General features: G+C 61.6%; 193 protein-coding genes, 1 other RNA gene and 2 pseudogenes (2 of these 196 running past the window's edge). 109 read left to right on the top strand and 87 right to left on the bottom strand.

The window, feature by feature from the left end; genetic code table 11:
* A protein-coding gene (locus tag ACFZPT_RS08020) for a class I SAM-dependent methyltransferase (RefSeq protein ID WP_099312825.1) crosses the window boundary here: on the bottom strand, positions 1–227 show its start. The gene continues 772 nt to the left of window position 1, outside the view; 227 of the gene's 999 nt are visible here — the first part of the coding sequence; its start codon is at positions 225–227; its stop codon lies off the left edge, out of view.
* 30 nt (positions 228–257) lie between these two features.
* Positions 258–1,223, bottom strand: a complete 966-nt coding sequence (locus tag ACFZPT_RS08025) for a 2-hydroxyacid dehydrogenase (RefSeq protein WP_099312824.1) — start codon at positions 1,221–1,223, stop codon at positions 258–260.
* An 84-nt stretch (positions 1,224–1,307) separates the two neighbouring features.
* On the opposite strand from ACFZPT_RS08025, the gene ACFZPT_RS08030 reads away from it, so the two are divergent.
* The 6 genes from ACFZPT_RS08030 (at position 1,308) to ACFZPT_RS08055 (ending at position 11,174) form a co-directional block, all read left to right on the top strand.
* A complete protein-coding gene (locus ACFZPT_RS08030; protein WP_034095946.1) occupies positions 1,308–1,940 on the top strand; it encodes a LysE family translocator in 633 nt (210 codons plus the stop codon).
* 166 nt (positions 1,941–2,106) lie between these two features.
* Entirely contained in the window at positions 2,107–3,789 is a 1,683-nt protein-coding gene (locus ACFZPT_RS08035) for a fatty acid--CoA ligase (protein WP_099312823.1), read from the top strand.
* A gap of 328 nt (positions 3,790–4,117) precedes the next feature.
* Entirely contained in the window at positions 4,118–5,977 is a 1,860-nt protein-coding gene (locus tag ACFZPT_RS08040) for a DUF1302 domain-containing protein (RefSeq protein WP_034095948.1), read from the top strand.
* A gap of 28 nt (positions 5,978–6,005) precedes the next feature.
* Positions 6,006–7,370 carry a DUF1329 domain-containing protein gene (locus ACFZPT_RS08045; protein ID WP_379555163.1) on the top strand — a complete coding sequence of 455 codons (1,365 nt, stop codon included), beginning with the start codon at positions 6,006–6,008 and terminating at the stop codon, positions 7,368–7,370.
* A gap of 313 nt (positions 7,371–7,683) precedes the next feature.
* Positions 7,684–10,413, top strand: a complete 2,730-nt coding sequence (locus ACFZPT_RS08050; protein WP_034111797.1) for a LuxR C-terminal-related transcriptional regulator — start codon at positions 7,684–7,686, stop codon at positions 10,411–10,413.
* A 116-nt stretch (positions 10,414–10,529) separates the two neighbouring features.
* Complete coding sequence (locus ACFZPT_RS08055; RefSeq protein ID WP_034095951.1) at positions 10,530–11,174, top strand: MBL fold metallo-hydrolase; 645 nt, start codon at positions 10,530–10,532, stop codon at positions 11,172–11,174.
* A gap of 41 nt (positions 11,175–11,215) precedes the next feature.
* Here the strand turns inward: ACFZPT_RS08055 and ACFZPT_RS08060 are convergent, their stop codons facing one another.
* Positions 11,216–11,383, bottom strand: a complete 168-nt coding sequence (locus ACFZPT_RS08060) for a hypothetical protein (protein ID WP_156796371.1) — start codon at positions 11,381–11,383, stop codon at positions 11,216–11,218.
* Here ACFZPT_RS08060 and ACFZPT_RS08065 point away from each other — a divergent pair.
* A complete protein-coding gene (locus ACFZPT_RS08065; protein WP_034095952.1) occupies positions 11,382–12,149 on the top strand; it encodes an OmpA family protein in 768 nt (255 codons plus the stop codon). The genes ACFZPT_RS08060 and ACFZPT_RS08065 overlap by 2 nt on opposite strands.
* A 69-nt stretch (positions 12,150–12,218) precedes the next feature.
* Here the strand turns inward: ACFZPT_RS08065 and ACFZPT_RS08070 are convergent, their stop codons facing one another.
* From ACFZPT_RS08070 to ACFZPT_RS08085, 4 genes are all read right to left on the bottom strand, one after another.
* Positions 12,219–12,800 (bottom strand): BON domain-containing protein, encoded by a 582-nt coding sequence (locus tag ACFZPT_RS08070; RefSeq protein ID WP_034111799.1) that lies wholly within the window; start codon positions 12,798–12,800, stop codon positions 12,219–12,221.
* Positions 12,797–13,390 carry a phosphoheptose isomerase gene (locus ACFZPT_RS08075; RefSeq protein WP_007904374.1) on the bottom strand — a complete coding sequence of 198 codons (594 nt, stop codon included), beginning with the start codon at positions 13,388–13,390 and terminating at the stop codon, positions 12,797–12,799. The genes ACFZPT_RS08070 and ACFZPT_RS08075 overlap by 4 nt, the downstream gene beginning before the upstream one ends.
* A gap of 92 nt (positions 13,391–13,482) precedes the next feature.
* Entirely contained in the window at positions 13,483–13,854 is a 372-nt protein-coding gene (locus ACFZPT_RS08080) for a YraN family protein (protein WP_034111801.1), read from the bottom strand.
* On the bottom strand, positions 13,854–15,665 hold the full coding sequence (locus ACFZPT_RS08085; RefSeq protein WP_099312820.1) for a penicillin-binding protein activator: 1,812 nt from the start codon (positions 15,663–15,665) through the stop codon (positions 13,854–13,856). Before ACFZPT_RS08085 ends, ACFZPT_RS08080 begins: the two co-directional genes overlap by 1 nt.
* A gap of 221 nt (positions 15,666–15,886) precedes the next feature.
* On the opposite strand from ACFZPT_RS08085, the gene rsmI reads away from it, so the two are divergent.
* The 18 genes from rsmI (at position 15,887) to lpxC (ending at position 35,418) form a co-directional block, all read left to right on the top strand.
* On the top strand, positions 15,887–16,759 hold the full coding sequence (gene rsmI / locus ACFZPT_RS08090; RefSeq protein ID WP_034096760.1) for a 16S rRNA (cytidine(1402)-2'-O)-methyltransferase: 873 nt from the start codon (positions 15,887–15,889) through the stop codon (positions 16,757–16,759).
* Positions 16,760–16,855: 96 nt separating this feature from the next.
* An RNA gene (gene rnpB / locus ACFZPT_RS08095) (RNase P RNA component class A) lies at positions 16,856–17,209 on the top strand.
* A 355-nt stretch (positions 17,210–17,564) separates the two neighbouring features.
* On the top strand, positions 17,565–18,020 hold the full coding sequence (gene mraZ / locus ACFZPT_RS08100) for a division/cell wall cluster transcriptional repressor MraZ (protein ID WP_003171868.1): 456 nt from the start codon (positions 17,565–17,567) through the stop codon (positions 18,018–18,020).
* Positions 18,017–18,964: a 16S rRNA (cytosine(1402)-N(4))-methyltransferase RsmH gene (gene rsmH, locus ACFZPT_RS08105; protein ID WP_034095955.1), complete on the top strand. Its 948-nt coding sequence runs from the start codon at positions 18,017–18,019 to the stop codon at positions 18,962–18,964. Before mraZ ends, rsmH begins: the two co-directional genes overlap by 4 nt.
* Positions 18,961–19,254, top strand: coding sequence for a cell division protein FtsL (gene ftsL / locus ACFZPT_RS08110; protein ID WP_034095956.1), 294 nt, complete (start codon positions 18,961–18,963; stop codon positions 19,252–19,254). Before rsmH ends, ftsL begins: the two co-directional genes overlap by 4 nt.
* Complete coding sequence (locus ACFZPT_RS08115; protein WP_167389880.1) at positions 19,254–20,996, top strand: penicillin-binding protein 2; 1,743 nt, start codon at positions 19,254–19,256, stop codon at positions 20,994–20,996. Before ftsL ends, ACFZPT_RS08115 begins: the two co-directional genes overlap by 1 nt.
* On the top strand, positions 20,996–22,459 hold the full coding sequence (gene murE / locus ACFZPT_RS08120) for a UDP-N-acetylmuramoyl-L-alanyl-D-glutamate--2,6-diaminopimelate ligase (RefSeq protein WP_034095958.1): 1,464 nt from the start codon (positions 20,996–20,998) through the stop codon (positions 22,457–22,459). The genes ACFZPT_RS08115 and murE overlap by 1 nt, the downstream gene beginning before the upstream one ends.
* A complete protein-coding gene (gene murF, locus ACFZPT_RS08125) occupies positions 22,452–23,822 on the top strand; it encodes a UDP-N-acetylmuramoyl-tripeptide--D-alanyl-D-alanine ligase (protein WP_099312819.1) in 1,371 nt (456 codons plus the stop codon). The genes murE and murF overlap by 8 nt, the downstream gene beginning before the upstream one ends.
* Positions 23,822–24,904: a phospho-N-acetylmuramoyl-pentapeptide-transferase gene (gene mraY / locus ACFZPT_RS08130; RefSeq protein WP_034137015.1), complete on the top strand. Its 1,083-nt coding sequence runs from the start codon at positions 23,822–23,824 to the stop codon at positions 24,902–24,904. The genes murF and mraY overlap by 1 nt, the downstream gene beginning before the upstream one ends.
* Positions 24,905–24,910: 6 nt before the next feature.
* A complete protein-coding gene (gene murD / locus ACFZPT_RS08135) occupies positions 24,911–26,257 on the top strand; it encodes a UDP-N-acetylmuramoyl-L-alanine--D-glutamate ligase (protein WP_047881639.1) in 1,347 nt (448 codons plus the stop codon).
* The gene (gene ftsW, locus ACFZPT_RS08140; protein WP_034095962.1) at positions 26,254–27,477 is read left to right on the top strand and encodes a putative lipid II flippase FtsW; all 1,224 of its coding nucleotides are present in this window, start codon (positions 26,254–26,256) and stop codon (positions 27,475–27,477) included. Before murD ends, ftsW begins: the two co-directional genes overlap by 4 nt.
* Positions 27,467–28,537, top strand: a complete 1,071-nt coding sequence (gene murG / locus ACFZPT_RS08145) for an undecaprenyldiphospho-muramoylpentapeptide beta-N-acetylglucosaminyltransferase (RefSeq protein ID WP_034095963.1) — start codon at positions 27,467–27,469, stop codon at positions 28,535–28,537. Before ftsW ends, murG begins: the two co-directional genes overlap by 11 nt.
* Positions 28,530–29,975, top strand: a complete 1,446-nt coding sequence (murC, locus tag ACFZPT_RS08150; protein ID WP_034095964.1) for a UDP-N-acetylmuramate--L-alanine ligase — start codon at positions 28,530–28,532, stop codon at positions 29,973–29,975. The genes murG and murC overlap by 8 nt, the downstream gene beginning before the upstream one ends.
* The gene (locus tag ACFZPT_RS08155) at positions 29,972–30,928 is read left to right on the top strand and encodes a D-alanine--D-alanine ligase (RefSeq protein ID WP_034095965.1); all 957 of its coding nucleotides are present in this window, start codon (positions 29,972–29,974) and stop codon (positions 30,926–30,928) included. The genes murC and ACFZPT_RS08155 overlap by 4 nt, the downstream gene beginning before the upstream one ends.
* Positions 30,929–30,932: 4 nt before the next feature.
* Positions 30,933–31,802, top strand: coding sequence for a cell division protein FtsQ/DivIB (locus tag ACFZPT_RS08160; protein ID WP_034095966.1), 870 nt, complete (start codon positions 30,933–30,935; stop codon positions 31,800–31,802).
* Positions 31,803–31,817: 15 nt separating this feature from the next.
* Positions 31,818–33,080 carry a cell division protein FtsA gene (gene ftsA / locus ACFZPT_RS08165; RefSeq protein ID WP_034095967.1) on the top strand — a complete coding sequence of 421 codons (1,263 nt, stop codon included), beginning with the start codon at positions 31,818–31,820 and terminating at the stop codon, positions 33,078–33,080.
* 117 nt (positions 33,081–33,197) lie between these two features.
* A complete protein-coding gene (gene ftsZ, locus ACFZPT_RS08170) occupies positions 33,198–34,394 on the top strand; it encodes a cell division protein FtsZ (protein WP_034095968.1) in 1,197 nt (398 codons plus the stop codon).
* A 112-nt stretch (positions 34,395–34,506) separates the two neighbouring features.
* Positions 34,507–35,418, top strand: a complete 912-nt coding sequence (gene lpxC, locus ACFZPT_RS08175; protein ID WP_003171886.1) for a UDP-3-O-acyl-N-acetylglucosamine deacetylase — start codon at positions 34,507–34,509, stop codon at positions 35,416–35,418.
* A 52-nt stretch (positions 35,419–35,470) separates the two neighbouring features.
* Here the strand turns inward: lpxC and ACFZPT_RS08180 are convergent, their stop codons facing one another.
* From ACFZPT_RS08180 to ACFZPT_RS08205, 6 genes are all read right to left on the bottom strand, one after another.
* On the bottom strand, positions 35,471–36,991 hold the full coding sequence (locus ACFZPT_RS08180; protein ID WP_047881638.1) for a sensor domain-containing diguanylate cyclase: 1,521 nt from the start codon (positions 36,989–36,991) through the stop codon (positions 35,471–35,473).
* Positions 36,992–37,079: 88 nt separating this feature from the next.
* Complete coding sequence (locus ACFZPT_RS08185; protein ID WP_099312818.1) at positions 37,080–38,408, bottom strand: OprD family porin; 1,329 nt, start codon at positions 38,406–38,408, stop codon at positions 37,080–37,082.
* A 269-nt stretch (positions 38,409–38,677) separates the two neighbouring features.
* On the bottom strand, positions 38,678–40,042 hold the full coding sequence (locus ACFZPT_RS08190) for a heavy metal sensor histidine kinase (RefSeq protein ID WP_034095971.1): 1,365 nt from the start codon (positions 40,040–40,042) through the stop codon (positions 38,678–38,680).
* Positions 40,032–40,709 carry a heavy metal response regulator transcription factor gene (locus ACFZPT_RS08195; RefSeq protein WP_034095972.1) on the bottom strand — a complete coding sequence of 226 codons (678 nt, stop codon included), beginning with the start codon at positions 40,707–40,709 and terminating at the stop codon, positions 40,032–40,034. The genes ACFZPT_RS08190 and ACFZPT_RS08195 overlap by 11 nt, the downstream gene beginning before the upstream one ends.
* A 9-nt stretch (positions 40,710–40,718) precedes the next feature.
* On the bottom strand, positions 40,719–43,814 hold the full coding sequence (locus ACFZPT_RS08200; RefSeq protein ID WP_099312817.1) for a multidrug efflux RND transporter permease subunit: 3,096 nt from the start codon (positions 43,812–43,814) through the stop codon (positions 40,719–40,721).
* Positions 43,811–44,977: an efflux RND transporter periplasmic adaptor subunit gene (locus ACFZPT_RS08205; RefSeq protein WP_047881634.1), complete on the bottom strand. Its 1,167-nt coding sequence runs from the start codon at positions 44,975–44,977 to the stop codon at positions 43,811–43,813. The genes ACFZPT_RS08200 and ACFZPT_RS08205 overlap by 4 nt, the downstream gene beginning before the upstream one ends.
* Positions 44,978–45,191: 214 nt before the next feature.
* Here ACFZPT_RS08205 and ACFZPT_RS08210 point away from each other — a divergent pair, with 214 nt between their 5' ends.
* Positions 45,192–45,425: a hypothetical protein gene (locus ACFZPT_RS08210; protein ID WP_034111815.1), complete on the top strand. Its 234-nt coding sequence runs from the start codon at positions 45,192–45,194 to the stop codon at positions 45,423–45,425.
* A 163-nt stretch (positions 45,426–45,588) separates the two neighbouring features.
* Complete coding sequence (locus ACFZPT_RS08215) at positions 45,589–46,377, top strand: transporter substrate-binding domain-containing protein (protein ID WP_034095976.1); 789 nt, start codon at positions 45,589–45,591, stop codon at positions 46,375–46,377.
* A gap of 28 nt (positions 46,378–46,405) precedes the next feature.
* On the opposite strand, the gene ACFZPT_RS08220 is transcribed toward ACFZPT_RS08215, so the two are convergent.
* From ACFZPT_RS08220 to ACFZPT_RS08240, 5 genes are all read right to left on the bottom strand, one after another.
* Positions 46,406–47,149 carry a YkgJ family cysteine cluster protein gene (locus ACFZPT_RS08220; RefSeq protein WP_034095977.1) on the bottom strand — a complete coding sequence of 248 codons (744 nt, stop codon included), beginning with the start codon at positions 47,147–47,149 and terminating at the stop codon, positions 46,406–46,408.
* 102 nt (positions 47,150–47,251) lie between these two features.
* Positions 47,252–47,734 (bottom strand): N-acetyltransferase, encoded by a 483-nt coding sequence (locus ACFZPT_RS08225; protein WP_034111819.1) that lies wholly within the window; start codon positions 47,732–47,734, stop codon positions 47,252–47,254.
* Between the two features lie 3 nt (positions 47,735–47,737).
* Positions 47,738–48,640: a chemotaxis protein CheV gene (locus ACFZPT_RS08230; protein WP_034111821.1), complete on the bottom strand. Its 903-nt coding sequence runs from the start codon at positions 48,638–48,640 to the stop codon at positions 47,738–47,740.
* Positions 48,641–48,704: 64 nt separating this feature from the next.
* Entirely contained in the window at positions 48,705–49,679 is a 975-nt protein-coding gene (locus tag ACFZPT_RS08235; protein WP_034095980.1) for a D-glycerate dehydrogenase, read from the bottom strand.
* A gap of 119 nt (positions 49,680–49,798) precedes the next feature.
* The gene (locus ACFZPT_RS08240) at positions 49,799–50,767 is read right to left on the bottom strand and encodes a LysR family transcriptional regulator (protein ID WP_034095981.1); all 969 of its coding nucleotides are present in this window, start codon (positions 50,765–50,767) and stop codon (positions 49,799–49,801) included.
* Between the two features lie 183 nt (positions 50,768–50,950).
* On the opposite strand from ACFZPT_RS08240, the gene ACFZPT_RS08245 reads away from it, so the two are divergent.
* From ACFZPT_RS08245 to ACFZPT_RS08260, 4 genes are read left to right on the top strand one after another with little or no spacing between them, the layout of a single operon-like run.
* Complete coding sequence (locus ACFZPT_RS08245; RefSeq protein ID WP_099312816.1) at positions 50,951–52,462, top strand: efflux transporter outer membrane subunit; 1,512 nt, start codon at positions 50,951–50,953, stop codon at positions 52,460–52,462.
* Positions 52,463–52,472: 10 nt separating this feature from the next.
* On the top strand, positions 52,473–54,650 hold the full coding sequence (locus ACFZPT_RS08250; protein WP_034095983.1) for an FUSC family protein: 2,178 nt from the start codon (positions 52,473–52,475) through the stop codon (positions 54,648–54,650).
* Positions 54,640–54,840: a DUF1656 domain-containing protein gene (locus tag ACFZPT_RS08255; protein WP_034095984.1), complete on the top strand. Its 201-nt coding sequence runs from the start codon at positions 54,640–54,642 to the stop codon at positions 54,838–54,840. The genes ACFZPT_RS08250 and ACFZPT_RS08255 overlap by 11 nt, the downstream gene beginning before the upstream one ends.
* A gap of 10 nt (positions 54,841–54,850) precedes the next feature.
* On the top strand, positions 54,851–55,711 hold the full coding sequence (locus ACFZPT_RS08260; protein WP_099312815.1) for an HlyD family secretion protein: 861 nt from the start codon (positions 54,851–54,853) through the stop codon (positions 55,709–55,711).
* Positions 55,712–55,748: 37 nt separating this feature from the next.
* Here ACFZPT_RS08260 and ACFZPT_RS08265 read toward each other — a convergent pair whose 3' ends face one another.
* The 16 genes from ACFZPT_RS08265 to yaaA form a co-directional block, all read right to left on the bottom strand.
* Entirely contained in the window at positions 55,749–56,150 is a 402-nt protein-coding gene (locus ACFZPT_RS08265) for a nuclear transport factor 2 family protein (protein WP_047881631.1), read from the bottom strand.
* The gene (locus tag ACFZPT_RS08270) at positions 56,151–56,963 is read right to left on the bottom strand and encodes an SDR family oxidoreductase (protein WP_099312814.1); all 813 of its coding nucleotides are present in this window, start codon (positions 56,961–56,963) and stop codon (positions 56,151–56,153) included.
* A gap of 14 nt (positions 56,964–56,977) precedes the next feature.
* Positions 56,978–57,442, bottom strand: a complete 465-nt coding sequence (locus ACFZPT_RS08275; RefSeq protein ID WP_034095988.1) for a hypothetical protein — start codon at positions 57,440–57,442, stop codon at positions 56,978–56,980.
* A gap of 540 nt (positions 57,443–57,982) precedes the next feature.
* On the bottom strand, positions 57,983–59,434 hold the full coding sequence (locus ACFZPT_RS08280) for a mannose-1-phosphate guanylyltransferase/mannose-6-phosphate isomerase (RefSeq protein ID WP_034095989.1): 1,452 nt from the start codon (positions 59,432–59,434) through the stop codon (positions 57,983–57,985).
* Positions 59,435–59,522: 88 nt separating this feature from the next.
* On the bottom strand, positions 59,523–60,179 hold the full coding sequence (locus ACFZPT_RS08285) for an alginate O-acetyltransferase AlgF (RefSeq protein WP_034095990.1): 657 nt from the start codon (positions 60,177–60,179) through the stop codon (positions 59,523–59,525).
* Positions 60,180–60,195: 16 nt separating this feature from the next.
* On the bottom strand, positions 60,196–61,371 hold the full coding sequence (locus tag ACFZPT_RS08290) for an alginate O-acetyltransferase (protein WP_034095991.1): 1,176 nt from the start codon (positions 61,369–61,371) through the stop codon (positions 60,196–60,198).
* A gap of 11 nt (positions 61,372–61,382) precedes the next feature.
* Positions 61,383–62,915: an MBOAT family protein gene (locus ACFZPT_RS08295; protein WP_034095992.1), complete on the bottom strand. Its 1,533-nt coding sequence runs from the start codon at positions 62,913–62,915 to the stop codon at positions 61,383–61,385.
* A gap of 217 nt (positions 62,916–63,132) precedes the next feature.
* Positions 63,133–64,242, bottom strand: a complete 1,110-nt coding sequence (locus ACFZPT_RS08300) for a mannuronate-specific alginate lyase (RefSeq protein ID WP_047881628.1) — start codon at positions 64,240–64,242, stop codon at positions 63,133–63,135.
* 8 nt (positions 64,243–64,250) lie between these two features.
* The gene (locus ACFZPT_RS08305; RefSeq protein WP_034096761.1) at positions 64,251–65,699 is read right to left on the bottom strand and encodes an alginate O-acetyltransferase; all 1,449 of its coding nucleotides are present in this window, start codon (positions 65,697–65,699) and stop codon (positions 64,251–64,253) included.
* 11 nt (positions 65,700–65,710) lie between these two features.
* Positions 65,711–67,279, bottom strand: a complete 1,569-nt coding sequence (gene algG, locus ACFZPT_RS08310; protein ID WP_034095994.1) for a mannuronan 5-epimerase AlgG — start codon at positions 67,277–67,279, stop codon at positions 65,711–65,713.
* Positions 67,279–68,766, bottom strand: a complete 1,488-nt coding sequence (locus tag ACFZPT_RS08315) for an alginate export family protein (RefSeq protein WP_099312813.1) — start codon at positions 68,764–68,766, stop codon at positions 67,279–67,281. The genes algG and ACFZPT_RS08315 overlap by 1 nt, the downstream gene beginning before the upstream one ends.
* Positions 68,763–70,124, bottom strand: coding sequence for an alginate biosynthesis TPR repeat lipoprotein AlgK (algK, locus tag ACFZPT_RS08320; protein ID WP_034096762.1), 1,362 nt, complete (start codon positions 70,122–70,124; stop codon positions 68,763–68,765). Before algK ends, ACFZPT_RS08315 begins: the two co-directional genes overlap by 4 nt.
* Before the next feature lie 170 nt (positions 70,125–70,294).
* Positions 70,295–71,461: an alginate biosynthesis protein Alg44 gene (locus ACFZPT_RS08325; RefSeq protein WP_034095996.1), complete on the bottom strand. Its 1,167-nt coding sequence runs from the start codon at positions 71,459–71,461 to the stop codon at positions 70,295–70,297.
* 38 nt (positions 71,462–71,499) lie between these two features.
* Complete coding sequence (gene alg8, locus ACFZPT_RS08330; protein WP_034095997.1) at positions 71,500–72,990, bottom strand: mannuronan synthase; 1,491 nt, start codon at positions 72,988–72,990, stop codon at positions 71,500–71,502.
* 74 nt (positions 72,991–73,064) lie between these two features.
* On the bottom strand, positions 73,065–74,381 hold the full coding sequence (locus ACFZPT_RS08335) for a nucleotide sugar dehydrogenase (RefSeq protein WP_047881700.1): 1,317 nt from the start codon (positions 74,379–74,381) through the stop codon (positions 73,065–73,067).
* Between the two features lie 900 nt (positions 74,382–75,281).
* A complete protein-coding gene (gene yaaA, locus ACFZPT_RS08340) occupies positions 75,282–76,061 on the bottom strand; it encodes a peroxide stress protein YaaA (protein WP_034095998.1) in 780 nt (259 codons plus the stop codon).
* 120 nt (positions 76,062–76,181) lie between these two features.
* On the opposite strand from yaaA, the gene ACFZPT_RS08345 reads away from it, so the two are divergent.
* The 5 genes from ACFZPT_RS08345 (at position 76,182) to moaE (ending at position 80,301) form a co-directional block, all read left to right on the top strand.
* The gene (locus ACFZPT_RS08345; protein ID WP_034095999.1) at positions 76,182–77,306 is read left to right on the top strand and encodes a polysaccharide deacetylase family protein; all 1,125 of its coding nucleotides are present in this window, start codon (positions 76,182–76,184) and stop codon (positions 77,304–77,306) included.
* A gap of 339 nt (positions 77,307–77,645) precedes the next feature.
* Complete coding sequence (locus tag ACFZPT_RS08350; protein ID WP_379555144.1) at positions 77,646–79,040, top strand: PhoH family protein; 1,395 nt, start codon at positions 77,646–77,648, stop codon at positions 79,038–79,040.
* Positions 79,041–79,136: 96 nt separating this feature from the next.
* Positions 79,137–79,610 carry a cyclic pyranopterin monophosphate synthase MoaC gene (moaC, locus tag ACFZPT_RS08355; protein ID WP_034096000.1) on the top strand — a complete coding sequence of 158 codons (474 nt, stop codon included), beginning with the start codon at positions 79,137–79,139 and terminating at the stop codon, positions 79,608–79,610.
* On the top strand, positions 79,607–79,849 hold the full coding sequence (locus ACFZPT_RS08360) for a MoaD/ThiS family protein (protein WP_034096001.1): 243 nt from the start codon (positions 79,607–79,609) through the stop codon (positions 79,847–79,849). The genes moaC and ACFZPT_RS08360 overlap by 4 nt, the downstream gene beginning before the upstream one ends.
* Positions 79,850–79,851: 2 nt before the next feature.
* The gene (moaE, locus tag ACFZPT_RS08365) at positions 79,852–80,301 is read left to right on the top strand and encodes a molybdopterin synthase catalytic subunit MoaE (protein ID WP_034096002.1); all 450 of its coding nucleotides are present in this window, start codon (positions 79,852–79,854) and stop codon (positions 80,299–80,301) included.
* Between the two features lie 134 nt (positions 80,302–80,435).
* Here the strand turns inward: moaE and rhlB are convergent, their stop codons facing one another.
* Together rhlB and ACFZPT_RS08375 are read right to left on the bottom strand one after the other, a co-directional pair.
* Positions 80,436–81,905 carry an ATP-dependent RNA helicase RhlB gene (rhlB, locus tag ACFZPT_RS08370; protein WP_034111841.1) on the bottom strand — a complete coding sequence of 490 codons (1,470 nt, stop codon included), beginning with the start codon at positions 81,903–81,905 and terminating at the stop codon, positions 80,436–80,438.
* A gap of 96 nt (positions 81,906–82,001) precedes the next feature.
* Complete coding sequence (locus tag ACFZPT_RS08375) at positions 82,002–82,658, bottom strand: alpha/beta hydrolase (RefSeq protein ID WP_034096004.1); 657 nt, start codon at positions 82,656–82,658, stop codon at positions 82,002–82,004.
* 347 nt (positions 82,659–83,005) lie between these two features.
* On the opposite strand from ACFZPT_RS08375, the gene ACFZPT_RS08380 reads away from it, so the two are divergent.
* From ACFZPT_RS08380 to ACFZPT_RS08395, 4 genes are all read left to right on the top strand, one after another.
* Complete coding sequence (locus ACFZPT_RS08380; RefSeq protein WP_034096005.1) at positions 83,006–84,037, top strand: amino acid ABC transporter substrate-binding protein; 1,032 nt, start codon at positions 83,006–83,008, stop codon at positions 84,035–84,037.
* Between the two features lie 72 nt (positions 84,038–84,109).
* Positions 84,110–85,291 (top strand): amino acid ABC transporter permease, encoded by a 1,182-nt coding sequence (locus ACFZPT_RS08385; protein ID WP_099312812.1) that lies wholly within the window; start codon positions 84,110–84,112, stop codon positions 85,289–85,291.
* A 10-nt stretch (positions 85,292–85,301) separates the two neighbouring features.
* A complete protein-coding gene (locus ACFZPT_RS08390) occupies positions 85,302–86,399 on the top strand; it encodes an amino acid ABC transporter permease (protein WP_034096007.1) in 1,098 nt (365 codons plus the stop codon).
* 11 nt (positions 86,400–86,410) lie between these two features.
* A complete protein-coding gene (locus ACFZPT_RS08395) occupies positions 86,411–87,175 on the top strand; it encodes an amino acid ABC transporter ATP-binding protein (protein WP_034096008.1) in 765 nt (254 codons plus the stop codon).
* Between the two features lie 66 nt (positions 87,176–87,241).
* Here ACFZPT_RS08395 and ACFZPT_RS08400 read toward each other — a convergent pair whose 3' ends face one another.
* Positions 87,242–87,730, bottom strand: a complete 489-nt coding sequence (locus ACFZPT_RS08400) for a type II toxin-antitoxin system MqsA family antitoxin (protein ID WP_034096009.1) — start codon at positions 87,728–87,730, stop codon at positions 87,242–87,244.
* Positions 87,727–88,037 (bottom strand): annotated as a pseudogene (locus ACFZPT_RS08405) (type II toxin-antitoxin system MqsR family toxin). The gene ACFZPT_RS08400 and the pseudogene ACFZPT_RS08405 overlap by 4 nt, the downstream one beginning before the upstream one ends.
* A 158-nt stretch (positions 88,038–88,195) precedes the next feature.
* Between ACFZPT_RS08405 and ACFZPT_RS08410 the strand changes: the two are divergent.
* Positions 88,196–88,855, top strand: coding sequence for a FadR/GntR family transcriptional regulator (locus ACFZPT_RS08410; protein WP_099312811.1), 660 nt, complete (start codon positions 88,196–88,198; stop codon positions 88,853–88,855).
* Complete coding sequence (locus ACFZPT_RS08415; protein ID WP_034111844.1) at positions 88,845–90,110, top strand: CynX/NimT family MFS transporter; 1,266 nt, start codon at positions 88,845–88,847, stop codon at positions 90,108–90,110. The genes ACFZPT_RS08410 and ACFZPT_RS08415 overlap by 11 nt, the downstream gene beginning before the upstream one ends.
* Here the strand turns inward: ACFZPT_RS08415 and ACFZPT_RS08420 are convergent.
* From ACFZPT_RS08420 to ACFZPT_RS08455, 8 genes are all read right to left on the bottom strand, one after another.
* Entirely contained in the window at positions 90,107–90,757 is a 651-nt protein-coding gene (locus ACFZPT_RS08420) for a DUF1120 domain-containing protein (RefSeq protein ID WP_034096012.1), read from the bottom strand. The genes ACFZPT_RS08415 and ACFZPT_RS08420 overlap by 4 nt on opposite strands.
* 17 nt (positions 90,758–90,774) lie before the next feature.
* Positions 90,775–91,920: a DUF1120 domain-containing protein gene (locus tag ACFZPT_RS08425; protein ID WP_379555139.1), complete on the bottom strand. Its 1,146-nt coding sequence runs from the start codon at positions 91,918–91,920 to the stop codon at positions 90,775–90,777.
* 11 nt (positions 91,921–91,931) lie between these two features.
* Positions 91,932–94,346 carry a fimbria/pilus outer membrane usher protein gene (locus ACFZPT_RS08430; RefSeq protein WP_379555137.1) on the bottom strand — a complete coding sequence of 805 codons (2,415 nt, stop codon included), beginning with the start codon at positions 94,344–94,346 and terminating at the stop codon, positions 91,932–91,934.
* Between the two features lie 92 nt (positions 94,347–94,438).
* The gene (locus tag ACFZPT_RS08435) at positions 94,439–95,140 is read right to left on the bottom strand and encodes a fimbria/pilus chaperone family protein (protein WP_034096013.1); all 702 of its coding nucleotides are present in this window, start codon (positions 95,138–95,140) and stop codon (positions 94,439–94,441) included.
* A gap of 19 nt (positions 95,141–95,159) precedes the next feature.
* Positions 95,160–95,786 carry a DUF1120 domain-containing protein gene (locus ACFZPT_RS08440; RefSeq protein WP_052448334.1) on the bottom strand — a complete coding sequence of 209 codons (627 nt, stop codon included), beginning with the start codon at positions 95,784–95,786 and terminating at the stop codon, positions 95,160–95,162.
* 85 nt (positions 95,787–95,871) lie between these two features.
* The gene (locus ACFZPT_RS08445; RefSeq protein ID WP_034096014.1) at positions 95,872–96,492 is read right to left on the bottom strand and encodes a DUF1120 domain-containing protein; all 621 of its coding nucleotides are present in this window, start codon (positions 96,490–96,492) and stop codon (positions 95,872–95,874) included.
* A 32-nt stretch (positions 96,493–96,524) separates the two neighbouring features.
* A complete protein-coding gene (locus tag ACFZPT_RS08450) occupies positions 96,525–97,139 on the bottom strand; it encodes a DUF1120 domain-containing protein (protein WP_034096015.1) in 615 nt (204 codons plus the stop codon).
* Positions 97,140–97,184: 45 nt separating this feature from the next.
* A complete protein-coding gene (locus ACFZPT_RS08455; RefSeq protein ID WP_099312808.1) occupies positions 97,185–97,811 on the bottom strand; it encodes a DUF1120 domain-containing protein in 627 nt (208 codons plus the stop codon).
* Between the two features lie 379 nt (positions 97,812–98,190).
* Between ACFZPT_RS08455 and ACFZPT_RS08460 the strand changes: the two genes are divergently transcribed.
* The 7 genes from ACFZPT_RS08460 to dacB all read left to right on the top strand — a co-directional run bounded on the left by ACFZPT_RS08460 (position 98,191) and on the right by dacB (position 105,833).
* Entirely contained in the window at positions 98,191–99,000 is an 810-nt protein-coding gene (locus ACFZPT_RS08460) for a response regulator (protein ID WP_034111851.1), read from the top strand.
* 200 nt (positions 99,001–99,200) lie between these two features.
* A complete protein-coding gene (locus tag ACFZPT_RS08465) occupies positions 99,201–99,836 on the top strand; it encodes a response regulator transcription factor (protein WP_034096018.1) in 636 nt (211 codons plus the stop codon).
* Between the two features lie 95 nt (positions 99,837–99,931).
* Positions 99,932–100,402 carry a nuclear transport factor 2 family protein gene (locus ACFZPT_RS08470; protein ID WP_034096019.1) on the top strand — a complete coding sequence of 157 codons (471 nt, stop codon included), beginning with the start codon at positions 99,932–99,934 and terminating at the stop codon, positions 100,400–100,402.
* A 36-nt stretch (positions 100,403–100,438) separates the two neighbouring features.
* Entirely contained in the window at positions 100,439–100,708 is a 270-nt protein-coding gene (locus ACFZPT_RS08475; protein ID WP_034096020.1) for a GIY-YIG nuclease family protein, read from the top strand.
* 82 nt (positions 100,709–100,790) lie between these two features.
* Positions 100,791–101,726: a glutathione S-transferase family protein gene (locus ACFZPT_RS08480; protein WP_099312807.1), complete on the top strand. Its 936-nt coding sequence runs from the start codon at positions 100,791–100,793 to the stop codon at positions 101,724–101,726.
* A gap of 110 nt (positions 101,727–101,836) precedes the next feature.
* A complete protein-coding gene (locus ACFZPT_RS08485) occupies positions 101,837–104,257 on the top strand; it encodes a TonB-dependent receptor (protein ID WP_099312806.1) in 2,421 nt (806 codons plus the stop codon).
* A gap of 130 nt (positions 104,258–104,387) precedes the next feature.
* Complete coding sequence (dacB, locus tag ACFZPT_RS08490) at positions 104,388–105,833, top strand: D-alanyl-D-alanine carboxypeptidase/D-alanyl-D-alanine-endopeptidase (protein ID WP_099312846.1); 1,446 nt, start codon at positions 104,388–104,390, stop codon at positions 105,831–105,833.
* Between the two features lies 1 nt (position 105,834).
* Here dacB and ACFZPT_RS08495 read toward each other — a convergent pair whose 3' ends face one another.
* A complete protein-coding gene (locus ACFZPT_RS08495; protein WP_034111857.1) occupies positions 105,835–106,614 on the bottom strand; it encodes an IclR family transcriptional regulator in 780 nt (259 codons plus the stop codon).
* Between the two features lie 120 nt (positions 106,615–106,734).
* On the opposite strand from ACFZPT_RS08495, the gene hmgA reads away from it, so the two are divergent.
* Genes hmgA through ACFZPT_RS08515 form a run of 4 tightly spaced genes read left to right on the top strand, consistent with a single transcriptional unit; the run spans position 106,735 to position 111,340 of the window.
* Positions 106,735–108,018 carry a homogentisate 1,2-dioxygenase gene (gene hmgA / locus ACFZPT_RS08500; protein WP_034096024.1) on the top strand — a complete coding sequence of 428 codons (1,284 nt, stop codon included), beginning with the start codon at positions 106,735–106,737 and terminating at the stop codon, positions 108,016–108,018.
* A 3-nt stretch (positions 108,019–108,021) separates the two neighbouring features.
* A complete protein-coding gene (gene fahA, locus ACFZPT_RS08505; protein ID WP_099312805.1) occupies positions 108,022–109,308 on the top strand; it encodes a fumarylacetoacetase in 1,287 nt (428 codons plus the stop codon).
* Between the two features lie 12 nt (positions 109,309–109,320).
* Positions 109,321–109,965 carry a maleylacetoacetate isomerase gene (gene maiA / locus ACFZPT_RS08510; protein WP_034096026.1) on the top strand — a complete coding sequence of 215 codons (645 nt, stop codon included), beginning with the start codon at positions 109,321–109,323 and terminating at the stop codon, positions 109,963–109,965.
* A 43-nt stretch (positions 109,966–110,008) separates the two neighbouring features.
* Positions 110,009–111,340, top strand: coding sequence for an aromatic acid/H+ symport family MFS transporter (locus ACFZPT_RS08515; RefSeq protein WP_034111861.1), 1,332 nt, complete (start codon positions 110,009–110,011; stop codon positions 111,338–111,340).
* A gap of 15 nt (positions 111,341–111,355) precedes the next feature.
* Here the strand turns inward: ACFZPT_RS08515 and ACFZPT_RS08520 are convergent, their stop codons facing one another.
* Positions 111,356–112,159 (bottom strand): SirB1 family protein, encoded by an 804-nt coding sequence (locus ACFZPT_RS08520; RefSeq protein ID WP_099312804.1) that lies wholly within the window; start codon positions 112,157–112,159, stop codon positions 111,356–111,358.
* Between the two features lie 184 nt (positions 112,160–112,343).
* Here ACFZPT_RS08520 and ACFZPT_RS08525 point away from each other — a divergent pair, with 184 nt between their 5' ends.
* The gene (locus tag ACFZPT_RS08525) at positions 112,344–113,363 is read left to right on the top strand and encodes a Glu/Leu/Phe/Val dehydrogenase dimerization domain-containing protein (protein ID WP_047881608.1); all 1,020 of its coding nucleotides are present in this window, start codon (positions 112,344–112,346) and stop codon (positions 113,361–113,363) included.
* 54 nt (positions 113,364–113,417) lie between these two features.
* On the opposite strand, the gene ACFZPT_RS08530 is transcribed toward ACFZPT_RS08525, so the two are convergent.
* Positions 113,418–113,678: a YebG family protein gene (locus ACFZPT_RS08530; protein ID WP_010564043.1), complete on the bottom strand. Its 261-nt coding sequence runs from the start codon at positions 113,676–113,678 to the stop codon at positions 113,418–113,420.
* Between the two features lie 279 nt (positions 113,679–113,957).
* Here ACFZPT_RS08530 and ACFZPT_RS08535 point away from each other — a divergent pair, with 279 nt between their 5' ends.
* Positions 113,958–114,446, top strand: a complete 489-nt coding sequence (locus ACFZPT_RS08535) for a phosphate-starvation-inducible protein PsiE (protein WP_034096030.1) — start codon at positions 113,958–113,960, stop codon at positions 114,444–114,446.
* Here ACFZPT_RS08535 and ACFZPT_RS08540 read toward each other — a convergent pair.
* The gene (locus ACFZPT_RS08540) at positions 114,443–114,760 is read right to left on the bottom strand and encodes a DUF3509 domain-containing protein (protein ID WP_034096031.1); all 318 of its coding nucleotides are present in this window, start codon (positions 114,758–114,760) and stop codon (positions 114,443–114,445) included. The genes ACFZPT_RS08535 and ACFZPT_RS08540 overlap by 4 nt on opposite strands.
* A gap of 310 nt (positions 114,761–115,070) precedes the next feature.
* Entirely contained in the window at positions 115,071–116,447 is a 1,377-nt protein-coding gene (locus ACFZPT_RS08545) for an L-serine ammonia-lyase (protein WP_312830696.1), read from the bottom strand.
* 138 nt (positions 116,448–116,585) lie between these two features.
* Here ACFZPT_RS08545 and ACFZPT_RS08550 point away from each other — a divergent pair, with 138 nt between their 5' ends.
* Both ACFZPT_RS08550 and ACFZPT_RS08555 read left to right on the top strand, forming a co-directional pair.
* The gene (locus tag ACFZPT_RS08550) at positions 116,586–117,521 is read left to right on the top strand and encodes a LysR substrate-binding domain-containing protein (protein WP_099312802.1); all 936 of its coding nucleotides are present in this window, start codon (positions 116,586–116,588) and stop codon (positions 117,519–117,521) included.
* Between the two features lie 226 nt (positions 117,522–117,747).
* Positions 117,748–118,158: an HPF/RaiA family ribosome-associated protein gene (locus tag ACFZPT_RS08555; RefSeq protein WP_034096034.1), complete on the top strand. Its 411-nt coding sequence runs from the start codon at positions 117,748–117,750 to the stop codon at positions 118,156–118,158.
* Positions 118,159–118,218: 60 nt separating this feature from the next.
* Here the strand turns inward: ACFZPT_RS08555 and ACFZPT_RS08560 are convergent, their stop codons facing one another.
* Positions 118,219–119,727, bottom strand: coding sequence for an MFS transporter (locus ACFZPT_RS08560; RefSeq protein WP_099312801.1), 1,509 nt, complete (start codon positions 119,725–119,727; stop codon positions 118,219–118,221).
* A 105-nt stretch (positions 119,728–119,832) separates the two neighbouring features.
* On the opposite strand from ACFZPT_RS08560, the gene ACFZPT_RS08565 reads away from it, so the two are divergent.
* On the top strand, positions 119,833–120,705 hold the full coding sequence (locus ACFZPT_RS08565) for a LysR family transcriptional regulator (protein WP_099312800.1): 873 nt from the start codon (positions 119,833–119,835) through the stop codon (positions 120,703–120,705).
* On the opposite strand, the gene fecA is transcribed toward ACFZPT_RS08565, so the two are convergent.
* The 3 genes from fecA to ACFZPT_RS08580 all read right to left on the bottom strand — a co-directional run bounded on the left by fecA (position 120,706) and on the right by ACFZPT_RS08580 (position 124,562).
* Positions 120,706–123,045: a TonB-dependent Fe(3+) dicitrate receptor FecA gene (fecA, locus tag ACFZPT_RS08570; protein WP_099312799.1), complete on the bottom strand. Its 2,340-nt coding sequence runs from the start codon at positions 123,043–123,045 to the stop codon at positions 120,706–120,708.
* 90 nt (positions 123,046–123,135) lie between these two features.
* Positions 123,136–124,077 carry a FecR domain-containing protein gene (locus tag ACFZPT_RS08575; protein WP_099312798.1) on the bottom strand — a complete coding sequence of 314 codons (942 nt, stop codon included), beginning with the start codon at positions 124,075–124,077 and terminating at the stop codon, positions 123,136–123,138.
* Positions 124,074–124,562 (bottom strand): sigma-70 family RNA polymerase sigma factor, encoded by a 489-nt coding sequence (locus ACFZPT_RS08580; protein WP_099312845.1) that lies wholly within the window; start codon positions 124,560–124,562, stop codon positions 124,074–124,076. The genes ACFZPT_RS08575 and ACFZPT_RS08580 overlap by 4 nt, the downstream gene beginning before the upstream one ends.
* 169 nt (positions 124,563–124,731) lie before the next feature.
* Between ACFZPT_RS08580 and ACFZPT_RS08585 the strand changes: the two genes are divergently transcribed.
* The 5 genes from ACFZPT_RS08585 to ACFZPT_RS08605 are packed head-to-tail and all read left to right on the top strand — an operon-like array spanning position 124,732 to position 128,492.
* Entirely contained in the window at positions 124,732–125,034 is a 303-nt protein-coding gene (locus ACFZPT_RS08585) for a DUF3649 domain-containing protein (protein ID WP_034096040.1), read from the top strand.
* A complete protein-coding gene (locus ACFZPT_RS08590) occupies positions 125,031–126,605 on the top strand; it encodes a PepSY-associated TM helix domain-containing protein (RefSeq protein ID WP_379555128.1) in 1,575 nt (524 codons plus the stop codon). Before ACFZPT_RS08585 ends, ACFZPT_RS08590 begins: the two co-directional genes overlap by 4 nt.
* Positions 126,606–126,929: a DUF3325 domain-containing protein gene (locus ACFZPT_RS08595; protein WP_099312796.1), complete on the top strand. Its 324-nt coding sequence runs from the start codon at positions 126,606–126,608 to the stop codon at positions 126,927–126,929.
* A 13-nt stretch (positions 126,930–126,942) separates the two neighbouring features.
* The gene (locus ACFZPT_RS08600) at positions 126,943–127,518 is read left to right on the top strand and encodes an RNA polymerase sigma factor (RefSeq protein WP_371263979.1); all 576 of its coding nucleotides are present in this window, start codon (positions 126,943–126,945) and stop codon (positions 127,516–127,518) included.
* Positions 127,515–128,492, top strand: coding sequence for a FecR family protein (locus ACFZPT_RS08605; protein ID WP_379555126.1), 978 nt, complete (start codon positions 127,515–127,517; stop codon positions 128,490–128,492). The genes ACFZPT_RS08600 and ACFZPT_RS08605 overlap by 4 nt, the downstream gene beginning before the upstream one ends.
* Here ACFZPT_RS08605 and ACFZPT_RS08610 read toward each other — a convergent pair whose 3' ends face one another.
* The gene (locus tag ACFZPT_RS08610; protein WP_099312794.1) at positions 128,493–128,843 is read right to left on the bottom strand and encodes a glutaredoxin family protein; all 351 of its coding nucleotides are present in this window, start codon (positions 128,841–128,843) and stop codon (positions 128,493–128,495) included.
* Positions 128,843–129,847: a nucleoid-associated protein YejK gene (gene yejK / locus ACFZPT_RS08615; protein ID WP_010212893.1), complete on the bottom strand. Its 1,005-nt coding sequence runs from the start codon at positions 129,845–129,847 to the stop codon at positions 128,843–128,845. The genes ACFZPT_RS08610 and yejK overlap by 1 nt, the downstream gene beginning before the upstream one ends.
* A gap of 396 nt (positions 129,848–130,243) precedes the next feature.
* Between yejK and ACFZPT_RS08620 the strand changes: the two genes are divergently transcribed.
* Positions 130,244–130,525 (top strand): HU family DNA-binding protein, encoded by a 282-nt coding sequence (locus tag ACFZPT_RS08620; protein WP_003188840.1) that lies wholly within the window; start codon positions 130,244–130,246, stop codon positions 130,523–130,525.
* Positions 130,526–130,809: 284 nt separating this feature from the next.
* Entirely contained in the window at positions 130,810–131,196 is a 387-nt protein-coding gene (locus tag ACFZPT_RS08625; protein WP_143506466.1) for a hypothetical protein, read from the top strand.
* 102 nt (positions 131,197–131,298) lie between these two features.
* Here the strand turns inward: ACFZPT_RS08625 and rlmF are convergent, their stop codons facing one another.
* From rlmF to ACFZPT_RS08650, 5 genes are all read right to left on the bottom strand, one after another.
* Positions 131,299–132,318 carry a 23S rRNA (adenine(1618)-N(6))-methyltransferase RlmF gene (gene rlmF, locus ACFZPT_RS08630; protein ID WP_284184831.1) on the bottom strand — a complete coding sequence of 340 codons (1,020 nt, stop codon included), beginning with the start codon at positions 132,316–132,318 and terminating at the stop codon, positions 131,299–131,301.
* Positions 132,319–132,480: 162 nt separating this feature from the next.
* A complete protein-coding gene (locus ACFZPT_RS08635; RefSeq protein ID WP_034096047.1) occupies positions 132,481–135,327 on the bottom strand; it encodes a valine--tRNA ligase in 2,847 nt (948 codons plus the stop codon).
* A gap of 123 nt (positions 135,328–135,450) precedes the next feature.
* Positions 135,451–135,840 (bottom strand): hypothetical protein, encoded by a 390-nt coding sequence (locus ACFZPT_RS08640; protein WP_034111887.1) that lies wholly within the window; start codon positions 135,838–135,840, stop codon positions 135,451–135,453.
* Between the two features lie 7 nt (positions 135,841–135,847).
* Positions 135,848–136,276 (bottom strand): DNA polymerase III subunit chi, encoded by a 429-nt coding sequence (locus tag ACFZPT_RS08645; RefSeq protein ID WP_034137116.1) that lies wholly within the window; start codon positions 136,274–136,276, stop codon positions 135,848–135,850.
* A 60-nt stretch (positions 136,277–136,336) separates the two neighbouring features.
* Complete coding sequence (locus ACFZPT_RS08650) at positions 136,337–137,827, bottom strand: leucyl aminopeptidase (protein ID WP_099312792.1); 1,491 nt, start codon at positions 137,825–137,827, stop codon at positions 136,337–136,339.
* 285 nt (positions 137,828–138,112) lie between these two features.
* On the opposite strand from ACFZPT_RS08650, the gene lptF reads away from it, so the two are divergent.
* The 10 genes from lptF to tadA all read left to right on the top strand — a co-directional run bounded on the left by lptF (position 138,113) and on the right by tadA (position 148,480).
* Positions 138,113–139,231 (top strand): LPS export ABC transporter permease LptF, encoded by a 1,119-nt coding sequence (lptF, locus tag ACFZPT_RS08655; RefSeq protein WP_034096051.1) that lies wholly within the window; start codon positions 138,113–138,115, stop codon positions 139,229–139,231.
* A complete protein-coding gene (lptG, locus tag ACFZPT_RS08660) occupies positions 139,224–140,303 on the top strand; it encodes an LPS export ABC transporter permease LptG (protein WP_034096052.1) in 1,080 nt (359 codons plus the stop codon). The genes lptF and lptG overlap by 8 nt, the downstream gene beginning before the upstream one ends.
* 151 nt (positions 140,304–140,454) lie before the next feature.
* Positions 140,455–142,254, top strand: a complete 1,800-nt coding sequence (gene lepA, locus ACFZPT_RS08665; RefSeq protein ID WP_034096053.1) for a translation elongation factor 4 — start codon at positions 140,455–140,457, stop codon at positions 142,252–142,254.
* A 5-nt stretch (positions 142,255–142,259) separates the two neighbouring features.
* Positions 142,260–143,114, top strand: a complete 855-nt coding sequence (gene lepB, locus ACFZPT_RS08670) for a signal peptidase I (RefSeq protein ID WP_034096054.1) — start codon at positions 142,260–142,262, stop codon at positions 143,112–143,114.
* 146 nt (positions 143,115–143,260) lie between these two features.
* On the top strand, positions 143,261–143,950 hold the full coding sequence (gene rnc, locus ACFZPT_RS08675; protein ID WP_033902449.1) for a ribonuclease III: 690 nt from the start codon (positions 143,261–143,263) through the stop codon (positions 143,948–143,950).
* A complete protein-coding gene (era, locus tag ACFZPT_RS08680) occupies positions 143,943–144,845 on the top strand; it encodes a GTPase Era (protein WP_016978271.1) in 903 nt (300 codons plus the stop codon). Before rnc ends, era begins: the two co-directional genes overlap by 8 nt.
* Before the next feature lie 142 nt (positions 144,846–144,987).
* Positions 144,988–145,677, top strand: a complete 690-nt coding sequence (gene recO / locus ACFZPT_RS08685; RefSeq protein ID WP_034111891.1) for a DNA repair protein RecO — start codon at positions 144,988–144,990, stop codon at positions 145,675–145,677.
* Between the two features lie 52 nt (positions 145,678–145,729).
* Positions 145,730–146,473: a pyridoxine 5'-phosphate synthase gene (gene pdxJ, locus ACFZPT_RS08690; protein ID WP_034096056.1), complete on the top strand. Its 744-nt coding sequence runs from the start codon at positions 145,730–145,732 to the stop codon at positions 146,471–146,473.
* A gap of 97 nt (positions 146,474–146,570) precedes the next feature.
* Positions 146,571–147,983, top strand: a complete 1,413-nt coding sequence (locus ACFZPT_RS08695) for a multicopper oxidase family protein (protein ID WP_099312791.1) — start codon at positions 146,571–146,573, stop codon at positions 147,981–147,983.
* Positions 147,983–148,480 carry a tRNA adenosine(34) deaminase TadA gene (gene tadA, locus ACFZPT_RS08700; RefSeq protein WP_053133694.1) on the top strand — a complete coding sequence of 166 codons (498 nt, stop codon included), beginning with the start codon at positions 147,983–147,985 and terminating at the stop codon, positions 148,478–148,480. Before ACFZPT_RS08695 ends, tadA begins: the two co-directional genes overlap by 1 nt.
* 140 nt (positions 148,481–148,620) lie before the next feature.
* Here the strand turns inward: tadA and cmoB are convergent, their stop codons facing one another.
* The 6 genes from cmoB to ACFZPT_RS08730 form a co-directional block, all read right to left on the bottom strand.
* The gene (gene cmoB, locus ACFZPT_RS08705) at positions 148,621–149,577 is read right to left on the bottom strand and encodes a tRNA 5-methoxyuridine(34)/uridine 5-oxyacetic acid(34) synthase CmoB (protein ID WP_099312790.1); all 957 of its coding nucleotides are present in this window, start codon (positions 149,575–149,577) and stop codon (positions 148,621–148,623) included.
* On the bottom strand, positions 149,574–150,317 hold the full coding sequence (gene cmoA, locus ACFZPT_RS08710) for a carboxy-S-adenosyl-L-methionine synthase CmoA (protein WP_034096059.1): 744 nt from the start codon (positions 150,315–150,317) through the stop codon (positions 149,574–149,576). Before cmoA ends, cmoB begins: the two co-directional genes overlap by 4 nt.
* Before the next feature lie 36 nt (positions 150,318–150,353).
* Positions 150,354–151,010: a lysoplasmalogenase gene (locus ACFZPT_RS08715; RefSeq protein WP_034096060.1), complete on the bottom strand. Its 657-nt coding sequence runs from the start codon at positions 151,008–151,010 to the stop codon at positions 150,354–150,356.
* A 1-nt stretch (position 151,011) separates the two neighbouring features.
* Positions 151,012–151,401, bottom strand: a complete 390-nt coding sequence (locus tag ACFZPT_RS08720) for a protease inhibitor I42 family protein (protein WP_034096061.1) — start codon at positions 151,399–151,401, stop codon at positions 151,012–151,014.
* A 190-nt stretch (positions 151,402–151,591) separates the two neighbouring features.
* Entirely contained in the window at positions 151,592–154,012 is a 2,421-nt protein-coding gene (gene lon, locus ACFZPT_RS08725; protein WP_034096062.1) for an endopeptidase La, read from the bottom strand.
* 117 nt (positions 154,013–154,129) lie between these two features.
* Positions 154,130–155,119 (bottom strand): GntR family transcriptional regulator, encoded by a 990-nt coding sequence (locus ACFZPT_RS08730; RefSeq protein WP_034096063.1) that lies wholly within the window; start codon positions 155,117–155,119, stop codon positions 154,130–154,132.
* Positions 155,120–155,456: 337 nt separating this feature from the next.
* Between ACFZPT_RS08730 and ACFZPT_RS08735 the strand changes: the two genes are divergently transcribed.
* The 13 genes from ACFZPT_RS08735 to ACFZPT_RS08795 all read left to right on the top strand — a co-directional run bounded on the left by ACFZPT_RS08735 (position 155,457) and on the right by ACFZPT_RS08795 (position 170,387).
* Complete coding sequence (locus tag ACFZPT_RS08735) at positions 155,457–156,788, top strand: amidase (RefSeq protein WP_099312789.1); 1,332 nt, start codon at positions 155,457–155,459, stop codon at positions 156,786–156,788.
* Positions 156,789–156,799: 11 nt separating this feature from the next.
* Positions 156,800–157,678 (top strand): polysaccharide deacetylase, encoded by an 879-nt coding sequence (locus ACFZPT_RS08740; protein WP_034096065.1) that lies wholly within the window; start codon positions 156,800–156,802, stop codon positions 157,676–157,678.
* 23 nt (positions 157,679–157,701) lie between these two features.
* Positions 157,702–159,042, top strand: a complete 1,341-nt coding sequence (locus ACFZPT_RS08745; RefSeq protein WP_184336237.1) for an MFS transporter — start codon at positions 157,702–157,704, stop codon at positions 159,040–159,042.
* 10 nt (positions 159,043–159,052) lie between these two features.
* Positions 159,053–159,814, top strand: coding sequence for an SDR family NAD(P)-dependent oxidoreductase (locus tag ACFZPT_RS08750; protein ID WP_034096067.1), 762 nt, complete (start codon positions 159,053–159,055; stop codon positions 159,812–159,814).
* Between the two features lie 323 nt (positions 159,815–160,137).
* Positions 160,138–160,887 carry an SDR family NAD(P)-dependent oxidoreductase gene (locus tag ACFZPT_RS08755; RefSeq protein ID WP_034096068.1) on the top strand — a complete coding sequence of 250 codons (750 nt, stop codon included), beginning with the start codon at positions 160,138–160,140 and terminating at the stop codon, positions 160,885–160,887.
* A 13-nt stretch (positions 160,888–160,900) separates the two neighbouring features.
* Complete coding sequence (locus ACFZPT_RS08760; RefSeq protein ID WP_034096069.1) at positions 160,901–161,200, top strand: hypothetical protein; 300 nt, start codon at positions 160,901–160,903, stop codon at positions 161,198–161,200.
* Positions 161,197–162,171, top strand: a complete 975-nt coding sequence (locus ACFZPT_RS08765) for a GTP-binding protein (protein WP_099312785.1) — start codon at positions 161,197–161,199, stop codon at positions 162,169–162,171. Before ACFZPT_RS08760 ends, ACFZPT_RS08765 begins: the two co-directional genes overlap by 4 nt.
* Entirely contained in the window at positions 162,168–163,346 is a 1,179-nt protein-coding gene (locus ACFZPT_RS08770; RefSeq protein WP_099312783.1) for a PotD/PotF family extracellular solute-binding protein, read from the top strand. The genes ACFZPT_RS08765 and ACFZPT_RS08770 overlap by 4 nt, the downstream gene beginning before the upstream one ends.
* A 210-nt stretch (positions 163,347–163,556) precedes the next feature.
* The gene (locus ACFZPT_RS08775; RefSeq protein WP_379555113.1) at positions 163,557–165,893 is read left to right on the top strand and encodes a putative bifunctional diguanylate cyclase/phosphodiesterase; all 2,337 of its coding nucleotides are present in this window, start codon (positions 163,557–163,559) and stop codon (positions 165,891–165,893) included.
* Positions 165,894–166,087: 194 nt separating this feature from the next.
* Positions 166,088–166,765, top strand: a complete 678-nt coding sequence (locus ACFZPT_RS08780; protein ID WP_034111911.1) for a methylamine utilization protein — start codon at positions 166,088–166,090, stop codon at positions 166,763–166,765.
* Complete coding sequence (locus tag ACFZPT_RS08785; protein WP_379555111.1) at positions 166,749–169,100, top strand: putative bifunctional diguanylate cyclase/phosphodiesterase; 2,352 nt, start codon at positions 166,749–166,751, stop codon at positions 169,098–169,100. The genes ACFZPT_RS08780 and ACFZPT_RS08785 overlap by 17 nt, the downstream gene beginning before the upstream one ends.
* A gap of 37 nt (positions 169,101–169,137) precedes the next feature.
* Positions 169,138–169,968, top strand: a complete 831-nt coding sequence (locus ACFZPT_RS08790) for a DUF3034 family protein (protein WP_034096075.1) — start codon at positions 169,138–169,140, stop codon at positions 169,966–169,968.
* Positions 169,968–170,387, top strand: coding sequence for a group 1 truncated hemoglobin (locus ACFZPT_RS08795; RefSeq protein WP_034096076.1), 420 nt, complete (start codon positions 169,968–169,970; stop codon positions 170,385–170,387). The genes ACFZPT_RS08790 and ACFZPT_RS08795 overlap by 1 nt, the downstream gene beginning before the upstream one ends.
* A gap of 330 nt (positions 170,388–170,717) precedes the next feature.
* On the opposite strand, the gene ACFZPT_RS08800 is transcribed toward ACFZPT_RS08795, so the two are convergent.
* Complete coding sequence (locus tag ACFZPT_RS08800; protein WP_034096077.1) at positions 170,718–171,224, bottom strand: hypothetical protein; 507 nt, start codon at positions 171,222–171,224, stop codon at positions 170,718–170,720.
* Positions 171,221–172,135: a hypothetical protein gene (locus ACFZPT_RS08805; protein ID WP_034096078.1), complete on the bottom strand. Its 915-nt coding sequence runs from the start codon at positions 172,133–172,135 to the stop codon at positions 171,221–171,223. Before ACFZPT_RS08805 ends, ACFZPT_RS08800 begins: the two co-directional genes overlap by 4 nt.
* A gap of 187 nt (positions 172,136–172,322) precedes the next feature.
* Between ACFZPT_RS08805 and ACFZPT_RS08810 the strand changes: the two genes are divergently transcribed.
* Positions 172,323–172,811, top strand: a complete 489-nt coding sequence (locus tag ACFZPT_RS08810; protein ID WP_034096079.1) for a type VI secretion system tube protein Hcp — start codon at positions 172,323–172,325, stop codon at positions 172,809–172,811.
* Positions 172,812–173,202: 391 nt separating this feature from the next.
* Here ACFZPT_RS08810 and ACFZPT_RS08815 read toward each other — a convergent pair whose 3' ends face one another.
* Together ACFZPT_RS08815 and ACFZPT_RS08820 are read right to left on the bottom strand one after the other, a co-directional pair.
* Positions 173,203–175,620, bottom strand: coding sequence for a glucose/quinate/shikimate family membrane-bound PQQ-dependent dehydrogenase (locus ACFZPT_RS08815; RefSeq protein ID WP_034096080.1), 2,418 nt, complete (start codon positions 175,618–175,620; stop codon positions 173,203–173,205).
* Positions 175,621–176,359: 739 nt separating this feature from the next.
* Positions 176,360–178,378 (bottom strand): TonB-dependent receptor, encoded by a 2,019-nt coding sequence (locus ACFZPT_RS08820; protein WP_099312777.1) that lies wholly within the window; start codon positions 178,376–178,378, stop codon positions 176,360–176,362.
* Positions 178,379–178,528: 150 nt separating this feature from the next.
* Here ACFZPT_RS08820 and ACFZPT_RS08825 point away from each other — a divergent pair, with 150 nt between their 5' ends.
* The gene (locus ACFZPT_RS08825) at positions 178,529–178,762 is read left to right on the top strand and encodes a VF530 family DNA-binding protein (RefSeq protein ID WP_034096082.1); all 234 of its coding nucleotides are present in this window, start codon (positions 178,529–178,531) and stop codon (positions 178,760–178,762) included.
* A gap of 4 nt (positions 178,763–178,766) precedes the next feature.
* Complete coding sequence (locus tag ACFZPT_RS08830; RefSeq protein WP_099312775.1) at positions 178,767–179,393, top strand: Pr6Pr family membrane protein; 627 nt, start codon at positions 178,767–178,769, stop codon at positions 179,391–179,393.
* A 78-nt stretch (positions 179,394–179,471) separates the two neighbouring features.
* Here the strand turns inward: ACFZPT_RS08830 and ACFZPT_RS08835 are convergent, their stop codons facing one another.
* Positions 179,472–180,239 (bottom strand): siderophore-interacting protein, encoded by a 768-nt coding sequence (locus ACFZPT_RS08835; RefSeq protein WP_099312773.1) that lies wholly within the window; start codon positions 180,237–180,239, stop codon positions 179,472–179,474.
* Positions 180,236–180,784 carry a PadR family transcriptional regulator gene (locus ACFZPT_RS08840; RefSeq protein ID WP_034111922.1) on the bottom strand — a complete coding sequence of 183 codons (549 nt, stop codon included), beginning with the start codon at positions 180,782–180,784 and terminating at the stop codon, positions 180,236–180,238. The genes ACFZPT_RS08835 and ACFZPT_RS08840 overlap by 4 nt, the downstream gene beginning before the upstream one ends.
* Positions 180,785–181,307: 523 nt before the next feature.
* Here ACFZPT_RS08840 and ACFZPT_RS08845 point away from each other — a divergent pair.
* Together ACFZPT_RS08845 and ACFZPT_RS08850 are read left to right on the top strand one after the other, a co-directional pair.
* Entirely contained in the window at positions 181,308–181,799 is a 492-nt protein-coding gene (locus ACFZPT_RS08845) for a CS1 type fimbrial major subunit (protein ID WP_034096086.1), read from the top strand.
* A 115-nt stretch (positions 181,800–181,914) separates the two neighbouring features.
* A pseudogene (locus ACFZPT_RS08850) lies at positions 181,915–184,440 on the top strand (CS1-pili formation C-terminal domain-containing protein).
* Here ACFZPT_RS08850 and ACFZPT_RS08855 read toward each other — a convergent pair.
* Positions 184,402–184,737: a hypothetical protein gene (locus tag ACFZPT_RS08855; RefSeq protein ID WP_256593241.1), complete on the bottom strand. Its 336-nt coding sequence runs from the start codon at positions 184,735–184,737 to the stop codon at positions 184,402–184,404. The pseudogene ACFZPT_RS08850 and the gene ACFZPT_RS08855 sit on opposite strands and share 39 nt — an antisense overlap.
* Before the next feature lie 307 nt (positions 184,738–185,044).
* On the opposite strand from ACFZPT_RS08855, the gene ACFZPT_RS08860 reads away from it, so the two are divergent.
* From ACFZPT_RS08860 to ACFZPT_RS08885, 6 genes are read left to right on the top strand one after another with little or no spacing between them, the layout of a single operon-like run.
* Positions 185,045–185,698 (top strand): hypothetical protein, encoded by a 654-nt coding sequence (locus tag ACFZPT_RS08860; RefSeq protein WP_259743799.1) that lies wholly within the window; start codon positions 185,045–185,047, stop codon positions 185,696–185,698.
* Positions 185,695–186,930 carry a hypothetical protein gene (locus ACFZPT_RS08865; RefSeq protein WP_379555106.1) on the top strand — a complete coding sequence of 412 codons (1,236 nt, stop codon included), beginning with the start codon at positions 185,695–185,697 and terminating at the stop codon, positions 186,928–186,930. Before ACFZPT_RS08860 ends, ACFZPT_RS08865 begins: the two co-directional genes overlap by 4 nt.
* Positions 186,927–188,156: a hypothetical protein gene (locus ACFZPT_RS08870; RefSeq protein WP_177449828.1), complete on the top strand. Its 1,230-nt coding sequence runs from the start codon at positions 186,927–186,929 to the stop codon at positions 188,154–188,156. Before ACFZPT_RS08865 ends, ACFZPT_RS08870 begins: the two co-directional genes overlap by 4 nt.
* A 30-nt stretch (positions 188,157–188,186) precedes the next feature.
* Entirely contained in the window at positions 188,187–188,933 is a 747-nt protein-coding gene (locus ACFZPT_RS08875; RefSeq protein ID WP_052229510.1) for a pilus assembly protein, read from the top strand.
* The gene (locus tag ACFZPT_RS08880) at positions 188,930–189,454 is read left to right on the top strand and encodes a CS1 type fimbrial major subunit (RefSeq protein ID WP_052229511.1); all 525 of its coding nucleotides are present in this window, start codon (positions 188,930–188,932) and stop codon (positions 189,452–189,454) included. The genes ACFZPT_RS08875 and ACFZPT_RS08880 overlap by 4 nt, the downstream gene beginning before the upstream one ends.
* 20 nt (positions 189,455–189,474) lie before the next feature.
* Entirely contained in the window at positions 189,475–190,212 is a 738-nt protein-coding gene (locus ACFZPT_RS08885) for a pilus assembly protein (protein WP_034096089.1), read from the top strand.
* Between the two features lie 48 nt (positions 190,213–190,260).
* Here the strand turns inward: ACFZPT_RS08885 and ACFZPT_RS08890 are convergent, their stop codons facing one another.
* The 3 genes from ACFZPT_RS08890 to ACFZPT_RS08900 all read right to left on the bottom strand — a co-directional run bounded on the left by ACFZPT_RS08890 (position 190,261) and on the right by ACFZPT_RS08900 (position 203,858).
* Positions 190,261–195,336 carry an NEL-type E3 ubiquitin ligase domain-containing protein gene (locus ACFZPT_RS08890; protein WP_379555103.1) on the bottom strand — a complete coding sequence of 1,692 codons (5,076 nt, stop codon included), beginning with the start codon at positions 195,334–195,336 and terminating at the stop codon, positions 190,261–190,263.
* 176 nt (positions 195,337–195,512) lie between these two features.
* Entirely contained in the window at positions 195,513–200,621 is a 5,109-nt protein-coding gene (locus ACFZPT_RS08895) for an NEL-type E3 ubiquitin ligase domain-containing protein (RefSeq protein ID WP_099312765.1), read from the bottom strand.
* Positions 200,622–200,702: 81 nt separating this feature from the next.
* Positions 200,703–203,858 carry a transglycosylase domain-containing protein gene (locus tag ACFZPT_RS08900; RefSeq protein WP_099312763.1) on the bottom strand — a complete coding sequence of 1,052 codons (3,156 nt, stop codon included), beginning with the start codon at positions 203,856–203,858 and terminating at the stop codon, positions 200,703–200,705.
* A gap of 174 nt (positions 203,859–204,032) precedes the next feature.
* Between ACFZPT_RS08900 and ACFZPT_RS08905 the strand changes: the two genes are divergently transcribed.
* Together ACFZPT_RS08905 and ACFZPT_RS08910 are read left to right on the top strand one after the other, a co-directional pair.
* Positions 204,033–208,670 carry a hypothetical protein gene (locus tag ACFZPT_RS08905; protein WP_099312761.1) on the top strand — a complete coding sequence of 1,546 codons (4,638 nt, stop codon included), beginning with the start codon at positions 204,033–204,035 and terminating at the stop codon, positions 208,668–208,670.
* A 337-nt stretch (positions 208,671–209,007) separates the two neighbouring features.
* Positions 209,008–210,417 carry an amino acid permease gene (locus tag ACFZPT_RS08910; protein WP_034111929.1) on the top strand — a complete coding sequence of 470 codons (1,410 nt, stop codon included), beginning with the start codon at positions 209,008–209,010 and terminating at the stop codon, positions 210,415–210,417.
* A gap of 42 nt (positions 210,418–210,459) precedes the next feature.
* On the opposite strand, the gene ACFZPT_RS08915 is transcribed toward ACFZPT_RS08910, so the two are convergent.
* From ACFZPT_RS08915 to ACFZPT_RS08950, 8 genes are all read right to left on the bottom strand, one after another.
* Positions 210,460–211,593 carry an OpgC family protein gene (locus ACFZPT_RS08915; protein ID WP_034111931.1) on the bottom strand — a complete coding sequence of 378 codons (1,134 nt, stop codon included), beginning with the start codon at positions 211,591–211,593 and terminating at the stop codon, positions 210,460–210,462.
* Between the two features lie 172 nt (positions 211,594–211,765).
* Complete coding sequence (locus tag ACFZPT_RS08920; protein ID WP_034096096.1) at positions 211,766–213,385, bottom strand: FMN-binding glutamate synthase family protein; 1,620 nt, start codon at positions 213,383–213,385, stop codon at positions 211,766–211,768.
* Between the two features lie 83 nt (positions 213,386–213,468).
* Positions 213,469–215,718 carry a beta-glucosidase BglX gene (bglX, locus tag ACFZPT_RS08925; RefSeq protein ID WP_099312757.1) on the bottom strand — a complete coding sequence of 750 codons (2,250 nt, stop codon included), beginning with the start codon at positions 215,716–215,718 and terminating at the stop codon, positions 213,469–213,471.
* Positions 215,715–217,337: a glucan biosynthesis protein gene (locus tag ACFZPT_RS08930; protein ID WP_052202171.1), complete on the bottom strand. Its 1,623-nt coding sequence runs from the start codon at positions 217,335–217,337 to the stop codon at positions 215,715–215,717. Before ACFZPT_RS08930 ends, bglX begins: the two co-directional genes overlap by 4 nt.
* Before the next feature lie 279 nt (positions 217,338–217,616).
* A complete protein-coding gene (locus tag ACFZPT_RS08935; protein ID WP_099312755.1) occupies positions 217,617–219,017 on the bottom strand; it encodes an ATP-binding protein in 1,401 nt (466 codons plus the stop codon).
* Positions 219,014–220,831, bottom strand: coding sequence for a DAHL domain-containing protein (locus ACFZPT_RS08940; RefSeq protein ID WP_099312844.1), 1,818 nt, complete (start codon positions 220,829–220,831; stop codon positions 219,014–219,016). The genes ACFZPT_RS08935 and ACFZPT_RS08940 overlap by 4 nt, the downstream gene beginning before the upstream one ends.
* Positions 220,828–221,796: a cytochrome-c peroxidase gene (locus tag ACFZPT_RS08945; protein ID WP_099312753.1), complete on the bottom strand. Its 969-nt coding sequence runs from the start codon at positions 221,794–221,796 to the stop codon at positions 220,828–220,830. The genes ACFZPT_RS08940 and ACFZPT_RS08945 overlap by 4 nt, the downstream gene beginning before the upstream one ends.
* Before the next feature lie 25 nt (positions 221,797–221,821).
* Entirely contained in the window at positions 221,822–223,720 is a 1,899-nt protein-coding gene (locus ACFZPT_RS08950; protein WP_099312751.1) for a bifunctional diguanylate cyclase/phosphodiesterase, read from the bottom strand.
* Positions 223,721–223,901: 181 nt separating this feature from the next.
* On the opposite strand from ACFZPT_RS08950, the gene ACFZPT_RS08955 reads away from it, so the two are divergent.
* The 3 genes from ACFZPT_RS08955 to ACFZPT_RS08965 are packed head-to-tail and all read left to right on the top strand — an operon-like array spanning position 223,902 to position 226,176.
* Positions 223,902–225,203 carry an HD domain-containing phosphohydrolase gene (locus tag ACFZPT_RS08955; protein WP_034096100.1) on the top strand — a complete coding sequence of 434 codons (1,302 nt, stop codon included), beginning with the start codon at positions 223,902–223,904 and terminating at the stop codon, positions 225,201–225,203.
* Between the two features lie 47 nt (positions 225,204–225,250).
* Positions 225,251–225,664 carry an NUDIX domain-containing protein gene (locus ACFZPT_RS08960; RefSeq protein ID WP_034111939.1) on the top strand — a complete coding sequence of 138 codons (414 nt, stop codon included), beginning with the start codon at positions 225,251–225,253 and terminating at the stop codon, positions 225,662–225,664.
* Between the two features lie 5 nt (positions 225,665–225,669).
* Positions 225,670–226,176 carry a GNAT family N-acetyltransferase gene (locus tag ACFZPT_RS08965; RefSeq protein ID WP_034096102.1) on the top strand — a complete coding sequence of 169 codons (507 nt, stop codon included), beginning with the start codon at positions 225,670–225,672 and terminating at the stop codon, positions 226,174–226,176.
* Positions 226,177–226,313: 137 nt separating this feature from the next.
* On the opposite strand, the gene metR is transcribed toward ACFZPT_RS08965, so the two are convergent.
* Positions 226,314–227,231, bottom strand: a complete 918-nt coding sequence (gene metR, locus ACFZPT_RS08970) for a transcriptional regulator MetR (protein ID WP_034096103.1) — start codon at positions 227,229–227,231, stop codon at positions 226,314–226,316.
* A gap of 182 nt (positions 227,232–227,413) precedes the next feature.
* Between metR and ACFZPT_RS08975 the strand changes: the two genes are divergently transcribed.
* From ACFZPT_RS08975 to ACFZPT_RS08995, 5 genes are all read left to right on the top strand, one after another.
* Positions 227,414–228,433, top strand: a complete 1,020-nt coding sequence (locus ACFZPT_RS08975) for an alpha/beta fold hydrolase (RefSeq protein WP_047881579.1) — start codon at positions 227,414–227,416, stop codon at positions 228,431–228,433.
* 54 nt (positions 228,434–228,487) lie between these two features.
* Positions 228,488–229,141 (top strand): DsbA family oxidoreductase, encoded by a 654-nt coding sequence (locus ACFZPT_RS08980; RefSeq protein WP_034096105.1) that lies wholly within the window; start codon positions 228,488–228,490, stop codon positions 229,139–229,141.
* A gap of 184 nt (positions 229,142–229,325) precedes the next feature.
* The gene (locus ACFZPT_RS08985) at positions 229,326–230,246 is read left to right on the top strand and encodes an arginase (protein ID WP_099312749.1); all 921 of its coding nucleotides are present in this window, start codon (positions 229,326–229,328) and stop codon (positions 230,244–230,246) included.
* Positions 230,243–230,623 carry an EamA family transporter gene (locus tag ACFZPT_RS08990; RefSeq protein ID WP_034096107.1) on the top strand — a complete coding sequence of 127 codons (381 nt, stop codon included), beginning with the start codon at positions 230,243–230,245 and terminating at the stop codon, positions 230,621–230,623. The genes ACFZPT_RS08985 and ACFZPT_RS08990 overlap by 4 nt, the downstream gene beginning before the upstream one ends.
* Positions 230,620–230,686, top strand: the start of a protein-coding gene (locus ACFZPT_RS08995) for an EamA family transporter (protein ID WP_034111943.1). It continues 338 nt past the right edge of the window; only the first 67 of its 405 coding nucleotides appear in the window; its start codon is at positions 230,620–230,622; its stop codon lies off the right edge, out of view. The genes ACFZPT_RS08990 and ACFZPT_RS08995 overlap by 4 nt, the downstream gene beginning before the upstream one ends.

Here is a 230,686-nt window from a genome sequence, read left to right on the forward strand (position 1 = left end):
GGCAGAAAGATTACCGCCGCGTCGAACGCACGCTCCGGCACGCTGACGCCGAACTGGCTGCGCTCGAGGAAACGGGCGTCGAGCGCCGCCTGGTCGCCGGCATGCCAGCACCAGCCGTGGGCATTGGGCAGGCGCCCCAGCAAGTCGTCGGCGGGCAACCCCACCAATAGCAGGTTGCCTTGAAAAAGTTCGGCCTGGCGAAGCAGTACTTCACTGCGCGGATCCATGGTCTGCTCCTTGAAAAGGGGCGCAGTTTATCAACTCACAACCCGCAGCGGGGTACCGCTGAAAAAGCCACGGGCGTTTTCCACCAGTTGACCAACGATACGCTGGCGCGCTTCGCGACTGCCCCAGGCATTGTGTGGGGTGACGATCAAGCGCGGAATATCGTCGGCCAGCAGCGGATTACCGTCGACCGGCGGCTCCACGCTCAACACATCGGTAGCCGCGCCGCCCAGATGGCCGCTGCGCAACGCCTGTGCCAGGGCTTGCTCGTCGATCAAACCGCCGCGCGCGGTGTTGACCACCAGCGCGCCGGGCTTGAGCAGCGCCAGTTCGCGGGCACCGATCAAATGGCGGGTGTGCTCGTTGAGCGGGCAGTGCAAGGTCAGCGCGTCGACCTGGGGCAGCAGTTCATCCAACGGCACGCGGTCGGCCCGGGCAGGGCGCCCCGGAATCGCGCCCAGCACCACGCGCATGCCAAAGGCTTCGGCCAGACGCGCCACGGCGCTGCCCAATTCACCGTGGCCCAACAGGCCGAGGGTTTTGCCCTCCAATTCGATGATCGGATGATCCAGCAGGCAGAATTGCTTGGCCTGTTGCCATTTGCCGGCGGCTACATCCTGCTGATAGTCCTTCAGCCGCGTCGCCAGGTTGAGCAGCAGCATAATTGTGTGCTGTGCCACCGATGGCGTGCCGTAGCCCTGGCAGTTGCTCACTGTGATGCCCTGGGCGCGGGCGGTGGCCAGATCAATGTTGTTGGTACCCGTGGCCGACACCAGGATCAGTCTGAGATCGGGGCAAGCCGCCAGGGTTTGTGCGTTGAGCACGATCTTGTTGCTGATGGCCACTTGGGCACCTTGCAGGCGTTCCAATACATTTTGCGGCGTCGTGTCCGAAAACAGCTGCAACTCAGTGAAGCTGTCTCGCAATTCGCTGAGGTCGAGGTCCCCCAAGTCCAGGGAAGGGTGATCAAGGAAGACGGCGCGGCGATTGTCAGTCATCAACTGTACCTTTTGCGACAGAGTTCGAAGGCGTAATCTGCCGAGCCTATCAGATGAAATAATCAGTTACTTAATGGAGTGAGCATGTACCTCGCCGAGTTTTTGACCGTAGCCTTGATTCACTTGTTGGCGGTGGCCAGTCCCGGACCGGACTTCGCCGTGGTGGTGCGTGAGAGCGTGACCCACGGCCGCCGCGCCGGCACCTGGACCGCGCTGGGCGTGGGTTCGGCGATTTTCCTGCATGTGGGCTATTCGTTGCTGGGTATCGGGCTGATCGTGTCCCAGTCCATCGTGCTGTTCAACGCCCTCAAGTGGGCCGCGGCTGCTTACTTGCTGTACATCGGCTTCAAAGCCCTGCGCGCCCAGCCGGCCAAACCCGCGGCCGAGGGCGAGCTGCACCGCGAAGCCGGTGAACGCACCCCGCGCGGCGCCTTCACCGCCGGTTTCGTAACCAATGGCTTGAACCCCAAGGCCACGTTGTTCTTCCTCTCGTTGTTCACCGTGGTGATCAATCCACACACGCCGCTGGCGGTGCAGGCCGGTTACGGCGTGTACCTGGCGGTGGCGACGGCGCTGTGGTTCTGCCTGGTGGCGATGCTGTTCAGCCAGCAACGCGTGCGCGCCGGGTTTGCGCGGATGGGGCATTGGTTCGACCGGACCATGGGCGCGGTATTGATTGCCATAGGTGTGAAGCTGGCGTTTACCAGCATGAAATAACATTGGCCCACCCGGTGCGCATGACCAGTAATCGGTGCAAATGCTGGCGCAAAGCTAGCATTTGCTGAGGTCTGCAAATCATTCCTTTGGCTGATTTAGCGCACACATAACGTCTCTACAGTGCAGGTCTTCAAGCCAAGACCGTGCAGTCATAAAAGGGATTCGTATGTTGCAGACCCGTGTTATCCCGCCCGCCGAAGGTGCGTACCAATACCCACTGTTGATCAAGCGCCTGCTGATGTCCGGCACCCGTTACGAGAAGACCCGGGAAATCGTCTACCGTGACAAATTGCGTTACACCTACCCCACCTTGATCGAACGCGTCGCGCGCCTGGCCAATGTGTTGACCGAGGCCGGTGTGAAGGCCGGTGACACGGTGGCGGTGATGGATTGGGACAGCCATCGCTATCTGGAATGCATGTTCGCCATCCCGATGATCGGCGCGGTGATCCACACCATCAACGTGCGCCTGTCGCCGGAACAGATCTTGTACACCATGAACCACGCCGAAGACCGCTTCGTGCTGGTCAACAGTGAGTTTGTCGGACTCTATCAAGCCATCGCCGGGCAGCTCACCACCGTGGACAAGACCCTGCTGCTCACCGACGGCGAAGCCAAAACCGCTGATCTGCCTGACCTGGTGGGCGAGTATGAAACCCTGCTGGCCGCCGCCAGCCCTAAGTACGACTTCCAGGATTTCGACGAGCACTCGGTCGCCACCACGTTCTACACCACTGGCACCACCGGTAACCCCAAGGGCGTGTACTTCACCCATCGCCAACTGGTGCTGCACACCATTGGCGTGGCGACCATCATGGGCAGCGTCGACAGCGTGCGATTGCTGGGCACCAACGACGTGTACATGCCGATCACGCCGATGTTTCACGTGCATGCCTGGGGCTTGCCGTATGTGGCTACCATGCTCGGTCTCAAGCAGGTCTACCCTGGCCGCTACGACCCGGAATTGCTGGTGGAGCTGTGGCGTAAGGAAAAGGTCACGTTCTCCCATTGCGTGCCGACCATCCTGCAGATGGTGCTCAACGCCAAGGCCGCTCAGGGGGTGGATTTTGCCGGTTGGAAAATCGTCATCGGTGGCAGTGCGCTGAATCGTTCGCTGTATGAAGCTTCCAAGGCCCGTGGGATTCAACTCACCGCTGCGTACGGCATGTCCGAGACCGGACCGCTGGTGTCCTGTGCGCATCTCAACGAAGAACTGCTGGCCGGCAGCGAAGACGAGCGCATTACCTACCGCATCAAGGCTGGCGTGCCGGGGCCGTTGGTGGAGGCGGCGATCATCGACGCCGAGGGTCGTTTCCTGCCGGCCGATGGCGAATCCCAGGGCGAACTTGTGCTGCGCGCGCCCTGGCTGACCGAGGGATATTTCAAAGAGCCGCAGAAGGGCGCCGAGTTGTGGGCGGGCGGCTGGATGCACACCGGGGATGTGGCCACGCTGGACGCCTTTGGTGTGATCGATATCCGCGACCGCATCAAGGATGTGATCAAGACCGGCGGTGAGTGGGTCTCGTCCCTGGCCCTCGAAGACCTGGTCAGCCGTCACCCGGCGGTACGCGAAGTAGCGGTGGTAGGCGTCGCCGACCCGCAGTGGGGCGAGCGCCCGTTTGCCTTGGTGGTGGTGCGCGAAGGCCATGCAATTGGCGCCCGCGAGCTGAAGGAACACCTCAAACCGTTCGTGGAATTGGGCCATTTGAGCAAGTGGGCGATTCCGAGTCAGATCGCCGTTGTTACGGAAATTCCCAAGACCAGTGTCGGTAAGCTCGACAAGAAACGTATCCGCATTGACATCATTGAATGGCAGGCCAACAACAGCACGTTCCTGTCCACCCTCTGAGCTGATTTGCCGTGCCCTTGTGGCACGGCGATGCTCTATCTCGCGCCTTCACTTGTGATTTGCCGATTTTCAGCCATCCTTCCCGCGTCGGCCCCCGCCGACATGGCGAAAGGACTGTGGCAGACGGCTCGGTGATGCAAATCACACTTTAGAGGGATCAAGCCCTACCCCCTGCTGGCTATAGTCCCACTCAGAGTTTTTCAAGGATGCACCGCTTCGGGCCATGGAGGTTCAGTTGCCAGGCAGCATTGGAATCGTTGTATTCCGGCTGTTACACGCATCATCTAGAACTCACTGCCATAACAATAATGCACATGGAGTAGCGTCGATGACCTCAGTAAACCAGTTCTGGCGCCGGGCAAAATTGCCTCTGGCCGTCAGCCTCGCCTCTACGCTCGCCGGGCCCGCATTCGGCGTCAGCTTCAATATCGGTGAAATCGAAGGGAATTTTGACTCGTCGCTTTCCGTGGGGGCGAGTTGGTCGACAGCCAAGCCCAACAAGGACTTGATCGGCGCCAACAACGGCGGTCGGGGCTTGTCCCAGACGTCCGATGACGGCCACCTGAACTTCAAGCGCGGCGAGACCTTCTCCAAGATCTTCAAGGGTATCCACGACCTGGAGCTGAAGTACGGCGACACCGGCGTATTTGTGCGGGGCAAATACTGGTACGACTTCGAACTCAAGGATGAAAGCCGTGAGTTCAAGGACATCAGCGACAACAATCGCAAGGAAGGGGCCAAGTCTTCCGGCGGGCAGATTCTCGACGCCTTCGTTTATCACAACTATGCGATTGCCGATCAGCCGGGCAGCGTGCGCTTCGGTAAGCAGGTAGTGAGCTGGGGCGAAAGCACCTTTATCGGCGGCGGCATCAACTCTATCAACCCGATCGATGTGTCTGCGTTCCGTCGTCCGGGTGCCGAGATCAAGGAAGGCTTGATTCCGGTCAACATGTTCTACGTATCGCAAACCCTGACCGATAACCTCTCGGCCGAAGCGTTTTACCAGCTGGAATGGGACCAGACCGTTACTGATAACTGCGGCACGTTCTTCTCGCAGCCGGATGTGATTTCCGATGGTTGCAGCAATAACCTGCGGGTGCTGAACAAGCGTTCGACCATCCCGGGCGCAGCCTTGCCGACCTTGACTGCCTTGGGTGTGGACGTTAACAACGAAGGCGTACTGGTCCGTCGTGGCCCCGACCGTGATGCTCGCGACAGCGGACAGTTCGGCGTGGCGATGCACTACAACTTCGAACCGCTGGATACCGAGTTCGGCGCGTACTTCATGAACTACCACAGCCGTGCGCCGATTTTCAGTGCACAGGGTGCGCCGTCGTCGGCCTACACCCGTCCGCTGGGGCCGCTTGGCGCCTTGCGTCCACTGGTCGTGGCCGGTAACTCCAATTACTTTGTCGAGTACCCGGAAGATATCCGCCTCTACGGTTTGAGCTTCTCCACCACGTTGCCGACAGGCACCGCATGGAGTGGTGAACTGAGCTACCGTCCCAACGCACCGGTGCAGTTGAGCACCACCGATATCCTCTTCGCCGGCGTGACGCCGATCCCAGGCTTTGGCAACGCCTCCGTACTCAAAGGCACCCCTGGTCAGGACCTGCACGGTTACAACCGCAAGGAAGTGACCCAGTTCCAGACCACCTTCACGCACTTCTTCGACCAAGTGATGGGCGCGAGTCGCTTGACCACCGTCGGTGAAATCGGTGTGACCCATGTGGGCGGCCTGGAAAGCAAGTCCCAAGCCCGTTATGGCCGTGACCCGGTATTCGGCCCTGGCACCTTGCCAGGTGGCTTCTGCGACAGGCTTAACCTGTCCACCGCCAATGGCGCTGGCTTGCCCAATGCCTCAGGCTTGAACACCAATTGCAACAACGATGGCTTCACCACCGCCACCTCCTGGGGCTATCGCGCTCGCGCCATCTGGGAATACCCGGATGTGTTCGCCGGTGTGAACCTCAAGCCTAACGTGGCGTGGTCCCACGACGTGAAGGGCTACTCGCCAGGCCCTGGCGGTAACTTCGAGGAAGGTCGCAAAGCGGTCAGCCTGGGGCTGGATGCCGAATACCAGAACACCTACACCGCAAGCCTGGCCTACACCAACTTCTTCGGCGGCAAGTTCAGCACCGTGGATGACCGTGATTTTGTCGCCCTGAGCGTCGGCGCGAACTTCTAAGCACACTGAATTTCAGGAAGACCGGAATATGAAAATAACTAAAAGTCTGTTGCACGTAGGTGTGCTGGGGCTGTCGATCCTGGCGAGCAACGTTATGGCGGGGGTCTCGGCAGATGAAGCTGCCAAGCTGGGTACCAGCCTGACGCCGATGGGTGCCGAGATGGCCGGTAACGCTGCCGGCACTATCCCGAAATGGTCGCCGATGCCGACCAACGCCGGCGCTGTGGATGCCCGTGGTTTCCTTGCCAACCCGTACGCCAGTGAGCAACCGCAGTTCACCATCACCGCAGCCAATGTCGAGCAGTACAAAGACAAACTGGCGCCGGGGCAGTACGCGATGTTCAAGCGCTACCCGGAAACCTTCAAGATGCCGGTCTACCCGACCCATCGCGGCGCTACCGTGCCGGCCGAGGTGTTTGCCTCGATCAAGAAGAACGCCACCACCACCAACCTGGTGTCCGGTGGCAACGGCCTGGAGAACTTCGAAACCGCGGTGCCATTCCCGATTCCGAAAAGCGGCGTTGAGGTGATCTGGAACCACATCACCCGCTATCGCGGCGGCAGCGTGACGCGTCTGGTTACCCAGGCTACCCCGCAAACCAACGGTTCCTACAGCCTGGTGTACTTCCGCGACCAGTTCGTGTTCCGCGACAAAATGAAGGACTTCGATCCGAAGAACCCGGGCAACGTGCTGTTCTACTTCAAGCAGCAAGTGACCGCGCCGGCACGTCTGGCCGGTGGTGTGCTGCTGGTGCACGAAACCCTGGACCAGGTGAAGGAGCCGCGTTCGGCATGGGTCTACAACGCCGGCCAGCGCCGTGTGCGCCGGGCGCCGCAAGTGTCCTATGACGGCCCGGGCACCGCTGCCGACGGTCTGCGTACCTCCGACAACCTCGACATGTACAACGGCGCGCCGGATCGCTACGACTGGAAGCTGGAGGGCAAGAAAGAAATCTACATTGCCTCCAACAGCTACAAGATCGACGACCCTAAGCTCAAGTACGCCGACATCATCAAGGCCGGTCACATTAACCAGGACCTGGCGCGTTACGAGCTGCGCCGCGTCTGGCATGTGGTCGCCACCTTGAAGGAAGGCCAGCGCCACATTTACGCCAAGCGTGACTTCTACATCGACGAAGACACCTGGCAAGCGGCGGTGATCGACCACTACGACGGCCGTGGCCAACTGTGGCGTGTCGCCGAGGCTCATGCCGAGAACTACTACGACAAGCAAGTGCCGTGGTACGCCCTGGAAACCCTCTACGACCTGCAATCCGGCCGCTACCTGGCGCTGGGCATGAAGAACGAAGAGAAACAGGCCTACGATTTCGGCTTCACCGCCTCCACTAGCGAATTCACCCCGGCAGCCCTGCGTCAGGATGGTGTGCGCTAGGTTGCACGACCCAATGTGTGAGGGGCTGGCCCCCTCCCACATGGGATGCATTCCAGATTGAATGATAATTTGGCAAAGCTCGATCAAAGGGTGGGAGGGGGCTTGCCCCCGATAGCGGGATAACAGTCGGCATTTACGTTGACTGTTACCGCGTTATCGGGAGCAAGCTCCCTCCCGCTTTTTGCCTATCGCGATATTTTTTGTCGCAGTTCTTTTTCAGGCAATTGTTGCAAAGATCTACAAAGCGGCGGCTTTTACCGCTAGTCTGCGGACATCTGCAATGCCGACAATAGCCTTCAATAAGAGCCCGGCGATGACTGATCTGTCCCGAATCCAAGGGCCTGCCAGTGCGGTGATCCCGTCCCTGGAAGCTCGCTTTTACCGGCCGCCACTGCCTGACGGCTATGTGCTGCGACCGCGCCTGTGTGAACGGCTGAGTGCCGGATTGCAGGGGCGGTTGCTGCTGGTCAGTGCGCCGGCAGGGTTCGGTAAGAGCTCCCTTGCGATTGAGTTCTGTCAAAGCCTGCCGGCGCATTGGCAAAGCCTGTGGCTGGGCTTGAGCCCGCGGGACAGCGACCCCGGTCGTTTCCTCGAGCGCCTGCTCGAAGGCCTGCAACAGTATTTCTCTTCACTCGGCGCCCAGTCCCTAGGCCTGCTGAAAATGCGTCAGCGTCACCAGCCTTTTGCCTTTGAGGAGTGGCTCGACGGCCTGCTCGATGAGTTGGCCCAACACCTGTCCGCCCGCGCGCCGCTGTTACTGGTGCTGGACGACTATCACTTGGCCCAGGGGCCGGTGCTGGATCGTTGTTTGCAATTTTTCCTTAACCATTTGCCCGATGGCCTGGTAGTGCTGGTGACTAGCCGCCAGCGCCCGGACTGGCATCTGGCGCGCCTGCGGCTGTCGCGGCATTTGCTGGAACTGAACGAGCACGACCTGCGCCTGACCCATGCAGAATCCCTGGCGGTGCTGGATCGCCATAGCAACTCATTGCGCGGCGAAGCCCTCGATAACTTGATCCGTCGTAGCGAAGGCTGGGTGGCCGGTTTGCGTTTCTGGTTGCTGGCGGCCTCCGAAGCCGGCAACGAGAGTGCCTTGCCCCAGAGCCTGCATGGCGGCGAAGGGTTGATCCGCGATTACCTGCTGGAAGAGGTGATCGACTGCCTGCCTGCCGAGGTGCAGGCGTTTCTGTTCGACACCGCGCCCCAGGAGCGCTTTTGCAGTGACCTGTGCGACGCCGTGCGCGAAGCCCATGACAGCGCGGAGATCCTGCGTTACCTGCAATCTCACCAAGTGTTTCTAGTGCCTTTGGACGAGCAGGGCGTTTGGTTCCGTTATCACCATTTGTTCTCCGACCTGCTGCGCAGCCGACGCGAAAGCAGCCCTGTGCTGCCGGCCGCCAGCCTGCACCTGCGCGCCTGTCGTTGGTTCAACGCCCAGGGTTTGATCGACGAGGCGGTGGAACAGGCGTTGCGCGCCGGCCATCTGGATGTGGCGGCGAACCTGGTGCAAAACCTGTCCGAAGAACAACTGCTGGCCGAGCAGAATGTCGGTATGTTGCTGCGTTGGAAAATGGACTTGCCCGATAGCTTGCTGATCAGCACTCCCCGCTTGATCGTGCTCTACAGCTGGGCATTGGGGCTGGCCTGTCAGTTGGATGCGGCAGAAGAATTGTCCAGCTATCTCAGTCGGTTTCTGCCGGCACCCTCGGCCACTGCGCAAAAATCCATGCTGGCGCAGTGGCTGGCGCTCAGCGGCATCATTGCTCGTGGTCGCGGCGATCGCGAGCGTACCCAGCGCTATTGCAGCGAGGCCTTGGACAGCTTGCCGCAGCGCCGTTACGGCCAGCGACTGATGTGCCTGTCGACCCTGTCCAATCTGGCGATTGCTGACGCCGATTTATGGCGTGCCCGCGGTTTGAATCGCGAGTCGCTGGAGCTGGCGCAGCGCGTCGGCAACCCGCTGTTCGAGGCCTTGGCCCACTATGATCGCGCGCGGGTCCTGCAAGCGCGGGGCGAAATTCTGCGTTCCCTCGACGAAGTGCGCCAGGGCCTGCAACGCCTGCACGGTCTGGCGCCTCAGCGGCTGTATGCGGTACGGGCTCGCCTCTCGCTGTATGAAGGTTACTTGCTGCTGGTGCGGTTTCAGCCCGAAGCCGGCATGGTTCGCCTGCGCGCTGGACTGGCTGAAGCCCGTGCCTGTCGCGATATCAGTGTGTTGATCGGGCATTGCGTGATCGCCAGTTTCGAAGGGCGGCGCGGTGAGTTCCCTTTGGCGTTCGCCGAACTCGCCGAAGCCGAACGCTTGATGCATATCTGGGACGTGCCGCCGATCTACTACCTGGCCATGATCACTCTGATCAAGTGCGAATTGTGGCTGGCCCAGGGCCGCACCGATCTGGCCGAAGCCTGGCTGGCACGGTTGGAGCAAACCTACAACGGCGAGCACGCCGCCGCCGCGCCGGAATTCCACCCGCACCTGCCGCAGCATATCGGCCTGCAACAAGCGGCCCTCGACGCCACACGCCATCAGCGCGGCGCGGCTTTGCAGCGCTTGGAAGAACTGGCTCAGCAAGCCCACGACAGCGGTCGCCAGATGATCGCCCTGATGGCCTTGACTCAACAGACACAGTTGCTGCTTGAGGGTGCCCAGGAAACCAAGGCGCGTCTGATTCTGGCTCGGGCACTGGAGGCGGGAGCGGGCGGCGCGCTGCAACCTTTTCAGCGTCTGCTGGACGCCCACCCGGATTGGATGCGCGAACAACTGGCCCAGGACCCTCATGGCTTACTGAGTCAAAGCTTGCTGGCCTTGCTGCCCAAGTCAGTGACGGTGCAGCCTGCGCCAGCCCATGAAGCTCTCAGTGCGCGTGAGTTGGCGGTCCTGCAACTGATCGCCGAAGGCTGCTCCAACCAAGACATCAGCAACCGGCTGTTCATTTCACTGCACACGGTCAAAACCCATGCGAGCCATATCAATAGCAAATTGGGCGTCGAGCGGCGTACCCAGGCGGTGGCGCGGGCGCAGGAATTGCGCTTGATTGGTTAGGTATCAAGCGAGCGTGCTTGGAGTGGTTTGCGAAGCGTTCCAGTCTGTTTTAATAGGGCGATTGTTGCGGCGCTACCCGCCTGAGACACTGATTGATTTGCACTGGAAGACTGCCCATGGACAACACATCGCCCACGCTCATCCGCGAAACTTTCCCCGTCGGCCCGTTGCAGTGCAACTGCACGATCATCGGCGATCCCGTCACTAAAAAAGCCATCGTGGTCGACCCCGGCGGCAATCATGAGCTGATCCTGGCGCGCCTCGATGCGCTGGGGCTGAAAGTGGTAAGCATCATTCATACCCACGCCCATCTCGATCACTTCCTCGCTTCGGGTCAATTGAAAGAGAAGACCGGTGCCACCCTGCATCTGCACAAGGAGGACCAATTCTTGTGGGACAACCTGGAGATGCAATGTCAGATGTTTGGTGTGCCCTACACCCCGGTGCCGTCGCCCGACCGCTGGCTGGCCGATGACGAAGAACTGGCCTGCGCCTGCGGTGTGGCCTTGCACACCCCAGGGCATACGCCGGGCTCGATGAGTTTCTGGTTCGCCGATGCCAAATTGCTGATTGCCGGGGACACTTTGTTCCGGCGCGGCGTGGGGCGCACGGACCTCTGGGGCGGCGACCAGGCGACCATCGTGCGGTCGATCAAGCAGCGCCTGTACACCCTGGATGAGGGCGCCACCGTGGTGACCGGCCATGGGCCGGACACGCGGCTGGGGGATGAGATGCGCGAGAATCCGTTTGTTCGCGCCTGATGTAAGTGAGCGCACCGTTACAGCGAAAACGCAGGTTCTATTCAGGAGGCGTCTGCTAGGGTTTTGATAGCGGCAAATGTGACCAATGTTTTGTTACAGCCGCGGCAACGGTCATGGAATTTTTGCCGTTTGTCGCGTTCCAAACTCGGCACAGGTCCATTGCCAATGTCCTTTGCACCACAGAATGCAAAAGTAGGAGCTTCTTTCATGTTCACTCCGCGTCGTCTGCTTGTTGTCGCTACCGCCGTAGCCTTGTTGTCCGGCTGCGCTTCCCCTAATCCTTATGACGGCAGCAGCCAGGGACAGGCGAATAATGAATCCGGCGGTATGAGCAAGACCGCCAAATACGGCGGTCTGGGTGCCCTGGCCGGGGCATTGGCGGGCGCTGCCATCGACCACAACAACCGTGGCAAGGGTGCGCTGATCGGCGCGGTAGTGGCAGGTGCAGGCGCCGCCGGGTATGGCTATTACGCCGACCAGCAGGAAAAGAAACTGCGCGAAAGCATGGCCAATACTGGGGTTGAGGTGCAGCGCCAGGGTGATCAGATCAAATTGATCATGCCGGGTAACATCACCTTCGCGACTAACTCCGACGCGATCTCCAGCAGTTTTTACCAGCCGCTGAACAACCTGGCCAACTCGCTCAAACAGTTCAATCAAAACACCATCCAGATTGTGGGCTATACCGACAGCACCGGCAGCCGCCAACTGAACATGGACCTGTCCCAACGCCGTGCTCAGAGCGTGGCCAATTATCTGACCTCCCAAGGCGTGAGCCCGGCCAACCTGAGCGCACGCGGTGCCGGCCCGGATAACCCGATTGCCAGTAACGCCGACGTCAATGGCCGCGCCCAGAACCGTCGCGTGGAGGTCAACCTCGGTCCGATCCCTGGCCAGCAATACGGTCAGCCGGGCCAGCAGGCTCCTCAGCAGAATAATCAGTTCCAGGGCAATCCATACCAGCAGTACCAATAAACAGCAGGCATTAAAAAAGGGCGCCGTGCAATCCATGCACGGCGCCCTTTTTAGTGGGCGGCATTTACTTCAGTCGATGTACTCGAACACTTTAACAATCTTCTGTACGCCGGACACGCCTTGCACCAAATTGGCAGCGCGAGTGGCTTCCGCCTGGGTCAGCAAGCCCATCAGGTAGACGATGCCGTTATCGGTGACGACCTTGATGCGCGAGCCTGGGATGGCGTTGTCCGTCAGCATCTGGGCCTTGATTTTGGTCGTCAGCAGCGCGTCGTTGCTAATCGCCAGCAGGGTGATCGGGTCCATCACCTGCAATTCGTTGTGAACCTTCTTCACGCGCTGCACGGCCGCGGCGGCTTGTTCGGCCTGAGCCTTGAGGTCGGCGCGAGGTGTCTGGCCAGCCAGCAGCACCACGCCATTAAAGCTGGTGACGACGATGCGCGAGGCGCCATTGCCGAGGTCCGGCGCGGCCTTGGCGACGTTGACCTCGACCTTAGTTTCGATCAGTGAATCGTCGATCTTGCTGCCGAAGGTGCGCGTGCCCTTGTCGTCCTGGATGGGGGTGTCACGTGTCGCGGTGATTGCCGTGCTGCAGCCGCTGATGGCGAGGCACAGCGTCATGGCCAAAAGGCTGAGGCGGTTAACGGTCATTCTTCACTCCCGAACAGTTGGCTGTCGATCAGATCGCACAGGCAGTGGATCGCCAGCAGGTGGACTTCCTGGATACGTGCGGTGACATTGGCCGGAACGCGGATCTCCACATCTTCAGGCAGCAGCAACGAGGCCATGCCGCCGCCATCGCGTCCGGTCAATGCTACGACAATCATTTCGCGATCATGTGCGGCCTGGATCGCTTGAATAATATTCGCCGAGTTGCCACTGGTGGAAATCGCCAGCAGCACATCGCCCGGTTGGCCCAGGGCGCGGATCTGCTTGGAGAAGATTTCGTTGTAGCTGTAATCGTTGGCGATTGAGGTAATCGTCGACGAGTCGGTGGTCAGGGCGATGGCCGGCAGGCTCGGCCGCTCGCGCTCGAAGCGGTTGAGCAGCTCGGAGGAAAAGTGCTGGGCGTCGCCGGCCGAACCGCCATTGCCGCACGAAAGCATTTTGCCTTCGTTGAGCAAGGCATTGACCATGACCTGACTGGCTTGCTCGATGTGCGGTGCAAGTACGTCCATCGCCTGTTGCTTGGTGTCGATGCTGGCCTGGAAAAGCTGGCGAATTCGGGATTGCATGTCCATCTGTGTGACCTTAAGTAGCGCGGCTGTTTGGCACAGGAAAGTGCAGCCCGCAAAGCAAAGAGCAAAAGTGTGTGGTGAAGATGTCCGGCGAATCAGCTGTCGAAGGCGTTCGGGAGCCAGTTCAGATCAGCGGTACCCGACGGTGTGCTTTCTATGGCAACCACATCGAAACGGCAGGGGGCGTCGGCCCAGCGATGCTCTTCTTGCAGGAAAAACTGCGCGGCGAGTATTAGCTTCTGACGCTTGCGCCCGTCGATACTGGCGAGCGCGCCACCCCATTGTGCGTGTTTTCTGTAGCGGACTTCGACGAATACTACTGTATCGCCGTCAAGCATGACCAGATCAAGCTCGCCGCGTTTACATAACCAGTTCTGCGCCAAAAGGCGCAGACCCTGTTGTTGCAGGTAGTTCAGAGCTTGAAGTTCGGCATCCTTGCCGCTTTGCGCACGGGACCGCTCGGGCATCAGCGCGGGGTGTCCGGCAGACGCTGGATCTGACCACCGACGAACTTCGCCCATGGCATCTGGCGATCTACGCGTTGGTTGCCGCTGATTCCCAGGTTGCCCGAGAGACCGTCAATCCGAGTGTCCGGGAGCGCCTTGAGCTGGCCCAGGCGTGGCGCCAGACGATAGGCATCCACACCCATCGCGTAGAGACGGCCGAGGCTGCCATTGGCTTGTGGCCATTGTGCTGCAACTTGATTGCGCAGCGGGTCGGTGGTGTTGAGCAGCCAAGGGGTTTCACAGAACATTACGTTGGTCATGTCCAGGTATTGGTTCTTGTCGCCGCTGGCGCTGAATACGTGGGACGTTGCATACACGGGCACGTCGCCGGCGTACTGGAAGTTCAGGGTCGGTTTAATCTGTTGGGCCAGTTGCGGGGTTACGGCCAGGAAGATGAACTCGATGTCCTGGCGACGCGAAGGTTGTGCCGCCACGTCGGTACCAACGGCGTTTTGCAGGCTCTTGGCGCGGCCTTCGCTTTTACGCAGTTGGAACAGGTCGGCAATTTGCTGGGCCAGGGCGACCGGCTGGTCGACGTATTCCACACCCATCACCGTACCGCCATGAGCTTCCCAATCCTGACGGAAGGCTTTGTAGACCCGCTCACCCCATTCGCCACGCGGCACCATGGCGGCAGCGCGGTGCAGGCCATCAGCACGGGCACGACGCGAGACTTCGCGGGCTTCGTCTTCGGCGGCCAGGCCAAACTGGAACAACTGCGGTGGCGCTTGATCGGTCTCGCTGTAGTTCAGCGCCAAGGTGGTGATCGGCAATTGAGGGCGCGCGCTGAGCTGTTTGACCAGTGGTTTCTCCAGAGGACCGACCACCAGTTGCACGCCGGCGGCCTGGGCCTTGGCGTAGAAGTCGTCGATGGAGGTGATGCGGGAACTGTCGTAGAACTCGATCACTGGCGGTTTCTCCCCGGCCTGTTCGGCCTGGTAGTGAGCCGCCATGAAGCCTTCGCGCAACGCCTTGCCGACAGAAGCCAGCGGGCCGTCCTGTGGCAACAGCACGGCGATCTTGTTCAGGGGTTGGCTGGCCAGCTCCTTGAGCTTGATCAGTGGGGTCGGCAATTGCAGCGCTGCCGGATGGTTCGGGTTCTGCGCGCGCCAGGTATCGATAGCGGCCTGCTGTTGTTCCAGGGTGCCGGCGGCCTTGACCGACTGCGCCAGGGTGATCCAGCCGTCGAGCACCGGGTTGCCGCTGGCTTGCAGTTGGTCGGCCGGCACGGCGGCAATCAGGACCCAGATCGCTTCATGGTTGCTGTGGGCTGCGTCGCCAGTCAGCAATGGCGCCATGGCGACCCGTTCGCGGGCGGCGGCCAGAGTCTGGCCGTCTGCCTCATAAGCACGGGCATGCACGGTGCCAGTGCGAATTTGCTGTTCGGCCGGCAAGTCCTTGAGGTTCTGCAGGCTCGGGTGGCTCAGAGCGGCCAACGCGGCCTTAGGCTGGTTGCGGGTCATGGCCAGTTCGGCGGCCAGGGTGCTGGCGAATACTTGTGCAGCCGGTTTGAGAGCGTCCAGGGGCACTTGGGCAAGAATCTGCGACGAGCGGCCGGGATTGTTCTGGTGATAGGCCATGTCCGCCGCGCTCAAGCGCAGTAATGCCGCCTTTTCTGGCGTCTTGGCGGTGGCGGCCTGTTCGAGCAATTGCTCGATACTGGCGTCCGGAGTCCGAGGAAGGTCGCCAAGGCTGGACGAGGGCGAGCTGGCGCAGGCGGCCAGTAAGGCAGCGAGGCAGAGGGCGGAGAGCAGCCGCAGGCAAGCGATCATGTAAGTGTTCCTGATACCGATCAAATTAGCGTGGAATTGTACCCAAGCACTGGCCCAGGCGCGATGTTACTGGCGTGAAACCGTCGATTTAGGTCGTGCAAATGTTGCTATTTGTGGACTGCTGGTCATGGATGGCTGAAACGGCATCGGTTTCGATGGCATATTTTCAAAGCCTCTACGCGCTACAATGGATTTTTTTGCCAACCATCGAGGTGTGCGTTTTGACTGCTCCAGGTTCTCTGAATTCCACTGCAGGCTCGCTTTTTGTCGTGGCGACGCCCATTGGCAACCTGGACGACATCAGTGCTCGCGCATTGAAAGTGTTGCGCGACGTTAAATTGATCGCGGCGGAAGATACTCGGCACTCCCAGCGGCTGATGCAGCATTTTGGCATCAGTACTCCTCTGGCCGCCTGTCACGAACACAACGAGCGCGAAGAGGGCAGCCGTTTTATCGTGCGCCTGCTGGCTGGCGACGATGTGGCGTTGATCTCAGATGCCGGCACGCCGCTGATCTCCGACCCTGGCTATCACCTAGTCCGCCAAGCGCGGGCCGCAGGTATCAATGTAGTGCCTGTTCCGGGAGCGTGCGCGTTGATCGCGGCTTTATCGGCGGCTGGTCTGCCGTCCGATCGTTTTATCTTCGAGGGTTTCCTGCCGGCCAAGGCCGTTGGGCGTCGGGCGCGCCTTGAGGCGTTGAAAGAAGAACCGCGCACCCTGATTTTTTACGAAGCTCCGCACCGAATCCTAGAATGTCTGCAGGATATGGAGCTGGTATTCGGCGGGGAGCGTCTTGCGTTGCTGGCGCGTGAGCTGACCAAAACCTTCGAGACCCTCAAGGGCCTGCCCCTGGAAGCGCTGCGTGCCTTTGTAGAAGGCGACAGCAATCAACAGCGTGGTGAGTGCGTGGTGCTGGTGGCGGGCTGGACGGCGCCGGAAAGCGAGGATGCCGTCGGCAGCGAGGCCATGCGCGTGCTGGACTTGCTTCTCAAGGAGATGCCCCTCAAGCGGGCCGCGGCTCTGGCGGCGGAAATTACCGGCGTGCGGAAGAACGTCCTGTATCAAGTGGCGCTGGATAAACAGAAAGCCGAATAGTTCCGGGTTGAATGCGGCACTTCGTCCGATGGTGATGGCAGTCGGGTACTTTTAATACTTGTCCTGAGGCCGTCGTGCCGTTAACCTGCGCGGCGGAGAGTCGATTGGACAGTCGCTGCCCTCTATGAAAATTAGGGGGGGGAGGAAAGTCCGGGCTCCATAGGGCGAAGTGCCAGGTAATGCCTGGGAGGCGTGAGCCTACGGAAAGTGCCACAGAAAATAACCGCCTAAGCACTTCGGTGCCGGTAAGGGTGAAAAGGTGCGGTAAGAGCGCACCGCACGACTGGCAACAGTTCGTGGCTAGGTAAACCCCACTTGGAGCAAGACCAAATAGGGTCCCAAGGCGTGGCCCGCGCTGGGACCGGGTAGGTTGCTAAAGATGTCCAGTGATGGTCATCGTAGACGAATGACTGTTCAAGACAGAACCCGGCTTATAGATCGACTCTCCACCTTATTTCCCTCTATCCGAATCTCGGGCAGAAAACCGGTAGTAACGCAAGAATCCCTCCCTGCCAAATCATTGGCAGATGCATCTTCGTAATACCAAAAAAATCTTACTCTTAATAAATTACTTTAACTTCAAGCAATAGCTCTTTGAGCTTGCTGTGCTTGTTGGGTCAAAATTATCGCTGAACTCTGGTTTCTCCTCCTTTTACGCTCCTAAATCTCCGTTCTGTAAGGCTTTTCCTTGAATCCGTGCCTTGACGGTGTGGTGGGCGCATTCCTATAGTGTGCGCAAGTGGCGGAAAGTGGCACAAAGTGGGTTTTTTGAACGTAAAACGCTAAAATTTGGAGAAACGCATCTGTGTTTCGCGGAGCTAACGCTATCAGTCTCGACGCAAAGGGCCGTCTCGCTATGCCGAGCCGGTATCGCGACGAGCTGATTTCGAGAAGTTCCGGCCAGTTGATCATCACTATTGATGCCGTTGACCCTTGTTTATGTGTTTACCCCCTCGACGAGTGGGAGTTGATTGAAACCAAGTTGCGCGCCTTGCCTTCATTACGCGAAGAAAACCGCCGCCTGCAGCGTTTGCTGATCGGCAATGCCGTCGACCTTGAGCTTGATGGCAGCGGTCGTTTCCTGGTGCCGCCGCGTCTGCGCGAGTACGCCAAGCTCGATAAGCGCGCGATGTTGGTCGGCCAACTGAACAAGTTCCAATTGTGGGACGAAGATGCCTGGGATGCTGTTTCTGCAGCTGACCTGGCTGCTATTCAACAACCGGGCGCCATGCCTGACGAACTGCGTGATCTGATCCTGTGACTATTGATAGCGGCTTTAACCACATCACCGTACTGCTTGACGAAGCCGTTGAGGCTCTCGCTGTACGCGCGGATGGCTGCTATTTGGATGGCACGTTCGGCAGGGGCGGGCACAGCCGGTTGATCCTCAGTCAGCTCGGGCCGGATGGAAAACTCCTCGGGTTCGACAAAGACCCCCAAGCGATTGCCACCGGGCAAGCGCTAGCGGCCGAAGACGGCCGCTTTGTCGTTGTGCAGCGCAGCTTTGCCGAGCTGGGAGCCGAAGTGGCCGAGCGCGGCATGGCAGGCAAGGTGGCCGGGGTGTTGCTCGACTTGGGCGTTTCTTCCCCACAGCTCGATGACCCGGAGCGCGGCTTCAGCTTCATGAACGACGGCCCGCTCGATATGCGCATGGACCCCACCCGGGGCGTCAGTGCCGCGCAGTTCATCGCCACCGCACCGGTGGAAGAAATCGCCCGTGTATTCAAAGAGTACGGTGAAGAGCGCTTCGCCGGTCGCATGGCTCGTGCCGTGGTTGAGCGCCGCGAAATCCAGCCGTTCGAGCGCACCGCCGACCTGGCCGAAGTATTGAAAGTCGCAAACCCTGCGTGGGAAAAGGGCAAGAACCCGGCGACCCGTGCGTTCCAAGGCCTGCGTATCCACGTCAATAACGAATTGGGCGATCTTGAGGCCGGCCTGGAGGCTGCCCTCGACGCACTGGAAGTAGGCGGTCGTCTGGTGGTGATCAGCTTCCACTCTCTGGAAGACCGTATCGTTAAACTGTTTATGCGTCGCCTGGTCAAGGGCGAGTCCGACAACCTGCCGCGCAACCTGCCGGTACGGTTCGAAGCTTTTGTGCCGAAAATCAAAATCCATGGCAAAGCGCAGTTCGCTTCTGAAGCTGAACTCAAAGCTAACCCGCGTGCCCGCAGTGCTGTTATGCGCGTTGCGGAGAAGCTGCGGTGAGTAAGCTTTTCGCCAAGCCCCTCCCGGGTGGCAGCTTCTTTATGTTGCTGCTGTTCATCGGCGTACTGGTGTCCGCGATTGCGGTGTCCTACAGCGCCCACTGGAACCGTCAACTGCTCAACACCCTATATGGGGAGTTGAGTGTGCGTGACAAAGCCCAGGCCGAGTGGGGCCGGTTGATCTTGGAACAAAGTACCTGGACGGCCCACAGTCGTATCGAAGTGCTGGCCACCGAGCAGTTGAAAATGCACATCCCGAGCGCGGCTGACGTGCGGATGGTGGCGCCATGATGAAACTCGAAGGCGCACTGTACCCATGGCGCTTCCGCCTGGTGCTCGGTTTGCTGGCGCTGATGGTGGGGGCGATCGCCTGGCGCATCGTTGATCTGCAAGTGGTCGATCGCGACTTTCTGATCGGTCAGGGCGATGCCCGCAGTCTGCGTCATATTCCTATTCCTGCGCACCGTGGCCTGATCACCGACCGCAACGGCGAGCCCTTGGCTGTCAGTACGCCGGTGACCACGCTGTGGGCAAACGCCAAGGAACTGCAAGTCGCCAAGGACCGCTGGCCGGCCCTCGCCGCCGCCCTCGGTCAAGACCCTAAGGCCTTGGCCGAGCGTCTGGAAGCTCAGGCCAATAAAGAGTTCATCTATCTGGTGCGCGGTCTGACGCCTGAGCAGGGCCAGCAGGTGCTCGACCTTAAAGTCCCCGGTGTCTACGGCATCGAGGAATTCCGTCGCTTCTACCCGGCCGGTGAAACCACCGCCCACATGGTGGGTTTCACCGACATCGACGACCATGGCCGCGAAGGCGTAGAGCTGGCCTACGATGAATGGCTCGCCGGGGTTCCCGGCAAGCGACAAGTCATCAAGGATCGGCGCGGCAGGTTGATCAAGGATGTCCAGGTCACCAAAAACGCCAAGGCCGGTAAGCCCTTGGCGTTGTCGATTGATCTGCGTTTGCAATACCTGGCCAACCGTGAGCTGCGTAACGCGATCATCGAAAACGGCGCCAAGGCCGGCAGCCTCGTGATCATGGACGTGAAGACCGGCGAAATCCTGGCCATGGTGAACCAGCCTACCTACAACCCGAACAACCGTCGCAACCTGCAACCGGCGATGATGCGCAACCGCGCCATGATCGACGTGTTCGAGCCGGGTTCGACCATGAAAGCCATCTCCATGAGTGCCGCCCTCGAAACCGGGCGCTGGAAGCCCAGCGACAAAGTCGAGGTCTATCCGGGCACGCTGCAGTTGGGCAAATACACCATTCGTGACGTTTCCCGTACCGAGGGACCGGTGCTGGATCTGACCGGCATCCTGATCAACTCCAGTAACGTGGGTATGAGTAAGGTCGCCTTCGATATCGGCGGCGAAACCATCTACCACCTGGCGCAGAAGATCGGCCTGGGCCAACCCACGGGCTTGGATTTTCCGGGCGAGCGTGTCGGTAACCTGCCGAACTACCGCGACTGGAAAAAAGCCGAGACCGCCACCTTGTCCTACGGCTACGGCCTGTCGGTGACTGCGATCCAACTGGCTCATGCCTTCTCTGTGCTGGCCAACAACGGCCGCATGGTGCCGTTGAGCCTGATCCACGTCGATGAAGCGCCGAAAGCGACCCAGGTGATCCCGGAAAATGTCGCCAAGACTATGCAAGGCATGCTGCAACAAGTGATCGAGGCGCCGCGCGGTGTATTCCGTGCCCAGGTGCCGGCGTATCACGTGGGCGGCAAGTCCGGTACCGCACGTAAGACGTCGGTGGGTACCAAGGGGTACGCCGAGAACTCGTATCGTTCGTTGTTCGCTGGCTTCGGCCCAATGAGCGATCCGCGCTACGCCATCGTCGTGGTGATCGATGAACCGAGTAAGGCCGGTTACTTCGGTGGCCTGGTCTCCGCGCCGGTGTTCAGCAAAGTGATGTCCGGCACCCTGCGCTTGATGAACATCACCCCGGACAACCTGCCGCCCACCCAACAAGCGAACGCCGGGCCACCGGCCGCTGCCGTAAAAGCCAATGGAGGGCGCGGCTGATGTCTCTGAGTTTGAACAAGATCTTCGCCCACGCCGGGCGCGACCTATTGATTCGTGAGCTGACCCTGGACAGCCGCAATGTGCGTGCCGGTGACCTGTTCCTGGCGGTGCCGGGTGGCAAGTTCGACGGCCGTGCACACATTGCCGATGCGTTGCAGCGCGGTGCAGCCGCCGTGGCTTATGAAGCCGAAGGCGCCACCGTGCTACCGATCACCGACGTGCCGCTGATTCCGGTCAAGGGGCTGGCCAAACAGTTATCCGATATCGCCGGGCGTTTCTATGGCGAGCCGAGCCGCCACCTCAACCTGGTGGGCGTGACCGGCACCAACGGCAAGACCAGCGTGACCCAATTGGTTGCCCAGGCTCTTGATCTGCTGGGCCAGCATTGCGGGATTGTCGGCACCCTGGGGACCGGTTTCTATGGCGCGCTGCAAAGCGGTCTGCACACCACCCCGAACCCGATTGCCGTGCAAGCGACCCTGGCCGACCTGAAAAAGGCCGGTGCCAAGGCCGTGGCCATGGAAGTCTCGTCCCACGGGCTGGATCAAGGCCGCGTCAGCGCTCTGGCGTTTGATGTGGCGGTGATGACCAACCTGTCCCGCGACCATTTGGACTACCACGGCACCATGGAGGCTTACGCCGCCGCCAAGGCTAAGCTGTTCGCCTGGAACGATCTTAAGTGTCGGGTGGTGAACCTGGACGATGACTTCGGTCGCCAATTGGCCGCCGAACACAGCGAAGCGCGCCTGATCAGCTACAGCCTGCACGATTCAAGTGCCTACCTGTATTGCCGCGAAGCCCAGTTCAACGACGAAGGCGTGCGTGCCACCCTGGTGACACCTCAGGGCGAACATCACCTGCGCAGTACATTGCTCGGCCGGTTCAACCTGAGCAATGTACTGGCTGCCATCGGCGCGTTGCTGGGCCTGGACTACGCCCTGGACGAAATTTTAAAAGTACTGCCGAAGCTGGAAGGCCCGGCCGGCCGTATGCAGCGTCTGGGTGGCGGCAAACAGCCGTTGGTGGTGGTCGATTACGCCCATACGCCGGACGCCCTGGAAAAAGTCCTCGAAGCGCTGCGCCCCCACGCCAAGGGCAAATTACTGTGCCTGTTCGGCTGCGGCGGTGATCGTGATCGCGGCAAGCGCCCGCTGATGGCCGAGATTGTTGAACGTCTGGCAGACGGCGTGTTGGTCACCGATGACAACCCGCGCAGCGAGAACCCGAGCCAGATCTTCGACGATATCCGTGCCGGCTTCAAAGACGTATCCAAGGCCACCTTCGTTGCCGGCCGCGGTGCCGCCATCGCCCAACTGATCGCCAGCGCAAGCGCCGACGATGTGGTGGTACTGGCCGGTAAAGGCCACGAGGACTATCAGGAAATCAACGGCGAGCGGCATGCCTTTTCCGATCTGGTCGAGGCTGATCACGCCTTGAGCGCCTGGGAGGTTGCCCATGCTTAAGCCGATGCGCTTCAGTGAACTGACCCAGGCCCTGTCGGGCCGCATGTTGTCCAGCGACTGCCGCTTCGACGGTGTCAGCATCGACAGCCGTGCCATCCAGCCAGGGCAACTGTTTGTTGCGCTGGCCGGCCCGCGCTTTGATGGCCACGACTACCTGAATGACGTCGCCGCCAAAGGCGCCGTGGGTGCCTTGGTGCAGCGCGAAGTGCCGGAGTCGAGCCTGCCGCAGTTGTTGGTTGCCGACACCCGCTTGGCCCTGGGCCAACTGGGCGCACTCAACCGTGCCGCGTTCGATAAGCCTGTGGCTGCCATCACCGGTTCCAGCGGCAAGACCACGGTCAAGGAACTGCTCGCCGGTGTCTTGCGCACCCGTGGTCCGGTACTCGCTACCCGTGGCAACCTGAATAATGATTTCGGCGCGCCGTTGACCCTTCTCGAACTGGCCCCGGAACACACGGCGGCGGTGATCGAACTGGGTGCATCGCGCATCGGCGAAATCGCCTACACCGTCGCACTGACCAAGCCTCACGTCGCCGTTATCAATAACGCCGGTACCGCTCACGTCGGTGAGTTCGGTGGCCCGGAAAAGATCGTCGAAGCCAAGGGTGAAATCCTTGAAGGCCTCGACGCTTCGGGCACTGCCGTATTGAACCTCGACGACAAAGCCTTCGAAACCTGGCGTGTGCGCGCCGCCGGTCGCAAGGTCCTGACGTTTGCCGTGCTTAACGCCGCGGCTGATTTCCATGCATCCAACATCACCGTCGATGCACGCGGCTGCCCTTCCTTTACCTTGCACACCCCGCAAGGCAACGAGCACGTGCAACTGAATTTGTTGGGCAACCATAACGTCGCCAATGCCCTGGCCGCCGCCGCCGCCGCCCATGCCCTGGGCGTGTCGCTGTTCGGTATCGCCACGGGGCTGGGCGCTGTGCAACCCGTCAAAGGCCGCACCGTGGCGCAGTTGGCTACCAATGGTATGCGCGTGATCGACGACACCTATAACGCCAACCCCTCTTCCATCAACGCTGCGGCCGACCTGCTCAAAGGGTTCGCCGGGCGCAAGGTGCTGGTGCTGGGCGATATCGGCGAACTGGGCGACTGGGCCGAGCAGGGGCATCGGGAAGTCGGTGCCTACGCGGCGGGCAAAGTCGATGCGCTGTACGCAGTCGGTCCGAACATGGCCCACGCCGTCGCCGCCTTCGGCCCCGGTGCCACGCATTTCGCCAGTCAAGCCGAGTTGATCCAGGCCATCGGCGCGGCCGAACACGATAAAAACACAACCATTTTGATCAAGGGATCGCGCAGCGCGGTGATGGAAAACGTCGTCGTAGCCTTGTGTGGCTCAAGTACGGAGAAACATTAATGCTGCTGCTGCTGGCTGAGTATCTGCAACAGTTCCACAAAGGCTTCGCGGTCTTCCAGTACCTGACCCTGCGCGGGATTCTAGGTGTGCTGACCGCGTTGTGTTTGTCGCTGTTCCTCGGGCCGTGGATGATCCGCACCCTGCAGAACCTGCAAATTGGTCAATCGGTTCGCAATGACGGCCCGCAGTCGCACCTGTCCAAATCCGGCACGCCGACCATGGGCGGCGCGCTGATCCTGTCGTCCATCGGTGTCAGCACTTTGCTGTGGGCTGACCTGAATAACCGTTACGTATGGGTGGTGTTGCTGGTGACCCTGCTGTTCGGTGCCATCGGCTGGGTGGACGACTACCGCAAGGTGATCGAGAAGAACTCCAAGGGGCTGCCAAGCCGCTGGAAGTATTTCTGGCAATCGGTATTTGGCCTGGGTGCGGCGATCTTCTTGTACATGACGGCCCCAAGCGCGGTGGAAACCACGCTGATTCTGCCCATGCTCAAGGATGCCAGTATTCCCCTGGGTATCGGTTTCGTGGTGCTGACCTACTTCGTGATCGTCGGCTCCAGCAACGCCGTCAACCTCACCGATGGCCTCGACGGCCTGGCGATCATGCCGACGGTGATGGTGGGCGGCGCGCTCGGCATCTTCTGCTACCTGTCGGGTAACGTGAAATTCGCTGAATACCTGCTGATCCCTTATGTACCGGGGGCGGGCGAGCTGATCGTGTTCTGTGGCGCGCTGATCGGTGCGGGGCTTGGGTTCTTGTGGTTCAACACCTACCCGGCCCAAGTCTTCATGGGCGACGTCGGCGCACTGGCGCTGGGCGCGGCCCTGGGCACCATCGCGGTGATCGTTCGCCAGGAAATCGTGCTGTTCATCATGGGCGGTGTTTTCGTGATGGAAACCCTGTCGGTGGTCATCCAGGTGGCGTCCTTCAAATTGACCGGGCGCCGCGTGTTCCGCATGGCGCCGATTCACCACCACTTTGAACTCAAGGGCTGGCCCGAGCCGCGCGTGATTGTCCGCTTCTGGATCATCACCGTGATTCTGGTGCTGATCGGCCTTGCCACCCTGAAACTGAGGTAGAAACGAGTGTCCCTGATCGCTTCAGACCACTTCCGCATCGTTGTCGGCCTCGGCAAGAGCGGCATGTCCCTGGTTCGCTTCCTGGCGAACCGGGGCACGTCGTTTGCCGTGGCCGATACGCGGGAAAATCCACCGGAGCTGGTCACGCTGCGTCGTGACTACCCGCACGTGGAAGTGCGTTGTGGCGAGCTGGATGTCGAGTTTCTGTGCCGTGCCGACGAGCTCTACGTGAGCCCCGGCCTGGCCCTGGCGACTCCGGCCCTGCAAGCGGCTGCGGCCCGTGGCGTGAAGCTGTCCGGCGATATCGACCTGTTTGCGCGCAATGCCAAGGCGCCGATTGTAGCCATCAGCGGTTCCAACGCGAAAAGCACCGTCACCACCCTGGTCGGCGACATGGCGGCAGCGGCCGGCAAACGCGTGGCCGTGGGCGGCAACCTCGGCACCCCGGCGCTGGACCTGCTCAGCGATGACATCGAGCTGTACGTGATGGAGCTGTCGAGCTTCCAACTGGAGACCACCCACGACCTCGGTGCCGAAGTGGCCACCGTGTTGAACGTGAGTGAAGACCACATGGACCGCTACAGCGGCCTACCGGCGTATCACCTGGCCAAGCACCGGATCTTCCGCGGCGCTAAGCAAGTGGTGGTCAACCGTAATGATGCCCTGAGCCGTCCGCTGATGGGCGAAGGGTTGCCATGCTGGACATTCGGTTTGGGCAAACCCGACTTCAAGGCTTTCGGCATTCGTGAAGAGAATGGCGAGAAATACCTGGCATTCGAATTCCAGAGCCTGATGCCGGTGCGCGAGTTGAAAATCCGTGGTGCCCACAACCAGTCGAACGCCCTGGCGGCACTGGCGCTCGGGCATGCCGTGGGTTTGCCGTTCGATGCCATGCTCTCGACCCTGCGCACTTTCGCCGGGCTTGAGCACCGCTGCCAATGGGTGCGTGACTTGGACGGTGTGAGCTATTACAACGACTCCAAGGCCACCAATGTCGGTGCCGCGCTGGCCGCCATTGAGGGCCTGGGTGCCGATATCGACGGCAAGCTGGTGCTGATCGCCGGTGGCGACGGCAAAGGCGCCGACTTCAAGGATCTCAAGGCACCGGTGGGCGCCCACTGCCGCGCCGTGGTGTTGCTGGGCCGTGATGCCGAGCTGATCGCCGCCGCCCTCGGTGACGCGGTGCCGCAGATTCGCGTGGCCTCCCTGGACGAAGCCGTCCTGCAATGCAAAGCCGTGGCCCAACCCGGTGACGCCGTTCTGCTGTCGCCGGCCTGTGCCAGCCTGGACATGTTCAAGAACTACGAAGAGCGCGGCCAGCTGTTCGCTCGCGCCGTGGAGGCCTTGGCATGAACCTGAACCTGAGAAACATCATCAAGCCGTACCCGTCGCCGATTATTACCGGGCGCGGTATCGACCTGGATTTCCCAATGCTTGCCGGTTGCCTGGCGCTGCTGGGCCTGGGCTTGGTGATGATCACTTCGGCGTCTTCCGAAGTCGCCGCCGTGCAGTCCGGCAACACCCTCTACATGATGATCCGCCATCTGGTGTACCTGGTGATCGGTATCGGTGCCTGCATCGTGACCATGATGATCCCCATCGCCACTTGGCAGCGCCTGGGCTGGTTGATGCTGATCGGCGCGTTCGGCTTGCTGGTGATGGTGATCCTGCCGGGCATCGGTCGCGAGGTAAACGGCTCGATGCGCTGGATCGGTTTCGGCGCGTTCAACGTGCAACCCTCGGAAATCGCCAAGGTGTTCGTGGTGATCTACCTGGCTGGCTATCTGGTGCGACGTCAGAAGGAAGTGCGCGAGAGTTGGATGGGGTTCTTCAAGCCATTCATCGTGCTGCTGCCCATGGCCGGCCTGTTGCTGATGGAACCCGACTTCGGCGCCACCGTGGTGATGATGGGTGCGGCGGCGGCGATGCTGTTCCTTGGCGGTGTAGGTCTGTTCCGGTTCACCTTGATGGTGGTGCTGGCGGTGGCGGCCGTGACGATTCTGGTGCAGGCGCAACCCTACCGGATGGCGCGTCTGATCACCTTTACCGACCCATGGTCCGACCAGTTCGGTTCCGGCTACCAGCTGACCCAGGCGTTGATCGCTTTCGGCCGGGGCGAGTGGCTGGGCGTTGGCCTGGGCAACAGCGTACAGAAGCAGTTCTACCTGCCCGAAGCCCACACGGACTTCGTGTTCTCGGTACTCGCCGAAGAGCTCGGCGTAGTGGGCTCGCTGTGCACTGTTGCGCTGTTCGTGTTCGTGTGTGTACGCGGCATGTATATCGGCTTGTGGGCCGAGAAGGCCAAACAATATTTCGCCGCGTATGTGGCGTACGGCTTGTCGTTCCTGTGGATCGGCCAGTTCCTGATCAATATCGGTGTGAACGTAGGCCTGCTGCCGACCAAAGGGCTGACCTTGCCGTTCCTCAGCTACGGCGGCAGTTCCTTGGTGATTTGCTGCGCGTGCCTGGGTTTGCTGCTGCGCATCGAGTGGGAGAGTCGCACCCACCTGGGCAGCGAAGAGATGGAATTCAGCGAAAGCGACTTCGCCGAGGAGCCTATCCATGGGCGCTAATGTGCTGATCATGGCGGGCGGTACCGGGGGCCATGTGTTCCCGGCCCTGGCGTGTGCGCGGGAGTTCCAGAGCCGTGGCTACACGGTGCACTGGCTGGGGACGCCGCGCGGCATCGAGAACGAATTGGTGCCTAACGCTGGGTTGCCGCTGCACCTGATCAACGTCAGCGGCCTACGTGGCAAGAGCAAGTTGTCCTTGCTCAAAGCACCGTTCGTATTGCTCAAGGCGGTTTGGCAGGCGCGCAAGGTTATCCGTGAGTTGAAGCCTGTCTGCGTGCTTGGCTTCGGCGGTTACGTGACCGGCCCTGGCGGCGTAGCAGCAAGGCTGGCCGGCGTGCCGGTGATAGTGCACGAACAGAACGCCGTGGCCGGCACCGCCAACCGCCTGCTGGTGCCGCTGGCGGCGCGGGTGTGTGAGGCATTCCCGAACACCTTTGGCTTGTCGAGCAAACGCCGCACCACCGGCAACCCGGTGCGTACCGAGCTGTTCATGGGCATCGCTCGCGATGCCTTGGCCGGGCGCAAGGCGCACCTGTTGATCCTGGGCGGAAGCCTGGGCGCTGAACCACTGAACAAATTGCTGCCCGAAGCCGTGGCACAACTGCCGCTGGAGCTACGCCCGGAGATCTTTCACCAGGCCGGCAAAAACCACGATGAAGTCACCGCCGCGCGTTATCGCGAAGCCGGTGTGGAGGCCAACGTACAGCCTTTCATCAAAGACATGGCCCATGCCTATGGCTGGGCCGACCTGGTGGTTTGTCGCGCTGGTGCGCTGACCGTCAGTGAACTGGCCGCCGCCGGTCTGCCGTCCTTGCTGGTGCCTCTGCCCCATGCGATCGACGATCACCAGACCCGCAACGCCGAATATTTGGCCGGGGAGGGCGCTGCCTTCCTGCTGCCGCAAAGAACGACTGGCGCCGCCGATTTGGCCGCACGCCTGACCGAGGTTTTGATGCAACCGGAACGACTTAACAGCATGGCGAGCACCGCAAGCCGCCTGGCCAAACCTGAAGCAACCCGCACCGTGGTCGATATCTGCCTGGAGGTGGCCCATGGTTGAGAATCAGAAAGCCATGCCGCAGCCGGAAATGCGCCGTATCCGTCGCATTCACTTCGTCGGAATCGGCGGCGTGGGTATGTGCGGCATTGCTGAAGTGCTGCTCAACCTGGGCTATCAGGTGTCCGGTTCGGACTTGAAAGAATCCCAGGTCACCGACCGCCTCAAATCCTTTGGTGCGCAGATCTTTATCGGCCACCGTGCCGAGAACGCCGCCGAGGCCGATGTGCTGGTGGTGTCCAGCGCGGTGAACACAGCTAACCCGGAAGTGGCCACCGCCCTTGAACGTCGTATTCCCGTGGTGCCGCGCGCCGAGATGCTCGCCGAGCTGATGCGCTATCGCCACGGCATCGCGGTCGCCGGTACCCACGGCAAAACCACCACCACCAGCCTGATCGCCTCGGTGTTCGCCGCCGGTGGCCTGGACCCGACGTTCGTGATCGGTGGCCGTCTGAATGCAGCCGGTACCAACGCCCAGCTTGGCACCAGCCGCTACCTGATCGCCGAAGCCGACGAAAGCGATGCCAGCTTCCTGCATCTGCAACCGTTGGTGGCTGTGGTCACCAACATCGACGCCGACCACATGGCGACCTACGACGGTGACTTCAACAAGTTGAAGAAAACCTTCGTCGAGTTCCTCCACAACCTGCCGTTCTACGGCTTGGCGGTGGTGTGCCTGGACGACCCTGTAGTGCGCGAGATTCTGCCGCTGGTCAAACGCCCGACCGTCACTTACGGCTTCAGCGAAGATGCCGACGTGCGTGCGATCAATGTGCGTCAGGAAGGCATGCAAACCTTCTTCACCGTGCTGCGTCCGGACCGTGAGCCGTTGGATGTGTCGGTGAACATGCCGGGTAACCACAACGTATTGAACTCCCTGGCGACCATCTGCATTGCTTCCGATGAAGGCGTCAGCGATGAAGCGATCGTCGAAGGTCTGTCGCGCTTTGCCGGTGTGGGCCGACGCTTCCAGGTCTACGGCCAATTGCCGGTGGAGGGCGGCGACGTGATGCTGGTGGATGATTATGGTCACCACCCGACCGAAGTCGCCGCCGTGATCAAGGCCGTGCGCGGTGGCTGGCCGGAGCGTCGCCTGGTGATGGTGTACCAGCCGCACCGCTACAGCCGTACCCGCGATCTATACGATGACTTCGTCAATGTATTGGCCGACGCCAACGTGCTGCTGCTGATGGAGGTCTACCCGGCCGGTGAAGAACCGATCCCGGGCGCCGACAGCCGCAAGCTATGCAACAGCATCCGCCAGCGTGGCCAGTTGGACCCGATCTACATTGAGCGCGGTGTGGACCTGGCGCCAATCGTCAAACCGCTGCTGCGTGCCGGTGACATTCTGCTGTGCCAGGGCGCCGGTGACATCGGTGGCCTTGCCCCTAAATTGCTGGCGAGCCCGCTCTTCGCCGCTGCCCAGGGGAAGTCGAAATGATCACGAACTACGAAGCCCTGTTTTCCACCATCACGCCTGCCGACTTCGGCCGCGTGGCGGTGTTGTTTGGCGGTAAGAGCGCCGAGCGTGAAGTGTCACTCAAGTCCGGCAACGCCGTGCTCGAAGCCCTGCAAAGCGCCGGCGTGAATGCGTTCGGGATTGATGTGGGCGATGATTTTCTCGCGCGCCTGTTGGCCGAAAAAATCGACCGCGCCTTTATCATCCTGCACGGTCGCGGCGGTGAAGACGGCAGCATGCAGGGCCTGTTGGAGTGCGCCGGTATTCCCTACACCGGTAGCGGCATCCTGGCCTCGGCATTGGCCATGGACAAGCTGCGCACCAAGCAGGTGTGGCACAGCCTGGGTATTCCAACCCCGCGTCACAGTGTTCTGTGCAGCGAAGCCGATTGTATTTCTGCAGTCGAGGAACTGGGCACTCCTTTGATCGTCAAACCTGCCCATGAAGGCTCCAGTATCGGCATGGCCAAAGTGAACTCGGCCGCCGAATTGATCGACGCATGGAAAGCGGCAAGTACCTACGATTCGCAAGTGTTGGTGGAACAGTGGATTTCCGGTCCCGAGTACACCATCGCCACCCTGCGTGGCCAGGTATTGCCGCCCATCGCATTGGGCACGCCCCACACCTTTTACGATTACGACGCCAAGTACCTGGCTTCCGATACCCAGTACCGGATCCCATGCGGCCTCGACGCAAACAAAGAACAGGAATTGATGGACCTTACGGCGAAAGCCTGTGAGGCGTTGGGTATCGCCGGTTGGGCACGGGCAGACGTGATGCAGGACGACCAAGGCAACTTCTGGTTCCTTGAGGTCAACACCGCACCAGGCATGACCGATCACAGCCTGGTACCAATGGCTGCCCGTGCCGCCGGTCTGGACTTCCAGCAGTTGGTGCTGGCGATCCTGGCCGCCAGCATCGAGGCAAGAGGCTAACGACATGAAAGGCGCATCGCTTCGTCATCAGCCCCCACGTGCACCGAGCCGCAAGCCGGTGCCCCGGGGTGCCAGTCGCATGGTGGCTAAAGAGCCGATGTCGGCGCGCCTGCCGAAGGCCAATTTTGCTTTCCTCAAGGCGCTGTTCTGGCCGGTGTTGCTGGTGGTATTGGGCTTCGGCACTTATGAAGGCGCGCAGCGTCTACTGCCGTACGCCGACCGCCCGATCACCAAGATCAGTGTGCAGGGCGATCTGAGCTACATCAGCCAGCAGGCGGTACAGCAGCGCATCGGCCCGTTCCTGGCGGCGAGCTTCTTCACCATCGACCTGGCCGGCATGCGCCGGGAGCTGGAGCAGATGCCGTGGATCGCCCACGCCGAAGTGCGTCGCGTGTGGCCGGATCAGGTGACGATCCGCCTGGAAGAACAACTGCCGGTGGCCCGTTGGGGCGACGAGGCGCTGTTGAACAACCAGGGCCAGGCGTTCACCCCGCGTGAGCTGGCCAACTACGAGCACCTGCCGCAGTTGTTCGGGCCGCAGCGGGCGCAGCAGCAAGTGATGCAGCAGTACCAGGCCTTGAGCCAGATGCTGCGGCCACTGGGCTTCTCCATTGCGCGCCTGGAATTGCGTGAACGGGGCAGCTGGTTTTTGACAACCGGGGCAGGCAGTTCCGGCCCGGGCATCGAGTTGTTGCTGGGACGCGACCGCTTGGTGGAGAAGATGCGCCGCTTTATTGCCATCTACGACAAAACCTTGAAAGAACAGATTACGAACATTGCGAGCGTCGACCTGCGTTACGCCAACGGCCTTGCCGTCGGCTGGCGTGAACCGGCTGCGCCCACGGCAGCGCAACCCGCTGTCGCGAAGAATTAAGAAGAGGCAGGACCCATGGCAAACGTGCAAAGCGGCAAAATGATCGTCGGTCTGGATATCGGCACCTCCAAGGTGGTGGCGCTGGTGGGCGAGGTCGGGGAAGACGGCACGATCGAAATCGTCGGTATTGGCACGCATCCGTCCCGGGGCCTGAAGAAGGGCGTGGTGGTGAACATCGAGTCCACCGTGCAATCGATCCAGCGCGCCATCGAAGAAGCGCAGTTGATGGCCGGTTGCCGGATTCACTCGGCGTTCGTTGGCGTGGCGGGCAACCATATCCGCAGCCTGAACTCCCACGGCATCGTGGCGATCCGCGACCGCGAGGTCAGCTCGGCCGACCTGGAGCGCGTGCTCGACGCCGCCCAGGCCGTAGCAATCCCGGCTGACCAGCGCGTCTTGCACACCCTGCCGCAGGACTACGTGATCGATAACCAGGAAGGCGTTCGCGAGCCTTTGGGCATGTCGGGCGTACGTCTGGAAGCCAAGGTCCATGTGGTCACTTGTGCGGTCAATGCCGCGCAGAACATCGAGAAGTGCGTGCGCCGTTGCGGCCTGGAAATCGACGACATCATCCTTGAGCAACTGGCCTCGGCCTATTCGGTGCTGACCGACGACGAAAAAGAACTGGGCGTGTGCCTGGTGGACATCGGCGGCGGTACCACCGATATCGCGATCTTCACCGAAGGTGCGATCCGTCACACCGCCGTGATCCCGATTGCCGGCGACCAGGTGACCAACGACATCGCCATGGCACTGCGCACACCGACCCAGTACGCCGAAGAAATCAAGATCCGTTACGCCTGCGCCCTGGCCAAACTGGCCGGTGCCGGCGAAACCATCAAAGTGCCGAGCGTGGGCGATCGTCCACCGCGCGAACTGTCGCGTCAGGCCTTGGCCGAAGTGGTCGAGCCGCGCTACGACGAACTGTTCACCCTGATCCAGGCTGAACTGCGCCGCAGCGGCTACGAAGATTTGATCCCGGCCGGCATCGTGCTGACCGGCGGCACCTCGAAGATGGAAGGCGCGGTCGAACTGGCCGAGGAAATCTTCCATATGCCGGTGCGCCTGGGCGTGCCACATGGCGTCAAGGGCTTGGGCGACGTGGTGCGCAACCCGATTTATTCCACCGGCGTGGGCTTGCTGTTGTACGGGCTGCAGAAGCAGACCGACGGCATTTCCCTGTCGGGCCCAAGCAACCGTGATAGCTACCGTGGCGACGACGAAGCCAAGGCACCGTTGTTCGAGCGGTTACAGGCTTGGGTAAAAGGGAACTTCTAACGAAGTTGGCTTCAAGCGACAAGTTACAAGCTTCAAGCTTGCAGCTCATGGCTTGCAACTTGGAGCTGCTGTAAAGCAGTAGGCGAAAAAACTAGAGAAAACGAAAGGAGAGGGAAAATGTTCGAACTCGTAGACAACATCCCCGCCAGCCCGGTCATCAAAGTGATCGGTGTCGGCGGTGGCGGCGGCAACGCTGTCAACCATATGGTCAAGAGCAACATTGAAGGCGTTGAATTCATCTGCGCCAACACTGATGCCCAGGCGCTGAAAAGCATCGGCGCGCGCACCATCCTGCAATTGGGCACCGCGGTGACCAAGGGCCTCGGCGCTGGCGCCAACCCGGAAGTCGGCCGTCAAGCCGCCCTGGAAGACCGCGAGCGTATTGCCGAAGTGCTGCAAGGCACCAACATGGTGTTCATCACCACCGGCATGGGCGGCGGTACCGGTACCGGTGCTGCGCCGATCATTGCCGAAGTGGCCAAGGAAATGGGGATTCTGACGGTTGCAGTAGTGACCCGTCCGTTCCCGTTCGAAGGTCGCAAGCGTATGCAGATCGCCGACGAAGGCATCCGTCTGCTGTCTGAAAGCGTCGACTCGTTGATCACCATTCCCAACGAGAAGCTGCTGACCATCCTGGGCAAGGACGCGAGCCTGCTGTCCGCTTTCGCCAAGGCTGACGATGTACTGGCCGGTGCCGTTCGCGGTATCTCCGACATCATCAAGCGCCCAGGCATGATCAACGTCGACTTTGCCGACGTGCGTACCGTGATGAGCGAAATGGGCATGGCGATGATGGGCACTGGCTGCGCCAGCGGTCCGAACCGTGCACGCGAAGCCACCGAAGCGGCCATCCGCAACCCGCTGCTGGAAGACGTGAACCTGCAAGGCGCACGCGGCATCCTGGTGAATATCACCGCCGGTCCTGACCTGTCCCTGGGTGAGTACTCCGACGTGGGTAGCATCATTGAAGCCTTCGCTTCCGAGCACGCCATGGTCAAGGTCGGTACCGTGATCGATCCGGACATGCGCGACGAGCTGCACGTCACCGTGGTTGCCACCGGTCTGGGTGCTAAGATCGAGAAGCCTGTAAAGGTGATCGACAACACCCTGCACAGCAGCCAGGCCAGCCAGGCGGCTGCCGCTCCAGCCCCTGCGCGTCAGGAGCTGCCGTCGGTGAACTACCGCGATCTGGATCGTCCGACCGTGATGCGCAACCAGGCTCAGGCCGGTGCTGCGGCGTCCCGTAGCCCGAATCCGCAAGATGACCTGGACTACCTGGACATCCCGGCATTCCTGCGTCGTCAGGCCGATTAATGGAATGTATCAGGGCTATGAAGGTGATTGGTGTTCAGCAAAGGTCTGGTCTGCTATTATCGCCAGCCTTTGTTGATACCAGTTCGCAATTTGCGCTGAAGCGGTCCAAGCCATGATTAAACAACGCACCCTGAAGAATATTATTCGTGCCACAGGTGTAGGTCTGCACTCCGGGGAAAAGGTCTACCTGACCCTCAAGCCTGCACCTGTCGACACCGGCATCGTGTTTGTGCGTGCCGACCTGGACCCTGTGGTGCAGATTCCTGCTCGCGCGGAAAACGTTGGCGAAACCACTATGTCGACCACATTGGTCAATGGTGACGTCAAAGTGGACACGGTGGAGCACTTGCTCTCGGCCATGGCCGGTTTGGGCATCGATAACGCCTACGTCGAGCTCTCCGCGTCCGAAGTCCCGATCATGGATGGCAGCGCTGGACCCTTCGTATTCTTGATTCAATCTGCCGGCCTGGAAGAACAGGACGCAGCTAAGAAGTTCATTCGCATTCTGCGGGAAGTGACAGTAGAAGACGGCGACAAGCGCGCCACCTTCGTTCCGTTCGAAGGCTTTAAAGTGAGCTTTGAGATCGATTTCGATCACCCGGTATTCCGTGACCGCACCCAAAGTGCAAGCGTGGATTTTTCCAGCACTTCGTTTGTAAAAGAAGTCAGCCGCGCCCGTACCTTTGGTTTCATGAGTGACATCGAGTACCTGCGCAAGCACAACCTCGCACTCGGCGGCAGCGTTGAAAACGCCATTGTGGTCGACGCGGATGGTGTACTGAACGAAGACGGCCTTCGCTATGAAGACGAATTCGTGAAGCACAAGATCCTCGATGCAATCGGTGACCTCTACCTGCTGGGCAATAGCCTGATAGGCGAGTTCAAAGGCTTCAAGTCGGGCCACGCCCTTAACAACCAGCTGCTGCGCAAGTTGATTGAGCAGACAGACGCTTGGGAAGTCGTGACCTTCGAAGATGCCAGCACCGCACCGATCTCTTACATGCGTCCCGTTGCGGCGGTGTAAGTAACAACTCTCTTTCTTTAGTTTTTAAAGGCTGCCTTCGGGTGGCCTTTTTTTATTCCTGTGGGGTGTGGGCCTCGGTTGGCGGTGCACCGGCATCCACGATGCAATTGCGCCCACTGTGCTTGGCCTCATACAACGCCTGGTCCGCACTGAGCAGCAGCGCTTCCAGGGATTGGCGGTTGCGTTTATCCCAGGTGCTCACGCCGATGCTCACGGTGATCGGCCGCTCGCTACCCGCCACCCGTGGCAAGTGTTCGACGCTGCTGCGGATGTGCTCGGCGATGACCATGGCGCCTGCGGCATCAGTATGGGGCAGCACCACCGCGAATTCCTCGCCGCCATAGCGGGCGGCGAGGTCGGCGGGGCGGCGTATATTGCCGGCGATCACTTGGGCCACGGTGCGCAGGGCCTCGTCGCCGCCGCTATGACCGTGGCGGTCGTTGAACGCCTTGAAGTGATCCACGTCGATCATCAGCAGGGTCAGTGGCTCGGTCGAGCGCTGGGCGCGATCCCATTCCTGGCGCAGGCGCTCGTCGAGGATGCGACGGTTGGCCAGTCCGGTCAGGGCATCCGTGGCTGCCAGTTCTGACAGCACCCGTTCGGCGCGATAGCGACGTCGCAGCTCGCGACGCAGCATCCAGGCCAGCCACAACAACCCGATGCACAGAATGCCGGTCGCGCCGCTGGTCAGCAGTGCGGCGCGTTTCCAGGGGGCGAACACATCCTCGCGAGACAGCGCCACCACTACGATCAGTGGCAGTGTGCCCACGGTAGTGAAGGTGTACAGCCGGTCCTTGCCGGTGATGGTCGAGGTTGCCTGGAAGCTGCCATTGCCTTCGCGCAACATGCGCTTGAAGTTCGGTCGCTCGCTCAAATCCTTGTTAATCATGTCGCTTTCGAGCAGCGGCTGTTGGGCCAGCAGGATGCCGTGGGTATTGAGTAGGTTGACGCTGCTACCGTTGCCGATGGCCAGGGTGCTGAACAATTGATCGAAATACGCCAGGCGCATGGTCGCCACTGCAACGCCGGCGAACTCGCCATTGGGCCCCGATACGCGCCGACTGAATGCTATGCGCCACACTTGGTCGCAGTCGCAACGGATCTGGAAGGCCCGGCTGATATACAAACCGGCCTGCGGGTCCTTCAGATGCACCTGGAAATAATCGCGATCAGCGAAGTTGCGCGGGGTGGGCCGCAGGGTCGAGGAATCCGCGATCACCGCGCCATTGGCATCCAGCATCAGCACCTCGCCTTTAAAGGGCGCGGCGGTGGATAAATCGAATTGCACCAGGTGTTGGATAGTGGCGTCGACCTTGGCCAGGTCCTCGCGCTGCCTGGCGGCTATCAGCCCCTTGAGGGCCAGGTCGTACAGCTCGACGTTGCGCAGTACATCGGCGTTGATCAGCTGGGCGATATTGGTGGACGAGCGCTTGGCAGCCTGTAGCGTGCTGGTGTGTTCGCGGATCAATAACGCCGCGACGATAATGACGATCAGGACGACGGTGAGGCCGCTGCCCAGAAGGAGCAACAATTGCGGGTGTGCGGAAGGGTGGCGAGCACGGCGTGGACTCATCGGGCAGAACTTCAGCGGTAAGGATGCTGGCAGTTTAGTTCTACCCGATGAAGATTGGATACTCGGTTACCAAAGAAAGAAAGGTGCCTCAGAACACATCAATCGGATAGTCGACGATCACCCGGTATTCATCCACATCGCGGTCTACTGCCGAGTAGCCGTTGCTGCCACGGTGGGTCGCCCATTGCAGGCGCACGGCCAGATCCTTGGCCTGGCCGCCTTGCACCACATACTTCAAATCGATATCCCGCTCCCAGTGCTTGGCGCCCTTACCGTCGGCGCTGTACCAGGCGCTGTAGCCACGGCTTTGCGGGTCGACCTGGGTCAAGTCGGTCTTGCCGCTGATGTAGGACACCGCCGTGGTCAGGCCGGGCATACCGAGGCCGACAAAATCATAGGCGTACTTGAGCTTCCACGAGCGTTCATTCGGGCCGTTGAAGTCCGAGTATTGCTGGGAGTTATCCAGGTACACGCTGTCGCCCTGGGTGATGTAGTCAAACGGCGTATTGCCGTTAACCCGCTGGTAGGCGGCGGTCACGCTATGGTTGCCTACGCCCACGGTCAAATGCAGGCTCCAGGTGTTGTTGTCGATATCCCCCAACAGGGATTGGCCGGTGTCCTGGGTGTGGTAGTAGTGCAGGCCCGGGTTGAGGGTGACCAGGTCGTTGAGGGCGTAGGTGTAGTCCAGGTCGTAGTAGTACTGGTGCCAGACGTCCTTGAGTTCGGATGCATAGAGATTGCTGGTCACCCCCGGCACACCGCTGAACGACACGCCGGCCCAATCCAGGTGTTGACTGCTGCGGTTATCGGGCAAGGCGCCGTAGCTGGCGCCGATGCGCCGATGGCCGCTCTGGTTGTAGAGCTTGGTGAAGCTGGCTTGGCCGCCCTCGAACATCCAGCCGTCCAGGCTATGGTTGCTCAGGCTAACGCCACGGAAAGTCTGCGGCAGCATGCGGGTCATGCCACCGGCAATCACCGGGTTATTGAGGAACAGGTCACCGGCTTTGAGTTCGGTGTCGAAGGCGCGCATTTTCAGGGTGCCGCCGGCCGTGGAGAACGAACCGGGGGCCTTGCCGCTGCCGCTGTCGCTGCCATAGGGAAGGATGCTGGAACCATCGGTGCCACCACCGCCGTCGAGCTTGAGGCCCAGCATGGCGTGAGCGTCCAGGCCGAAACCGACGGTGCCCTGGGTGTAGCCCGATTCGAAGGTGCCGATAAAACCCTGGCCCCATTCCTTGCTGTCGTCGGTGTGGATGTCGCGACGGTCGCGGTTCATATAGTAATTACGGGTGTCGATTCTAAGGTGTGAACCTTCGACGAAACCGTCGGCGGGGAGGCTGTCTGCTGCGTGGGCTAGGGGGATAATCGTTGCTGCAATCGCGAGAAATAACGGGGTGAACGTCAGTGAGTTCTTCACCAGTAAAGCTCCTTTGGGTCAATCGTAAACGGCCGGTGTCGTGGGGGATGCCCGGCCTTTTTGACGGCAAAAAAAAGCCGCTGAAGGTCAGCGGCTTTAAGACAGATTCCCAGCGTAGAGCCCTGGAAATAAGTCGAGGGAAATTCGGGTAAGCGGGTCAGCTGTCTTTGCCGTCGCGCTCATCGATGCGTCAAATTAACGCAGGCGAGCACTGCGAAACAGAGTGTAACAAGATAATAACTGTTGCCCAAACCGCAACAGTCACGCACTTAGAGCGGTAGGGTGATGCCGAAAGTATTGCCACCGGTGTCGCTGCGCACAAACACATCCCCGCCGTGCATCAGCGCAATCGCTTTGACGATGGCCAGCCCCAACCCGTGATTCGCCCCGCTGTTACGCCGCGAGGCGTCGACCCGATAGAAGCGCTCGAACAACCGTGGCAGGTGTTCACTGGCGATTGTTTCGCCCGGGTTGGTCACGGCGATTGCCACCTGCTGCGCCTGCACCTCGATAGCTACGTCGATCACCTGACCTGGCGCGGTGTGTTGCACGGCGTTACTCAACAAGTTGATCAGCGCACGGCGCAGGTGGGCTTTTTCGATCTGTACCTGGGCGTCGCCGTGGACCCGCACTTGCACCTGGGCGTCTTCGAGGATGAAGTCCAAGTAATCGAGGGTGGTTGCCACCTCGTCGGCCAGTGAGCTTTCAACCAGTTTGGTGGCCTTGGTGCCCTGATCGGCGCTGGCCAGGAACAACATGTCATTGACGATCGAGCGCAGGCGTTCCAACTCTTCCAGGTTCGATTGCAACACCTCCAGATAATGCTCGGCCGAGCGTCCGCGTGTGAGGGCCACCTGGGTCTGGCCGATCAGGTTGGTCAGCGGCGAGCGCAGTTCGTGGGCCACGTCGGCATTGAACGATTCCAGGCGCGAATATGCCTGTTCCACGCGGTCGAGGGTGGCATTGAACGAGTTGACGAACTGACTGAGTTCCGGCGGCAACGGCGATAACTGCAGGCGCCCGGAGAGCTTGGGCGGTGCCAGTTTCTGCGCTTCTTCCGAGAGTTTGCCCAACGGCTTGAGGCCAATGCGCGAGACCCAGAACCCCAGCAACGCCGCCAGCAACACGCCCACCAGCGCCAGGCTGACCAACGCCACCAGCAACTGATGCTGGGTGGCGCGAAAGTTTTCGGTGTCGACGGCGATCATAAAGCGCAGCGGCGGGCGCTGGTCCTTGGCCGGGAACTGGCTGACCAGCACTTTAAGCGGGTAGCGATGGCCGGGCAGATGCAGGTCGCGCTTACCGGTGGGGCCGGCGGCGAAGGCGCGGATCTGCGCGTCGGGATTGCCGTATTCGTAGGCCGGGTCGTTGCTGACTACCCAGAAGTGAATGCGCTTGTCTTCTTCGCTCAGCAGCTTGAGTTTGTTGGTGATCTTGGCCCAGTGGTCCGGCGTGCCGAAGCGGTTCACCGAGGATTCGAGCACGCTGTAGCGCGCGTCCAATTCGGCCCCCGGCAACAGGCCCAGGCCGCGATCCACTTGTTGGTACAGCGCACCGCCGATCAACAGGAAGATCAGCGCCGCAACCAGGGTGAACATGCCGCTCAGGCGCAGCGCAATGGAATTAGCCGGCACTGCGGTTCTCCAGCACATAGCCCATGCCACGGATGGTGTGCAGCAGTTTGTGTTCGAACGGGCCGTCGAGCTTGGCGCGCAGACGCTTGATCGCCACCTCGACCACGTTGGCATCGCTGTCGAAATTGATGTCCCAGACCATCTCCGCGATGGCGGTCTTGGACAGGATCTCGCCCTGGCGGCGCGCCAATACACTGAGCAGCGAGAACTCTTTGGCGGTGAGGTCCAGGCGCACGCCGTTGCGACTGGCCTTGCGGCTGATCAGGTCGATCCACAGGTCGGCGACCGTCACCTGCACCGGCTCATGCCCGCCGCTGCGACGCGTCAAGGCTTGCAGGCGTGCCACCAGTTCGAGAAACGAAAACGGTTTGCCCAAGTAATCGTCGGCGCCTTCGCGCAGGCCACGGATGCGGTCTTCCACGCGCTCGCGGGCGGTGAGCATGATCACCGGGGTCTGCTTGCGAGCACGCAAGGCGCGCAGCACACCAAAGCCATCGAGGCCGGGCAGCATCACGTCGAGCACAATCACTGCGTAATCATTCTCCAGGGCCAGGTGCAAGCCCTCGACGCCGTCGCGCGCGACATCCACGGTGTAGCCTTGCTCCGTCAGACCGCGATGCAGGTAGTCCGCGGTTTTCTCTTCATCTTCGATAATCAGGACGCGCATGACCCCGCCTCATTCTGTGGTCGCCAGCGCGGGCGCTGGTGTGGGCCGATGGAAAATTTTTTCGAGGTACAAGTATATGACCGGCGTGGTGAACAGGGTCAGCGCCTGGCTCACCAGCAGCCCGCCGACCACTGCGATACCCAGCGGTTGGCGCAGCTCCGCACCTGGCCCGGCACCGAGCATCAGCGGCACCGCGCCGAGCAGGGCGGCGAGGGTGGTCATGATGATCGGCCGGAACCGCGTGACGCAGGCTTCATAAATCGCTTCCTGGGGCGCCAGCCCGCGCACGCGCTGAGCCTCCAGGGCGAAGTCGATCATCAGGATGCCGTTCTTTTTCACGATGCCGATCAGCAGCACCAGGCCGATCAACGCCATGATCGAAAAGTCCTGGCCCATCAAGGTCAGCATGATCAGCGCGCCGAGGCCCGCCGAAGGCAGGGTCGAGATGATCGTCAGCGGATGCACGAAGCTTTCGTACAGCACCCCCAGGATGATGTACACCGCCACCAGCGCCGCGAGGATCAGCCATGGCTGGCTGGCCAGTGAACTTTGGAACGCCTGGGCCGCGCCCTGGAAGGTGCCGATGAGGGTGCTGGGCATGCCGATCTCGGCCTTGGCCTGGTCGAGCATGATCACCGCATCCCCCAGCGCCACACCGGGTGCCAGGTTGAAGGACAGGTTGGCGGCCGGGAACATACCGTCATGGCTGATGGACAACGGCCCCACGGTCGGTGGGTCGACCTTGGCCAAGGCCGATAGCGGCACCATCTCGTTGGTCAGCGGCGAGCGCAGGTAAAAGTAGTTCAGGCTCTCGGCCTTGCCGCGTTGTTGGCGGTCCAGCTCCAGCACCACTTGGTATTGATTGATCTCCGTCTGGAATTCGTTGATCTGGCGCTGGCCGAAGGCGTCATACAGTGCTTGATCCACATCGGTGGCGGTCAGACCGAACCGCGCGGCGGCCTGCCGATCGATGCTGATGTGGGTGATGCTGCCGCCCAGTTGCAGGTCATTGGACAGATCGCGAAAGGCCGGGTTGGCGCGCAGTTTTTCGGTGAGGCGCTGGGTCCAGGTGTTGAGCGTCGGGCCGTCGTTGCTCTTGAGCACATATTGATATTGGGCGCGGCTGGGGCCGGAGCTGAGGTTGATGTCCTGGCCGGCGCGCAGGTACAGCACGATGCCCGGCACCTTGGCCAGTTTCGCGCGGACGCGGTCGATAAACTGGCTGGCCGATACATCACGCGACCCGCGATCTTTCAAGGCGATCCAGAACCGGCCGTTGGCGATGGTCTGGTTGCTGCCGGTCACCCCAACTGCATGGGAAAACGCCTGCACCGCCGGGTCGTCCTTGATGATCTCGGCCAGTGCTTTGTGCTTGGCGACCATGTCCGGGAACGACACATCGGCCGCCGCCTCGCTGGTGCCGAGCACGAAGCCGGTGTCCTGCACCGGGAAGAACCCTTTGGGAATAAACACGTAACCGACCACGGCCAACGCGAGAGTCACCCCGAAGATCGCCAGCATGCTGCGCTGATGAGCCAGGGCCCTTCGCAGGTTACGCGCATAGCCGGCCAGCAGGCGCTCGCTGAAACCGGGTTTGGCATGGGCGTGATGACTGGGCGCGCGCATGAATAACGCGGCCAGGGTCGGTGCCAGGGTCAGGGACACCACCACCGAAATCAGGATGGTCGAGGTGGCAGTGAGCGCGAACTCCTTGAACAGGCGTCCGACCACGCCGCCCATGAACAGCAGCGGGATAAACGCCGCCACCAGCGAAAAACTGATGGACACCACCGTAAAGCCGATCTCGCCGGCACCCTTGATCGCCGCCGCGCGTTGATCGAGGCCGGCCTCCAAATGGCGGTGGATGTTTTCCACCACCACGATGGCATCGTCCACCACAAAGCCCACGGCGATCACGATGGCCACCAGGGTCAGGTTGTTCAGGCTGAAGCCCATCAGGTACATCAGGGCAAAACTGGCGATCAACGACACGCCGAGCACGCTGGACACAATCAGCGTGGCCGACAGTTGGCGCAGGAACAACGCCATCACCGCCACCACCAGCAGGACCGCGATCAGCAAGGTCACTTCCACTTCATGCAGCGAGGCGCGGATGGTCTTGGTGCGGTCGCTCAGCACACTGACCTGCACCGACGCTGGCAGCATGGCTTGCAGGCGCGGCAACTGCGCCTGGATGCGGTCCACGGTCTCGACGATATTCGCGCCGGGCTGGCGTGAGATCACCAGGTTTACCCCGGGTGTATCCCCGGACCAGGCCTGCACGTAGGCGTTTTCCGAACCATTGATGACCTTGGCGATATCGCGCAATTGCACCGGCGCGCCGTCCTTGTAGGACACGATCAACCGTGCGTAGTCCTCGGGATGAAACAACTGATCGTTGGTCGACAGGGTCGATACGCTGTTATCGCCGTAGATCGCGCCCTTGGCCAGGTTCAGGCTCGACTGCTGGATGGCCAGGCGGATATCGGCGAGGGTCAGGCCGATGGCCGCGAGTTTGTCGGGGGAGGCTTGCACGCGGATCGCAGGACGTTGCTGACCGGTGATGTTGATTTGGCCGACGCCGTCGATCTGGCTGATCTGTCGGGCCAGGAGGGTTTCCACGTAGTCGCTCAGTTCGGTGCTGGGCATGCTGTCGGAGCTGACGCTGAGGATCAGCACCGGGCTGTCCGCCGGGTTGACCTTCTTCCAGGTCGGCAAGCTCGGCATATCGCTGGGCAGCTTGCCGGACGCGGTGTTGATCGCGGCCTGCACTTCCTGGGCGGCAGTGTCGATGCTTTTGTCGAGGGTAAATTGCAGGGTCAGCAGGGTGGAGCCCAAGGCGCTGCTGGAGGTCATCTGGGTCACGCCGGGGATCGCGCTGAATTGCACTTCCAACGGCGTGGCCACGGACGAGGCCATGGTGTCGGGGCTGGCGCCGGGCAACTGGGCGCTGACCTGAATTGTCGGAAATTCCGCCTCCGGCAGTGGCGCGATAGCCAGGCGCGGGAAGGCAATCAGCCCGAGCAGTACCAGGGCGAAGGTCAGCAGCAAGGTGGCGACCGGATGGTCGACACACCAGGCCGACGGAGAGCGGCTGCCGTTCATGGCTGCACCGTGGCGTCGACGGTTTGGATCACCTGGGGCGGCTCTTTGAGCACCTCGACCCGGGCGCCGGCCTTGAGCCGCGACTGACCATCGCTGACCAGCACATCCCCGGCCTGCACACCCTGGATCAGGCTGAGGTCGCTGTTCTGATAGGTGACCTGCACCGGCACCACCTCGACCTTGTCACCGTTGACCCGGTACACAAAGTGTGAATCCAGGCCGCGCTGCACCACGGTCGGCGGCACTACCAGGGCATTTTTGTCGAGGGCGGTCTGGATTTTGATGGTCACCAGTTGCCCCGGCCACAGGCGCTGGGCGGGGTTACTGAACTCGGCCTTGGCGCGCAGGGTGCCGGTGGTGGAGTTGATCTGGTTGTCGATCAGGCTCAGGTGGCCACGGCCCAGTAAATCGCCAGTCTGGCCGTCGGTGTCGGCGCCCAGATAGGCGTCGACACTGGCTTTTTCCGGCGCGGCGATCAGGCCTTGCAGGGTCGGCAGCATCTGCTGCGGCAGGGAAAATTCCACAGCGATCGGGTCGATCTGCGTCACGGAAAACAGGCCCAGGGCATCGCTGCTGCGCAAGAAGTTGCCTTCATCCACCGTGCGAATACCGACTCGGCCACTGACCGGCGAACGAATCTGCGTGTAGGAAAGCTGCACTTGAGCCGAATCAATCGCCGCCTGGTTGCCCTGGGCGGTGGCTTTGAGCTGGTTGACCAGGGCTTGCTGCTGGTCATAGGTCTGCTTGGATACGCCGTCATCGACACTCAACGCCTTGTAGCGCTTGAGGTTGACCAGCGCCACCTGCAACTGCGCCTGGCTCTCGCCCAACTGCGCCCTGGCCTGGTCGAGGCTGGCGCGAATCGAGCGGTCATCCAGGGTAGCCAGCAGGTCGCCGGCCTTGACCCACTGGCCTTCCTTGACCAGCAATCGGGTGAGAATACCGTCCACCTGCGGGCGCACTACCACACTGTGCAGCGACAACACCGTGCCGATGCCGCTGACAAACCGAGGCACGTCCTGCTGCGTCACGTTCACCACCCGTACCGGGATCGCGCTGGGCGCCGCCAGCCGGGGCTTAGCCGGGCGGGTCACGGCCCAGAGGGCAATCGCGGATACCACGAGGACAACCGCGATCAGGGCGGTTTTTCGCTGAATGTGCATGGGCTGAGGCGCCGGGACAGAGGAGTGAAAGGGTTGGCCGTCTTTATAGCCCGCCAACCCGGTCAGCAAGGTGACTGCTAACTGACAGCGCTGTCAGCAAACGCCGACCATTCGTACAGGCGGTGGTTAAAGATCCGAGGCGGGCAGGTATACTGCGCGCCAGCGAAGCCCGCAAGCCGGCTTCGCTTCATTTTTTGCATGCTCCGGAGCTTCCATGAATTCCCCGACACAATCCCCTGTTGAAGCGGCCGACCTCGCCGATCCGGCCAGCGCCGAAGGCGTTGAAAAGGCCGAGATCCCGGCGTTCAAGTTTCCCTTCAAGCCGGGTGAGCTCGCCGGAGCCAAGAACGCCGCACAGCCTTGGTATAAGAACGGCGCCAAGAACGGCCACACCAAAACCCCGGGCATGGCCCCGCCGGGCACTCGGCGCTCCATGGGTAAACGCTGAGAATAAAGTCGGTCGGTTAGTTATGGCGTTTGCCTACAAATACTGCTGATATTTCTGCTTGTAGGATGACATCCGTTTCCAGAAAGCTTGCCAGCTTCTGCCATGCCCCAGGGTTACCGCGCAGGGATGGTGAGGTTGGTCTTTCCGGAAAAGGATGTTTCCCGTGGCTTTGATACACCTGTGTGTAGCGCTTGCCCTGTTGCTGTCGGTGGATGCCGTGGCAGCCGCTGATCAACCGCGTGACGAAATCCGTTTCGCCGTTGCCGCACAATTCCCCCCGTTCCAGAGTCGCAACCCGCAAGGGCAACTGGTCGGCTTGAACATCGAGTTGGGCAATGCCTTGTGCGTGCAATTGAATGTGCGCTGCACCTGGGTCGACCAAGTGCAGGTCGAAGACTTCAGCGCGTTGGATGCACGCCACTTTGACGCAATCATGGGCATCGCCCCCACTTCCAAACGGCGACGTTGGGCGAACTTCACCGATCTTCTCTATCCCTTTACCACCCGCCTGGTGGCGCGCAAAACCTCCGGCTTGCAGCCCTCTGCCCGCTCGCTCAAGGGCAAGCGTGTCGGCGTGCTGTTGGGCAGTAACCGTGAAGCCTTCGCCCGCTCGAAATGGGCGCCCAAAGGCGTGATCGTCAAAAGCTTCTGGCTCAATGACGAACTGGTCCGCAGCCTTGTGGCGGGGGATATCGATGCAACCTTGCAAGGCACCGTGGAAATTCGCGAGGCTTTACTCGATACCCCCGAGGGCCAGGCTTTTGACTTTCTAGGCCCACCCGTTTCCGCCGAGCTATTGGGCGACGGCGTGGCGATTGCGGTGCGCAAACCGGATACCGCGTTGCGCCAAGCACTCAACCGCGCCCTTGAGCAGCTTATGCACAACGGCGAGTACCAGCGCATCGTTCAACCCTACCGCCTCGATGCCCCGCCCATCGGGCATGACGGCTAGTATGTGAGCAGCCGAGGGGCGCAGCGACTTACGCCGCCCGCAACGGGATAAACGCGTAGTTGGCCGGCACCTCGGTCGCAATCTGCGCGCCGGCATCCAGCACCTGTTCGGCGATGTCCAGCCCAGACACATGAAACACCCAGTCACTTGCCACTTTTGGTTGCTGCGTCGCCTGTTCGATCGCCTGGGCAAACGCGCCCATGTCCGGCAAGTAAGCCGTGAACCCATCGCCCTTGAGCGCGGTGGTGCGAATGCCCAGCAGTGCACACACCGCTTCCTTGGTCTGCACGTCGTCGCGGTCGGCCTGACGGGAGCGTTCAATCAACTGCGCCAATTCCCGATCCACCAATTGACCACCGACGATCAATGCCGGCCCCTGTTCCCAGGACTCCGGCGGGCATTCTTTGGCGGCAGGGTTCAACGGGATATGCGGGTTGATCTCCATCGGGTAGATGCGACACACCAGCGGGCGCCGTTCATAAATGCGGCATAGGTTGTCTTCGTCAAGATTCCGGCAGCGTCCGGCGTTATAGGCGGCAAACGTGATGGCCACAAATGCTTCGGCAGTGCCGCTGGGAACCACCACCGACCGCCGTTCGGCATGCTCGCGTTGATGGGCGGGCAGGCCCAGGCCGTTGCCGAGAAAGCCTTCCACCAGAACGATGACATTTCCGCCGTCGGCCGCCCACATACGGGCTTCGTCGAGGGTCAGCGGGACATGGTGGTCGGAGCAGCATTTGCCACAACCGACGCAGGAAAAATGGGTATTCATGGCGGATCTGTTACCAGGCTAGGTCAGAGGGCACGCGGCAACGGTGACGGGTTTTTACCTCTGTTCGCCGTTGTGCGACTCTGGAAGCAAGTTATGCGCCAGTCACTCGCGATCAACCACGTCGCGCAGCACGAAGCCCATGCCCGCGCTTTCATACAGCCGTCGGGCGCGCAGGTTGCTTTCCAGCACTTTGAGGTCCACGTAGGGTTCGCCGCGCTGCTTGAACACCTGGAACGCATGCAGCAACAACGCCCGTCCCAGTCCTTGGCCTTGAGCGCAGGGATGCACGGAGAGGTTCTTGATAAACGCGCTGGTCCAGCATTGCGCCACGCCGAGAACGCCCGACGGGTTGCTGGCCACCAGACACAGGGTGGGGTCGAACTCGGCATCGGTGGTGAACTGAGCCTGCCAGGTGGGTAGGTCGGGCACGCGGCCGCCGCCTTGGTCCTGGGTCATGCGCAGAACCGCATGAATCGCCGGCGCCAGTTCTTCTCGGTAATGATCCAGCTGCGTACCGGCCGGCCACTGCGGGGCGGGCAGGCTGCCGCCGAGCGGGCGGCGTAGCAGTTGGAAATACTCAACCATCGATCAGCGGCCTTGTTGCGCTACGGTCTGAGCGGCGACCACCAGGCACTTGGTCAGTTCTGGGGAGGAAAACTTGGTCAGCACCGCGTTAGCCCCGGCCAGGCGTGCTTTTTCGCTGTTCATGGCGCTGTCCAGGGAGGTGTGCAGCAGCACATAGAGGTGCTGGAAGTCCGGGGTTTCGCGCAGAGTGCGGGTCAGGGCGTAACCGTCCATTTCGGACATCTCGATGTCCGATACCACCACGTTGATCTCTTCGCCGGTGCCTTGCAGTTCAAGCAGTACGTCGATGGCTTCCTTGGCACTGCGCGCGGTGTGGCAGGTCAGGCCGAGGTTGCGCAGGGTGTGCACCGACTGCTGCAACGCCACTTGGCTGTCATCCACCACCAGAATCCGCGCATGGCCAAGCACTTCGGCTTCTTCCATGGTCAGGTCGGTGGGTGCGGTTTCAATCGGCGCGGGGGCAATGCCGTGGATCACTTTTTCGATGTCGAGCACCTGCACCAGGCCGCCTTCCACCTGGGTCACCCCGGTGATAAACGCGCGGTTGCCGCCTGAGCCGTAGGGCGGCGGGCGGATATCGGTGGTCAGGCAGTGCACGATCTTGCTCACCGCCTGCACATGCAGGCCCTGCTTGGAACGGCTCACATCGGTGACGATCAGGCAGCCACCGTTCGGATCTTCCAGCGGCATCTCGCCGAGGGCGCGGCTCAGGTCGATCACCGACAGTGAGGAACCGCGCAGGGTGGCGATGCCTTTAACGTGAGGATGGGACTCCGGCAATTTGGTCAGCGGCGGGCAAGGGATGATTTCGCTGACTTTCAGCAGGTTGATGGCCATCAGCTTGCCGCTGCGCAAGGTAAAGAGCAGAAGCGAGAGTGAGTCTGCGCGGGCTTTGGAGGTAGGCATAAAAACCTTCTGTGAATCACGGAGGACGATCTATGGAAGGTTATCGACCTCCGCGGCCCAGGCTTTAGCCCTTCCACACCTGCGGGTTCACCAGGTCCTGGGGCCTTTGCCCGAGCAGGGCGCTGCGCAGGTTGTCCAGGGCGCGGTTGGCCATGGCTTCGCGAGTTTCGGTGGTGGCCGAGCCGATGTGCGGCAGGGTCACGGCATTGCTCAGTTGGAACAGCGGCGACTCGGCCAAAGGTTCCTGTTCGTAGACGTCCAGCCCCGCGCCGCGAATGATGTGGTTCTGCAAGGCATGGATCAGCGCCGGCTCGTCCACCACCGGGCCGCGGGAAATGTTCACGAGGATGGCGCTGGGCTTCATCAGCCCCAGCTCGCGGGTGCTGATCAGGTGCCGGGTCTTGTCGCTCAACGGCACCACCAGGCAGACGAAATCCGCTTCGGCCAGCAACTGGTCGAGACTGCGAAACTGCGCGCCCAGCTCCTGTTCCAGCGCCGGTTTGCGGCTGTTGCCGCTGTACAGGATCGGCATGTTGAAACCCAGACGCCCGCGCCGCGCGACCGCCGCGCCGATATTGCCCATGCCGACGATGCCCAGGGTCTTGCCATGCACATCGCAGCCGAACAACGGCGCGCCGACACTAGCCTTCCAGTGCCCGGCCTTGGTCCAGGCGTCCAGCTCGGCCACGCGTCGCGCACTGCTCATCAGCAGGGCGAAGGCCAGGTCGGCGGTGCTTTCGGTCAGTACGTCGGGGGTGTTGGTGAGCATGATTCCACGCTCGGTGAGGTACGGCACATCGTAATTGTCGTAGCCCACCGACACGCTCGATACCACCTCCAGCTTGGCCGCGCCTTCGAGCTGCGCGCGGCCCAGCTTGCGACCCACGCCGATCAGGCCGTGGGCGTGGGGCAGGGCTTCAGCGAACTGCGCATTAATATCCCCCAGCTTGGGGTTAGGCGCGATGACTTCGAAATCCTGTTGCAGGCGTTCGATCATCGGTGCGGTGATGCGGCTGAAGGCGAGGACAGTCTTTTTCATGGCAGGCGGGGCTCATCGACTACGAAAGAATGCCAAGCACGCTAACATTCCTGCCGGCGGTTGTCAGGACACCGCCGAACCAATCTGAGCACAAGCCCCAATGGGTTGTTTGTTGGCGATCAATTAGCCAACCGCACCCCACCCAAGCTGCCGCTTAATTCATACGCCACCAATTCGGCCTGATGAGCCGCCAGAATCTCCGGCAGCGAGCCGCGCAGGTATTCCACCCAGGTCTTGATCTTCGCATCCAGGTATTGGCGCGATGGGTAGATGGCGTACAGGTTCAGCTCTTGGGAGCGGTAGTTGGGCATGACCCGTACCAGCGTGCCGTTACGCAGGCCTTCGATGGCGGCGTACACCGGCAGCAGGCCGACGCCCATGCCGCTGGTGATGGCGGTTTTCATCGCGTCGGCCGAGTTCACCAGGAACGGCGAGGTGTTGATCGCCACGCTTTCCTGGCCTTCGGGGCCATTGAACGTCCATTTGTCCAGCTGGATCACCGGGCTGACCAGGCGCAGGCACGCGTGGTTGAGCAAGTCCTGGGGGCGCTGTGCGCAACCTTTGGTCTTGACGTAGTCCGGCGAAGCGCAGGCGATGCTGTAGGTAATGCCCAGGCGCTGGGATACGAAACCCGAATCCGGCAATTCGCTGGCCAGCACGATGGACACGTCGTAGCCCTCGTCGAGCAGGTCCGGCACGCGGTTGGCCAGAGTCAGGTCGAAGGTAACGTCCGGGTGCGTGCGGCGGTAGCGGGCAATGGCATCGATCACGAAATGCTGGCCGATGCCGGTCATGGTGTGCACTTTGAGTTGCCCTGCGGGACGGGCGTGGGCGTCGCTGGCCTCGGCTTCGGCTTCCTCGACATAAGCGAGGATCTGTTCACAGCGCAGCAGGTAGCGTTTACCCGCCTCGGTGAGGGCAATGCGACGGGTGGTGCGGTTGAGCAAGCGGGTTTGCAGATGGGCCTCAAGGTTGGAGACCGCGCGCGAGACGTTGGCTGTGGTGGTGTCCAGTTGGGCGGCGGCGGCGGTGAAGCTGCCCGCTTCGGCCACGCAACTGAAGGCGCGCATGTTTTGCAAAGTGTCCATAGGGGCTTCTCAAGGGAGATGGCAAATTGTGACAGAAAGTTACGCAGTACGGTGATCCCTACCAATGGATTATCGCCTGAACGGTAACAAAGATTCACAGGAATACCCGCTTATCGACATCCCCCGCGCGCCCTAGAATTGCGCCACCTCTCCCGCTTCACCCATCTCAGGAATTCGCTTGCCGTGCCGCGTCGCATCAGCAGAGAGCTGAAGACTCTCAGTGTTTGGGCTTTATCGTTAGCAATCAGCGGCTGCATCGGAACCGGAGGAATCGCCCCACAAGGCCACGCCCTCGATGCCAATCAACTGGCCACCGACGAGGCGATCCAGCGCGCCGCGCAAGACGCCCACTGGCCCACTGTGCAGTGGTGGCAAGCCTACGGCGACCCGCAACTGGACCACTGGGTCGACCTCGCCACGCAGCACAGCCCAAGCCTGGCCATGGCGGCGGCGCGAGTGCGTGAGGCGCGGGCCATGGCCGGGTTGGCCGAGTCGGCCGAAGCGCTGCAGGTCAACAGCGATACCACCCTCAAACGTCACAATTGGCCCAAGGATCAGTTCTACGGCCCTGGCGAGCTGAGCGGTGCCAACACCTGGGACAACAATACGTCCCTGGGCTTGAGCTATGCCCTGGACCTGTGGGGTCGCGAAAGCAACGCCACCGAGCGCGCGGTGGACCTGGCGCATATGAGCGCCGCCGAAGCGCGTCAAGCCCAACTCGAACTGCAAAACAACGTGGTACGCGCCTATATCCAATTGTCGTTGCACTACGCCAACCGCGATATCGTCGCCGCCACATTGGCCCAGCAACAGCAGATCCTCGACCTGGCCAACAAACGCCTCAACGCCGGGATCGGCACGCATTTGGACGTGAGCCAGGCCGAATCGCCGTTGCCGGAAACCCATCGGCAACTGGATGAGCTGGATGAAGCCATCGCCCTGAGCCGTAACCAATTGGCGGCGCTGGCGGGCATGGGGCCGGGGCAGGGCGCGCAGTTGCGGCGGCCAAGCCTGTCCCTGGCCGCGCCGCTCAAGTTGCCGTCGAGCGTCCCCGCGCAACTGCTTGGCCAACGCCCGGATGTGGTTGCCAGTCGCTGGCAAGTGGCAGCGCAGGCGCGGGGCATTGATGTGGCCCATGCCGGTTTCTACCCCAACGTCGATCTCGTCGGCAGCCTCGGTTATATGGCCACCGGTGGCGGCATGCTGGAATTTTTGGCCGGCAAAAAATTCAACTACAGCGTCGGCCCGGCCATCACGCTGCCGATCTTCGACGGCGGCCGCCTGCGCGCGCAACTGGGCGAAGCCAGCGCCGGCTATGACATCGCGGTGGCACGCTACAACCAGGCCCTGGTCAATGCGCTCAAGGGCATCAGCGACCAGTTGATCCGTCGCGAGTCCATGGACAAGCAGCAGACCTTCGCCGCGCAATCGGTGGCCTCGGCGCAGAAAACCTACGACATCGCGATGATCGCCTATCAGCGCGGCCTCACTGACTACCTCAACGTGCTCAACGCCCAGACCCTGCTGTTTCGCCAGCAACAGATCGAGCAGCAAGTGCAGGCCGCGCGCCTGAGCGCCCATGCCGAACTGGTGACCGCCCTGGGCGGTGGCCTCGGTGCCGGCGACGACGTGCCTGCACCCGCCAAGACCGTTCCGAGCAAGACCCCGGCGGCGCTGGCCGCGTTCGATCACTGAGTAGGTTGCGATGACTCCCTTGCCTGCACCGCTGCGCTGGCTGCGTTCCCTTGAGTGGCGCCGTGGTTTCTTCGATTGGGCACGCAGTGACGGCGTGACCTGGGTATACATCTTCAAAGTGCTGATCGCGGCGTTCCTTACGCTATGGCTGGCCATGCGTCTGGAGCTGCCGCAACCGCGCACCGCGATGATCACGGTATTTATCGTGATGCAGCCGCAGAGCGGCCAGGTGTTTGCCAAGAGTTTTTACCGCTTCCTCGGCACCCTGGCGGGGTCGGCGGTGATGGTCTTGTTGATCGCCCTGTTTGCGCAGAACACCGAGCTGTTTCTCGGTGCGCTGGCGATCTGGGTTGGCATTTGCACCGCTGGCGCCACGCGCAACCGCAACTTTCGCGCCTATGGGTTTGTGTTGGCCGGGTATACCGCCGCGATGGTCGGCCTGCCGGCCCTGGCGCATCCGGACGGCGCCTTTATGGCGGCAGTCTGGCGTGTGCTGGAGATCTCTTTGGGGATCATCTGCTCGACCCTGGTCAGTGCCGCGATCCTGCCGCAGACCTCCAGCGCCGCCATGCGCAACGCGCTCTACCAACGCTTTGGCGTGTTCGCGCTGTTCGTCACCGATGGCCTGCGCGGGCGCAGCCAGCGCGACGGCTTCGAGGCCAGCAACGTGCGCTTCATCGCCGAAGCCGTGGGCCTGGAGGGGCTGCGCAGTATCACGGTGTTCGAAGACCCGCACATGCGTCGGCGCAACGGTCGCCTCAGTCGCCTCAACAGCGAATTCATGAGTATCACCACCCGCTTCAACGCCTTGCACCAGTTGCTTGAGCGCCTGCGCACCGATGCCGCCGACCATGTGGTGGCCGCGATCAAACCGGGCCTGCAAGACCTCGCCGAAGTGCTCGACGGTTTCTCTGGCCGCGCCCTCACCAGCCCCGATGCTGCGCGGCTGGTCAACCAGCTCAGCGCCTACAAGGACAGCTTGCCGGCCACGGTGCGCAGCCTGCGGGCGCGCTTTCAGGAGGGCAACCCCAGCGACGCCGAACAGCTGGATTTTCACACCGCCTATGAGTTGCTGTACCGCTTTGTCGACGACCTGCACAACTACGCGCAAACCCACGCCTCCCTGGCCGAGCACAGCCATGCGCGGGAAGACTGGGACGAACCCTACACACCGAAAACCAACTGGCTGGCCTGCGCCGCTTCGGGGATTCGTGCGTCGTTCATCCTGATCGTGCTGGGCAGCTACTGGGTGGCCACCGCCTGGCCCAGCGGCGCAACGATGACGATGATCGCAGCGGCCACCGTCGGCCTGTCCGCCGCCACGCCCAATCCCAAGCGCATGGCGTTCCAGATGGCCTGCGGTACCTTGATCGGTGCCCTGGTGGGCTTTGTCGAAATGTTCTTCGTGTTCCCCTGGATCGATGGCTTCCCGTTGCTGTGCGTGATGCTCGCACCGGTGATCATCCTGGGCGCATTCCTCGCCTCACGCCCGCAATACGCGGGTGTCGGCGTGGGCCTGCTGATCTTCTTCAGCACCGGCTCGGTGCCGGACAACCTCACGGTCTACAACCCTTACACCTTTATCAACGACTACATCGCCATGATCATCGGCATGCTGGTGTGTGCAGCGGCGGGGGCGATCATCCTGCCGCCCAACAGCCGCTGGTTGTGGCGCCGCCTGGAGCAGGACCTGCGCGAACAGGTGGTGTATGCCATCAGCGGCAAGCTCAAGGGCTTGGCCTCCAGTTTCGAGAGCCGTACCCGCGACCTGTTGCACCAGGCTTATGGCCTCGCCGTCGGCCAGCCGCAAGTGCAGCGCAACTTGCTGCGCTGGATGTTTGTGGTGCTGGAGGTCGGCCACGCGATCATCGAGTTGCGCAAGGAACAGGCGATCCTGCCGGTGCACCCGGCGTACGCCGAATCCCAGCCGTGGCGCCAGGCGATCCGCGTGATGGGGCGCTCGCTGGTGCGGCTGTTTCTGCAACCCAGCGCGAGCAACCTGGAGCGCGGGCTGGTCGCGGTCGACCATGCGATCAGCCGCGTGCAGGCCACCGACGAACCCTTCGCCCCGCACTTCGATACCTCGGCCCTGCGTCGGGTGAAAAGCTACCTGCACTTTATCCGCACCTCATTGCTGGACCCGCAATCACCCTTGGCGGCCCTCAAAGGAGCCCCGCATGCCCCGTGAAATCGCGTTCCACGGCATTTATATGCCGACCATGACCCTGATGTTCCTGATTGCCGCAGTGCTGGCGTGGGGCCTGGATCGCTTCCTGGCCGGCTTCGACCTGTACCGGTTTTTCTGGCATCCGGCGTTGCTGCGCCTGAGCCTGTTCGTTTGCCTGTTCGGCGCCCTGGCGCTGAGCGTCTACCGTTGAGAATGCACTGATGAAAAAGTTTTTCAGCCTGCTTGCCACCTTGCTGGTACTGGCCCTGGCGATCTGGATTGGCCACACATTGTGGGTGCACTACATGCAAACCCCGTGGACCCGCGATGGCCGCGTGCGCGCCGACATCATCAATGTCGCCGCCGACGTCACCGGTGAAGTGGTCGACGTGCCGGTGCGCGACAACCAGTTGGTAAAAAAGGGCGACCTGCTGATGCAGATCGACCCGGAGCACTATCGCATCGCGGTCAAACAGGCCCAGGCGCTGGTCGCCTCGCGCAAAGCCACCTGGGAAATGCGCAAGGTCAACGCCCACCGCCGCGCCGATCTGGACGCTCTGGTCATCTCCAAGGAAAACCGCGACGACGCCAGCAACATTGCCGACTCGGCCCTGGCCGATTACCAACATGCGCAGGCCCAGCTGGAAGCAGCCGAACTCAACCTGAAACGCACTCAGGTCGTGGCGGCCGTGGACGGCTACGTCACTAACCTCAACGTCCATCGCGGCGACTACGCACGCATCGGCGAGCCCAAGATGGCCGTGGTGGATATGCACTCGTTCTGGGTCTACGGCTTCTTCGAAGAAACCAAGTTGCCCCATGTGAAAGTTGGTGACAAAGCCGATATGCAACTGATGAGCGGCGAGACGTTAAAGGGCCATGTGGAAAGCATCTCCCGCGGCATCTACGACCGCGACAACCCCGAAAGCCGTGAATTGATCGCTGATGTAAACCCGACCTTCAACTGGGTACGCCTGGCCCAGCGGGTGCCGGTGCGGATTCATATCGATGAAGTGCCGAAAGGCGTGCTGTTGGCGGCGGGGATCACATGCACCGTGATCGTCGACCAAACGCAGAATTGAAATGTGGGGGGCAATCCCCCTCCCACATTTGACTGTGTTATGCCTTGATGAAGGTCTCATGCAAATGCCGCCACAACAGCGCACCACTGGCCTGTTTCTCGAACACCACGGTGGCGCGGCGGTCGGTTTGCGTGCCGCTGTCGTCCACTTGATGTTCGCGATAGGTCACCGTGGCGCCGCGCGCGTGGCGGTCAACCCCGGTCATTTCGCTCAAGGTGATTTTCAAGCCAGGGCGCATGCCGCCCAGGCGGGTGAACAGCGCCTTGACGCCGGCCGCATTCACCCGTGCGCCGGTGGCGGGGGCGATCATGCTGAAATCCGGAGAGAAGCGCGCAAGCAGGTTTTCCAAGGTTGCGTCGGGCGCAACGCCGGCAAACCATTGTTCGATCTCGATGTGGGTCTGGGTCACTTCTTCAAAGAAATCGCTGTAGTCGATCATTTACAAACTCCCATTTAAACCAAAGCGTTTTTTCAACACGGTTTCCAATAATCCTTTGGGCAACCACGTCGCCAACAGCGGCAACGCCCGGCTGCCATTGCCCGAGCGCAACAGGCGCGGCGGTTGCGATTGTTGCACCGCCTTGAGCACATCGGCCGCGAACACGGTTGCGGGTGTCGGTTTGTCCTGGGACGCCTGGCTGCGCGCACGAATGCCGTCGCGCAACGGCCACCAGGGCGATTGTTCGTTGATCAGCAGTTCGGCTTGGGCGCCGGCGTTTTTGGCGAAGTGGGTGTCGATAGCCCCGGGTTGGACCTCCATGACGCGCACGTCAAAGGGCGCCAGTTCCATGCGCAGGGCATCGCTCAAAGCATGTACGGCGGCCTTGGATGCGCAGTAAGCACCGGCGAACGGCGTGACCAGCACGCCGGAGACGCTGCCGATATTCACCACCAAACCCTTGCGTTTGCGCAAGGCCGGGAACAGCGCCTGGGTTACGCCGACGAGGGAAAACACGTTGGTTTCGAACTGGCGCTGCATGGCCTCGGTGCCGCCGTCGAGCAGCGGGCCCATGGCGCCGTAGCCGGCATTATTGATTAGCACGTCCAGCTCGCCCAGGTGTGCGGCCAGGGCTTTCAGCGCGGTGGCATCGTTGACGTCCAACTGCACGGCATGAAAGCCGGCCTGGTTGAGGGCAATCACATCATCCTTGCGGCGAGCGCTGGCCAGCACGTCATAGCCGGCAGCTTTGAACGCTGCGGCCAGGGCGCGGCCGATACCGCTGGAGCAACCGGTGATCAATACGTTGGGCATGGAGCAGTCCTTTATCAGTCCGCGAAGCTGCCTTGCAGGTGCTCGGCACGAAATTCCAGGGTTTGCGGACGGTAGCCGGGGCGTAGCGGTGGGGTGGGCAGGCAATCGTCCCAAGTGGCGCCGGCCTGCAATTCGCCGGGGCCGCGATAGCGCGGGGCGGCGTAGACGTTGTCGGCCAGGTTAACGGTGTCGCCCGGTGCGTAGGCCGCGACGCGCCAGCGCAGTTCGGTGAGTGGCACGTCGTTGCCGTTGTTCAGGGTCAGCTTCAGTGGCCGATCGGCTGGGCAGTCCTGCGGCGCGTAGGTAATGCGCAGTTCCAGGCGCGCCAATTGTGAGGCTTCGCGGTTGTCCAGCCACACCACCCAAACGGCCACGCAACCCAGGCCCGCCAAGGCCGCGAGGGACACCGGCAGCGCTTTGGCCGGGTAGCGCAGCAGCAGGATCAGCCAGGTGATGATCAGGAGAATGCCGAAGAACATGGAGACCACCTCGAATTTGGAACCAGCATCCTAACTTAAGCGTAGGTGGGATTGGGTAGCTTGAGTGCTGTGGTGGCCTTGCGGGCCCTATCGGGGGCAAGCCCCCTCCCACATTGGAATGTATTCACAGATCAAAGGCAGTAGGGGGCTTGCCCCCGATAGGCCCCACACAGCCAGCGAAAATCCAAAAAAAGCCCGCACCCACACTGGTATGTATTCACAGATCAAAGGTGGGAGGAGGCTTGCCCCCGATAGGGCCCTCACAGCCAGCGAAAATCCAAAAAAAGCCCGCACCCACACTGGTATGTATTCACAGATCAAAGGTGGAAGGGGGCTTGCCCCCGATAGGGCCCTCACAGCCAGCGAAAATCCAAAAAAAGCCCGCACCCACACTGGAATGTATTCACAGATCAAAGGTGGGAGGGGGCTTGCCCCCGATAGGGCCCTCACAGCCAGCGAAAATCCAAAAAAAAGCCCCCACCCAACCCACTGCGGATAGGGGACGCAATGGGTTGGGCGAGGGCTTCTTGTACGACTGTTTTACTGCGCGATAGTTTTCACCGACACGCCACGTTCGATCGGCGTCGAGCGGCCGTAGATGTCTTCGAAGCGTTCGATGTCGTCTTCGCCCAGGTAGCTGCCCGATTGCACTTCAATGATCTCCAACGGGATCTTGCCTGGGTTGCGCAGGCGATGCACCGAAGCGATCGGGATGTAGGTGGACTGGTTTTCGGTGAGCAGGAACACGTTCTCGTCACAGGTCACTTCGGCGGTGCCGCTGACCACGATCCAGTGTTCGGCGCGGTGGTGGTGCATTTGCAGCGACAGGCACGCGCCCGGCTTGACCGAGATGTGCTTGACCTGGAAGCGGCCGCCCATGTCCACCGAATCGTAGGAGCCCCACGGACGATACACTTCGCAGTGGTTCTGGGTTTCGCTGCGGCCCTGTTCGTTGAGGGTGTTGACCATCTGCTTGACGCCCTGGACCTTGTCCTTGTGGGCAATCATCATCGCGTCCTTGGTTTCCACCACCACGATATTGTCCAGGCCGATCACCGACACCAGTTTGCCGTTGCCGTGCACCATGCAGTTGCGGCTGTCCTGGATCACCACGTCGCCTTTGCTCACGTTGCCGTTGGCGTCTTTGTCGTTGACCGCCCACAACGATGCCCAGCAACCCACGTCGCTCCAACCGGCGCTCAGCGGCACTACGCAGGCGCGTTGGGTTTTTTCCATCACGGCGTAGTCGATGGAGTTGTCCGGGCAGCAGGCGAATGTCGCGTCGTCGAAGGACACGGTGTCGGCGGTCTGCTCGCTGCGTTCCAGAGTCAGTACGCAGGTGTCGTAGATGTCCGGATCGTGTTTTTTCAGCTCTTCCAGGAACCGGCTGGCACGGAACAGGAACATGCCGCTGTTCCAGAAGTAACCGCCGCTTTTGACGAACTCGACGGCGCGTTTTTCATCGGGTTTTTCCACGAACTGTTGCACGCGGCTCACGCCTTCGGGCAGCAGCGAATCGTTGGTGGACTTGATGTAGCCATAGCCGGTTTCCGGGCGGGTGGCCGGCACTCCGAACAGCACCATCTCGCCACGCTCGGCGGCTACGGTGGCCAGGGCCAGGGCACGCTGCAGGGCTTTCTGATCGTCGATCACGTGGTCGGCGGGCAGCACCAGCATCAGCTCGTCGCGGCCTTCGTTGACCAGCATCATCGCGGTCAGGGCCACGGCCGGTGCGGTGTTGCGGCCAAACGGTTCCATCAGGATGCGCTGGCATTCGAGCTTACGCGCGGCCAGTTGCTCGTTGACGATAAAGCGGTGGTCCTTGTTGCAGACCACGATCGGGGAGTCCATGCCTTCGAACACCAGGCGTTCCAGGGTTTGCTGGAACAGCGTGTGCTCGCCGGTCAGGGCCAGGAATTGCTTGGGGAACTGTTTACGGGAAAGCGGCCAAAGACGTGAGCCGCTACCACCGGAAAGGATTACTGGGATCATGGGTGTTTCTCCTTGAATTGATTTGGGTCAAAGCCTGTGGGGGGGTTAAGCCCGCGCCCACAGGGTTAGCGTCAATTTCAGAATCTAATCAGCGGGTCGACACAGGGCGTTTCACCCACACTGGCGACAGGCTCGAACCCGAGCCCGTTACATACAGCACCGCCGCTTCACCACGTTCCAACGCAACCGGCTTCACATCGCCGACTTTCTTGTCACCGTCATACAACGCCAGGCTCACCTTCACCGGGTTGATTTCGCGCTCGCCACGGCCTTTGGCGGCCACCGACTTGACCACATCGGTCTTGCCATCGGCGGTTTTCAGGGTCAGGGCCTTGTCGCTGAGGTTCTGCACGCGCACCAGGGATTTCTGCTTGTTCTTGAACGGCGGTTCTTCGATCAGCTGTGGCTGACCGCTACCGCTGTTGACCAGGGTGTAGTAGTGATCGGCGGCGAGCTTGACCGGCACGGTCTGGCTGCCGACTTTGGCGCTGTAGTCACCGCCAGGCATAAAGCTGAAGTCGCTGCTGGCCAGTGGGGCCACTTCGCTCAGGTTGGTGTTGCCAACGGTGGCGCTGACTTCCTGGTTGCTGGCGTTGTAGACACGCACGAAGCTCGAACCTTTTGGCGCGGTCGGGCCGTACAGGGCTGCGTCACCACCGGCGAAGGCGGACATCGATACGACGCTCAGGCCGGCAGCGATGGCCAGAGTCTTGGCGAGACGACGAGGAGTTGTAGTGAAAGTCATGTGAGTTACCTCTCTTTCAGTTTTGCGCCCGTTCGGGCGTCTCGGATTTTTCAAGGGTGTTGAGTGCCATGTTTTGTTGGCGCGAACCGGCTTGTTTAAGTTGCGCAACCCACGATGGGTCGGCATCACCGATTTCGTTGTTGACCGGCAGATAACGTTCAGGGAACTCCCAGATCAGTACCTGGGGCGGGCTGTTCTTGAAGTCGTCGCTTTTGAGGTAGCTGAGCATCGGCAGGATCGGGCCGTGGCCGTCTTCGGCATAGCTGATCACATCGCTGCCCAAGGCTTGCTTGAGGGCGCCGACGAAGTTCCAGTTGGGGTTGGCGCTGTAGCTGGTGCCCACCAGCGCCACTGGGGTTTCGCTGTCGCTGAACAGCGCGTCGTCGCCTTTGGTTTCGGCCAGGTGCGTGACGCGTTTTTGCAGCGGCTCTTTAGGTGGCATCAGGTTTTCGAACAGCGGGTCCAAGGGCAGGAACAGACGCAGGTCGCCTTTATGCGGCTCGGTTTTTTCGGCCTCGGTGACAAAGCGCTGTGGCTCGCCACTGAGCGGGGTCTGCTCGGCAATCGCCTTGGCCAGTTGCTTGGCGGCGACTTCCGCGCCGTCCGGCGTCCAGTGGGTGTCGGTGCGCAGGAACACTTGCTTGCCGCTCAATTTGGCCTGTTGCAGCGGGCCAAGCAGGTCGGGGGCCGGGATCTTGTCGGCGGCGACACGGGCGTGGAAGTCCTGATACAGGTTGGCGTGGATGCTGGCCGGCTTCACTTCACCCAGGTGTTCTGGATACAGGCGTACCTTGGCCGGCACGATCGCCATCACCAGTTGAATGCCCTGGGCCTTGAGCTTCTGGCGCACACCTTCGACCAGCGCGTAGTTGCCTTCCAGGTTCTGGTCTTCGTTGACGGCGGGGTTGAACTCCTCGTCGCTGTACAACCAGTGATCGCGGCCCAGTACCACGCCAGGACGGCCTTCGTTGAACAGCTTGTAGTCCAGCGCGGCCCACAGGTTGGTGCCCAGGCGTTTGATTGGGAACTCGTCGTCGTAGTGGGTTTCGACGGCTTTGGTCCAGCGACCGTTGAGCACAGTGGCGTCGGCGTTGGTGCTAAAGCCGAAGAAGCTGCGCAGCGACCAGGCGCCCAGTGCCAACAGCAGCACCAGAAACAGGCCGATATAGAGGACGCGTAATGAACGGGTCATGGTCGGCTCCCTCAGAATTGGAAGTAAAGGAACGGCGAGAAACTCTGCGCCGACAGTTTGAGAATCGACGCCACGAACAGCAGCAGCACCGCAGCGCGCATGGCGTAGCGTGGCCAGTCAGCGGTCCAGTAGGCCGGTTGCACGGCAGCGTCCTGGCCCACGGTAAAACCGGGCTGGTGGATGCTGCCGGGGTTGTCGCCCGGTACGGCCTTGATCAGGCTTGGGTCGGCCGGCTTGGTTTTGTCGGCGGGGCGGTTGGTGTAGAAGTCGCGCAGGCCGAAGAACGCCAACGTCGCATACGCCACCACCAGGGTTGCCACTTGCAGGCCGGTGAGGCTGGCACGGTTGAGTTCCGACAGCGACCACTCGCCAAAGCTGAACATCGCACCGTACATACGGCCGGCGACGTGCAGGTTTTCGGCGCGGAAGATCACCCAGCCCATCACCACCAGCAGGAAGGTGAAGGCCCAGCGCAGCACATTGAAACTGCGCGGCGCGGTGTTCAGGCCGATGGCTTTTTCGATCGCCAGCCACATGCCGTGCCAGGCGCCCCACACGATGTAGGTGATGTTCGCGCCGTGCCACAGGCCACCGAGCAGCATGGTCAGGAACAGGTTGCGATAAGTAATCAGCGTGCCTTTACGGTTGCCGCCCAGGGTGATGTAGAGGTAGTCACGCAGCCAGGTCGACAGGCTGATGTGCCAGCGGCGCCAGAACTCGGTGATCGACTGGCTGATATACGGCTGTTTGAAGTTTTCCATAAAGCGGAAACCCATCATCAAGCCCAGGCCGATGGCCATGTCGCTGTAGCCGGAGAAGTCGAAGTACAGCTGCGCGGTATACGCCAGCGCGCCGAGCCAGGCATCCCCGGTGGTGGGGTTTTGCAGGGCGAAGCAATGGTCGGCCACCACCGCCAGGGTGTCGGCGATAAAGACTTTCTTGATAAAACCCTGCATGAACCGCGTGCAGCCCTCGGAGAACTTATCCAGGGTGTGGGTGCGGTTGTTGAACTGGTCGGCCAGGTCGCGGAAACGCAACACCGGGCCGGCGATCAGGTGCGGGAAAATCGCCACGAACGCCGCAAAGTCGATGAGGTTGCGCGTGGCCGGGGTGTCGCCACGGTATACGTCGATGATGTAGCTGATGGACTCGAAAATGTAGAACGAGATACCGATCGGCAACAGCACGTGGGTCAGGATGAACGGCTCCAGGCCCATCGATTTCATCATCACGTTGATGCTGTCGACACCGAAGTTGGCGTACTTGAAGTAGCCGAGGATGCACAGGTCGACGGCCACGCCGAGCAGCAGCCAGCGTTGGGCCGGTTTGGTGCGCACACCGGCGGCACCGACCTTGAGGCCGATCCAGTAATTCCACAGCGTCACGGCGGCGAACAGCGCCAGGAAGTCCACTCGCCACCAGGCGTAGAACACGTAGCTGGCAATCAGCAGCAGCAGATTGCGATAGCGTTGCCCGCTCAAGTAATACAAGCCGAGAAAGATCGGCAAGAACAGAAACAGGAACACATTGGACGAGAAAACCATCCCGATCTCTCCATGTTTAACCAACAGTCAAGGGCCAGAGCCCCCCCAAACCCCCCACGAAAAAACGGGGGGGCGGTACTACATTCCTACTGACGAAACCGGCTCAAAAATGTGGGAAGGGGCTTGCCCCCGATGGTGGTGAGTCAGTCACCGGATGTATCAACTGATACACCGCTATCGGGGGCAAGCCCCCTCCCACATGTCTAACCGCGTTGCGTCAGGAGCCTTTATTGCCTTTCTCATGCGCCGGGTCGTAGACCTTGGTCAGGTCGCCGCCCAGGCGGAAGGTCTTGAACGGCTGCATGCCATGCTTGCGTTCGATCACATCCGGTGCACAGGTGTAGAGGTTGCAGAACGGTTCGAGCCAGGCGAATTTCATGGCCTGCTTCAGGTCCTTCATGTCCTGTTCCTTGCCGTTCTTCTGCTCGAAGATTTCCGGGTCTTTCACTCCGGCCAGCACCTTGTCGCCCAGGCGCTTGAGCGCGCTGTTGTTTTCCTGGCGCAGGTCCACGCCGTTGACCAGGGCGAAACTGGCGATCATCGACAGCGGCGGCAAGGCGTAGTTGTGGTACGACAGCGCGCGTTGCTGGCGCTTCAATTCGTTAGGCAGGAAACCTTGGTCGTCGACCTGGTTCACGCCGACCTTGTATTCCTTCACCGCCCAATCGAACAGGTCGCGGCGGTTGGTGGCGACGGAGGTTGCCATCACCGACCAGGCGGCCCAGTAGGAGTGGTTGTTGGTTTTCTCCAGCGGCAGGTTGTCCCAGTCGCTCACTACCTGATCGGCCAGTTTGTTGAACCAGGCTTCGATCAGCTGCGACTCCTGCTGGTGGTTGGCCAGCGGGTGAGAGTCGGAGAACTTCAGGCGCACATAGGCCGAGGCCATGCTGCCCAGCGCCCATTTGCGCATGGACTTGCCGGTGTGGTTGAAGTCCTTGGACATCAGCGCATCGGCCTTGGCCCAGGACACCAGCCAGTTCAACGTGCATTCGAGCTGCTCCGGGCGACCGTCGCGCATGAACTGCATCACGCGCTTGCTGGTGTCTTTTTCCAGCTTGGTAATGTCAGCGGTGCTGTCGCGGAACGCCTGCTCGGACTGCACATTCAGCGTGGCGCGTGCCTTGTCCGAACCTTCGTACTTGCTGCGAAATTGCAGCGGCCCGGTGTAGGGCGTGGGCATGGTGTCGCAGTTTTCCTTGAAGTCGCCGGTCTTGAACGCTTCGATCGGTGCGAAATAGCCCTGGGGCGGACGCAGCGGCGCGGCGGCGTTGACGGAGCCGGCGAACATCGCCAGGCCCAGCAGGGTAGGGAGCATCAGCTTTTGCATAAGTAACCTCACTTCCCGAGTTGGGCGGTCTGTTGACCACCGCTTGGGAATACGTTGCGTGTGCAAATTTTCGCTTCGACCTTCTGCGCGGCAGTGCCCTTTTCCGGGCCTTGCACTTCCACGGCCAGCAAGTTCTGCGAGGCCCAGTCTTCGTCGGTGCGCAGTTCAAAGGCGAAACGCCCGTCTGTATCGGATGTTTCGGGTTTCTCGATCTTGATGTCCTCGTGGCGCCCGTTCATGTACCAGAGGGTGGCTTGCAGGGTTTTCACCGAGGTGTCGGCGAAGCGGATGTCGACCTGATGGTTGGCGTTGCGCAGGTCTTTGTTCGAACTGTTGACCAGCAATTCGTTCTTGCCCGGTTTCAAGGTGGCGCTGGCGCTCATCTGCGCGGGCTTGCCTTCGCAGCCGTTGTCCAGCAGCGACATCATTTGGCGGTAGATGGTCTCCTGGTCGAGGCGATACAGCGGCGAGAATTCCCAGATCAGGATCTTCGGCGGGCTTTTCTGGAACTCGTCGCTGCCCAGGTACTGCAGCATCGAGCCTTCCAGGCCGCCGCCGGGGAAGGCGACGTTGAGGATGTCGGCGCCGATTTCTTCTTCCAGGAACCCGGCGAAGTTGTAGTTCTTGCCGCTATGGCTGGTACCCACCAAGGTGATCTGCGGGTTGCCGGAATCGCCGAACAGGTCGCCGTCGCCCGCTTCGCCCTTAGGCTCGGTGGTGAACTGGTCCATGTACTGGATCGCGTAGCTGGTGCCGCACAGTTGCCCGGCCATGTTGTGCAGGGTGCCGGTCTTGCCCATGCGCCCGGAGCGCTTGGTTTCGAATTCACGCTTGGGAATATCGGCGAATTCCGGCATTTGCTTGACCTTGGCCGCGACGATTTTCGCGGTGCGCTGGGCGCCGTATGGGGTCCAGTGTTGGTCGCCACGGAAGTAGAAATCGTGGGCCGGTAGTTCGTCGGGCAACTGCTCGTTGGTCAGCGGCGACAGGTCCGGCACCACGTAACCCATCTTGGCGAAACGGCCGAGCATGGTCTTGTAGTTGGTCAGGGCCTTGTCGAAGTCGTACGAGGCTTTCTCTGCGGGATTGAGCTTGTTGCGGTTCACCAGGCCACGGGTCGGCTGGTAGACCACCACCAGTTCCACGCCTTTGCTTTTGAACGCGTCATGCAACTGCTGCATGCGCTTGTAGCCGGCCGGGGTGGTGTCGAACTCGGTGCGCAGGTCTTCCTGGGTACGGAACAGCCAGTCGCCCTGGGCTTGCACCAGGGTGGTGAAGTTCTGCTGGTAGCGCGTGGTGTAGTTCTTCGCGTCGTGGGCGGCCGGGCACAGGCTGCAGCACGGTTCGGCGGTAAAGGTCGGTGCCTTGACTTCGTCGGCGCGCACGCCTTGGCTGGCCGCGAGCAGGCCGAGGGTCAGACCCGAGAGGCTCAGCAGTTTGATCATGTGTGGGTGCATAAGGGTCATCCTCAGTCCTGCATTTCGGTCTGGCGTTCGACAGGGTCGATCAGCACGGCTTTCTGCTGGCGCACCAGCAGGTCGAGAATTTCTTCCTGGCGATCGCCGAGGACGCCGGAGAAGCTGATACCGCTGGATTTGGTCGGCGCCAGCATCGACACGCGATACAGCTCGATACTCAACGGCGAGTCGATGGACAGCGGCCCGCTGCCGTTCCCCGCCAGTTCACCGCCGACCACGATCAGGGAAACCTTGGCGTCGAACGGGTCGAGGGCGATGTCGCGGTCGGTGTCGGTCAAGTCCTTGATGTGGCCGTAGACGCCGGTCAAACCGTTGGCCATCGCGACGTTTTCGTACAGCTTGATGTTTACGCTGTTACGCACGCGGATGCCGTGGCGGCGGTTGCTGATCACCTTGTTGCCCCACAGCAGGTTGTCGCCGCTCTCATAGAGGGTGATGCCGTCGGTGTGGTTGCGGTAGATCTCGTTGTCGGCGATCAGGTTGTTGACGCTGTTACGGTCGATCACCAGGCCCGAGAGTTTGTTGTCGTAGCTGCGGTTGTTGAAGATGAAGCTGTCGTTCACTTCCCGGGAAATGATGATGCCGTGCTTCTTCTTGGTGCCGTAGACGGTGTTGTCCGCAATGATCAGGCCGTGGGAACGGTCGTGGGGGTCAATGCCGTAGACGATGTTGTCTTTGTAGGTATTGCCCTTGATCACGAAGCCGGTGGTCTCGTAGCAGTAGAAGCCGTACCACATGTCCGAGAACTCTGAATCAATGATCCAGCCGGTCGGCTCAGGGCGCTTGAGTACCTTGGCCATATTCGGCGTGTACTGGGAAATACTCACCCCGTACGACTTACTGTTGGCGTAGCCGAAACTGGCCATTTTGCTGTTGGCGACGTAGGTCTCGGTGCCGCCCCAGGCCAGCAGGAACGGGCGGAATTCCTTGGGCGACTTGAACAGCGCCGGCCCATTGGCCTTTTCGCTCCAACCGGTGATTTTGGTGTCGCGCACAAACAGCTGGCCGTCGTTGATCAGGAACGAACCGGCTTCCTGGGACAGGCGCAGCTCTTGGGTGCGCTTGTCGATTTCGAGGATGCCCTTGCGCCCGACCACGATCGGCAACTTGGCCAGGAACACGCCCGGCGATGTCTCGCTCAGGTACTGCTTGGGCACTTTGCCCAGCAGGTCCTTGAGGTTCATGTAGCCGTCGTCGATAAAGATCGCCTGGGGAATGCCATGCTGGCGCACCACCCATTCGGCCATCTTGTTATCGCCGCCGATAAAGTCCTTGAGCGCGTCTTCCTGCATCATGCGACGGATGCTGATTTTGCCCGGCTTGGTGCGTACGATCTTTTTTTCCATGGCCGCGGCGGTGTAGCCCGACAGGTCGGGCAGGGCCGGCTTGGCCATTTCCAGCGGCGCGGTCGGCGGGCTGGAAATGGTGTAGGTCTTGGCCTGTTGCAGTTCCTTGGCGATGGTCGGCGCCTTGGCCGTCGTATCGGCAAACGCGGTGGTACTGGCCACCAGCATTGCCGCGACGAGTAGGCTTTGAGCATTCATTGCGCAGGCTCCCATCAGAATTTCCAGATCACGTCGACAAACGCGCGATGCATGTACGAGTCGACCTGGCTGCCGTAGGCGTCACCCGGTTTGAACACACCCGCACGCAAACGCACCAACGCCGACGGCTCGTCGATCGACTGGCTGAGCGCGGCCGGCAGCAAGCCGGTCTTGAAGTACTTGGTGACCACCAGGTCCATCTCCTGACCCAGGTCTTTCTTACCGTCTTCCAGCGGCAGGGACGTGCTGGAGAGGATCGCGCCGGTCACGTCGTCGGTGTTGTTCTGCACCGCGTCGATACCGTTGCTGCCCACCGGCTTGTTGCCGTCCACGCGCCAGAACTTGTGGTACACCAGGCTGGCGTCATAGTCCTCACGCAGTTGCCAGGAGCCGAACAGGCTCATGGACTGCATGTTGTTCATTTCGCCGCGAAACGCTTCGCCGAAGCGATGCACACGGGATTGGGTGCCGGTCCAGTTCGAACGGTTGCTCTGCAGGCCGTTCTGTTCGTATTCGGCGCTGGCGCGGGCATAGGCCGCACCCACTTGCCACTGCGGGTCGAGACGCAGGCGGATACCCAGGTCGGTGGCCCAGCCGTTCACTTTATCGCTGCGCTTGGCCTGGTCCGGGCGGCTGCCGTCTGCTTTGAGGGCGTTGACCGTGTCGCGGTCGCCCTGCATACCGGTGACGCTGGCCCAGTAGTTGACGGTGTTGGTGTTGCGCCAGTTGTAGGCGTCGCTGTTGGCTTCGATGCCGAGCCAGGTCAGGTCGCCGTTCTCGCGCTTATCCAACGAGTCGGTGGGCACGCCCGGTTCGGGGTAATCCAGCTTGCCGTCGTCATGGGTGTGATGGCCGCGCAGGCCGATCCACTGGCCCGGCATCCACTGGTAGGAAGCGTCGGCGTAGAAGTGCTGGCGGTCCTTGTCCTTGGGCGACAGTTCCTTGAGGTCGGTGCGGTATTCGCTGAAGCGTTCGGCGGCGCCCACATTGGCTTTGAGCAAAGTGGTGTCGAAGGTCCAGTTCAGCGCTTCGATGTTGGTGTCGCGCCATTGGCCGTCGTCGTTGCGCAGGCGCTGGCGGCCGAACTTGAGGATCTCGCCGGGGTAGGGCGTGAAGCCGCTGTAGCCCACCCAGAACTCACGCATCGCCAAGTAGTTTTTCTTGGCTTTGCGGTCGTCATTGGTGGTGGGCTGGTCTGCGTCATCGGCCGACTGTTGCAGGGTGTCGGTCTCGATAATGTCGCTGGACACCACCGCCTGGCCCATGGCGTAGGCGCTCCAGTTGCCGCTTTCGCCGTAGATCCACGGGCGCAGGTCCAGGCCGACGCCGTTGACGTCGCCGCCTTTCTGGGTGCCCAGGTCGCGGTCGTCTTCGGATTGCGCGGTTGCTTTGACTTCCAGGCCGAAATTTTTGGCTTCGGTCAGCGCGGCCAGGGTCGGGCACGACCACAGCAGGGCGAAGGTCAGGCCAATACCGGCCTTGACGAATGGGTTGAGCTTCATAGGGATTCCTCGCCGTCTTCTTCTTGCAGGGCGTGCAGTTGCAGCGTGCTTTGGGCCAGGGTGCCGCGCGCGGCCAGCTCCTGTTGCACCAGGCGTTGGCCTTGGGCGCGTTGTTCCGGAGTCAGCGGGGCTTCGAGCTGGGCGGCCAGGTCATTGGCCTCCGGCGTGTCCTGGGCCTTGGCCAACTGGCTGAAGACATAGGCATTGACGGGGTCGGGCTTGGTGCCCTTGCCTTGGGAAAACAATTGGGCGATGGCGAAATCGGCGCTGTTCTGGCCGTTGCGCGCAGCGGTCAGCAAGTGGTCCAGGGCCTTTTGCGGGTAGACCTTGCCCAGGTAGCCACGGCGATAGATCTGGCCGAGGTAGTAATCGGCGGCCACTTCTTTGCCAACGGCTTTTTCGAAATGCGCTTCGGCGGCCTTGGCATCGGCCGGCACCCACTTGCCCTCGTAGTAGAGTTTGCCGAGCAACAGTTCAGCGCGCGGCTGGTCGGCGGCGCGGCCGTTGTCCAGGTACTTCATCATTTGGTCGACGTCGCCCAGTTCGGGGAAGTCGTAGAGCAGTTGCGCCAGGCTGACCCAGGACGCCGGGTAGCCGGGGGCGATTTTTTCCAGCAGCGCCTGGGCCGTCTTTTCGTCGGTCTTGCCCAGGGAGGCATCACCCAATACGCGGGCAACGCTATCGACCCGTTGAGCGGTGACGGTGCCACGGCTGTAGCCGGCTTCCATCTGCTTGAGCAGTTCGGCTTGTTTTTCTGGCTCGGCTTTCTTCTGATAGACCGTAGCCAGTTCGACGTAGCAAATATCGGTGGTGTTCAGCGCGGCTTTGCAGATGCGCTCCACATCATCCAGATGCTGATCGTAGGTGTTCTGGGTGCGATACAGCAGCACCTGGGCCAGGCCCGCTTCCGGATAACCCGCCGCCTGCCACTGACTGATCTGCTGCTGGGCATTCACATTGGGAAAGCTGTGAGGGTATTGCAGGTACAGCATCGCCAGTGGAATCAGGGTGTTGCCTTCGCCATTGGCAAAGGCTTTTTTCAGCAGGGTTTCGGCTTCGTGGTGCTCGGCCTCGGTGGCGCCGGGCTTGGCCACCAGCAGGCGACCCAGGCGCGCCTGGGCGCGGGGCGAAGTATCCGCTGCGGCGCGGTACGTGGCCTCGGCCTGTTTGATCTGCGCCGGGTCACGAGTGCCAACCTGGATATCGGCCAGGCCCACTTGGGCCTCGCTGTAACCCAGGTCGGCCAGTTGCTGGTAGTTCTGCTGCGCGGTGACGGTGTCGCCGCGCTTGAGCGCTTCATTGGCCAGGCGTTGGTCGGGCAGGCCGACGCAACCGGCCAGCGAGATGGCCAGGGCCAGCGCACAGTAGGCCGAGGCGAAGTGGGATTTGCGCTGTGCGGGAGATGGCTTGCCTGCGAGCGTATCGGCGCGGTCAGCCTGGTAAACCGAGTCGCCAGCATCGCGGGCAAGCCCGGCTCCCACAGGGGCCAGTGTTGTTGTCGAGATAAGGTTCACAGGCATGTCCTCGCTTACAGACCGTGAGCCATGGCTTTGTCGATCAGCCAGTTCAGCGATGGGCCGCGGTCGCTGATCACTTCCACCGGGCGGCCGGCGTAGGTGCTGTCCAGCGGGGCATCAGGCTTGATCTGCACGCGGATGTCGGAGGACAGGTCGGCGCTGTTCAGGCTGGTGCTGCTGACGATGGTGCCGGTGCGGGTCTGTTCTTCGTCGGCGACCTGGAAGCTCACCGGTGTACCTGGGCGCACGTCGGCGAACTGGCGATAGGTGAAGCGCGCTTCGACGTTGGCTTCGCTGCCGCGTGGAACCAGTTGGAAGATCACGTCGCCCTTGCTGGCGTATTGGCCGTCGGCGACCAGTTGCTGCGCCACCACGCAATCGCAGGGCGAAGTCAGGGTGCCGGTCATTTGCTTGCCGAACAGCTCTTCGACTTTGGCCGGTTGCAGTTGGTCTTCGTCGAGGTGGCCTTTGAGCACATCGAGCATGCTGGTGCTGAAGGTGGCCAGCGGCGCGCCCTTGGCGGCGACCGCATCACCTTTGAGCAGGCTCTGCACGGTGCCGTCGCGCGGCATGGTCACGTTCATGCCCGGTACGCTGACCAGGCCGGCCTGGGCGTGGCTGACAAAGTACATGCTGTAGATCGACTTGAAGACGAACCCGAACGCTGCCAAGCCCACCAGGAAGATCGCCAGGCTGAAGGTCACGGCACGCAAGCGACCGAAGGCGCTCATGTTGCTGCCGCCGTCCTTGACCTTGCGCGCCTTGGTGAAGTTGTCGCGCTGCAGAGTCGCCAGCACGTCGCCCATGGTCACGATGTCACCGGACAGGTGCGAGGTGATCAGGTGGCGCAGGGTGGAAATATCCTGGGCGTCGAGGTTCTGGAACTGGCAACCGGTGCGGCCGGTCTGGCGGTCGTAGGAGCGAATCTGCAGCTCGACGTCCATGGCCAAGCCAAGGTTATCGATGACGAATTGCAGACGACCCTTGTGCACTTCACCCACGTTCAGCGGCTGGGTGGCGGTGAACGCCAGGCCGCCGGCGGACAGGTCGATCACCCGTGCTTCGGTCTGGCTGCGGTCAGTGTTGAAAAAGCGCAGCTTGGCCGGGATTTTGACCCGGGCGTGCTGACGCTGGGCTTCGGATTCGTGGACAACGTTGGCGTTTACTTGGCTGTTCATGACGGTGTAATTCCTAGGTTAATTCAGGCTTGGCTGGGTCAGACCATCATCAGCAACACGGCGACGAAAATGCTGCCGGCGGAGAAGGTCATGGTCCGAGACGACCAGGTGTTGAACCAACGTTGAAAGCTGGCCAAATCGCGGGTCAGTTTGGTGTCCTGGCGGGTCCAGGACTGTTGATCAAGGCGGAAGAACACGTAGATCTTCACCAACGCGCCCATGATCTGGTTGTAATAGAGAATCAGCGGGTAGGCCGGGCCGATCTTGTGGCCGGAGCACGACAGCAGCAGGGTCAGGATCAGGCGGGTGATGCCGATCCACAGCAGGTACGCGAGGATGAATGCGCCGCCGTACTTGAAGGTGGCGATGATTGCCACGGTCAGGCCGAGCAGCGAAGTCCACATCGACACGCGCTGATCGAACAACACGATGCTGGTGAACAGACCCAGGCGACGCACACCCAGGCCCAGGGCACGGGAGTTCTGACGCAGGTTGTTGCCGTACCAGCGGAACATCAGCTTGCGGCTGGCCTTGATAAAGCTCTTTTCCGGCGGGTGTTCCACGGTGTTGATCGCGGCATCCGGCACGTAGAACGTGTCGTAGCCCAAGCGCATCAGGCTGAACCAGCTGGACTTGTCATCACCGGTGAGGAACTTGAAGCGGCCCAGGCGCCAGTGTTGCAGCGAGTCGCTTTCCACGTCAGCAATAAAGCCCGGGTCGGTGACCACGCTGGCGCGGAATACCGACATACGACCGGTCATGGTCAGTACGCGCTTGGACAGGGCCATGGAACACATGTTGATGTGGCGTTGGGCGAAGCGCAGCTTGTGCCACTCGCTCATGATGTAACCGCCGCGCACTTCGCAGAACTCGTTGGTGGTCAGGCCGCCGACGTTGCCGAACAGCTGGAACCACGGCACGGTCTTGCGTACAACGCCTTCGGCGAGCACGGTGTCGCCGTCGATCACCGCCACGACCGCGCGGTCATCCGGCAAGTGACGCGAAATAGCACGGAAACCGAAGGCCAGGCCGTCGCGCTTGCCGGTGCCGGCGATACGCACGAAGTCGAGCTTGACGTGTTCTGGTGGGTTCATCTTTTCCCACAAGCTCTTGACCAGCAGCTCATCGGACATTTCCACCAGGGAGCAGACCACGGTGGTCGGGAAGCCACAGTCGATCGCTTCACGGATCACCGAGCTGTACACCTGGGCAGTGGTCAGGGCATCGATGCGGAAACTGGTGACCATCAGAAACACATGGGACGGGTCGGCAGCCTTGCCCAGCTTGCGGACTTTGCGGCGCAGGTGCGGGTAGACCACATACAGGAACAGCATGCCGCGAAAGAAATGCGTAGCGCCCATCGAGTAGCGCCAGATACCGACGGCGCCAATCAGGAAAATAAAATTCTTCGACTCGGAGTCGAACGTACTCGCCGGCAACAGCAGGGCGAGTCCCATCAGCAGGCTCAGAAACAACAGCCAGCCGGCGGATTGGAGGAGTACGTGTTTTAGCGTGGACATAAGCGTCATCCGAAGGTGAAGAAGGCTTCAAGCTGCAAGCGCTGGGGATAAGGACGCTTGCAGCTTGAAACTTGCCGTTGCTGTTACCAGCAAATGCCTTCAGTACGGCCGCTCGCGCTGGTGGCCTTGGACATGAAGCCCACCAGATCGACCACTTGCTTACCTTCCGGCGCGTTATGGGCCAGGGAGCGGAACTTCTCGTCGCGGTTGCCCAGGATGATCACGTCGGAGTTGTTGATCACATCGTCGAAGTCCGAGTTGAGCAGGGACGACACGTGTGGGATCTTGCCTTCGATGTAATCCTTGTTGGCGCCGTGAACACGCGCGTATTCGACGTTGCTGTCGTAGATGCTCAGGTCGTAGCCCTTGCCGATCAGCATCTCGGCCAGCTCGACCAGCGGGCTTTCACGCAGGTCATCGGTACCGGCCTTGAAGCTCAGGCCCAGCAGGGCGACTTTGCGTTTGTCGTGGCTGGAGACGATGTCGAAGGCGTTCTGCACCTGGGACTCGTTGCTGCGCATCAGGGAGTTGAGCAGCGGTGCTTCCACGTCCAGGGAGCCGGCGCGGTAAGTCAGGGCGCGAACATCTTTTGGCAGGCACGAGCCGCCGAAGGCGAAACCTGGGCGCATGTAGTACTGGGACAGGTTGAGGGTCTTGTCCTGGCAGACCACTTCCATCACTTCGCGACCGTCGACACCGACCGCTTTGGCGATGTTGCCGATTTCGTTGGCGAAGGTGACTTTGGTAGCGTGCCACACGTTGCAGGTGTACTTGATCATCTCGGCGACGGCGATGTCCTTGCGGATGATCGGTGCGTCGAGTTCTTCGTACAGCGACTGCAGGACATCGCCGGAGGCTGTGTCGAATTCGCCGATGACGGTCATCGGTGGCAGGTCGTAGTCGGCGATGGCGGTGGATTCGCGCAGGAATTCCGGGTTGACCGCGACGCCGAAATCGACGCCTGCTTTCTTGCCGGAGCAGTCTTCGAGGATTGGAATCACCACGTTAGCGACGGTGCCCGGCAACACGGTGCTGCGCACCACGATGGTGTGGCGGGTGGTCTTGTCACGCAGGACAAAACCGATCTCGCGGCATACCGATTCGATGTAGTTGAGTTCCAGGTCGCCGTTTTTCTTGCTCGGCGTGCCGACGCAAATCATCGACAGGTCGGTATCGCGGATGGCTTCGGCGAAGTTGGTGGTGCCGCGCAGTCGACCCGTTTGGATACCCTGGCTCAACAGTTCGCCCAGACCCGGTTCAACGATTGGCGATTTGCCAGCGTTGATCAGGTCGATCTTTTCCTTGGAGATGTCCACGCCGACCACTTCGTGGCCACGGGCAGACAGGCAACCGGCACAGACTGCGCCAACGTAACCCAAACCAAATATGCTGATGCGCATCGCATTTACCTCATTGTCATTGAAGACGGTGTTAATCATGCCAATAGATGGCCGGAGTTCATGTTTGCAAGCGTCACTGTTTCCACGAAAGTTAGGCGAATAGACGCCGACTTACCGTGTACAGGCATGTTAAATAGTGAGTGTCTAACAATTGCACTCAAGTTGTGCGCAACGTGGCCTTGTTATTGGGGCCTGCCCTCAAATGCAGCCAGCCTTCCTGGGAGAAGGGCATGGCGCCAGTGCCGCAGAGCTTTGATAGGGGCAATAAGCCTTTAAATATCAAAGCCTTGGGATGTATCACTGACCCATTGGGGTAAGCACGACCTTGGCCTTATAGTTTGTGGCAATAATTCCTTATCGCCGCCTTTAACTAATCAGTTGGTAATATGACCCATGAGTCGAAGTTGAATATGACAACTTCGCTACTTCCGTTGGTCGCCATGTAAGTCATCTCTTACAGAAACCGAGAATTTCGTTACCGGTGGTATGAGCGGCGCTTTAGGATGAAGTTCCTAGCCGCTCATCCTGTTTCCAGAAATTTCTTGAAATACGAGAGGAGATGGCACTAGTACTATATTGATAGCACTTGCTATTTGGGCCAGTAGTTGTGGGGAGTTGGCGCGTGGGGATAGTTTTGTGCCACTAGTGTGAAAAAAAACCGGTGCCACTACGAAAAAAAACGATGAATGTCGAGTGAAACTATTGATAGGGTTGTGTCGTGATATTTTTTGACGTCAAATAAATGACGATTTTTGATCTGCAGTGCAAACAGATAGGTGGGAGGCACCTGCCCCCGATTGCGTTGTGTCAGTCAATTTATGTATCGACTGATGCGCTGCCATCGGGGGCAAGCCCCCTCCCACATCTGCATTTTTTTGTCTGAGAGAGGCGGGTACGGCCTTATTCCGGTGCGTGGTCGCGCAGAAACACCAGGTTGTCCGGCTTAGACTGCTCCGCATTGAAGCGGTAGCCTTGCACATCAAACCCCTTGAGCTTTTCGGGGTCATTGATGCGTTCTTCGATCACAAAACGGCTCATCATGCCGCGCGCCTTTTTTGCGTAGAAACTGATGATTTTGTACTGGCCGTTTTTCAGGTCCTTGAACTCGGTGTTGATGATCCGCGCGTTCAGGGCCGTGCGTTTGACTGCCGAAAAGTACTCGTTGGACGCTAGGTTGAGTAGCACATCGTCACCTTGGGCGGCCAGGGCTTCGTTGAGCCATTCGCTGATGCGTGCGCCCCAGAAGGCGTACAGGTCCTTGCCACGGGCGTTGGCCAGTTTGGTGCCCATTTCCAGACGATACGGCATCATCAGGTCCAGCGGGCGCAGCAGGCCATACAGGCCTGAGAGCATGCGCAGGTGGTCCTGGGCGTAGCTGAAATCGGCGTCGCTGAACGTTTCCGCGTTCAAGCCGGTATACACGTCGCCCTTGAAGGCCAGCAGGGCCTGCTTGGCGTTTTCGGGGGTGAAGGCGGGCGTCCAACTGCCAAAGCGCGCGGCATTCAGGCCGCCGATCTTGTCGGAGACGTGCATCAATTCGCTGATCTGCGCCGGGCTGAATTCGCGCAGTTGCTCGATCAGTTCCTGTGAGTGATCCAGGTACTGCGGCTGGGTGAAGCGCGCAGTGACCGGCTTTGACTCGAAATCGAGGGTTTTGGCGGGGGAAATCACCATCAGCATGAAGTTGGCTCCTGTAATCGTGGGCGCGATTCTAGGGGCTGGGGCGATTTGACTCCACCTATGATGGCGATAGGCGCGATCCGCTATGATGGCCGGTAGTTCTGGAGAGGGAGACCCTGTGTGCGAATAGCGCTTTTATTGTCCGCTTGTCTGTTGTGCCTAAGCGCCCAGGCCGCGCCGGTGGACGTGGCCAGCCTGGACCGTGGCATCTGGCCCGAAAAGCTCAGCACGCCGGCGCTGTTCGATGTGGGCTCGCGCGCCGAAATCCTGATGTTCGCCCACAGCCTGCTGGCCAGCGAGTCCCAGGATGAAGCGGCTCTTAAACAACGCCTGGGATTGAAGATCATCAACCTGGCGGCCATCAACGACCTGCGCCGTGAGCTGTGGCAACGCTTGCTGGAGAACTACAGCGTCGCCCAGCAGAGTTGCGAGGTGGATGCGTCGTTCTGCTACCTGGTGGAAAACATGGACGACCTTCGCGAGGAGGCCGGCAAGTTCCAGATCAGCGAAAGCTCCTTCTATATAGATTGGGCCGCCCCCAGCCATGCCTTCCATGAGCGCTACCTGGACGAACTGCTGCGCAAGGCCGCGCTGTTTCCGCAGATCAGCAGCGAGGTTGCGCGGTTCGGCGACCATGAACGCAATGGCGATGAATTCAATGACCGCCTGTTCCTGCTGACCTTCGACGGCGGCCCCGCGCCCGTCAGCGGCAACACCGATTGGCTGGCCGACTATCTGCGCAAACAGAAGATGAACGGGGTGTTCTTTGTCCTCGGTAGCAGCCTGCAAACCCGCGTGGAGCGCAGCTCCGCCGCCGACGTGCAGGCGCTGTACCAAGGCCAGTGTGTGGGCACCCAGGGCTGGCAGTACCGTTCCCATAGCCATTGGGTGGACTGGCAAAGCTCGATCACCCGCAGCGCTGCGCTGGTGCAGAACCTGATGCCGGAAAACTACCTGCCGCTGTTTCGCCCACCCTATGGCCAGCGCCGCGCGGACAGCCAGGGGTTTTTCCAATCACAGGGCTTGCAGGTGGCGTTGTGGGACATCGATTCCCAGGACGAGCCGGGCAAGCTCAAGGCTGAAGAATCGGCGCAGCGCGTGCTCACGCTGATGCTGTTATGGCGCAAAGGCGTGATTGTGTTTCACGACACTCAGGACAAGGCGCGGGTGGCATTGCCGTGGTTGCTGCAGGCGACCGCGCAGAGCGGCCTGGGTTGGCAGGACTGTCGCGAAGCGTTTCGATGAAGTGCCCGGCCCTGTTGGGTTTGCGCAAGTTTCGGGGTGATTTTGTGCGACATTTCGATGCAGGCGGACTTCCGACTTTAACGGCGCAGCTGGCACTCGGCTAGTGCTATTCGTCATCCTGAAAAATAAACTTCAAAAAAGCGTCAAAGTGCTTTTTCCTGTCACACGTTTTGCGGTATTACGAAGTCAGATCGCCGAAACCTGCAGCACAGGTGGCGTCTTCCAAGACTCCTCATGTGGGCATGCACTTGACGTCACTCAGGTGCATTCGGTGGTCGAATCGAGGCGCAGCACCGCCCAGGTATTGCGTCGACTGGCTCCCACAAAAGGTGACCGAGTATGGATGATCATGGACGTAACCCTTCTTCCGACCAGCCAATCCTTTATGTGCTTGATACGAATGTATTGATCCACGATCCAAACGCACTGCTCAATTTCGAAGAACACCACGTCGCCATCCCGATGATCGTGCTTGAGGAGCTCGACAAACTCAAAAGCGGCCACCACAGCGTTGCCGCCGAATGTCGCCAGGCCATCCGCCTGATCGACAAGACCCTGGGCGAGGCCTCGCCTGAAGATGTTGAAGTCGGTGTGCCGATCCAGCGCGGCAAGAGCGGACCCAAGGGCTTGCTGTCGATTCTGATGAGCAAGCGCAGCGAGCCCAACAGCCTGCTGCCGGAAAACCTGAACGACAACAAAATCATCAACCAATTGATCGACCTGCACGCGCGTGACAAGGACCTGCGTCTGGTGCTGGTGACCAAAGACATCAATATGCGCCTCAAGGCTCGCGCATGTGGGATCGCGGCCGAGGACTACAGCACCGACCAACTGGTCGACGACGTTTCGATGCTATCCCGTGGGTATCACACCATGACCGGTTCGTTCTGGGACCGTGTCAGCAAGGTGGAAACCCGTCAGGACCATGGCCGCACCTGGCATCAGGTACAACTGATCGACAACCTGCCGGCGGTGCATTTCAATGAATTCATCATCGACGAACAGGGCTTCGTGGGCTGGATCAAAGAGATCCAGGTCGACAAGCTGCTGATCCTCGACCTGCATCAGGAACCCCTGTTGCACCAGGAAGCCTGGGGCCTGAAACCGCGTGATATCTACCAAAGCCTGGCGCTGTATGCGCTGTTGGATCCGGATATCCATCTGGTGAACCTGACCGGTGCCGCCGGTTCCGGTAAAACCATCCTGGCCCTGGCGGCCGCCATCGAACAGACCATGGTCACCAAGCGCTATCGCCGCATCATCGCCACCCGCAGCGTGCAGGGCCTGGACCAGGAAATCGGCTTCCTGCCCGGCACCGAAGCGGAAAAAATGGAACCGTGGCTGGGGGCGATCACCGACAACCTCGAAGCCTTGCACATGGATGACGAAAACACCCATGGCAGCGTCGACTACATCCTCAGCAAAGTGCCGTTGCAGTTCAAATCCCTCAACTACATCCGAGGTCGCAGCTTCCAGCAGAGCCTGATCCTGATCGACGAATGCCAGAACCTCACGCCGCACCAGATGAAAACCATCATCACCCGTGCCGGCGCCGGTTCCAAAGTGGTGTGCCTGGGCAACCTGGCACAGATCGACACCCCTTACCTGTCCGCGACCAGTTCCGGGCTGACCTACCTGACCGAACGCTTCAAGGATTTCCCGAACGGCGTGCATATCGCGCTGCAAGGGGTGCCTCGCTCGATTCTGGCGGAATACGCAGAGTCGCATCTCTGAGTCGCAAGCTTTAAGCTACAAGCTGCAAGTGGGTCCGGTGAGCTTTTGACCTGCCGCTTGCAGCTTTTAGCTTTTTTGCTGCCTCAAGGAGGCCTCGTGCTGACTCATCTCGATTCCCAAGGTCGCGCCCATATGGTCGACGTCACCGACAAGTCCGTGACGTTCCGTGAGGCGGTGGCCGAAGCGCGGGTGCGCATGCTGCCCGAGACCCTCAAAATGATTGTCGACGGTGCCCACCCCAAGGGCGACGTGTTCGCCGTGGCCCGTATCGCCGGGATCCAGGCGGCCAAAAAGACCAGTGATCTGATTCCCCTGTGCCATCCGCTGATGCTGACGGGCGTCAAGGTCGAGCTGGCCGCTGAAGGGGAAAATACCGTACATATCGTCGCGCGCTGCAAGCTCTCGGGGCAGACCGGCGTGGAGATGGAAGCGTTGACCGCCGCCAGCGTCGCCGCACTGACCATTTACGATATGTGTAAGGCGGTGGATCGCGGCATGACCATCGAAAACATTCGCCTGCTGGAAAAACTCGGCGGCAAGAGCGGGCATTTCAAGGCAGACCAGGCATGAGCATCAACGTATTGTTTTTTGCGCGTTACGCCGAGGCGGTGGGCTTCGATTCGCTGGAGATGGAAGGCGAGTTTGCCACCGTGGATGCCGTGCGCCTGGCCTTGGCCAGCGACCCCGAGTTCGCCGTACTTAACGAGGCGAGCCTGATGTGCGCGCGCAACGAGGAGTTGTGTGATCTGGACGAACCGGTCTTGGCCGGTGATGACGTGGCGTTTTTTCCGCCCGTGACCGGAGGCTGAACGTGGCCATTCGTGTGCAGGTGGAGGCCTTTGATCCGGGTGCGCAAGTCAATGCCATGCACGCCGCGAATGTAGGCGTGGGCGCGGTGGTGAGCTTTGTTGGCTACGTGCGCGACTTCAACGATGGGCGCGATGTGTCTGGCATGTTCCTCGAACATTATCCGGGCATGACCGAAAAGGCCCTGGCCAAGATCACCGCCGAAGCCGAGCAGCGCTGGCCATTGCTCAAGCTGGAGGTGCTGCACCGCGTCGGCGCCCTGGGGCCGGGCGAGCCGATTGTGTTCGTCGCGGCCGCCAGTGCACATCGCCAGGCGGCGTTCGACGCCTGTGCGTTTGTGATGGACTATCTGAAGACCCGTGCGCCGTTCTGGAAGAAGGAAAACACCCCGGAAGGTGCGCGCTGGGTGGAAGGGCGAGACAGCGACCACACTGCGGCGGATCGCTGGAAGTAGTACGGTCAAAAATCAGCTGAAATTAAATGTGGGAGGGGGCTCGCCCCCGATAGCAGTGTGTCAGTCAACAGAGGTGTTGAATGTGCCATAGCTATCGGGGGCAAGCCCCCTCCCACTTTTTATCGCATTTCAGCTTACGGGCGTTTGCGCTCTACGGCCCGCAATAGATGCGTCGGCGGTGTCTCGCAGCTGATCTTGCGCCCCAGCAGCGCTTCGATCGACGGCAACTGATACGAGTCATCTTCCCCGGCAAAGCTGATCGACACACCCGCCGCTCCGGCGCGGCCAGTACGGCCGATGCGGTGTACATAGTCGTCCGGCACTTCCGGCAGAGTGAAGTTGATCACATGGCTGATGCCGTCGATGTGAATCCCGCGGCCTGCCACGTCGGTGGCCACCAGCACGCGAATCTTGCCTTCGCGGAAACCTTCCAGGGTCTTGATGCGTTTGTGCTGAGGCACGTCGCCGGACAGTTGCGCGGCGTTTACGCCGTCACGCACCAGGCGTTCTTCGATGCGGCGCACTTCGTCCTTGCGGTTGGCGAACACCATCACCCGCTCCCAACCGTTGTCGTTGACCAGGTTGTAGAGCAGCTTGTATTTGTCGGCACCGGCCACGGCGTAGATATGCTGCTCGACGTTTTCGCTGGCGACGTTTTCCGCTTCGATCTCCACGATCGATGGGTCGGTGGTCCATTGCTTGGCAAGGTTCATCACGTCTTCGGTGAAGGTCGCGGAGAACAGCAGGGTCTGACGCTCGCTTTTCGGCGGGGTCTGGCGAATGATCTGGCGTACCTGTGGGATAAAGCCCATGTCGAGCATACGGTCGGCCTCGTCCAGCACCATCACTTCGACCATGTCCAAGTGCACATCGCCGCGCTGGTTGAAGTCCAGCAGGCGACCCGGAGTGGCAACCAGGATGTCGCAGTGGCGGGCTTCGAGGTGCTTGAGCTGCTTGTCGAAGTCCATGCCGCCTACGAACGTCATGACGTTGAGGCCGGTGTACTTGGTCAGGTCGGCGGCGTCCTTGGCGATCTGTACCACCAACTCGCGGGTTGGCGCGATGATCAGCGCGCGCGGTTCGCCCATGTAACGTTCTTTGGGCGGCGGCGTTTGCAGCAGTTGGGTAATGATCGAGATCAGGAACGCGGCGGTCTTGCCGGTGCCGGTCTGCGCGCGGCCGATGGCGTCTTTGCCGGCCAGGGTAAAGCCCAGCACCTGCGCCTGGATCGGCGTGCAGTACGGGAAGCCCAGGTCCTGGATGGCGTGCATCAGTTCCGGAGCCAGCTTGAAGTCATGGAAGCGGGTCTTGCCTTCCTGGGGCTCGACGACGAAGTCTTCGAGTTTCCATGGGGTGACCGGCGGTTTGGGCGCACGTTGACGGCGCGGTGCTTTGGCTTGCGGGGCTGGCGTGGCCTCAGCCGGTGCAGTCTGTTCGGGCGCGGTCACCGATGGCTTCCTGGGCGGGGCCACAGGTGCGGTCCGGCCGGGCTGTTGACCGTCATTGCGGCTGCCGGGCGTCGGGACAGGGGCGCTGGGAACAGGCGCGAGCGGCTCAGCCTCGCTTTTGCCGAACATCTTCTTGAGTGCTTTGAGCACGGTGATCTCATTAATTGGTTAAGGAATATACGCCGGCCAGTGTAATGCAAGATTCGGGCGCGGCGTAGTGCGTCTGTCATACGGCTACATAAAGCGAGGGTTTCAGCGCAGGCGGTCGCTCAGCCATTGCCCAATGTCTTGTATCTCTTCAGGTAACACTTCGTGTCCCATTGGGTATTCCTGCCATGTCACGGTGACACCATGGTGCTTCAAGTACTCCATTGCTGTACGACCCATGGCGTTCTGCACCACGTCGTCGTACTGGCCGTGCAGGCAAAGGGTCGGAATGCGCTGTTGACTGGCGGATAACTCCAGCTCATCGCTGAACGTGGGGGCATAGGTGGAGAGGGCGATCACGCCACCCAGCGGTCCCTGCCACTTCAGAAAAGCGGTGTGGTAAACCACGGCGCCGCCTTGGGAGAACCCCGCGAGGAAAATTCGCGACGCGTCTATCCCGGTTCTTTTTTGCGCTTCGATCAAATCCATTACGGTTTGCGCCGAAATTTCCAGCTCTTCCAGGCTGATGGAGCGGGCGGGGCTCATGGCCGTTATGTCGTACCAGCTGGGCATCTCGTAACCGCCGTTGATCGTTACCGGACGGATCGGTGCCTGGGGCAAGACGAATCGGGTGGACAGCAGATCTTCCTGTAGGGCTTCGGCTACGGGCATGAAGTCATAGCGATCGGCACCCAGGCCATGCAGCCAGATAACACAGGCATCGGCAGGCTTGGCGGGCTGCAGAATAAGGGGGTCGGTCATGTTCGCTCCATAAACGTGCGCTCGCTCCGATTGGGTGCGTCGGAACGGTGCGCAGTGGGTTGATTTATTAACAAGATGTCGCAACGTTGAATCTTTTACCCTTGAACCTGGGCTGAAACGACTCAGCCGTCACTCTGGTACGGCGCTTGCTATGTGTAGGTCGATGTCAGAACTATCCTCGGTCGGTAACACTATCAGTGAGTGCCGCTTGGGAGATAGCCGCTGGAATTAATGCGACAGTCCCATGCCGCTTGACCCTAAAAAAAGCCAACACGGGTCAATATCGCCTCATAAGGGTGCGCTGGGATTCGAGCTCCGACACAACAAGAGCAAAACTGGAGGTTTGAATGAAGGTATTGAAATCCACCCTGGCCATCGTATGCGCGGCCGCTGTACTGGGTGTCAGCGGTTTCGCCCAAGCCGGCGCAACCCTGGACGCTGTGCAGAAGAAAGGCTTTGTACAGTGTGGCGTGAGTGACGGCTTGCCGGGTTTCTCGGTACCGGATGCCAGCGGCAAGATCCTGGGGATCGACGCTGACGTATGCCGCGCTGTGGCGGCTGCCGTCTTCGGTGACGCCACCAAGGTCAAATTCAGCCAGTTGAATGCCAAAGAGCGTTTCACCGCGCTGCAATCGGGCGAAGTCGACATTCTGTCCCGTAACACCACCATGACCAGCTCCCGCGATGCGGGCATGGGCCTGAAATTCCCGGGTTTCATTACCTATTACGATGGCATCGGCTTCCTGGTTAACAACAAGCTGGGCGTCAAAAGCGCCAAGGAACTGGACGGTGCAACCATCTGCATCCAGGCCGGTACCACCACCGAGCTGAACGTTTCCGACTACTTCCGTGGCAACGGTCTGAAATACACCCCGATCACCTTCGACACCTCCGACGAAAGCGCCAAGTCGCTCGAATCCGGGCGTTGCGACGTGCTGACCTCCGACAAGTCCCAACTGTTCGCCCAGCGCAGCAAGTTGGCCTCGCCGAAGGATTACGTGGTACTGCCGGAAACCATTTCCAAGGAACCACTGGGCCCGGTCGTGCGTAACGGCGACGACGAGTGGCTGGCCATCGTGCGCTGGGTAGGCTATGCCATGCTCAACGCGGAAGAGGCCGGTATCACTTCCAAGAACGTCGAGGCTGAAGCCAAGTCCACCAAGAACCCGGACGTAGCTCGTCTGCTGGGTGCCGACGGTGAATACGGCAAAGACCTGAAAGTGAAGAAGGACTGGGTCGTACAGATCGTCAAGCAAGTCGGTAACTACGGTGAAGTGTTCGAGCGCAACCTGGGCAAGAGCACCCCGCTGGAAATCGACCGTGGCCTGAACGCACTGTGGAACAACGGCGGCATTCAATACGCACCGCCTGTGCGCTGATCGCTGATGGTTCTGTCACCCGGTGGGCCAACCGCCGGGTGATGTTCTGTTCCATTCTTTCCGGGGCACTTCATGCAAAATCAAATCGGCGCACCCAAGCAGAAGCTCAGCTTCAGCGACCCCAAAGTGCGTGCGTGGCTCTTCCAGATCATCACGATTGTGGCGGTGGTCTCGCTGGGCTGGTACCTCTTCAACAATACCCAGACCAACCTTCAGCACCGGGGCATCACCTCGGGTTTCGACTTTCTTGAACGCAGTGCCGGCTTCGGCATCGCGCAGCATTTGATCGATTACACCGAATCGGACAGCTACGCCCGGGTCTTCGTGATCGGCCTGCTCAACACCTTGCTGGTGACGTTCATCGGCGTGATTCTGGCCACCTTGCTGGGCTTTATCATCGGCGTGGCGCGCCTGTCGTCGAACTGGATGATCAACAAACTGGCGACGGTATACGTGGAAGTTTTCCGCAACATCCCGCCGTTGTTGCAGATCCTGTTCTGGTACTTCGCCGTGTTCCTGACCATGCCAGGGCCGCGCAACAGCCATAATTTCGGCGATACCTTCTTTGTCAGTAGCCGTGGCCTGAACATGCCGGCGGCGCTGGCCGCTGACGGTTTCTGGCCGTTCTTGGCGAGCATTGTGCTGGCCATCGTGGCAATCGTGATGATGGCGCGCTGGGCCAATAAACGCTTTGAAGCCACGGGCGTGCCGTTCCATAAGTTCTGGGCGGGCCTGGCGCTGTTCATCGTGATCCCGACACTGTGCGCGTTGATCTTCGGCGTGCCGCTGCACTGGGAAATGCCCAAGCTGCAAGGCTTCAACTTTGTCGGCGGCTGGGTATTGATCCCCGAACTGCTGGCGCTGACCCTGGCACTGACGGTGTACACGGCAGCGTTTATCGCCGAGATCGTGCGCTCGGGCATCAAGTCCGTCAGCCATGGCCAGACCGAAGCCGCTCGCTCCCTGGGCCTGCGTAACGGTCCGACGCTGCGCAAGGTCATCATCCCGCAGGCCCTGCGGGTGATCATTCCGCCGCTGACCAGCCAATACCTGAACCTGGCGAAGAACTCGTCGTTGGCCGCCGGTATCGGTTACCCGGAAATGGTTTCGCTGTTTGCCGGCACGGTGCTCAACCAGACCGGCCAGGCGATCGAAGTCATTGCCATCACCATGAGCGTGTACCTGGCGATCAGCATCAGCATTTCCCTGCTGATGAACTGGTACAACAAGCGCATTGCGCTGATCGAGCGGTGAGGAAACGCACATGAGTTCGCATACTTTCAAACCTGATATGCCGCCGCCGAGCAAAGTCTTCGGGCCGATGGCATGGATGCGCGCCAACCTGTTTTCCAGTTGGCTCAATACACTGCTGACCCTGCTGTCGATCTACCTGGTGTACCTGGTGGTGCCGCCGATCCTGCATTGGGCCATCCTGGACGCTAACTGGGTTGGCACCACCCGCGCCGACTGCACGAAGGAGGGCGCCTGCTGGGTGTTCATCCAACAGCGTTTCGGGCAGTTCATGTATGGCTACTACCCCGGCGATCTGCGCTGGCGCGTGGACCTGACCGTGTGGCTGGCCATCGTCGGCGTGGCACCGTTGTTCATCTCGCGCTTCCCGCGCAAGGCAATCTACGGGCTGAGCTTCCTGGTGCTGTACCCGATCATCGCCTTCTTCCTGCTGCATGGCGGTGTATTTGGCCTGGCCACCGTGGCCACCAGCCAATGGGGCGGCCTGATGCTGACCCTGGTCATCGCCACCGTCGGCATCGCCGGCGCCTTGCCCTTGGGTATTGTGCTGGCCTTGGGGCGGCGTTCGAACATGCCGGCGATTCGTGTGGTCTGCGTGACCTTCATCGAATTCTGGCGCGGCGTGCCGCTGATTACCGTGCTGTTCATGTCCTCGGTAATGCTGCCGTTGTTCCTGCCCGAAGGCATGAACTTCGACAAGTTGCTGCGGGCGCTGATCGGCGTGATCCTGTTCCAGTCGGCCTATGTGGCCGAAGTGGTGCGTGGCGGTTTGCAGGCCATCCCTAAAGGCCAGTACGAAGCGGCCGCAGCGATGGGCCTGGGCTACTGGCGCAGCATGGGCCTGGTGATTCTGCCGCAAGCCCTGAAGATGGTGATTCCGGGGATCGTCAACACCTTCATCGCGCTGTTCAAGGACACCAGCCTGGTGATCATCATCGGCCTGTTCGACCTGCTCAACAGCGTCAAGCAAGCCGCCGCCGACCCTAAATGGCTGGGCATGGCCACTGAAGGCTACGTGTTCGCCGCCCTGGTGTTCTGGATTTTCTGTTTTGGTATGTCGCGCTATTCCATGCACCTGGAACGCAAGCTCGACACAGGCCACAAGCGTTAGGAGTTCTTTTGATGAGCGAAGCAATCAAACAGCCTGTGGGCCCTGAAGGCATTATCCAGATGCAGGGCGTCAACAAGTGGTACGGCCAGTTCCATGTGTTGAAAGACATCAACCTCAACGTCAAGCAGGGCGAGCGTATCGTGCTGTGCGGCCCGTCGGGTTCCGGCAAGTCCACCACCATCCGCTGCCTCAACCGCCTGGAAGAGCACCAGCAGGGCCGCATCGTGGTCGATGGCGTGGAGCTGACCAACGACCTCAAGCAGATCGAAGCAATCCGCCGCGAAGTCGGCATGGTGTTCCAGCACTTCAACCTGTTCCCGCACCTGACCATCCTGCAGAACTGCACGCTGGCGCCGATGTGGGTGCGCAAGATGCCCAAGCGCAAGGCCGAAGAAATCGCCATGCACTACCTGGAGCGCGTGCGCATCCCGGAGCAGGCCCACAAGTTTCCGGGGCAGTTGTCCGGCGGCCAGCAACAGCGTGTGGCGATTGCCCGGGCACTGTGCATGAAACCGAAAATCATGCTGTTCGATGAGCCGACTTCGGCACTGGACCCAGAGATGGTGAAAGAAGTACTCGACACCATGATCGGCCTGGCCGAAGACGGCATGACCATGCTCTGCGTAACCCACGAAATGGGCTTTGCCCGCACCGTGGCCAACCGCGTGATCTTCATGGACAAAGGCGAAATCGTGGAACAAGCGGCACCGAATGACTTCTTCGACAACCCGCAGAATGATCGAACCAAGTTGTTCTTGAGCCAGATTCTGCATTGATCCTGCGGTAATGCTTGAAGATAAACCCGGCCTTGGCGCCGGGTTTATTTTTGCCTGTCGACCGTGTCAGGACGCCTGAGCTGAAAGCTGTTGCGCGTCTTTGGCGATGAGCAGCCGGTTAAGATCTTCGCCAACGTTGAGCGTCTCTATCTCCGCCAACAGGTGGGGATGTTTATCCAACAAGCGCATCAGGATGAGTAATGGCTCAGGTGGAAACACCTCGGCCCTTTCGTACCGGGAAAATGCGTTGTGGCCGCGGCCAATCAACAGCCTCACAGCCTCCTTTTGGGTCAGATGTAATTTGCGCCGAATTCGCTTTATTTCGGCGGCAATGACTTTTCGCGCATCGACCAACAGTTGATCACTGGCAGTGGAATAACGCTCTGCACTGTCGGTGTCCATATCGAACTCCCTTTCATGGCAGACCTGGCATTCCCAGCCGGCGATATCAGGAATCTTGCGCAGCATGCCGCGGGTATTGATCGTGAAAGTGCGACCTTCGAAATGCTGCATGCCTTCAGCAGCGCCGCAGCTCACGCATTGTCGGGTTCTCATGAAGTTTTCTCCTTGAAGGAGATTACCGGCGGCCCACCGCTTGGACGGTAGGTCACTTTGATGTAAATCTCCGTGCCGTAAATCTTGATCAGATAGACGTCCTGCATATCCGATGGTCTGCGTATGTCGTCATTGACTTGTACAACATTCGAGCTTCCAGAGCGCAAACGGCAAGTCGCATCTGACCGAGGCTCAACTCCAGCTGCCGCCCTCCCTCTCGCGCGCTGGCGGTGAAAGCGCGCGCACCTAGCCGGATGACCTCTTGCTTGACTTGAGCCAAATCGTAATGAGGTGTGTGCTTTTCCATAAGACACCTAAGTTGATAATTACCCTTTAAGGGTAATTTTACCAATCGAAAATCTTGCTTCGTTTTCCGCCTGATAACCCTAGTGCGTTGCCTTTGTAGCTGAGTCCTAATAGGCTGTAGGAAAATTCATCCTATGATTGGACGAAAGCGCGAAATCCATGACAGACAGCGTCCCATTGATCAAACGCTCGCTGGTCGACCAGGCCCTTGAACAGTTGCGCCTGCGCATCGCTCAGGGCGTATGGGCTGTCGGCGAGCGCTTGCCTACCGAGCCGGAGTTGTCCGCCGAGCTGGGGATCAGCCGCAATACCGTGCGTGAAGCCATGCGGGTGCTGGCGTTTTCCGGGTTGATTGAGATCCGCCAGGGAGACGGCAGTTATCTGCGCTCGATGACTGACCCTTTGGGGGCGATGCGTGCGTTGTCCCACTGCACCTTGGCGCAGGCGCAGGAGACCCGGCAGATCCTCGAAGTGGAGGCCATTGGTCTTGCGGCGCAACGCCGTACCGAGCAAGACCTGCAGGGGTTGCATCAAGCCCTGCGCACCAGCGCCGCGCTGTATCACGGTGACCTGGAGGCCTATATCCACGCCGATCTGGTGTTCCACACCCGCCTGGTGGATGCCGCGCACAACCCGGCGTTGAGCGAGTTGTACCAGTATTTTTCCGCCATCGTCGGCGCCCAGTTGCGTCAGACCCTCAGTGTTTCACCACGCCGCCAGGCGGTGTTCGACCTGCACAGCGCCTTGCTTGAAGCGGTGGAGCAGCAAGACCCGGAACGCGCCAAATCCCTCTGCCGACAGTTGATCCATGAACCCTGAAGCCCAACGCACACCCGAACTCGAAGAACTGCTGATCGATGCCGAGGCCGATGACGACGAGGTCCAGCACACCCCGCCGCAGGTCAGCCGCCCGTGGCTGTTGCTGCTGGGCCTGGTGCTGGTGGCGTTGAACCTGCGCCCGGCGTTGTCGAGCATGGCGCCGTTGCTCAGCGATGTGTCGGCCAGCCTGGGCTTGTCGGCGGCCAAGGCCGGTTTGCTGACCACTTTGCCCGTGCTGTGCCTGGGGCTGTTTGCGCCATTGGCGCCGATTCTAGCGCGGCGATTCGGCGCCGAGCGCGTGGTGCTGGGGATCGTGCTGACACTGGCCGGTGGCATCATTCTGCGCAGTGCATTCGGTGAGGTCGGGCTGTTTGCCGGCAGCCTGATTGCCGGGGCGAGCATCGGCATTATCGGCGTGTTGCTGCCGGGCATCGTCAAGCGTGATTTCGCTCGCCAGGCCGGGGCCATGACCGGCGTGTACACCATGGCGTTGTGCCTGGGCGCCGCGCTGGCGGCGGGGGCGACAGTGCCGCTGAGCCATGTGTTCGGCGACCGCTGGAGCATGGGCCTGGGCTTCTGGATGGTGCCGGCGGTGGTGGCGGCGTTGGTGTGGTGGCCCCAGGTCGGGCAACGACACGGCGCCCATCGCGTCGCGTATCAGGTCAAAGGCTTGTTACGCGATCCGTTGGCCTGGCAGGTGACGTTGTACATGGGCCTGCAATCGTCCTTGGCGTACATCGTGTTTGGCTGGCTGCCGTCGATTCTGATCAGCCGCGGCCTCAGCGCAACCGAGGCCGGGCTGGCGCTGTCCGGCTCGATCATCCTGCAATTGATCAGTTCGCTGGCCGCGCCCTGGTTGGCCACTCGTGGCCGCGACCAGCGCCTGGCGATCGTGGTGGTGATGCTGCTGACCCTCGGCGGGTTGTTCGGTTGCCTCTATGCGCCGCTGGACGGTCTGTGGGGCTGGGCGATCCTGCTCGGCCTGGGCCAGGGCGGCACCTTCAGCCTGGCATTGACCTTGATCGTGCTGCGCTCGCGGGATGCCCACGTCGCCGCGAACCTGTCGAGCATGGCTCAGGGTTTCGGCTATACCCTGGCGTCCCTCGGCCCGTTTGCGGTCGGCCTGGTACACGACTGGACCGGCGGCTGGAGCGCCATCGGCTGGATTTTCGCGGTGATCGGCCTGGGCGCGATCATTGCCGGCCTGGGCGCAGGGCGTGCGCGTTATGTGCAGGTCACCAGCGAGAAACGCTAGAGATAGATCACTTCCAGAGTCGCCGAGCCGTCGAGCAGGGTGTCGGTGCTCAGGTCCAGGTTCTGCCGTGCGTTGATCACCGCTTGGACCTTGACCGTGCTGATCAGCTCCTGGATCGCCGAAGGCCCGGCGGTGCTGCCCTGCCTGGCGGTAAAGCCCAGGTAGCTATTGGCGCCGATATCAATGGGGTTGAGGTTGGCGGTGCGCCAGGCCAGGCCGCCGGTGGTGGACTCGGTGCCGTACACCGTCACGGTGCTGTCCACCAGCGTGTTGCGGGGGTCGAAGGTCATCGAGTAAAGCCCAAGCCGGTTGCCGCTGTTGTCCAGTCCGAGCCCGTAGTAAATCTCGCTGTTGACCGTTGCGGTGCCCTCGCGATTGTCGCGCATGCGCAGCGCAAAACGACTTGGCGCCGTGCAGGCGATGCTCACTTGCAGGTGTTTGATCGGCAGCCGCGTGCTGGTCTCCAGGTTCAGATCCTGCTGGGACATCTTGCCGTAGTCGATCAGCCCGCCGCCGGACAACTGAGGGTCGCAGGCGGTGGGCGTGACCACGCCTTTGACCGTCAGATCGACGCTGGAGGCGGCCTGGGTGTGGGCCGTGGCGGTCAATAACAGCAGGCTGTAAAAAACGATGGGATAAGCGTTCATGGCGTCAATTCCAGAAGTTAGAGGTAGATGATTTCGAGGGTGCCGGAGCCGTTGATCTGCACCACCTGACGCAGATCCAGGGATTGGGTCGGCGCCAGGTAAGCCTTGATGCGTAACGTGCCGCTCAGGTGCTGGATCGCCACCGGGCCTTGGGTGCTGCCCGCCAGGTGGGTGAAGCCCATATAGCTGTTGGCGGCGATGGGGATCTGCCGCGCACTGGCGCTGCTCCAGGCGGCGCCGTTGCTGGTGGAGTCGGTGCGATACAGCGCGCCGTAGGCATCGGCGGAAAAGTCTTCCGGGTCGATGTTCACGTAGAAGCGGCCGATCTTGTTCTGGCTGCCGTCGCGGTCCAGGCCGTATGCGGTCTCGTCGGTGCCGCCGGTGGCCGAGCCTTCACGGTTGTCGTGCATGCGCAAGGCGAAGGGCACGGGCGCGTCGCAACTGACGGTCATTTGCAGGGTGCGGGTGGGCAACGGGGTTTCGTTTGTGACGCTCAGGTCCTTGGCCAGCAAGGTGCCGTAATCCACCAGGCCGCCGTTGGACAACTGCGGCGTGCACGCCACCGGCGCGAAGTGCGCGCGCAGGGTCAGTTCACGGTAACGACCGCTGCGCTGGGCCTCGAACGTCCCGTTGACCTCCCAGGTGGTGGCGTCCCGCACGTAGGTTGCGGCCCTGTCCGTCCAGGCGCTGAGGCTCAGTTGCAGGGAAAAGGTTTTACCCTGTACCACCGCGCCGCCTTGCACGGGGGCCACCAGGTGACCAGTGCGCCATGTCAAGCGCGGGCCAACCACGGCTGGCGGTTGCCCGGCCACGGGCATCAAGCCCAACTCCACCGACCGACCATCCACTACGCCGTCACTGAGTTCGAGCGCGTAGCTGCCGTGTTCGGTGAATTGCAGGCGTTCGGCACTGGCGGCGAGGGCGCGATAAAACACGCTCAGGTCCTGCGCTTGCGGGCACGCAAGGGTCAGGCGCAAGCGGCGCTCGCCGAGCAGGCGCTGGGGTGCGCTGTCGGTTTGCGCCAGGCGGTTCATCAGGCCCAGGTCCAGCAGCGATTCGCTGAGGGTCAACTGGCACTCGTCGTTGGCCAACGCGTTGGCTGTGGCGCCGACGATGAGCAGCGATGCGGCCGTCAACTGCCGCAGCAGGCGAATAGGGGGCATGGTTACGGTCCTCATGATGGGGTACAGCGCGCGAGTGCGGTTTCGAAATACACCTCGGGATCGCCCTCATCCGGCAGCTCGAACTGCAAGCGACAACGGGGCAAACCGGGGGCACTGACCCACAGGCCGGACGAGGCCAGCACATTGGGCAGAAACACCTGGCCGCCGTCCTGAACCAAGGTCACGAACTCGCCGTTGGCGGTGCTGACACTGGCGCCGCGAGGCAGCAACACGCCCTGTTCGGTGCGGGCGGTGAGCAGCACGCGACGGGTCAGGCTCACGCCGAACTCCACGCGGTCCACGGCGCCGCGTCCGGCCGCGAGCATCGCCAGGCCGTTATTGATATCGGCATTGCGCGGCAGCGAACGGGTTTGCACTTCCACCGGGCTGCGGCCATAGGGGCTGATCTGGGGGACCACGGCCTGGCCTTGCCAGTCGGTCCAGACCGGGCCGCTGGGGGTGCTGAGCTTGATGCCGCTGATGTCGCCCACCGAAACCAAGGCAAAGGTGTCACGCACCGGATAGGGTGACAACGTGACCCCGCCGCCATGCACCACCACGCCACCGCGAGCGCTGCCCTGATAGCTCGAACGCTCGGCGTCGGAGCGGCTGTAACTGACATCCAGCTGGCTGTAGCGGGGCAGGGCCGAAAGGCCGAGGGTGGTTTCCACTTGTTGGTCGCGGGTGTCGTGTTCGGCGCTGACGCGGTAGCTCAGTTGGTCGTCGATCTGCTCATTCACCCCCACACCGGTACGGTGCTCGCCCCCTGAATTGCGCACCCAGGCCCGCACGCGCCGGTTATCCCCCAAGGGCAGGCTGACGTTGAAGTAGAACGCGTTGTCCTGCTGTTGGCGCCCGCCCATCTGCCACTCGGCACTGGCCGATAACGACACGCCGCTGACGCTGGTGCCCCAGGACACCAAGCCCCGGCTGCTGCTGTCGCCGTCGAAGTTGCTGGAGCGCGACACCCCGGCACTGAATGCACCCAGCCACGGATGCGCCCAACCCAGGCTGGCGCTTTGTTGGTCGCGATAGCGCGAGCGGCGCTGCTGGGTGGTCTCGGCCTCGTAGGTGGCCTCCTCCAGTTCGCGATAACCCGGCGTGCGCCAGGCGTTGGCCACGCTGAACGACCATTGATCGTTCAGGCGCTGGGACCACGACAGGTCGGTCTGCACACCGCGCACCTGGTCCCGTGCATGCGTGTCGGCCACTTGGCTGGCCAGTTGTACCTGGCTGTCCAACCCCGGCAACCAGCCCAGGCTCACACCGGCGGCGCGGTATTCGCTGGCGGCCAGCACGCCGCTGCCCAGCGACAGTTGCGGGTGTACGGCACCGGTCCAACCGGCGCTGACCACCCAGGGATCGTCTCCCTGGGCATCGCCGATGTTGCGCACACGCCCCGCCGACACCGAGTAACCCCGCGCCGGCAACCCCAGGCCGAGCATGGCGGCCGGAACGGTAAAGCGCCGTTCGCCACCGTTGCTTTCCTTGACCGTCACCTCGACGTCGGAGCGCGAGTTCAGGCGCCGCACGCCCGTCAAGGAAAACGGCCCGGCGGGAACTACCGTGGAGTGAATCAACGTGCCGTTCTGGCGCACTTCGACTTGGGCCGGGCTGTTGGCGATACCGTCGATGGTCGCGCCCTGACTCTGCTCTTGCAGCGCCTGCTCGGTCAGGACCTGCACACCGGTGATCTGCGCGCCGGGCAATACCGGGTTGTACAGGTTGACCTGCCCCGCCTGCAGCACCGCCTGGTGGCTGGCAAAGGTGCGCTGGGCATAGGCCTCCAGGTGCGTACTGCGCGAGAGGCCGTCCTGCCAGGTCTGCACCTGACGGCTGCGTACGATCCAGTCGCCGGCATTGAAGCCGACCTCGGTGTTGGCCGAGCCGAAGCGGCTGTCGCTGTCGCCGAAGCGGTTATAGAACCCGGTCAGGTCGTAATTGAGCAGGCCGGCCACGCCACCGGTTTCATAGCCCGAGACATCCTGTTGTAGCGGGCGCAGCGCCTCGGTCGGCACCACCAACGCCACCGTGAGCGTGGCTGGGTCCGGTTCCACCAGGCTTTGGGGATACTGTGCGAGAAAGTCGTGGCAGGGGCCGCTGTCGTCAGGTAAGCGCAGGTTGGCGGCGTCCAACAAGGCACGGTCGAAGCACAAGGCACCTTGTTGATAGAAGTTGACGTCAAGCCGACCGCGGTGCTGGCCGTTGACCCGCAGGCTGACGGCATGCCGCCCTGCGGCAAAGCGCGGAGGTTCCAGCAGCAGGCTGGCCAGGTGCGGGTCAATCCCGCGTTGCCGCAGGGTGGTGGCATCGAAGCCTTGGCGTGCATCGGCGCTGGCGGCCAAGGGTGCCAGCGTACAGGCCAGCAGCAGCGTGATAGTGACGGGCACAGTGGCGCCGTCACGGTAACTCAATACTGTTTTCACAAAGGGCACTCGAATGATGGACGCTGGAGCGTCCTGGTGACGGTCATCGAGCCGTCACTTCGATGCAGGCGGTAACCGCCTGGGGTTGTTCGTCAGGTAATCGGTGCTTCGTAGGCCGCCACGGCAAAGCCGTACACCGTGGCCGGTTGCAGCCGGACCTTGGTGGCCGGACCACCGCTGGCCGGCACACTCAGGGTTTCCCCCGGCAACACATAGGTGCGCGGCAACATCGCCTTGCCGTCGCCGGGCAGCAGGCGCAGCTCCTGGGCCAGGCGCACCACATAAGGGCTGGTATTGCGCACCTGCAACGTATTGCCATGCTGTGACCACGTCAGCTCAGTCCAAGGTGTGCGATTGGGCGCCAAGCCCTTGGGATGAATGATCACCGGCAGGTTCTGGCGTACCGTCACACCCACCCGGGCATGCCCGGCTTGCGTGGCGGGGCGGCCCTGTGGCATGCCTTCGAAAATCGCGCGTTTGAGGCGCTGGGTGAGCAGCGGTTGCTGGCTTTGCAGGATGAAGCGCACCAGTTGCGATTTGGACGGCTCCACCCGCGACAGCGGCGGCGTGACCACCAGCAAGGGTTCGGTGTCTTCGGGGATGTCTTGCAACGTGACATGCAGCAGCGCCAGTTGGCTGTCGGTGTTGGTGACCGACACGGCGGCTTCGCCCTCGGCTTCGTGAACGATCACCACGGAGGTGTCAGGGACCATGCCGTCAGCCCGTGCGCCCGTGCCGCCGAGCAGCAGCGCCAGGGCCATAAGGCAGGTTGCGGGGTTGAGCACTGTGGTCATGAAAGGGGTTCCATAGAGGTCAGAGGTAGCGCAGGTCCAGCACCACGGAGCCATCGAGCGGCACCGCCTGATCCAGGGTCAGGTACTGGGTCGCGTTGATGGACGTGTCGATCTGGAGTTGGGCGCTTAACTGGCCGATGAAATCGGGCTGGCGATCCCCGACCGGAGCAAAGCCGATATAGGTTTTGGGCCAGGCTTCGGACGCCGGGCGCCAGGTTTCGCCGCTGTCATCGGAGGCCAGCACTTGCAAGACTTGGGCGTCTCCCACCGGGTTGCGATATGACAGGGCCACCGAGCCCAGGCGCTCGGCCGGGGCATGGATATTTCGGCCCAGGCCATAGAGCACATCAGGGTCCAGGGAGGATTGCGCTCGGTTGTCGAGCCCCACCAGGGCGAACAGCATCGGCCGGCCGCACTGCACATGCAGTTGCAGTACGCGACTGGGCAGCTCGGTGACCACGTCGTCGCTGAGGGTATGGGAAAGAATTTTGCCGTGGTCGATCACGCCTTCGTCGGACAGCGTCACCAGGCAGGCGTCCGGGGTCAGCCGACCGGTCACGGTGACATCCACCTTCGATGCGGCGTGGGCCGCAGCGGCGCTGGTCAGCCAAAACACGATCACCGCAGTGCAGGGGTAGGTGTTCATCGATTGCGCCATTGGCCGAGGCAAGCTCGGCAGATCCGAAAAAAAGCCCATGCCGCACGCGTCAGCCAGGCATGGGCACCCAGGGTTACAGGTACTTCACTTCAAGCGTGGCGGAGCCGTCGATGGTGACCTCGTTGCTCAGGTCCAGGCCATCGGTACGGGCGATCACGGTTTGCACTTCCAGGTCCGTGACCAGTTCCTTGACCGAGGCCGGCTGGCTAGGGTCGGCCATGGTGGCGATCGATACGTACAGGCCGGCATCCCAGGCGTTATCGCCGTACCAGGTATTGCCGCCATCGCCGGAGACAATCGACTGCATCTGCGCGCCGTCGGCGACCGGGTTGCGCACGGTCAGCAGAAACCAACCCAGTTTCTGGGTGCCGTTTATCAGGCCCAGGCCGTAATTGGCGGGAGAGGCCGATGAGCCGGCACGGTTGTCGACGGAATGCAGGGCAAATTGAATCGGTGCATCGCAGATGACCGCCATGGTCATGGTGTGGGTGCCGATCAGCGTTGGGTTGTCCGGGCGCAGGTCCTTGGCGGAAATCTTGCCGTGATCGATGACGCCGCCCCGGGTCAGGCTCGGCGTGCAGGCGCTGGGTACGATCAGGCCCTTGACGGTCAAGTCGACCGTGGACGCCGCATAAGTGGCGGCAGAGCCGAGCAACAACAGGCCGGTGGCGAGGGGAGTGAGCAGGCTTTTCATCGGGAGCGAGTTCCTTTCGAGTCAATGGGCAGTTAGAGGTAGTTGAGTTGTACGGTGACGTGACCGTCGATGGGCACCTCATCGATCAGCGTCAACTCGTCTGCGGGGGCAACCCGCGTGAATAATCTGAGATCGGCGTTAAAGTCCTTCACCGCAATGGGCGCCAGTTGGCCGGAATCGCTGGCGACCGCACTTTTGAATGCGTAGCTCAGGATGTCGCTGGGGTTCCAGGTCACACCGTCGCTGGATATCACCATCCTCACCACGGCGCCATCGGCCACGGGGTTGCGCACGCGGAAGGCCACGCCGCCGAGTTTTTCGTCATGGGGCGTCATGCCCAGGCCATGCCAATGTCTGGGGCTGGCGGAAGTGCCAGCGCGGTTGTCGATGGTATTTAAGGTAAAAAACGTCGGCCCCTCACACACCACGCTCAGGTGCAGGGACTGGCCCGGCAAAGAGGTGTAGTGATCCGAGTTAAGGTCCTTGGCGGTCATTTTTCCGAAGTCGATTTCGCTGCCGCCGGACATCAATGGCGCACACGCGCTGGGGGTGATGCTGCCCTTGACGGCGAGGTCGGTGGAGCTGGCGGCGAACGCCGGCGGTACACACAGCAGTGTCAGCAGGAGCCGGTAAGCAAAGGCTTTCATGGGCACAGAGTCCTTTCGGGAGAGGTCAACGCAGTGTTGAGTGGGTTACAGGTACTTCAGCTCCAGCGTGGCGGAGCCGTCCAATGCCACGTCGTTGGTCAGAGTCAGGTCGTTTGCCGGGGCAATCGCGGTGTTGAAGACGAACTCTGCGGCGGCATTTTGCAGGGGATGGGGGAGCCAGCCGATTTGGGCGTCGAGGCTGCCGAAAGCCACCAGCATGCCGGGGATGATCGCCTCGTCCTCATCCACGGGCGACCATCGATCCGTCGTGTACTGCCCCAACAACGTCGACGGAATATCCGCCATGGGATTGCGCAGCGACAGGAAATACCGGCCCAGTTTCTCCGTGGTGCCGTCCACCAGCCCCAAGCCATAAGCCCCGGAGCGGGTCGAGGTGCCTACCCGGTTGTCGACGGGGTGGATGGCAAAGAGCGTCGGCGCTTCGCAACTCACCGTCAGTTGCAGGGTTTTGACTTCCAGCACGGTGTGGTTGTCGGGGGTCAGGTCCTTGGCCGAGATTTTTCCAAAGTCCACGGCCCCAGGCAGGCTGGGCGTGCAGGCGCTGGGGGTGATGGTGCCCTTGACGGTCAGCTCCACGGAGCTGGTCGCAAACGCGGATGAGGCACTGGCGAGCAAGAGGGCGGCACCCACCAGGTTTAACGACGTGTTCATTTCAGGTTGTTCCAATACAAAGTCGGTGGTTGGCAAGCATGTCGGTTTCGAGGCGCCGCGGTGCGGTCGTCCGTTCCCTGTGATCGGGGTGGGGTGCAATCTAGCGACGGGGCACAGGAGGGGGAATACAACTATTACGAGAATGATCAAGCGGCAGACGTGTGTCGGATGCTTGTCGGAATAGGTTTGCCGAATATGTAGGAAAGTTGGTTTTTTCGTAGTTTTTGCATCGTCATGACGCCACCCATGGAGATAGCGTGACGTCGCGATAAGTAGTCATGTGAGTGTTTCGACTCTGTTTGCCTGGCTGCTACGTCAGCGCTGTCGGTTTGTTGCGAATGCCGCGTGCTGCAAAAACGACCGCAACCATGAGGTGACCATGGAGACTGACGTATCTTCGGACGCAGTGCTTTCCCGTGAATTGACACCTTCGACCGAGCCGCCCCTCCATTGGCGGCACCTGAAGGTCCTGGTGGTGGAAGACCATGCGACATACCGCGTCTTGATGGGGTGGCTATTGAAAAAACTCGGCTTGGGCCACCAACTGGCAACTGACGGGCAGCACGGTTTGGCGGCTCTGGCCGAGACCCCCTTCGACCTAGTGATCAGCGATTGCCAGATGCCGCAGATGGACGGCTACACCATGAGCCGCGCGATTCGCCTGCGCGAACATGCCAACGCACAGCGGCGGGTGCCGATCATTGCCCTGACCGGCAACCTGGTGCATGACGACCCACAGCGTTGTCGCGACGCCGGCATGGACGCCTGGCTGGTCAAACCGTTGACCCTTGAACAACTGCATGGGGTGTTGGCGTGCTGGTTACCGGGGCCGTCAGATGTGGTGCCGGTGCTGCCCAAGACCACGGGCTGGCCGACCCGTGCGGGTCTGATCGAAGCCTTCGGGGATGCGCGGGTTGTCGACCAGATGCTCGTCAGCCTGCTGCGCGAAGCGCGGGAAGACACCCTGATGCTCGACCATGCACGCAAAATCCGCGACGCGTCGTTGACTGCCGAAAGCCTGCACCGCTTGGTGGGTAGCCTGGCTTTTCTGGGCATGGCCGAGCTGGAGCTACGCGGCATGAGCCTGATCGAGCGGGTGCATGCCGAGGGCGTGGTGTTGAATGAGGCGCACCTGGACGCCTTCCAGGCCGACCTACGTGCTTACCTCACTTACTTGGGCTCATTGTGATGCCCGCAGACATTTGTAGGGAAAGGGAAGGCTGTGTTGAGGGTAATAGCTGTAGGTATTTTCTTTTTATTTTGTAGGTCCAAAAGCGGCGGCTATCAAACATTGATCGTGAGGAAAAACGCCGAGACTTCTGCGGTTGTTGAGGGATGGCGGCGGGGGTATTTTGCGCGGAATCTAGTGGCCATCATCTGTGGGTATTTATGCTTCGCGTAATCATTGCTGACGATCATCCCATCGTACGCATCGGGCAGAGAGTGGTGATCGAGGCGAATGGACGGTGCAAAGTGGTGGGCGAGGCCGACGGTCCCGATCAACTGCTGCGTGTGCTGGCGACCACACCCTGCGATGTGCTGGTGACCGATTTCGCCATGCCTGGTGGCCAGCAGGCGGACGGCTACGGTTTGTTGAGCCTGCTGCACCGCCAGTACCCGACGTTGCCGGTGATCCTGGTGACCATGTTTGCCAATATCGCCACGTTGCGAGCCTCCTTTGCCCACGGCGCGCGAGCTATCGTGGCCAAAAGTGCGTCGGCCAAGGAGCTGCCGCTGGCGATCAAGACCGTAAGCGCGGGCCAGACCTTTGTCAGTGAATGCCTGCGGGCCCAACTGGTAGAAGCCGGGCCGGGTGACCAATCGCGACAGCCGCAATTGTCCGAAAAAGAGCGTGAGGTGGTACGCATGCTGGCCAGCGGCATGACCGTCAGCCAGATCGCGGCGCGGGTCAATCGCAGTGTGTCCACCATCAGCAAGCAGAAGAGCACTGCCATGAACCGGCTGTGCATTTCCACCGACGTAGACCTCTTCGCCTATGCCCGCAGTTGCGGCATGGTGCCCTGAGGCGGGCTACTATTGGCGCGGTGAATGTCAGTAGCCTTGGCGGCGCGGGCGGCTTATCGTGCGCCTATCTTTTTCGCCGTCGACGGAGCCTGCCCATGAGTGATGCCCACAACGCCCTGATCACCGAGTTCTACCGCGCGTTTCAACGCCTGGACGCCGACGCCATGAGCGCCTGCTATAGCGACGACGTGATCTTCAGCGACCCGGCGTTCGGTGAGCTGCGCGGTCGGGACGTCGGCGATATGTGGCGCATGCTCACCACCCGCGCCAAGGACTTCTCGCTGACCTTCGACCAAGTGCGCAGCGACGACACCCGCGGCAGCGCCCATTGGGTGGCGACCTACCTGTTCAGCGCCACCGGCAACACAGTGGTCAATGATATCCAGGCGCGTTTTGTGTTCCGTGACGGCAAGATCTGCGAGCACCACGACCACTTCGATCTGTGGCGTTGGTCGCGTCAGGCCCTGGGCACCAAAGGTCTGTTGCTGGGCTGGACGCCGCTGGTGAAAAACGCCGTACGCGCCCAGGCACGCAAAGGTCTCAAGGCATTCCAGGCCAGTCGTTGATAAGCTGGGCGCTCTTCTGGTTGACCGACTCGATCCGTGACGACTCCCACCGACCCCAAACCCTGGTTCGTTTACCTGGTGCGCGCCGCCAACGGCGCGCTGTATTGCGGCATCAGCAATGACCCGATGCGCCGCTTCGCTCAGCATCAAAGCGGCAAGGGCGCGCGGTTTTTCCAGTCCAGCCCGGCGGTGGCGCTGGTGTACACCGAGCAATGTGCAAGCAAAGGCGACGCCTTGCGTCAGGAACGGCTGATCAAAAAACTCAAGAAGAGCGCCAAGGAGTGCCTGGCCGCCAGTGGTGCATAGATTCGACTGATGGGTTCCCATCACGGCATCGCCACCCATTGCGCGCTAAGCTGGCAGCTCAACCTGACAACTGGACCCTGGCATGTCTGAGCTCATTCTTCACCACTACCCCACCTCTCCCTTTGCAGAAAAAGCTCGGCTGCTGCTGGGCTTCAAAGGCCTGTCCTGGCAGTCCGTGCTGATCTCGCCGGTGATGCCCAAACCGGACCTGACCGCGCTCACCGGCGGCTACCGCAAAACTCCGGTGTTGCAGGTCGGCGCCGATATCTACTGTGACACCGCGCTGATCGCCCGACGCCTGGAGCAGGAAAAAGCCGCGCCGGCGCTGTTCCCCCTCGGCCAGGAAATGATCACCCAGACTTTCGCCACCTGGGCCGACAGCGTGGTGTTCGCTCACGCGGTGAGCCTGGTGTTCCAGCCGGAATCGGTGGCGGTGCGCTTCGGCAAATTGCCGCCGGAAGCGATCAAAGCTTTTATGGCCGACCGCGCCGCGTTGTTCAGCGGCGGTTCGGCGAGCAAGCTGAGCGCCGACGTGGCCAAGCATCAATGGCCAGCGATCATGACGCGCCTGGAGCAACAGTTGCAGCGCGAGGCGGGGGATTTTCTGTTTGGCGAGCCGTCGATTGCCGACTTCTCCCTGGCCCATTCGCTGTGGTTCCTCAAAGCCACGCCAGTTACAGCACCCCTGGTGGACGCCTACCCGGCAGTGTCCGCATGGCTGGGGCGCGTGCTTGGTTTCGGCCACGGCACGCCCAACCAGATGACCGCCGAACAAGCGCTGGAGATTGCGCGCAACGCCACCCCGGCGGCGTTGCCGGACGAAGCGTTTGAAGACTTGAACGGCTTCCATCCCGGCCAGGCGGTGACCATCAGCGCGATCGACTACGGCGTCGACCCAGTGGCCGGCGAGCTGCTGTTTGCCGGGCGCGAGGAGCTGATCCTGCGCCGTAGCGACGAGCGCGCAGGCACTGTGCATGTGCACTTCCCGCGCTTCGGTTTCCGTATCCAGGCGCAGTGAATGAAATTATTTATCCACAACAGGTGAGGTAAACCATCCGCCCATCCGTGTAGTGCTTGAAACTGCGATCAATTCGCATTAACAGCGTTTTCTACACGGGTTCTCACAGCATGAAGTCGATGGCGGGCGGTTGGGTAAAACAGTGGCTGGGAGCCTCGGTACTGGCGGTGTCAGCGGTGGCTTTGCTGCCGTTGAGCGTGGCGCGGGCGCAGGAGCAGCAAAGCGCGCAGTTCGACTTTGCCCTGGCGGCCAAACCATTGCCACAGGCTCTCAGCGATTTCAGCCGGGTCACCGGAATCAGTGTGATCTACACCGATGAAGCGCCCTATGGGTTCAGCTCCCCGGCAGTGCGCGGGCAGATGAGCGCGACCCAGGCCCTGCAACGCCTGTTGGGCAACACCGGCATGACCTTCCGCCAGATCGACGCCCGCACCCTGGCCCTGGAACCCGTACCCACCGAAAGCGCACTCAACTTGGGCGCCACCACCATCAGCGGCATAGGCCAACTTGACGACAGCACCAGCTACCAGCCGCCGCCCACCAGCTCGGTGATGCGCTCGCGCGGCCTACTGCTGGAAACCCCGCAAACCGTCAACGTGGTGCCGGCCCAGGCGCTGCGCGATCAGACCCCGCGCAACCTGGATGACGCCCTGGCCAATATCAGCGGTATCACCCAGGCCAACACCCTGGCCAGCACCCAGGACGCGGTGATGTTGCGCGGCTTTGGCGACAACCGTAACGGCTCGATCATGCGCGACGGCATGCCGGTGGTGCAGGGCCGCGCGTTGAACGCCACGGCCGAACGGGTTGAAGTGCTCAAGGGCCCGTCGTCGCTGCTATACGGCATACAAGACCCGGGCGGCGTGGTGAACATCGTCAGCAAAAAGCCTGAATTGACCCCATCCACCGCCCTGACCGTGCGCGGCTCCACCTTCGGCGACGGCAAGAACGGCAGCGGCGGCAACCTCGACACCACCGGGCCGTTGGGCGATTCAGGGCTAGCCTACCGGCTGATCGTCGACCACGAAGATGAAGATTACTGGCGCAACTTCGGCACTCACCGCGAATCGCTGTTGGCGCCGTCCCTGGCCTGGTACGGCGATTCCACTCAACTGCTGTTCGCTTATGAGCATCGTGAGTTTCTCTCACCGTTCGACCGCGGCACGGCCATCGATCCCAAGACCAACCATCCGTTGGATATCCCGGCGACGCGGCGCCTGGACGAGCCGTTCAACAATATGGAAGGCCGCTCCGACCTGTACCGCTTCGAAGCCGATCACGATCTGAACGACGATTGGAAAGCTCACTTCGGCTACAGCTGGAACCGTGAAACCTACGACGCCAGCCAAGTACGCGTCAGCGCGGTGAACGCCAATGGCACCCTGACCCGCCGAATGGACGGCACCCAGGGCGCAATTACCACCGACCGGTTCGCCACCGCCAGCCTCGAAGGCAAGGTCAACGTGCTGGGCATGCAACATGACCTGGTGTTCGGCCTGGATGACGAGTACCGCAAAATCTACCGCGCCGACCTGATCCGCCAGGCCTCGCGGGGCACGTTCAACTACAACAATCCGGTATACGGCAACGAAGTGGCGGGCAGCACCGTCAGCGCCGCCGACAGCGCCCAGACCGACCTGCTGCGCAGCGACTCGCTGTTCTTCCAGGATTCGATTCACCTGACCGACCAATGGATTTTCGTAGCCGGTGCGCGCTACCAGATGTACGACCAATACGCCGGCAAAGGCGTGCCGTTCAAAGCCAACACCGATGGCAACGGCCAGGCCTGGGTGCCGCGTGCCGGGCTGGTTTATCGCTATACCGATCAACTGTCGTTCTATGGCAGTTACACCGAGTCGTTCAAACCCAACTCCACCATCGCCGCCTTGGCCGATGGCAGTACGCTCACCGGCGATCTTACGCCCGAGCAGGCCAAGTCCTGGGAACTGGGGGCCAAGCTCGACATTCCCGGGCGCATCACCGCCAGCGCGGCGTTGTTCACCATCGACAAGCGCAATGTGCTGGTCTCGATGGTTTCCGGCCCGAACACGATCTACAGCATCGCCGGCCAGGTGCGTTCCCGTGGCCTGGAACTGGACGCCACTGGCCAGTTGAGCGACCAATGGAGCGTGATCGGCAGCTATGCCTACACCGACGCTGAGGACATCAAGGACAACGACCCGACCCTGGAAGGCAACCGCTTGCAGAACGTCGCCAAACACACCGGCTCGCTGGCGCTGGCCTACGACTTCGGCAGCCTGTTCGGTGGCGATCAACTGCGCATGGGCGCAGGCGCGCGCTACGTGGGCGAGCGGGCAGGGGACGCCGCCAACGACTTCACATTGCCGGGCTACACCGTGGCCGATGCTTTCGCCACCTACGACACCAAACTCGACGGGCAGAAGGTCAAGTTCCAGCTCAACGTGAAAAACCTGTTCGACCGCACCTACTACACCTCGGCGGCCAGCCGCTTCTTTGTATCGCTGGGGGACGCACGGCAGGTGTCGGTGTCGAGCACGCTGGAATTCTAAGGCTGGTGGTGGGCGCGTTGGCTGCGACAATTCCATGCCCCCCAGCAGCTTGCTCCACCGGCCCGCTCGCCACGGGCAGGTGGAGCTGTTAGCGTTGCCGCCACTGAAGATTTTGCGGAATTTGACACTGATGCATGTTGGACGATGGCTACCCCTGCTGTGCTTGAGCGTTTTCATGGGCGGTTGCGCGAGCGTTTCGCCAACCTCCACTCCGGCCATCCTTGACCATCTGATGGCCGACCCGGCCTTCAATGGCGCCACGGTCTCCTTGATGGTGCGCGACGCCCGCAGCGGCACCACCCTCTACCAGCACAACCCGCGCACGCGCCTGGTGCCGGCCTCCAACCTCAAGTTGTTGACCACTGCGGCGGCGATGGATGTGCTGGGGCCGCAATACCGGTTTTCCACTCAGGTAATGAGCACCGGCAGCCGCCAGGGCGAGCGGCTGGCGGGCAATCTGTACGTGCGCGGCTTGGGCGATCCCACCGTGCAGTTCGCCGATTACCAGGCGCTGGCGGCACAGTTGGCCAGCAATGGCGTGCGAGAAGTGCAGGGCGATCTGGTGTTCGACGACACCTGGTTCGATGCCGAGCGCCTGGGCGTCGATTGGGCCCAGGATGACGAAAGCACCTACTATGGCGCGCAGATCTCCGCGTTGACGGTGTCGCCCAACACGGATTTCGACGCGGGTACCTTGATCGTCACCGCGAAAGCGCCCGTGGCCGTCGGCCAACCGGTGAGCGTTACCGTGAGCCCGGCCACCGACTACGTGCAACTGAGCAATCGCGCCATCAGCGGCCCCGGCAACACGTACGGCATTACCCGCCAGCACGGCACCAACCTGCTGCAACTGAGCGGTGCGCTGGCCCCCGGCAAGCAGAGCCGGCAGTGGGTGAGTGTGTGGGAGCCGACCCAACTAGTGGCGAACCTGTTTGAACAGGCGCTGGCTCAGCAGGGCATCAAGGTGCAGGGCCGGCGCGTGATCGGTGGCGCCACGCCTGCGACGGCCGCATTGTTGGCCGAACATCAGTCGGCGCCGTTGCAGGAGTTGATCACGCCGCTGCTCAAACTCTCGAACAACAATATGTCCGAGGCCCTGCTCAAGGCCATGGGCCGCAAGACTGCGAATGCAGGCACGGCGGCGGCCGGCGTGGCGGCAGTGGCGGGTTTTATGACACGCCAGGGGCTGGACCCGGCCAGCCTGAGCCAGGTGGACGGTTCGGGCTTGTCGCGGCGCAATCTGGTGTCGTCCCTGACCTTCACCGAGCTGCTGCTGGCCAGCGCCAGACAACCCTGGTTCGACGCTTGGTACAACGCGCTGCCGATTGCCGGCAATGCGGACCGCATGGTGGGTGGCAGCCTGCGCTATCGCCTGCGCGGGACGGCGGCGCAAAACAACCTGCATGCCAAGACCGGCTCCATGGCCGGCGTGTCGTCATTGAGTGGCTATATCACCGACGCCGACGGCCGGCGCCTGGTGTTCTCGATGGTCAGCAACAACTACCTGGGCAACGCCGCGCCGGTGCGCGCCCTGGAAAATAGCGTGGCCCAGGCCCTGGCCCATTGGCAGGACTAGTTCAGGGCTGGTAGCCCATGCGCCAGCTTACGGCCCGGGTCGCCGCCAGTAATTGCTGGGCCGCCGGGCCGTCTTCATCGGCGTGGAACAGTGAGGTAGGGCCGACTACGGTCATTACCGCCGCCACCTGGCCGATGGCGTTGAACACCGGTGCCGACAAGGCGTCCACCCCCGGCATCAGTAAGCCGTGCACAAAGTGCAGGCCACGCTGGCGGATCTGTTCGCAGGCCGTGGCGTAGGCTTGGTCGTCCGCCAGGGCGTGGGCGATGCCCGCGTCGATCTCCTGCTGGCGCAGCTCCACGGTTTCCCGCGAGGGTAGGTACGCACTGAACACCAGCCCGGTGGACGAACTGAGCAGCGGCAACACCGACCCCAGTTGTGTCACCACCGTCACCGCGCGCACCGCCGGCTCGATCTGCACCACGGTCGCGCCCTGATTGCCCCACACCGCCAGAAAGCACGTCTCGTTCAGTTGGTCGCGCAGTTCCGCCAGGGGCAGCGCGCCGACTTTCAGCACGTCCATGCTGCCCAACGCAGCCAGACCCACGCGCAACGCTTCGCGGCCCAGTCCGTAATGGTTGGTGGCGTTGTTCTGTTCGGCGAACCCCGACGCGATCAATGCTTGCAGGTAGCGATGCACTTTGCTCGCCGGCATCTGCACATGCTCGGCCAGGCGCGACAGCGACGTGGCCGGGGATAGTTCGGCCAGGGCCTTGAGAATATCGGTGCCCACTTCGGCCGAACGGACTTTTTGTTTACCGGTGTCGCGGGGCTTTTCCATGGAGGGGCGGGGTTCCGAAAGATGAATGGGCGTCTTTATAGCTTGACGCTCGATAGTGATCAAATTACGTTATGCGTAACTGGATTACGATAAAAACAACTTCCGCTCAGAGGACGATCCATGACCCTCGAATACCTGTCGGGCTTCGGCAATGAATTCGCCAGCGAAGCCCTGCCCGGCGCCTTGCCGGTCGGCCAGAACTCCCCGCAAAAAGCACCCTACGGCCTGTACACCGAACTGTTCTCCGGCACCGCGTTCACCATGACCCGCAGCGAAGCCCGGCGTACCTGGTTGTACCGCATCCAGCCGTCGGCCAATCACCCGGCGTTCGCCAAATTGGAACGGCAATTGGCCGGCGGTCCGTTGGGTGCGGTGACGCCCAACCGGCTGCGCTGGAACCCACTGGATATGCCTAGCGAGCCGACCGATTTTATTGACGGTCTGGTCGCAATGGTCGCCAATTCGGCGTCGGAAAAACCCTCGGGTATCAGCATCCACCACTATCGCGCCAATCGCTCCATGGAGCGGGTGTTCTTCAACGCCGACGGCGAATGGTTGATCGTCCCCGAGCAGGGGCGCCTGCGTCTTGTCACTGAACTGGGCGTGCTGGAAGTGGAGCCGCTGGAAATCGTCGTGCTGCCCCGTGGCCTTAAATTCCGCGTCGAACTGCTGGACGCTCAGGCCCGCGGCTACATCGCCGAGAACCACGGCGCGCCGCTGCGCCTGCCGGACCTGGGGCCCATCGGCAGCAACGGCCTGGCCAATCCACGGGACTTCCTCAGCCCCGTCGCCCATTACGAAGACTTAAGGCAACCGACGACGTTGGTGCAGAAGTTTCTCGGCGAACTGTGGGCCTGCGAGCTCGACCATTCACCGCTGAACGTGGTGGCCTGGCACGGCAACAACGTGCCGTACAAATACGACCTGCGCCGCTTCAACACCATCGGCACCGTCAGTTTCGATCACCCGGACCCGTCGATTTTCACCGTGTTGACCTCGCCCACCAGCGTGCACGGCCTGGCCAACCTCGACTTCGTGATTTTCCCGCCGCGCTGGATGGTGGCCGAGAACACCTTCCGTCCGCCGTGGTTCCACCGCAACCTGATGAACGAATACATGGGCTTGATCCAAGGCGCCTACGACGCCAAGGCCGAGGGTTTCCTGCCCGGCGGTGCGTCGCTGCACAGCTGCATGAGCGCCCACGGCCCGGATGGCGAAACCTGCACCAAGGCTATCAATGTGGAACTGGCGCCGCACAAGATCGATAACACCATGGCGTTCATGTTCGAGACCAGCCAAGTGCTGCGTCCCACCCAGTTCGCCCTGGACTGTCCGCACCTGCAACCTGCTTACGACGCGTGCTGGGCCTCGCTGCCCGTCACCTTCAACCCGAATCGGAGATAACCCATGACTCAGCCCACCCCTGCCCGTAGTTGGGTAGCGTCCGCCAACGGTCACGCGGATTTCCCGCTGCAGAACCTGCCGCTGGGCATCTTCAGTCGCAATGGCGAGCCCCCGCGCAGCGGCGTGGCGATTGGGGATTTCATCCTGGATCTTCACGCGACATTGGACGCATTCGACGGCGAAGCCCGTCGTGCCGTGGAAGCGACTGCCGGCGGTCAACTGAACGGGTTGTTCGCCCTGGGCCGCGGCCCACGCGTGGCCCTGCGCGAGCGCCTGCTGGAGCTGCTTGCCGAGGGCAGCCCGCTGCAAGCCCGCGAGGCGCAGGTGCTGCACCGCGCGGCTGATTGCCAACTGCACCTGCCAGCCAAAATCGGCGACTACACCGACTTCTACGTTGGTATCGAACACGCGCAGAACGTCGGCAAGCTATTCCGCCCCGACAACCCGTTGCTGCCCAACTACAAGTATGTGCCGATCGGCTATCACGGCCGCGCCTCCACCGTGCGCCCCTCGGGCATGGATGTGCGTCGCCCCAAAGGCCAGACCCTGCCTGCCGGCCAATCCGAACCCACCTTCGGTCCCTGTGCGCGGTTGGACTACGAGTTGGAACTGGGCATCTGGATCGGCCAGGGCAACGCCATGGGCGAAGCGATCGCCATCGGTGACGCGGCCGAGCATATCGCCGGTTTTTGCCTGCTCAACGACTGGTCGGCGCGGGATATCCAGGCGTGGGAATACCAGCCGCTGGGGCCGTTCCTGTCCAAGAGCTTTATTACCACAGTCTCGCCCTGGGTGGTCACGGCTGAAGCGTTGGCGCCGTTCCGCAAGGCTCAACCGGCACGCCCCGAAGGCGATCCGCAGCCGCTGCCGTACTTGCTGGATCAACGCGATCAGGCCGGCGGTGCTCTGGATATCGAACTGGAAGTGCTGCTGACCACGGCCGCCATGCGCGAACAAAACCTGCCGGCCCATCGCCTGGCCCTGAGCAACAGCCTGCATATGTACTGGACCGCCGCGCAGTTGGTGGCCCATCACAGCGTTAACGGTTGCCAACTGCAGCCCGGCGATCTGTTCGGTTCAGGCACCTTGTCCGGGCCGCAAGCCAGCCAACTCGGCAGCCTGTTGGAGATCACCGAGGGCGGTAAAAAAGTGATCGAGCTGCCGTCCGGCGAAGTGCGTAAATTCCTCGAAGACGGCGACGAAATCATTCTGCGTGCGCGCTGCAACCGTGAAGGCTATGCCTCCATCGGTTTTGGCGAATGCTGTGGCACTGTGGTCGCAGCGCGCTGAGGAGGGCGGGGGATGGAACTCTATACCTATTACCGCTCTACTTCGTCGTATCGCGTGCGCATCGCTTTGGCGCTCAAGGGGCTGGCGTTCACGGCGGTGCCGGTCAACCTGCTGGTGCCGGCAGGGGGCGCCAACCGCCAGCCGGCGTACCTGGCCATCAACCCGCAGGGCCGCGTGCCGGCCCTGCGCACTGACGACGGCGACCTGTTGATCCAGTCGCCGGCGATCATCGAATACCTCGACGAACGTTATCCACAGGTGCCGCTGCTGAGCCAAGACCTGGCGACCCGCGCCCACGAGCGTGCGGTGGCATCGATCATCGGTTGTGACATCCACCCGTTGCACAACTCCAGCACTCAGAACCTGTTGCGCCAATGGGGGCATGACGACACGCAGGTGCTGGCGTGGGTCGGGCACTGGATCAGCCAGGGCCTCGGCGCGGTGGAGCAGTTGATCGGTGATCAAGGGTTCTGTTTTGGCGACCAGCCGGGCATGGCCGATGTGTTTTTGATCCCACAGTTATACGCAGCCGAGCGGTTCAAAGTGTCGCTGGCCGATTACCCGCGTATCGGCCGTGTTGCGGCCTTGGCCAAGCAGCATCCGGCGTTTATTCAAGCCCATCCCGCTAATCAACCGGATACCCCTGAGGCCCCGTAAATCCGCTGTGCGACACCCATAAAAATAAAACAGGTACCTTGCGATGCACACTCAGATTGCCAGCTTTCGCGCGGCACTCGACGCCCGTCCGGTGTCGCGCTTCCAGTGGTTGATCCTCTTGTTGCTGGCGTTGCTGCTGGTGACCGATGGCTACGATGCCCAAGTGCTGGGCTACGTAGTGCCGGCGCTGGCCGCGGACTGGGGGCTGGAAAAAGCCGCGTTCGGCCCGGTGTTCAGTGCCAACTTGCTGGGGTTGACCCTTGGATCACTGCTGGTGACGCCACTGGCGGACCGCTTTGGCGTACGCCGGATTCTGTTGGCCTGCGTGCTGATCTACGCCAGCCTCACGGTGCTGATGGTGTTCGCCGACTCGCTAACCACGCTGATGGCCGCACGGTTTATCTGCGGGATCGGCATGGGTGGGGCGATGCCAAGCGCCATGGCCTTGATGTCGGACTATTCGCCACCGCGCCTGCGCACCCTGATGGTGACCTTGGCCGCGTGCGGCTTTTCGTTTGGTGGCGCGGCGGGTGGGTTCGTGGCCGCAGGATTTATTGAGCATTACGGGTGGGAGGCGGTGTTCCTGGCAGGCGGTGTTACGCCGCTGCTGTTGTTTCCGTTTCTGGTGTGGCTGCTGCCCGAATCCTTGCCGCGACTATTGCGGGACGCGCCGCCTTACTGGCGTCTGCAGCGGGTCACGGCGCGCCTGTTGCCCGACTGGCAACCGCCGTTGGCAAGCACCGCCGATGATCAGCAGGCGCGGGGCAGCCAATTGACTGTGGTTGAGTTGTTTCGCAACGGTTACGCCCGCCCGACCTTGCTGATCTGGGCAACCTTTTTCGTCAGCCTGATCCTGCTGTATTTCATGATCAGCTGGCTGCCGTCGTTGCTGTTGGAAAGTGGCCTGGCACTCAAGCAGGCCAACCTGGTGACGTCGATGTTCCTGTTTGCCGGCACCTTGGGCGCCATCGGCATGGCCTGGTTTGCCGACCGCCTGAAAAATAAAGTCCGCCTGCTGTGCGGCGTGTTGTTCGCGGCCGGGCTGTGCACCGTGCTGTTGGGCTTGAACCACGATAATCCGCGCTACTTGGTGGCGTGCGTGTTTGCCGCCGGCTTCTGCATCATCGGTGGGCAACTGACGTTGAATGCCTTCGCCAGCAACTTCTACCCGGCCCACGTGCGCGCCACCGGCACGGGCTGGGCACTGGGAGTAGGGCGCTTCGGCTCGATCCTCGGGCCGTTGCTGGGCAGTCTGCTGCTGGCAATGCAGGTACCGGTGCAGCAGATTTTTTTCTACTGCGCGATTCCGGCGGTGATGGCTGCGTTGTTGATCATTCAGGTGCGCTCGCCACAAAAAACTTCGCGCCTTAACTAGAACCCAAGGTGTTGGTCAATGCACCACCGTGTTGGGCGGCAGATGCCCCAACCGCTCGGTCAGGCGCAGGCGTTGGATCGGGTCTTCGCTGAGCAGCAGCGCATGTTCCAGATCGAAGCGTTCGGCGTTGGGGCAGTCCAGGCGTTGATACAGGCTGGCCCGTGCCAAGTAGTCAGCGGCGCTGGCATTGCCCAGTTCCAGCACGCGCTCGGCGTCGATCAGCGCCTCCAGTGGATCGTCATTGGCCAAGTGCAATTGGCGCAGGTTGCGCGACAAGCGTTGGAGCATCGAGCGCGGTTCGGCGGTATGCAGGTGTTCGGCCTGCAACTTGAGGTTGGGGCCATATTGGCGTTGCAGCAGTTCGCGGCAATCGTTGGTGTAGAGGCGCCGACCGCCGCAGGGGTCCAACAAGTGATCAGCGCCGGGGACGCGTAGCAGGAAGTGCCCTGGGAAGTTCACGCCGACCATGGGAATGTGCAGGCGCCGCGCCAGTTCCATGGCAATCAAGCCCATGGCCAGGGGCTGCCCGCGTTTGCGCTGCAGGACTTTATCCAACAGCGCGGCGGAGGGGCGCAGGGGCGTGAAGTCATCCTGGGCAAACCCCAGATCGTTCAGGCGCCGCAGCAGCGGTTGGCCCAGTTCATCCGCCGGCAGCACGGGCATGCCTGCGCTCACCTGTTGTTGCAGCAACCCCAGTTCTTGCAGGATCTGCAACGGTTGCACCGTCGCGTCATGTTCGGCGGCAATCCACAGCGCGGCCTCGAACAGTGCAGGGGGCGAGCGTTCCAGGCAGGCGAAAAAGGCTTGGCGGGGCTTCATTGCATTCTCCGGCGGATGCCCCGTTTTAGCCTTGCTGGGAATTTTCGTCCAGTGACTTAAGAAAGATCCTGCGCGCTTATGTCGCAGAGCCTACAAAATCGGACGACTTATTCCAGCGTACTTCGGCAGTTTTCTGCCGCAAGCCTATACTTGGCGACACAAGAAGTGATTCGGGAGCTCGACGATGTTTGCTCTCATGCACCGCACCCGCCTTGAATCGCTGCACCTGAGCATCGACCCGGTGACAGGCTTGAAGGCGGTCATAGCCATTCACAACAGCCGCCTGGGGCCTGCCCTGGGCGGCTGTCGTTACCTTGCCTACCCCGACGACGAAACGGCCGTGGCCGATGCCGCGCGCCTGGCCCAAGGCATGAGCTACAAAGCCGCCCTGGCCGGGTTGCCGGTTGGTGGTGGCACCGCGGTGATCCTGCGGCCCGCCCATGTTGAAAGCCGCGCGGCGCTGTTCGAAGCCTTTGGGCGCTGCGTGGAACAACTGGATGGCCGCTACATCACGGCCATCGACAGCGGCACCTCGGTGGCCGACATGGATTGCATCGCTCAACAAACCCGTTTCGTCACCAGCACCACCGCCGCCGGCGACCCTGCGCCCCACGCCGCCATGGGCGTGTTTACCGGCATCCGCGCCACCGCCATGGCACGCTTGGGCAGCGACAACCTCGAAAGCCTGCGGGTGGCCATACAAGGCCTGGGCAACGTCGGCTACGCACTCGCCGAACAGCTGCACGCCGCCGGCGCCGAATTGCTGGTGAGCGATATCGACCATGGCAAGGTGCAACTGGCCATGGAACAGTTCGGCGCACACCCCATCGCCAACGACGCCTTGCTCAGCACCCCCTGCGACATTCTTGCGCCCTGCGGCCTGGGTGCGGTGTTCAACCGTACCAGCGTGGGCCAACTGCGTTGCGCCGCCGTGGCCGGTTCCGCCAGCGCCCAACTGACCAACCTGCAAGTGGCCGATCAGTTGGAGGGGCGCGGCATTCTTTATGCGCCCGACTATGTGATCAATTCCGGCGGCCTGATCTACGTCGCGCTCAAACACAGCGGCGCCGAGCTGCCCACCATCACCGCGCACCTGTCGAACATTGGCTCACGCCTGACTGAAATCTATGCCCATGCCCAAGCCGAAAAACGCTCGCCCGCACGGGTAGCGGACGAATTGGCCGAGCGCCTGCTGTACCAATGAGCGGCGATTAAAAAGGCCCTGAATCAATGATTCAGGGCCTGTTCAATTCGGGCGTTATTCCGCCGGCGGGTTGAGCAACTCGGACAACGCGTCCGGCTGACTCTTGAATGCCTTGGCAAATACATCGCGGTTCTTCGCCATGTAGATCCCGGCTTCCTCGACCTGCTGCTCGCTCAAGGACGGCACGGCTTTTTGCAACACTTCTGCCAGCAACTCAGCGAGTTCAAGCATTTTGTCATGACGGTCAGCTTCGGCTTTATCCATGAACAAACGCTCCAGATCTCGGCTGCTGCGGTATACCACTTCGACGGCCATTCACCACCTCACATGCCTTCACGATAGTTGTCTTTTGCGACTACTGTATTTATATACAGCGAAAAGGGTAAGCCAAACCGTGGGGTTTGGGTAGCAATTTTTTAATGTAGTTGGGAAATGGACCGTGTGGGGCGACGCATCAAGCTATCAGGCTGCCGGTGTGCCTCATGTCATGTTGACATCATCTCACTTTCCACGCTCTGGCCTTTTTTCTGCATGCAGAACAACCGTCACGTCCAACCCGCATTATCCGGTCGAACCGACCTAAGGAAGATCATCGTGAAAATCAACTGGGCCGAAAAGTTGCGCCACCAAGTCCATGGCCTGGCCGAGTCGCTGGGGAACCTGTTTGTGGAGTCGTTCCACTACCTGGCGCTGTTCGCCATTGGCGCGGTCACGGCCTGGGCGGCGGTGATGGAGTTTCTGGGGATGCTGGAGAACGGGCACATCAAGATCGATGACATCTTGCTGCTGTTCATTTATTTGGAATTGGGCGCGATGGTCGGGATTTACTTCAAGACCAACCACATGCCCGTGCGTTTCCTGATCTACGTTGCGATCACTGCGCTGACACGTCTGTTGATCTCCAACGTATCCCATCACAACCCGCCGGACCTGGGCATCATCTACCTGTGCGGCGGGATTCTGCTGTTGGCGTTCGCGATCCTGGTGGTGCGTTACGCATCGTCGTCGTTCCCTTCGGTGAAGGTCGAAAGCCCGCGGCGCAAGGGCGAGGCGAGCCTGGAGACCGAGAAGGGTGAGCTTTAAAGACCGACGCTGAACGGCAGGTCACGGGCCGGCGGTGGCTGCATAAGTTTGTGGTTGTCGCCGTCGGTCATGATCGCCAGGATTTCCATGGCGCTGTGGCCCTGCTCGATGGCGATGCCGAACTGGATGCTCTGCACCAGGCGTTTGAGCCGTTCGGGGTCGTTGCGTTGCTCGGCACTGATCATGCGCTTGGCTACCACGCCCGTCTCATTCGAGAGGGTGAGCATGATGCTGCCGTCGAGCCGTTGAATGCTCAGGTTGACGCGATATTTTGGGCTGAATGTGTCGGTGATGATCTGAAAAGGATTGTCCATGGTGCGTTACCGCCTGATAAGAACATGCAGTCATTGACGACCGGTGTCTGGATTAGTTCGCATTGCCTGACCACCGGCCACTTCGTCGCTGAGGGGCACAAATTCCGTTTGCCTCAAGAGCTTTACAGCAAGGGCCGTGCCGTATAACGACCATCCCAATGTGGGAGGGGGCTTGCCCCCGATAGCGCTGGGTCATTCAGCCCATCTATCACTGACCCACCGCCATCGGGGGCAAGCCCTCTCCCACAATTGTTTCAGACCCGTGATCTATTTCAGGGCACTACCGGGAAAACGATCTCACACAGCGCAATCAGCATTCCACCCAGCTCACCGCCAGGCCTCCCCGAGAGGTTTCTTTGTACTTGTCATGCATGTCGGCGCCGGTGTCGCGCATGGTGCGTATCACTCGGTCGAGGGAAATGAAGTGCTTGCCGTCGCCGCGCAAGGCCATTTGGGTTGCGTTGATCGCCTTGACCGCCGCGATGGCGTTGCGCTCGATGCACGGTACTTGCACCAGGCCGCCGACGGGGTCGCAGGTCAGGCCCAGGTTATGTTCCAGGCCGATTTCGGCGGCGTTTTCCAATTGCTCGGGCGTGGCGCCGAGGATCTCGGCCAAGCCGGCGGCGGCCATGGCGCAGGCTGAGCCGACTTCACCCTGGCAACCGACCTCCGCCCCGGAGATCGAGGCGTTTTTCTTGCACAGGATGCCGACGGCGGCTGCGGCCAAAAAGAAATTGACCACGTCGTCGTCAGACGCGTCGGCGTTGAACTTCATGTAGTAATGCAGCACCGCCGGGATGATGCCGGCCGCGCCGTTGGTCGGTGCGGTGACCATGCGCCCGCCCGCGGCGTTTTCTTCGTTGACGGCCAGGGCGAACAGGTTGACCCATTCCATTGCCGACAAGGTGGACGTGATGACATTCGGTTTGCCGATTTCCAACAGGCTGCGGTGCAACCTTGCCGCGCGGCGCGGAACGTCGAGGCCGCCAGGCAAGATGCCTTCATCGCGCAGGCCTTGTTCGACGCATTCGCGCATCACCGACCAGATATGCAGCAGACCGCTGCGAATGTCTGCGTCACTGCGCCACCCACGTTCGTTGGTCATCATTAGCTCCGACACCCTTAAACCGTGCTGCTTGCACAGCGCCAGCAGTTCGGCGGCGCTGGAAAATTCATAAGGCAATGCCACATCGCTGACCGGCGCGATACCCGACGCCGCCTCGGCCGCCTCGATGATGAAACCGCCGCCCACCGAGTAGTACGTCTCTTCACTCACCAGACCATGGTCGCCATAGGCGTGCAGAGACATGGCGTTGGGATGGTAGGGCAAGCTCTCTTCGAGCAGCAGGAGGTCGGTGTGCCAGTTGAAGGCGATGTCCTCGGTGCCTGCCAGCAGTAAGCGGCCGCTGTCGCGCAGTTGCTGAATACGCGGATTGATCGAGGTGGGGTCGACCTGATCCGGCCACTCGCCCATCAACCCAATTACGCAGGCGCGATCCGTGGCATGGCCGACACCGGTGGCGGACAGCGAGCCATACAGGCGCACTTCGACGCGGCGGATGCGACTGAGCAATTGTTGCTCGGTCAGCGCCTTGGCAAAGGTTGCGGCTGCGCGCATGGGGCCGACGGTGTGAGAGCTGGACGGGCCGATGCCGATTTTAAATAGATCGAAAACACTGATAGCCATGCTAAAGCCTTACAAGCAATGGAGTAGGAATCGCTGCCATTTTTTTGTAGGACGAGCGCAATCGGCGCGATACTGAGCGCATGTAGCACCACTGACCAACGAATTCTCCTAAGAAACCCTTTAGCAGGACTAAACCCTATGGCTCGGCCACTCCATGGTCAGACGTACGTCTGGCTGCATGTTTTCTCCTGTGCGGCGCGGCATTTGTCTTTCACCCGCTGCGCCGAAGAACTGCACATCACGCCGGGGGCGGTGAGTCAGCAGATTCGCCAATTGGAGGAGCGCCTAGGCTTTCGCCTGTTCCATCGGCGCGCCCGCGGCGTGGAACTCAGTGCCGAAGGGCAGCGCTTAGCGGCGACGGTGGGGGAGGCCTACGGCAGCATTGACGCCGAGTTGCAGCGGCTGGACGCGGGCATGATCAGCGGCACCTTGCGGCTGCGGTCGATCCCGTCGTTCCTCGGTAAGTGGTTGACCCCGCGCTTGCCGCGTCTGCAGCAACGCTTTCCGGATATCCAACTGCGCCTGGTCGCCGAAGACAGCAGCGTCGCCCTGCACGAAGGCGACTTTGACCTGGCCATCGACCTCAACGACGGCAGCTACCCCGGCCTGTTATCCACAGCCTTGCTCGATGAACAGATCTTCCCGGTGTGCGCGCCGAGCCTGCTGCGCGGACGCCCGCCGTTGCATGGCCCCGCCGACCTGGCGCATTTCCCGCTGTTGCACGACATCACCGCCTGGCGTGGGAGTTATGAGTACGCCGAGTGGGAGTTCTACTTGAATGCCATCGGCTGTCACGACGCCGATGTGCGCCGCGGCCATACCTTCAACCGCAACCACCTGACCATCGAAGCGGCCATCGCCGGCATGGGCGTGGCCATTGCGCGGCGTACCTTGCTCAACGATGAGCTGGAACGCGGCACTTTGATCGTGCCGTTCGGCCTTGCCGTGCCGAACCACAAACGTTACGTGTTGCTGTACGCGCCAGGCGCGTTGAGCCACCCGGGCGTGCGCGCGGTACATGACTGGCTGGTAGAGGAAGCGGGGTTTTTTCGCAGTTTGCACCCGTTGGGATAGGGGCAATGATGAGGATCGAGAGGACGTAAGAAGATGTAACTAACTCCCCACCCTACCAGCGTTTTTGCTTGTCGTCAGGGTTAATTTGTAATGTAGGATTTATCTTTGCAAAGGGGTTGAATTGTTTCCGCAGGTGCTCAATTGTGTAATCAAGAGGTCATGGTTTCACCACAACGGTGTTGCAGTTTGTGATCTCTCGCGAGCTAGCTGAAATAAGGGAAGAACTATGCAAATCCAAGTCAATAGCGATAACCATATTGAAAGCAGCATCCGACTGGAGGAGTGGGTACGTACTACCATTGAGAGCACGCTCGAACGTTATGAAGAAGACCTGACCCGTGTCGAGGTCTACCTGCGGGATGAGAACGGCGACAAGCCTGGCCCCCATGATCTGAGTTGCCGCCTGGAAGCGCGGCCAAAAGGCCATCAACCGCTGTCGGTTCTGCACAAGGCCGATACCTTGGAACAAGCGATCGACGGTGCAGCGACCAAGCTGGACCACGCGCTGGAACACCTGTTCGGCAAACTGCAAGGCAAGCCTCGCGCTGCCGGCAAAGGCCAGCCGACCACCAAAGTCAACGAAGATGAGCTTGAACAGGAGTTCCTGGAAAAAGAACGCGCCGTTTTCAACGGCTGATCACTGACCGTTCTGTCATCCCCTCTGGAAACGGGCCTGCACACGCAGGCCCGTTTTTCGTTACTGGACTCGTCGGAAAAAGTACCCGCTCAACAGCCCCAACCCAGCCGCTCCCAGCCCCGCGAATACCATCGCCCAGCCAGCCCCGTGGCGCAGCGCCGCCTGTGCATTCGCCGTTGTCAGCCCCGCCGCGTTGAGTTTGCCGGCTGCAAGTTGCTGGCTGATGGCCGGCCATGTCTGGGCCGAGCTGGCAGGCAGCACACTGCCCAGGTAGTGGCTGATGCCCAGCAATACCACCAGGCCCATCAGCGCAATGGCGAGCGCCAACGTAATCAGGCGCGCGCTCAGATCGATGCCCGACGCCATTCCCGCCCTATCAGCCGACACCGAACCGGTAGTGGTGTTGGTGGTTGGGGAATTGATCAGCGCCAGGCCCACGCCGGCGATCACACAACTGGCCAGCATCCATCCGACAGCGGCGTGCTCGGCTTGGTTGGCGGCGGCCATCGCCAGAAAACCCGCCCCCATCAAACCCAGGCCCAGCGGAATGATGTGCTCGGCACCATGGCGCAATGCCAGGCGCTCGGCTAGAGGCGGCACCAGCAAGGTGGGCAGGGTGTAGGCGAGCAGCGCAGCGCCGGTAGTGAGGGTGTCGTAGCCCAGGCCGGTCTGGAAATACAGCGGCAGGTAGATCATGAATGGCCAAAAACTGACGTTCATGCCGATCGACCCCATCAGCGCGCCATTGAAGCGGCGAATGCGGAACACCGAAAAATCGAACATCGGGTGCGCACTGTGCCGTTCGATCTGCACGAACCACAATAAGGCGGCCGCCGACAGACTGGCCCAGCCCAGCATCGCCGGCGTGGCGAAGCCGTTTTCGCTGCCCTGGGTGATGACATACACCAGGGCAAACACCGCCAATGTCAGGGTCAGCATGCCGCCGATATCCAGGCGGTGGGCGGCCGGATCGCGGGATTCCTGCACACTGATGCGCAACAGCAACAGGGTGAACAGTGTCAGCGGCACATGCACCAGAAACACCCAGCGCCAATCCGCGACCGCGAGGATAAACGCGCCGACCATCGGCCCGAAGCCCAAGCCAATACCGGCGATCACGCCCCAGATAGCGAATGCCCGCGCCCGTGCCGCCGGTTCACGGAACAGATGCGAGAGAATCGCGAACTGGCAAATCATCATCGCCCCGGCGCCGATGCCCTGAACAAAGCGTGCCGTGATCAGGGTGGCGGCGCTGTCGGCCAGCCCGCAGGCCAGTGAGGCCAGCCCAAATAGCCACAAGCACAGCACGAGCACGCGTCGCCGCCCAAAGCGATCAGCCAGGGTGCCGGCCGCCATCAGCACGCTGGTGCAGGCCAGGGTGTAGGCATTCATGATCCATTGGGCGTCTTGGAAACCCGTGCCGAGTGCATGTTCAAGTGTGGGCAGAAGCACGGGCACGCTGGAGATTTCCAGGCCGAACATCAGCGCCACCAGGCACACGGCGGTGAGGGCGACGGCCTGGCGGGGAGCGCGCGCGGGGCTGGCGGTCAAGGTAGCGGCGGCGGGCATGGGATTCTCCTGTAAACAAATGGATTAGCCATTTTCAGGGGAATTGAATTCTTTATCCGTGATAAGTTTTCCGCCAGTTAGGGAATTAAAGGCGACAATCAAATCATGGTCACCCCCCGTTTCGATGGCGTTGAATTGTTTTTGCAGATCGTTGAGAGCGGCAGCCTCACTGAGGCCGCCGAACGTTTGCACCTCACGCGATCCGCCGTGGGCAAGGGCCTGGCGCGGCTGGAAGCGCGGCTGGGCACCTGTTTGTTACAGCGCTCCACCCGCCGTCAACGTCTGACCGAGGATGGCCAGGCGTACTACGAACATTGCTTGCGCGCCCAGGCGGAGCTGGAGGCTGCCGAATCGGTGCTGCAAAGCGGTCGGCAACAACCGCGCGGGCGCCTGCGGGCGAGCGTACCGTTGGCGTTCGGTCATCACTACGCGGCGCCGGCGCTGTGGGGCTTGATGGACCGGTATCCAGAGCTGGAAGTGGAGATTTGCTTCGCCGATCGGCTGACGGACCTGGCGCAGGAAGGGTTCGATATTGCCGTACGCATCGGCGCATTGCCCGATACCGACCGGCTCAGCGCACGACGCCTGGGCGAACAAGTGATGGGCTTGGCCGCGTCACCGGAGTACCTGCAGCGCACGGGACCGATCCATGATGTCGACGACCTTGCCAGTCGCCGTAGCATCGCCTATCGCAGCCAACCTACGCAGCGTGCCGGCATCGCCTCGCCGTTGATCATGGACGACCTACAGGCCGTGGCCGATGCCGCGATGGCGGGTGTCGGCCTGGCGTGGTTGCCGAGTTGGTTGATTGCCCATTACGTGCTGCGTGGGCAATTGCTGGCGGTGCTGCCGGACTGCCGTGAGCAGCCCGCACCGATCCATGTGATCTGGCCAACGGCCACTCACCTGCCGGCCAAGACGCGCTGCGCCATCGACGCGCTGGTGGCCGGCACGCCCTCGTGCCTGGCGGGCAGTTGATCAGAACGCGACGGAGGTCTGCACATACACCGTGCGCGGTTCGCCGACGTATTTGCCCTTGTTGTTGTCATCGAACGAGCGGGTGAAGTACTGCTTGTTGAAGATGTTTTTCACCCCGACCGCTACGTTCAGGTCCGATAGCTGCGGGCCGAAGTCGTATGCCGCGCGGCTGCTGAACAGCATGTAGCCGGGTATGCGTCCATTGGCACCGTCGGCGGTTTCGGCACGGGTGTTGGCGTTGTCGGCAAACTGGCTGCTCTGGTAGCTGCTGTCCAGGTTGAGCTTCCAGCGGCCTTCGGTGTAACCCACGCCCAGCGTGCCCTTGTGTTTGGACGAGAAGGGCACGCGGTTGCCTTTGTTTGGGCCGTCTTCGCGGATGGTGGCGTCGACATAGGCGTAGGACGCGTACACGTCGAAACCGGCCAGTGCCGGGCTCAAACCGTCGAGGGCGTAGTTCACGCTGGTCTCGATGCCCTGGTGCCGGGTTTCGCCACGGGCGATCACCGAATCGTTGGTCTGGTTGCTTTCGTACTGATTGTCGAAGTTGATCAGGAACGCGCCGATTTCCGCGCGCAGGGTGCCGTTGTCATAGCGGGTGCCCAGTTCCCAGGTGCGGGCTTTTTCCGGTTTGACTTCGCCGCTGGTCACGCGATTGGGCATCTGGCTGTATTGCACACTGCCGAACGAACCTTCGGTATTGGCGTAGAGGTTCCAATCGTCGGTGACGTGATACAGCACATTGAGCGCCGGCAACGCGGTGTTGTAGTCGCCCTTGTACTTGACGTTGGTGAGGTTGTTGGTCTGCTGGGATTCGATCATCTCGTAGCGAATGCCCGGGGTGAGGGTCCATTTGCCGATATCGATCCGGTCGTCGATGAAAAACGCGTTGGCTTCGGTGCCGCCCCGGGTGTCGCGGTCGTTGCGGCTATCGGTGTTGGGGAGCTGCTGGTTATTTACGTTGATCGGCGTGCGGTAGCGCAGTTCGTGGCCGGCTTCGTTGATATAGCGGTAGCCGACGCCGACTTCATGGCTGGTCGGGCCGAGGTCGAAGCCTTGGGCGAAGCGGGTTTCCAGACCGCGTACCCAGTATTCACGCGGCGACAGCGACAGGAACGTGCCCTGGTCCAGGTAACCGCTGCGAAGGGTCTTGGTGAAGAAGCTGTTGACGGTGAACTCGCGACGGTCCTGCTCGTAGCGGTAGCCGACGTTGAACATCGTGCGGCGGCCCCAGAATTTGTCGTAGGGGCGGGTGGACTGATACGGGTCGGCCTTGTAGTCCGCGACGTTCAAGCCGCCGGGCATATCGGCCTGGCCTTCGTAGTACTGCGCCATGGCGTTGAAGCTGTTGGCGTCGTCGAGTTGGTACTTGCCTTTGAGAGTCAGGTCGTCGATGCGTGTGTCGCTGTGTTCGCGCCAGTCGCCGCCCCGGGTGCCGGAGTACAGCAGCGCGCCGCCCAGGCCATTCTCGGCAGTGCCGCCGGCCAGCAGGTTGCCGGTGGTCTTGAAACCATCGTGGCTGGAGGATGGGCTGGTTTCAGTCTGCAGGCCGCCTTTGACGGTGGGGGCGTCCGGGATCGCACGGGTCACGAAGTTGACCACGCCGCCGACGTTCTGTGGGCCGTAGCGTACGGCGCCGCCACCGCGTACCACGTCCACCGCGTCCATGTTACCCATGCTGATCGGCGCGAAGGACAGCTGCGGCTGGCCATAGGGCGCGAACGGCACCGGAATTCCGTCCATCAGCACAGTAGAGCGCGAGGCCAAGCGCGGGTTGAGGCCACGGATGCCGAAGTTGAGCGCCATGTCGTGGCTGCCGGTACCGTTGTTGTCCGGGGCGTTGACGCCGGGGATGCGGTTGAGCACGTCGCGGGCCTGGGTGGCACCTTGGCGTTCGAACTCTTCGCGGCGGATCACGTCGCGGGCGCCGGGGTGTTCGAATACGTTGGTCTGTGCCGCATCGCCGAGCCAGTCGCCGACCACGCTGGAAGTACCCAACTCAATAGTGGCCGGTGCGCTGGCCGGTTGCACGCTGTAGGCGTTGTCGCCCTCGGCGCGTGCTTGCAGGCCGGTGCCTTCCAGCAGTTTTTGCAGGCCGTCGGCGGCGCTGTAGTTGCCGGACAGGCCGCGACTCTGCAGGCCGGCGGTGACCTCGGAGCCGAACGAAATCAACACGCCAGCTTCGCGGCCAAATTGATTGAGCGCCGCTTCAAGGGAGGCGGGGACGATGTGATAAGGCTTGGTCTCGGCCGCCATCACCGACGGCAGCACCGTCAGGCTGAGGCTGGCGCCAAGCAGCAGTTGGCGCAGGGTGCGGGCGAGAAGGGTGGGTTGCTGGGGCATGAAGGGCGGTCCTGAGAAGGAAGGATCAAGGGGGCTTTCCTTCTCTGTCACGCGAGGTACGGAAAACGGCTCACGGTGTTTGGAAATAATTTAAGCGCGGGCCTGCACCGTGACCCAGTAGCGGGTGAAACGCCGGACTTTCACCGGCAGGCTTATTTCCAGCAGGTCGAGGATGCGCTCGCTGTCATCCAACGGATAGCTGCCGGAAATCAGCAGATTGGCCACCTGCGGATCGCAATTGAGCTGGCCGCGGCGATAGCGGCCCAGTTCGCCGAGGAAGTCCTCCAGGCGCATATGGGCGGCCATCAGCATGCCTTCGGCCCAGGCGCCGCTGTTGGCGTCGGTGGCGCGCGGCGCGTCCCAGCCCTTGCGGGTGAAATTGACCTGGCGCATCGCCTTCACCGTCAGCGGCAGGCCGCTGTAGGTGTTGGGCATCACCTCGACGCGGCCATTGAGCACCGCCACTTGAGTGTGATCGTTGAACTGGCGCACATTGACGCGCGCGGCTTGGCTGCTGAGCAGACCCTGGCCGGTCAGCACTTGCAGCGGGCTACTGCCGGCGTTGGCGTTGAGCAGGATCTCGCCTTCGAGCAGGCGCACCAGGCGTCGTTCGCCATCGAAATGCACATCCACCGCGCTGCCGGTGTTGAGCTGCAATTGGCTGCCGTCCGCCAACTGCACCTTGCGTCGCTGGCCGACGGGGCTGCGGTAGTCTGCGGTCAGCGGCGGCAGGATGTGCTGCTGGCGCAGGCTCCAGGCCGCGGCCGAGCCGGCACCCAGGATCAACAACAACTTCAACGCCTGGCGCCGACTGTTGGAGGTTGGCGCATTCAGCGCTGCGTGGGCCAAAGGCGAAGGCATGCCGCGCAGGCGTTGATTGACGCGTTGGATATGCTCCCAGGCGCGCTGGTGTTCGCTGTGGGCGTTCAGCCACTGCTGCCAGGCGGCCTGCTGACGCGGGGTGAGCGCGCCTTGCTGCATTTCCAGCAGCCAGTGCACAGCTTGTTCGGCCACCTGGTGGGAAACGTTCATAGGGCGAAGTAGCAGCGCAGCGCCGCTTTATGCAGGTAGCGTTTGACGGTGGCGATGGAGATGCCCAACTCGGCGCCGATCTGCGCGTAAGTGAGGCCGTCGAGCTGGGCCAGCAGAAAGGCGCGTTTGACCTGAACGGGCAGGCCGTCGAGCAATTGGTCCAGCTCCATCAGGGTTTGCAGGATGATTGCGCGTTCTTCTTCCGAGGGCGCTACCTGCTCGGGCATCTGCGCGAGGGCGTCGAGGTAGGCGCGTTCGAGGTCCTGGCGGCGATAGAAGTTGTACAGCACGCGCTTGGCCACGGTGGTGAGGAAGGCGCGCGGTTCGATCAGCGTCGGGGTTTCGCGGGCGGTGAGCACGCGGATAAAGGTGTCCTGGGCCAGGTCGGCGGCACTTTCAGGGCAGCCGAGCTTGCGTCGCAACCAGCCGGTGAGCCAGTGGTGATGGTCGTTGTACAAAACTTCGACGGTGTTGGACGGCGACAACGCGAACACTCCGCAAGCATCGGTAGGCGTTAGAGAACAAGAATTGTTCGCATTGTAGGGCCGGCAACGAGGTTCGGCAATCGGAACGGGGAGGTGATTCATCCGTTCTGTTTTGCTTATGAGAATATTTATCATTAATATTGCGCGCTGACGAACCTGGCGCCCTCCCATGAAAAGCAAACCCTCACTGCCTCTGGCTTACCGCTTTGCCGTCACGTCACGTGTGTTGGCGGCGGTAATTGGCGGCTACCTGATGGCCTCCCTGGCCAGCATCTGCCTGGCGCTGTGGTTGCCGACTTCTCGTGCCGACGCGGTGATCACCGGGATGATGAGTTCCTTTGTGTTCTATCTGCTGGCCGTGCTCTGGTGCTTCGCCTGCCGTAGCGCCATGCGCGCCTGGCTCGGCGTGATGCTGCCCAGTGCGCTGTTTGCCACCCTGGCGGGCCTGGGCTTTTGGATGGCGCGCACATGAAAGAAGGCTTCCGTCAGGCCATGGCCTGGTTGCACACCTGGGCCGGGTTGATCTTCGGCTGGCTGCTGTTCGCGATTTTTCTGACGGGCACCCTGGCCTATTTCAAGGAAGAGATCAGCCACTGGATGCAGCCCGAAGTGCAGGCGCATCCGCTGGACGACGTGCGCAGCCTGAACGTGGCGCAACAGTACTTGCAGGAAAACGCCCCGACCGCCGCGCGCTGGTTTATCAACCTGCCGGATGCCCGCGACCCCGGCCTGTCGGTGATGTGGCAAGACAAAGTCGACCCCGGCAAGCGCGGCAATTTCATACAGAAAACCCTCGACCCGCTGACCGGCCTCGCCGTGCAGGCTCGGGAAAGCATGGGCGGCGAGTTCTTCTATCGTTTCCACTTCCAACTGCAAATGCCCCATCCGTGGGGGCGCTGGTTGTCCACCCTGGCCGCGATGGTGATGTTGGTGGCGCTGATCACCGGCATCATCACCCACAAAAAAATCTTCAAGGACTTCTTCACCTTCCGCCCGCGCAAAGGCCAGCGTTCCTGGCTCGACGGGCATAACGCTGTGGGTGTGCTGGTATTGCCGTTCCATTTGATGATCACCTACAGCAGCCTGGTGATTTTCATGAGCATGGTGATGCCGGCGCCGATCCTGGCTTCCTACGGCAACGACACGCGGGCATTCTTCAGCGAAGTATTCCCGGCCACCGACAATGCCCCGGCCCTCGGCCAGCCTGGCCGCTTGCTACCGTTGGCGTCGATGTACGAACAGGCGCGAGCGCAGTGGGCGGGCGGCCATGTCGGGCGTGTGGCGGTGAATAATCCCAGCGATGTGAATGCGTCAGTGAATGTGTTCCGCGCCGGTTCCGACAGCGTGGTGCATGACTTTGGCAGCACCGTGTCGTTCAACGGCACCACCGGCGAGCTGCTGCGGGTCAGCGGCGAGCCATCGTTGCCGGCGGTGGTCGGCGGCAGTTTCTACGGTCTGCACATGGACCATTTCGCCGGGCCGGTGTTGCGCTGGTTGTACTTTATTTGTGGCCTGGCTGGCACGGCCATGATCGGCACTGGGCTGGTGATCTGGCTGGGTAAGCGGCAACTCAAACATGCCAAAACCGATGGGATGCCGTTTGAACTGCGTCTGGTGGAAGTGCTGAACATCGCCAGCATGTCCGGGCTGTTGATCGCCATTGCGGCGTTTTTCTGGGCCAACCGGCTGCTGCCGGTGAGCTTCGCCGAGCGTTCCAGTTGGGAGGTGCAGGCGTTCTTCATCGCTTGGGGCTTGAGCCTGCTGCACGCGATCCTGCGCCGAGGCCGCCAGGGCTGGGTCGAGCAACTGAGCGTCGCTGCACTGCTGTTAATGGCAATCCCGGTGCTCAATGCACTGACCACTTCCCATCACCTGGGGGTGTCACTGGCCAGCGGCGATTGGGCCATGGCCGGTTTCGACCTGACGTGTCTGGCCAGCGGCCTGTTCCTCGCCTGGGCCGCCCGCAAGATGCAGCGTCGCAGCGCGCCGGCGGCCAAGCCAGAGCGCCCACGAGCCTTGCCCCTTAAGCGTGAGGCCCACTGAATGTTGATCGCGCTGTTGCTGTGCTACGCCGGGTTTACCGCGTTGTGCCTGGCCACCGACCGTCACCATGGCGAACTGCTGCGCAGTAAACCATCGCCCGCTCGGCGCCTGGGCTTACGTGTGGCGGGCTGGTTGTTGCTGACGCTGTCGATAGCGCCGGCGGTCGCAGTCGCCGGCTGGGCTCAGGGCTTGGTTGAGTGGTGCGCGGTGTTGATGCTCAGCGCTTTGCTGCTGGTGCTGTTGTTGCCGTATCGGCCAAGGCTGGCCTTGATCCTGGCAGGCGTCGGCCTGCTGGCCAGTCCCGTTGCGGCCTTCGCCCTCTGAGCGTCTTTGCATGATGATCGGCACCCCACCGGATTCCCAAGACCCGCCCCAGGCCGATGCGCCGGGTGGACGCGCGCATTTTTTACAGGTGTTCCTATCTCAGCGTTCACAGATGGAAGCCCTGGTGAATCGCCGCGTAGGCTGCCGCGCCACCGCGGCGGACCTGGTGCAGGACCTGTTCCTGCGCTTCTGGCGTCGGCCCCTGGTGCAGGTCGAAGAACTCAGCACCTACCTGTTGCGTTGCGCGGGCAATATCGCCATCGATCACCTGCGTAGCGAAGGCGCGCGGGTGCGCAGCAATGAAGGCTGGCTGCCGGAACAGCATGACCACCAAGGCTGCGAACCCCAGGCGGCGCTGGAGGCGGGCAATGATCTGCGGCATGTCGAAGCGGCCTTGCGCAGCCTGCCCGAGCGCACCCGGCACATCTTTCTGCTCAACCGTATCCACGGGCGCAAATACGCTGATATCGCCAAGGCCATGGGGTTGTCCCAAAGTGCCGTGGAAAAACATATGATGCGTGCCCTCGAAGCCTGCAAGGCCAGCCTTCGCGAGCCATCGACCCCACGCACGCCAGGGAAAGCACCGTGAACCTCACCCCCACGCCCGACCAGGAAAAAGCCGCCCTGGCCTGGCTGAGCCTGCTGCACGACCAGCCCAGCAGCGGCGATCAGGCCACGTTCAGCCGCTGGTTGCGCGCCGACCCGGCCCACGTCGAAGCCTATGCCCAGGCCCAAGTGCTGTGGGAGTTGAGCGAAGTGCCCGCACGCCAGCTTGCGAATGAAGAGGCCCAAGCGCTGCAGGGCTACCTTGATGCGATGAACCGCTCGAAGCGTTCGCGGGTGGCGCGTTGGTCGGGCGCACTGGCCATGGCCGCGTGCCTGCTGCTGATGATTTCGATGGGCGCCGGGTGGCAGCCGTCGCGCTGGGTCGATGACTTCGGTGCCGATTATGTGAGCGCGCCGGGGGAGGTCAAGACCGTGACCCTGGCGGATAACACTCAAGTGACCCTGGATGCCGACAGCGCCATCGCGGTGGATTTCACCCACGGCGAGCGGCATATCCAGTTGCGGCGTGGCGCCGGCTTTTTCAGCGTGAGCCACACCGGTGAGTCATTTGTGGTGGAGGCGGGCAGCGGTGAAGCGCGGGTGCTCGGCACGCAATTTGAAGTGCGCCTGCAACCGGCGGGCGCGCAGGTGACGGTGTTGACTGGGCGTGTTGGGGTTACAGCGTCGAAACAAGGCCAGCAACAGGTACTGACCGCCGGCCAGCAGATCGCTTATGCCGATGGCATCGCCCAGCCCCTGCATGCCGTCGACAGCGCATCGCGCCTGGCTTGGCGCGACGGTTGGCTCAATTACTACAAAGCGCCGTTGGCCGACGTGGTCAAGGATCTTGGACGTTACTACCCAGGCCGCATCCTGTTGCTAAACGAAGCGATGGGCGCCAAACGCGTCAGCGGTAGTTTCCCGAGCAAAGACCCACAGGCAGTGCTGAATGCGTTGCAGGCGGTGCTTGGCTTCGAGCAACACAACCTGTTGGGACGGGTGATCGTGGTGCGCTGATTATTTCAACGCCACCATGATCTGTTCGGGCAGAAAGTCGCGAATCAGCGTGCCATTGACGTCCATAAACGGAATCCCGCCGCCGCCCAGCGCCTCGTACGCCTTGCGCGCCTGGGCGTCTTTTTCGATATCGAACTGCTGATAGGGAATGCCTTTCTGGTCCAGGAAGCGGCGAATCTGCTTGCAGTAGCCGCACCATTCGGTGGTGTAGAGCACCACGCGCGCATTGGCGCGAACCTGCTCGGACACCACCTGGGACGGGTTGAACACTCGCTCGATCTTGCCCCAGTTCTGAAAGACCACCACCACCAGCAACACCAGCAGGACTTTCTTGAACACCCCGCCGAGCATCAGTTGCGGCGCTTGAGCTGGTCGGTCAGTTGGGTCGGCAGGCCCTTGATGATCAAGGTGCCGGCGGCTTCGTCATACTCGATCTTGTCGCCCAGCAGGTGCGCTTCAAAACTGATGGACAAGCCCTCGGCGCGCCCGGTGAAGCGGCGGAACTGGTTGAGGGTACGTTTATCGGCCGGAATCTCCGGCGACAGGCCGTAATCCTTGTTACGGATGTGGTCGTAGAAAGCCTTGGGCCGATCTTCATCGATCAGGCCCGACAGTTCTTCCAGGCCCATGGGCTCGCCGAGTTTGGCCTGGCTGCTGGCGTAATCCACCAGGGTCTTGGTTTTTTCGCGGGCGGATTCGTCCGGCAGATCTTCGCTCTCGACAAAGTCGCTGAAGGCCTTGAGCAGGGTACGTGTCTCGCCGGGGCCGTCGACGCCTTCCTGGCAGCCGATAAAGTCGCGGAAGTACTCCGAGACCTTCTTGCCGTTCTTGCCTTTGATAAACGAGATGTACTGCTTGGACTGCTTGTTGTTCTGCCACTCGGACACGTTGATGCGCGCCGCCAGGTGCAACTGGCCCAGGTCCAGATGGCGCGAGGGCGTCACGTCCAGCTCGTCGGTCACCGCCACGCCTTCGCTGTGGTGCAGCAGGGCGATGGCCAGGTAGTCGGTCATACCTTGCTGGTAGTGGGCAAACAGCACATGGCCGCCGGTGGAGAGGTTGGATTCTTCCATCAGCTTCTGCAGGTGCTCGACCGCCGTGCGGCTGAACGTGGTGAAGTCCTGGCCGCCATCGAAATACTCCTTCAACCAGCCGCTGAACGGGTGCGCGCCTGACTCGGCATGGAAGAAACCCCAGGCCTTGCCTTGTTTGGCGTTATAGCTCTCGTTGAGGTCGGCGAGCATGTTTTCGATGGCGGCGGACTCGGCAAGCTCGGAGTCGCGGGCATGGAGAACCGCAGGTGTGCCGTCGGGTTTTTTGTCGATCAGGTGGACGATGCAATGACGGATCGGCATAGGCTTCTCGGCTGGTTGAAGGGGAGCGGTTGGCCTCCCCGAAAAGTTGCCCAGTGTACCGCACCCATTGGCCAAGACACGCCTCGAAGGGGGTTTTGCACACCGTCCGAAGGGGCATACGGCTTTTTTTCACGGTTTAGAGCGATAAAGCTGACCAAATGGGTAGGTAGAAGCGGATATTTCCCCGTCTCTGTGCTAGTTTTGCCCGGTCTTACGCCAAGTCTCGGCGATAAGCGTGCATTCAGCATTTGTCAGGTCGAACCAATCCCCGTTTCAAGCATCTATAACCCCGATCTCCGCGGTTATAGCCTGGGGTGCCAGACCTAGACGGTCGGGCTCGACGGCTGACACTGCACTCTGCAATCCATATGAATTTGATAGGGAAGGAACACCACAATGGCTATTACTAAAGACCAACTGATCGCTGACCTGGCTGAAGCAGTAGACGCACCGAAAACCACCGTGCGCGCTCTGCTGGACCAACTGAGCCAGGTTGTTGCCGATCAGCTGGAAAACGGCGGCGAAATCACTCTGCCAGGTGTTGGCAAACTGAAAGTGACCGAGCGTCCTGCCCGTACTGGCCGTAACCCTTCGACTGGCGCTGCCATCGAAATCGCTGCCAAGAAAGTTATCAAGCTGGTTGTGGCCAAAGGCCTGACCGACGCTGTTAACAAGTAAGACGCAGCAAAAAAACCGTGCTTCGGAGCGATCCGGGCACGGTTTTTTATTGCCTGTTGAAAAGCATAATCGGTGGGCGGCATACCTTGGGATTGATAACCACGGATCGTAATGTTTTCAGGAGAGCTTTAGCAGATTTTTGATGGTTCACCACTGTCAAAGTTGACAGTTGCGAGGTGAAAGACAAAAAACGTTAATAGCGAAGCTGCCTAGGCTAAAACCTTGGAGCAACGCCCCACGAAATATGAGGGGGCTTATTAACTCTTATTTATTGCGAGGTCATCATGTCCGCCGATAAGTTACCCGCCCCGGAAATTCTCTACTTAGTTAATGGCGCTATTACCTGTGAGAGTATAAAAAAAGAATATACGGCTCATGGTATCTGGGTGCATGTGCCCAGCATCAGCCAGAACATGAAATTTCACTGGCATGCCACTGCAGATTCGACCTCGGGAGGGACCGACGTAAAAGTAATGTTGAGTGTAACGCCCGGTCAGGATGGAGGTACATTCCTCAAACCTTATAATGAGCTACTCGCTCCAGTGCGGCGTGGTGAATTGACACTGAATTACTCGTATACCGACGCGAGCGGTACTGAGTTTCACTCAAAACCTACAACAGTGCGTATTGAGCTGCTTTCAGCAGGCGGCCAACTGTGCAACCTCTCTTGAATTTATCAAGTGCGCCCCATCGATCAATAACGTTTGATCCGGGCAGGGCGCATTTAATCAATTTATCGCGGGCACTGTGAACTTAGCGTCATCCTCAATTGTTTATCTCATCCATCGAGATGTCCGCCAGATCTGCTGCTCGTTCTTGGTCTGGAAGGTCCAAGCGACGAAGCGGCTTTGTTTCTGGCCTTGGGACATCTCCACCACCTGGCTCTCCAGCGCGCCGGCTTTTTTCAGCGCGGTCTCGATGGCGGGCAGGTTCGACGCTTTCGACACCAGGGTGCTGAACCACAACACCTTGTGGGCAAAGTGCGCGCTCTCGGCGATCAGCTGCGTCACGAACCGTGCCTCGCCGCCCTCACACCACAGCTCGGCCGACTGGCCGCCGAAGTTCAGCACCGGCAATTTACGCTTGGGATCGGCCTTGCCCAGGGCGCGCCACTTGCGTTCGCTGCCCTTGGTGGCTTCGTCCATGGACGCATGGAACGGCGGATTGCACATGGTCAGGTCAAAGCGCTCGCCCGGCTCCAGTAGGCCCAGCAGGATCTGCTTGGGGTTGGTCTGCTGGCGCAGCTGGATAACCTTGCTCAGGTCGTTGGACTGCACGATGGCCTTGGCGGCGGCCACGGCAATCGGGTCGACCTCCGAGCCGAGGAAGTTCCAGCGGTACTCCATATAGCCAATCAGCGGGTAGACGCAGTTGGCGCCCATGCCAATATCCAGCACCTTGACGATCGAGCCGCGTGGGATCTTGCCGTCGTTGACACTGGCCAGCAGGTCGGCGAGGAAATGCACGTAATCGGCACGCCCTGGCACCGGCGGGCAGAGGTAATCCGCTGGGATATCCCAATGCTGGATACCGTAGAAAGCCTTGAGCAACGCGCGATTGAACACCCGCACCGCATCCGGGCTGGCAAAGTCGATGCTTTCTTTGCCATAGGGGTTGGTGATCACGAATTGTGCCAGTTCGGGCGTTGTCTTGATCAACGCCGGGAAGTCGTAACGGCCCGTGTGGCGGTTGCGCGGGTGCAGAGTCGCCTCTTTGCGCGGCACCACAGGCTTGGCTGGGGCGGCGGATTTAGGCTTCTTGCGCGGAGGTTTGGGCGTAGTGGGGGCGGTCATGATGATTCTGGTGTTGGCTCAAAGTGGCGGCCATTGTCACACATTCCTGAGGAAAGCTCGGTCAAATGTGGGAGGGGCGGTGGCGGTGCTGCCAGCAAGGGATTGGGAAATTGCAGGCAAAAAAAGAGACCCGAAGGTCTCTTTCTCGACGCGAACCAAGCCTTAGAGGCTGGAAATCCGCGCATGCTGCTCCGCCAGTTTGCCCAGGGCCTGTTCAGCCTCGGCCAGCTTGGCGCGTTCTTTCTCGATCACTTCGGCCGGTGCCTTGTCGACGAATGCCGCGTTGGACAGCTTGCCGCCCACTCGCTGCACTTCACCTTGCAGGCGTGCGATTTCTTTGTCGAGACGGGCCAGTTCCGCGCCCTTGTCGATCAACCCAGCCATTGGCACCAGCACTTCCATGTCGCCGACCAGTGCGGTGGCGGACAGCGGTGCTTCGGCATCGGCAGCCAATACGGTGATCGACTCCAGCTTGGCCAGCTTCTTGAGCAGTGCATCGTTCTCGCTCAGGCGACGCTGATCCTCAACACTGGCGTTCTTGACGAACACCGCCAGTGGCTTGCCCGGACCGATGTTCATCTCGGCGCGGATGTTGCGCGTGCCGAGCATCAGGGTCTTGAGCCATTCGATATCGCTTTCGGCCGCTTCATCGATGCGGGCTTCATTGGCCACCGGCCAAGGTTGCAGCATGATGGTCTTGCCTTCGATACCCGCCAGTGGCGCCAGGCGCTGCCAGATTTCTTCGGTGATGAACGGCATGAACGGGTGGGCCAGGCGCAGCGCCACTTCCAGCACGCGCACCAGGGTACGGCGGGTGCCGCGCTGACGTTCGACCGGCGCGTTTTCGTCCCACAGGACCGGCTTGGACAGCTCCAGGTACCAGTCGCAATACTGGTTCCAGATGAACTCGTACAACGCCTGGGCCGCCAGGTCGAAACGGAACTGATCGAGTTGGCGAGTCACCTCGGCTTCGGTGCGCTGCAACTGCGAGATGATCCAGCGGTCCGCCAGGCTCAGCTCGTAGGCTTCGCCGTTCTGGCCGCAGTCTTCGCCCTTGTCCAGCACGTAGCGCGCGGCGTTCCAGATCTTGTTGCAGAAGTTGCGATAGCCTTCGACGCGGCCCATGTCGAACTTGATGTCGCGACCGGTGGACGCCAGCGAGCAGAAGGTAAAGCGCAGGGCGTCGGTGCCGTAGCTGGCAATGCCATCGGCGAATTCATCGCGGGTCTGCTTCTCGATCTTCTTCGCCAGTTTCGGCTGCATCAGGCCCGAGGTGCGTTTCTGCACCAGGGTTTCCAGGTCGATGCCATCAATGATGTCCAGCGGGTCCAGGACGTTGCCTTTGGACTTGGACATCTTCTGGCCCTGGCCATCGCGCACCAGGCCGTGTACGTACACGGTCTTGAACGGCACTTGCGGCGTGCCGTCTTCGTTCTTCACCAAGTGCATGGTCAGCATGATCATCCGGGCGACCCAGAAGAAAATGATGTCAAAACCGGTGACCAGCACGTCGGTGGAGTGGAATTTCTTCAGGAACTCGGTCTGCTGCGGCCAACCCAGGGTGGAGAAGGTCCACAGGCCCGAACTGAACCAGGTGTCCAGTACGTCGTTGTCCTGTTGCAGTGCCACGTCGGCACCGAGGTTGTGCTTGGCGCGCACTTCGGCTTCGTCGCGACCTACGTAGACCTTGCCCGACTCGTCGTACCAGGCCGGAATGCGGTGGCCCCACCACAGTTGGCGGCTGATGCACCAATCTTGGATGTCACGCATCCACGAGAAGTACATGTTTTCGTACTGTTTAGGTACGAACTGGATACGGCCGTCTTCCACGGCGGCGATAGCAGGCTCGGCCAGCGGTTTGGTGGACACGTACCACTGATCGGTCAGCCACGGCTCGATCACGGTGCCGGAACGGTCGCCCTTCGGCACTTTCAACGCGTGATCGTCGACGCTGACCAGCAGGCCGGCGGCGTCGAAGGCGGCCACGATCTGCTTGCGCGCTTCGAAGCGGTCGAGGCCGGCGAATTCAGCCGGGATCTTGCCGTCGACGCTGTCGTTGAGGGTGCCGTCCAGGTTGAACACCTGGCAGGCCGGCAAGACAGTGGCGTTCTTGTCGAAGATGTTGAGCAACGGCAGGTTGTGGCGCTTGCCCACTTCGTAGTCGTTGAAATCGTGGGCCGGGGTGATTTTCACGCAGCCGGTGCCGAATTCAGGGTCGCAGTAATCGTCCGCGATGATCGGGATGCGGCGGCCGACCAATGGCAGCTCGACGAACTTGCCGATCAGCGCCTGGTAGCGCGCGTCGTTCGGGTTAACCGCGACGGCGGCATCGCCGAGCATGGTTTCCGGGCGGGTGGTGGCGACAATCAGGTAGTCGTTGCCTTCGGCGGTCTTGGCGCCGTCGGCCAGTGGGTACTTGAGGTTCCACAGGAAGCCTTTCTCGTCATGGTTTTCCACTTCGAGGTCGGAAATCGCCGTGTGCAGCTTGGTGTCCCAGTTGACCAGGCGTTTGCCGCGGTAGATCAGGCCGTCTTCGTGCAGGCGCACGAAAGCCTCTTTGACCGCTTCGGACAGGCCGTCGTCCATGGTGAAGCGCTCGCGGCTCCAGTCGACGGACGAGCCCAGGCGACGGATCTGACGGCTGATATTGCCGCCGGACTGATCCTTCCATTCCCAGATTTTTTCCAGGAATTTCTCACGGCCCAGGTCATGGCGACTTTGGCCGGTGGCTTCGAGTTGGCGTTCCACCAGCATCTGGGTGGCGATACCGGCGTGGTCGGTGCCCGGTTGCCACAGGGTGTTGCGGCCCTGCATGCGGCGGAAACGGATCAACGCATCCATGATCGCATTGTTGAAGCCATGGCCCATGTGCAGGCTGCCAGTGACGTTCGGTGGCGGAATCATGATGGTGTAGGACTCGCCGGCACCTTGTGGGGCGAAATAATTTTCGGACTCCCAGGTCTGGTACCAGGAAGTTTCGATAGCGTGGGGCTGGTAGGTCTTATCCATGCGCGGCGGGACCCTAGTTGGCATTAATTCAGGAAAGCCGGCAAGTATAGCGGTGTGAAGCAGTTGCAAGCTATAAGCCACAAGCTGCAAGTGGAGTGCAGTGCTTTAACTTGCGGCTTGTGGTTAGTTGTTTGTAGCAGCGGCGATCAGCCGCTCCATCCGCGCATCCAACCGACGTTTGATTTCGGTTTCGATATGCGGGGCAAAATCGTCGATCACGTCTTGCATGATCAGTTGTGCGGCGGCACGCAGTTCGTTGTCCAGGTGCAGCAGCAAGGCGTCGGGGGTTTTTTCAGTGGCGGTAGCGGGTTGCGCAACAGGGGCTGGCGCGACGGGTTCAGGCGCGGCAGGTTTGCCGCCGACCATGTCGAACAACAGCGGAATCTGTACCTCGCCTGTGACCGCCTCGGTCAGCAGTGGCGGTTGCAAACCTTCATCACCCAGCAACTGACGGATCGACTCAAGGTCGTCCAGCAGGTGGTCATCTTTTTTTAACGGGTTGAAAGTGTCCATCGTGTGCTCAAAGTCGTTGTAGCCGGTGATCTTGCAAAGGATAGCCCTGTTCGCGGTAGAAACGGAAACTCTCCCGCGCAGCCTGACGAATAGCCGGATCTTCCACCACCACCTCCGCCACGCGGGCGAATGCCTGGGCAAAGGGCGGTACTTTCAGGTCCAGGTTGACCAGCAGGTCGTGATGCGCGCCGCAGCTGTCGCCCAACCCCAGTACCACCAGCCCTTCGGGTTCGGTTTCTGCGGGGCCATGGGGTACAAAGCTTTCACCCTTGAAACGCCACAGACGGGCATCGAGCTCCTCGCGTTGGGCGGCATCGCTGCAATGCAGGTAAATGCGATGGCCCATGCGCCAGGCTTTTTCCGTGAGTTTGCAGGCGAAGTCCAGGCGCGCGAGGGGATCGGCGCTGGGCAATATATAGAAGTCGACTTGGGGCATGTAGGTTCCTGCAACGTCCCGTCCCACCCTTTATAGACGCAAGGGCGGGACGGGCACTGTTTAGGCTTTGGCGCGATCCAGCAGGTACTGCGTCAGCAACGGAACCGGACGGCCAGTGGCGCCCTTGTCTTTGCCGCCGCTGGTCCAGGCGGTGCCGGCGATGTCCAAGTGAGCCCAGTTGAAGTTCTTGGCGAAGCGCGACAGGAAGCACGCCGCAGTGATGGTGCCGGCCTTCGGCCCGCCGATGTTGGCGATGTCGGCGAACGGGCTGTCCAGTTGTTCCTGGTACTCGTCGAACAGCGGCAGTTGCCAGGCGCGGTCGTCGGCAGCCTTGCCGGCGCTGAGCAGTTGCTCGATCAGCTCGTCGTTGTTGCCCAGCAGGCCCGAAGTGTGGGAGCCCAGGGCAACGATGCAGGCGCCGGTCAGGGTGGCGATGTCGATCACGGCCTGTGGCTTGAAGCGCTCGGCGTAGATCAGGGCGTCGCACAGCACCAGACGGCCTTCGGCGTCGGTGTTGAGAATTTCCACGGTCTGGCCGCTCATGGTCGTCACGATATCGCCTGGGCGCGAAGCACCGCCGCTCGGCATGTTCTCGGCACAGGCCAGGATGCACACCAGGTTGATCGGCAGCTTGAGTTCCAGCACGGCACGCAGAGTGCCGAACACGCTGGCGGCACCGCCCATGTCGTACTTCATCTCGTCCATGCCGGCGCCAGGCTTAAGGCTGATGCCGCCGGTGTCGAAGGTGATGCCTTTACCCACCAGGGCGTAAGGCTTCTCGGACTTCTTGCCGCCGTTGTATTGCATCACGATCAGACGAGGCGGCTGGTCGCTGCCCTGGCCCACGGCATAGAACGAGCCCATGCCCAGGTCCTTGATCTTCTTCTCGTCCAGTACTTCAACCTTCAGGCCTTTGAATTCCTTGCCCAACGCCTTGGCTTGCTCGCCCAGGTAGGTCGGGTGGCAGATGTTCGGCGGCAGGTTGCCCAGGTCGCGGGTGAACGACATGCCGTTGGCGATGGCTTGGGCGTGGGTCACGGCGCGGGTCACTTCAGCCTGGGCGGCCTTGATGGTCAGCAGGGTGATTTTTTTCAGGGCGCGGGGTTCGGCTTTCTGGCTTTTGAACTGGTCGAACACGTAGCCGCCGTCCACCAGAGATTCGGCCAGCAGACGGGTCTTGCCGTAGCTGTCACGGCCCTTGACGACGATTTCATCCAGCGCCAGCGTTGCATCGCTGCCGCCCAGGCCCTTGAGGGTGCTGAGGATGCCGCTGATGATCTTGCGGAACGGGCGGTCGCCCAACTCGTCGTCCTTGCCTACGCCCACCAGCAATATGCGGTCGGCCTTCAGGTTGGGCAGGCTTTGCAGCAGCAGGCTCTGACCCACTTTGCCGGCCAGGTCGCCGCGCTTGAGCACCGCGCTGATGGCGCCGCCGCTCAGTTCATCGAGCTGCTTGGCGGCGACGCCGAGCTTGCGGCCTTCGCCGATGGCGACCACGAGGGTGGCGGTCTTCAACGTTTCGGGGCTAACGCTTTTTACAACCAATTCCATGTTCGGGTCCCTTATAAAGGTCTATGAGCCTGGCGTTTGTACCCAGGCTTTAAAGCGTGGCAGTCGTGTCAACCGCCAGCGACAAAGGCCGCAGTTTGAACCTCGCCGGCAGAGCCTGACAACCCTTGGCGCACGCTTTGTGCGTGTGCATGAGGTTGCGCAGTGACAGGCGCGGTCAATCACAGGATAATGCGCCATCTTTTTAGCCGGCCCTGTGTAAAAGGGGCTGACTCGGTATGCTTGCTTGTTTGGCCGCCTTAGCCTGACAACCCTGGAGTGTCTGGTTTGATTGTCTTCCGTTATCTGTCCCGCGAAGTCCTGTTGACCCTGAGTGCCGTGAGTGCGGTGCTGCTGGTCATCATCATGAGTGGTCGTTTCGTCAAATACCTGGCTCAGGCCGCTTCCGGCGCGCTCGACCCAGGTTCGCTGTTCCTGATCATGGGCTTTCGTCTGCCAGGGTTCCTGCAACTGATCCTGCCGTTGGGCCTGTTCCTGGGCATTCTGCTGGCCTACGGTCGTCTGTACCTTGAAAGTGAAATGACCGTGCTGTCGGCTACCGGCATGAGCCAGCAGCGCCTGCTGGGCATGACCATGATCCCAGCCGCCGGCATCGCCCTGATCGTCGCTTGGCTGAGCCTGAGCCTGGCTCCCCAGGGCGCCATGCAATTTCAGCTGGTGCTGAACAAGCAGGACGCGATGACCGAGTTCGACACCCTCGAACCCGGCCGCTTCCAGGCCCTCAGCGACGGCACTCGGGTGACCTACACCGAGACCATGACCGAAGACCGCGCCAACCTGGGCGGCGTGTTCATCTCCGAGAAGCGCCTGGGTCAGGACAAGAAGGACCGTGGCATTTCCGTGCTGGTGGCCGATTCGGGCCGTCAGGAAGTACGCCCCGATGGCAGCCGCTACCTGATCCTGGAAAACGGCTACCGCTATGACGGCAGCCCGGGCCAGGCCGATTACCGGGCCATCAAGTACGACACGTACGGCGTGATGCTGGCCCGTCCGGAAGTCAGTGATGAAGTCACCGACCGCGATGCCATCCCCACCGTGCAATTGATCGGCAGCCAGGAACTGCGTTCCATCGCTGAGCTGCAATGGCGCATTTCCTTGCCGCTGCTGGTGTTTATCGTGACCTTGATGGCCGTGCCGCTGTCGCGCGTCAACCCGCGCCAAGGCCGTTTCCTCAAGTTGTTGCCGGCGATTCTGCTGTACATGGCTTACCTCACCATCCTGATTTCCGCCCGCGGTTCCCTGGAAAAAGGCAAGCTGTCGCCGGTCCTGGGCCTGTGGTGGGTACACGGGATTTTCCTGGTGATCGGCCTGGGGCTGCTTTATTGGGAACCTATACGCTTGAAGATGAAGAGCCGTCGTGGCCAGAAGGAGTTGGCTCGTGGCTAAGCTCGATCGCTACATTGGTAGCAGCGTACTCATCGCCATCCTGGCGGTACTGGGCATCATCCTGGGCCTGGCCTCGTTGTTTGCCTTCATCGATGAAGTGGGCAACGTCAGCGACACCTACACCGTCACCGACGTGCTGAGCTACGTGGCGCTGACCGCTCCGCGTCGCCTGTACGACATGATGCCGATGGCCGCGCTGATCGGTTGCCTGATCGGCCTGGGTAGCCTGGCCAGCAACAGTGAGCTGACCATCATGCGTGCCGCCGGGGTCTCCGTCGGCCGGATCGTATGGGCGGTCATGAAACCCATGTTGCTACTGATGCTTTGCAGCGTGCTGATCGGCGAGTACGTCGCGCCGCCGGCTGAGTCCACGGCCCAGGCCAATCGCGCCCTGGCCCAAGGTTCGGGTGACGCGCAGAGCGCCAAGCATGGCCTGTGGCACCGTCAGGGTGACGAGTTCATCCACATCAACGCCGTGCAGCCTGGCGGCTTGTTGATCGGGGTGACGCGCTACACCTTCGATAAAGAACGTCATATGTTGTCGTCCAGTTTCGCCAAACGTGCGCAGTACGACGCGGAAAAATGGCAACTGAGCGATGTCACCACCACTTATTTCCGCAACCCTGGCCAGGGCACCAAGGCCAGCACTGAAGTGATCAACGTACCGAGCGAAGCGTGGGACATCGCCCTCAAGCCGGAACTGCTCAACACCGTGGTGATGATCCCGGAAAGCCTGCCGATCTCCGGTCTGTGGAGCTATATCCACTATCTCAAGGACCAGGGCCTGAGCAATGGCCGTTATTGGCTGGCATTCTGGGTCAAAGTGTTGCAGCCGGTGGTGACCGCCGCGCTGGTGCTGATGGCGATCTCATTCATCTTCGGGCCGCTGCGCTCCGTGACCCTGGGCCAGCGGGTGTTCACTGGCGTGCTGGTGGGTTTCACCTTCCGGATTGCCCAGGATCTGCTCGGCCCGTCGAGCCTGGTGTTTGGCTTCTCGCCGCTATTTGCGGTGCTGGTGCCGACCGCCATCTGCGCTTTGGCCGGGTTCTGGCTGTTGCGCCGCGCCGGTTGATCGCGCGCTTATGAACAAAAAATGCCCCGGTCGAGAGATCGGGGCATTTTTGTTCTGGTCAGCAAAGATGACGTCTGGCCTGAGCATCAGGTACAATTCCCGGCTATTTTTCAGCGGGCAATCTGCCTGCAGCCTTTTTGAGTGTTGATCCGTGAGTGATTTGAGTCATATCCGCAATTTCTCCATCATCGCCCACATTGACCATGGCAAGTCGACGCTGGCCGATCGATTCATCCAGATGTGCGGCGGCCTTGCCGAGCGTGAAATGGAAGCCCAGGTTCTGGACTCCATGGACCTCGAACGCGAACGCGGGATCACCATCAAGGCCCACAGCGTCACGCTGTACTACAAGGCCAAAGACGGCATCACTTACCAACTGAACTTCATTGACACCCCCGGCCACGTTGACTTCACCTACGAAGTCAGCCGGTCCCTGGCGGCCTGTGAAGGTGCATTGCTGGTGGTGGACGCCGGTCAGGGCGTGGAAGCGCAATCGGTCGCCAACTGCTACACCGCGATCGAACAGGGCCTGGAAGTCATGCCCGTGCTGAACAAGATCGACCTGCCGCAGGCTGAGCCCGAGCGCGTCAAGGAAGAGATCGAGAAGATCATCGGCATCGACGCCACCGACGCGGTTACCTGCAGCGCCAAGACCGGCCTGGGTGTCGACGAAGTGCTCGAACGCCTGGTCCACACCATTCCAGCCCCCACCGGCAACATCGAAGATCCGCTGCAAGCGTTGATCATCGATTCCTGGTTCGACAACTACCTGGGCGTTGTGTCCCTGGTCCGCGTGCGCCACGGCCGCGTGAAGAAGGGCGACAAGATCCTGGTCAAGTCCACCGGCAAGATCCACTTGGTGGACAGCGTTGGTGTCTTCAACCCCAAGCACACCGCGACCGTTGATCTGAAAGCCGGTGAAGTAGGCTTCATCATCGCCGGTATCAAGGACATCCACGGCGCGCCGGTGGGTGACACCCTGACACTCAGCTCCACCCCGGATGTGGACGTGCTGCCAGGCTTCAAGCGTATCCAACCGCAGGTCTACGCCGGTCTGTTCCCGGTCAGCTCCGACGATTTCGAAGACTTCCGCGAAGCCCTGCAAAAGTTGACCCTCAACGACTCGTCGTTGCAGTACACCCCGGAAAGCTCCGACGCCCTAGGCTTCGGCTTCCGCTGCGGGTTCCTGGGCATGCTGCACATGGAAATCATCCAGGAGCGCCTGGAGCGCGAATACGACCTGGACCTGATCACCACCGCGCCTACCGTTATTTTCGAGCTGTTGCTTAAAACCGGTGAAACGATTTACGTCGACAACCCCTCCAAGCTTCCGGATCTGTCGGCGATCGAAGACATGCGCGAGCCTATCGTGCGGGCCAATATCCTGGTTCCGCAGGAGCATTTGGGCAACGTCATTACGCTGTGTATCGAAAAGCGTGGCGTCCAACGCGACATGCTGTTCCTCGGCACTCAGGTTCAAGTGACTTACGACATGCCGATGAACGAAGTGGTCTTGGACTTCTTCGACCGTCTCAAGTCCACCAGTCGCGGCTATGCTTCGCTGGACTACCATTTCGATCGTTACCAATCAGCTAATCTGGTGAAACTGGATGTGCTGATTAACGGCGACAAGGTAGATGCCTTGGCACTGATCGTGCACAAGGATAATGCGCATTACAAAGGTCGCCAGTTGACCGAAAAGATGAAAGAACTGATTCCGCGTCAGATGTTCGACGTCGCGATCCAGGCCGCCATCGGCGGGCAGATCATTGCGCGAACCTCCGTCAAGGCACTCAGAAAGAACGTACTGGCCAAATGCTACGGCGGTGACGTAAGCCGTAAGCGCAAGCTGCTTGAGAAGCAAAAGGCCGGTAAAAAACGCATGAAGCAAGTGGGCAACGTGGAAGTTCCACAAGAAGCCTTCCTTGCGGTGCTCAGGTTGGATAGTTAGGTCCTATGTCGCTAAATTTCCCGCTGTTGCTGGTCATCGCCGTTGCCGTCTGCGGTCTCTTGGCGTTGCTCGATCTGGTGTTCTTCGCCCCGCGTAGGCGGGCGGCTATCGCGTCCTATCAAGGCAGCGTCAGCCAGCCCGATGGTGTGGTGATCGAGAAGCTGAACAAAGAGCCTTTGCTGGTTGAATACGGCAAGTCGTTCTTCCCGGTGTTGTTCATCGTGCTGGTGCTGCGTTCGTTCCTGGTGGAGCCGTTTCAGATCCCGTCGGGGTCGATGAAACCTACCCTGGATGTGGGCGACTTCATCCTGGTGAACAAGTTTTCCTATGGGATCCGCCTGCCGGTGATCGATAAGAAGGTCATCGAAGTCGGCGACCCGCAGCGCGGTGATGTGATGGTGTTCCGCTATCCAAGCGACCCGAACGTCAACTACATCAAGCGTGTGGTCGGCCTGCCGGGCGATGTGATCCGTTACACCAGCGACAAGCGCCTGTTCATCAACGGTGAGTCGGTGGCCGAAAAACTGCTCGGTTCCGAACCGAACACCCTGGGCAGCGCCGAGCTGTATCAGGAGAAGCTCGGTGCCGTGGAACACGAGATCCGCAAGGAGATGAGCCGCTATCGCGCCCAGCCTGACGGCCAGTGGAAAGTGCCTGCCGGGCACTATTTCATGATGGGCGACAACCGCGACAACTCCAATGACAGCCGCTACTGGGATGACCCCAGTATTCCCAAAGAGCTGCTGGGCATGGTTCCCGACCAGAATATCGTCGGCAAGGCCTTCGCGGTCTGGATGAGTTGGCCGGAACCCAAGCTCAGCCACCTGCCGAACTTCTCGCGGGTCGGGCTGATCAAGTAATACAAGCGGCGCTGTGAACACAGCGCCGAATGCTTTTCTGGGGCGTGGACAATTCGCGCCCCATGCAACACCCATCAGGATTTGAATTTGAACACTGCGTCAATCGTCGATGGCCGCCGGTGCCACCAACTCACTATGGATAAACCGTGACCGTTTCTCTCAGTCGTCTCGAGCGCCAGCTCGGCTACACCTTCAAGGACCAGGAATTGATGGTCCTTGCCCTCACACACCGCAGCTTCGCAGGGCGCAATAACGAGCGCCTGGAATTTCTCGGTGATGCCATCCTCAATTTCGTTGCCGGTGAAGCCCTTTTCGAGCGCTTCCCCCAAGCCCGTGAAGGCCAGCTATCGCGCCTGCGCGCACGCCTGGTCAAGGGCGAAACCCTGGCCGTACTGGCTCGCGGTTTCGGCCTGGGCGAGTACCTGCGCCTGGGTTCCGGCGAATTGAAAAGCGGCGGGTTCCGCCGTGAATCGATCCTGGCCGATGCCCTCGAAGCGCTGATCGGCGCTATCTACCTGGATGCGGGCATGGAAGCGGCCAAGGAGCGGGTCACGGCGTGGCTGACCTCCGAGATCGAAAGCCTGACCCTGGTCGATACCAACAAAGATCCCAAGACCCGCCTGCAGGAATTCCTGCAATCGCGCGGCTGCGAACTGCCCCGCTACGAAGTGGTGGATATCCAGGGTGAGCCCCATTGCCGCGTGTTCTTCGTGGAATGTGAAATCACCTTACTGAACGAAAAAAGCCGAGGTCAGGGTGTGAGCCGTCGTATTGCCGAACAGGTAGCGGCCGCTGCAGCACTGATTGCCCTGGGCGTGGAGAATGGCCATGACTGATTCAACCGCAACACGCTGTGGCTATGTTGCCATCGTCGGCCGCCCCAACGTGGGCAAGTCCACGCTGCTCAACCACATCCTGGGGCAGAAGCTGGCGATTACATCGCGCAAGCCGCAGACCACCCGCCACAACATGCTGGGCATCAAGACCGAAGGCAACGTGCAAGCGGTCTACGTTGACACCCCGGGCATGCACAAAGGCGGCGAAAAAGCCCTTAACCGCTATATGAACAAGACCGCTTCGGCCGCGTTGAAAGACGTCGACGTGGTGATCTTCGTGGTCGACCGCACCAAGTGGACCGATGAAGACCAGATGGTTCTGGAGCGCGTGCAGTACGTCACCGGCCCGTTGATCGTCGCGCTGAACAAGACCGACCGCATCGAAGACAAAGCCGAGCTGATGCCGCACCTGAGCTGGCTGCAGGAACAACTGCCGAACGCCCAGATCATCCCGATTTCCGCCCAGCACGGCCACAACCTCGATGCGCTGGAGCGCGTGATCGCCGAGCACCTGCCGGAGAACGAACACTTCTTCCCGGAAGACCAGATCACCGACCGCAGCAGCCGTTTCCTCGCCGCCGAACTGGTGCGTGAGAAAATCATGCGCCAGATGGGCGCCGAGCTGCCGTACCAGATCACCGTCGAAATCGAAGAGTTCAAGCAGCAGGGCAAGACCTTGCATATCCATGCGCTGATCCTCGTCGAACGCGACGGCCAGAAGAAAATCATCATTGGCGACAAGGGCGAGCGCATCAAGCGCATCGGTACCGAGGCGCGCAAGGATATGGAATTGCTGTTCGATTCCAAGATCATGCTCAACCTGTGGGTGAAGGTGAAAGGCGGTTGGTCCGATGACGAGCGTGCGTTGCGCTCCCTCGGCTACGGCGACCTGTAAGTACACCGCAGGGCAAAAAATGTGGGAGGGGGCTTGGCCCCGATAGCGGTGGACCAGTTAATAAATACGTGACTGAGCCACCGCCATCGGGGCCAAGCCCCTTCCCACATTAGGTTTATGTTGTTTTCACGATAGAGAACCCATGTCCCAATCCCCACCTCCCAGCCAACTCGCCTATGTCCTGCACAGCCGTGCCTATCGCGAGACCAGCGCCCTGGTGGATTTCCTCACCCCCCAAGGTCGCCTGCGCGCGGTGTTGCGCAGTGCGCGGGGCAAGGCCGGGACATTGGCGCGGCCCTTTGTGGCGCTGGATGTGGAGTTTCGCGGCAAGGGCGAGCTGAAGAACGTCGGCCGCCTGGAAAGCGTCGGCACCTCCGCCTGGCTCAATGGCGATGCGCTGTTCAGCGGCCTATACCTAAATGAACTGCTGATTCGCCTGTTGCCAGCCGAAGATCCGCACCCGGCGGTCTTCGATCACTACGCCGCCACGTTGCTGGCCCTGGCCGAAGGTCGTCCGTTGGAGCCGTTGCTGCGCGCCTTCGAATGGCGTCTGCTGGACGATCTGGGTTACGGCTTTGAACTGAACAACGACCTGCACGGCGAACCCATCGCCGCCGATGGCATGTATCGCCTACAAGTGGACGCGGGGCTGGAGCGTGTCTACCTGCTGCAACCCGGTCTATTTCAGGGCACCGAGCTGCTGGCCATGAGCGAAGCCGACTGGACCGCGCCCGGCGCCTTGTCCGCCGCCAAGCGTCTGATGCGCCAGGCCCTGGCCGTGCACCTGGGCGGGCGGCCGCTGGTCAGTCGCGAGTTGTTTCGAAAGCCCTGACATCCCCGTGTATGCTGTGCAGCGTTTCTTTCCCCTTTTCAGGAGCGCTTCCGTGACCACCAGCAATCGCATTCTTCTTGGCGTCAACATCGACCACGTCGCTACCCTGCGCCAGGCCCGGGGCACTCGCTACCCCGATCCGGTCAAGGCCGCGCTGGACGCCGAAGAAGCGGGCGCCGACGGCATCACCGTGCACTTGCGCGAAGACCGTCGGCACATCCAGGAACGCGACGTGCTGCTGCTCAAGGACGTGCTGCAAACCCGCATGAATTTCGAAATGGGCGTCACCGAAGAAATGATGGCGTTCGCCGAGCGCATCCGCCCGGCACATATCTGCCTGGTGCCGGAAACCCGCCAGGAACTCACCACCGAGGGCGGCCTGGATGTGGCTGGCCAGGAAGCGCGGATCAAGGCCGCGGTGCAGCGTTTGTCGAAGATCGGCAGCGAAGTGTCGTTGTTTATCGACGCCGATCCGCGCCAGATCGAGGCCTCGCGCCGCGTCGGCGCGCCCGCTATCGAACTGCATACTGGCCGCTACGCCGATGCCACCACGCCGACGGAGGTCGCAGACGAGCTGCAACGCATTATCGAAGGCGTGAACTGCGGTCTCAATGAAGGCTTGATCGTCAATGCCGGCCACGGTTTGCACTACCACAACGTCGAGGCCGTCGCCGCGATCAAGGGCATCAACGAGCTGAACATCGGCCATGCCCTGGTGGCCCACGCGCTGTTCGTCGGTTTCAAAGGCGCGGTTGCCGAAATGAAGGCCCTGATCCTGGCCGCCGCCAAGCACTAAAAACAGCCAAGCCGCAATGTGGGAGGGCGTCACCTCCCACATGAGAACCCTTACTGTTTAGCCCGTGTAGGTGTATCGTATCCGCCCTTTGCAGGCTATGCGCCTGCGGCCGATACGCGAGGTTGTTGTGTCCCGATCCTTTTCCCGTCGACAAATCCTGGGTGGTCTGGCCGGCCTGGCCGTAGTGGGCGCCGGTGCCGGTGGCGCCTACCGCTACTGGCTGGGGAAAGTCGCCGAGGCCGAGGCGGGGCACGATTACGAACTGATCGCGGCGCCGCTGGATGTTGAGCTGGTGCCGGGACACAAGACCGAGGCCTGGGCGTTCGGCCCGTCGGCGCCGGGCACCGAGTTGCGTGTGCGCCAGGGTGAGTGGCTGCGGGTGCGCTTTATCAACCACTTGCCGGTCGCCACCACCATCCACTGGCATGGCATCCGCCTGCCGCTGGAAATGGACGGCGTACCCTACGTCTCGCAGTTGCCGGTGCTGCCTGGCGAATACTTCGACTACAAGTTCCGCGTGCCCGACGCCGGCAGCTACTGGTACCACCCTCATGTCAACAGCAGCGAAGAACTCGGCCGTGGCCTGGTGGGGCCGCTGATCATCGAAGAGCGCGAGCCCACCGGTTTCAAACACGAATGCACCCTGAGCCTCAAGAGCTGGCACGTGGACGAAGAGGGCGCGTTTGTCGCCTTCAGCATCCCCCGCGAAGCGGCGCGTGGCGGTACGGCCGGGCGCTTGTCGACGATCAACGGTGTGTCCCAGGCGGTGATCGACTTGCCGGCCGGGCAGATCACTCGTGTGCGTCTGCTCAATCTGGATAACACCCTGACCTATCGCATCAATATTCCCGACGTCGAAGCGCGCATCTATGCGTTGGATGGCAACCCTATCGAACCGCGCCCGCTGGGCAAGGAGTACTGGCTGGGCCCGGGCATGCGTATCTGCCTGGCGATCAAGGCGCCGGCGGCGGGTGAAGAACTGTCGATTCGCAATGGCCCGGTGCGCCTGGGTACCTTCCGCTCGGTGGCCAATACCGACGCGCCCACCGACTGGCCGCCGGCGCTGCCGGCCAACCCGATCAGCGAGCCGGACCTGGCCAATGCCGAGAAACTCAACTTCAATTTCGAGTGGGTTGGTTCGGTCTCGGTCAATGTGGACAACGGCAAGCCGCCGAGCCTGTGGCAGATCAACGGCCAGGCCTGGGACATCACCGACAAAACCTGCGCCGACCGCCCGATCGCCAAGCTGGAAAAGGGCAAGAGCTACATTTTCGAATTGAAGAACATGACCCAGTACCAGCACCCGATCCACCTGCACGGCATGAGTTTCAAGGTGATCGCCTCTAACCGCCATAAGGTGATCCCGTATTTCACCGACACCTACCTGCTGGGCAAGAACGAGCGCGCCCGGGTGGCGTTGGTGGCGGATAACCCTGGGGTGTGGATGTTCCACTGCCATGTGATCGACCATATGGAAACCGGCCTGATGGCCGCCATCGAGGTGGCGTGATGCGTCAGTTTCGCCCCACCGCGATCATCGACCGCAGCCGGGACCAAGACTTTATGCGTGAAGCCCTAGCCCTCGCCGCCCAAGGCGCAGCGCTGGGTGAGGTGCCGGTCGGCGCGGTGCTGGTGCAGGACGGTGAAATCATCGGACGAGGCTTTAATTGCCCCATCAGCGGTAACGACCCTAGCGCCCACGCCGAAATGGTCGCCATCCGCGCCGCCGCCCAGGCCGTCAGCAACTACCGCCTGCCAGGCAGCACGCTGTATGTGACCCTGGAGCCGTGCAGCATGTGCGCCGGTTTGATCGTGCATTCACGCATCGCACGGGTGGTGTACGGCGCGTTGGAGCCTAAGGCTGGGATCGTGCAGAGCCAGGGGCAGTTTTTTACCCAGGGCTTTTTGAATCATCGGGTGTTGTTTGAAGGCGGTGTACTGGCTGAAGAGTGCGGCACGGTGCTGAGCGAATTCTTCAAAGCCCGCCGTGCCAAACCCCCCCTCTAAAGAACACTGCAGCTCAAATGTGGGAGGGGGCTTGCCCCCGATGACGGCGGGTCAGCTAAGGCTATGCTGACCGACACTCTGAAATCGGGGGCAAGCCCCCTCCCATATTTTGAGCTTCATTTTTCCAGCGGGACGGGGGCTTACTTTTTGGCGATGATGACGGCCCGCATAGGCGCCGGCAGCCCTTCAATGGTCTTGCTGTGATCATCCGGATCGAGGAAATCGCTGAGGGATTGATACTTCATCCATTCCGTCCCCCGTTGTTCCTGCACCGTGGTCACACTCACATCCACACACCGCACATCACTGAACCCGGCACGCCGCAGCCATAGCATCAACGCCGGCACCGAGGGCAGGAACCACACGTTGCGCATCTGCGCGTAGCGATCTTCCGGCACCAGCACTTGCTGCTGATCGCCTTCCACTACCAAGGTTTCCAGCACCAGCTCGCCGCCCTTGACCAGTGTGTCCTTGAGCGCCAGCAAGTGCTCGATGGGCGAGCGACGGTGGTAGAAAACGCCCATGGAAAACACCGTGTCGAAGCCTTCCAGGTTGGGCGGCAGGTCTTCGAACGGGAACGGTAGGTGCCAGGCTTTGGGCTCGGACAGGTAGCGTTGCACCGCCTGGAACTGGCAGAAGAACAACCAGTTGGGGTCCACGCCGATCACGCTGTCGGCACCGGCGCCGAGCATGCGCCACATGTAGTAGCCGTTGCCGCAGCCGACGTCGAGGATGCGTTTGCCCTTGAGGTTCAGGTGCGGCGCCACCCGCGACCACTTCCAGTCCGAGCGCCATTCGGTGTCCACATGCACGCCGAACAAATGGAACGGGCCTTTGCGCCAGGGGCTCAGGCCCATGAGCGCGGTGTGCATCTGCGCGCGGGTGGCGTCGTCGCAGTCGGCGTCCAGGGTCAGGCCGTTCAGCAGGTCGACGTGGTCGGGCGCGAGGGTCGGCAGTGCGTCCAGCGCGCTCTGCCAGCGCGCGAGGTCGCCGTGGCCTTTCTCCATTTTGCTGTCGAGTTGCGCCTGCAGGCCCTGGGCCCAGACGGCCAGGGGCGTGCCGACCAGATGGCGGGCGAGGTGGGACAGATCAATCATGGCAAGGCAATCAACGAGGCAAAGTTAAGACACTGGAACCACGGCACGACTTTCGAGAACCCGGCCGCCAGCAGGCGTTCGCGGTGTTCTTCGAGGCTGTCGGGTTTCATGACGTTTTCGATGGCGCTGCGTTTCTGGGCGATTTCCAGTTCGCTGTAGCCATTGGCGCGTTTGAACGCCACATGCAGGTCGGTGAGCAGTGCGTGTTCTTCCAGGTCATTGAAGCGCAGCTTTTCCGAAAGGATCAGCGCGCCGCCCGGCAACAGCGCCTGACGAATGCGGCCGAGCAACGCCAGGCGCTCCTCGGGGGCGATGAACTGCAAGGTGAAGTTCAGCGCCACCACCGAAGCCGGCTGGAACTGCAACGCGAGGATATCGCCCTCGACCACCTGCACCGGCAGCAACTCCTGAAACATCGAGTCCTGGCCATTGAGGTATTCGCGACAGCGTTCGACCATCGCCGCCGAATTGTCCACCGCGATCACCGAGCAGCCCTCGGTGCGCACATGGCGCCGCAGAGCCTGGGTCACCGCGCCGAGGGATGAGCCCAGGTCGTAGAGCACGCTGTGGGGTTGGGCGAACTGCGCGGCCAGCACGCCGAGGTTCTCGACAATGGTCGGATACCCAGGCACCGAGCGTTTGATCATGTCGGGAAACACCCGCACTACATCCTCGTTAAAGGCGAAGTCCGGCACCTGGGGCAGGGGCTGGGCGAACAGGCGATCGGGTTCTTGGCTCACGGTTGTTCCGGCGACGGTGGGGGAAAGGCCGGCATTTTAGCCAAGTTGCCCCTCGGATGCCCGTGTTGTCTGATGGAAAGCCGAGGCCGTGATACCCCACTGGCCAAGCCAATAGGTAGTAATCAGCAAATACGGCGCGGCCTCGAACGCGACCACGAACCGATTGATGCCGATCAGCGTGTCGGAAAACACAAAGGATGCGGCTCCCGCCGCGGCCAGCAGCGCCGAACGCTTGGGCACATCACCGCCCAAGCGGGCCAGCGCGCGCCAGAGCATGGCGCTGATCACCAGGGCATAAACCACCACAGGTATTAACAAATCCCCCAGGCCATGGGAGATCAGGATGCTCAACAGCACCGCTCCCACGCCCAGCGCGAGGATCAACGGCAGCGGCGCCAAGCGGCGGCAATCGCTGAAGTAGGCCTTGAGGTACGCCAAGTGCGCCAACAGAAATGCGCCCAGGCCAAAGATAAACAGGTCCCCCGGCCAGGCCAGCAGAACATCCCCCACCAGTGAGAAAATCAGCCCCAGGCTGATCCAGCGGCGATAGTCGGTGGGCGGCGCATCGTGCAGCCAGCCCAGCAGTGCCAGCACCGGCAAGGGTTTGACCAGCAGGCACAGCAGCGTGGCGTGGGTGGTCAGGCCGTAGATAAAAGTGCCGGCGCCCATCAGCGCAAGAATCAGCCACGGCATATCAGTTCACCGTAATGGCGCAGTCGAAGGCTTCAACGGGTTCGGCTTCCGGCTCCCAGGGCTGCTGGGAGGTCAGGCGCAAGCGACCCTGACCCGGCGCGAAAGCCTGGAACCGCCAGGTCGACTGGCCGCCGCCGCCGATCACCCCGGATTCGCTGCTGCTGTAGACCTCGGGGCTCAGCGCACGCAGCACGCCGCCGGCCGAATCCTGGATGGCCCAGCGGTAACCGGTGGTGGGGTTGCTGGGCAGGGTGAGGATCAGGTTTTGCCCGGTTTTCAGCTGGAGCGGGCAGGCGCTCTGGTTTTCCACGGTGACGTTTTGCTTGGGAGCGCTGGCGCAGGCGGCCAGCAGGGCAAGGCTCAAGGGGAGAAGCAGGCGGGCAGCGGTCATAAGGGCTCCGTTGTTTGGCGACGAAGACCGAGCATAACCGAAGATAAGACAGGGTGTTACAAGGTGGATACAGGTTGCGGCCAGTTACGCCATCGGGGGCAAGCCCCCTCCCACACTTGAGTATGTTCACAAATCAACCTGTGGGAGGGGGCTTGCCCCCGATGAGGCCAGTGCAAGCGCTAACGGTCTATCAGAACAGCACCTTCGCCACATCCGCAAAGCGCTTGGCGAAATGCACCGTCATACCTTCCTTCAGGTACTCCGGCAATTCTTCGAAACTGCCGCGATTGGGCTCCGGCAGGATCAGCTCATGGATCTTCTGGCGCCGCGCGGCGATTACTTTTTCGCGCACTCCGCCAATTGGCAGCACATGCCCGGTCAGTGTCAGTTCGCCGGTCATGGCCACGCCTTTCTTCGGCGGTTGGTTACGTGCCAGGGACAGCAGGGCGCTGGCCATGGTCACGCCAGCACTTGGGCCATCCTTCGGCGTGGCGCCTTCCGGCACATGCAGGTGCACAAAGGCTTCGTCGAAGAACTTCGGGTCGCCGCCAAAAGACTTCAGGTTCGAACTGATGTAGCTGTAGGCGATTTCGGCGGACTCCTTCATCACCTCACCCAACTGGCCGGTCAGCTTGAAGCCGCGGTTAAGGGTGTGAATGCGCGTCGCTTCGATCGGCAGGGTGGCACCACCCATGCTGGTCCACGCCAGGCCAGTGATGACGCCAATACCGGACAACACTTGTTCATTACGGAACACCGGCGTGCCCAGGGAGCTTTCCAGATCCTTGTTGCCGATCTTGATCACGCTGTCCGGCGCATCCAGCAACTTGACCACCGCTTTGCGCACCAGTTTGCCCAGCTGTTTCTCCAACTGGCGCACCCCAGCTTCACGGGCGTAACCGTCGATCAGCGCGCGCAGGGCGCCATCGCTGATGGTCAGGCTGTTTTTTGCCACGCCGGCTTTTTCCAGCTGCTTGGGCCATAGATGGCGCTTGGCGATGGCGACTTTCTCTTCGGTGATATAGCCCGACAGGCGAATCACTTCCATACGGTCGAGCAGTGGGCCGGGGATGGAATCCAGGGTGTTGGCGGTGCACACGAACAGCACCTTGGACAGGTCCAGGCGCAGGTCCAGGTAGTGGTCGAGGAATTCGACATTCTGCTCAGGGTCCAGGGTTTCCAGCAGCGCCGACGCCGGGTCGCCCTGGAAGCTCTGGCCCATCTTGTCGATCTCGTCGAGCATGATTACCGGGTTCATCACCTCCACGTCCTTGAGCGCCTGCACCAGTTTGCCGGGCAGGGCGCCGATGTAGGTGCGGCGATGGCCCTTGATTTCGGCCTCGTCACGCATGCCGCCGACGCTGAACCGATAGAACGGGCGGCCCAGGGACTCGGCGATGGATTTGCCGACACTGGTTTTGCCCACGCCCGGCGGGCCCACCAGCAGCACAATGGAACCGGCGACTTCGCCTTTATAGGCGCCCACCGCGAGGAATTCGAGGATGCGGCTCTTGATGTCATCAAGGCCTGCGTGGTGTTTATCCAGCACCTTGCGCGCGTGCTTAAGGTCGAGTTTGTCCTCGCCATATACGCCCCATGGCACCGACGTGGCCCAATCCAGATAGTTGCGGGTGACCGCGTATTCCGGCGAGCCGGTTTCCAGGATCGACAGTTTGTTGAGTTCTTCATCGATGCGTTTTTTCGCCTGGGCCGGCAGTACTTTGCCTTCCAGGCGTTGCTCAAATTGCTCGACGTCCGCGCTGCGGTCGTCCTTGGTCAAACCCAGTTCCTGCTGGATGACTTTGAGCTGTTCCTTGAGGAAGAACTCGCGCTGATGCTCGCCGATCTTGCGGTTCACTTCGGCGGACAGCTCTTTTTGCAGGCGCGCGACCTCGACTTCCTTGCGCAGCATCGGCAGCACTTTTTCCATGCGCTTGAGCATGGGCACGCAGTCCAGCACTTCCTGCAGTTCGTTGCCGGTGGCGGAGGTGAGGGCGGCGGCGAAGTCGGTCAGCGGCGATGGGTCGTTGGGGCTGAAGCGGTTGAGGTAGTTCTTCAACTCTTCGCTGTACAACGGGTTGAGGGGCAGCAGCTCCTTGATCGCGTTGATCAGCGCCATGCCGTAAGCCTTGACCTCGTCGGTCGGCTCGGACGGCTGGTGTGGGTATTCGACTTCCACCAGGTACGGCGGGCGATGGTGCTTGAGCCAGGTGCGAATCCTCACGCGGGTCAGGCCCTGGGCGACGAATTGCAGCTTGCCGTTTTCGCGGCTGGCGTGATGCACCTTCACCAGGGTGCCGTACAGCGGCAGGCTGGAGGTGTCGAAGTGGCGCGGGTCTTCCGGCGGCGTGTCCATAAAGAACAGGGCCAGGGAGTGGTGCTCGGACTTGCTCACCAGTTCCAGGGTTTCGGCCCAGGGTTCTTCATTGACGATCACCGGCAACACTTGCGCGGGGAAGAACGGCCGATTGTGGATCGGGATGATATAGACCTTGTCCGGCAGGTTCTGGCCAGGCAGGGCCAGGCCGGTATTGGACGAGTGGGATTCAGCGTTTTCGGGGTCGGCGTAATCGTTGAGGTCGTAATCGGGAAATTCTTGCTGGTCGCTCATGGGGCACCTGCATCAGGAAGTATGGTGCTTAGATGGGGCGAGGTAGCGGTGGTTTCAATGGTGGGGGTGAGATAGCAACATATTGCATAAAATTACGGCGGCGATCCGGCCAGGAGGTCAGCTGATTTTATGAAGGTAGGCCGGGAGCGGCTGTTCTGGCAGCACCGAGAGTACTTTCAAGCGCTGCAACATTCGCTGTCGCGCCCGCTGCAAGTGCTCGCGCAGGTTCAGCGCGGCGGCATCGAAGGCACCGTGCAGCAGCAGTTCGAGAATCAAGCGATGTTCGGCAAGCATCGACGGATCGGCGCCGATCCCCAGCAAACCATGGAATATCCGGCTGATGATCATCGGGCTCTGGCCCTGGCGGATCAACGCCGCGATCTTGCGGTTTTGCAGACCGGCCAGGCAGTGCTGGTGCAAGTCCTCTTCGATGCGCTCGATGGCTTCCAGGCTGCAGTGCGCGGTGCTCTGGGCGTCCAGTACCCGTTGCAGCATGGCTTGCAGCACCTCGCGGTCGAGGTTCGGCGCGCTCTGGCGCAAGGCTTCGGGCTCCAGGCAGGCGCGCAGTTCGTAGTCCTCGGTCACTTCCCGGGCCGTCAACGGGCCGGCCAGCCATTGGGAATAGGGCTCCTTTTCCACCAGGCCACGGTCGCGCAGACGCATAAGCGCTTCACGCACCACCGCGCGGCTGACGCCGTAGTGTTCGGCGGCCGCCTGTTCATCCAGGCGGTAATGGCCGAAGGCGATGCAGGTGGACAGCGCCGCGCCGATTTCATCGACGATCCGTTCGCCCAACGGTCGTGTGTCCACCAACTCATCTTCGCCGTTCAAGCCCAGGTGCGCAGCGCTCAAGGGCAGGCGCAGCGGCTCCATGGCCAGGCCTTCGGGATTGATCAAGTAACCGCGGCCATTGAAACGGCAAATCAGCCCTTCTTCATGCAGCAGGTCCAACGCCCGGCGTACCGGCACGCGGCTGGTGCCGAACAAATCGGCCAGGGGCGCTTCCAGCAACACCAGCCCATGGCGGGCGGTGCCGTTGACGATCGCATCACGCAACACCTGGTGAATCATCGCGTAACGGGAGGCCGAGGCAGACGCTGCTTTCATCGATTTCTCAAGAGCATGTAGGACGATGGCCGGGGATTCTCTCATAGATGTGGGTGTCACTCTGCGCCACGTTGTGGGCACTTTTTTGGGGCCTGAAACGGATCGTTGTTACTTTTCTGCACCAAAATGTACTTATTAATAAAAGATACATTATTTGAGCCTAAGTCACTTCTCCTCTGCTTGTCGGATTATTCTGCAACCCTGAAAGGGCTCTAGTCCGCTATTTCTAGCGTTAACCACCCGGAAAGCGCCAGTAGATCACCCAATGCTGGCACGAAAGCTGCCTTTGTAAAATGTACATTTTATGAATATGTACGTTTTTACAAGGACTGCGCTGATGTCAGATGCCACATCAATGGCCGAGGATTTCGCCCACGGTCGCAGCGACCCGGTGCAAGCTCTGGAGCACTCGCTTGACCAGGCCCGGCGGTCTAGCTGCGTGTTTATCAGCCTCACCGCCGACCGCGCACGCCGTGAAGCCGAAGCCGCGGCTGCCCGCTGGCGTGCCGGTCAGCCATTGAGCCCGTTCGACGGCGTGCCGCTGGCCTGGAAAGACCTGTTTGACATGGCCGGCAGCGTCACCACCGCCGGTGCCGCCTACCGTCGCAATGCCCCCGCCGCCGCGCTCGATGCGCCCGTTGTCGGCCTGTTGTGCCGCGCCGGCATGGTCAGCGTGGGCAAGACCAACCTCAGTGAGCTGGCGTATTCCGGCCTGGGACTGAACCCGCATTTCGGCACGCCGCGTAATCCCCATGCCAGCGATCAGCCGCGTATCCCCGGTGGTTCGTCGTCCGGTTCGGCGGTGGCCGTCGCCGCTGGAATCGTGCCGATCGCCATGGGCACCGACACCGCCGGCTCGATCCGCATCCCCTCGGCCTTCAATGGCCTGGTGGGGTATCGCAGCAGCAGTCGGCGCTATAACCGCGACGGTGTGTTCCCTTTGGCTCGCACCCTCGACAGTCTCGGCCCGCTGACGCGTAGCGTGCGCGATGCCCTGACCCTCGACGATATCCTTCACGGCCGCACGCACACTCATACCGCACGCAGCCTAAAGGGTCAGCGGTTTGTGCTGGAGCACAGCGTGCTGAGCCACGTTGAACCGGCCGTAGGCAATAACTTGCTGCGCGCCGTGGAGCAACTCAAGGCCGCCGGTGCGCTGATCGAAAACCGTGAAAGCCCGACTTTCAAAGGCGCACTGGAACTGATCCAGCAACATGGCTGGTTCGGCGCCTTCGAAGCCTTCGCCCTGCACCAAGCCCTGCTCGACAGCGCCGACGCCGCGCAACTCGATCCACGGGTGCGCCGCCGCCTCGAAACCGCGCGCGGGCTGCCCGCCAGCCAGTTAATCGGCCTGATCGAGGCACGCCAACGCCTGCAACTCCAACTGGTCGACGACCTCGACGGCGCGATCCTGATCACGCCCACCGTCGCCCACGTCGCCCCGGCCCTGGCGCCTCTGGAAGCCGACGACGACCTGTTCGCCACCACCAACCTCGCCACCCTGCGCCTGACCATGCCCGGCAGCTTGCTGGACATGCCCGGCGTGACCTTGCCCAGCGGCCGCGATGCCTTGGGCCTGCCCACCGGGATGCTGCTCAGCGCCCCGATGGGGGAGGACGCGCGCCTGCTGCGCGCCGCGTTGTCCGTCGAATCCGTACTTAACGTTTAAGGAGATACACCATGGCTAAAGACATCCTTTGTGCATTTGGCGTCGACGTTGATGCCGTCGCCGGCTGGCTCGGTTCCTACGGCGGCGAGGACTCGCCGGATGACATCTCTCGCGGCCTGTTCGCCGGGGAAGTCGGCGCGCCGCGCCTGCTCAAACTGTTCGAACGCTACGGCCTGCGCACCACCTGGTTTATCCCCGGCCACTCGATGGAGACTTTCCCCGAGCAGATGAAGGCTGTCGCCGATGCCGGCCACGAAATCGGCGTGCATGGCTACAGCCACGAAAACCCGATTGCGATGACCGCCGAGCAGGAAGAAATCGTCCTCGACAAGTCCATCGAACTGATCACCCAAGTCACCGGCAAACGCCCCACCGGCTACGTTGCGCCGTGGTGGGAATTCAGCAAGGTCACCAACGAGCTGCTGCTGAAAAAAGGCATCAAGTACGACCACAGCCTGATGCACAACGACTTCCACCCCTACTACGTACGCAAGGGCGACAGCTGGACCAAGATCGACTACAGCCAGCACCCCGACACCTGGATGAAACCGCTGGTGCGCGGTGAAGAAACCGACTTGGTAGAGATCCCGGCCAACTGGTACCTGGATGACCTGCCGCCGATGATGTTCATCAAGAAAGCTCCCAACAGCCACGGCTTCGTCAACCCGCGCCACCTCGAAGAAATGTGGCGCGACCAGTTCGACTGGGTCTATCGCGAACACGAACACGCGGTGTTCACCATGACCATCCACCCCGACGTATCCGGCCGCCCGCAAGTGCTGCTGATGCTCGAACGCTTGATCGAACACATCCAGAGCCACGCCGGCGTGCGTTTTGTCACGTTCGATGAAATCGCCGACGACTTTATCCGTCGCCAACCGCGTTCCTGACCCCACCCCTTGAGGCGCCACCCATGTCCATCTACAACAAGCTTGACCTGACCGGTTGGAAACCCCGGCAATTGACGTCCCAGGAAGTGCGCTTTGCCACCTGGATCGCGTTTTTCGCCTGGGTGTTTGCGGTGTACGACTTCATTCTGTTCGGCACCTTGCTGCCGGAGATCGGCCGCCACTTCGGCTGGGGTGAAGTGGAGCAAGCCGAGATCGCGACCTGGGTGGCGGTGGGCACCGCCGTGGTCGCCCTGGCCATCGGCCCTATCGTCGACAAACTGGGGCGGCGCAAAGGGATTATTTTCACCGTGGCCGGTTCGGCGCTGTGTTCGGCGCTGACCGCGATCGGCGGGGCGTGGGGCAAGTCGCCGCTGATTCTGATCCGTTCGTTGGGCGGTCTGGGTTATGCCGAAGAAACCGTCAACGCCACCTACCTCACCGAGCTGTACGGCGCGTCGGAAGACCCGCGACTGACTAAACGGCGCGGTTTCATCTACAGCCTGGTGCAGGGCGGCTGGCCGGTAGGGGCGCTGATTGCGGCGGGGTTGACCGCCTTGTTGCTGCCGATCATCGGTTGGCAGGGGTGTTTTATCTTCGCGGCGATCCCGGCCATTGTGATTGCAATCATGGCGCGCAAGCTCAAGGAGAGCCCGCAGTTCCAGATCCATCAGCGCATCAGCGAACTGCGTAAAAGTGGCGCGGTGATCGAAGCGCAGAACGTCGCCGCCACCTACGGCGTGGACTACGACGAACACAGCAAGGCCGGGCTCAAAGCCGCGTTCCGTGGCCCGGCACGCCGCGCCACCCTGGTGATCGGCGCCGCGCTGTTGCTCAACTGGGCGGCGATCCAGGTGTTCAGTGTGCTGGGCACCTCGGTGATCGTCAGCGTGCACCACATCTCGTTCGAGAACTCGCTGATCATCCTGGTGCTGTCGAACCTGGTGGGTTACTGCGGCTACCTCAGCCATGGCTGGATGGGCGACAAGATCGGCCGCCGCAATGTGATCGGCCTGGGCTGGATGCTCGGCGGTCTGTCGTTCGCCGGCATGCTGTTCGGCCCGAGCAATATGGCCATGGTGGTGGGCTTGTACAGCCTGGGCCTGTTCTTCCTGATCGGGCCGTACTCGGCGGCGCTGTTCTTTATCAGTGAAAGTTTCCCCACCAGCATTCGCGCCACCGGCGGCGCGATTATCCATGCCATGGGGCCTATCGGTGCGGTGGTCGCAGGCTTTGGTGCCACTCAAGTGTTGTCCGCCGGCAGCGACTGGCAGACCGCGGCGCTGTGGTTCGGTGCGTTGCCGTGCTTCCTGTCCGGTGCGCTGATGTTTGCCGCCCGCCATGTCCGCCCGGAAACCGTGCAGTAAGGAGTATTCGATGAATCGTAAAGTTGCCTTGATTACCGGTGCCGCCAGCGGCATCGGCCAAGCCCTGGCCGTGGCCTATGCGCGCAATGGCGTGACGGTAGTGGGCGGGTATTTTCCGGCTGATCCCCATGATCCGCAGATCACTGTGAGCCTGGTGCAAGAAGCCGGTGGCGTCTGCCTGATGTTGCCGCTGGACGTGGGCGACACCGCCTCGGTGGACGCCTTGGCCGCGCAGGCTGTGCAGCATTTCGGTCGGCTCGACTATGCGGTGGCCAACGCCGGCCTGCTGCGTCGCGCACCGTTACTGGACATGACCGATGCGCTGTGGGACGAGATGCTAAATGTCGACCTGACGGGCGTCATGCGCACCTTTCGCGCTGCCAGTCGGCATATGAACGAGGGCGGCGCGTTAGTGGCGATTTCGTCGATTGCCGGCGGCGTGTACGGCTGGCAGGACCACAGCCACTACGCTGCCGCCAAGGCTGGTGTGCCGGGGTTGTGCCGTTCGCTGGCGGTGGAACTGGCGCCTCTGGGCATTCGCTGCAATGCGGTGATCCCGGGCCTGATCGAGACGCCGCAGTCCCTGGACGCCAAAAACTCCCTCGGCCCCGAAGGCCTGGCCAAAGCCGCCCGCGCTATTCCGCTGGGCCGGGTAGGGCGCGCCGATGAAGTGGCGTCGCTGGTGCAGTTCTTGACCAGTGATGCGTCCAGCTACCTCACCGGCCAGAGCATCGTCATCGACGGCGGCCTGACCGTACGCTGGCCTGACTGATGGGGGGGCTTGCCCTCGATGGTGGTGGGTCAGGCACAGCTGCCCTGGCTGAACCGCCGCAATCGGGGGCAAGCCCCCTCCCACATTGGAATGCCACTGGCCTGACGGATGTACTTGCTCCCACATTGGAATGCCACTGGCCTGACGGATGTACTCGCTCCCACTATGGAATGCCACTGGCTCGACGGATGTACTCGCTTCAACTGTGGCAGGGGGCTTGCCCCCGATGGGGGTGTGCCAGACGCAGCTGTCCTGGCTGAACCACTGCAATCGGGGGCAGGCCCCTCTCACATTGGAATTGTGTTTGTTTCTGGAGAATGTATATGCCCCAACTCACTGATCGTCGCGCTGTGATCACCGGTGCCGGCAGCGGCATTGGTGCCGCCATCGCCCGCGCTTATGCGGTTGAAGGCGCGCGTCTGTTATTGGCCGACCGCAACCCCGCCAGCCTCGCCGAAACCGCGATCACCTGCCGCAATTTGGGCGCCGAGGTGGTCGAGTGTGTGGCCGATGTCGGCACGCTAGAAGGCGCTCAGGCCGGGGTCGACCGGTGTGTCGAGCACTTCGGCGGTATCGATATTCTGGTCAACAACGCCGGCATGCTGACCCAGGCGCGTTGTGTCGATCTGACCCTCGAAATGTGGAACGACATGCTGCGCGTCGACCTCACCAGCGTGTTCGTCGCCAGTCAGCGCGCCCTGCCGCACATGCTGGCGCAGCGCTGGGGGCGGATCATCAATGTGGCCTCGCAACTGGGCATCAAGGGCGGCGCCGAGCTGACTCACTACGCCGCCGCCAAGGCCGGGGTGATCGGCTTCACCAAGTCCCTGGCCCTGGAAGTGGCCAAGGACAACGTACTGGTCAACGCCATCGCCCCGGGGCCGATCGAAACGCCGTTAGTGGGCGGGATCAGCGAGGCTTGGAAACGCGCCAAAGCCGCCGAGCTGCCCCTGGGCCGCTTCGGCCTGGCCGATGAAGTGGCGCCCACCGCCGTGCTGCTCGCCAGCGAGCCGGGCGGCAATCTGTTTGTCGGCCAGACGCTTGGCCCGAACGCCGGCGACGTCATGCCATGAGCGGGGTATAGCGATGTGTGGACTCTGCGGACTGCTGGGCGAAGACCTGCATTGGAGCGACCCCTTGGGCGATGAGTTGCCCCGGCGCCGGGAACGGCTGCGCCGCATCGCCGCGATCAATCAGGTGCTGGCGGTGTTCCGGCTCAAGGTCGAAGATTTCCAGGGCGCCTCTTATTTACTGATCGGCGCCACCGGCAAACAGGCCCTGGCCAGCGGCCTGGATCAACTCTGGCAAGCGGCCGAAAGCATGCTCGGCCGTGCGTTGGACCCCCTCGATGCGACGCTGTTGGATCACTTGGAGTCCGCCCCATGAGCATGGCCCTGAACGTCATCACCGGCTTCCTCGGCAGCGGCAAAACCACCTTGCTCAAGCGCCTGTTGCACGGTGAAAGCCTGGGTGACACCGCGTTACTGATTAACGAATTCGGCGATGTGGGCATCGACCATCTGCTGGTGGAAGAAGTGGCCCCGGACACTGTGTTGCTGCCCAGCGGCTGTGTGTGTTGTTCGATTCGCGGCGAGTTGAAAGACGCCCTGCTGGCTCTGTTGCAGCGCCGCGAACGCGGTGAAATCCCGGCGTTCAAGCGCGTAATCCTGGAAACCACCGGCCTGGCCGACCCGGCGCCGATCCTCGCCACACTCAACAACGACGTGCAACTGCGCGGGCGTTTCCATATTGGCCTGGTGATCACCTTGGTGGACGCCAGCCACGCCGCCCTGCAAGAACGCCTGCACCCGGAATGGCTAGCCCAAGTGGCCGCCGCCGACCGCCTGCTGCTGAGCAAGACCGACCTGGCCGGTGATTGCGCCCCGCTGCGTGCGCATTTGCAGGCGCTCAACGCCGGTACGCCGATCCTCGACACCCACGCCATTCACAGCGGCGACCAATTGCTGCTCGGCGAAGGCCTGCGCAGCGCCGAGCCCGCCGATGAAGTGCAACGCTGGCAACTGCATCGATCCACCACCGCCTCCCATGGCGCGGCGCAGGTGTGCTGCCTGACCTTCGAGCAGCCGCTGGACTGGGTAGGGTTCGGGGTGTGGTTGTCGATGCTGCTAAGATGCCACGGCGAACGAATCCTCAGGGTCAAGGGACTGCTCAACGTGAACGCCAGTAACGCCCCCATCGTCATTCATGGCGTGCAGCATTGCCTGCACGCGCCGGTGCATCTGCCTGCGTGGCCGGGCAGCGACCGGCAATCGCGCTTGGTATTTATCCTGCGCGGCCTCGACCCTGCGCTGTTGCGTCGTTCTTTCGAGGTGTTTTCCCGGCGGTTGGCCCGATGATCACACTGCGCGTCCTCGGCACCTCGGTGACTTTGCTCGAATGTTTGCGCGTGCGGGCCGAGCAGGAACTTGGCATGCGCCTGGTCTATCAGGTGCACGATGTCGAGCAGGCCCAGCGTATTGCGGTGATGCAGCCCGACAGTTACGACCTTTACGATCAATGGTTTCACAACGTCGACTTCGTCTGGCCGGCGCGGGCGATCCAGCCTATCGACACGCGCCGCATCGCGCTGTGGCACGAGATCAACGACTTGCCCAAGCGCGGGCGCCTGAGCCCCAACGACCGCCTGGGCAGTGGCAGCGTGCCCAGCGAGCGGCTGTTCGTGCAGCACGACGGCAGCCTCGGCAGCACCGTGACCGAACGTATCAGCATGCTGCCCCTGACCCACAACGCCGACAGTTTTGCCTACCGCCCCGAGCGTCTGCCCGCAGGCTTTTGCCGGGGCAACGAAAGTTGGGGCTGGCTGCTGGACCCGGCGTGGCGCGCGCGCACCGCACTGCAAAGCGACGCCGCCATTGGCGCATTGGATGCCGCGCTGGCGGTGCAGGGCGCTGGGCTCGCCAGTTTCCGCGACATCGGCAATATGAGCATCGAGGACATCGACGTGCTCGCCGACATCCTGGTGCGCAAGCAGAAGGAGGGGCACTTCGCGGCGTTCTGGTCAGACGACGAAGAAGCCGCGCAACTGATGCTCAGCCCCAGTATCGATATCCAGAGCCTGTGGTCTCCAACCTTGATGCGCCTGCATCGCGCCGGTGTGAAGTACCGCCTGGCGGTGCCCCGCGAAGGCTATCGCGCCTGGTTCGGCGGTTTGTCGTTATCGCGCCATGCCCAGGGCGCGGTGCTGGATGCCGCCTACGCGTACCTCAACTGGTGGCTGTCCGGCTGGCCCGGTGCGGTGATGGCGCGTCAGGGTTATTACATCGGCAACCCGGCCCGCACGCGCGACCATTTGAGCGCCGCCGAGTGGGATTACTGGTACGCCGGCAAGCCCGCCCGTGAAGAACTGCCGGGCAGCGATGGCCTGCCGCTGATCGACCGGGGCGAGGTGCGCGACGGCGGCTCCTATGAACAGCGCATGGGCCATATCGCGGTGTGGAACGCGGTGATGGACGAGCACAACTACCTGGTGCGCCGCTGGGGCGATTTCATGCGCGCGCGAGGGCCGGCCTGACCCGAAAAGCCAAGCCTTTGTCGCCAATAAGCTGACGCTGAAGTCCCCGGTTTTATTGGGTGGACAAGCGCCTGCGCCGAGCTAATCTGCTCAACACAAATACCTGCAATGGACGGGTATTTTTTGACGCCAGGTCAGCTGTCGCAGGGAATGCACATGACAAATGGACGTAGTGGCAGAAACAGACGAACGCTGCCAGAGGGCACGCCGATGACGTGGCGCCATACGTTCCAGACCCGCATTGCCGGCGTATTGGCGTTGCTGCTGTTGGTGGTGGTCGCCGCGACCTACTTTGCGGTGCAGGCCGCCACCAGCCGCGCCGTGGAGAACCAGGCCCGCGCCCAACTGAAAACCGGCAGTCAGGTGTTCGAACGCCTCTTGGACCTGCGGGGTCGGCGCCTGCAATACGGCCTCGACTGGCTGACCGCCGACGGCCCATTCGTAAGCGCGGTGGCCGAGGGCAACTCGGCGTCGATCCTGGATGTGCTGGAGCGTCACGGCAGCGGCATCCGTTCCAGCGAAGTGCTGGTGCTGGGCCTGGACGGCACGGTGATGGTCAGCACCTTGCCGGGGTTTACGCGGGGCCAGGTCTTCCCTTATGCCGAGGCACTGCGTCGGGCCCGGCGCAGTGGCTTGCAGATGTTGATCGTGGCCATGGACCAGCGCCCCTACTTGCTGGTGCAGGACGAAGTCGTCGACACAACGCCCATCGCTCGTGTGGTCATGGGCTTTCCCATGGACACGTTGTTCGCCAATGAACTGCGCTCCATGAGCAACTTGGAGGTGTCGTTCCTCAGCATGCGCAACGGGCATGTCGGCCAATTATTCAGCACCCAGCCCGACGCTTATCAGGCCACGGTGATCAACCTGTTGCGTGGGGCCCGTCCGGACCCCGAGGCGCATATCCATCGGTTCTACGGCGAGCGTGTGCTCAGCCAGGTGCTGACGCTGGCCAATACCGGTGAGGGCGATGACGTGCGGGTGTTGCTGCAAAGCCCGCTGGATCATGCTCTGGAATCCTTTGCGCCGCTGGACCGGCAGTTCCTCGGCATTGCTCTGGCGGTGTTGGTGGTGTCGTTGGCTGGCGCGTTGTTTCTGGCGCGACGCGTGTCGCGGCCGCTCAATGCCTTGGTGGACGCCGCCGGGCGGATCGGCGCCGGTGACTACCGCACCCCGGTGCGGGTGCGTGGCCACGATGAGTTCGGCCTGCTGGCCCGCGCCTTCAACGCCATGCAAAGCGGCATCGCCATGCGTGAACGGCAACTGGCCCATAACGCTTTGCACGACCCCCTTACCGGGCTGCCCAATCGCGCCCTGGCCATGGAGCGCTTGGGCAGTGCGATCAGTGCGCGGCGGCCGGTGGCGCTGCTGTACCTGGGCATCGAAAACTACCGCGCAATCAACGAAGGCTTCGGCCCGGAGGGGGTTGAAGACATGCTGCGCGAAGCCAGCCGTTGCCTGTCCATGAGCCTGTTGGCCAGCGACACCGCGGCGCGGGTGTCCGGCAGCGAATTTCTGCTGTTGCTGGAAAATATCGGCATCGACCGCGCCGTGGCCCGCGCCGACCGTCTCTATGCACTGCTCACCGAGCCTCAACACATTGGCAACGACGAGCTGCGCCACGAAGTGAGCATCGGCATTGCGGTCTACCCCAATGACGGCCAGCACGTCGAAGAACTGATCAGCCGCGCTGCCATCGCCCGCCACGATGCGGCGATGCTGCCGGGCTATCTGCAGATCTACCAGCAGGACCGCGACCTCGCCCATCAGCGCCAGATCACCCTGATTCGCGACTTGCGCCGTGCCGCCGCCGAAGGTGCGCTGCACCTGTGTTACCAGCCCAAGCTTGACCTCAAGCACGGCCAGGTACGCCAAGCCGAAGCCCTGCTGCGCTGGCAGCACCCCAGTCTGGGGTTGGTGTCGCCGGCCGAGTTCATTCCCCTGGCCGAGCGCACCGGCAGCATGGCCAGCCTGACCCACTGGGTGATCGAAGAAGCCATCCGCCAGATCGCCGAATGGGCGCGGCGCGGCCTGTTGATCCAGTTGTCGGTGAATATCTCGGTGGACGACCTGGCCGACGACGACCTGGCGATCCGCGTGACGACTTTGCTTGCCCAGCACGGTGTGCAAGCCGAGCAATTGCTGTTCGAAATCACCGAGAGCGCCATCATGCACAACCCCCGCCAGGCCCTTAGCGTGTTGGAGCAACTGCGCGGCTGCGGTATCAGCCTGTCGGTGGATGACTTTGGCACCGGTTATTCCTCCCTCGCCCAACTGCAACGCCTGCCGGTGCAGGAGCTGAAGATCGACCAGTCCTTCGTGCGCAACCTCGACAACGAGGGCGGCGACGGCGTGATCGTGCGTTCGACCATCGAGATGAGCCATAACCTAGGGCTCAAAGTGGTGGCCGAAGGGGTGGAGGTCGAACCCAGCTTGAAGCTGCTCAAACAGTGGAACTGCGACACCGCCCAGGGCTACCTGATCAGCCGGCCGCTCAACGCCATGGCTTTTGAGATGTGGATGCGGCGCGAACGCGCGGCGGTCTAGACACCTTGCAGGTGACTACAGCTTTTTTAGGTATGGTCGATAACTTCTACGGAGCCTGACCGTTTGCACAGTTTTTTACCGACCAACGGTTTAGCGTCCTCCTGTGTTCAATAGTGGCATTTTGCCTTGATTGCGGCATCATGGCCGTAACTGTTCTTTTCCGCCAAGGCTGGCCGCTTTCTACCGGATCTCCCATGGCCCGATGTGTAAACCTGTTATCTCGCATGATGCTCTTGCTGGCGGCGGCAGCGCCCGTCTCGGCGGCCACCCTTGAGGTGTTGGTGCAGCAGGCCGATGGCAGCCCGGTCAGCGATGCGGTCGTGACTTTGCAAGGCCCGGCCGCTGTGGTGGCCGTCGCGCCCAAGGCGGAGATGGACCAACGTGGCCAGCGCTTCGCCCCCCATGTGCTGGCGGTGCATACCGGCACCCAGGTGCGCTTCCCCAATAGCGACAATATTCGCCATCAGGTGTATTCATTTTCGGCCGCCAAGCGTTTCGAACTGCGCCTGTACGAAGGCACGCCGACCGCACCGCTGCTGTTCGACAAACCGGGCGTGGTGGTGCTGGGCTGCAATATCCATGACTGGATGCTCGGCTATATCTACGTCACCGACGATCCTCACTTCGGCGTCAGCGATGCCCAAGGCCGCGTGCGCCTGGAACCATTGGCGCCGGGGGATTACCACGCCACCCTGTGGCACCCGCAACTGGCGGATATGCAGCCGCTGGACGGCGGCACCTTGCATATTCCCGCCGCCGGCCTGAGCCACCGCGTGCAGCTCACTCTGCAACCCGCCTCGGCAGACCTGCCACCGGCGCCGACCGCCTTCGGTGACGCCTTCAATCGAGCTGCCCGTGAAACTGCGCAGTAGTTACCAGGCGCGGGTCGCCACGGTCCTGATCCTGCTGTCGCTGGTGGTGATCGGCGCGCTGTATTTCAGCGTCAAGATGGCCACCCGCCAGGCTGTCCATGGCCAGGCGTTGGCCCAGTTGCAGGTGGGCACGCGGGTGTTCGAGCGTTTGCTGGATGTGCGCGGCCGGCGCCTGGCCGATGGCGTGCAACTGCTGGCGGCCGACTTTGGCTTTCGCGATGCCGTGGCCAGTGGCGATTCGGCGACGATGCGCTCGGTGCTGCTCAACCACGGCAAACGCATCAATGCCAGCGACATGATCCTGCTGGGCATGGACGGCAAGGTTCTGGCCAGCACCGTCGACGAAGTCGCCGAGGGTTCGAGCTTTCGTTACGACCAGGCATTGCGCGAAATGCGCCGCCAGCGCCAGGCCGCGTTGTTGATCGTGCCGCTGCAAGGCACGCCGCACCTGCTGGTGGAAGCGCCGGTGCTGGCGCCGTTGCCGATTGCGCGGGTGGTGATGGGCTTCAGCATGGACACGGCGTTCGCCGATGAACTGCGTTCGTTGAGCAATCTGGAAGTGTCGTTCCTGGCCATCGACCGCCAGCAGCCCGGGACGCTGGTCAGCACCCAACCCCAGGTGCTGCGCGACAGTATCGTCAGCCTGATGCTGGGGGCGTCCACCCATGAGGGCGTGTCCACCACCGAGCATCTGGAACACCGTTTTCTCAGCCAATCGCTGGTGTTGGCCAGCAACGCCGACAGCCAGGTGCTGGCCTTGCTGCAAAGCCCGCTGGATTCGGCGATGCAAGCCTTTGTGCTGTTGGATGAAAAGATTCTGGCCATCGCACTGGTTGCGTTGGCGGCGTCGCTGGTCGGCGCATTGCTGCTGGCGCGGGGCGTGTCGCGTCCGGTGCAAGCCTTGGCCCAGGCCGCCGAACGCATTGGCCATGGCGACTACCAGACCCCGGTCATCCTGACCCGCAGCGACGAACTGGGTCGCTTGGCCGTGGCGCTCAACGCGATGCAAAGCGGCATCGCCGAGCGTGAACAGCAACTGGCCCACAACGCGCTGCATGATCGCCTCACCGGTTTGCCCAACCGTGCGTTGGCCATGGAGCGCCTGGGCAGCGCGATTGCCACCCAGCGGCCGATGGCGCTGATTTACTTGGGCATCGACAACCTGCGCGCCGCCAGCGAAACCGCCGGGCCGGACGCCGTGGATGAGTTGTTGCTCAATGTCAGCCGCCGCCTGCAGGCCGTGCTGCGCCCACGGGACACCCTGGCGCATCTGATCGCCGACGAGTTCCTGCTGCTGCTTGACGGCGCCGGTCGTGACGAGGCGGTGGGCCTGGCCGACAAGCTGCAGCAATTGCTATTGCGCCCCCAGCGTATCGCCGGCCACGACCTGGCGCTCGACTGCCGCTTGGGCATCGCGGTGTACCCGGACGATGGCGAGTCTGCGCAAAGCCTGCTGGAACGCGCAGCGATTGCCATGAAGGACGCCGCGCAAATGCCCGGTCGCTTGCAGGTGTACGAGCCGGGCCGCGACCTTGCTCATCGTCGCCAGATCACCCTGATCCGCGACCTGCGCCACGCTCCCGGCCAAGGCCAGTTGCTGCTGCATTACCAGCCCAAGCTGGATATTCGTCTGGGCCATGTGCGTCAGGCTGAAGCCCTGTTGCGCTGGCAGCATCCGCAGTTCGGCATGGTTTCGCCGGCGGAATTCATCCCCCTGGCTGAGCGTTCGGGCAGCATCCAGTTGCTGACCCAGTGGGTGATTGAAGAGGGCATCCGCCAGTTGTGCGAATGGAACCGCCGAGGCCTGTACCTGCAACTGTCGCTGAACATCTCGGCCGACGATTTGCTTGGCGATGAGCTGGCCCACCGCGTTTCGGCGCTGTTGCGGCGCTACGGGCTGCCGGCCGAACAACTGGTGTTCGAGATCACCGAAAGCGCGGTGATGCGCGAACCGGAAAAGGCCTTGAAAGTGCTGCACCTGCTGCGCGAGTGCGGCATCAGCCTGTCGGTGGATGACTTTGGCACCGGGTACTCGTCGTTGGCCCACCTCAAGCGCCTGCCTGTGCAAGAGTTGAAGATCGACCAGTCGTTTGTGCGCAACCTGGACGAAACCAGCGAAGACGCAGTGATCGTGCGTTCCACCATCGAGATGAGCCATAACCTGGGGCTCAAGGTGGTCGCCGAGGGGGTCGAGTACGCCCACAGCCTGCGCCTGCTGGAGCGCTGGCAATGCGATACGGCACAGGGTTACCTGATCAGTCGGCCCTTGAGCGCCGACGCTTTCGAAGCCTGGGTGGCCTTGCCTCTCAGTGCGCAAACTTCGCAGGTGCATTGAGGGCTATGACGTGCGTCTTTCTCTACTGATCGGTTGCATGGCCAGCCTGAGCCTGCCCGCCGCCTTGGCCGATAACGGTCGCCTGCTCGCCACCGGCGGCGCCAGCAGCCTGGAAGGCGCGGCGGGCGGCGGCATCACCCCGTGGGCGGTGCTCACCGGTTACGGCGAGCAACACGAATGGGGCGCCACGGCGTTTGCCACCACGGTCGACCTGCCGGACTACCGGCTCGATGTCGCCGGGTTGGCGCTGGCCTACGACAACCGCGTGGAAGTCTCTTTCGCTCGGCAACGTTTTGACCTGGGCACCTTGGTACACAAGCTGAACCTGCCCGACGACCACCTCGGCCAGGATGTGCTGGGGGTCAAAGTGCGGCTGTTCGGCGATGTGATCTACGACCGCTTGCCCCAGGTTTCGCTGGGCCTGCAATACAAGCATCAGAACACGTTCGATATTCCGCGCCTGGTCGGCGCCAAGCGTGACAGCGATGTGGAAGGCTACCTGGCCGCCAGCCGCCTGTTCATGGGCGCGGCCTTTGGCTACAACGTGCTGGTCAACGGCGGCCTGCGCTACAGCCGCGCCAATGAAACCGGCCTGCTCGGTTTTGGCGGCGACCGCCGCGACCGCCGTAGCCTGCTCAAGGAAGGCTCGGTGGCGCTGCTGTTCAACCCGCGCTGGGCGCTGGGCGTGGAGTACCGCGAGAAACCCGACAACCTGGCGTTCGCCGGAGAAAGCGACTGGGCGGACGTGTTCCTCGCATACTTCCCCAGCAAGCATGTGTCGTTTGTGCTGGCGTATGCACGGCTGGGGGAAATCGCCACGTTGGATAACCAGAACGGCACTTACCTGTCCGTCCAGGGGAGTTTCTGATGCGCGTATTGCCCGTGCTATTGCTGGCGCTGCTGAGCGCCTGCGCCCAGCAGCCGCCCAAGGACGACAGTCTCTACCGCGACCTCGGCGCCATGCCCGGCATCACCCGCATCGTCGAAGGCATGCTGCTCAACATCGCCCGCGACGAACGCATCGTCGAGCGCTTCCGGCGTATCGACATCCAGCGCCTGCGCAACAAACTGATCGAACAGTTCTGCGTCGAAGCCGGCGGGCCATGCACCTACACCGGCGACAGCATGGCCGAGAGCCACAAAGGCCAGAACGTCAGCCGCAGTGATTTCAACGCATTGGTGGAGGATCTGATCAAAGCGATGGACAGCGAAGGCATCCCAGTGCCCACACAAAACCGCCTGCTCGCCCGCCTGGCACCCATGCGCGGCGAAGTGATCGAGCACTGATCCCAGCGCCAACCCCATTCCAATGTGGGAGGGGGCTTGCCCCGATGGCCGTCTGTGTTTTCACGAATTGAGTGCTTGGCATTCTGGGGGCGTCCATGTATGAGCAGGGCTTTTGTGGTGAGCGGGCTTGCCCCGCGCTGGGCTGCGAAGCGGCCCCAAAACCGGCAACGCGGTGTACCTGAATCAACGCGGCGTGTGTATGAGGGGCCGCTTCGCAGCCCAGCGCGGGGCAAGCCCGCTCACCACAAAAATCGCATTTTCTCAGGTTATGTTTTCACCGAGGATGTGTGGATATCGAGGTTGGACCATTCAAGGGGATGGGGTGGAGGCTTACCACCATTTCCAACGGCCCTGTTTTTTCAGGGTCGCGATGATGGCTTCGCGCTTGTGGCGGATTTCGACCATTTTGTGGCGCAGTTCGCGGCAGCGGTTGCTGTTGAGGATCAAAAGGCCGATCAGGGGGCTGAGCAGGCAGAGGGAGTAAAGGTAGGCGTTGGGGCGGTAGGCGATACTGGGAAGTGCTACCAGCAGACAGGCGAGGTATATCGCGACGTTTACCCAGACCCAGTGGATGCGACCGTATAGCACTTCGTATTTGGCGAGGGCAAACAGCGCACCTAAACCCATACCGCTTAGAAGAGATGTTCTTACGGAAAATTCTATAGAGGATTGAGAAAGATAGGTCAGCATCGCCAGGATTGCGGTCAACCCAATCGACAAACACCCGACAAGCGCATCGACTCCGATTACCGGCATGTACCGTTTGAGCAATCCCCAGGGATTTTCAATGAAGGCTGCTGGATAAGAGCCGCTCGTTTCCCTCCTGTGATCGTTCATTGATTGAATTCCTCATACACGCCCAGTGCCAATGTCCTGACGTTTCCAGACATAGCACTACTGGTAAAGCTCAGCGAGGCGGCTGTGGCCTCCATTATGTGGACGGCGGTCGCTTGTTTCATGTGTAGGGCACTGACGCGTTTGGGCGCATTGCCGTTAGCTTTTTCCAGCTTGAGCTGTTTGTGCGACAGCCTCGGGTCTCGGATTTTGAGCAACTCATCGTTCAGCTTTTTCCGCTCTTGCCGCGTAAGGCCTTTGATTACTTGACGAGTACTCTTTCCGGTCACTTTCGTGATTGTTGTGACGACGTTCACTGTCACCAATGCTGATGTGGCCATTCCCAGCAAAGCAATGCCGTCCAGCACTGCTGTCGCGGCCTGATACCAGGCGTCGTTATCCAGATAATCATTAAATTCGGGAAAGGCTGCTTCTGATCCTGTGCGTATAACGCCAGCGATACATTGGGCTGTACTTGCAACTGCTGCGGCGTTACCTACAAACGAAATGACTGAGCTGGCACCCGCCGTAAAAGGCATTAGCGCAACTCCACTTGTAACGACCACCCAACTTAGCAGTACTCCTGCACACGTCGCTGCGGTATTCAGCGCCTCAATCATCAAGCGCGATTCCCGCGGTTCATGCTCCAGCATTCGCTTGAACTCCACCGGCCCCACATACCGGGGCGCCTCCCGCAATACCACTTTGATCGGCTGCACAGTGCAAATCGCCTGGAACTCGCGCAGCGTTACCACGTTGAAGTCCGCATCGATGTACACCACCCCTGCGCCAATCAGCACAGGGTCGGCATCGATGACGTGGAACAATCGACGCAGGTCGATGCTGCTTTCAATGCGTTGGCGGGTGGTGCGGTGGGCCGAGGGGAATCCATCCTTGAACAAGGCGGTCGTCATTCCTTAACTCCTGGGTTTTTGGGGAGTCGAGAGGGTAAAGATGCAGCGGCGCAAATTAATGTCGGACGTTTCGCCTTTTCAAGACAGGTGCTTCTCGATCCCGCATTGCCATCTTGTGAGCGCCGCCCTGGTTCGAGAACAGTGCGCCCCACGTCACTTGCGACGCACAACACGACAAGGAGCCAATATGGCAGTCGATATGTTTTTGAAACTGGGCGATATCAAGGGTGAATCACGGGACCAGGCCCATCGCGATGAGATTGATATCTCCGAATGGGCGTGGGGGTTGTCGCAGACCGGCTCGATGCACTCAGGCACCGGAGGGGGCGCGGGCAAGGTCAATATTGCCAACCTGAACCTGAAAAAGCCGCTGGATAAATCCAGCCCCAACCTGATGATGGCCTGTGCCAGCGGCAAGCATTATCCCGAAGCACGATTGGTGGTGCGCAAAGCGGGCGGTTCCAGCCCAGTGGAGTATCTGGTGATCACCCTGAAGGAAGTGATGGTGGTGTCTTACGGCACCGGTGCCAATAGTCAGGACGATGTGCTCTTCGACAGCATCGCCTTGAATTTCGCCACCGTCGACGTCAGCTACCAACCGCAGAAAGCCGATGGCGCCAAGGAGGGTGGGCCGGTGAAGTTCGGCTGGAATATCCGGCAGAACGTGAAGGCCTGAAGCCGCTCTCATATCGGCGAAATACGGCAGTATCAACGCAAATCTCAAAGACTGGCTCATAACGCTATGGTGAGCAGGCTTGCCCTGCGCTGGGCTGCGAAGCAGCCCCAAACCAAGACACCACGGTGCGCCAGACAAGACCACATCGCCTGGAAAGGGGCCGCTTCGCAGCCCAGCGCGGGGCAAGCCCGCTCACCACAGCAAGGCCGCTCACCACAGCCGGTCTGCTCACCACAAGAACCGCATGTTTTCGAAGGCTTGTAGATAGCTGTGCCCCTATGGCGGCGGGGCAGTGAGAGCTTTTTATTGGCTGACCAGCAGCCGTATTGAACCCATAAAAAAGGCGGCTACCCGTAAGGGAAGCCGCCTTTTGTCTTGCCGCCGGTAACGCTTATTCCGGCAGTTTGAACGCCATCACATAGTCACCCTGCTTGGTGCCCAGGGAGCCGTGACCGCCGGCCATGACCAGCACGTATTGCTTGCCGTCCTTGCCGGTGTAGGTCATCGGGGTGGTCTGGGCGCCAGCTGGCAGGCGGCCTTCCCACAGTTGCTTGCCGTTTTTCACGTCATAGGCGCGCAGGTATTGGTCGAGGGTGCCGCTGAGGAACGCCACACCACCGGCCGTGGTGAAGGTGCCGCCCAGGCTCGGTACGCCCATGGTCAGTGGCACTGGAACCGGCGAGCTGTCACGCACGGTGCCGTTTTTGTGCATCCAGATGGTCTTGTGGGTGGTCAGGTCGACCGCCGCCACATAACCCCACGCCGGCGCCTGGCAGGGCAAGCCCATCGGCGACAGCAAGGCTTCAAGGATCACACCGTACGGTGCGCCTTTGTTCGGCTGCACGCCTTCGGTTTCGCTGACACGCGGGCCTTGCTTGGCGATGTCGGCGGCCGGGATCAGTTTGGATTTGAACGCCATGTAGCTCGGGTTCACGAAGGCGATCTGACGTACTGGGTCGACGGAAATGCCACCCCAGTCGAACACACCAAAGTTGCCTGGGTACACGATCGAACCCTGCAACGACGGCGGGGTGAACGGACCGTCATAGCGCATGGATTTGAAATCGATACGGCACAGCATTTGGTCGAACGGCGTCACACCCCACATGTCACGCTCTTTGAGCGGTGGTGGCATGAAGTTCAGTTCGGACTTCGGCTGAGTAGGGGAGGTACGGTCGCCCGCGACTGCGCCCTGAGGCACGGCCACTTCGTGGATCGGCACCACCGGCTGGCCGGTTGTACGGTCCAGCACGTAGATGCTGCCCTGTTTGGTCGACGCCATCACCGCCTGCTTCACGCCGGCTTCGGTCTTGATGTCGATCAGCGAAGGCTGGCCGCCAACGTCCATGTCCCACAGGTCATGGTGGGTGAACTGGAAGGTCCACTTCACATGGCCGGTGTCGATGTCCAGGGCGGTCAGGCCCGCAGCGTACTTCTCGGATTCATCGGTACGGTCGCCGCCGTACTGGTCGGGCATCTGGTTGCCCATCGGCAGGTAGAGCATGCCGAGTTTTTCATCCACGGCGAACATGGACCACATGTTCGGCGAGTTACGGGTGTAGGTCTTGCCCTCGGCCAACGGGGTGGTGTCGTCCGGGTTGCCGCTGTCCCAGTTCCACACCAGCTTGCCGGTGTGCACGTCGAACGCACGGATCACACCGCTTGGCTCGTCGACGGAAACGTTGTCGGTCACATGACCACCGATCACCACCAGGTTTTTGGTCACGGCCGGTGGCGAGGTGGAGTAGTAACCGCCTGGGGCGAAGCTACCGATATTGGCGCGCAGGTCGACTTGGCCTTTATCGCCGAAGTCTTCGCACATCTTGCCGGTGTCGGCGTTCAGGGCGATCAGGCGGGTGTCGGCGGTCGGCACGAAGATGCGTTTCGGGCAGGCATTCGGCGCGGCGGCCGGGCTGGCGCTGCCGGTTGGGCTCTGCTCGGAGGCGTAGACGGCGTCGTCGTGATACGACACGCCACGGCACGTCATGTGCGCCCAGCCCTTGAAGTTCTCGGCACCCTGGCTGCTGATCTTCGGATCGAAGCGCCAGATTTCCTTGCCGGTGTCTGGGTCCAGAGCGATGACCTGGCTGTGCGGCGTGCACACGTAGAGCATGCCGTTGACTTTCAGCGGGGTGTTTTCCGCCGTGGTCTCGCCCGGATCGTTAGGGCCAGGGATGTCGCCGGTGCGATAGGTCCACGCCGGCACCAGTTTGTGCGCGTTCTCCGGGGTGATCTGCGCCAGCGGCGAATAGCGATCACCAAAGGCCGAACGGCCGTAGGAATTCCAGTCGCCATCGGCCTGGGCCGGCGCAACGCTGGCCATGCCCGGTACAGCGTCACGGTCCAGCTCGCCGGTCTTGACCATTTCACCGGGGTTGGTGAATTGGCTGGCGAGAGCGGTAGCACCGGCCAGCACCACGGCCACGCTCAGCGCGCCGGTGCCCAGTGGCGCGGGTTGACCACGCAGCAACGGGCGACGAACCCACGGCAGCAACATGACGATGCCCAGGGCGAACAGCAGCGCCAGACGCGGCACCAGTTGCCACCAATCCAGGCCGACTTCCCACAGTGCCCACACGGTGCTGGCGAACAGCACCAGTGCGTACAGGCCCAGTGCCGCGCGGCGGGTAGCCAGCAGCAGAATGCCGGTGAGGGTGATACCGATACCGGCCAGCAGGTAGTACAGCGACCCGCCGAGCGTGGTCAGCTTGATACCGCCGGCCAGCAGGGCCAGGCCCATGATCAGCAGCAAGACGCCGAGCAGCCTGGGCAGCAGGCGGCTTGGGCTCGAAGCACCATCAGTGCTCATAGTGTGTTTCTCCGTGACGTTGGAATAATTGTGTAACCCCGTGCTTCACTCACTGTAGATGACGATTCGGCGCGGGCTTGGTTCAGCGTTATTTCGGTTTTTGTGGGGGATAGCGGGGGTTATCCACCGGCGGGCGATTGAATACCAAGCGCAGGTCGAGATAAGACAGCGCTGTCTTGGGTGTGGGAGATATTCGGCAAGGTGGGATCGACCGCAGGCGTGAAACGTTTCAGTTTGTTGCGGCAAGGATAAAGAGATGACGCGCCGAGAGAAAGCGCAAATCGCAAGATGCATCATTTCCGATTTGGTAACAGTGACAGAACGTCGCTGCATGCACTACGGTTTCAGCCTTGAATTGAGTGGTGAACGAACTTCCTCGCGCGGGGCAAGCCCGCTCACCACAACGTTGTGGGTCAGCCTGTGAGATCTATGTAGATGCCGATGGCCATCGGGGGCAAGCCCCTCCCACATCGTGCAACGCGGGTATCTATATTTCGTTGCTGAAAAGAAGCGATTCTTTTGTGGTGAGCGAGCTTGCCTCGCGCGGGGAAAGCCCGCTCACCACACCGTTGTGGGTCAGCCTGTGAGATCTATGTAAATGCCGATGGCCATCGGGGGCAAGCCCCCTCCCACAGCGCGGGTATCTATATTTTCTTTGCTGATAAAGAAGCGGCTCTTTTGTGGTGAGCGGGCTTGCCCCGCGCGGGGCCGGCGCCTTCACCACAAGAACCTCGGCTTTTTAAAAGGTCGTACGAATGCCCAGCTGCACGCTGCGTCCCGGTGCCGGGGCGATGTCGCGCAGGATCGAGCTGGCGTAGCGCACGGTCTGGTTGGTGAGGTTTTCACCGTTCACAAAGGCCAGCCATTGGCTGCCGCCGACGTTGAAGCGGTAGCCGGCACTGGCGCCCAGGGTGGTGTAGCCGTCGGTGCCGCTTTCGTTATCCGGTACGCGGCCCTGGCCGGCGGCATGCTCCACGTCGATGCGCGCCTGCCAGCGGTCCAGTTCCCACAGCAGGCCGCTGTTCAAGCGCAATGGCGCAATGCGCGGCAAGGCTTCGCCGGTATCCAGGTTGGTGGCGCGGGTGTAATCGCCTGAAAGTTCCAGCGCAAATTTCCCGTAGGCGCCTTCTCCAAGTTTCCAGTGGTCCTGGGCTTCGAAGCCGGCGAATCGCGCACGCACACCGGAATATTCGTACTCAGGGATGCCGGCCGGGTCTTCTTCACCTTCGTCGTTCAGCGTACGACCGGTGCCCAACAAACCGATGTAATTGGAGAAGTGGCTGTAGAACACACCGAAGCTGCCCTTGTGGGTGCCATTGTCGAAACGCAGTGCCAGGTCGCTGGATACGGCTTTTTCTTTGTTCAGATTGGCGTCGCCCAACTCGAATGTGCCGGTAGCGACGTGGGAGCCGTTGGCGTACAGCTCATAAAAGGTCGGTGCCCGCTCGGTGTAACCCAGGGTTGCGGCCAGGGACCAGATCGGCGTCAGCGTATACACCGCGCCCGACGACAGGCTGCCGGCGGTAAAGTTATTGCTTTGGTCAGCCGCGGCGAAACGCGCGTTGCCCTTGGCGTCCGGGTCGACTTGGGTGTGCTCCAGGCGCCCGCCAAGGCTGAGCTTGAGGCGTTCGGTGGCTTGCAGTTCTTCGAGGATAAACAGTGCGGCGGCGGTGGTGTCGGTCTGCGGCACGAAGGCTTCTTCACCCAGGGCCGAGAACTCGTTGCGCGTCACCTGGGCACCGACCACGCCGTCCAGGGGGCCGATCGGCTGATGTCGCGCTTCCACCCGTGCTTCGTAACCTTTGTTCTTGAACACTGTGCCGGTTTCGCCGCCTTCGATTTCGCGGTGTTCGTAATCGGTGTACCCCGCGTCGAGTTTCACCGAGGTAAACGGCCCCTGGAGGTTGCGGATCTCCGACGCGAATGCGTAGTGATCCTGCTGCATGCGAATACGCACGTCCTGTTCAGCGGGCGAGCCGTAGTTACTGTCGTAGTTGCTGTAGGACAGCCCGGCGTAACCGTCGTCCCAGGTGTAGGAGCCGCCCACCGCGCCGCCGTCCTGACGCCCGTCGCTGTTACCCAGGCGCCCGTTTTTGCCGGGGCCGTCGTCGCTGTCCGGAGCGTGGCGGCTGCGTGCGCTACCGGGGATTTTCAGGTCATTGAACGACCGCGCGCTGGCGTCCAGATGCAGCGCGAACGTGCCATTGCCAGCCTCCAGTCTGCCGGCGCTGCTGCGGGTGGTGTCCGCGCCGCCGTAGCGCAGCTCGCCGGCACCGTGGATGCCTTCGATAGCTTCGGTGGGGATGCGGTTATCGAAGGTATTGACCACGCCACCGATGGCGCTGCCGCCGTACAACAGCGCGGCGGGGCCCCGCACGATCTCGATGCGCTCCACATTGACTGGGTCCAGCGGCACCGCATGGTCGTAAGACAGCGACGACGCATCCAGCGCGCCCACGCCATTGCGCAGCAGGCGAATGCGGTCGCCGTCCTGGCCGCGAATAATCGGTCGGCTGGCGCCCGGGCCGAAGTAGGACGAGGACACCCCCGGCTGTTTGTTCAGGGTTTCACCGAGGCTGCCTTTTTGCTGCAAGGTCAGTTCATCGCCCTCCAGCACGGTGGTGGGCGAGGCCAGTTGTTCACTGCCCAGCGGATTGCCGGTGACCACTTGGGTCGGCAGTTCCAGAGCATGGGTTTCGGTGCAGATCAACAGAGCGGCGGCCAGTGGAGTCAAGCGCCAGAGGGAGGGGAGGGACATCGGACATTCCTTGGAAAAACGGCGAAAAGACTTGAAAGTTATAGTTACAATATAACATCTCTTTTTCGCTGGGAACGGGAACTTTTTTACCTGGTCTGACGGGATGATAAGGTGTGCACCTTTCCGACCCCCTTTTTTCATAGGCCTGGCATGACCGCGACAAGCAATGACCCGCTCCACGGCGTCACCCTGCAACACATCCTTACTACGCTGGTGGAACATTACGAATGGCAAGGCCTGGCCGAGCGCATTGATATCCGCTGCTTCAAGAGCGACCCGAGTATCAAGTCGAGCCTGACCTTCCTGCGCAAAACCCCGTGGGCGCGGGAAAAAGTCGAAGGGTTGTACGTGAAGCTGATGCGCACCAAACGACCGTTGGATTGATCCCATGAAGCGGTATGTGACAGCAGCGGCACTGGCCGGTTGGGTGGGCCTGGCGATTCAGCAGTACCTGATTTTCTATTCGCGCTGGGAGGCCGGCGCCAGCCTGATGGGCGGGCTGATCAACTTTTTCAGTTTCTTCACTGTGTTGACCAACACCCTGGCGGCGGTGGTGCTCAGTTATGCCCTGGTCAAACGCCCTTCGGCGGCGCAGCGGTTTTTTCTCGCGCCGGCGGTGAGCAGCGGCATCGCGGTGAGCATTGTGGTGGTGGGCGTGGCTTACAACCTGTTGCTGCGACATTTGTGGCAGCCCGAAGGTTTTCAATTCATTGCCGATGAATTGCTGCACGACGTTATGCCCGTGCTGTTTGCGCTGTATTGGTGGCGTTGCGTGCCCAAGGGGCAGTTGCGTTTAACCCATATCGGCCTGTGGGTGATTTACCCGCTGGTGTACTTCGGCTACGCGCTGTTGCGGGGGGATTTGCTCGGGCAGTATCAGTACCCGTTCATCGATGTGAGCACGCTGGGTTATCCACAGGTGTTCGTGAATGCCGGCGGCATTCTGGCGGGGTTTGTGCTGATTGCGTTGTTGGTGGTGGGGATGGACAAGTCTTTGCGAGCGCCATCGCGCTGATGCGGGCATGTCAGCCGCTTCATCGTTGGCTGACATGCTGCTATCAGGATTAGGTCTTCATCCTGCTGGAGCGATGAGTTATGCCTCTTCGCTGCCGTCAGCGCGCCAGTAGCCGACGGCCTTGAGGTACTCCTCGTTTACCCGATGCGTATCGAGCAACACCCGGCGCACCCGCCGCGCCAATTGGGTCTCGGTCGCCACAAAACAGTACAGCGAGCCCTCGGGCAATGTCAGGTTTTGCACGGTTTCCAGCAGGTCATCCTGGCCGCGCAGCACCCAGATCACCTCGACATCGGCGTCGCTGTGCAGCGTCTGGCGTTCCGCCGCATCGGCGATTTCGATCACAGCCAATACCTTGCGCCCGGCGGGCAGTTCTTCCAGGCGTCGGCCGATGGCCGGCAGCGCGGTTTCGTCGCCGATCAACAGGTAGCTGTCGAACATGTCCGGCACGATCATCGAACCCCGTGGCCCGCCGATGTGCAGGTGCTGGCCGGGCGTAGCCTGTGCGGCCCAAGTGGAGGCGGGGCCATCGCCGTGCAGCACGAAGTCGATGTCCAGCTCGCCACGTTTCGCGTCATAGCGGCGCGGGGTGTAGTCGCGCATGGCCGGTTGCGGGCCGTCGCCCTTGATGTTGAACGTCGGGCTGTCCAGCGCGGCCTGTTCGGCCGCGTTGCGTGGGAACAGCAGCTTGATGTGGTCGTCGCTGCCCAGGCTGATAAAGCCCGCCAGTTCCGGCCCGCCCAAGGTGATGCGGCGCATGCGTGGGGTGATGTCGACCACGCGCAGCACGTCGAGGCGGCGGCGCTTGATCTCGTGGGTGACGCGGTGGATACCTGGCTTATTCATTGAGCTTTCCCGTCAGCGATGGCTTGGGCGGTGCCGTTGAGCAGCGCGGCGACCCGTACGATTTCTTCCGGGCTCCAGCGCCCGTGGTGCGAATGCAAGGCATGGCGCAGGTTATGCACCGCCTCGTGGATTTCCGGCGGGCGGTCGTGGCCGCGCAACGAGCGTTTGCTGACGTCCATGCGCAAACGAATGCCATCGAGGGCAACCGCCTGTTCTCTTAAGAAGAGACGACCGGCGTCGGTGATGGTGTAGCGTTTTTTTCCACCTTCGCTGTCGCCGGCGATCAACTCGCTCTCTTCCAGGAACGTCAGCGTGGGGTAGATCACCCCAGGGCTGGGGGTGTAGGCGCCGTCGAACAAGGTTTCGATGCGGCGGATCAAATCGTAGCCATGGCACGGCTGTTCGGCGATCAGCGCCGGCAGCAGCAATTTCAAATCTCCCGGCGCAAACACCCGTGGGCCGCGCCCGCCGCGTTCGCGGCCGGGGCGTTTGTCGAAGCCGTCGCGGCTGTCACCGTGGTCTCGGTGGTGATGAGGGTCTCTCATGGTCATGCTCTCCTGTCTCATTTAGATACAACGTAAGATATATCTTATGAGTCATGCAAAAACCTCTGACGAACGGTATCGGCGCGCGCAAGCCCTTGCGAGCGGGGCTGCACTGGGTCTGCAACGGCGGCTGATCGGCTGTTTTACTCAGCAAATAAGTAGCGTTTTCAAGTGTCAGGTACTAACTTGTTAGTTGGAGTTATTACTCTAAAGCGGGTAATAATCAGGCCCTGTACGGCATGTAGTATTCGTCTTACAGTCGAGTTGTTAATACAAGTAGTACGCTGCATTAAGTGATGTAATAAGCGGCTTACAGTTAATATCCATCATATTGAATATCAAGGTTTTCTTCTGTCTTGTCGTGTCGTGATTAACTACTGCTTTAAACGAAAGTACTGGCTTCGCGAAAAGGCGTTTCGAGGGACTATTTACGTGCGTCGCAGGACTCGGTTTTTACGAGTTGTGCCACGCACGAAACTGAGTTTTTCAACTAACGCTCTTAATGCGATAACAGGTACTCAAAATGCTTAAAAAAACCGCTTTCGTACTGCCACTGATTGCCCTGGCTTTCGGTTCGTCCAGTGTGTTCGCTGTCGGTGAAGCGTCCAGCGTCATCAACATCAAAGCCTCGATCCCGACTAAACAGTTCCACGTTCAGCCGCGTGACCCGAACTTTGGTCGTGACGAAGTCATGAACTACAACACCGTGTCCGGTGAGCTGAGTTCCTTGCGCGCCACCTACGACGTGAAAAACACCGAAGGCTCCATCAAAGCCTACATCGAAGGTGGTCCTGCTTCGTTGAGCAACGGCACCGACGCCATCGCTCTGACCAACACCTTCAACGGTGTGGTGCTGACCGGTTCGCCGCTGGAAGTGGTCGATGACGCCAGCTCCACGCCGGGTACTCAGGCTGATTTGGTGATTGCCGCAGCCAAGCCGGCTGATGGTGTCTCCGGGCTCTTCACCACCAACTACACCATCGTGTTCGATCACGAGCCTCGCGTCACTCAGTGAGGCAGGCCCGCTGATCAATAAGCGTCGGCTTATTGGGTAGTGATACCGATCGGCAGGCAGTCATGTCGGTTGATCGGTTCCCTTATTGCAGTTCGAAAATCAGAGTATTCCGTTCATGTTCCCGATGACTCCCATCGCGGCAGCGCTCGCCCTGTTGTTTTGTGCGGGCGCGTTGGCGGCAGATCCCGCCAACGGCACCACACCCCGTAGTTTGCTCTCCCAGGCCAAGGGTTTGCCGGCAGACTTTGAAGAGCATTTTTTTGATGTGCCTCTGGCGGTCAGGGTTGAACTCGATCAGGAGTTTGTTTCTGAAGCGATGGTGGTGCTATCGCGGGATGACCGCCTGACCTTGCTCGAATTCACCGACCACGACGGCAGCGTGATCAAGGACGACGAGCGCGAACGCTGGGCCGACTATCTGAAACAAGGCGTGAAACTGGGAAGCTGCGAAAGTAACTGCCCGGAAAAACTCCTGGCGGTGCACTACAACCTGGAAGGTTCCAAGGTTTCCCTGCTGACCGAGGACGCCGAACGTGACGCCGACGAAGAGCGCTACTACTTCCTGCCCACCGGCGGCAGCACCGGCCTGATCGTACGTAACCAATTGAACCTCAGTGGCGGCGAAGGCCAGGACCTGGGCGGGCGCTTCGGCCTGGATGCCAGCAGCAGCCTGGGCCTGTGGAGCCAGACCCTGAACATGCAGTTGTCGCGGCTGGGCGGGCCGGATGACCAGGACCTCAACCACGCCGTTTATTCGCTCTACACCCAGCGCGAGCTGCAAGGCAATTTCCTGCGTTTGGGCTATTTCACCCCCAACTCCGAAGGCTTGACCCGCCAACTGCGCTCCTTCGGCGCGAGCCCGGACACCGCCATCGGGGTGATGTACGGCAGCTCCGACAGCCTGATGATCAACAACCCCAAGCCTGCCGTGTATCCGATTTACGTCACCGCCAGCCGCCAGGCATCGGTGGAGATTTACCGCAATGGCCTGCTGGTCAACACTCAGGCCGTCGGCAGCGGTTTGCAGAGTCTGGACACCCGTGCCTTGCCGGGCGGCATTTATGAAGTGGAAGTGCGCCTGATCGAAGACGGCCAGATCACCAGCACCACACAAGAGTTGGTCTACAAACCCAACAACTGGCGCAACCTCGACGAGCGCTGGCGCTAAAACCTGTTTGCGGGCCGGGAAAGCAAACTGCTGAGCAACTACGAAGAGCAGACCAGCGGCGATCCAACCGCCGGGGTCTCGCTGAATTACCTGGCACACCCGCGCGTGGTGCTGGGCGTGTCCGGGCGCCAGGTCAAGGACAACATGCAGTACGGCACCTCCATCGATTGGACCCTGGCCAACTACGCCAGCCTGTATGCCAACCTGTACCAGACCGAAAAATACGGCACCGGCGCCGACTTCAACGCCCTCTACAACTACGGTGCCGGCACGGTGGTGTTCAACTACACCCGCAGCTGGCTCGACACCCGCAACACCTACGAAACCCTGCCCGACGGCACGCGCATCCGCCAGCGCGATGTGTTCGTCGGCCAGACCAGCAACGCATCGCTGTCCCTCAACCACCGGCTCAGCAACCTGCGTTCGATCAATGGCCGCGTGTCTTATAGCCAAGGCAATACCGATGGTTTGGGCTTGGACCTGGGCTGGACCGAACGCACCCACCTGTTCGGCAACGACGCCAACTGGCGGCTGTCGGTGTTCGACCGGCCGGCGACCGCTAGCACGGGTGACCGGCGCAACCGCGGCGTCGACCTGAGTGTCAGCCTGGCCCTCGGAGCGCCGGGCGAGCAATGGTCCGCCAGCATCGGCACCCGTACCGCCCGTGACGGCACTCGCGACAACAACGCCTCGCTGACCTACCGCAAAGACCTCAAGGATCACGTCCTGCAAAGCGTGTCGGCGACCGCGATCACCGACACTTACGGCGTCGGTCTGTCCGGCATGGCCAGTTTCCAGAACGACGTGGTCACTGGCGACGGCTTCGTCCAGCGTTCTTCGTTCAACAACGAACTGTCCGGCGGCCTGAACCTGGACAGCACCTTCGCCATGGGGCAGCGGGAAATGGTGCTCACCAGCCAGTACCACGGGTCCGGTTCCGGCTTGATCGTGGACGTGGAAACCGACGTGGATGACATCGCCCTGCGCGCCGATGACATGAGCGGCGGCAGCACGGCATTGCGGCCGGGGCGTAACTTCATTCCGGTGGCGGCCTACAAAGGCAGTTCGGTCAGCTTCGACTTCGAGGGCAACCATGCGCCGTCGGCCTCGATCCAGCCGCAACGCACCCGCTACCACCTGAACAAGGGCGGGGTGGATTACCGCAAGATCAGCGTGATGCAGACCGTCACCGTGCTCGGGCGCCTGGTCGACCCTCAGGGCAAGCCGCTCAAGGGCCTGCATGTGATCAACCACGCCACCCGTGGCGTCAGCGAAGTCGACGGCTTCTTCTCCCTTGAGATGAACGCCAGCTCGCCCACCCTCGAAGTGCGGCGCAACAACCAGTTGCTCTGCCAGTTCCGACTCGATCCTTCCAAGGCCCGTGAGGAAAGCAACGTGCTGATGATCGGCGACTTGCGCTGCACCGCGGATACGTTAGCGGAGGCCTTCAATGGCAGTGGCAAGGCGGGTTAACGGTGTGATTTTGTGCAGAGCAGGACTCAAACGCATCCAGCGTGTGGCGATCGCATTGGTGCTGGGGGTTGCAACGCCCTTGTCTTTCGCGGGCGTACTGGAAGTGACGGCAGTATTCAAACCCGACCCGGCGAACCCTATGGTGAACAAGTTCGTCAACACCTCACCGAACTTGGGGCATTGTCTGTGGCAACCGGCGTTTTGTGAAACATGGGGCTTGGCCAGTTTGCTATCGCCCTTGAGCTTCAGTGCCAATGGGCCCATCGCCGCCGACAATGAAATGCGCCAAGGCGCCATGTTCAGAGTGCCCTCGCAGTTTCGCTCTGTGCAGGTCACGCATGTCAGGACCGGCGAGCAGCAAACGCTGGACATGCGTATTGGTGGCTTGGGTGGATGGCATGAGCTGGGCGGCAATGTCTCGCAAATGACCGGGACTGGGGGCGCTGCTGGGCATAACTTGATGTGGCGCGGCGGCTGGTGGGCCAGGGATGCTCTGCCGTGCAGGCAAACCAGCGGAACTCAAACAGTCACTTCGACGGGCTCATCGTATTTTTGGCGAATCCCGGAAGGAGATGGAACCTGTGTCAAACAGGCATTGTTCCGGGTGCCGAACTTGCGCTACACGTCGCTGTACCTGGGTTATGAGCTGCGCACGCCGAATCCGCTGAGCATGTCCTCGGGCGATTACGTGGGCAGCCTGACCTATACGGTGGGGCCGGGGATGGATTTCGATATGGGCGACGTCATGATGCCTAACGATAACGTCCTTACGTTCAACTTTACGCTGAGTGTGGAGCACGACCTCAAGGTCGAAGTCCCACCCGGCGGCAACCGCATCGAACTGGTGCCCCAAGGCGGCTGGCAAGCCTGGCTGAATCAGGGGCGCAAACCGGCGCGGCTGTTCCGTGACCAGACCTTCAATATCTCCGCGTCTTCGCGTTTCAAGATGCAGTTGGAGTGCGAGCGCGTGATGGGCAATACCTGCGCCTTGCGCAACGCCGACGGCCATCAAGTGCCATTGGATATCAGCGTCAGCCTGCCCTATGGCCTGAACCGCCCCGATGGTTCGGCGGTGAACCGTCAGCCCTTGCTGCTCAGCGGCGCGGGCACCGAGCTGTTCCAGCCTGGCTACTACGTCAATCGCCGCCCCGGCACCCTGCATTTCGAGGTCGCCAAAGAGCATGCCGACAGCATGCTGGCTCAGGGCGGTAGCACTTACTCGGGGCAAGCCACCGTTATTTGGGATTCGGATCTATGAATCGCGCATCACCGTTGAACCTTGCCGTCTTGGTCGGACTGTTGAGCCTAGGAGGGACGGGGACAGCCCAGGCCATATCCGAGAACATCACCGCGCTGTTCAAACCGGACCCTACCAACCCCATGGTCAACAAGTTCCAGAACACCACGCCGATCAGTTCTATCTGTCAGTCGCATATCCCGACGCAGTGTCAGGCCCTGAATCTGTTCAGCCTTCGCATCCCCGGTTTTGACGCGTTGTCCAACGGCCCGATCCTGGCCAATCACGCCGATGAGCGACAGGGGTTCATGGTGCAGGTGCCGTCGCATTGGCGGAACGTGTTGGTGACGCATACCAAGACCGGAGAAACCGAAACAGTGCAAATGCGCATTGCCGGTTTTGGTGGTCTTTGGCAGGTGCCGCGTCCGCCTGGGGTTTCTGCTTGGGCGCAACCTGGGGTTGGTTGGACACAACAATGGGCAAGGGCGCCGAGCCCATGTATTTCAACCGGTCATTTGAAGGCTGGTTTGCAAACCGCTACCTATTTTTGGATGGTGCCGGAAGGCGCTGGGGTCTGCAGTCGTAAGCCCTCCCAAGAATTGGCCTATATGCGTATCTACCAGATGGAGTACGCCTATGAGCTACGGACCCCCAACCCCTTGGGGATGTCCAGTGGCGAATACACGGGCAGCCTGACCTACACAATGGGGTCTGGTGGTGATTACGATTTCGGCGATGTGCTGATTCCCACGGATAACCAACTGACCTTCAGTATTTTCCTGGAGGTCCAGCACGACCTCAAAATCGAAGTCCCACCCGGCGGCAACCGCATCGAACTGGTGCCCCAAGGCGGCTGGCAAACCTGGCTGAATCAGGGGCGCAAACCGGCGCGGTTGTTCCGTGACCAGACCTTCAATATCTCCGCGTCTTCGCGTTTCAAGATGCAGTTGGAATGCGAGCGCGTGATGGGCAACACCTGCGCCTTGCGCAACGGCGACGGCCATCAAGTGCCATTGGATATCAGCGTCAGTCTGCCCTATGGCCTGAACCGCCCCGATGGTTCGGCCGTGAACCTTCAGCCCTTGCTGCTCAGCGGCGCGGGCACCGAGCTGTTCCAGCCTGGCTACTACGTCAATCGCCGCCCCGGCACCCTGCATTTCGAGGTCGCCAAAGAGCATGCCGACAGCATGCTGGCTCAGGGCGGCAGCACTTATTCGGGACAAGCCACCGTTATTTGGGATTCGGATCTATGAGCAGAACATCACGATTGGCGCGCGTCGCATTGGCCGGCCTGTTGGGCCTTGGCGCTACCGGTACGGCACAGGCGCTGTCCCAGGACATCACCGCCGAATTTGTCCCCGACCCGGCGAACCCGACCAAGAACGAGTTTCGCAACACCACGCCGGTGACGGGTATATGTGCCGGACACATGCCGATTCGCTGCCAGCAGATGGGGATTTTCACCATCCGCACCAGCAATTTCGCCGCCAACGCCAACGCGCCTATCGAGGCCTTTCACGAGGATCCGCGCCAAGGCGCAATGTGGAAAGTGCCGTCCGAGTGGCGGGATGTACAGGTGACCCATGCCCGTACCGGCGAAACAGAAACCGTGCAGGTGCGCATTGCCGGGATCGGGCACCGTTGGGATGTGCGCCCCAACACCAGTGCCTGGGCGCGGCCTGGGTATTCCTGGCAAGGGCAGTGGTCAACTGCGCCGAGCCCTTGCCAGAGCACCGGGTTTCTCACCGGTAACAACACCCTGGCACTGTTCTTCTGGCTGGTGCCGGAGGGAGCGGGGGTGTGCAGCCGATTCCCCGGCACCACGATCACGCGGTTCTGGTACAGCACCTTCGAGTTCGCCTATGCACTGCGAACCCCCAACCCGTTGGGCATGTCGTCAGGGCAATACGTCGGCAACATCACCTACACCATGGGGCCGCATCAGGACTTCGACTTCGGCGACGTGGTGATCCCCAGCGACAACCAGTTAACCCTCAATTTCAGTCTGGATGTGCTGCACACCTTGCAGGTCGAAGTGCCGCCCGGCGGCAACCGCATCGAACTGGTGCCCCAGGGCGGCTGGCAAGCCTGGCTGAATCAGGGGCGCAAACCGGCGCGGCTGTTCCGTGACCAGACCTTCAATATCTCCGCGTCTTCGCGTTTCAAGATGCAGTTGGAATGCGAGCGCGTGATGGGCGACACCTGCGCCTTGCGTAACGCCGACGGCCATCAAGTGCCGCTGGATATCAGCGTCAGCCTGCCCTATGGCCTGAACCGCCCCGATGGTTCGGCGGTGAACCGCCAGCCCCTGTTGCTCAGCGGCGCGGGCACCCAACTGTTCCAGCCTGGGCACTACGTGAATCGCCGACCCGGCACCCTGCATTTCGAGGTTGGCCGAGAGCACACCGACAACATGCTGAGCCAGGGCGGCAGCACCTATTCGGGGATGGCCACGGTGATCTGGGATTCGGACCTGTAAACGACGTCACACGTGTTATTGGAGAGCGTTATGTGGAGCAAATATGTGTGGGCCTTGTGGTTGCTGTGCGGCCTGCCGCTGGGGGCGCAGGCCGGGCCCAGCCTGAATGTCGGGGTGTTTTACGACTACCTGGACGGTGACAAGAGCACCTACCTCAAGCGCGTGTTCAACAGCGGCGACAGCACGGCGTTCGTCAGGGTCCAGGTGCTGGAAATCCTTTACAACGCCGACGGCACCTCCGAAGAGGTGGAAGTCAAACCCGCCACCGACGCGAGTTTGCGCGATGGCCTGATGGCCAGCCCCACGCGCTTGATCGTGCCGGCCAACGGCATGCAGGGCACGCGTCTGCTGTACCTGGGCGAGCGGGAAAAAGAGCGTTATTTCCGCGTGCGCTTCGTGCCGGTGATGCCGGAAAAGGACGACGAGTTCGCCCTCTCGGAAGAAGAACGCGAAGCCTATAAAGGCGCTTTGTCTGCCGGGGTAACGGTATTGGCGGGCTATGGCACGGTGTTTTTCGTGCGGCCTAAGGACGCGCGTTTCCAGACCGGCGTCGACGACAGCGCCGGCCATTACCGCCTGAGCAACGCGGGCAACAGTGTGGTGGTGGTCGACGAATTCAAGGACTGCTCCGCGGCCGATCCCAAGGACTGCCAGCCGACCACCAAGAACCACATTCTGCCCGGTCGCACGTTTGGTTTTGACAAGCAAAAGGGGCGGACCTACCGCTTCACCCTGATCGAAGGCAGCGACAAGAAACCTTATGAGGTCAAAGGATGAGAGTCAGTAAACGCACCCATCGTGGGTGGAAACGAGGCGGTCCGGCCCTGCTGGGCCTGGTGCTGCTCACCGGTGGCGCGGTGTTCAGCCCTGCGGTACAGGCGGTTCGTGAAGTGCAAGTGTTCGATGTGTCGGTGACCATCCCCACCCAGGATTTTTACGTGTTGCCGATCACGCCCGGTTTTCTGGAGCGCGAACAACAGATGATCTGGGACCTGGTGCCGGGGCGCCTACGGCCCTTGCGGGAACACTTCGACGTCAAGAGTTCCGCCGGCGGCATCAATGCGCGCCTGGGTGCGTTGCCCACCCTGTTCAACGGCGGGCGTACCTACATCGACCTGAGCGTCACGTTCAACGGCCAAGTGCTGAGCCTTGAAGACACCCTGGTGGTGCCCCAGGACGAAGCGCGCCAGGGCAAGCGCGTACTGCTGGATATATCGGCCGTCGAGCCGCCGGATGGGTTTACGCCAGGTGACTACTACGGCAGCGTCGAGCTGCTGTTCGATGCGGTGAGGCCATGATGGTGTGCAAAGGAGCGGTTATGAAGCGTGTATGTGCGGGGCTGGGCCTGTTGCTGTGTGCCCTGAGTGCCCAGGCGGGGCCGAGTATCAATGTCGGGGATTTCTACGATTATCTGCGCGGCGATAAAAGCACCTACCTCAAGCGGGTCTTCAACGGCGGCACCAAGACCGCTTTCGTCAAGGTCAACATCACCGAAATGCTCTACAAGCCCGACGGCACTTACGACGAAGTCCCGCTCAAGACCGAGGCCGACGGCAGCGTGCGCAACGGCCTGATCGCCAGCCCGGCGCGCTTGATCGTGCCGGCCGGCGGTGTGCAGAGCACGCGCTTGTTGTTTATGGGCGAGCGTGACAAGGAGCGCTACTTCCGCGTGCGTTACCTGCCGGTGGCGCCGGAGAAAGACGATGAGTTCCAGGTCAGCGATGAGGAACGCGAAGCCTATAAAAACACCCTGGCCGGTGGCGTGCAGGTGATGGCTGGCTATGGCACGGTATTTTTCGTTCGTCCCAAGGACAGCCGCTTCGACACGAAGATCGAGAACGGTGGGCAGCGCTACGTCATGCGCAATGCCGGCAACACCGTGGTACTGGTCGATGAGTTCAAGGATTGTGCGGGCCATGACAGTACGGAATGCGCGCCGACCACCAAGAACCATATCTTCCCCGGCCGCACCTTCAGCTTCGACAAGAAGGCTGGGCGCGTCTACCGCTTCTATCTGTGGGAAGGCGATGCGCAGCGCAGGATCGAAGTGCGCTGACGGACCCCGGCAGGCGCGCGCCCGTGCACGCCTGCCGGGGCTTGCGGCTCAACGCTTCGGCGCTCGATTGCGCCAGTCGCCGGCGTCGCGCAAAGCATTGCGCGTCTGTTCGCGCATCCACGCCAGGGCGTCATAGCCCAGGGTCTCTTCCAGGCGCTCGCAGGCGGCCTGAAACGCAGCGTCATCGCCTTGCAACTGCCCATCGCTAATACCCAATAGGGTCGCCAAATCCTGCATCTGCTGTAGGGCCTCGGGCGTCGGTGCCCTGCGCCATTGTTCATGCAAGTCTTGCAGCTCAAACAACTGCCCGTGACGCGTTTTAAGCCTTTGCTGATGCTGCGCGTGGCGTTCGGGATAGCGCTGCTCCAGCCAGCCGCGCCAGTGTGGGTCCAGCAGCATGCGGTTGACCAGGCCGTCGCCTTCGCCCAGTTCCAGCACCTGGCGGTACGCGCTGCCGATCTGCGCCTCGCTCACGTTGGCCGTCAGGCGGTAGATCATATGGTCCGCGATCCACGGCAAGTCCAGGCGCTGCGCCAACGCAGTCTGGTAGGCCAGGTACACCTCTACTTCATCCACCTCGCCAGGCAGGTTGTCGACGATTTCGCTGCGCAGCCGCAGGCCCTGGCCGCCCTGGGAGAGCGGCGCCAGGCGCTGGCGGATGTCGGTCCGCGCCACGTCGTTGAGCTGCCGCAGCCGCGCAATGCCCCTGCACAGCACGGCTAGGCGCTGCTCGTGAACCTCGGGCGAGGGGGCATAGCGTTCAATCTGATGGACCAACACCTCCACGCCCAGCTCGTTGAATATCTGCGTGCCGGCATCGGCGCAGTTGGCCGGGTAACTGGCCATCTCGAACAGTTTCAGGCGCAGGGCAGTGTCGGCGTCCGCCGCATCCAGCAGCTCCCAGACCTGTTGCGTCAAGGTGCGGTGGTTGGCGGTGTAACGCTGTTCGTCTTCGGCGCTCTGGAATTCGTCGGGTGCTTCAAGCGCTTTGATCACTTCAAAGAAGCCTTGGGAGCCATGCTCGTGTTCCAGCCGACTCCACAGCGCGCGCGCGGCGTCCTGAGCGGTGGTGTCCAGGTAGGCCAGCCAGGGTTCACTCTCGCCGCGCGGCTCGTAGCTGCGGTCTGCGTCCAGGCCCACGGATTCGCGGTAGGCCCTGAAACGCTCGCGACTCACCGCCCCCAGACGTGAGCGATCCAGGCGCGTGCGGGCAACCACCAGGGCGGCAGGGCTGCCCAATTCGACCTCGGGCACCTCGGTAATGGCTGTGTCTTGCAGGTTGAGCAGCCAGTGCGGCGGCCGGGGCACATCGAACACCCCGTCCGGCCAGCGTTCGATGGGCGTGCGGCTCAGGTCCAGTTCGTGCAGGTCGCGCATGCGCCCGATATCCGGGACTTGGCGGGTCGGGGTGTGGTTGAGTTTCAGGCGGCGCAGGTAACGCAGGTTTTTCAGGCGGGTAACATCCCGCGCGCGCAATTGCAGCAGGGTGTACGACAGGTCGAGGTTTTCCAGATGGCGCAGGTCCACCAGGGTATCCGGCAGGTGGGTCAGGGGATTGTGGGTCAGATCGAGGGTGCGCAACGCGGGGAAGCGCGCGAGAAAATCGGCATGCTCTGCCTTGAAGCGGGTTCTGGCCAGGTTGAGCCCGACCACATGGCCGAAATCGGCTTGCAGCGTCGGCAAAGCGTCCGGTAATACTAGGCCGCTGAGGTCCAGCACTGAGCCGCGATGTTCGACCCGGGCGCGTACCTGGTCGTCCCAGCATTCGAGGATTCTGGCGCTGATAAATGCGCGCAACTCGCGCTCCACACTCAGGCTATGGGCGCCTGGCTGCAGTGCCCAACGCGACAGCTCGCCGTTCAGGCGAATGCGTTCGACGACCAGGGTGTTGATCGTTTCGCCAAGGGCCTGCGGCCCGACGGTATCCATGTAGGTCTGGATACGTTCTTCACTTTGGTAGGGGAACAGGGTTTTCAGAGCCTCCCGATGCAGATCCGCGCTCGGCTGCGTTGGCCCGCGAGCGGTTCTTTTCGGCATCGGTGTGCCCAGCAGGGCCAGGGTCTCCCGATTCGCGCGAGCGCGTGTCGGCGGTTCGGCCAAGGCGATACGGCGTTCGGCCAGGGGTTCCAGGGTTTGCATCAGCCAGCCGCGCAGCGCGCTGCCCTGGCCGGTGGTGTAGCCCAAAGCGTGCCGGGTGGGATCGGGCAGGGCCTGGAGGATCGACTCGTACAGCGTGTCCGGGCCGTGCAGATGCTTTAACTGATCGTCGAGCACTTCATAGCCATGGTTGCCCTTGCGGATCAGCGTGCGGCGCACCTGGGCGTCCATGGGCCCCGCCTCGCAGCGCAACGGCCCATCGGCCGTGCGTTCGCGAATTTGCAGGTGCAGGTCGGCGAAGGCATCGCTGTGATGCTTGAGGGTGTTGAGCACCATGCGTTCGCTGTCCGGGGTTTGCTGCCAGGGAAAATAGAAACCCTCGTAGGCATGGGTGGTGCGGGCGACGAAATCCAGTTCGCCGGCGAGGTTCTTCAGGCGCAGCGGCACGCGCTGGTGCTCATCCATCACCCGCAGTTCGTCGCTGTTGGCGCTGCTGAGCAGCGCGTCGATGGCGTGGCTCTCCAAACGCGGCAAGTGCTCACGCAACAGGCGCGTGCGCGGCTCGTCGGACAGCTCGCGCAAACGGTGCATATAGGGGCCAATGTCGGGCGCCTGCTGGCTGACGTAATCGGCCAGCAGGTTGCGCAGGTGTTGGAGCCGTTGGGGTTTCGGCACACTTTGGCCCAGCAGCGCCTCGGTCTGGGGTTCATCGAGAAACGCCAGAACCCGCTCCGGCAGTGTGCCGGACATCACTTGCGCCAGGCTCATCTTCAGAGTGTCGGCGGGCGCGGCGTCGGGATTGCCGTAGTGGTGAGAGGCGCCGGTGAGGTCGGCGCGTAGATACACCTGCAAGGCTTTATTCGCCGGCCAGCCGGGCAGTTCGGTAACCGTCTGCTCGAACCACGCCGAGGCCGGGTCCAGTGGCTGCCCGACGCGAATACTGTCGCTGGAGCGGCTGGCACTGGCATAGGCGTCGAAGCGGTTGAGGGTGTCTTCCAGCAGGGGCGGCAGCGGCTGGTCGTGGTGGTAGATGCCGCGCAGCAGGTCGTCGTCGCAACCGCTGATGCGGCGGATACGCTCCAGTTGTGTATCGCTCAGGCCCTCTACCGGTCGCCCGAGGCGACGCAGCAAGGTCGAACGGTCCCAGGTCTGGGGGTGTTCCGCCTCGTGCAGCACGATGCCGTCGCGCTTGAGCTGCACCCTGGGTTGATAGGCGTCGGGTCGGCGCGGATGCACGATGCGATGTTCGTCGCGCTCGGCGTCATAGCGCACCCGAAAGTGCTCGCCATCGCGTCTGAGCAGTGCTTGCCCCTGGTGCCGGTGTAGCCCTGACGGTTCGGCACGGGCTTGCGCCGGCAGTTGCAGTGAGGGATCGGCATAAGGGCTGATTTCTGGGTTCCACAAGCGCGTGCGACCGTCGGGTAGTTGCACGGCTTTGAGGCCCTCTACAAAGGCCGACAGCTTCAGGTGCAACGGTTGCGCGACCTGCGCACCGGCGGCGAACGTGCCGAGCTGCAGCAGGTTCTGCGCCACCCCAAACATATGCTCCACGGCCTCCCGCGCCTGGCCCTCGGCCCAGTCCACGATGCCTTCGAAGATCTCGTCGGTCAGTTGATAGGCGGTGTACGCGAGCATCAGTTCACCCAGCCCGGGTATGAAAGGCGTGAGGATTTGCACCGCGACATTAAGTAGGTCGGAAAAGATTTTTTCCAGATTGTCCCACCATGCCCAACGCGCCATGCGATCGACGCGATGGGTCGAGACGGCGAGGCTTTGGGCATCGTTGACGATCTTGTTCAAGCGCACCCGATACAAGTAGTTCCACAGGTCGTTTTGCGTGGAGACGGTCGAGCGGTTCTGATAGTCGTGCTCGAAGCGTTGCACGTTGAATTGCAGATGCGGGTGCTCGACCGGCGTGTCTTTCCAGCTGGGCTGGCTGTCGGTGGGCGCTTTGTGGTGCCACTGCACGCGGCTCAGGCGCGCATTGAGGTTGGCGAAGAAATACCCGCGTTGGTCGTGGGCGACGAAGCGACTGAAAAAGACCTGATAGTGCTCGACGTCGCGCAGTTGGCGGGTCAGTTCAGCCATGAAGGCCTGCGGTGAAGGGTAGTGCTTGAGCGGGTGTTCTGGGTCGTCCGGCACATAGGCGAGCACCTGGGTCAGCGGCGTGGGCGGCGATGGCGGGCTATGCAGCAGGATGATGCCGGTGAGCCGCGTGTTCATCATGTCCAGGGTGTGGCAATGCAGCGGCTGGCCCTCCCACTCGACGGCGGGTTGGCCGGCGGCCAGGGCCAGCAACGGTGCCAGGGCGTTGCGCGGAATATCGCCCTTGTGCGCGGCCAGTTGCGCGGCCGCGCTCAAGCCGCTTTTCTGCTGGGCAAGCACGTGCTGGCGCACGCGATAGGCGACGCTGCGCTGCTCGAAGCCCAGGGCTCTCTTGAGCTGGGCCTGATACTGCGCGCCGATATCCAGCCGGCGACACAGTTGTTTGAACCCCTCGACAGTCAGCGCCGTGCCGCTGACCTTGTGGGTGAAGCTCAGGCTGCGTTGTTGCCCCCGTGCGTCGGGGCGCGAGAGAAACGCGTAATCGACAAACTGCTCGTTGTCGGCAAAGTTGTGCAGCGCCGCCTCCAGCAACGACACGGTGCGACTGGTGACACCCTGGGTCACGTCAATCACCCACCAGGCCTGGGCGGCGCTGACATACGTGCGCAGAAAGGTATTTTTCACATCGATGTCGCCGTAATCCTGGGCCAACGCCGTGTGCAGTTTGGCCTCGGCGTAGGCGTAGACATCGTTCAGGTCTTGAAACTGTCCATCCAACGCGTTGAGGTTTTGCCAGTGCGCGTCCACTGCCTGCTTGAGGGGGCGCGGTAGCGAGGCGGGAGGGATCGGGTGGCGGCGTGCCGCGTGGTGTAAAGCTTTGAAGCGTTGTGGGTGGGTGGCGGTCAGCCAGGGCGGAAGCGCAGTGTTGATGAAGTCGTAATGCAGCCCTTTAAAGGCTTGGGCAAAGGGGATGTCAGCCATGCAATGAATCCTGGAAATCAGCTCATGAGGCATTCGAGTCTAATGAGGGCAGGGGGCGAGAATAAGCGCGAATACCGGGTTGGATACCACGACGGGATGGCGTTTGATTTCGAAATTATCCATCTCGAAAATAGCCGGCTACCGCCCCTCGCCAACTGTCGAGGGGCGGGGACGCTTCAGGATGTTTGCGCTGCGATTTCTAAGGCCTGGCGGGTCAGGCGCCGTGCCAGATCTCGGTAGTCGCGCTGGATATGCTCGTAGAAGGTATTCACCGTCGCGTCGGACAGAGGCTGCTCCTCAAGCACCTCGGCTTGCGCAAGGTTCAACGTGTCGGCCAGGCTGACCAGCTGTGTGCGCAGTGTGGCCTTGCGCTCGACGCTCACGGACGGGCTCACCCACTCGCGGTGCGCTTCCAGCAAGTCCTCCAGTTGGCTGCCGGCCTCGGCACGTTGTTCCAGGGCTTGGTTGAACGACTCAACGTATTTTTCTTGCAGGTATTCGTTCCAGAACGGTTGCTCAAGCATGCCGTCGACCAGACCGTTGCCGCGCTCCTGATGGGCAATGTAGCGAGCGGCGCGGCTGAGGTGGGTTTCCGTGACCCTGGCGGTGTTGCGGTAGACCATATGTTCGGACAGCCACGGCAGGTCGAGTCGTGCCTTGAGCCCGGTCTGGTAGGCCAGGTACACCTGCACGTCGTCCACCTGGTTATCTCCACTGCCGAAGGCTTGTCCCAGCCCCCCTTGGCTGATCGGGTCGGTGCGATATTTGATTTCGGCGCGCGCGCGCTCGTTGACCTGATCCAGGCGCCAGGATTGTTTGGCCAACGTCGCCAGGCGGCTCTCGCGGCTGGCCAGGCCTGCGGGGCTTTGGTCCTTGAGGATGTTTTCCAACAGCGTCTCGACGCCGATGCGGTTGAAGATCTGCGCACCGGCATCGGCGCAATTGGCGGGCGCGCCGGCCAGGCTGAATATGCGCTCGCGGAACTGGGGGTTCTCGTCCACGGCAAACAGCACCTGCCATACGCGTATGGACAGGTCTTCCCGGCCCTGGCGGAACAACCGCGCATCCTCCTGGGTTTGAAAGCGCTCCGGCGGTTGCAGCAGATGGAGCACGTCGAACAAGCCCTGGGAACCGTGCTCTTTTTCGACCTCGTCCCAGACCTCCTTGGCCGTGTCCAGATCCTCGCCTTCCAGGCCGCTTGTCCAGTAGTCCCGGTTGGCTTTGTCGCCGACCGGGCGGGTGCGATAGGGGTCGATGCCTTGGGCGCGGCGATAGCTGACAAAGCGGTCTTCGTCGAGGCGTTCGAGCTTGGTACGGTCCAGCCAACTGTTGGCCACGATGCGCGCCGCCGACGAATCCGAGGCGAACTCAGGCACGGTGCGCACGTTGGTGTTGCTCAAGTCCAGTTCCGGCGTGACCCGTTTCGGGCTGTCCAGCCCCGCCGGCCAGGCGCTGATACTGGTTCGCCGCAACACCATGCGGCGCAGCTCAGGCAAGTGGCTGAGGTCCGGAGCGACGCGCATCTGCGTATTGCCTTCCAGGTTCAACGAGCGCAGAAGCTGGCAGCGTTCAAGGATCGCGTAGTCGCTGGGGCGCCAGGCGATGGGGTTATTGCTCAGGTTCAGTTTGGCCAGGAACTTGATATTGGGCAGCTGTGACGGCAGGCCGGCGAGGTTGTTGTCGGACAGGTCAAGGCTGCGCAGATTGGGGAAATTGTCGAGGAAGTCGGTGTCCCGATCCCCCAGGCGTGTGCCGCTGACATTCAAGCGCGTGACATGGCTGAAGTCCGCCCGCAGAGGCTCCAGGCTGGCGATATAGCGCCCCAGGGTCAGTTCGCTCAGGTCCAGCCGCGTTCCGCCGGAGCGTGCCTGCGCAGGTAGCAGGCGTTGATAGGCGCCTTGTTCCCAGCAGTTTTTCAACTCCTTGATGATGTGGCCGCGCATCAGCATTTCGTTGGCCACCAGCGTGGCGCTGGCCTTGGTCAGGCTGGGCTTCTGCTTGCGGAAGTTTTCCAGCTCTGTGTCCAGCACCGCACGGTCGATTTCCAGGGTGTTGAGCAGTTGCTCCGCTTGCGGGGTTTTCAGGTGCGGTGTCACTTCTTCGATCTGCTCGGTGCTCAAACTTGGGCATAACCTGACCAGGGTTTCCTTGAGCGTCGGCGGTTGTGGCGGTTCGCGCCGAAACAGGCGGCGAAAGGCGTCGAACATGGGCTTTTGCAACAGCGACTGGGCGGCACGCTCATCCACCTGACGCCGTGTGGGGGCTTGCAGCAGCGTGCGACGGTTGCTCAAGGGTTCCAGTTGTTCTTTGAGCCAGGCTTTGAAAATCGCGCCCTGGCCGGCCACATAATCGATCTTGCCCGGCGGCAGCAGCCAGATCAGGGCTTCGTACAAGCTGAACTGCGGTTGCGGCGCAGCGCTGCTCATATCGTGGATCTGGTACTGCCCAGGGCCTGTGTGCAGCAGGATTTTCCTCGTGGCGGCCTCGGCGGCGCCAACCTGGCAGCGCACCTGGCCCTGGGCGGTCTGTTCGTGAATGGCGATGCTTATGTCGCTCAGTGCATCGGTGTGCTGGCGCAGGATATTGAGCACCATTCGTTCGGTGTCCGGGGTCAGCAACGCGTCATCGTAGAGCCCCTCGCTTGCGTGGCTGGCGCGCACTTCGTTGGCCAGTGCCCGTGCCAGGTTCTTCAGGCGCAGAGGGATCTGCCGTTGCGTGTTCAGCGTTTCCAACTCATCGGGCGAGGTGCGCAGCAACAGGTTGGCCACCAGGTTTTTCGGCAACTGCGGGAACTGTTGTTGAATCAGCTCGCCAGGGGCGGTTTCGGCCACTTCCGTGGTGCTGTAGAGATGGTTGAAAACGGCGGTTTTTTCCCGCGCCACTTTATCCGCCAGTAACCCGCGCAGGGCCTGGATGCGCGCGGCAGACGTAGGCCCGACCGGCGCGGGCAACAGGCCGGCGAATTCGCTGTCGCTCAAGAACGTAGCGAGGCGTTCGGGCAATTGGCCGGCGCTTACCTCGCGATGGCTGATGTTCAGGGTGTCGGCATCGCTGGCTGTGGCTGCGCCGTAGGTGAGGGCGTGCCCGCTCAAATCATCGTTGATAAACACGGCGATGGCCTTGTTCGGCGGCCAACCGGGTAGCTCGCTGGTGGTTTGCGCGGCCCAGTTGTCCGGCAGCTTAGCGGCGGTGCCGGTGCGCACCTGGGCCGGTGCGCGGTCGACCTGCGCCCGCAGCCTTATTCGCCTGAGGGTGTCGACCAACAGCGGCGGCGGGCTGTCGCGGTCGGCGTACATCATGCGCAAGTCTGCATCGCGGGTGGCGCTGGTCTCGCAGGCCTGTTCCAGCTGGGTCGCGTCGAACCCTTGCACCACCGGGCCAAGGCGGCTGCGCAGCCTGTGGCTGTCCCAGGTCAGCGGGTCCTCGCCTTCGTGATACCACGCGCCGTGCTCGTTATGAACGAGCTTGGGGGCGTAGGCCTCGGCGCGGGTGGGGTGCTTGATGCGATAGGTGCCGCTGGTTTCATCCTGCTCGACGACATAGTGCTGACCCTCCAGGCGCAGGACTTTCTGCTCGCGGTGCCCATGCAGGCCGAGGGCATCGGGCTGTGCGTCGGCCGGCAACTGCAATTCGGGGCGGGCGTAGGGCGCCAGATCCGGGTTCCACAAGCGCGTTCGATCGCCCACCTGCACGGGTTGCAAACCGTCGATAAACGGCGAGCGCTTGAACGCACCCACCACTTTGCCGCCGATGGCGAAGGCGGCCACTTGTACCAGGTCGTTGGTGACGGTGAGCAGATGTTCGCCGGCCTCTCTGAATTGGCCTTCGCTCAAATCCACTGCGCCTTCGACCGCATCATAGGTGAGTTGGAACACGGTGTAGGCCAGCATCAGTTCGCCCAAGTAAGGCACGAACGGCGTGACCACCATCAGAGCGACATTGAAAATATCCGATAACAGGCGGGTGAAGTTGTCCCACCAGGCCCAGCGCGCGTGGGTGTCGGCGTCGGCGGTGGAGACCGCTATGGCGCGCCCGTCGTTGAGGATCTTGTTGAGCGACTGCTGGTAGAGAAATTGCCACAGGTCGCCCCTGATCGGGGTCGCGGAAAACTGCAGGCGGGGGGCGGTCAGTGGCGTTTCGCGCCAGCTGGGGCGAGGGTCCAAGGGGCTGTACTGATGCCATTGGACGCGGCACAGCCGCTGGCTCAGGTTGGCAAAAAAATGCCCGCGTTGAGTGTGATCGACAAACTGGCTGAAGAACTGCTGGTAGGTCTGCTGCTGGCGCGACGGGATCGGCGCGTTGGTTTGCAGTTTGCGTGTCAGGTCCTGCATGAAGGCGAGGCTTGAGTCGTATTCTTTGACCGGGCTTTCGGGGTCATGGGGAATATAGGCGATCAACTTTGAGGTGCTGGTTACCCGCTCCAGGTCCGCGGCGATCAGCAGAATGCCGCTCAAGGACACGTCCAGAATGCTCAATTGATAGAACTGCATCACGCCACGATCACCGCGCAGCGTGCGCATCAGCAGGTGGAAGCCGGCCATGCTCAAGTCGGCGGGCTGTTGCGCGACAGTGTGGATGCTGGCCAAGTGAGCGGCGACTTTGAGGGCTGCTTTTTGGCTGGCGATCACCTGGTGCTGCAATTCGGTGCGCGCCGCCGTGGCTTCAGGCAGCAGACGCTCGTTCAAGTAGCGTTGGTAGTGGGCGCCGAGGTCCAGCTCACGGCACAGGGCCTTGAACTGTTGGATCGACATCGTAGTGTCCAACGGCAGCACGGCGAAGTGCCCGCGATAGTCGGGTTGAGTGATATAGCAAGAGTTGATGTCAAATGTTTCGCGTTTGGCGAAGTTATGCAGGGCGGCATCCAGTAATGAAACTTTGCGGGTGGTCACGCCGTTGGAAAAATCAATGACGTACCACGGCTTTGCAACCGGAATATATAAATAAAGAAACGTGGTCTGCACATTCAGGTCGAGGCCGTATTTATCCTGGATGGCTTTTTTCAAGCGCGGTTCGGCGAAGGCGTAGACATCCTGGATATCGCTTAACAGCCGGTCCACTTGGTTCTGCGTGCGCCAGCCGTCGGCATTGGCCTCCTGCAGCGCTTGATGCTGCGCCGAGGTGAGGCCGGCGAGCCCGGCCGGCCGCGTCAGAGTGGCGGTGTTCAGTTGGCCGAGCCTTGTCGGTGTGCTGGAGGTGATCCAGTCTGGAATGGTTTGTTTGATCAACCCGTAGTGCGGGCCTTTATAGGTGCTGCGCGTAGTTTCAAGTGGAAGAAGTTCGGGCATGAACAAAGACTCTTTAATGGGTTCGAGTCGCTAGTTTCATGCTTTGAGAATTGCCGTAAAAGTTCAAAATGCTGAAGCTTATTAATCCATTAAGTGTGAAGTTAATGGGTTATTTGAATGCAAGTTATAGATAACTAACGCCCCTTTGTCGGGTGCTTGGCACAGGGTCTGTTCGCCTGGTTGCAAATAGGGCGTCAACAGCGGCGCCATGCCTTTGAGCACCTGCACCGGCAATGCCGAGGTGAAGGTGAAATTCTGCGCCGAACTGCCGGGTACGAACGCGGTGAGGGTGCCGAAATGATGCTCACCGATATAGAACACGAAGGTGGCCGTGCGGTTGATCGATTTGGAACTGAGCACCCGCCCGCCGGCACCGATGGCCTCAATGCGGTTGTCGCCGGTGCCAGTCTTGCCGCCCATGATCAACGGCGTGCCGTCGCTGAGTTTGAAACTGCCGGACACGCGTTTGGCGGTGCCGGCATCCACCACCTGCGACAGGGCTTCGCGCAATGCGGTGGCCACTTCGCTGGGCATGACGCGCTTGGCTTTGTCGGGGTTATTGATCAGGTGCGTTTCATAGGGGGTGCCGGCGGCAAAGTGCAGACTGTCGATGCGCAGGGTCGGCTCGCGCACGCCGTCGTTGAGGATGATCCCCACCAATTCGGCCAGCGCCGCCGGGCGATCACCGGAACTGCCGATGGCCGTGGCCAGCGACGGCACCAAGTGATCGAAGGGGTAGCCGACTTTTTTCCAGCGCTCATGAATATCCAGGAAGGCCTCGACCTCCAGCATGGTGCGAATGCGGCTGTCGCGCGCGCTCTTGTGCCGGCTCTTGAACAGCCAGCCGTAGACTTCCTGGCGTTCGTGCTCGCTGGCGGCCACGGCCTGGGCAAAGGTTGCGTCAGGGTGGTTAAGCAGGTAGCCGAGCAGCCACAGGTCCAACGGGTGGACCTTGGCGATATAGCCTTGGTCCGGCAAGTCGTAGGCACCGGGGCCGTAGTCGGTGTAGAGCTTGGCCAGGCGTTCGTCGCTGAGTGTTGTGGCGGTGCCGGACGGGGTCAGGTGCGCCCGTACAAACCGGTTGAAACTCGCCTGGCTGGCCTGGGGCAACAGGTAGCGGTGTACGGCGGCCAGGCGGATCGCGGTGGGGTGGAGGCTGTCCAGAAACGTATCGAGGCGCGCTTGGGTGTCTTTGTTGCGGTACTTCTTCCAGAAACGCAACAGGTAGGTGGTGCCCTCGCGGTCAGCGAACTGGGCCAGGTATTCCTGGCGACGCGGGTCGCTGTCGTCTTTGAGCAACGCGGCGCTATTGCCGGGGGCCTGGTAGGTGCTGTAGCGCACCAGGTCGCGCATCAAACGGATGAAGGGCAGGTTGATCGACTCGCGCAGGGACTCGCGCAAGGTCGGGTTGCGCCCGTTGTCCTCAGCGCGAAAGTTATGAAAACGATGCAGGCCGCCACCGGTGAAAAAACGTTCGCCGGGGCTGGCCGAGTACTGCCGGTCGAGGGCCGCACTGAGCATTTTCGGCAGGCTTGGATCGGTGTTTTGTGCCAGGTAATCCAGGGCCCAGCGCGATAGGCGATCCTGCTCGTCCACCGGGACTTTCTTCAAGGCGGCGGGCGTCTGGCCGGCATAGCGGTCATGCAGCTCGCTGATGATTTGCAGGTAGGTGGTGAGCACTCGCAGCTTGGCGGTGGAGCCCAGTTCCAGTTTGCTGCCTTCGTTGATGTCGAAGGGCTGATCGGTGCTGTCGGTCTGCACCCGCACCCGCGCGCCGTCGGCGGTCATCTCATAGAGGTTGAAGCTGTAGCGCACTTGCGCGGTGCTGGCGGGGGTCAGCAGGCGCGGCCCCAGCAGGCCCAATTGCGCGGCGAAGGCGGGGTCCGCCAGGCGCTTGAGGTAGTCGGTGGCCTGGGTTTGCAGGTCGCTTTGCAAGGTACTGGTGGCGGCCAGGTCCAGGCGGTCAAGGTCGTAGAGCGGGCGATTGAGCAATGCCGCGAGGCGGCTGCGGGCGACACTGATGCCTTTGTTGGTGTCGATCGGTTGGATCGTCGGTTGTTGCAGCCAATCGCGATAATGCACCTTGCTGGCCAGGGCCGCGTCGGCCAGCGCCGCTTCGATCACCTGGTTTTGTGCGAGCAGGCGGATATGGCTGTCGGTCAGGCTGGCCAGTTCGTCGTGGCCCCGGGTCAGGTAAAACGACGGGCGCCGCTGGGCGATCATCAGCGACAGCACCTCGCGCAGCGCCAGGCCACGTTGGCCGAGCAGGTCTGGCTCGTGGCCGGCGAGCAGGGCGTTGGTGCGGTTGAAATCGGCGCCGAACCAGACCCGCAGGCCTTCGGCCAACCCATGCACTTCGCCGTGACCGGGCACGGCGGACAGCGGCACGCTGTTGAGGTAGTCACGCACGATGCGCTGGCGCGCCTGCAAGGTCTGCGGGCCGTCCTGATAGGCGCGCACGCTGGCGGAAATCATCTGGCGGATCTTCTCGCTGCCCGACAACGTCAGGCCATCCGGCGAGTGGCGGTATTTTTCCAACTGCGTGGCCAGGGTACTGCCGCCGGCGGTCTGGCCGGGCAGGTGCAATACCTTCGCCACTTGCGACCAGGCGGCCTTGGCGAAGCGTGGCCAATCCACCGCCGGGTTGGCCAGCGGCTGGTCGGCGGCGAGTAGATCGCGGTTCTCGATAAACAGCAGGCTGTTGACCACCACCGGTGGAATCGCGCCGAAATCCTGATAGGCCTGCTGTGGGTACATGAAGGTGTACAGCGGCGTGGCGCGGCAATCGCTGATGGTCAGCCCGGCTTGGATTTTTTCCGCGTAGGGCACGAACAGGTCGTGCTCGGTGTAGGCCATCAGCGCCGCAGAGAACCGGGCCTGGCGCTGGATCAGGTAGTCGCGTTTGAGCAGGCGCGGCAGAAACTCATCCAACGCGCTGTAACCCAGGCGTTTATCGAACGGGCCGTCGCCGGGATAGACGATGGCGTCGCTGGGGCCGGGTTGCACGTCGTAGGTCAAGGTCTGGGCCAGGCGACTGAAAGTGCGGGCCTGCCAATGGGAGGTGAGCATCTCGCGGCGCGCCGCCACGCCGGCAATGACGCTGCCGATCAACAGCAACAGCCAGAACATCCTCCAGGCGTAGCGGGGTTTGCGCGGCTTTTCGGGCAATGGCGGTTCAACCGCACTGTCGGTGGCAACCGCAGCGGGAGGTGAATCGGTGTGCCATAACGCGCCCATAGTCGATTGATCCATTCACGCAGATTGATCGGACTTGACTCAAGCTTAGTCGCTGATTGGCGTTGGCAAGGAATTTGTCGCCGCCATAACCGGTTACCGCTGGCAGCCCAGGCGGCCGCGCTAGCGTGCGGGTTTGATCGGACCGATCCCCGCGTCCGGCACAAGGAAGTCAGCATGCCTCAATCGACAGGTTCAACCTCCGCGCGTCACGACCATATTGAACAGATCGTCACCGTTTTTTCCGATGTTCCAACCCTGCACGAGGTGGCGGTGACCCAGGTGCAGGCCCTGCTGGATACGCATTACCCCGCGCTTAATTACCTGGCCCGGCGGGTGGCCATCGGCACGCCGTTGCGCGCCGACCAGCATCACTACAGCCCCTTGCCCGATGAAGTGCTGTTGCGCCTGGCCAGTGCCGCGCCGGTGCGCTACGTGGAAGGGCATCATCAGGCGGCGGTGCACCAGCGCGAGAACTATGTGCCGGGCGGGCCGTCGCTGGCCGACATGGAGCGATGGGTCAATCAGTTGGGTCCGCGTCTGCTGGAGGCCTGGCTGGCGCGTCTGGGCGACTGGTGGCGCGACACGGTACCGGTGCAAACCACGCGCTGGGCCTACTTGTCCGCCAGCCTGCTGGCCTTGTTGTACGACTGTGACCCGCCGGCCGGCATGGATGAGCAGGCGTTCGAACGGATATTCCCGCGCGAACGGCTGCGCCCGATCCGACCCGATGCGCAATGGAGCGTGCAGCAAGAGGCACTGAGCGTGTGCACGGTGCAGGTGCGGCGCCAGGGCAGTACGCAAGCGCCGCGCATGCTGCCGGTGCTGGTGCTCGACCATGCCCCGAGCGGCGCGCAAGCGCGTACGTTGCTGTTGTTCAGCCCAGCCACTGGTATTCATCCTCTGGACAGCCTGGACGCTATCGAAGCCCTGATCCCCGATTACCTCAGCCAGGACCTTGGAGGAGGGGCGGTGGAGTGGTTTATCGAACAACCGCCGGCGGACCCCTTCGATCTGCTGGCCGCTTGTTATGCCGAGCGCCAACGGCTCGACGTGCTGGCCATCGACCCCACGGTGCCGCGCACGCCGCGCCAGTACCAGCAGATGCTGGACTACGTGACCGATCCGCGCCGCTGGTTCGAGACGGTGCTGACGCCGATCCAGCAACGCTTGCAGGATGCGCTGCCGCTGTGGCTGGTGCACGCCTCGGCGGACGACAGCCTGGCCTACGCCCGTGGGTTGCAGGCCCTCGCCGAGCAACAGGCGCGTGCCGCCGGGCAAGGGTTTCTCGACGGTATCCCGCCGATCCGCGCCTTTGCCGCCGAGGCCCTGAAGCGGTGCCTGGCCAAGCAACCCTTGGCTAAAGACCTGAACCCGGACGATATCGAGGTGACCTTCAACCTGGCCACAGCGGCCATGTTGCCGGGCGGTTACCCCAGTGGCGATGTGCAGCGGGTCAGCCTGAGCCTGACGGAACTGGCCCTGGAGAACCTCAGGGGCTTTCCCCATGCGCCGTCCCAGATCACCCTCAAGGGCCGCGCCGCGCCGACTTGGTTGAGCGCTTCGTTGTTGCTGGCCTGCGTCACCGAGGTGGACATCGGCCAGTCCTACCCGGACCTGCTCAAGCAAAAGCTCATCAGCGATCCCCCCGAACGCGCACGGCGCGAAGCCCTGTTTACTGGGCAATTGCGCGCGCAGCTGCCATTGCTGGCCTTGCAGATGAAACTCAAGGGGGAGGGCGGGTTGACCCAGGCAGGTGCGCGCTTGGTAGCCACGGCAGTAGCGTCGGCTGCGGATGAGCAGGCGGCGATCTGGCCTTTGGCGTTCAAAGCATCGCCCACGGCCGCCGAGGATCCTGTGCTCAGCCACTTTGTGATCGGCCCGCGCAATAGCGAGCAGGGGCCGCATCTGCTCTACCGGCCGTTGTTCACGCCGAGTCTGCGCGAGTTCGAATCCCCTCGGGCGCTGTTGCAGGCGATCCAGGCGCCGGGCGAGTTGCAGGACAACGTGCTGGCCTGGATCGCCCCGAGCCGTCAGGCGGTGTATGCCAACGGTGGGTTTCTGGAACCGCATATCCGTCACTTTCATCAGGGCGATGAATTCAGCGTGCCCGCCCGGCCCGCGCCCGCTCAACTGAGCAAACAGGTGCAAAGCGGCGACCCACTGCCCCGGCTGTTTGCTGCCACCGCCGAAGCGTTGGTGAGCCTGGCCGACGCCGAGTCGGTGTCGAACGCCGAGCAGCGCTGGGCGACGATCAAGGCCGGTGGCTGGTTGCTGTTCAGCAGTGCGTTGCCGTTTCTGCGTGGCCCGGCGTTGCTGGCCGGCTGGATGGTGCAGGTGCTGGACAGCGTGCAGCGCGACGTGGCCGCCTCGACCCCCGCCGATCCCGTCGCCCAAACCGAGGGCGCAATGGACCTGCTGAGCAATCTGGTGATGGTCCTGGCCTATCGCGCCTCGCCCCACGAGCGGCCGGCGACGCTCGATCTGCGCCATCCGGTGTTTGCGCGCACCCGAGCTACGCTGGCATCGCCTTCGCCTACGGTGACGCGCAGTGCCGCCGCGCTGCCCACCCATGCGCCGTACCGCTGGAGCAGCGCCCGCGATACGTTGACGCCGTTTATGCGCGAACGTCTGGAAGGGCTGAGCCTGCGCGCCGTGCAACAGCCCTGGCCGCTCGCTTTGCCGGGCGCCGAAACCGCGGGTCGGCTCAAGGGCTTGTTGCAGGACACCGGTTCGACTCCGCCGCAATGGCAGGCGGTGGTACGCGGCCATGTTTATCGAGTGCGGCTGGTCGGCGACAGTGTGCAAGTCACCGACGCCGCCGGCACGGCCAGCGGCCCCTGGCTCAAACCGCTGGAGGGCGGCGGCTGGGATCTGGACTTGCGCCTGCGCCTGCGCGGTGGCCAAGCCGACACCCCGGCGGCGCCCGCCAGCACCGAAGCGCGTCGCCAACAACTGGAGCAGGATTTACGTCAATACGCCCAACGCCGCGAAACCGCGGAGCGTGCTATCGGCGTGGCGCGCAGCCTGAAAACCAGCCACGCCGGGCACATCACCGAACAACAGCGAATCGCCACCGATGCCCGCTACCTGCACGAGTTACAGAACAAACTGGAGGCTTCCCGCCTTGAACTCCAATGCCTTAAAGACCTGCAAGCTCTACGCCCGCGCCCCGGTTACGAGCGCGAGTTGAGCACGCTGCTCGAAGGCCAGATCCTCAACTTGCGCCAGTTGCTGCAATACGCTCGGGAAGCGACCGCCGCGCTGCATGCCAGGCTGGTGCCGGCGCTGGAACTGGTGCAAGCCGAGAGTGAAGCGGAGGCATTGTCGGATATCAACCTAGAGGCGCATCGCAACATCGTCGAAGGCATGCGCCTGTTGGCCGACCAAAACCAGAACGCGATTGTCTGGCGCAGCCTGGAAATCGACACCCTGGACGCGCTGGAGCGAGTGCCCAAATACGGGCGAGACAAAGCCCAGGCGTTCAAACAGAGTGAGGCGGCTACCCCGACGGTGCTGGAGTTGCAGTCGTTGCAAGTGTCCGCGTTGTGGGCGGTTGCGCTCAACAGCGAGGGGCCGAGGCTGGACGATGATTTTTTCCAAAGCCTGGACGACACCGTACAACGTGCCCGTTGGGCCAGCGGCTCCCAGGCGCAGCTCGATGAGCTGGCGTCGCACAACCCGGAGTTGCGCGTCGAATTGCTGGAAAGCTTCGATCGCGTGTATGCCCAGACCGACGACCGCATCGAGTTCTGGCGAGCCATGGAACCGGACAAGTTCCACCTGGGCTACCTGGACAAACTGCAACAACTGTTCGCCCAATTGCACCTTCAGGTACAACGCGAGTTGGCCGCGACTTTGGAGCCGGCGCCTGTCACCCGGCCCGCGTCCCGTGTGCGGCAGAAGAAAATAATCCGCACGCGCAACCAGGACCTGTACGTGGCGCGGGTGACAGTCACCAGCGATGAGCAGCCGATTGAAATCGCCGAGGTCACCGACGCTCAGAACGAAGTGATTGCTTCGTTTACCCAGGCCACCGACGGCATCTGGGAGCCGCTCAACAAAACGCCGGTGCAGCGCACGACGTCGTTGCCCAACCTGGCGCGCTTGATCGAACAAGGCCAGGCCCTGCGCGCGCCGGTGGAAAAGGCCATCGCCGAAGTGTTGAAAATGGCGCGCAACGCCAACGAACCGCAGTCCCTGCAAGACATCCTGGAGCAACGCGCCGACAAGTTACGCCGCTGCGCCGATGCCATTCAGCAGCGCCTGTTGCTCAGCGAGCCGGATCGTTTGGCGGCCACGCAAAGAGCCCGGGCGCGCACCGAAACCGACGAGCTGCGAGCCGCTGCCAGTCGTTTGTCCGAGCAAGGCTTGCAGGCGCGCTTGACCGCTATCAAGGCGCGCCCGCCGACCCAGGCCGGGTTGGACGTGTTGGTGGGGCATCGCGAAGCCAAGGTGTATCGCCAGGGCGAGCGCGTGGCGTTGGCGGGGCGCGCGGATGACTGGTTGCAAAGCTATTTGGTGATCGACGAACAGAGCCGACAGCCCTGGTGCTACGGGCATTTTCACTATGGGCGCCAGACCGGGCCGGACGATCATTTCAGCGCCGCGCACCTCAAGACTCCGGAACAGCACCGGTTGGGCAAGCAGGCGCAGATCGAGGCCCAGGCCCAGGCATTTGCCAGGATGAAGGCCGGGCAGAGCGGACGCGTCAGCCAGACCCTGGAGATCCATCGCGGCGAAATCAACCTGCGCATGGCCCGCAAGCTGTTCTTCGATGCGCCTGCCTGGCCTGAGGGCAAACCCTCGATCTAGAGCGCTCGCCGCCCGCGCCTACGACCAGAGTAGGGGCATGACGCTGCACCTTGGCTGTGCAATACTCGCCGCCGTTTCCACGGCAGAACGCCACGTCAGGCAGTTAATGCCCCTCCGCATAAGCGGCTTTTGCCGCGAGTTCTCGCCAAATTTTGTCGTTTATTGAGTGAAAAGCCCTGTTGGGAGCTTTTTATACTGCACGCCCGCTGATCTGACGGTTGTTCTGTCAGACGGTTCTGCCCACGAGGCAGGCCGGTTATTCAGGCGCCCGCGCTTATCCGCGCTAACGCCCATGACTCGGTGGATCAATCCAATAACAAAATGAGGTTGTATCCCTATGCCCTCTGGCAACCACCTGCCCCATGGCGAGACCGCTCAAGTCGGCCCGCTCAAACGCGAACTGGGTGAACGGCATATCCGCCTGATGGCCCTGGGCGCCTGTATCGGCGTCGGCCTGTTCCTCGGTTCGGCCAAGGCCATCGAAATGGCCGGCCCGGCCATCATGCTCTCCTACATCATCGGCGGTCTGGCGATCCTGGTGATCATGCGCGCCCTCGGCGAGATGGCCGTGCACAACCCGGTAGCCGGCTCGTTCAGCCGCTATGCCCAGGATTACCTCGGGCCGTTAGCGGGCTTTCTGACCGGTTGGAACTACTGGTTTCTGTGGCTGGTGACCTGCGTCGCCGAGATCACCGCCGTGGCGGTGTACATGGGCGTCTGGTTCCCCGATGTGCCGCGCTGGATCTGGGCTCTGGCGGCCCTGGTGAGCATGGGCACCATCAACCTGATCGCGGTCAAGGCGTTCGGTGAGTTCGAGTTCTGGTTCGCCCTGATCAAGATCGTCACCATCATCGCCATGGTCATCGGTGGCGTCGGCATCATTGCCTTCGGCTTCGGCAATGACGGTGTGGCGCTGGGGATTTCCAACCTGTGGGCTCACGGCGGGTTTATGCCCAACGGCATGACCGGCGTGCTGATGTCCCTGCAAATGGTGATGTTCGCCTACCTGGGCGTGGAAATGATCGGCCTCACCGCCGGTGAAGCACGCAACCCGCAAAAGACCATCCCCAACGCCATCGGCTCGGTGTTCTGGCGCATCCTGCTGTTCTACGTCGGGGCGTTGTTCGTGATTCTGTCGATCTACCCGTGGAATGAAATCGGCACCCAGGGCAGCCCGTTCGTGATGACCTTCGAGCGTCTTGGCATCAAGACGGCGGCGGGCATTATCAACTTCGTGGTGATCACGGCCGCCCTGTCTTCCTGCAACGGCGGCATCTTCAGCACCGGGCGCATGCTCTACAGCCTGGCGCAGAACGGCCAGGCACCGGCGACCTTCGCCACCACCTCAAGCAACGGCGTGCCGCGCAAGGCACTGCTGCTGTCGATCGCCGCGTTGTTGCTGGGCGTACTGCTCAACTACCTGGTACCGGAAAAAGTCTTTGTGTGGGTGACGTCCATCGCCACCTTCGGCGCGATCTGGACCTGGGTGATGATCCTGCTGGCGCAGCTCAAATTCCGTAAGAGCCTGAGCCCTGCCGAACGCAAAAACCTGAAGTACCGCATGTGGCTGTACCCGGTCAGTTCCTACCTGGCCCTGGCGTTCCTGGTGCTGGTGGTGGGCCTGATGGCGTACTTCCCGGACACCCGCGTAGCGCTGTATATCGGCCCGGCGTTTCTGGTGCTGCTGACGGTGCTGTTTTACGTGTTCAAGCTGCAGCCGACCCAAGCGGCGGCGCAGTCGGCTTGACCGCCTGAACCGGCGACCGCGCAAGGCGGTCGCCGGTTTGCGTCAGCGGCTGGCGGCCAAGGGCGCCGGCCGTGGCGCGCTCAAACGCTGATTGAATTCCAGCCAGGCCGCCAGCGCCGCCATCAACAGCAACCCCAGCAACGCACTGAAGATCTGCATCGGCCAGGCATCGTTGACTTGGGCGTTGAGCATATCCGCCAATGGCGCCAGCAATACCCCCAGGCAAAACACTTCCAGTGAATGACGCCCCATGCGGCAGCATTGCTGGGCCGGCCAGTTCTGTGTCCAGCCGTGGGTGGGCAACAGCTTGGCGGTGACATAGGCCAACGCCAGAAAATGCAGCAGGCGCACCGGCGACAAGTCGGTCTTGCTGATCGGGTACAACCACTCGTTGAGCAGCGTCGGCATCAGCGCATCGTGAATCTGCGGCCAGCGCCACGACAAGGTAATCACTGCCGCCAGCAAGCTGTACGCCGCCGCGACCATAAACACGGGCTGGCGCGACAATGGTCGCGGATCGGGCGTGTGGGGCCGGCGAGCATGGATCGACGCGGCACCGCCGAGCACGAACAGCAGTTGCCAGGTCACCGGGTTGAAGTACCACACACCGTCGGCAATCGCCGCCAGGTTCCAACCCAGTTTCGGCGCCAGCAGGTACACCGTCAGCGACACGGCCACCACCGCCAGCGGCACACGCACCAACGCCGGCAGCACCAGCGGCAGCCCAAGCAACAGCACGATATACAGCGGCAGTGGGTCCATCAGATTGGGTTTGAAGCGCAGCAATAACTCGTCGGTCAGCGCCTGCTGCGGGTTGGTGATGAAGTGCGTCAGGCCCATTTCCTGTACCAGATCGCGGGTTTCCACATGGCTGTTGGCGAAGAACACGATGCCCATCAGCATCGCCAGCAGGAAGATATGCACCACATACAGCACCCAGGCCCGGCGCAGGATTTTCAGGCAGGCCATGCCATAGCCCTCGCGCTCCATCACCTTGCTGTAGGCCAGCACCGAGGCATAACCGGCGAGGAACACAAAGACCTCGGCCGCGTCGCTGAAACCGATGTTGCGCAGGGTGATCTGGCCGAGGGGATTGTGGGGGACGTGATCCCAGAAAATGAAGATCAACGCCAGGCCCCGAAAAAAATCGATGCGTGGGTCGCGTCCGTTCAGCATGGCAGCGGGCTCTTGAACAAAATGGGTTTAGTCAGGACAAGTCTACGAGGGCGATGTCGTACGCCGCTTGTCGGGCGGGCGCAGGTTGGCGGTATTTGTAAGCAATTGCAAAGACTGGGTATTACTGAATGTCTCGACAGCCCGCCCAAGTTGGGCGGGCTGAGGGCGTAGATCAGGCAGCAGCAACTTCAAGGGGTTCAAAGCTATCGGCGCGCGCCATCTGCCACATGCGCGAATAGAACTCACCATTCACTTCACCGGTCAGCAGCTCCCCTGGCTTGAGGAACACATGCAACTGCGAGAACAACTTGATCTCCGTCGCCGACATGCGCCGCACCAGGTGCTTGGCCGACAGCTGCGAGGGGTGATCCAGCCCCGCCGCCGCGAGCATTTCGGCCAGGGCCTTGAGGGTGTTGCGGTGGAAGTTGAACACGCGCTGGGCCTTGTCCGGTACCACCAGGGCACGTTGGCGCAACGGGTCCTGGGTGGCGACGCCGGTCGGGCACTTATTGGTGTGACAGCTTTGGGACTGGATGCAACCGATGGCGAACATAAAGCCGCGCGCCGAGTTGGCCCAGTCGGCGCCGATGGCCAGCACGCTGGCGATATCGAACGCGCTGACGATCTTGCCGCTGGCGCCGAGCTTGATCTTGTCGCGCAGGTTCAGGCCCACCAGGGTGTTATGCACGAACAGCAAGCCTTCGCGCAGTGGTACGCCGATATGGTCGGTGAACTCCACAGGTGCCGCGCCGGTGCCGCCTTCTTTGCCGTCGACCACGATAAAGTCCGGAAGGATGCCGGTTTCCAGCATGGCCTTGGCAATGCCCATGAACTCCCATGGATGGCCCAGGCAGAACTTGAAGCCCACCGGTTTGCCGCCGGACAGTTCACGCAATTGGGCGATGAACTGCATCAGCTCGATCGGCGTGGAAAACGCACTGTGGCGTGACGGGGAGATGCAGTCTTCGCCCATCTGGATACCGCGGGTGTCGGCAATTTCCTGGGTGACTTTATGTTTGGGCAGGATGCCGCCGTGGCCGGGTTTGGCGCCCTGGCTCATCTTGATTTCGATCATGCGCACCTGGGGGTTCTGCGCCTGCACGGCGAAGCGCTCCGGGTCGAAACGGCCGTCGCTGGTGCGGCAACCGAAGTAGCCGCTGCCCAGTTCCCAGGTCAGGTCGCCGCCGTGTTCGCGGTGGTAAGGGCTGATACTGCCTTCGCCGGTGTCATGGGCGAAATTCCCGAGCTTGGCGCCCTGGTTCAGCGCGCGGATTGCGTTGGCGCTCAACGAGCCAAAGCTCATCGCCGAGATATTGAATACCGACGCCGAATACGGCTGTGTGCATTGCGGGCCGCCGACCATTACACGGAACGCGCTGGGGTCGCTCAGGGGAGCGGGGCGCATGGAGTGACCGATAAATTCGAAGCCGGACTGGTACACGTCGATCAAGGTGCCGAAGGGTTTGTCGGCAGTCTCGTTCTTGGCCCGCGAGTACACCAGCGAACGCTGGGCGCGGGAGAAGGGCAGGGCGTCGCTGTCGGACTCCAGCAGGTACTGGCGGATTTCCGGGCGGATGGCCTCCACCAGGTAACGGATATTGCCCAGGATCGGGTAGTTGCGGCGCACCGCGTGAGGGCTTTGCAACAGGTCGAACAGGCCGATCAGGCTCAGCACGCCGGTGACCAACGTGATCGGCCACACCCACTCATAGTGAAGGAACGGCAGGCTGGCAAGGGTGAACAGGACGCACACGGCAAAGAAGGCGTAACGGCTTAGCAAGGACAGGCTCATACGGGTTCCTTGAGGTCGGACTCTTACAGGTCGGTGCGGCATTCTGCGCCGCTAACGAAGGCCCCGACAACCGTCGCCTGCACTCAAGGCCGCCCGGACGGCCCCGCGCCAGACAGCACGCGGCTGTCCGTGACCTCGAACCGCGCCTGGTTGTCGGTGGTCGAGTCGGCCCCGACGAACACGCTGAAGCGGCCGGCCTCGACCATCGTTCTCCAGTGCTCGTCGAGCAAGGCAAAGTCCTGCGCGTCCAGGGTAAAACTCACCGTGCGCGTTTCACCGGGCTCCAAGTGGACCTTGCGAAAGCCGCGTAACTGGCGGACCGGGCGGGTCACACTGGCGACGTCATCGCGCAGGTACAACTGCACAATTTCGTCGCCTGCGCGCTGGCCGGTATTGGTGACGTTTACTTGCACCGTCAGCGTGTCGGTGGAGGCAATCCGATCGGCGCTGAGGTGTGGCGTGGCGTAGCTGAACGTGGTGTAGCTCAGGCCGAAGCCGAACGGGTACAGCGCACTCCACGGCGAATCGATATAAGTGGAGGTGTACAAGCCCTCGCCACTGGGCGGGCGACCGGTGTTTTTATAGGCGTAGTAGAGGGGGATTTGCCCGACGTTACGGGCAAAGGTGATGGGCAGTTTGCCGCTTGGGTTGACGTCACCGAACAGAATATCGGCCACCGCGTGCCCCGTTTCGCTGCCCAGAAACCAAGTCTCCAGCAGCGCCGGAGCCTGGGCAACGGTGTCGGATAACACCAGCGGGCGGCCGTTCATCAGCACGATGACCACGGGTTTGCCCGTAGCCAGCAGCTCGCGCAACAGCGCGTCCTGGGCGCCCGGCAAGCCCAGATGCGTGCGACTGCGCGCTTCACCACTCTGGTTGGCGCTTTCGCCAAGCACGGCAACCACCACCTGGGCAGAGCGGGCAGCCTGGCGGATCGAGCACAAATCCTCGATTTGTTCGCTGTTGGGCGCAGTGCCGGGCAGGTAAGTCACCTCGGTGTCTGGGTCGACGGCGCTGCGAATGCCTTGCAGCACCGTGACTGAGTCCGCGGCCAGCCCCACCCCTGGCCATGGGCCGAGTGTGCTGTCGGCGTCTGTGGCCAGGCTGCCGACCACCAGCACCTTGCGCAGGCTCTTGGGCAACGGCAGCAGCGCATCGGTGTTTTTCAGCAGTACGATAGATTTTTGCGCGGCCTCCCGTGCCAAGGCACGGTGCTGCGGTGTGAGCAGATTAGCCCGTTGCCGGGCTTCATCGCTGTAGCGGTAGGGGTCGGCAAACAGCCCCAGGCGTTGCTTGGCCTTGAGCACGCGGCGCACCGCCTCGTCCACGGTGGCCAAAGACACCTGGCCCGCGCGCACCAGTGAGGGCAAGTACTGCCGGTAGGTCTGGCTGGCCATTTCAATGTCCACCCCGGCGGTGAACGCCAGCCGTGCCGCGTCGGCCGGCACAGCGATGATGCCATGCTGGTTCAGTTCCCAGATGGCGTTGTAATCACTGACGATCAGACCGTCGAACCGCCACTCGTCCCGCAGTACACCGGTCAGCAGCGCCTTGTGGCTGTGCAGAGGAGTTCCGGCCAACTCGTTGAACGACGGCATGATCCCGTCGACTCCGGCCGCCACCGCTGCGCGGAACGGCGGTAAATACACCTCGCGCAAGGTGCGCTCCGACAGGTCGGCGCCGTTGTAGTCGCGGCCGCCTTCCGCCGCGCCGTAGGTCACGAAGTGTTTGGCGGTCGTCAGCATCGAAGAATTGTCCGAGGGGCCTGCGCCATGAAACCCCCGGACCTTGGCCTCAGCCATCGCGGCACCGAGAAAGGGGTCTTCACCGGCGCCTTCCACCACACGCCCCCAGCGCGGGTCGCGGGCAATGTCGACCATGGGTGCAAAGGTCCAATGCACGCCGCTGGCCGTGGCTTCGATGGCGGCGACACGAGCGGTGCGATAAGCAAGGTCGGTGTCCCAGGCAGCGGCCTCCGCCAGTGGCACGGGAAATATCGTGCGGAAACCGTGGATCACATCATAGGCAAACAACAGCGGGATATGCAGGCGCGATTGGGTGACGGCCTGCTCCTGCAACTGCCGGGTCTGCTCAGCACCGTAGGCACCGAGCACCGAACCGACGGTGTTGATGGACGCCGCCGGCAACTGCCCGTTATTGATGACCGGACCGGTCGGTGTGATCTGGACACCCAACTGGCTGAGCTGGTCGATTTTTTCTTCCAGCGTCATCTGCCGCAGCAGGTCTTCCACCGGGTCCTGCTCAATGGCCTGCACGCCGACGCTTATGCTGAGCGCCAGGTAGAGCAGGGCTAATTGACGGTAAAGTTTCATGACGGCGGGACGTTGTCAGCTGGCCAGGGGGTGCCGATGGCCGTCGATTCCGAGCGGAAGGGGTGGTACTGATACAGCCAGGTTTCAGATAACGGCTGCCCCTCCAGGCGCAGGAACAGCCGCAACTCCACGGGGTCTTGACCGTCGACGGTCAGATCGAACTGAGCGCGCCAATGGCCTGCCACACCGTCCGGCACAGGTTCGGTAAAGATCAGGCTGAGTTCGCCTCTGGAACAGCTGATCACCGCCTCGGGCTTGATGCCGGTTGCGAGCTTTTCCAAGGGCGCGCCTTGAAATTCCACCACGAACTTACGCATCCCCGCCGGTCGCGCCAGACCGGGTTGACCCCCCTTGCCTAGGCGCGTCGCCACGCAGCGCGCCAGGGACGATGGGTACGGCTCATCGGCCAGCCAGTGCAAGCGATAACGTAGCGTATAACGATTGCCCGCTTCCGCTGGGGTCGAGGGCACCCACATCGCCACGATGTTGTCGTGGATCTCGTCATCGGTGCCGTTTTCCATCAGTTGCACGCTGCCTTCGCCCCAATCCCCCAACGGTTCGACCCACAGGCTGGGACGCCGCTGGTAATTCACGCCATCGAGGTAGTGGTCGAAGTTGCGATCACGCTGGAACAGGCCGAACCCCTTAGGCTGACGATCACTGAAGGCCGACACCATCGTGCGCGGCGGGTTGTTCAAGGGGCGCCAGAGGCGTTCGCCGTTGCCGGTCCACAGCGCCAGGCCGTCACTGTCGTGGACTTCGGGACGCCAGTCGGCGGCAGTGCGTTTGGCGGCTTCGCTGAACCAGAACATCGAGGTAACCGGCGCGATGCCCAATCGGCTGACGTTATGGCGCAGGAAGAACGTGCAGTCGACCTCCATGATCACGCCCTGCTGACGGCTGATCACGAAACGGTACGCGCCACAGAGGCTGGGCCCATCGAGCCGCGCATAGAGCGTCATGGATTGGGCGTGTTCGTGCTTGGGCGGTTCAAACCAGATGTGGGTGAAGTCCGGGAATTCCTCGGCTTTGCCGGCTTGGGCCACATCCAGTGCAATCGCTCGCGCCGACAAGCCGTATTGGTAGAGCTCGCCGATGGCACGAAAGTACGAGGCGCCGAGAAACGCCACCCAATCGTTCTGTTGCCACGCCAACTTGGCTTGGTTGCCCAAACGACTTTCCTGGATACGAAAACCGGCGAACCCACTGTTACGAGGCAGGGCGTGCGCCGGGCTATCGGCGGGCATGTCAAAGTGCGCCGGGTCGTAGACGATCTCGCGGGCCGCGCCGTTGTCCAACACATACATCCTGACGGGGGTACGAAAGAACGAACCCAAGTGGAAGAAGGTCACGGGAAATTGCCCAGGGCCTTTGGCGAACAGGGCCTGCTCGGATTTAAAACGGATCTGGCCGTGGGCGCTGTAATCCAGTTTTTCCAGTAGTGCTGCCGAGGCGGTGCTTGGATAGATGTAGGGTTTCAAGGCGTCGGCTTGCGCCTGTTCGATCAATTGTTCGAAAGAAAAGGAGCTAGCGGGCTCGGCCGCCAGGGCTGTCCGATTCAGGGCTGGCAGGAGTGCGGCCAGCGAAGCGTACGTCAGAAACTCGCGGCGTGTAGACATGGCGGCCTTTCCTTGGAGATAGAAATCCAGGCACCACGATCGGTACGACGCAGGCAACCGTGCTGCTTGCCTGAAGTTTTGAGCGGGAAGGGCAAAGTGTCTACTGTCAGAAATAACAGGTTGGCAAGTGTTTCAGACCAGTGGCGGAAGCGGGCTTCGCTGCCAGGACCATGGGGTTTTCAAACGCGACGGCCACGGTGTGATGCATCGCGCGCCGCCGCCCGAACGCATTAGTCGCGCCTGTCAGCCCTGGCCTGAGGCGCGTTGGGGGCTACACCCTCAGGCCGCCGTTTGCCGAATCGGCAACACCACGCGAAACGTCGTACCCTTGCCCGGCTCGCTGCGCACGGAAATATCGCCGTGGTGCTTTTTGATAATGCCGTAGGACAGTGACAGCCCCAGGCCCGTGCCTTCCCCCACCGGTTTGGTGGTGAAGAACGGATCGAAGATTTTTTGCACGGTTTCGGGCGCAATGCCGCAGCCGTTATCGGCGACTTCCAGCCACACGTTATCGCCCTCCACCCCATTGCTGATGGTGATCGTGCCTCGCTCGGGGCCCATGGCCTGGGCGGCGTTGATTACCAGGTTCATCACCACTTGGTTGAGTTGCGAGGCCAGGCATTCGATTTCCGGCAACGCGCTGTAGTGCTTGATCACGTCGGCCTTGTACTTGAGCTCGCTGGCGACGATGTTGAGGGTGGAGTCGATGCCCTGTTGCAGATTGGCCCACTGCCAGGTCTGGTCGTTGTCCACCCGCGAGAAGTTTTTCAGGTCCTTGACGATCTGCACCACCCGCCCGATGCCTTCCTTGGACTCCTTGATCAGGATGGGAATGTCTTCCTTGAGAAAGTCCAGCTCCAGTTCATTGCGCAGGATTTTGAGTGCATCGCGCTGTTCGGCCGAGGCGAGGCTGTCCTCGACCTGCCGGTAGGCATCGAGCATCTGCTGCAACTGATTGAAGTAGCTGTCGAGGGTGCTGAGGTTGGAGGAGATAAACCCCACCGGGTTGTTGATCTCATGGGCCACGCCGGCCGCCAGTTGCCCCAGGGACGCGAGTTTTTCCGACTGCACCAGTTGGCTCTCCAACTGCTTGCGCTCGTCGATTTCCAGTTGCAACGCTTCGCTGGTCTGGGTCAGGGCCAGGGTGCGTTGCGCCACCAGTTGCTCCAGGTGGCTGGTTTGCAAGGAGGCGCGGCGGGCCATGTCCCACTTGTTGGAGAGCGTGTTGGCCATCTGTTGCACTTCGATGTTGTCGAAGGGCTTTTTCAGGATCAGCAGGCGATCATGGCCTTTGAGGCGGTACAGCAGGTCATCCCAGGAGTAATCCGTATAAGCCGTGCACACCACCACTTGCAGGCCGGGGTCGACTTTCCATAACTCTTCGATGGTCTTGGCGCCGTCCCAGCCTTGAGGCATGCGCATATCGACGAACGCCAGGGCGTAGGGGCGCTTGTCCGCCATGGCTGCACTGAGCAATTGCAGGCCTTCTTCGCCGCCATAGGCCGAGTGCAATTCGAACGCCTGGACCTCGGGTTTATCGGTGTCGCCGAACAGCGCCGATTCCAAGTCGTCGAGAGCCTGGTTGGTCTCAACGGTCGGCATCAGGATCTTGCGGAAATCGTCGTGAATCGACGGCGTGTCGTCGATCAACAGGATGCGTCGATTGGGAGGCTGGTTCATGCAGGACTTCCGGCTGGGGTCATGGGAATCGTCAGGGTAAAGATCGCGCCCAGGCCAGGCCCGTCGCTGTGGGCGCTGAGCTGGCCACTCATTTCGACGGCGGCCAGCGCGCAGCTGTGCAGGCCGAAGCCGTGGCCTTCTTTGCGGGTGGTAAAACCGTGGGTGAAGATCCGCGTCATGTTCTCGGCGGGGATGCCTTCGCCGTCGTCTTTCACGCTGATCTGCAAGGTGTTGTCTGCCAGTGCCTGGACTTTGAGGGTCATCTGCCTCGGGCGGTCGTTGAGATTGGACATGGCGTACTTGGCGTTGCTGATCAGGTTGACCATGATCAACAGCAGGCGATGTTTGTCGGCGAGGATTTCCGGCACGGGGGCATATTCCTTTACCACCGTGACGTGATGCCGGCTCAAGGCGCCGGCGTTCATGCGCAGGGCATCCTCCATCAAGTCGCTGATATGCACCGGCTCCAACAGCGTGGCGGCACCGGCATAGGATTGCTGGGTGGAGACGATGTCTTTGATGTGGTCCACGCTTTTGCTCAACTGCGCCAACTCATCGGTCATGCCCTGCTGCTCCACGGCGATGACGTCCACCAGTTGGTTGAGGTAACCGGGCAGCAGCTTGCCTTTCTCATCTTCAGTGAGAAAGGTACCCAGGTCGGCCTTGTGCTCATTGATCAACTGCATGGCCTTGCCCAGCCCCAGCGCTTTGCTGCTGCGCAGTTTGCGGGTGACCAGGTCGGCGGAGATGTTCACGCTGTTGAGCACGTTACCCACGTTATGCAGCACGTTGGTCGCGATTTCGGCCATGCCGGCTTGGCGCGCGCTGTCGAGCAGTTCGCTCTGGGCATCCTTGAGCTGCTGGGTGCGCCGCTCCACGCGTTGTTCCAGGGTTTCGTTGGCGGCCTGCAACTGGCGGTTGACCCGGTTGATCTCGGCGAAGCTGCGCAACAGGCGCACGGCCAGGTAGAGCAGCATCGCCACCAGCAAGGTCGAGAAAATCAGTAGATAGCGGTGGTATTGATGGTCGATGCGGTCGGCTGCCTGCTGGTCCTGGTCGAGGTGGGTGGTCAGGTCGTCCAGACGTTCGGCCACGGGCACGTCGGCAATTCGTTCCAGCAGGTTGTTGACCACCGGTTGTTCGCGCAGGATCAGTGAAATGTGATTGCTCAGCAGTTCCACCGGGCCCTGGAATTCGCTCGGTAGCTGTTCCTTATTGGTAGCCAGTTTGCCCAGGCCCACCAGGATGTCGGCAGCCCGATCGTCACTGGTGACTTGAGCGAATTCCAGGCTGCTGAGCAGCAGGTCGTAGGTGTCGGTGGCCACGCCTTGCAACTGCAGCCGACCTTCGTCGTCAAGGCGATTGAACTGGGCCTGGATGTCGTCTTCGGCGGTGGGCAGGAACGCCAGGGAATTGCGCAGCACCGCGTTATGGGATTTGAACTGGTCCACCAGCCGGGCTTTTTCTTGCATTGCCGTCTGGTAGGCGGTTTGCGTGGCCTGCCAACTGCTCAGGTCGATCGGGTTGTGGTAGGTGTCGCGGCTGTTCAATTCGGCCCAGATCCGCGTCATCTCCGTGAGGGGCGTGACCAGGGGATCATAGTTGTGGGTGATCGCGATCCTGGCCTTGAGCACTTCGCTGTCCCACTGCGCATTGAGTTGTTGCAACTGGCGGATCAAGTCCCGCGACTGGGTGTAGCTGGCGGTCTGGTCACGAGCGGCCTTCAGGTACAGAAACACCAGAGTCGAGGCCAGCAGTAGGGTTACCAGGCCCAGCACGATTTGGGTGAAGCGACGGCGCGATTGAGTCGTCATAGTGGCTTGCCCGCCCATTCACCGGTCAGCGTCTTGAGAAACTGCACGATCAAGTCTTTGTCTTCCTGGTTAGGGTTACGCCCCAACTGGTACTTGAACATCACGTCGACGGCTTCTTCCAGGGTTTTGGCCGAAGCATCGTGAAAATACGGCGCGGTCACTGCCACATTGCGCAGGCTCGGCACTTTGAATACATGGCGGTCTTCCTCGTCCTGGGTCACCAGGTAGCGGCCCAGGTCGGCTTCGACCGGGTTGCCGCGGGCTTTGAAGTAATCGCCCATCACGCCGAACTTCTGGAACATATTGCCGCCGATATTGATGCCCTGATGGCAGGCGATGCAGCCGTAATCCTTGAAGCGCTGGTAGCCGTACTTTTCCTGGATCGTAAGGATCTCGGTGTTGCCCAGCAGGTACTGATCGAAGCGCGAATTGGGGGTCAGCAGCGTTTGCTCATAGGTGGCCAGCGCATTCTGCACATTGGCGGCCGTGACCCCGTCGGGGTAGGTCTGTTTGAAGGTGGTCTGGTAGTCGGGCAGTGCGGAAAGGTTCTGCACCACGGTGTTCCAGTCGCTGCCCATTTCCACCGGGCTGATCACCACCTGTTCGATCTGGGCTTGCAGGGTGTCCACCCGGCCGTTCCAGAACTGTTTGAAATTCAGGCTGGCGTTGAACACCGACGGGGTATTGATCGCCACCGGCTTGCCGTCGAAGCCCAGGGAAAATGGCTTGTTGTCGGCGCCTCCGGTTTCTAGGTGATGGCAGCTGGCGCATGACAAGGTGTTATTGACCGATAGGCGCGGTTCATTGAACAGTCGGCGGCCCAGCTCGACTTTGGCCGGGTCCAGGGTGGGGACCGGCGGCAGCGGTTTGAGCGCCTCATTCAACGGTGCAGCCAACAACGGCTGAAGCAGCCCCGGCCACAACACCAGCATGACGCCTAAACGGTAACGTGAGACTTCGCTCAAGCGAGCACTCCTTGCAGGCACTGGTCTATAGGTTGGGCATCAGTGTGGCGCTGCCCACTTGCAGCATTTGAGCGAAATCCTTGGGCGGTACGGCCTTGCTGAACAGAAAGCCCTGACCTTCTTCGCACTGCTGGGTTTTCAGGAAATTCAGCTGTTCGACGGTTTCGACCCCTTCGGCAATGATGTTCAGTTCCAGGCTTTTGCCCATGCCGATGATAGCGCTGATCAGTTGCGCGTCCTGGCTATTTACGTTCAGGCCGCGCACAAACGACTGGTCGATTTTCAACACATCGATGGGAAAGCGCCGCAAGTAACTGAGGCTGGAGTAACCGGTGCCGAAGTCATCCAGCGCCAGGCGCACGCCCATGGCCTTGATCTTTTGCAGGATGTCCACGGTTTCATCGACGTTCTGCATCAGCACGCTTTCGGTGATTTCCAGCTCCAGCCGAGCGGGCGGCAGGCCGCTTTGCTTGAGGATCGCGGCCAGGTTGTCGACGAAGTCGCGCTGGCGAAAGTCGATGGGCGAGACATTCACTGACATGCACAACGGCGGCAAGCCCATGCCGCGCCAGGCTTGCGCCTGCTCGCAAGCCTGGCGCAGCACCCATTGGGTCAACGGCACGATCAGGCCGCTGTCCTCGGCCACCGGGATGAAATCGGCCGGGCTGACCCACCCCGAGCGCGGTTGAAACCAGCGTATCAGCGCCTCCGCGCCGACGATGCGCCCGGACCTGAGGTCCAGTTTGGGTTGGTAGTGCAGCACAAATTCATCGCGCTCCAGGGCCTGGCGAATCGCGCTCTCCAGATTTTGCTGGCGTTGGGCGCGCAGGTTCATATCTTTGGTGTAAAAACTGAAAACGTTCGCGCCGCGTTCCTTGCTGGTGTGCATGGCGGTTTCGGCGTGCTTGATCAATTCCACCGCGTTGCAACTGTCATTGGGGTAGATGCTGATGCCCAGGCTCGCGGTGACGCTCAGGTCATGCCCGGCCACATGCCGCGTCGCGCTGATGGTCCTGAGCACTTTGTCGGCGATGTGTTGGGTTTGCTGAGGGTGCTGGACATCGTGGAGCACGATCACAAACTCATCGGAACCGTAGCGAAATACCGAATCGGAGTCGCGCACCGTTGCCACTAGGCTGAGGCTGACCTGTTGCAGCACTTCGTCGCCCACCGGATAGCCCAGGGCATTGTTGATGCGTTTGAAGCGGTCGAGGCCGATGAACATCACCGCCAGTTGCGTGTCGTGCCGCCGGCCAAGGGCGATAGCCTGGGTCAGGCGGTCCCCCAGCAGCGTGCTGTTGGGTAGCTCGGTCAGCGCGTCGTATTGCAGCAGGTGCGAGACTTTCAGCAGTTCCTGCACCCGTTCTTCGATGGTGCGCTCCAAACCGATCACCTTGCGGGCCACGTCCTGAGCCAGTTGCCATTTCCACGTCAGCGCACTGGCCATCTGGCGGATCTCAAGGTGGTCGAAGGGCTTTTTCAGGATCAGCAGCTGGTCGTTGTACTTCAGCCGTGCCTCGATGGCCTCGAAGGAATAGTCGGAATACGCCGTGCACAGCGCGATCTGCAGGTTGGGGTCGACGTTCCACAGCTGTTCGATGGTTTGCAGGCCATCCCAGCCGGGCGGCATGCGCATATCGATAAACACCATGGCATAGGGGGCGTTGGCGGCCAGGGCCTGGCTCACCAGTGCCAGTGCTTCCTGGCCCTGGTAGGCCGAATCCAACTCGAACACCTGGCGGGGAGCAGCGGGAGTGCCGAACAGGGTTTCCTCAAGGCTATCCAGAGACGGCTCGCCGTCTGCGTCGGCGCACAAGATCTTTCGAAAGTCCTCGTGAATCGACACAGTGTCGTCGACGATCAGAATGCGGCGGTTGGCCCGAGTTGAGTCTGCATTCCGCGCTGGCAAAAGGCTCGACGGCATAACGATTCCTTCCCTGGTTTCACTTCTTGGGGGGGGCCGACTACTGTGACAGCATAGCCGAGCTACCTTGAAATTGATGGCCAGTTGGCGTCAAATCGACCCCGCGCCTCGGGCGAGGGAAAGTGGCTTGGCAAGACGGTTCAATTTAGCTCAATTCCGTTTAATTTGAAGGCGCGTAGGCATGGATGAACAACTGGCGACGAAACCCACGATTTTGTTGGTCGACGATGAAGAGTCGATCCTAAACAGCCTGCGCCGCCTGCTGCGCGGCCAGCCTTTCGACGTGGTGCTGGCGGGCAGCGGCGCCCAGGCCCTGGACATCATGGCCGCCCAACCCATCGACCTGGTGATGACCGACGCGCGTATGCCGGGCATGGACGGCGCGCAGTTACTGGCCGAGGTCCATCGGCTGTACCCCGGCACCAGCCGCATCCTGCTCACCGGTTACGCCGACCTGCCGACGATCGTCAAGGCGATCAACGAAGGGCATATCCACCGCTACATCAGCAAGCCCTGGAATGACGAAGAACTGCAGCTGGTCTTGCGCCAGACCCTGGAACATCAGCGCCTGGAGCGTCTGACCCAGGTTCAGAACGAGCAGCTCAAGCAATTGAACGCCACCCTGGAAAAACGCGTGGCGGCGCGCACCAGCGAGTTGCAGCAGACCGCCGATATGCTCGACCTGGCCTACGACGAGCTCAAGCGCAGCTACGTGACCGGCACCGAAGTGTTTTCGCTGCTGGCCAACCTGCGCTTGCCCAAGAGCAAGCAAACCAACCGCGCGCTGATCGAACTGGTGCGCGTGTATTGCGCAGCGCAGAGCATCGACGAGTCCAGTGCCCGCGATCTGGCCATGGCGGCCGCGCTGTACAACATCGGCAAGCTGAGCTGGACCGACAGCATGCTGATGGAACCGGCGGACAAGCTGCACAGCACCGACCGTGAGCGCTATCGCGGTTATCCGACCCAGAGCGAATCGCTGTTGATGACCCTGGAACCGATGAAAGATGCCGCGCGGATCATTCGTCATCACCAGGAGCGCTGGGACGGCAGCGGCTTTCCCGATCACCTCAAGGGTGATGCGATTCCCTTCGGTTCGCGCCTGCTGAAGCTGGCGGTGGATTTTATCGAACTGCAAAAAGGCCTGATCCTGGAGCGGCAGATGAACAGCGACGAAGCGCTGTTGTTCATCCGCAAATACGCCGGGCGTCTGTATGATCCGGAGTTGATCGAGGGCTTTGTGCAGGCCTGCGCCACCTTCCTCAGCGACGTGACCCTGGGCGACCCGACCGTCAAGGTGCTGACCACCCGGGAACTGCAGGACGGTATGATCCTGGCGCGCAACCTCAACGCAGACAACGGCATGCTGCTGCTCAACGCCGGCAAGGTGCTGAACCTACCGCTGGTGGACAAGCTGATTGCGTTCGAGGCGATGGAGGGGGCCAAGTACAGCGTCTTTATCAAGGAACCGGACGAGGCGTGAGCCTTGGGCGGTGATTTTCACTGATTTGAATGCAAGGTTTTTATCGTATGTCCACCACTATCCGCATCGCCGCCGCCCTCCTGATCGGCGACGACGGCCAGACCCTGCTGGTGCGTAAACGCGGCACCCAGGCTTTTATGCAACCGGGCGGCAAGATCGACGCCGGCGAGCAACCCGCCGAAGCATTGGCCCGTGAGCTGTTCGAGGAACTGAACCTGCGTATCGACCCTGAAGCGGCGGCCTACTTGGGCCACTTCTCGGCCCCGGCGGCTAACGAGCCGGGTTGCACCGTGGAAGCCGAGCTGTTCCAGGTCAACATCGACGTACCCGTGGCCCCCGCCGCCGAGATCGAGGAAGTGCGCTGGATCGACCCGGCCGGTGACGGCGGCCTGGTCCTGGCGCCCCTGACCCGTGACCTGATCCTGCCGTTCTATCGCTCGTCCCTGGCCACCCCGGCCTGACGCCCATGCTGATCCGTGCGCTGGGGCCCGAGGATGCCGAGGCTTATCGGGCGTTGATGTTGGAGGCTTACGACACCTACCCCCAGGCATTCACCTCCAGCGTGGCCGAACGCGCCGCCATGCCCTTGAGCTGGTGGCAGAAGCGCCTCGACAACCCGCTGGATAGCCTGCTGGGCGGTTTTGACGGCGAGCGATTGGCCGGGATTGTCGGCCTGGCTTTCGAACCCCGGGAAAAGGCGCGGCACAAGGTCACGTTGTTCGGCATGTACGTGACCACGCAGTCCCAGCAACAGGGGCTGGGCCGCCGGCTGGTGGAAGCGGCGCTGGCCGAAGCACGGCGCCACCCGCGCCTTAAAGTCATCCAACTCACCGTCACCGCCGGCAACACCGCAGCGTTCACGCTGTACCAACGCTGCGGCTTTATCCAATACGGCCTGGAACCGCTGGCGGTGCGAGTGGGGGAGGACTACTTCGACAAGATCCATATGTGGCGCGAACTCAGGGTTAACTGAGGCCGGCGCGTTAGTGCGCCGTATGATCCCGCCCAGGCAATGACATCAACGGTGGGAGGGGGCTTGCCCCCGATGCTTATAGGCATCTACGCATCCTAACGGCTGGCCAGTAACGCTGTGTCGGCTGACCCGCCCCATCAGCGCACCGCACTCACCCCGTCCAACGTGGAAAACGACGTGTCCTTGGCCGTCAGCAGGAAGTCGCGCATATACGGCGCATCCAACATGTCGGCGCGAATGCCGGCGTACAACGTCGCGAACAACCCTTTCTCACCCAGGCGCTTGGCCTTTACGTAGCCGCGCGAGCTGTATTCATGCAGCGCCCAATGGGGCATGCCGCACACGCCACGGCCGCTGGCCACCAGTTGCATCATCATCACCGTCAGCTCGGAGGTGCGCACCTGGGCCGGTTCCACGTCGGCCGGTTCCAGAAAGCGCGTGAAGATGTCCAGGCGGTCGCGTTCCACCGGGTAGGTGATCAGGGTTTCGCTGAGCAAGTCTTCCGGCACGATATACGACTTGTTCGCCAGCGCATGCTGGTTGGCCACGGCCAGCATCGCCTCGTAGGTGAACAACGGTACATAGGTAATGCCCGGCAGCTCCAGCGGGTCGGAGGTCACCACCAGGTCCAGGTCGCCACGGGCCAGGGCCGGCAGCGGGGCGAAGGCAAAACCGGAGGCCAAATCCAGCTCGACTTCCGGCCAGGCGTCGCGGAATTGGTCGATGGTCGGCATCAGCCATTGGAAGCAACTGTGGCATTCGATCGCCATGTGCAAGCGCCCGGCGGTGCCGCCGGCCAGGCGCGCGATATCGCGCTCGGCGCCGCGCAGCAAGGGCAGGGTGGCATCGGCCAATTGCAGCAGGCGCAGGCCGGCGCTGGTGAAGCGCAGCGGTTTGGTCTTGCGCACGAACAGCGGCATGCCCAGGCGTTCCTCCAGCTCCTTGAACTGGTGGGACAGCGCCGATTGCGTCAAATGCAGGCGCTCGGCGGCTTCCACCAGGCTGTCGGCTTCGCGCAGGGCGTGCAGGGTCTTTAAGTGACGGATTTCGAGCACGGGCTCTCCATGAGGGCAATTTGTGTTGAAGTGCAATGGCGTGAGTTTGGCTCATGTTGCAAAGCATGTCGACCATGACCACCGGGCACTCTTCATCAAACTGTCATGGAACTGTGGCAGCGCGCTTGAACAAACTTCATCAGACTCGCGCTCTACTGGGGTTCTGCGTTTTGGTGTTTTTCATGCGTGTGTTGTTTTTATTGGCCGCCTTGCTGTTCGGCCTGCCGTCTTTTGCGGCCTCCCGTTGCGATATCAACGTCCCGACCCAAACGGTCGATCTGGATCAGGTGAGCCTTGCCTATCAAAGCATCGGCCGTGCTTCGGACCCGGCCTTGTTGTTGGTGATGGGCCTGGGCGGTCAACTGATCCATTGGCCGGATGAAGTGGTAGTCGCCCTGTGTCAGCAAGGCTTTCGGGTGATCCGCTACGACAACCGTGATGTCGGCCTGTCCACTTGGCGCCAAGCGCCGGCCAGCGCCAACCTGACTTTTGAAGTGCTGCGCTACAAGCTCGGCCTGCCGGTGTCGGCGCCCTACACCCTGACCGATATGGCCGACGACGCCTTGGGCCTGATGGATGCGTTGCAGATCCAGCAATTTCACGTACTCGGCGCCAGCATGGGCGGCATGATCGCCCAGCACCTGGCGGCCATGGCGCCGCAGCGGGTCGAGAGCCTCACCCTGATCATGACCAGCTCCGGCGCCGAAGGGCTGCCGGCGCCGAACGCGGCGCTTGTGCAGTTGTTGTCGCGGCGCAGCGCGCCCAATCGCGAAGTCGCTCTGGAGCAACAGGCCGATCTGCTGGCGGCACTGGGCAGCCCAAACATCAAGGACGATCGCCAGGCTCTGCTGCACCAGGCGGCGCTGTCCTATGATCGCGCGTTCAACCCCGAAGGTGTGAAGCGCCAGATCATGGCGATCCTCGCCGAACCCAGCCGCGTGCCTTTGCTCAACCAGCTGCGCGTGCCGACGCTGGTGGTCCACGGCACCGCCGACCCGTTGCTGCCGGTGATGCACGGCGTGCACCTGGCGGCGCATATCCAGGGTAGCCAGTTGAAGCTGATCCCAGGCATGGCCCACCGGTTTCAGGAGGCGTTCAAGGCGCCGTTGCTGACGGCGGTGCTGCCGTACCTGCAAGCCCATCGCGAGGATGCTGCGCACTGGGCACGCATCGAGCCCGTGGCGCCTTCGAAGGTGTTGTGACATTGGTGTATGGTGCAACCTTTATGGCGCATATGGCCTGCGAGGTTGCCTAGCATGAGTACTCCCCTGAAAATCGATTTCGTCAGCGATGTGTCTTGCCCTTGGTGCATCATCGGCCTGCGCGGCCTGACCGACGCCCTGGACCAACTGGGCGCCGAGGTACAGGCCGAGATCCACTTCCAGCCGTTCGAACTCAACCCGAACATGCCGGCCGAAGGGCAGAACATCGTCGAACACATCACCGAGAAATACGGCTCCAGCGCCGAAGAGTCCCAGGCCAATCGCGCGCGCATCCGCGATCTGGGCGCGGCGTTGGGCTTTGCCTTTCGCACCGATGGCCAGAGCCGCATCTACAACACGTTCGATGCGCATCGCCTGCTGCATTGGGCCGGCCTTGAAGGCTTGCAGTACAACCTCAAGGAAGCCTTGTTCAAGGCTTACTTCACCGACCAGCAGAACCCCTCCGACCACGCCACCTTGGCGATCATCGCCGAAAGCGTCGGCCTGGATATTCAGCGCGCAGCCCAGATCCTCGCCAGCGACGAATACGCCGCCGACGTTCGCGAGCAAGAGCAACTGTGGGTTTCCCGGGGCGTGAGTTCGGTGCCCACCATCGTGTTCAACGACCAATACGCCGTGAGCGGTGGCCAACCGGCCGAAGCCTTTGTGGGCGCGATTCGCCAGATCATCAACGAAGCCAAAAACTAGAGCCCCCTCTCCAAAGGTGGGAGGGGCGCTGCGACGATTCGATGGCTGAGTGTCAGTCAGCGCTTGTAGCGCTCCAACCACCTATCGAGGGCAAGCCCTCTCCCACAGGGTATGGCAGTGTGCTTGGAGTAAGTGCTGGCCCGCGCCTTGCATTGACCCCCTAAAGCCTTAGGGGAACACTGCCTTGAATATTCTCGATCTTGACCACAGCCTCACTGCGCAGGCGCCGATTGCCCGGCGGTTGGCCAGCGGCCAGGCCACGCGTATCGACCTGCTGGACCTGGGCCCCAAGCTGCGGCTGTGGTCCACCGCAAACACCTGGAAGCGCTTCGTCGAACGTCTGGCCCAGCGGCCTCGGCCCACCGACGCGCGACCGGAAATCCTGTTTATCGGCTCCGGCGATTATCACCACCTCACCCCGGCGTTCCTGGCCGATTTGAAAGAGCCGGTCAGCCTGATCCACTTTGACAATCACCCCGACTGGGTGCGCTTTGCGCCCAAGCGTCACTGCGGCTCGTGGGTCAACCGTGTGCTGAAAATGCCGGCGATTAAACGCATCGTCACCCTCGGCCCATGCAGTGACGACCTGCATAACCCGCAACTGCGCGGCGGTAACCTGGGGGCCCTCAGGCGCGGGCAGTTACAGCTGTTTCCCTGGCAGCATGCGCCGTCGAAAGTGTGGGGGCGGATCGGCGATGGCGCCGGGCATCAGCAGCGTGAAGATCAGCTGTATTGGCGCAACCTGGCGGAGCTGGATTGGACCGCATTTCTTGAGGAGATGATCAGCAGCCTGCCCACCGAAGCGGTGTGGATCACCGTTGATAAAGACGTGCTGGCCAGCGAAGACGCGGCCACCAACTGGGACCAGGGCGGCATGCGCCTGACCCACTTGCTCCAGGCCCTGCGCGCCTTGGCCGCGCGCAAACGCATTATCGGCATCGACGTGTGCGGCGAGTTCGCCACGCCAGCGTTCAGCAACGCGTTCAAGCGCTGGGAGGCCAAGTCCGATCAACCCCCCGCCGAGCGCTGGAGCCCTGAGGACTTGCAGCGCAATGCCGCGACCAATCAAGCCCTGATCGAACTGTTTGAGGAGTTGTTCCCGTGACCCTGACCGTAGTGGTGCTGGTGGCGTTTTCCATCGTGCTCGATGTGATCGGCCAGCTGTGTTTCAAGATGGGCCTGGACCGTTTGCCGGAGCTGGAGGGCGGCTTTCGCCTGAATGCGTTCTGGGGGCAGGTATTCAATGCGCCGTTGTTGTGGGCGGGGATCGGTGCCTATGTGATCGAGTTTTTCGTCTGGCTCGAAGCTTTGTCCCGCGCGCCGCTGAGCTTGCTGTTTCCGGCGGCGGCGCTGGCGTATTGCGGGGTGGTGCTGGTCGGCAAGCTGGTGCTGGGGGAAACCGTCAGCCGTCGGCGCTGGCTGGGAACCTTGGTGATCACCTTAGGGGTGATGCTGGTGGCGATTGGAGGAGGGCAGGCATGAGTACGCAGAACGTCAATGCCGGTTGGCTGCACGAACGCTTGGGCACGGTGGTGCTGTGGGCCC

The sequence above is a fragment of the Pseudomonas sp. MD330_10 genome (assembly GCF_042610415.1).
Classification (GTDB): domain Bacteria; phylum Pseudomonadota; class Gammaproteobacteria; order Pseudomonadales; family Pseudomonadaceae; genus Aquipseudomonas; species Aquipseudomonas rhodesiae.

Coding starts and splice junctions, on each gene's coding strand:
- ACFZPT_RS08025 (WP_099312824.1), bottom strand. CDS start 1,223: ATGACTGACAATCGCCGCGCCGTCTTCCTTGATCACCCTTCCCTGGAC.
- ACFZPT_RS08030 (WP_034095946.1), top strand. CDS start 1,308: ATGTACCTCGCCGAGTTTTTGACCGTAGCCTTGATTCACTTGTTGGCG.
- ACFZPT_RS08035 (WP_099312823.1), top strand. CDS start 2,107: ATGTTGCAGACCCGTGTTATCCCGCCCGCCGAAGGTGCGTACCAATAC.
- ACFZPT_RS08040 (WP_034095948.1), top strand. CDS start 4,118: ATGACCTCAGTAAACCAGTTCTGGCGCCGGGCAAAATTGCCTCTGGCC.
- ACFZPT_RS08045 (WP_379555163.1), top strand. CDS start 6,006: ATGAAAATAACTAAAAGTCTGTTGCACGTAGGTGTGCTGGGGCTGTCG.
- ACFZPT_RS08050 (WP_034111797.1), top strand. CDS start 7,684: ATGACTGATCTGTCCCGAATCCAAGGGCCTGCCAGTGCGGTGATCCCG.
- ACFZPT_RS08055 (WP_034095951.1), top strand. CDS start 10,530: ATGGACAACACATCGCCCACGCTCATCCGCGAAACTTTCCCCGTCGGC.
- ACFZPT_RS08065 (WP_034095952.1), top strand. CDS start 11,382: ATGTTCACTCCGCGTCGTCTGCTTGTTGTCGCTACCGCCGTAGCCTTG.
- ACFZPT_RS08060 (WP_156796371.1), bottom strand. CDS start 11,383: ATGAAAGAAGCTCCTACTTTTGCATTCTGTGGTGCAAAGGACATTGGC.
- ACFZPT_RS08070 (WP_034111799.1), bottom strand. CDS start 12,800: ATGACCGTTAACCGCCTCAGCCTTTTGGCCATGACGCTGTGCCTCGCC.
- ACFZPT_RS08075 (WP_007904374.1), bottom strand. CDS start 13,390: ATGGACATGCAATCCCGAATTCGCCAGCTTTTCCAGGCCAGCATCGAC.
- ACFZPT_RS08080 (WP_034111801.1), bottom strand. CDS start 13,854: ATGCCCGAGCGGTCCCGTGCGCAAAGCGGCAAGGATGCCGAACTTCAA.
- ACFZPT_RS08085 (WP_099312820.1), bottom strand. CDS start 15,665: ATGATCGCTTGCCTGCGGCTGCTCTCCGCCCTCTGCCTCGCTGCCTTA.
- ACFZPT_RS08115 (WP_167389880.1), top strand. CDS start 19,254: ATGAAACTCGAAGGCGCACTGTACCCATGGCGCTTCCGCCTGGTGCTC.
- murE (WP_034095958.1), top strand. CDS start 20,996: ATGTCTCTGAGTTTGAACAAGATCTTCGCCCACGCCGGGCGCGACCTA.
- murF (WP_099312819.1), top strand. CDS start 22,452: ATGCTTAAGCCGATGCGCTTCAGTGAACTGACCCAGGCCCTGTCGGGC.
- mraY (WP_034137015.1), top strand. CDS start 23,822: ATGCTGCTGCTGCTGGCTGAGTATCTGCAACAGTTCCACAAAGGCTTC.
- ftsW (WP_034095962.1), top strand. CDS start 26,254: ATGAACCTGAACCTGAGAAACATCATCAAGCCGTACCCGTCGCCGATT.
- murG (WP_034095963.1), top strand. CDS start 27,467: ATGGGCGCTAATGTGCTGATCATGGCGGGCGGTACCGGGGGCCATGTG.
- murC (WP_034095964.1), top strand. CDS start 28,530: ATGGTTGAGAATCAGAAAGCCATGCCGCAGCCGGAAATGCGCCGTATC.
- ACFZPT_RS08155 (WP_034095965.1), top strand. CDS start 29,972: ATGATCACGAACTACGAAGCCCTGTTTTCCACCATCACGCCTGCCGAC.
- ACFZPT_RS08160 (WP_034095966.1), top strand. CDS start 30,933: ATGAAAGGCGCATCGCTTCGTCATCAGCCCCCACGTGCACCGAGCCGC.
- ftsA (WP_034095967.1), top strand. CDS start 31,818: ATGGCAAACGTGCAAAGCGGCAAAATGATCGTCGGTCTGGATATCGGC.
- ftsZ (WP_034095968.1), top strand. CDS start 33,198: ATGTTCGAACTCGTAGACAACATCCCCGCCAGCCCGGTCATCAAAGTG.
- lpxC (WP_003171886.1), top strand. CDS start 34,507: ATGATTAAACAACGCACCCTGAAGAATATTATTCGTGCCACAGGTGTA.
- ACFZPT_RS08180 (WP_047881638.1), bottom strand. CDS start 36,991: ATGAGTCCACGCCGTGCTCGCCACCCTTCCGCACACCCGCAATTGTTG.
- ACFZPT_RS08195 (WP_034095972.1), bottom strand. CDS start 40,709: ATGCGCGTCCTGATTATCGAAGATGAAGAGAAAACCGCGGACTACCTG.
- ACFZPT_RS08200 (WP_099312817.1), bottom strand. CDS start 43,814: ATGAACGGCAGCCGCTCTCCGTCGGCCTGGTGTGTCGACCATCCGGTC.
- ACFZPT_RS08205 (WP_047881634.1), bottom strand. CDS start 44,977: ATGCACATTCAGCGAAAAACCGCCCTGATCGCGGTTGTCCTCGTGGTA.
- ACFZPT_RS08210 (WP_034111815.1), top strand. CDS start 45,192: ATGAATTCCCCGACACAATCCCCTGTTGAAGCGGCCGACCTCGCCGAT.
- ACFZPT_RS08220 (WP_034095977.1), bottom strand. CDS start 47,149: ATGAATACCCATTTTTCCTGCGTCGGTTGTGGCAAATGCTGCTCCGAC.
- ACFZPT_RS08225 (WP_034111819.1), bottom strand. CDS start 47,734: ATGGTTGAGTATTTCCAACTGCTACGCCGCCCGCTCGGCGGCAGCCTG.
- ACFZPT_RS08230 (WP_034111821.1), bottom strand. CDS start 48,640: ATGCCTACCTCCAAAGCCCGCGCAGACTCACTCTCGCTTCTGCTCTTT.
- ACFZPT_RS08235 (WP_034095980.1), bottom strand. CDS start 49,679: ATGAAAAAGACTGTCCTCGCCTTCAGCCGCATCACCGCACCGATGATC.
- ACFZPT_RS08240 (WP_034095981.1), bottom strand. CDS start 50,767: ATGGACACTTTGCAAAACATGCGCGCCTTCAGTTGCGTGGCCGAAGCG.
- ACFZPT_RS08250 (WP_034095983.1), top strand. CDS start 52,473: ATGACTCCCTTGCCTGCACCGCTGCGCTGGCTGCGTTCCCTTGAGTGG.
- ACFZPT_RS08255 (WP_034095984.1), top strand. CDS start 54,640: ATGCCCCGTGAAATCGCGTTCCACGGCATTTATATGCCGACCATGACC.
- ACFZPT_RS08260 (WP_099312815.1), top strand. CDS start 54,851: ATGAAAAAGTTTTTCAGCCTGCTTGCCACCTTGCTGGTACTGGCCCTG.
- ACFZPT_RS08265 (WP_047881631.1), bottom strand. CDS start 56,150: ATGATCGACTACAGCGATTTCTTTGAAGAAGTGACCCAGACCCACATC.
- ACFZPT_RS08270 (WP_099312814.1), bottom strand. CDS start 56,963: ATGCCCAACGTATTGATCACCGGTTGCTCCAGCGGTATCGGCCGCGCC.
- ACFZPT_RS08275 (WP_034095988.1), bottom strand. CDS start 57,442: ATGTTCTTCGGCATTCTCCTGATCATCACCTGGCTGATCCTGCTGCTG.
- ACFZPT_RS08280 (WP_034095989.1), bottom strand. CDS start 59,434: ATGATCCCAGTAATCCTTTCCGGTGGTAGCGGCTCACGTCTTTGGCCG.
- ACFZPT_RS08285 (WP_034095990.1), bottom strand. CDS start 60,179: ATGACTTTCACTACAACTCCTCGTCGTCTCGCCAAGACTCTGGCCATC.
- ACFZPT_RS08290 (WP_034095991.1), bottom strand. CDS start 61,371: ATGACCCGTTCATTACGCGTCCTCTATATCGGCCTGTTTCTGGTGCTG.
- ACFZPT_RS08295 (WP_034095992.1), bottom strand. CDS start 62,915: ATGGTTTTCTCGTCCAATGTGTTCCTGTTTCTGTTCTTGCCGATCTTT.
- ACFZPT_RS08300 (WP_047881628.1), bottom strand. CDS start 64,242: ATGCAAAAGCTGATGCTCCCTACCCTGCTGGGCCTGGCGATGTTCGCC.
- ACFZPT_RS08305 (WP_034096761.1), bottom strand. CDS start 65,699: ATGCACCCACACATGATCAAACTGCTGAGCCTCTCGGGTCTGACCCTC.
- algG (WP_034095994.1), bottom strand. CDS start 67,279: ATGGGAGCCTGCGCAATGAATGCTCAAAGCCTACTCGTCGCGGCAATG.
- ACFZPT_RS08315 (WP_099312813.1), bottom strand. CDS start 68,766: ATGAAGCTCAACCCATTCGTCAAGGCCGGTATTGGCCTGACCTTCGCC.
- ACFZPT_RS08325 (WP_034095996.1), bottom strand. CDS start 71,461: ATGAACAGCCAAGTAAACGCCAACGTTGTCCACGAATCCGAAGCCCAG.
- alg8 (WP_034095997.1), bottom strand. CDS start 72,990: ATGACGCTTATGTCCACGCTAAAACACGTACTCCTCCAATCCGCCGGC.
- ACFZPT_RS08335 (WP_047881700.1), bottom strand. CDS start 74,381: ATGCGCATCAGCATATTTGGTTTGGGTTACGTTGGCGCAGTCTGTGCC.
- yaaA (WP_034095998.1), bottom strand. CDS start 76,061: ATGCTGATGGTGATTTCCCCCGCCAAAACCCTCGATTTCGAGTCAAAG.
- ACFZPT_RS08350 (WP_379555144.1), top strand. CDS start 77,646: ATGGATGATCATGGACGTAACCCTTCTTCCGACCAGCCAATCCTTTAT.
- ACFZPT_RS08360 (WP_034096001.1), top strand. CDS start 79,607: ATGAGCATCAACGTATTGTTTTTTGCGCGTTACGCCGAGGCGGTGGGC.
- ACFZPT_RS08375 (WP_034096004.1), bottom strand. CDS start 82,658: ATGACCGACCCCCTTATTCTGCAGCCCGCCAAGCCTGCCGATGCCTGT.
- ACFZPT_RS08380 (WP_034096005.1), top strand. CDS start 83,006: ATGAAGGTATTGAAATCCACCCTGGCCATCGTATGCGCGGCCGCTGTA.
- ACFZPT_RS08385 (WP_099312812.1), top strand. CDS start 84,110: ATGCAAAATCAAATCGGCGCACCCAAGCAGAAGCTCAGCTTCAGCGAC.
- ACFZPT_RS08390 (WP_034096007.1), top strand. CDS start 85,302: ATGAGTTCGCATACTTTCAAACCTGATATGCCGCCGCCGAGCAAAGTC.
- ACFZPT_RS08395 (WP_034096008.1), top strand. CDS start 86,411: ATGAGCGAAGCAATCAAACAGCCTGTGGGCCCTGAAGGCATTATCCAG.
- ACFZPT_RS08400 (WP_034096009.1), bottom strand. CDS start 87,730: ATGAGAACCCGACAATGCGTGAGCTGCGGCGCTGCTGAAGGCATGCAG.
- ACFZPT_RS08410 (WP_099312811.1), top strand. CDS start 88,196: ATGACAGACAGCGTCCCATTGATCAAACGCTCGCTGGTCGACCAGGCC.
- ACFZPT_RS08415 (WP_034111844.1), top strand. CDS start 88,845: ATGAACCCTGAAGCCCAACGCACACCCGAACTCGAAGAACTGCTGATC.
- ACFZPT_RS08420 (WP_034096012.1), bottom strand. CDS start 90,757: ATGAACGCTTATCCCATCGTTTTTTACAGCCTGCTGTTATTGACCGCC.
- ACFZPT_RS08425 (WP_379555139.1), bottom strand. CDS start 91,920: ATGCCCCCTATTCGCCTGCTGCGGCAGTTGACGGCCGCATCGCTGCTC.
- ACFZPT_RS08435 (WP_034096013.1), bottom strand. CDS start 95,140: ATGACCACAGTGCTCAACCCCGCAACCTGCCTTATGGCCCTGGCGCTG.
- ACFZPT_RS08440 (WP_052448334.1), bottom strand. CDS start 95,786: ATGAACACCTACCCCTGCACTGCGGTGATCGTGTTTTGGCTGACCAGC.
- ACFZPT_RS08445 (WP_034096014.1), bottom strand. CDS start 96,492: ATGAAAAGCCTGCTCACTCCCCTCGCCACCGGCCTGTTGTTGCTCGGC.
- ACFZPT_RS08450 (WP_034096015.1), bottom strand. CDS start 97,139: ATGAAAGCCTTTGCTTACCGGCTCCTGCTGACACTGCTGTGTGTACCG.
- ACFZPT_RS08455 (WP_099312808.1), bottom strand. CDS start 97,811: ATGAACACGTCGTTAAACCTGGTGGGTGCCGCCCTCTTGCTCGCCAGT.
- ACFZPT_RS08460 (WP_034111851.1), top strand. CDS start 98,191: ATGGAGACTGACGTATCTTCGGACGCAGTGCTTTCCCGTGAATTGACA.
- ACFZPT_RS08465 (WP_034096018.1), top strand. CDS start 99,201: ATGCTTCGCGTAATCATTGCTGACGATCATCCCATCGTACGCATCGGG.
- ACFZPT_RS08470 (WP_034096019.1), top strand. CDS start 99,932: ATGAGTGATGCCCACAACGCCCTGATCACCGAGTTCTACCGCGCGTTT.
- ACFZPT_RS08480 (WP_099312807.1), top strand. CDS start 100,791: ATGTCTGAGCTCATTCTTCACCACTACCCCACCTCTCCCTTTGCAGAA.
- ACFZPT_RS08485 (WP_099312806.1), top strand. CDS start 101,837: ATGAAGTCGATGGCGGGCGGTTGGGTAAAACAGTGGCTGGGAGCCTCG.
- dacB (WP_099312846.1), top strand. CDS start 104,388: ATGCATGTTGGACGATGGCTACCCCTGCTGTGCTTGAGCGTTTTCATG.
- ACFZPT_RS08495 (WP_034111857.1), bottom strand. CDS start 106,614: ATGGAAAAGCCCCGCGACACCGGTAAACAAAAAGTCCGTTCGGCCGAA.
- hmgA (WP_034096024.1), top strand. CDS start 106,735: ATGACCCTCGAATACCTGTCGGGCTTCGGCAATGAATTCGCCAGCGAA.
- fahA (WP_099312805.1), top strand. CDS start 108,022: ATGACTCAGCCCACCCCTGCCCGTAGTTGGGTAGCGTCCGCCAACGGT.
- maiA (WP_034096026.1), top strand. CDS start 109,321: ATGGAACTCTATACCTATTACCGCTCTACTTCGTCGTATCGCGTGCGC.
- ACFZPT_RS08515 (WP_034111861.1), top strand. CDS start 110,009: ATGCACACTCAGATTGCCAGCTTTCGCGCGGCACTCGACGCCCGTCCG.
- ACFZPT_RS08520 (WP_099312804.1), bottom strand. CDS start 112,159: ATGAAGCCCCGCCAAGCCTTTTTCGCCTGCCTGGAACGCTCGCCCCCT.
- ACFZPT_RS08525 (WP_047881608.1), top strand. CDS start 112,344: ATGTTTGCTCTCATGCACCGCACCCGCCTTGAATCGCTGCACCTGAGC.
- ACFZPT_RS08530 (WP_010564043.1), bottom strand. CDS start 113,678: ATGGCCGTCGAAGTGGTATACCGCAGCAGCCGAGATCTGGAGCGTTTG.
- ACFZPT_RS08540 (WP_034096031.1), bottom strand. CDS start 114,760: ATGGACAATCCTTTTCAGATCATCACCGACACATTCAGCCCAAAATAT.
- ACFZPT_RS08545 (WP_312830696.1), bottom strand. CDS start 116,447: ATGGCTATCAGTGTTTTCGATCTATTTAAAATCGGCATCGGCCCGTCC.
- ACFZPT_RS08550 (WP_099312802.1), top strand. CDS start 116,586: ATGGCTCGGCCACTCCATGGTCAGACGTACGTCTGGCTGCATGTTTTC.
- ACFZPT_RS08555 (WP_034096034.1), top strand. CDS start 117,748: ATGCAAATCCAAGTCAATAGCGATAACCATATTGAAAGCAGCATCCGA.
- ACFZPT_RS08560 (WP_099312801.1), bottom strand. CDS start 119,727: ATGCCCGCCGCCGCTACCTTGACCGCCAGCCCCGCGCGCGCTCCCCGC.
- ACFZPT_RS08565 (WP_099312800.1), top strand. CDS start 119,833: ATGGTCACCCCCCGTTTCGATGGCGTTGAATTGTTTTTGCAGATCGTT.
- fecA (WP_099312799.1), bottom strand. CDS start 123,045: ATGCCCCAGCAACCCACCCTTCTCGCCCGCACCCTGCGCCAACTGCTG.
- ACFZPT_RS08575 (WP_099312798.1), bottom strand. CDS start 124,077: ATGAACGTTTCCCACCAGGTGGCCGAACAAGCTGTGCACTGGCTGCTG.
- ACFZPT_RS08585 (WP_034096040.1), top strand. CDS start 124,732: ATGAAAAGCAAACCCTCACTGCCTCTGGCTTACCGCTTTGCCGTCACG.
- ACFZPT_RS08590 (WP_379555128.1), top strand. CDS start 125,031: ATGAAAGAAGGCTTCCGTCAGGCCATGGCCTGGTTGCACACCTGGGCC.
- ACFZPT_RS08595 (WP_099312796.1), top strand. CDS start 126,606: ATGTTGATCGCGCTGTTGCTGTGCTACGCCGGGTTTACCGCGTTGTGC.
- ACFZPT_RS08600 (WP_371263979.1), top strand. CDS start 126,943: ATGATCGGCACCCCACCGGATTCCCAAGACCCGCCCCAGGCCGATGCG.
- ACFZPT_RS08610 (WP_099312794.1), bottom strand. CDS start 128,843: ATGCTCGGCGGGGTGTTCAAGAAAGTCCTGCTGGTGTTGCTGGTGGTG.
- yejK (WP_010212893.1), bottom strand. CDS start 129,847: ATGCCGATCCGTCATTGCATCGTCCACCTGATCGACAAAAAACCCGAC.
- ACFZPT_RS08620 (WP_003188840.1), top strand. CDS start 130,244: ATGGCTATTACTAAAGACCAACTGATCGCTGACCTGGCTGAAGCAGTA.
- ACFZPT_RS08625 (WP_143506466.1), top strand. CDS start 130,810: ATGTCCGCCGATAAGTTACCCGCCCCGGAAATTCTCTACTTAGTTAAT.
- rlmF (WP_284184831.1), bottom strand. CDS start 132,318: ATGACCGCCCCCACTACGCCCAAACCTCCGCGCAAGAAGCCTAAATCC.
- ACFZPT_RS08635 (WP_034096047.1), bottom strand. CDS start 135,327: ATGGATAAGACCTACCAGCCCCACGCTATCGAAACTTCCTGGTACCAG.
- ACFZPT_RS08640 (WP_034111887.1), bottom strand. CDS start 135,840: ATGGACACTTTCAACCCGTTAAAAAAAGATGACCACCTGCTGGACGAC.
- ACFZPT_RS08645 (WP_034137116.1), bottom strand. CDS start 136,276: ATGCCCCAAGTCGACTTCTATATATTGCCCAGCGCCGATCCCCTCGCG.
- ACFZPT_RS08650 (WP_099312792.1), bottom strand. CDS start 137,827: ATGGAATTGGTTGTAAAAAGCGTTAGCCCCGAAACGTTGAAGACCGCC.
- lepB (WP_034096054.1), top strand. CDS start 142,260: ATGTCGCTAAATTTCCCGCTGTTGCTGGTCATCGCCGTTGCCGTCTGC.
- era (WP_016978271.1), top strand. CDS start 143,943: ATGACTGATTCAACCGCAACACGCTGTGGCTATGTTGCCATCGTCGGC.
- recO (WP_034111891.1), top strand. CDS start 144,988: ATGTCCCAATCCCCACCTCCCAGCCAACTCGCCTATGTCCTGCACAGC.
- ACFZPT_RS08695 (WP_099312791.1), top strand. CDS start 146,571: ATGCGCCTGCGGCCGATACGCGAGGTTGTTGTGTCCCGATCCTTTTCC.
- tadA (WP_053133694.1), top strand. CDS start 147,983: ATGCGTCAGTTTCGCCCCACCGCGATCATCGACCGCAGCCGGGACCAA.
- cmoB (WP_099312790.1), bottom strand. CDS start 149,577: ATGATTGATCTGTCCCACCTCGCCCGCCATCTGGTCGGCACGCCCCTG.
- ACFZPT_RS08715 (WP_034096060.1), bottom strand. CDS start 151,010: ATGCCGTGGCTGATTCTTGCGCTGATGGGCGCCGGCACTTTTATCTAC.
- ACFZPT_RS08720 (WP_034096061.1), bottom strand. CDS start 151,401: ATGACCGCTGCCCGCCTGCTTCTCCCCTTGAGCCTTGCCCTGCTGGCC.
- lon (WP_034096062.1), bottom strand. CDS start 154,012: ATGAGCGACCAGCAAGAATTTCCCGATTACGACCTCAACGATTACGCC.
- ACFZPT_RS08730 (WP_034096063.1), bottom strand. CDS start 155,119: ATGAAAGCAGCGTCTGCCTCGGCCTCCCGTTACGCGATGATTCACCAG.
- ACFZPT_RS08735 (WP_099312789.1), top strand. CDS start 155,457: ATGTCAGATGCCACATCAATGGCCGAGGATTTCGCCCACGGTCGCAGC.
- ACFZPT_RS08740 (WP_034096065.1), top strand. CDS start 156,800: ATGGCTAAAGACATCCTTTGTGCATTTGGCGTCGACGTTGATGCCGTC.
- ACFZPT_RS08745 (WP_184336237.1), top strand. CDS start 157,702: ATGTCCATCTACAACAAGCTTGACCTGACCGGTTGGAAACCCCGGCAA.
- ACFZPT_RS08750 (WP_034096067.1), top strand. CDS start 159,053: ATGAATCGTAAAGTTGCCTTGATTACCGGTGCCGCCAGCGGCATCGGC.
- ACFZPT_RS08755 (WP_034096068.1), top strand. CDS start 160,138: ATGCCCCAACTCACTGATCGTCGCGCTGTGATCACCGGTGCCGGCAGC.
- ACFZPT_RS08760 (WP_034096069.1), top strand. CDS start 160,901: ATGTGTGGACTCTGCGGACTGCTGGGCGAAGACCTGCATTGGAGCGAC.
- ACFZPT_RS08765 (WP_099312785.1), top strand. CDS start 161,197: ATGAGCATGGCCCTGAACGTCATCACCGGCTTCCTCGGCAGCGGCAAA.
- ACFZPT_RS08770 (WP_099312783.1), top strand. CDS start 162,168: ATGATCACACTGCGCGTCCTCGGCACCTCGGTGACTTTGCTCGAATGT.
- ACFZPT_RS08775 (WP_379555113.1), top strand. CDS start 163,557: ATGACGTGGCGCCATACGTTCCAGACCCGCATTGCCGGCGTATTGGCG.
- ACFZPT_RS08780 (WP_034111911.1), top strand. CDS start 166,088: ATGGCCCGATGTGTAAACCTGTTATCTCGCATGATGCTCTTGCTGGCG.
- ACFZPT_RS08790 (WP_034096075.1), top strand. CDS start 169,138: ATGGCCAGCCTGAGCCTGCCCGCCGCCTTGGCCGATAACGGTCGCCTG.
- ACFZPT_RS08795 (WP_034096076.1), top strand. CDS start 169,968: ATGCGCGTATTGCCCGTGCTATTGCTGGCGCTGCTGAGCGCCTGCGCC.
- ACFZPT_RS08800 (WP_034096077.1), bottom strand. CDS start 171,224: ATGAACGATCACAGGAGGGAAACGAGCGGCTCTTATCCAGCAGCCTTC.
- ACFZPT_RS08805 (WP_034096078.1), bottom strand. CDS start 172,135: ATGACGACCGCCTTGTTCAAGGATGGATTCCCCTCGGCCCACCGCACC.
- ACFZPT_RS08810 (WP_034096079.1), top strand. CDS start 172,323: ATGGCAGTCGATATGTTTTTGAAACTGGGCGATATCAAGGGTGAATCA.
- ACFZPT_RS08815 (WP_034096080.1), bottom strand. CDS start 175,620: ATGAGCACTGATGGTGCTTCGAGCCCAAGCCGCCTGCTGCCCAGGCTG.
- ACFZPT_RS08820 (WP_099312777.1), bottom strand. CDS start 178,378: ATGTCCCTCCCCTCCCTCTGGCGCTTGACTCCACTGGCCGCCGCTCTG.
- ACFZPT_RS08825 (WP_034096082.1), top strand. CDS start 178,529: ATGACCGCGACAAGCAATGACCCGCTCCACGGCGTCACCCTGCAACAC.
- ACFZPT_RS08830 (WP_099312775.1), top strand. CDS start 178,767: ATGAAGCGGTATGTGACAGCAGCGGCACTGGCCGGTTGGGTGGGCCTG.
- ACFZPT_RS08835 (WP_099312773.1), bottom strand. CDS start 180,239: ATGAATAAGCCAGGTATCCACCGCGTCACCCACGAGATCAAGCGCCGC.
- ACFZPT_RS08840 (WP_034111922.1), bottom strand. CDS start 180,784: ATGAGAGACCCTCATCACCACCGAGACCACGGTGACAGCCGCGACGGC.
- ACFZPT_RS08845 (WP_034096086.1), top strand. CDS start 181,308: ATGCTTAAAAAAACCGCTTTCGTACTGCCACTGATTGCCCTGGCTTTC.
- ACFZPT_RS08855 (WP_256593241.1), bottom strand. CDS start 184,737: ATGGCGCCTTGGCGCATTTCATTGTCGGCGGCGATGGGCCCATTGGCA.
- ACFZPT_RS08865 (WP_379555106.1), top strand. CDS start 185,695: ATGAATCGCGCATCACCGTTGAACCTTGCCGTCTTGGTCGGACTGTTG.
- ACFZPT_RS08870 (WP_177449828.1), top strand. CDS start 186,927: ATGAGCAGAACATCACGATTGGCGCGCGTCGCATTGGCCGGCCTGTTG.
- ACFZPT_RS08875 (WP_052229510.1), top strand. CDS start 188,187: ATGTGGAGCAAATATGTGTGGGCCTTGTGGTTGCTGTGCGGCCTGCCG.
- ACFZPT_RS08880 (WP_052229511.1), top strand. CDS start 188,930: ATGAGAGTCAGTAAACGCACCCATCGTGGGTGGAAACGAGGCGGTCCG.
- ACFZPT_RS08885 (WP_034096089.1), top strand. CDS start 189,475: ATGAAGCGTGTATGTGCGGGGCTGGGCCTGTTGCTGTGTGCCCTGAGT.
- ACFZPT_RS08890 (WP_379555103.1), bottom strand. CDS start 195,336: ATGGCTGACATCCCCTTTGCCCAAGCCTTTAAAGGGCTGCATTACGAC.
- ACFZPT_RS08895 (WP_099312765.1), bottom strand. CDS start 200,621: ATGCCCGAACTTCTTCCACTTGAAACTACGCGCAGCACCTATAAAGGC.
- ACFZPT_RS08900 (WP_099312763.1), bottom strand. CDS start 203,858: ATGGGCGCGTTATGGCACACCGATTCACCTCCCGCTGCGGTTGCCACC.
- ACFZPT_RS08905 (WP_099312761.1), top strand. CDS start 204,033: ATGCCTCAATCGACAGGTTCAACCTCCGCGCGTCACGACCATATTGAA.
- ACFZPT_RS08910 (WP_034111929.1), top strand. CDS start 209,008: ATGCCCTCTGGCAACCACCTGCCCCATGGCGAGACCGCTCAAGTCGGC.
- ACFZPT_RS08915 (WP_034111931.1), bottom strand. CDS start 211,593: ATGCTGAACGGACGCGACCCACGCATCGATTTTTTTCGGGGCCTGGCG.
- ACFZPT_RS08920 (WP_034096096.1), bottom strand. CDS start 213,385: ATGAGCCTGTCCTTGCTAAGCCGTTACGCCTTCTTTGCCGTGTGCGTC.
- bglX (WP_099312757.1), bottom strand. CDS start 215,718: ATGAAACTTTACCGTCAATTAGCCCTGCTCTACCTGGCGCTCAGCATA.
- ACFZPT_RS08930 (WP_052202171.1), bottom strand. CDS start 217,337: ATGTCTACACGCCGCGAGTTTCTGACGTACGCTTCGCTGGCCGCACTC.
- ACFZPT_RS08935 (WP_099312755.1), bottom strand. CDS start 219,017: ATGAACCAGCCTCCCAATCGACGCATCCTGTTGATCGACGACACGCCG.
- ACFZPT_RS08940 (WP_099312844.1), bottom strand. CDS start 220,831: ATGACGACTCAATCGCGCCGTCGCTTCACCCAAATCGTGCTGGGCCTG.
- ACFZPT_RS08950 (WP_099312751.1), bottom strand. CDS start 223,720: ATGCCGTCGAGCCTTTTGCCAGCGCGGAATGCAGACTCAACTCGGGCC.
- ACFZPT_RS08955 (WP_034096100.1), top strand. CDS start 223,902: ATGGATGAACAACTGGCGACGAAACCCACGATTTTGTTGGTCGACGAT.
- ACFZPT_RS08960 (WP_034111939.1), top strand. CDS start 225,251: ATGTCCACCACTATCCGCATCGCCGCCGCCCTCCTGATCGGCGACGAC.
- ACFZPT_RS08965 (WP_034096102.1), top strand. CDS start 225,670: ATGCTGATCCGTGCGCTGGGGCCCGAGGATGCCGAGGCTTATCGGGCG.
- ACFZPT_RS08975 (WP_047881579.1), top strand. CDS start 227,414: ATGCGTGTGTTGTTTTTATTGGCCGCCTTGCTGTTCGGCCTGCCGTCT.
- ACFZPT_RS08980 (WP_034096105.1), top strand. CDS start 228,488: ATGAGTACTCCCCTGAAAATCGATTTCGTCAGCGATGTGTCTTGCCCT.